This is a genomic window from Bacillus sp. Brlt_9 (assembly GCF_051948935.1).
In the GTDB taxonomy this organism is placed as follows: Bacteria; Bacillota; Bacilli; order Bacillales; family Bacillaceae_G; genus Bacillus_A.
Window position 1 is genome coordinate 461,372 of record NZ_JAYJLO010000003.1, and the last position, 224,973, is coordinate 686,344.

Below are 224,973 nucleotides of genomic sequence, written 5' to 3' on the forward strand. Positions count from 1 at the left end.
TTATGGCAGGAACTAGTTATGAAGTAGATCCTTTAACTACGTTAAAAATGGTTTCTGCTAGTTCAATTTTCGGTGAACCTCAATATTATCGCCACGGTGAATTCCAACAAAAAAATGTTCGAGATGGTAGCTACCATTTACATAGATTGTTAAAAAACAATGATGCTTTGTTAGATGATAAATATGATGGAATGAGCACAAGTGCAGTTATGGAAAAAGTGATTGATGCTGCGTTAGAGTATGATTTTGAAGCGACATTAAAATGGGCTGTAGATTTAAGAAAATCATTCTTTATGCGTTTAAATCCACAAATCATTATGGTTCGTGCAGCAATGCATCCAAAAAGAAAAGAATTCACAGCGAATAATCCTGGAGAATTTAATAGATTGAATAAATTGGTGATGAGTCGAGCTGATGAACCTTCCGCTCAAGCAACATATTGGTTATATCGTAACGGTTCAAAAAATGGTCTTCCTTCTCTGTTAAAGCGTTCTTGGAGAGATCGTTTGGAAAATGCATCTGCCTACGAAATTGCTAAGTACCGCAATACGAATATCGGGATGATAGATACAGTTCGTATATCACACGCAAATAGTGAACTCATTAATGAGTTAATGACGGAAAATAGTGTAGAGGTGAATGAAGAGGATATGACGTGGAATCGTCTTCGTTCTGAAGGTAAGTCTTGGAAAGAGATTTTTGAAGTTATTAAGCTACCTCATATGGCGCTGCTTAGAAACTTAAGAGGGATCTTTAAAGAAATTAATGATGTGGACTTCTGTAAAAAAACAATGGCAGAACTAAAAAATGGTGTTGCTAAAGGAAGACAATTCCCATTCCGATATTTTAGTGCGTATAAAATGATTCAGGATGAATTGGACACGAATAAAAATCGCTATTTAAAAAATATGGAGAATACGCCAATTAATCACGGCCGAATTATTCTAGATGCTCTGGAAGAGTGTATTGATCTATCTAGGGGGATTCTGCCTCAGTTAACCGGAAAGACAATGGCCTTATCGGATAACTCGGGAAGTGCTTGGGGTACATTTAACAGTGAATTTGGCAAAATGACTGTTGCTGAAATTAATAATCTATCTTCGGTATTAACTGCTCAAAATTCTGATGAGGGTTATGTTGGTATTTTTGGAGATGAGCTTGACGATAATCCAGTCTCAATGAGAGAAGGCGCTTTATCTCAAGTAAAAGCCTTGGGGAAAAAGGCTCAATACATTGGTTCGGGTACGGAAAATGGTGTATGGCTATTCCTTCAACGAGCAATAGAGAATAAAGAACACTGGGACAATATTTTCATTTATTCTGATCAGCAAGCCGGACACGGTGGATTATATGGAGAAGATGCCCGTGAATATGCCCAATACGTGTGTAATGGTCATTACATTGATGTGTTTAAACTTGTGAAAGAATATCGAAATAAAGTTAATCCAAAAGTAAATGTATTTACGGTTCAGACAGCTGGATATTCAAATGTACTTGTACCAGAAAACTTTTATCGAAGTGCTGTATTATATGGCTGGACGGGGAAAGAATCGTTGTACGCGAACGAATACATCAAGCTTTGGGATGAGTTTGAAAATAAAAAACAGGCATAAGCCTGTTTTTTATCATTGGTTTTAAAAATATATAAGGTAGGGAAAAGGTATGAGAGAAAAAAACAAAGCGATTGCTGAGAATACGCTAAGCGTAATCAAAACTGGAGCTTTTAAATTACAAGGAAAAGATGTACAAATTAAGGAAGAAATTAAAAAGTCTCGTTTAGATACAAAAATATATACCCCTGCTGAATTAGAGGGTTTGTACTTAAATTTAAAAGCGACTGGGCAGGAAACTACGCAGATTGAAGTGACGGAAGAAACAACCCTTAAAGCTTGTGAGAGGTTGAAGAAAGAGGGCGATGCTGTAATAGCATTAAACTTTGCATCTGCTAAAAATCCTGGTGGGGGATTCTTGAAAGGGAGTTCTGCACAGGAAGAAAGTATAGCAAGGGTTTCGTCTTTATACGATAGTTTAATTGGACAAAATGAATACTATGATTACCATCGTAAACAAAAATCAGCACTTTATTCTGATCATATGATTTATTCACCTAATGTGGTGATATTTAAAGATGAACACGGTGAATTTATCGATCCGTATGAAATATCATTTATTACTTCTGCTGCGGTAAACGCCGGAGTGGTAAAACAGAATGAACCGAAGGCAGTACAAATGAGAATAGACGTGGTTATGAAGAAAAGAATAGAAAAAATCTTAACTGTCGCTTTGTTAAATGGGTGTGACTCTATAGTTTTAGGGGCATTTGGTTGTGGAGTATTTAAAAACAATCCTTATAGTGTAGCAAGACTATTTAACGAAGTACTAGCTGGGCCAAAATTTGCAAATAAATTTAAAAAAGTCGTTTTTGCTGTATATGACTCCAGTAATAATAAGATGGTTTATAGTGCTTTTAAAAATAATATTCGCCTAAACAGACGATAAATGAAAATCTATTAAGGGAAAATATATGTGACTACAGGGAGAAAAGTATTATGAACTCGGTAAAAGAAAGATTGGAAGCATTAAAAGAAAAACAAAAGTTTGCAGAAAAGGTTTTAAAGAAGTATAGTCACTATTGGGCAATAGGGACCGCGGGCGGTATAATAATAGGAATTGTGATCTTTAAATTACAACTATATATGTTACTGCCATTATTAGCTTTTAATTATTGGCAGATATATCGTGGATTAAAAAGATACCAGCGTTTAGTTAAAAGATATGATGATATATGTGACGAGATTAGAACGATGGAACAATTCGTTTCTATTGAATTAAAACTAGAAAATGATAAGTAGCGTTCAGCTGCTTTTTTTCTAGTTTTACTACTAAGTTAGAATAAATAGAGGTATACTTTATATCAGTTTTGAGAAGGAAGGTAAAAAGAAAATGAAGGAATTTCTAGAAGAAATGGTTGTAGATTTAAAAAAGGCGAAAAAGATTGCTGATAAAAAAGAAAAGAAATTTGGCCGTATTTGGGGATTTGCTTTAGCCTCTAATATATTTTTCACGGCATATAACATAGTATTTGATATTTACTCGATCTTAGTCGTTAATATATTAGGTCTTTTACTTTGTTTTATTGGGATATCCCGTCACCGACATTATGCAATTAAGCCTTGCTATGTGCTACAAGAGTGTATTGATAAGGTGGAGAAAGATCTAGCAGAGTTGGTCGAACAAGAAAATGATCCTAAATTTGTAAATCCGCAATAAATAATACAAAAAAGCGACTTTTATATGTTGCTTTTTATTTTTTTATGGTGAAAATTAAAGAAAAATTTGTTAAAATGAATAAGTCTTTAAATGGTTAATAATGTTATATAAAGTAATTAGGAATTTGGCACTCAGTATATATATGCTAATGAATTCTAAAATGCTTATTCAATAAAGGACGTAACGACAATGTTACTATATTGGAGAGATGTATGGATGCGTGAAATGAAAAATAGAAAATTAACAGAACCAGAAATATTATTGATGTTGTTGAATGAACTAGAAGATAAGTATAGTTCAATAAAAAAATGGGAAGTAATCTTTTCACATATATGGTCGATGTGCATTGCTTTGACAATTATTTTGTTTGGTCGTGCAGTATGGTGTTGTACATTAATCTATTTACCCATTCAAATTCTAATGTTGTACGTTTCGTTTTTAGGCGTAAAGCGATATGTTTGTATAAGAAAAAAGGGAAGTACCGTTCGTAACGAGATTGAACAAGTGAAAAATGAACTTACTGAAAAAAATAGGTGCAAATAAAAAAAGCAGTTGATTCCTAATTAAGAGTCAGCTGCTTTTTAATATAAAAGTAAACCGACTTAAAAAGGGGAATAATGAATCAATGACAAAAGATGAAATGTCAATAATGAATAAATTAGTTAGCGATTTTAGTATGAGTAAAAAGTATTACAGCTCTATCGGCATAGAACTGTTATTTATAGATAGTTTATTAGGGGAAAGAGAAGAACTTCATAATATGACAGGCCCACAATTGATTTTATGGTACTTTAGCGAATATAAAGATTGGACGTTCCGATTAAAGGATGAAATGATAATTAATAAAGGCATTGAAAAATTTTGTTTCCAGTGTAACAAGTATGGAATAAAACCGGGATTTAGATTTAAGGGAAAGACTTGTGAATTAAAGGTTTCATTTATGATTACTAAAATGTATTTTGAGACCTCTGAGAAATTAGACCACGCAATTAAAGAAATAGTTGCTGATCTAGACGATGATAAGTTTAATCTGATGCATATGTTTGTATCGGATTCTTACGATTTTTATGATTTAATACGTAAAGAGTATTCTACGCGTTTAAAAATAAGGTATGAAGGTTCTTTAAAACCTTTAACAGATGAAATGGAACAAGATTTGCAACGTTTCTTTAGTGAACTGAAAGAGAGAATTAATAACGAAACACTTAATAAGGTTGAAATAAAAGTGTAAATCAATAATTCTTTTTTATGTTTTTCTTTAAATAAATATAATTGATAAATAATATAAAAAGTGATATTATATTTAACGTAAAGCAGGTTTATTTTAGTAGTTATCTCAGTAACGCGCATTCATACAACTAAAATTCCGCTTCAAGAACTTTAATAACGCCAGATTTAAGCCAGAACGACACCAGAATGACAGGCCACTATTTTAACGAATAGTGGCCTGTTTATTTATTATCAGGTAAATTAATAAATATTTCCGAAATAATAATGATATATATGAGGATGAAGAATATGAAACTAAGTGAAAAGGTATTACTGTTTATTAACATAGTAGAGGATAGGTTGGTTTTTATGAAAGTTGAAGATAAAGAGTTAGTTAGTGATCAATTAGGAAAGGGGTTTAGAAATAATACTGAACAAAAAATAACCAATGAAGAATTTATGGGCCTAATTGAGAGAGTAAGATTTGATATTAATATTGAATTGGGCAAATTACCTGAGATATTTCATAATATGAGAGTAGATATTAATGATATATATGGGTCTGTGAATTTTTACTATAGAATGGCGACGGGCGTTATGTATAATGTTTGGTGTGTAATTGACGAAATACTTTATGAAGCAGAAGAGGAAGTTTTATATGATGCGATAGAGGAATTGTTTCCAAATGAATTAGAAAGAGTTACATTGCAATTGATGTTTTGGTCAGAGGAGCAAAGAAAAGAATATATTCAATTACTTAAAAGAAAATCGATAGAAAAGTTAAGAGAATATAGAAGAACCAATTCAAAAGAAGTATTTTTAGATTTTGAAAATGAGGTTAAAAGTGTTATTACAGAGATAATTAACGATGTACTGCAAAAAAATTAATTATTTATAAAAAAGATAGATTTCATTTGTATAATATTAAAAAACTAAGGAGTGTTTATTATGGAAAACAACAAAGAATATTATACTGTGAATGTTATGGGGGATGGAGTATTAATTCATCAGTCTTTACAAGATGACAAGAAAAATGCAAAAGAAATTGCACTACAATATGCGATTGACCATCACGAGGAATACGCAGAAGATGGGTATCTGAAAGTTAGAGTGTTCGATAAAGCAAGCTCTTGTGGAGATGACTTTGTAACTGTGAACTTTGGAGAGTCGTTAGAAGAAATTAAAAATGACATAAATAATGCTTTCGAAACAAAATAAATTTATAAAAAAAGATCTAAGAGAATTCTCTAGATCTTTTTTATAAATAAGAAACCTTTTATCTTTTTATATATTTTACCACTTTAATAAAATGGACAAATAATATATAATTCCTATATAAATAATTAATTAAGAAACAACAGACAGAATAGAAGTAACAGTAAAAATTAAATCGAATGAATTACTTTTTATATAGGTGGAAAGTACTAAAGTTATTATTGATGTTTTTTCAGGATGAAAGGGTGTAAAGGTTGGCTAGTAAGTGGCTTGTAATACTATTTTTATTGATGATTGTATTTATGGGATTCATATTACCAAGATTAGATGTGAATTTCTTCTCGTAATATAAATGTTAAACTAAGAGCGCTCAATGTAGCGTTTTTTTTTATATTTTTATCCAATAAATTTTTCCTTATCCTATAATATTAAAAACCAAAAACATATATAAGGAGTGGAAAAAGTGGTTAAATTTGAATCAGAAGGAATTATTCACTTTGTTACATACAATAAACAGAAAGGTTTCAATGTTTATGAGGAAGATCCAAAAGTACCTGGAAGTTTGCTTATAATAAAGCCTTTAGTTACAGACGAGAGGTTGCAAAAATATAAAAATAAGGATGAAGAATATTTTAAAGAGCTAATAGAAGCTGATAATAGTCTTGGTTGGGACTACAACAGAGAATTTATTTTAATATAAATCAAATAGAGAGAAGGAAAAGTGATGACAAAAGAAGTTGCAGAAGTAATTGATACTCTAAAGAATATTTCAGAGTATAAATGTGCCAAAATTGTAGAAGAGCTACTATATACATTAGAAGAAGAAAAAATTGAGAAAGACCAATGTATGAATGGTTTGAAACTAATGATTAATGGTATAGAGAGAATAGTTCAAGCAAATAGGTATCATTATGAACCGAAAATTGCTGTAATCCTTGATAGTATTGAAGAACTATTACCTAGACAGAATAGTATTGCAATAGATAACAATATGCTTTCTAACCTTAGAATGCAATATAAGAGTGCTAATAATAATCAAGAGAAACGTACAATTCGCGCAACCTTACGTACTCTTGGGTTATCGCCACAAGAAGTTAAAAAAGTGGTGAGTTAAAATCAATAAATAATAAAAAGAGCTAATAATTAGCTCTTTTTTGATTGGTACTTATTGAATCTTAATAAGGTCCCAAATATCCTCAATTATTTCGATATCATCGTCCCACTCTGCTCGCATTTTGTATTTTCCCACTTCTTTAGGAAACTCTATTGAGTTAGTCCTAAAAGATTCTACATCGCAAAGTAGCATCCCTTTAATGCCAAAAGATAATTCTTCATTGGACTTATAGTGTCTAAAAGAGGTTACAGTGGACTCCATTTCATCTTTTGTAACTTCAATCTCCATTAGGATCTGTATTGTGTTATAACCCATTGTATCTAGTTCTTTTGATTAATAACGGAACGGAATTGTGCTGCCGCTTTAATAATCGTATAGTTTTTGTGGTTAACAACTGTACGGTCGTTACCAAACTCTTTATCGGTTGGGTTTGCAAGAATATCTATTACTACTGCGTTTTCAGTTACTTTATCAACGATTCCTTTAATTCCTAGGTTCGTTTTTATTGTTTGCCCAATTTCAGCTATTTTCATTTGTGGTACTTCCTTTCGGTTCTGTATAATTAATTTTTACGGATAATAATTTATTTCATAAAAAATATAAATTCATTATAAATGCTTCAATATTATGAGTGTAAAAAAATAATAGCTTTATTTTTATAGGGATTTATTTTGCTCGAGGAGAGTGTAGGAGAATGAGTACAGCATTAATGAAAAGGCTAGAGAGGGTGCAAGAAAAAATAATCTCGGAAGTTAATCTACAACAACCCTACCTTAGCATTCATAGGAGTGAGGATGAAATATCCTTGTTTAGTATATATTTGGTACAAAAGGGTGGTAAGGCAAAGACACTTCCACAACAAATATTTTTCAATAATTTGGAGTATGAGGTAAAACTAGATTCTTTACCGACTAATTGGGAAAAATTATTGAGGGGATATGTGCACATATGTAACAAGTATTTTTATAAACATACAATAATGTTTAGGGGTGACGGTACATTTTTTGTTAAGGAATGGGAGGATATCTCTACTACAGATAGTAGAGATCCTGAGATTCTTAGCCGTATAAAAAATGGAATTAAACAAGAGCATCTTTTAACTCTCGAAATGAAATTGTGTTTTATGGAAAGAGAAGAAGCAGTACTTTCGTTTATAGGTTGGATGTCACAAGTGTTATTTGATGCTACAAAAGAAATAAAGGTTCGTACGATAAAAGTTTATTTTGAAATTCACCTTTTTGCTATTTATTCTGAAGTGGTTAACAAGTACATTTCAGAGGACCATATTAAAAGGAACATCTTAAGGTTGGAAATGGATAAGCGCCCATATAAGAGGAGTCAGTAATTATGTTGAAATGATATGAGAGCCATAATGTATGGGCTCTCTTTTTTGTTAGTAGAATTTAAGCTATTCTCATTGAATGTTCAAACGTTTTCTGTATGATAACCTTTGAAAAAAAGGGGGGATAAAATGAAGAATTTAACATTAACTCATTTAAAGAAAGAATTTCAGTTAGAAATTTTAGCTGGTGATAATGAACTGAATAAAGAGATTTATTCTGAGGAAATTCATCGACCAGGTTTAGAGGTAACGGGTTTTTACAAATATTTTCCCAAAGAAAGAATTCAATTAATGGGGAAACAAGAAACGACTTATTTATTTTCATTGAAAGAAAAAGAGCAAAAAGAAAGAATTCGTTCATATCTTAAGCTACAACCTGTTTGTATTATTATTACAAGAGGATTAGAAGTAACAGATTATTTTATTGAACAAGCAAAAAATGAAGGTGTAGTTATTTTTAGAACAACGGATAAAACGACTAATTTTATGAGTTCATTATATAGTTACCTTCAAAAGAATCTTGCTCAAGAAATGTCCATTCACGGTGTATGTGTTAATGTGTATGGGGTTGGTGTACTGATAAGGGGTACAAGTGGTATCGGAAAAAGTGAGATAGCTTTATCTTTAATAGAAAGAGGGCATCGACTCGTATCGGACGATATAGTGTTGCTTAAGAAAATAGGTCCTGTTGCTTTAATTGGAACTCATAATGATGTGAATAGTGAATTCTTATCATTAAGAGGGATCGGCTTTATAAATGTCTTAAGGCTATATGGTTCTGGCGCAATTCAAAATGAAACAAAGATAAATTTAGATATCTATCTTTCTCCTTGGGATGATGAAAAGCAGTATGATGCTGTGGGAATAGATAATAAGAAATCAGAGTATCTAGAAACGGAGATACCATTGTTGGAAATACCTATTCGTCCTGGTAGAGATATTGCAAGCTTAATAGAAGTAGCAGCAAAGAACTGGAGATTGCAGCAACAAGGGTATAATACATTGGATGACTTTTATAGTCGCTTTGACCAGTAAAAAAAGATCCGAAAGGGATCTTTTTTTTATAATTCATATTATCAGTATACTGAATAAGCAATAGCTACAACTAATTGCTCTTTTGAATGATAGAACTTTACTGAATAGCTTGCGTAATAATCGGTATTACGGAAAGCCTCGGCAGCAATAGATTCAATAATAAGTTCAAGGTTTAAACCGTGTTCTTTAAGATTAGTTTCGATAGACATAGATAAATCACTGTCATAACCTAAGTCTATAGCGGTTTGACTAGTATATGCTTTGCCGTTTTCACCTTTGAAATCACCATCGAAGTCAAAAAGATTAAATAAATTTGTTATAAGTTCCGTTTTATCACCTGTTTTAGAAATAGGCTGTTGTAATAATTTTAATGTTGTTCTCGACATAATAAAAATCGCTCCTTGTGTATTAGAGACTAATGGCTCTATATAATTTTTAGTATTATAGCGTAGGTTTTATTACGTGTGTAAAAATAAGAGAAATAATTATTTTTTGGGGTATGAACAAATAAGTAGGGAAACTAAATGGAATAAATGCATAAAAACAAATTAGGGAAATAGGGAAATGAAATTATAAAAGGGAAATAGGGAACTTTTTAAATAGAATAATAAATTTTAGTTTTTTTGATCAAAACTACTTATAATGTAAAAAAATCAAGGGAGTTGTCGTGAAATGGAAAAGGTAATCATATACGGATTTAATAATGGTAAGTTTGTTAGAAGAAAAGTTGTTGAAGTAGAGAACGTAAATGAATTAAGAACAAATGATGGACTTCTTGAAGCATTTGAAAAAAGTTATAAGAGCAAAATACCACATACTTTTGTTCCGTATGGGATAGATCCAAACTATCATCCGGAGCTGATACAAATGATCAATATTGCTAAAGAAAATGTTAAGAACTACATTAATGATTTGTATTGGTATGATGTATTTTTGTATTTTACTTTTGGTAAAGAAGTGCTTTGGATGCCTTATGAAAATGGGACTTGTATATTTTCATTAAATCCCGCTGATAGTGTTGAAGTAAACGAAATGGACCAAGCGAAATTTAGTCATTATAAAGAACGTGCAAATGCTATATATCAAATGTCTAACGGTGAATTAAAAGAGATTCCCTTTAAGAAAGCGGAAGAGTTATTAGAGATAGCTAAAATCTCAACAGAAAAACATATAAAAGCAAAAGCAGTACTCTAATAAAGAGCACTGCTTTTTTTAAAAGTTTTTGGCTGCCATCTTAATGATTTTATCGACCGCACGCTCGTTATTCCCATCAGAGAAAGCTTGAATATAGTTACTCCATAGCGTGGATAAAAGTAACTCTACTGAAAAATGTTTTCCGGTTAATTCATCTAATTCAAGCAGGAACATTTCACCACGCTTCACGTTTCTTTTAGAAATTGTATAGTTAATAGTAATGTTACTTTGATATTTTTTCTTAAATATTTGTACTTGATTCGCGCCGGGGTTATTTATTTCAATAGTATCTGCTTCTAAATCATATTGAGTTAACTCTTCATACATTTTTTTAATGCTGTGTTTTTTCATATATCGCTGAATGAAATCTACATAAAGAATGTTGAGGAATTGTGATGTATCCATTGGAGTTTCATAGACGGTTTGAATATAGTCACAGATAAGTCGGGTTCTTAAATAGAGAGTGTGAGGGATAGTTACAGCTAGTTCTACTTCTGTAGACTGTCTATCGATCCAAGACTCAAACCAATGAATAATAGGACTTTTAATATTTGATAGTTGTACTTCTCTACCTAATAAATCTACTTTACTATACGATTTCATTTAAATGACCTCCTAGGTTCGCGTTCTTTTGTTATAGTCTATGGTTTGTCATTCCAATCTATGAATAAAAAATAAAACTTTTGGGAATGATAGAGCTATAAAATTAATCGGAGGTAATATGATGAAAGTAAAAGTGAGTGAAAAAGAAAAAAAGAGAGTACAAAAATTAATGAAAAAAGTGAAAGAGAAAGGACCGTTAAAACAAACAAGAATACTAAAATTTTAGTTACTTAAAGCCACTGTTATATTTAAAGATATAAGTGGCTTTTTATTTTTCTATACGAAGCAATAACAATGTAAACTGACATAAACGCTATTAGGGAGATAAAAAATGAATAGAAAATGGGTTAATTTGAAAATACCAAATGAGATAGTTCATCTAGATAACCTATGGAATATTTGGCAGCGTAAAGTGCCATATTTGAATCAGAAAGATTTAGGTTGGACTATATGGAGTTTTGCAGACAGAAATAATATTAGTCTTACAAGGGAGAACTATGCAGAGCTGGTTATTATGTTTTTAGAAGAAAATTCGTATGAGTTGAAAATAGGATTAGAAAGCTTATTGAGAAAGGACCAGCAAGAGCTAAAAAATATGGTTCGAGATGTGGACAAAATAGGGATAGGGATCCATTTACATATGGTCAATTGGGAAATAGTGTTTGACATAAAGCCTATGATATTCAACTTAGACGAAGAAAGCGCTCAAGGTGAAGTTAGTAGAATATTAGAAATGATGCCTGAAGAGCTACTTTTACAGATAGAGTTACAAGAGTTTTTCATTCCAAGTGATATGTCGAATGTACAGAGGATGATATGGTATAAAGAAGCTTGGTGTAAGTGCGTAAAAGTAAAATATAGAAGTGCCTTTCAAGAGGTGATTGAATTCATCCTTGAAGATTCTAGAAAAAAATTAAATGAACTAAAGAAAGAGTTTAATGTTAGAATTTAAGGAATGGTGTTTAGTGTTTGTTTAATTTACATACAAGTTATCTATTTATAATTTTTTTCTATTCTTGGATGCTAATACATTAGAATATGGAAAATGGTTTTAAAGGAGAATGTAGAATGTCAAGAATGGAAAAAGATTGGGTAAATCAGTTTAATAAAATATGGCGATTGTGGGTAGAGAAGGCTCCTTATTTTGTTGATCCTGATATTGGTTGGGCTATTGTAACATATATGAAAGAAGAGGATATTTCATTTATTCATAACAATCCTGTTGAGGTGTTTATTGGATTTTTACATAAAAATTATAGAATGTTGTATTTAGATTTTATTTTTAAGGAAAAAGAAGTTGATGAAGGTTTTTTTAGTCTAATTGGGTATATTAATAAATTTGAAATCGATGTTCATTTTTATTTAGAAGATTGGAAAGTTAAACTTGAACTAATTCCAATGAATGAATTTATTAATAGTGGACTGGCTTACGAAAGGGCTCTGGCTTTACTTAATGGGATGCCGGAAGAATTTCAAAGGAGAATAGAGGTTCAAGAAATGTTTATGTCTGAAAGCCTGTCTGATCAGGATAGGTTAATGTCTTATAAAAAACAATGTTGTGATTATATTACTTGTACATATAAAGACGTGATTTCTGATATGAAAAAATATGTTATATCTAACACGCACGTAAAATTAAAAGAGCTAAAGCAGGAGTTAATGATTTATAGCACAATTGGTTCAAAGTAAAATAAGTAAAAGCTAAATTTAATATAATTTGGCTTTTTTTTATTACTAATTTTCCACTTTGACATTTGTAAATTTTATAATTGAAGCATATAAAGGGGCCTTGTTAACGGGGAACGTAAAACTCGTACAAAGGAGAATTAAATGTTTAGTAATGGCCATAATAGAGTGGAAAAAGAAGTAATGAGAGGTTTAAGGAATCACTTGCCTTTCTTGTATCAAAGAGGGAAGTTAATTACAGATGTGTTCAAGTTGTTTTGCGGGGAAGACTACTTGGAATATATCGTTCAGGTATTAGAAAATGCGGACTTTACAGTTGAACCTGAGAACGGCGATTTAATCGGATGCAAAGGAAGGCGCTATCACAAATTGCAGAGTGACTTGGTTACATATGAAATGATGCTCACGTATAACTTGAAGTACGGCTTACAAGTGAGCTTAGATTATTCTGTTCGTTTGAAAATAAATGATGATGATGAAAGAATTGTCTTTTTGCTTCATAAGTATGCCCCTGAAAAAACTAATAATGAAAAACAGTTTTTAGAGTCTATGTCTTTGAAAGAGAAAGAAAGATTGTTAAATTGGTTATTAGAATTAGAAAAAGCTAAAAAAGAAGACATAGCAAAAGGGCTACGAATTGAAGAAATAAATAACTGTTTAGAACTCGGGATTTTAAACGTAGTATATGATGCAACTGCTCAAATGGTAAAAAGGGTTGGTTAAGAGTGCATTAAGAGTGGGGAAAGGATTACAATTCATTAGTTCTTCCTGGCATAGGGGCGCTTATGGGTTGTATGTTATAAGCTGGTTTATAAAACAGTTTTGAATCGTAATCGGAAAACCAATTTCTAATGGGGTAGATGTAATGAACCACCGTAAATATAAGAGAATAATGGAAACAGAAAAGGTTATTCAACGTATACAGGATGGAACAACCTATTACTGTTCAAATGAAAATTGTAAAAATAAAGTAGTGTTTAAAGACTATGAAGAAGGCAAAGTCGTATTTTGTGGAAAATGTCATACGGGTATATTTGTGAAAAACAAAAAGAAGAAAAAACGAAAATAAAACAAAAAACAAAAGACCTATCGCAATTTAGATAAGTCTTTTTGTTTTTCTGATTTAAATGCATTAACCGTATTTCTAATGGTTTCTAATGTATCTGCTGGTATATTGCTATCGCTAGAAAATTTCCGTTTTTTTTCTTGTAGAATATTCATTTTAAATTATTATAAGAAAAAATTACGGAGGTTTTATTATTATGAAAAAGGTAGTAAAGTCAGATAAGAAAATCGCACTATATTCTTTATTTATGATGATGATTTGGGCATTATTAATGGTTGTAATTGATACTAACGACACTACGTTGTTATTGATTTTTTGCTTTGCGTTTGTATTTACTTTTGGTGTTGGTATATTACCGGCATACAGACTATGGGCAAATGGCTTAAAGTTACAAACAAATCCTGAGGATCAACAAGATGAAGAGTGTACGAAGATGATTTAAGTCTATATTACAAATTATATTTTATAAAAAGCTTCGATTTAATCGTAGCTTTTTTTATTTCAAAAATAGATATAAAAAAAGAAACTACCTTTGGGTGGCCTCTTTTGCATTTATTGTGACTTTGATTATCTTAATTTAAATCTGTTTTCCCATACTGCTATTTTTTTAAGCTCTTCCTCTGTATATGGTTTAAGAAAAATATTTCTACCAAAGACGTCAGTAATTCTAGACCAACAAACAACTCCAAAAACTAATACTTGTGACAGTAGAAATAAGAATCCGATAATAATAAGTGATGAGTTCATAAAAAAACATTCCTTTCAAATTTTAAAATGAGTATACCTAATTTGGAGAGATAGGTGGAAAAAAAGTATAAAATCGAGGTGCAGAGTTACTAGCTAGGGTAGACAAGAAAAAAGACTTTTTAAGGAATATTTTGTAATCCTTTGGTACAATATTCATATTAGAATATTTGTTCGAAAGGGGAATAAGTAGATGGGTACTGCGCATAAAAGTAGATTTCTAGTGAAGCAAAGAGCGTTTTTGAAAATATATTTAATTTATATGGCTGAAAAAAAGAAGTTATATGGTTTACAATTCCAAGAAACCATAAGAGAAGAATTTATGGCTTTTGGATATCGTCCTAACCATTCTGAAATATATAAATCGCTACACGAACTCATTGATGAAGGCATACTAAAGAGAATGAAAACATTAAAACAAGGAATGAAGTTTCAAGAGGTTATTTATTATAGGATTGAAGATAAAGAGAAAGCAGATTTATATAAAAAACAATTAAAAGTAGAACTGGATAGATGTCATAATATGCTCGGAAAAGCTATAGCGGATATATATAGCTAATACAAAACATAAGTAAAGTTAAAAAAAACATTGTTTAATATATGAACAATGTTTTTTTATTTATATGTAAAGGTAGTAAGTAAAATGCGGTCTAAAATTAATCTTCACCATTAGTGAATTATTAAAATTGATTTTAGTAAATTAATAACTAATGGTAAATGGTTTTAGAAAACAGCCTTTTTATGTAAAAAACGCAAAATAAACATAGTTAAAGTGAATATAAATAATGTTTTTTCATTAAAAAACAAAAAAACAAATATTTATTTTTTCCAAACTGCATTTTAAGGATCGTATACTTGAAAATAATAAAAGGGAGGGATGTTATTTGGATTTTAAGGACAAATTTTATGAAGTGTGCAAGCAATTAGAACTGGTTAATGATTCGTTTCCGCTCCTTATAATGCAAATACCAAATCATCATTTTTTTAAGGCCCGATACAATGAAATTTTGAATACAGATTCAGAGGTAGAAAAGATTGTACAGCGATACTTAATGGATATGAAATTTATATTAGATGTAAATGGTCTACCGTTTGAAATGCAGAATGTAATTAGAACGGCTTCAGATTTTCCTTTTATTATTCAAATTGTATATGAGTATAAGAGGGGAATATACACTGATGTAGGTAAACATTATGCGACTAAAACCGAAGCACCGTATTACTTAGCGAAAGCAAAAGATCTGTTTTTCCCTGATTGGATGGTTATTCAAGAAAATTTTGGTGTAAGTAAAAATGAGTTGTTAGAAAAGTGGTTTAAAATATTCATCAAAAAAATTAATACAGAATTAAATAATGTGATTGAAAAAGAATTAAGTGAACTAGAAAAAGAGTTAACTAAAAGAATAGAAGAAATTTATAAAAAATAATATTTCCCCTATTTGAAAATATAACGATTATAATCTTAAAAATTTAGAACTTTGTCATTGTTAATAGAAACGATGACAGACAAAAAAACAAAATATTAAGGAGTGTTTTAAATGAAAGTAGCATTAGTTAAAAAAGGTGAAGTTATTCAAGGAAATGCACAATCTATTACTCAGCAGGTAAAGGAGTTATTAAGCAAAAAACTTGGTTTCGAAATTGGGCTTGAAAGTAATGCAAGCGAGATTGAAAATGAAAGGGTTTTAGATAGTGAAGAATTTAAGTTAAGATTATGTTTAGAAGAGATTCAATTGGAGAAAGATCAACACAAAAAATTAGAAGAAGTAGGATTTACTTTTGAATTTGAAAATGATACACAAAAAATCATTTCAGTTTTAGGTTTATTAGCAATTAAATGTTTTGTTGAACCAAGAACTGTTCAAATGATTCGGAATGGAGAAGTTATTTTTGAAAATCTATCCTGCGATGTAAGAGAGAAAATTGAAGAAATGATAGAAGAGAAGATTGGAATTACAGTTCAACTTCAAGAGGATGATACTGAGGATGAATTTGAAGTTTATGTCCACACTGACACTTATGAAGATTTAACGGAAGAGGAAATTGATAAAATAGAAGAGGTAGGAATAAACGAGGATCCTGTAGGTGGTACTCAAGCTATAAAAAAATATTTAGATATTGAATTCAAATATATTGATTAAGGATGGAGAAAAATGAAAAGAATTGTATTCGGAATTATTTTACCAAAAACGATCGATGAAAATTGGATTACTACATTTGCTGCTAATGAAAAGGAATTGGAATATTTCCCTGAACATAGAGCTTTAGGCCAGATAATAAATGAATCAGATGATGATAAGACGTATTCTATTGAAGAAGTTATGGAGATAGTAGCCCAGAGTGAAAAAAAGAGTTGGCATCCAAACTTCAATCATTATTTAAAAAATAAGATACGTGAAAACTCAGAGGATACACATTTTATAGTAGAACCTAGATTGTTTCCTTTGTATGATTCATTGTTAAAAAATAATATGTAAGGAATGAGGAATTGAAGATGAAGGAAAGAACAATAAATGTGAAATTCCCGGAAATTGTATCTTTAAATGTACCAGAAATGAACTGGTTAAAGGAATGTTATGAAGAATTATCTATAGAGGATAAACAAAAAGTTAAAGAAATTGGTCTTGAAAAATGTGTTACTTTTCCCGAGGAAGAATTAAAAGTACCTTTTAGTGAATCTATGAAAATTGTAAGATTTTTAATAGATCTACACGACAAATACGATATGTAAAATAAAAAAAAGAACTCATTTATGAGTTCTTTTTCTAATTCTTATTAACCTCTGAAGGATGATCTTCTTCCTCATCTACAATACTTTTTCTTAGTTTATTGAAATTAGACACAGACATTAATAATGAAAATACAAATAGGACCCAAAATGGGATAGATATACTTGCAAATAATAGGTCCATAATAAACCAAGAACTAAAAGTGATTAAGAATGAAATAAAAAAGAGTATAAGAGGGTTAGGCTCAGGTGGTAATAATTTTTGCTTTCTAGTAGCGACGTAAACCAAACCAGTAAGAGAACCAAAGACTATACTAAAAATAGAAATTGCAACACTAAACTGGAATGCATCCCAAAAGGTAGGAATAGTCATTCCTAAAAAACTAACCTGTGATATGAAGAATAGAGCTCCTGCATAAATAGCCGAGAATACTAAGAAAATTATAAGAGCTATGATCATATATATAATCAAATAATTCACCTGCTTTTATGAAAAAAGTTAGATACTATTGAGAAATAACTCATACAAATATAAGCAAAATGATGTGGTATGCAATTTTATTTAGAAAGAATTTATTTCAAAATCATTGTTTCTCTTGAGCTATAATATAAACAATGAATGGTTTATATGTAATAGAATTAATCTAGAATAGATTATATTTTATTGCTTAATGAAAGGTGAGAAAGATGAGTCTACAAGATTTATTAGAAAAAGCATTAGAGATTGCAATAGAATGTCATAAAGGTCAAGTTGATAAGGGTGGGAATCCATATATCTTGCATCCGTTGGCCGTGGCAAGTAGAGTACATAAATTAGAAGAGAAGATAGTAGCTATATTACACGATGTAGTCGAAGATACATATATGACACTTGATCGTCTACGAGAAATTGGTTTCCCGGAATACATAGTCCTAGCGGTTGATTCTGTTACTAGAAGAGATGGGGAAGCCTATGACGAGTTTTTATTTCGTTCAAGCTTAAACTGTATTGGTAGGGTTGTTAAAATAGCTGATATATTAGAAAACAGTAATTTTGATAGAATACCTAAAGAGATTCAAATTAAGCTTGGGGAAAAACAAATAACGAGATTGAAGAAAAAATATGCTAGAGCATTATCTATACTTACTAAGCCGGGATGGGTATTTAGGGATAGAAAATGGTTTGAAAATCCGAAACTTGTTTTTGATAAAAACGAGTAAATTGGAAACCTTCATTTTAAATGAGGGTTTTATTTGTAATTTGCGATTATAAGGATGTTTTTTTATATAAATTACCTTAATTAGTGTATGATGATAAAGGATAAAAATTATAGAGGTGAAACAATGAATAAAGCTATTAAAACTTTTGAAGACATAAAGAAAGATGCTCTTCAAGAAGGACCACAGGCCTATGGTGAAGTTATGGCGACAGAGATATTTGGACAGATGATGGCTATACGTGATCAGAAGGGGATTTCACAAAGAAAATGGTCAGAACTTAGTGGTGTAGCCCAAAAAACCATTTCTAGATTGGAGAACGGTTTGGATACACCAAGGTTACAAACAGCCCTAAAGCTTGCTTCTGCTTTGGGATATTCTATGAAATTAGTACCCCTTGATGAAGATAAATAAACAAAAAGACCTTCTCTTGATAATGAGATGGTCTTTTTTATTTATACTATTTTACTGAATCCTTTTTATCTTTTGCTCTACCTCTATTGAAGTAGAAGAAGATTGGAAGTGGAATGATGATAAAACCTAAACTTCTAATGACAGTATTTAATGCTTCTTGTTTCGTTCTCTCTTTATTGTCTTCAACGTTGTTATCGTATTCTGCACGAATTTGTTCTTCACTTAAAGTTTGATTCGTATCTTTAAATTGGCTCATTTTCATCTGTTTAAAAGAGTTATAAGTTTCATAGTAAGGGGTAGGACTAATAAGGTCGGATAACCCCATAAATGCCCCAATTCCACCTCCTATCGATAACATAAGAGTTGCAAATAAAACTAGATGAATATATAACTGTCTAAACACGTTTTCTCCACCTTCCTCTTTCCACTTAAGAGCAGCAAGAATAATAAAAGCGATGACTGCAATTGGTAAACCTAATAATAAGAATGGAATAATAATCAATGAACTCCCTCCTTAATTAATTATATTTATCAAGAGTAGAGTAATGCCTTTTTCTAAATAAAAAAGATAGTCATTCCGAGTGATACTTAACTTCATTAAGTATTTTGTGTTTTTACTATACATATGAAAAAATATGATTATATTTAGTATCATAATAAGGCTAATGAGTGCTTTATTCCTTTTTAAAAATAGAGGGTGATCCAATGTTGGTTAAAGATAAAGTTGCTGTTATTACTGGTGGTGCATCAGGTATAGGGAGAGAAACTTCGTTAAAATATGCTCGTGAAGGAGCTAAAGTAGTAGTTGCTGACTTTAACGAAGCTGGTGGTACAGAAACTGTGAAACTAATCAAAAAAGAGGGCGGCGAAGCAGTCTTCTATAAAGTGGATGTTACGAAGTATGATGAAGTTGAGAAGTTAGTTGAATTTACTGTAGATACATATAAAACAATTGATGTAATGTTCAATAATGCTGGTATTGGTGGTGCAGGTGTAGTTAATAATCAAGACTTAGAATTATACCATAAAGTTATAAATGTAAATCAGCACGGTGTAACTTATGGAATTATGGCAGCAAGTAAAAAAATGATTGAACTTGGTGTAAAAGGTGTAATAATTAATACTGCTTCAGTATTTGGATATATGGCCTCTGTTGGTACTTTTGCTTATCACGCTACAAAAGGTGCAGTGGTAATGATGACGAAATCAGCTGCATTAGACTTAGCACCATATGGAATAAGAGTTGTAGCAATTGCTCCAGGTTTTGTTGAAACACCGATTGTAGAAACATATAAGAAAATGGGAATAGAAGATAAACTTAAAGCTCTTCAAATGGGTAAAGAATATATCCAGCCAGAACAGATTGCCGATGTAGTGTGCTTATTAGCAACTAAAGAAGCGAGAATGGTAAACGGTAGTGTTGTAATGGTAGATGATGGTTTTGCATCCTTTAAGTCATACTTAGGTTAAGGTATTAAGAGGTTATGAATTTCATAACCTCTTTTCTGTTGAATAAATAACTAGAAAAATTTTAAATAAAAAAACATAAACCTGTTTATGTTTTTTCCACTTTCAATTTTCATTAAAGTAAAATTGGCTTATAAAACGTATAAAGGAAAAGGGGCTCCTATTATGAAAGCGGTTTTAAAGATTGAATGGATTTTTGAAAGTGAACAAGGTGTAAAAGAAATAGAATGTATGAACATTGAAGAAGCAGAGGAACTAAGAATGCAAATGATTGAAAAAGAGAAAAAAGAAAGTGAAATCAAAATAAAATCAAATGTTAAAGTTCCGCATTTTAATATGATTTCTTTAGCAAGCATTGTTAGAAGTAAAGAGGGAGTATGGGATGAAAGCCCTACATATTATAACTATGTTATAGAAGAAGTAAGTGCATAGGTAGAAGTGTAAAAATCACTAGGGAAAAATTCGCTAGTGATTTTTTATTTGAAATTTTTTAGTGTCCGAAAACGGCATAATTTCAAGGGGTTCAAGATTCTTACAAAACTGTAAGGGAGGAGGTGTAATGCTATAAGTTAATGCGATCAATGAAACAAGTAGCATTTTTATATATACAATGGGGGAATATGATAATGATTAAGAAGGTAATAGGTTTTAGTTTAGCGGCAACATTTGCAGCTGTAGCATTAACAGGGTGTGGACTTCTACCACAAAAATCAAATGGTTTGATACTATATGGTTCGGATCAACAAATTGATAGTCAGATTAAAAAATATAATAAAGATTTAAAAGATAATAATTCATTTAAGATCAAAATATTAGAAGTAAACAAACAAAAGACTCTAGTTATGAGTAAAAATACTGCTGAGGAACTAATTAAAATTGAAGCGCTGCGACAAGTTGAAGGAGAAAATACTAAACCGATAGATAAATTACCCGAGGTAACAAAAGAAAAGGCTATAATGTTCGCTAAAAATGAAATGAAAGATTTTAAGGTTGATGGAAAAAACTATACGATAAAATATGAAGGGAATATTATTATAGGGAATGGTCGTACTTATGTGGATTCGTTCTTAATTATAGATGATAGTGAGTTTGAGAGTATCTCGGGTACTGAGAAAACAATGGGGTTATTAAAATTCAATAAGGATCCTAAAAATGAAACAATAAACGTATCCAAAGAAACTGAAAAGTTCCAAATGGTGACGTTTAAAAAGTAATATGATTTAAAATAAAGACCTAAAGTGATAGGTCTTTATTTTTGATAAAATTTAATGATAAATAGGAATATAATGTTATATTATTAAAGTAATATATAACCTACTAGGAGGAAATGGAATGAAAAAAGGATTATTGGCACTATCAGTTGTATTAGGGGTATCTTTAGTAGGATGTTCTTCAAATGAAGAAGCTAAAGATAAAAAAGAAGTAAAAACAGAAGAAGTAAAAACTAATCAATCGAAGTCAGAAAACAAACAGGCTGAGGCAAGTAAAAAACCAGAAGAAAAGAAAGAAGCAAATACTACTGATAAAGCAGGAGAAGAATTTGAAGTGAAATGGAATGATAATGTTTCCATTGATAATAATACTATCTCTGTAAAAGTAGATACCAACTTAAAAGACGGTACTAAAATCTTGTACGAAGTTCGAAATTCTGGAAATGATAAAGATAGACTTGATGGGCAGTTAGAAGTACAAGGTGGTAAAGTAACTGGACAACTTGATATTAGTCAGTTTAAGCCAGGGAAAGTAACTGCAAAAGTGAGATTCTATCCATTCCAACAAACTAAAGAATTACAGCAAATTTATGGTGGTACTGGTGAGAAAATTAAAGGTGATAAAGTTGTAGAAAAGAGTGTAGGTAAGGTTGTAGCTGTGGATAAGGTTTATAACAAGCGCTAATATGAATAGTAAATAAAGACCTAATAAGTAGGTCTTTATTTTTTTGTATATAAGTGCAGATGTATTGGGAGGTTCTATATAAATAAAGATTATTAATTATCCCATTATAAGAGAATTAGATATAAAATGTGATTAATACTAAGATTGATCTTGTATGAAAGGAAATACAAAAAGGAGATGTAAGAAATATGTTTTATGTTGAATGTTCTTGCGGAGCGAAGAGTAAAATTGAATTATCCGAAGTTATAGGTGAGGGTAGAAAAGGTAAAGAGATTGTTGTAGATGGAGAAGTAGACATTGTTATTGGTGATTATGAATTGTTGAATGTTTATTGTTCAAGCTGTGAAGTGGAATTAAATGATAAAGAAAAAACTTATAAACTGTAAAGAGAAAGGGGCTACGATAGTACGTCCTTTTTAATTTGTGTAGGATTTAAACGATGTGAAATAATTCCCATATATTATTGATATTTTATATGAAATGCATAGATTGTTACTGGAAATGTCTTTTGCTGTGGTAGAAGAAGGTGATGAGTTGCGAACGATTTCCAAAAAAATAGTAGGCGTACTTACTATTTCGCTTACAGCAAGTTTTTTAATGACAAACGCTCTAATGTATTACAGTGTATACGATAAAACGCTTGAAGCAGCAGGTATTGAAGCATATGGTTGTGCAAATATTACGACTGGTCTATTAAATCCAGAAGATGTACAAAAAGTTTTAAAAGGGGATAAAGAAACTGTTGAAAAAGTGGGAGATCAAATTGAGTGGACAGTAAAACATAAAGATATATTTGATGCTCAATACATATTAGATTTAAAAGGAAACATCGTTGCTTCAGATAGTAACTTATTAAAGAGTGGCTCTAAAATTGGTGATAAGCATCCGATTGACCCTGAATTAATTCATCATTTAAAAGATATGAAGCATCCTGTTTTTTCTGAAGTCTATGAATTTAATGGAAAAGAAAAGGTGACAGGATTTGCACCTATATTTAAAGATCAGGATCCAAATAAAGAAGTGATAGCAATAAGTGCTATTGATTTTGACGCTTCTATTGTAACTCAAAGAACATTAGAAACGATTGGTTCATCTGTTTTACTTAGTGCGATTCCATTGTTATTAGTATTAGTTGTTACGGCACTATTTGTAAATAGAATCATAAGACCGATTAGAATTGTTTCTGATAAAGTAAATGAGGTAAGTAAAGGGGATTTATCTAAAGAAAAGCTTTTATTTAAAAACAAAGATGAAATAGGGATGTTAGCTGAAGACTTCAACTCATTGACTGGTAGATTTAAAGATATAATAGGTGATGTTTCATTGAATACCGCTCATTTAGCTGCTACTTCTGAAGAGTTGTATGCTAGTGCTCAGAATATATCTAGTATTTCAGATAAAAATACAAACAGACTAGTCGAAGTTAACGATATGTCTGAAACACAATCGAATCATATGACCGAAATAGCTACAATTATTCATAACCTATCAAATCATATACAAATTATTTCAGAGCAATTGAACACATTTAGTTCAATTTCTAAAAATACTGTAGAAGAGGCGATTGCAGGAGAAGGAGTAATTGAAGAAACAAACTATCAAATGCAAAACATTGTAACGAAAATAGAAACTTTAACACAGACTATGATGTCATTACAGCTAAAGTCTAAGAAGATTGATAAAATAATAGAAGTCATTAGTGCAGGTTCGGAACAAACGAACATTATTTCTATGAATGCTGCGATAGAAGCAAATAAGGCAGGAGAGAGTGGTAAGGGCTTCGCGGTAGTAGCTGGTGAGGTTCGTCGATTAGCAGAAGAATCGTCAAGCTCTACAGGAATGATAAGGGAATTGCTAAATGAAATTCAAAAAGAAATAAATGAAGCGTTAAATGAAAGTAAAGAGGGGAATAAGGAAGCTAATGAGGGGATGTCTAAAGTAAAAGAAGCTGGGGAATCGTTTAATCAAATCTCCACTCGTATTAAAATGGTAAGCCAAGAAATTACTACTGCTTCTGAATCGGTAGAATCTGTATCGAGTGAAATAGAAGAGATTATAGAGAAAATGGATCATATAGTGAAGCTTCTTGATGATACAACTAAAAATATTTATGAAACATCTACAGCTATAAATGATCAAAATAGTTCATTTAAAGAAATAGTTGATGTAACGAATAGTATTTCAAAAACATCAGAACAATTAAAAGAGATAATAGGGTATTTCAAAATATAATAGAAAAAGACTAATCGATTTAATGATTAGTCTTTTTTACTTTAACAAGCCAAGCAAAATTGCCATCCTCTTATAACTTCTTGAGTATATTCAATTAAGACTTCGATTGACTTTAAATTGAAGTTTGTAAAGTCGAAAGTATATCCTCTAAATTGAACAAAAGGGTTTTCTGGTGTTGCGTTTTGTAATTCCTGAAGAAATATTTTCATATCACCTGATAAGCCATCGTATCGAAAATGAATTGAATCTATTATTTGAACGTCCTTTTTATTAATAGGTTCTCCTACTGTACCTGGGGGCTGGATATGAAATATTTTAAGAGTGCGTGTAAAACTATCTGCCCCAATTGACATAGTCCCATAACCAAATTTCAAAACTTTGTTTTCAATCATTATTTTGCCTCACTTTTGTTTTTCTATATTATAAGTTGCAAACGTCCTAATTAGGAAAAAATAAATGGAATAATGAATATCGCACCAGTATTGAATTTAATATGAAAGTTCATTAGTACGAAACATTATCTATATAATAAAACTCACTTATTTATGTGAGTTATTTTTCAACTCCAAGTTGTTTTGCAATAATGTTTTGTAACGTGTGATTGTTTGCGGCAAAACTAGATGCACGGGTAACATTATTTTAAGTTGATTTTGGTAGTTTTAATTCTTTGTTTGTACTTGTACTTCTCTTGAGGAATTTCTCTGCATCTTTAACGGCTCTCTCTAAGTTAATTCTACTACTAGGCAATGTAATCATCCTCTCAAAATATGAAATATGTATTAAGTACCTGTTTGTTAGTTTTAGCTACTTTATATAAAATATATATATGGTTAACAAATAATAAAAGATATTTTAGAAAGAAGTACATTGTATATGAATGTATATGCTGAAGCTGTAAAATGTGGTTTTGGTGTAGTGACAATTGAAAAGTTATTGTTTCTTGAACACGTAATGGAGCATATGGTTGAATTAGAATCCTTGTTGAAGTCAAATATCGACAGTGAATGATATATAAGGAAGAGAATTGTGCTAGGTTGTAATACTTATGGTATAAACGAATAAAAACGCGAAGGTATCTGTAGCCTTTGCGTTTTTATTTGCTGAAACATAATATATTTGTGTTTAGTTTGAATTATTGGATTGAACTAATTATCCGTTATTGTTTTTTAAAGTGTTCCACTTATTCACAGATTTCATTAGTGAATTAGATAACTCCTGAAGCTCTCCGTTACTTAAATAGAAAGGTTTTAATGAGAAGAAAGGTTTCCTAAATTTGAACCAATTATCTACACCTGTGTAGTGGTATAAAAAACTATGTTCTAATACATATTTTTGTTCTTTATAAATGAAATAAAAGTAAAAAGTTTTGATTTTCCCGCTGCGATCTCTTTTGAAATCATATAATTCCATTTCAGATAATACCTTTTGAACTCGTGGTAATGTAGTTGTATGAACTTCTTCTTTGAATATGTGAACTAAAGTCATTTTTTTGTACCTCGAATAATAATTATTTTTTTCAATTTTGTATTCTTTCTTTGCGAAAATAAAATACAAACCATTTCAAGGTTTTTATTTTTATGACTTTTATAAAAAACTTTTTATATTTTTACCTTTTTTTATTCGGAAAGATATATAATGAAATAAGTAAAAGAGGAAATTTAATATATGCTTTAGGAGAGAAGAAATATGGAAACATTAGTAGTTTACACAAAATCTGGATGCGCTTCTTCAAGGAAGGCAGTAAAGTTTTTAGATGAAAATAACATACCATATAAAAGAGTTAGATTAGGGAAAGAATGTACAATGAGTACAACGCACTTAAATGAATTGATTAGGAAATCACCTACTGGTTTTGAAGGGTTAGTTAATCGTAATAAGCTAAAGGATCTGTTAGATTTAAGTGTAAAAGAATGTAAGCAATTCTTAACAGATAATCCTACTTATTTTAAAACACCAATATTAATCGGAAGACATAATTTTTATGTTGGATATAATGACAATTTTATGAGTGTATTCTTCACGAGAGAGCTTAGAAAGCAACAATTAAAAGAATTAATGGCATTAGCTGGTTAATAATATACATATTTAGGCTCTTTGGAAAAGAAGGGTCTTTTAAATAGACTATTGAATGGGATATCACTATAATATTGTGGTGATAATCCTGAAATGGTGGATATAATATTTGGTACCGTATATACAAAATAGGAGTGATGCTTGTGTGCAATAGATCTAAATCATAAGTAGGTAGTAAACGGGTAGCACCGTAATTCTAACCTGCCTACGGGTGAGAAAGGTTGAATAATAATCATTTAGAATTTATTAAGTGGCAAGAACAGCAACAACAACTGGGATATAAAAAGGTTTATGGGGAAAAGGGTACTAAAAAACCGGATGATCCTCAAAAGGAAAAGAAATATGAGCGTGAATTAAAAAGAAAACATTATATCCATTGGTATAAACACGAAAATGCTTGTAGCAAGAAAGTAGTTAAAAAGAGGTTTAGACAAAAATGGAAAAGAGAGCGTGAACAAGGTGAATGGCATACTCCAATTAATAGGGAGTATAGAACATATGGTTATGAAACTTGGTGAAAGAAGAGGTATCCCCTCTTCTTTTTTTGTGCCTAATAAAACTTCAAGTAAAGGATTTATTGAAAATCCTCCAAAAAACTAGAATCCAATTACAATCAGAAAAAAATAAAGGGGGATTTTGATATGTTAATTGTTTACGCATCAAAAACGGGTAAAGTGAGAAGCTTTGTAAATAAATTAGGAATGAGAGCGGTGGAAATAAAAGATGAGGTGATCTTAACAGAACCGTTTGTATTGATTACATATACAATTGGTTTTGGCCAAGTGCCTGATGAGGTTCAAAATTTTCTCGAAGATAACCATATATATTTACGTGGAGTTATATCAAGCGGTAATAGAAATTGGGGAAACAATTTTGGTAAAGCGGCAGATATCATTTCACAAAAGTATAGACTAGCGGACGGAAGTAATATTCCGCTTCTTCATAAATTTGAAATGGCTGGAACAAATAAAGATATTGAAATAGTTCGTAATAGAATTCTTTATGAAATTGCAGCTTAGCTATAAGTAAAAAAAATAGGGTATTTCGGTTAAGGAAATACTCCTTTTTAACGGAAAGTTTTTTACATACAATTACGAATTAAATATATAATATCTACACATTAAGAAAAGGGGATTTCGTAATGAAAAGGAAGAAACTTATCCTATTGGCTGGTGTTTGTTTTTTGATAGGGGTACTTGGAGTGAATTTGGATTTTGTACAAAAATACACTTTTGCTGGAAATAAATATAAAGTAATTAATACTAATGAAAAAGTAGGGACTGGAATAACAGTAATGCCGAACAAATAAAAAAGACTTATTCGAAATGATAAGTCTTTTTATATTTGTTATTCAAATGTAAGAGGATCTCCATTGAAAGGTGCATTGGCAACTTTAATAGATTCTGTTGGACAACCTTCAGCTGCATCCTCTAAATCTTCTTGAAGCTCTGATGGTGCTTCGATAGTTCCAGTATTATCATCTAAAATGTTTTCTGCCATACCTTCATCATCGTAATCAAAAATATCGGGTGCAGCTGCCCCGCAAGCCCCACAAGCTATACAAGTATCTTTATCTACAATAGTAAATGATGCCATCTTTGTAACCTCCTAAAATATATTTGGTTAACAAAGAATTTCCAAAAGAAATGTTTTTTCCTTCCTGCCTCAAATCTAATGTGAGTTCAGAAATGTTTATTGTTTGTTTTTTTCAGAGACTATGTTTTTTTCTGTTTTATTATTTTTTTTCAGTTCTTTAATAAAGAATGATGTTAATGCAATACACATTAATATGTACAAAATATTGAATACCTGCTTAAGAGGGGTAATAGGTAAGAATAATAGACCTAAACTTATAAAATAAGCAGTAAACATTATTTTTGCTGAGGTAGGTAGGTTACGAATTGTTTTTTCTTTGATTCTAATCATAAAAGACTCCTTAATGTTCCTTAATTACTTTATTAATGTAAAACGAGGTCCTATTTTGCCGTTTTGTAGGATTGTTGGCCCAAAGAACTTATCTACAGGTCTAGCCCATATGTTTTCCTCGCCCTCGTCTTTAACGTTTTGGTATATAACAAGGGGGATTTTTGAATCTGTGAATATTAGTCCGGCTCCACCTGATTGTTGCAGTCCGAAATAGTCATAAAGTACAACAGGCTCTAATGTTTCTTCGTGTTTAGCTACTCCAACTTCATTAAGTGCGGTTCCGTGTACAGAGAATTTAATCTCTTTATCTTGTAAAGGGATAGAAATGCCAAAGTAAATGTATTCATCGCCTTTATGGTGTTTGTACATATCGAAATATTTCATTATCGTTTAAGCTCCTCTAAATATTTGTTATTTTAATTTTAGGTTATTTGAAATTTAAAGTGGAAAAAATAATTGTTTTTATATTTATCGTTCAAATATTATATAATAGTAAAAAAGTATATAAGGAGATTGATAGATCTTTTTTTAGTTTTTAAATACATATGATGTTGAATAAAAAAGGAGATTAAAAATGAACTCGATGGATTATTTAAGAATATCCCCGCTTATTAATGACTGTCCGAATTGTGGGAATCGATTTGTAGGCAATGGTGAAGGTACATTGGAAGTTGATGATAATATAATCAAACGTACTTGTAAGTGTGGGTTTAATTTCAGATACGATGTTAATACCGGAGTAAGTAAAAAGAAAATTAAGCAAGTGATTAATGAGGCTATAAAGAGTTGTAACAAAAGCGGTAATAACTGAATTGTATTGAACGGAAGAAAATGAATTATGAAGTTTTGGGAGCTTGCTTATCAATTTCAAGAGGAAGTCTATTACGACTTTGAAAAAGAAGAAGATACGGTGAATCTATCAGAAACGTGCTTCTTACCTACGAAACCTTTAGCAGAAGCATTTATCAAGAAAGAATTGAGTGTAGATGCCTATGTACCTGTAGAAATTGAATTAGAGACACTTCATAAGAATGGGATCTATTCTTATTCTAGGGGTGGAGTAGATCGTTGGGATGAGGAATTAGAATTTTGTTTAAAACAGAGGTGCTGGAATGGGAAAATACGAAAAACCTAGATGTGATTGTGGTCAAACATTAAATTTTAGAGGCTACATATATGCTGCTACAGGGATTACAGCAAAGGGTCATCCTAGTATGAGTGGTCCTCTGCTTATTAAAGGAAGAGAAATAGGTGAGGATTTATTCTGTTTAGGTTGTCAAAAAAGTTATGGTGTAGGCAAAGATGAAAAAGGAAGAATAATAAGAGTTAATTAAGTTAAAACGATATTCAAATGATTTCAAATTAGAAATTTATACGGAAATGAGGAAATGAAATGAATTGGACTAAGGATGTTTCAAGATGGCATACACTAATGGAATTAAAAGAAGATCATAAAGTATTAGGGTTTAAAGGATGGATATTCTTTATATCTGATTTTACAAGGGGCTTAAAGACAGAAGAATTACAATTTGTTATTAACACACCTACGTTTACAGGTATAGGTGTCGGAACAGGAATTGATAGCTATGTTTTAGATGAAGAGGAACTTATGCAACATTTTAATCCTATTAAAAAAACGTTTAAAGAATATGCCAAGGAGTTAGAAGATAACTATTTTAAACAGAAATAAAAGATTTGTAGTAGAAGTGCTATTTAAAAAGATAGTTATTTAATTGAAATTTTCAGGGGAATGGAGTAATTGACATTGGAAATATACTCATTTGTAGTAAAGAGTAGTGGCGCAAATAATATCGGTTGTGATTCCGCTATTCAATTAAATGTTGTAGAAGCTTATAAACATTCAAAGAAGCTTCTATCTGCTTTTATCGATGCGGACGCTGTTGAAATGTTTAGGTATGAGCAAGGCAAATTTGTTTGGGTTGATAACGTTTATAAGGAGGATTTGGATTGAGAAGTACAGAGTTCAAACTGAAAATTGGATGAGTAAGGAATTTGTAGATTTAATAGATGCAACGGTCGAGTACGAGGAAGCAAAAGATCGGATAATGGGTGAGGGAGTGACAGAAGACTCATATGTTGAGTTAGTTAAAAGTGAAGATGATTTTGAAGATTACGAAGTAGTTAAAAGGGCTAATGTTGTAGTTGATTTGGATAAGATGGCCGTATCAACGCCAAGACAAGAAGGATTTGATTGGGATTACTGGGCTAAATGGCAGGATTAAAAAATAAACTTCTTTTCTTAGCTAAGTAATGTATATAAAGGAGCGAAAGTGTGAATGAGGCTGTTATGTATTGAAGATGTTTATATGAATAGTGATCCTGAGTTTGGTGGGGATATTGCAGGAAAAAAAGTTTTCTCAAAAGGTAAAGAATACAAAGGACGACATCATCAACAGACGATGGAAGATCCTTATAAAAGGGTCAAAGTATTACGGGCAAAAAATGATTTAAATGAACAGCATATAATTAAAAGATGTGAAAACAAAATACTTAATTCGTTTTTTGAAAAGCATTTTAAAGAATTAAAAAACTAAACTGAAGCGTTAATTTAAACATTTAGTATTTTATTAGAAGTGTGAGGAAAAAAGTAATGAGATATCTTAGACGCAGACAGGTAGCAAGATTAGGGAAATATCTAAATTTCGATCAAAAGAATTTTACTACGTCCTATATGCGTGATGTTTACATAAGAACTTTTAAATGAAAATATTGCAGTAGGTAATAGTTCTAATTGAATGTGGACGTTTATGAAAAGAATACATAGACAGGGGCTCATAATTTGTATGAGCCTTTTTAGTTATTTTGTGTTAAGGAAGCTGAATAATTAACTGGTATCACTGTAATATATGGTAGGTCTACTGGGTTGATTAATTGAGGATAACGTTTGTGTATATATAAGAGGTAAAAAAATAATTGTTTTTTAGATTCTGCTTCAAAATAGGTTATAATCAGAAAAATTATTTAGGAGAGATGAAAATGAGTGCGATTAAAGTTTCTGATGTAGAAAAAGGAGAGGTTCTATTACAAGAACTAAAAAATGAAGGTTTAGATTATCATTTGGTGTACTTAATAGATTCACATACTAGGGATAATATTATTGGTGATGATAGTGTTGCTGGCTTTGTATTCATTAAGGATGAAGAGGAATACAAGGTTTATAACGCTTATCAAACAGTAGGGCAAGATAGAAATGAGTTTTCAGGACTCGCAATAGATCTAAATTGCGAAGAGAATATAAAATTGATTTTGGAAATTATAAAAGATGAAAACGAATTTGAATGTATTTTCGGTGTAGAGAACTGTAATGACAGAAGTGATGTTGAGAAACTAATAAATAATGTTCAGAACAAATGAAATAGAAGGAGAATAAAAATGGAAATCTTTTTGTTACTTTTAGTATTTTTAACCGCTGCCTGGTTTCTAGCAGGACGAAAGAAGTGGCCGTTCATTATTCTTGTGATGTTTTTAGTTTGTCTTGGAATAAAATTAAGTTAGAATTTTATAGTAGACTTATTTACATCGAAAGAGTAGCTGGAGGTTAAAATGGAGTATAAATTTTTCGTTGTTTTAGGAATTGAAAAGGTAGAAGCAACAATCGATATTCCGGAAGAAGAACTAATGAATATTCCTGAAGAAAACAGAGAGGAATATATTAGAAAAAACTATCTGCTAGATTGGATATTTGATCAAATTGAAAGTGGATTTTATTTAAGAGAATGATAAATAATAAAAAGGCCCATATAAAATATGAGCCTTTTTGAATGCACTAATTCCTCTTAACAAGTCTTAATACGTCCATAAGTGTAGTTTTATGACTATATCTCATTACGCCGTTCTTGTATACGCGACTAGCGAAGATACCTGTAATAAGGATAGTAGTGATTAGAATTCCTATAGAAAGAATGATTTGCATTTGGGTAGCCTCTCCTAAAACTATTCTTGAGAAAGCTACGATAGGAGAGAAGAACGGGAAGTAATTACCGAACATTACTACTGCACTGTTCGGTTCAATCATTGAGCGGATGCCGATTATGAATGCTCCCATTAATACAAGTGTAACAGGGAAAATAACATTTGCAAGATCCTCGATTCGATTAATAACAGAAGAAAGGGCAGCAAATAATAATGCGTATAAGATGTAACCTAGAATGAAGAAGATAATGAAGTACATAAAAGTATTAATATTAAGTACGCTAAGATCTAAAGGCATTCCGAAAAGTTGCATTTGTTCAGATGCCCATCCCAGCTGCTTAGCTATTAAATAACATAAGCCTACGATCCCAATTTGAATTAGCCCATTAACAAGTGATGAGAAAATCTTGGCATACATCATTGTAATTGGCTTAACCTTAGTAATCATTATTTCCATAACTCTAGATGTTTTTTCTGCTGAGATACTCATAGATACTGCTTGGCCAAACATTATAAAGAACATATACATTAAAAAGATAAAGAAGTAGACTAAACCGATTGAATCTTTCTTCTCAAGAGGAGAGTCTTTTACTACTACTTTTGTAAGAAGGGATTTCGCGATTTCAGGTTGTATATGCTTATCCTGTACTGTCTTATTTAAATAGGCTTGTTGTAGCTTATTCTCTAAATGAGAGATTGTTTGAAAGTCCGAGAAGCTTTTATAGAAATATTGAATTGTAGGTGCGCTATTTATATCTTCAATAATAAATAATCCATCAACGCCACCATCTTTAATTTCTTGTTTAGTTTCCGAAATAACTTTCGCGTCTTCAAGTTTGTAAGTAGCAAATGAATTGTCTTTATTAAGTGTCTTTTCATCTATCTGATAGGATGAATTATTTACAACGACAACCTTATCTTTTTTATCGTCTGAATTTAAGAAGTGTGTAAATGCAAAGAATCCTAGAATGATCCCTACTAATATGAGAGTGGAAATAATAAAGTTTTTTGATAGAATACTCTCTTTGAAATGAAAGCCAAATACCGTTTTAAAATGGTTCATTTTACTTCACCCTTTCTACGAAGATTTGATGTAAGGTTGGCTCTAGCAATGAGAAGTTATGGAATTCTACATTTTTATTAGTAAGTTTATTTATGATTTGTAATCCTTCTTTTTCACTAGAAACCTGTATTGTGTAAACGAGTTCTTTTTGTTCAAAAGAGATATTTAGTGCTTTCAATTCTTTGTTAATGGCTTTTTTGGTTTGAATTTTAAGGTTTTTATATCCGTAATCGTCCTTAATTTGTTGTAGTCGTCCAGAAACCATTACCTCGCCATTCTTCATCATTACGACGTTTTGACAGAAAGATTCAATCTGTCCCATTTGATGGCTAGACAGTATAATTGTTTTCTCTTTATTGATGAGCTCCTCGATTACATCGGATAGTAATGTAGCGTTTATTGGATCAAGACCACTGAAAGGCTCATCTAAAATAATTAATTGTGGATCGTGCAGCAGTGTCCCAATTATTTGCACCTTTTGCTGGTTTCCTTTTGAGAGTTCACCGACTAATTTATTGATATAGTCCGTAATTTGAAAGCGTTCTAACCAGTAATCGATTGCAGTATTTATTTCGTGTCTGCTCATTCCTTCTAATTTCCCAAAGTACTTCAGTTGTTCTCCTACTTTAACTTTTGGATATAGTCCTCTCTCTTCAGGTAAATAGCCAATTGAAAGTTCTTTACGGTTTAGAGGTTGATCGTTCCAAAGGATTGTTCCTTCGTCTAGTGGAATAAGATCCATAATAGTTTTTATCGTAGTCGTTTTACCAGCACCGTTTCTGCCTAATAGACCGAGTACTTCACCGGTAGGAAGATGGAAAGATAAATTATTTACTGCGGTATGCTGACCGTATTTTTTTATTAAGTTATTTATGGTTAATGACATAGCTGCCTCCTATTAGTTGGTAATCATTTCTATAAAGTAGATTACCTTTTTATTGAGATTTCCTTTAATGTTATTAGAAATATTTGAAATCACTCCAAATTGTAATGGTTTGTGGTAAAATCCTTAAAATAAATAACTAATTCGATTAGTTGAGGGAGAACATAATAAAGATGGAACGTATTGAATTAACTAATGAAGATTTTTCTAAGATAATTGGCTTAATGGAGGAAATTGATGAAACATCAGTAGAACTAACGGTGAACGAATTACTTATGACTGTCAGTTTAAATGGAGAAACACCAGAAACAGAACTATACATAAAGTCGCAGTATAATGGCGAGTTAGTAATATCACGTATCTTTTTAAAAAATAGAGGGAAAGGATTAGGAACAAAAATTTTTAGACAGTTGAAATCTCTAGCTCTATCCAAAGGATTTAAAAAAATTATCGTTATACAAACATATACTAAAGAAATAAATAGATTGTGTATGAAAGAGGGATATGTGCCTGTAGAGCATATGGGTTTTTATCACGATGGAGAATTTTTAGGTAACTATGAATTAGTGTTATGAAAAATATAAAATATAAAACGTAAAAAGACCTATCTTAAATTTTGTAGGTCTTTTTTTATAGATTTCTAGGCCTTATAAACAGCTGCTTAATTTGAATACATATTAATTAGTTAAGAGTTGTACTGCTTTTTCGTAATGGCTGTTACTAACGGTAAGCATTTTACTAGAAGTATTAAATTTGATCTCTTCTTTTACTAGATTGCTCATTTCTGTAGCCATATCTGTCTCTTTGATTACAGAGTTAGAATTCTTATGTTGAATAGAGCCTTGACTTAAATCCTTTAAACGAGCATCTAAACGGTTCATATATGCACCGTATTCTGAACGCATTTTACTAATATTATTTATTACTGTATCAACTGCATTAATAGCTGACTGATTATCGATTGTAACATCAATCCAATCAATACCTACGGCTGCTGTAGTTAAATCATACATACGAATATCTAGAGTCCCTTTAGCTGTTTCATCAATATGTAGAGAAACGTTATCGTCGATTTTAGAGAATAAATTAATGCCATTAAAGGTAGAGTTGTTTGCTAGATTGTCTATTTGATCTAATAATGATTTCACTTCAGCTTGCATACCTTTTTTATCGTTATTACTGTATGTACTATTTCCCGCTTGAACAGATAGCTCGCGTATTCTTTGATACATATCCTGCATAACTCCAATAGTGCCTTCAGCGACTCCTAAGAATGAAATACCATCTTGTACATTTCTAATCGCTTGATCTTTTCCTCGTGCAGCTGCAACTAGTCGCTCTGATATGCTTAATCCTGCTGCATCATCTGCACCAGTGTTTATTCTGTTCCCTGTAGAAATAGAACGATAAGAGTTATTCATATATTTTTCTGACCTTTGAATTTGGTTACGAATATTAGTACTTATAGATGGATCGAATCTCAAGACTATACACCCCCTGAAAATGGATTTGATACTAATAGAACTTTTAAAAAAGCTCAAACTTTTTTGGTCATTTTATTTCTTCTAGGAAAATATTTGGAATTTTTGTTTATAATTAAGAAAGTAAAATAGTTGTAGTAAGGAGATTAGGTAAATGGAAGAACAAAAGAATAATATAGACGTCGAGAAATTAACTAAATTAACGGCTGAGCAGATATTGACTTTGAGTAACCACGAATTGATTGATACAATTTGGTTAGGGTGGTCCACTGTAGAACACGTAGAGTCTGCTCTTGAAGCATTTCGTGAAAAAGGGTGGAAGCACGGTACATTAGTAGAAACTGCTAACCGCTGTAATATAGCGAATTTGCTAACGGTTATACATAAGAATGGTAAGGTTAATATCCAAAATGTAAAGAGTGAAGAAGAATACTATTGGCGTGTTAGTTTTGTAAAACGAAATGGGAATATTGGTGTGGAAAGTGAAGATAAAGAAATCTGTGATGCATTATGGGATGTAATTTTAAAAAGTAATCTTTTAATTTAAGTCTAAATTAAATAAAAATAATTAATAAAAAGATGGTGTTTTATACACGATCTTTTTTGTTTTTTTCAACTTAATTAGGTGGAATTGTATAATAAGAAAAACACTGAGAGCAGGGACTATATGAATTTTGTTTTTTCTACTAAAGAGATCATCGATAAGATAGTTGAGCAATTTCCCTATCTTGAATATAAGGAATACGACAATATAATACCTACTTCTTTGAAAATTACTATTGAGGAAGATAGAGTAGATATCTCCAAAGGGGAAATAAGGGAAAAGTGTATAAAAGAAATATACGAAATTATTGAATCAGTATTTTTTGAAGTTCATTATGAAAAAGTATCGGGAACACAGCGTGATAGAATCGAACCGTACTTCACGCTTATGGATATGACGGGTGAAGGATTAAGACTCCAGTTGGTGTTAAAATACGGTATCCTTTCTACAAGTAATATGGATTTATTAGTAAGAAACACGTTTGTAAAAGGGGAAAACGCGAAATTATTAAAGAGTTTAGCCTATTTTAAGTATTCGTATTTAGATTTAATTGAATTGGAACTACTATATGCCGGCAAAGAACGAAGAAATGTTAGAAGAATAGATATTAGAAAATTTCTTAGAAGCAGGATAGATGAGTTTGGTGACTTAACAACGGAAGGCCAAGTAGCCTTTAGAAATGAAGTAAATCAAAAGTGTATAGAGATAATTAGTGAAGAGGTAGATAAGTCGATTAGTGAAAAAATAATCGCTAGTTAAATAAAATGTAAATCTTGAAAGGATAGAGGAGAGTGTTAGAAATGGCAAAAGATAATCACGCAATCGATCATTTAATTAATGAGTGTAGAAAAGAATTTCGCGATTATAAACAATACAATGATAGCTTTCTAAAATTGCTGCGTACACAAGCATCGATTACAGATGTTATTGAGTTAATTAATGCTAAGATGGAAGCAGAACAGCAGGGTAAAAGGTTTAAATGGTAAGAAACAAATGAATATGAAATGAAAAAGGCTCGTTTTTATTAATAAAGGGCCTTTTTGAATATTTATTATATGAAAATATAAAGCTTTTTATATTATTTGTGGTAAATCATTAAAACATTTGTTTATAATTACTATAGAAAATTAATAATTTTGTTATAAACCGGAGGAAAGCAACAGAATGTTAGACTATAGAAAATTAAATTCAATTACAAAATACCCATCAATATTGACTTACCATAAAATCATAGGTAAAGGAAGATTACTTGAAGAGCGAGTGGAAACTTCTATATTTGATGCTGAGAGTACCATTAATGTGTATGAAAAAATAAATGGGGAGAACTCAAGAGTAGTTCTTTTAGGTGATGGTTTAAATGTTGATTATTTCATCGGTTCCCGAGAAGAGTTATTGTTGGCAAAGGGAGATAGAATTGGTAATGCAATTGGTAATATTGCCAACCACTTTACACCTGTTGCTGATGAGTTATGTCTTAAGTTAAAGGGGTTTACAGGACTAATTGCGTTGTATTTTGAATCATATGGTGGTAATACACCTCACACGAAAGAATACTCTTCCGACAAAACTCAAAACGGGAGACTGTTTGATGTTTTTGCATTATCCCAAGAAGAGTTGGATTCTTTATTAGAGATGCCGCTATCTAAAATTGCTGGCTGGCGTGATCGTGGAAATCAGCCTTTCTATGATTGTGAAAAACGAATGGAGTTTGCAAATAATAATGAATTACAGGTTGTACCATTATTAACTTCAATTAAGGGTAGAGAGTTACCAGTAGATGTTAAAGGAATGGCGGAATGGTTAGAGCAATTTAGAGAAACAAGAGTTGGTATTAATACTACTGGTCAATCAGAAGGTGTTATTTGTAGAACAAAGAATAGAGAAGTGATAGCTAAAATTAGAATTGAAGAATATGATAGAACATTAAAGAGCACAAAATAAACTAGACCAATTTTTATTGGTCTTTTTTATATTTGTTTGAGGTATGTCTAAAATAATAAACCATTGAAAAAAGGCACTGAGCTCATAAATGAACATTGCCTTTTATAATGAAATGTTGTTAGATGAGTTTTTATACTTACGTCGTTCTCTGTAAAACAAAAAACAAAATGTAAAGAAGAGCATAGAAGAGAGAAGAAAGAAATACCCCATATAACGATTTATTATAATGTCGTAGATAGAGAGAATAAGTAGTAATATTCCTAAGATCAATGTCCAATAAAAATGAATCAGTATATGTTTATCGTTCCGCAAAATAGTCACCACCTATTCTTACTCTTTCTACACATATGTAATAGGTTTGCAAGTATGAGTAGGAAATTTTTGTGTGATTAAATGGATGATACATTTATAATTGTATATAACTAAATGTTATGAGGTGGGGAAATGAGTTTTGTTTCTGTAATAGCAACAAAGGAATATTTATCGGTTATGACTGATGGCCAGGCTCAACAGTATGATGGAGAAATTGTGCAAAAGGATTACATAAAATACAGAATGATTTCAGATAAGTTAATTGTGGCAGCGACTGGTGATGTTGAGATCATTGATAAATTTTACGAAGAATCATTTGCGATGTATGAATTTGGTTTAAACATTAAGCAGATGGCGCTGAAATTGCAGGAATTGATGATTGAGTTTGTTGAATATAATGAAGAAGATCCTTTATTGGGCTATTGTATTAATATGCTAGTTGGCGGTGTCGCTGAAGATGGGGAGTTAGAATACTATATATTAAGTAATAGTTATCAAAGTATGGAGGAGCTAGTAATGTACGACTTTAGAGATGAAGATGCTGGAGACTTTGCTGCATCCTATCTTGTTAGTCCGTACGCGCCTAGTTCGAAGGAGTTGAGTGATACACTTTACTCGGCAGTAAAAAAGAATGGAGATACCTTTCTCGTAAATTATGGGGAAAATATTATTTCCGCACAAAAAGAATTACATAAATATGTAGCTAGTGTTGATAGCACTGTAAACGATATAACATTTTCAAAAGTAATTAATAAAAGGGCTTACCTATAGGGGGAGTCCTTTTTTATTTGTTACTGTTTAACGCATAACTTTATTGGTGTGAATTACCATTAGATAGAATCTGATTTCATTGTTAATCTGTATAAATGATATGTTTTCTACAAAAACATTAAAATATGGATAAAATATAAAAAACGACAAGGTGGTACATAAATGGAAAGTTTCAAAAAAGAACAAGAATTGAGAAAGAAAGCATCATTAGAAACCTTTGGTTGGTATACAGATGTTGCTGAACCTATTGATGTTGAACAAGGAATACTTAATATGCATACAGTTGGTGTAGAGCAGACGTATAAGCATAAAGATTTTCAAATTGTGGTGTATATGCCACCGCATTTAGCACATATCTTTTTCAGTATGTTGGTTGATCGTGTGAAAAACGGAGAAACAATAGAGGTAAACAAGAGATATGATGATATCTTAGAAAATTATGATGTTTATTTTGTAGAGAGAACTGAAAATGGTAGAAATGTATTACGTATGATCCTACCGGACAAAAAAGGGAATTTCCCAGAAGATGAAGGATATGATTCAGCATTTTGCAATCAGTTGCACGAAGAATTGTTGCACTAAAAGTTAATAAAGTATTTTTAAAGGAGAAAGTAAATATGAATTATGATCTAATGGATAATAAAGAAATAGAAAAAGCTTTGAAAATAAAACCGGTGGACAAAAATCGACTCCAATATTTTCACTCATATGAACACGACGATTTAGATAACTGGGAAGAGGTTGAAAAGTTATTAAAAGAACTGAAAGAAATGGGAATAAGTTCTTATCATTGTACCGTTACTGTTCTAGGGTATGAAATAATTATGGATCATTATATTCGTGTGTACTATCGTACGCATATTTCAAACTCCTAGTAGTATTTGTCAAAAGACAGTACTCAATTCACAAATATATACATAGAGCCGCAATCAATTTGATTGGTGGCTTTTTAAAAAAATTAAAAGAAAGAGGGTTAGATTGATGAGCTTTAGATACTAATATTATTGGCTTTTTCTGTTATAATAATATTGGGTTACACAAATGAATAATTATGGGTGCAATGAGGAGAGGGGCCAATGGATATTAACAATACATTTCATTTAGCGGCAGCTAGATTATCTGTTGTAGTAAATGAAAAAGGGGAACGAATAGGCAAAGAGATCGTTCCTGAAAAAGTAATGAAATGGTATAAAGAAACGAACGCGATAACTGATAACTGGTTTCAAAAATTGGTTAATAGAGAAGATGGATTCGGTATTTTTGCTGTGCTTGAGTTTAATCATCCTGGTGTCTTAGACCTTAGAGATAAGGAATGCAATGATTGGGGTACTGTGAATGCAGAAGAAATAATAAAAAACATAGCACAAATTGCACAAAGAATGAAAGAAATAACAAAAGTAAATGATGTTTACGTAGGACGGTCAACGGGTACAAAAGGCCGACACGAAATAGGATTATTCTTCCCCTATGGAATGACACGAGAGCAGCAAGAACAAGTCTTCTTTGATATAAATAAGAATACAGATTACATTTTTCAAATTACAAATGAATAGAAAATGATTGAAAAGGCTTATCGATATTTATAAGTCTTTTTTTATGTATCGATGGTTTAGTTGAAGATGATAAAAATAAATCTTTGATAATTCTGGAAGGTTTTGAGAATATAACCAGCGAATTATAGAGATAATGAAATAAATGGAATTGCAGGTAGTAAAAAGCACCTTTTGATTTTAACAAAATGATATATAATAAAATCTTCATAAAAACATAAATAGGAGTGGTCAATTTGACAATAGATATAGAGGAAAAAAATAGACAAGATCTTAACTCTAATTTTTATACCCCTGAAATTACTGAAATGATGCAGAAAAGAGCTGAAGCTTTAAAAGTTTTATCGCATCCAGATCGCTTGAAAATAGTTAATTTCCTTGCTGTAAGAGGGAAACAGAATGTAACTAGCATACAAACTGTTTTAAATTTGCCTCAATCCACGGTAAGTCAGCATTTAGGAAAATTAAAAAGAAGTAATTTATTAAAAGCGGATAGAAAAGGTTTAGAAATGTATTATTCGATTGAACGCGAGTATATTGAACAGATGATTACAGGTATTTTGTAACAAAAAGCTTTTCTGCGTAATGCAGGAGAGCTTTTTTATTTTCTTTATAAAATAAAAAAGAATCCAATAATCCTCTTTTATAAAAAAGTAAATAAAAAAATATAAAGATTTTATAGAAAAAGATAAAAAAGATGTTATAATATAAAAAAAACAGATGTATATCGTGTTTAAGGAGATATGAACAATGACAAAAACAATTTCATTTGAAACATATGAAGAAAAAGCTGAAATGTTAAAACTAATGGGGCATCCGGTACGCTTAAAAATGTTAAAAGGACTTATTAATGGACCTAAAAATGTATCTACAATTCAAGGTGAGTTAGATTTACCGCAATCTACAATTAGCCAGCATTTAGGGAAATTAAAAAGTGCAAGAATTGTATCCTCGGATAGAAAAGGTTTAGAAATCTTTTATCAAGTAAGTAGTACGGACGTAAAATCATTAGTTGATGTACTTCTATAAAAACATATGCTTTTCTGCAATCGCAGAAAGGCTTTTTCTTTGCCTGTTTTTAAGAAGTATGTTTAAAGGGGAAGTTATTTTTAATGAACAGAAAGAAATCAGATTTATTACATAGTGTTGATGGTATTCATAAGTTGGATGTAAAAGCGCTTAATGACTTCCTAACGGACACGTTAACTACAAACGGGGTAAAAGTATATATTACAAATGGGGTTTATAAACAAGAAATAAAAGATGACTATCAGGATTTTGATGTATTTAATATCTTTCGGATTAGATATATTGAAGAGACGGGTAATTTCCACATATTCTTTAATCGAAGAACCGACATAGCAGACGTGTTACAAACAAATAGAGAATATGCTGCATTAATGGACAGAATTGTGAAGGTTATTGACAGTCTAAATAACGTATTAGAGCTTGTCTGGAAAGAAGATGAAATAAGAACTTATAATGAATGTAAGTGGTATGGTCGTTTCTATCAATTTTTAAGTACTCACTTTGGAGAAGTATTACTATCTTTAGAATTTAACACGTTCTATATCAAAGAGTGTGGTATGGAAATCAAAGTAGTGCCTATTAAGAATAACTCAGGATTAGCACATATTTATTTGGATGACAATGAAATGTACATATCTTTGGATCAATTTGATGAACAGACAATTAATATACTTGAAAAAGACCTATGTGAAAAACAAGTCATTGAACGATTAAATGCAAAAACGTTATCCCACACTTTTGCAACAAATGAAAACGAAAGATCAGAAGTGCGAAAACTATTAGCCGATAGGGTAAAAGATATTTTTTATTATGACTCTAGTGAAGAGTTATTAGAATGTGTTGAAAAGAGTGTAAAAGGTCCTATTTTTGATATTGCTTATACAACTGTAAGAAGGGTAGAAGTAATTAAGAAAGATTATTTCAATTTCCAATTAAAATACTGTAAGTGTGACTATGGATACTTTGTGTTTGATTGGGTAGGAAAGAAAGTATCCCTGTATCATTCAAAAGAAGAGCTGCTGCAACATTGTATAGGGTTTATTAATATGGAGACCTCGGTGAATACTTGGTAAAAAAAACCGCAAAGAATAAATAAGCTTTGCGGTTTTTTATATGCGAAGAAAAATATATATCTTGAATATGGTTCGAAACTTGTTAAAGAAATTTATATTTTTTTCCCTGAATATACTTGAAGTCAGTAGAATATATAAAACATTTAAAGGAGCTAATAACAATGAATAAATGGGCGAAAGAAGATATTATTAAGAAACTTAAGACAAGTTATAAAGTGAATGAGAAAAAAATGAACATATTCGTGGCAGAACTAGCAGAAGTGACTGGATTACATAAATGGATTAAAAATAAAACAGTAATAGTGAAAGAAACAAGTTCGTACCAAGATATAGAATTCTTCGAAACATTCTCTCTAAGATTAATGAAAATCGATGGGGAAGTTCTATTCTTCTTAGAAACGATGGGAAATATGTATAATATGTTAAATAGCAGCAAAGAGTTCCCTGAATATATCAAGGCAGTAGAGAGGTTTATTGAAGGATTTAGTAGTGTTGTCCCTTTAAAATGGAACGATACTGAAGTGGCGAATTTCAAAAGTGTGAAATGGATTGCAAACTTCCATCAAAGACTATTGAGTGAGTACGATGTTATGTTTAATCTAGGAAGAATGACATTCTTTATTAAGGATTGCAATAAAGAAATTAGATTGAAATGGGTTATGGCCAGCGAGCTACAAAATGTGTTTGAAAGTAATGAAGGATTCGTAATTGAATATGAAAATCTTGGAACAGATTCCGTTAAGGATCTGGAGCAGTTGTTAGAGCAAAGCAATATGTTTGAAAAGCTGAAAGTTAAAGCATTAACTGAAGCATTTGGTTCTAATATTGATTATGAGTTAATAAATGAAGAGTTATTCAATGATAGGTTAGGTTATGGAATGTTTAGTGCTAAACCTAGAGTGATGAAGTATATTGAGAAGAGTGTACCAGGTACATTGTTTGAAACTTTATATACTTTAGTTTGTAGAGCTATTTCTGTCCAACAACCATATTATTCATTCAATATAGACTACTACAAGTGTGATGCGGGATACTTTTTCATCGATTTAACTGATAAAAAGGTTATTTTTATGGAAACAGAAGACCAAATGATTGCACATTGTTTAGAATCTATCCAAAAACAGCCGAAGAAGATCTTAGTTCGACAGGTAATAAGAAGTAATAAACATTAAAAGATTTATCCTTGCGATAAGTCTTTTCTTTTTGTTCATCAGCACTATATGCCCCATTTTATTTTCTAATATGCTAAATGGTTTTGGCTCCAGGCTGCTTGTATTACATCTTTTTCACCAATGTCGATTAGAAATAGGTAAAATAAGAAAAATGTTCGATAAGGAGAAATTTGAAATGAAGAGATGGGTTAAGGATGATATGTTTAAAGAATACAAGAGGGGCTATAAGGTAGTACCTAAGAAACTAAACATAATTATGAGTGAAATAGCAAGTGTTACTGGGTTACATAAATGGGTTCAAAATAAAACGGTAGAAGTTGTAGATTCACCTTCGTATCAAGATGTAGATGTTTACGATACATTTTCTATCAGAATGGTCAAAGAAACCGGGGAAACTAGGATTTATTTCAAAACTCTTGGAGAAATGTATAACACATTAAGAAGTAGTGAAGAGTTCCCTGAGTATTTTGCAACTATCAAAAAGTTCATTGCAAAATTTGAAGAGACTGTCGCTTTACGATGGAATGAAAGTGAAATCGCGAAGTGTGAAAGCTATAGTTGGATAGCTGGTTTTCATCAGCGATTACTAAATGAGTTTGATGTGCTATTCAACCTCGAAACACAAACTTTTTATGTAAAAGAAACTGATACTGAAATAAAAATTGAAAGGGTTCTTAATCAAGATTTGCAACAGATTATTGAAGAAGATAATCGTTTTGTTATCAAACAGTACTATATGAAGGAAACTAAGGTGGAACATTTAGAATTGCTGCTAAGAGAAAATGAAGTGTTTGAAAAGTTAAGAAGTAGATTACTCTCTAGTGCTTTTGAAAAGGGGATTAATTATGAAGGAATTAATTATGATTTATTTATTAAAAAAGTAACAAAGGATAAGTCTAAAGCCTTTGTGAATCGAATGATGAAGAATATAGAGAAAAAGATACCAAACGAACTATTTGATATCTTATTTACTTTAGCTAAGAAGGGGATTACTGTAAAACAACCTTTTTACTCTTTTAGGGTCGAATACTATAAATGTGATGCAGGATATCTTTGCATATCGATTGAGGATAAAAAAGTAATATATATGAAATCTGAAGATGAATTAGTAACCTATTGTTTGAATTCTATATATTCACAACATAAACAAATTGTTAACTACGATATAGAGTATTAAGACTTATTAATAATAAGTCTTTTTTATTTATCTAATATATGTGGGAAGCAGCTAATTTTGATATTAAAGCCAAAAAATTTTCATTTGGGTTACAATATCAAAAAATTCAAGGAGTCGATTTATATGTGTACGTGGAATAAAAATGATTTTTATATTACTAATAATGGAGTACAAGAGCTAGATCAGAAAAAACTACTTCAATTTTTGATGGAGACAGTGCGAGAGTCTGGCCTAGGTCGGTGGGTTAGTAACAACGATATAAAAGTAGAAGTGGAAAATGGAGTATTTAGGTATAGTTTTAAAGGATTGTTTAAAATAAGATACTTCACAAAAGAAAACGAGTTTGATTTTCTTTACTTTACTGAATTGAATTTTTTTGATGTTATTGGTTCGTCAAAAGAATACCCGTCATTAGTCGCAAGCTTAGAAAACGTTTTACACAAATTAAACACCATTTTAGAGTTACAGAGATATGAGAACTGTGAAAATGAGCTAGAGAAGTTTGTGTGGATTTCAAGTTTGTATATTAGACTGGCAAAGGAATTTGATCAACTGATTTTTGATGTTCGTAAAAACACTTTCTATGTAGGTGAAGATGGTCTAATTATAGTAATAAAAGATGCATCTGAAGAAGGGAGAAATACGGTTAAGTTCAAAGGTATTCAAATGGAAATACGGTTAAAGAAATTAAATGAAAAATTTAAGGACAAGGTAGATGGTTTAATTTCTCACAATGATTTTAAAGATAAATTAAATGCAAGAATACTATCTAGTACATTCCGTACTGCGGATGAATTTAAAAACGACTTGAGTATGTTGTTTAATGCGAAAACAAGGCATCAATATATTAAAGATGTGGATAATATACTAGAGTACTTGGAAAGGGATTTGTCAGATAGTCTGTTTAGTATCATTTATACGATGGCTGAAAAGACGTTGGTTATTAATAATAGCTATATAAGATTTGATGTAAAATACTATAAATATGATTCAGGCTGTTTTTTGATTGATAGAGATAACAATAGAATCATATATAAAAAGGATGTAGATGGAATACTGAGCCATTGTTTAAAGGTGGTAGAGAGTACTGAATTTAAAGTAACTACTATATAAAAAAATAAAAAGTTCATTGAGAGCAATGAACTTTTTATATTCATTGGAAATGGGTATAATTAAATATATACATATGTATCATCTGTTAGCTATTAGAAATGTAATATCGTGGGTTAAAAAGAGGAAGAGAGGGGTTTACCATACTAAAAAGAGAACCTGTATCTAAAAGTATAGAAGAACAATTAAATTATTTGGCTTTTTCACTAGAAAGTAGAGGGAAGTTGGCGCTGTATGATTTGCATAAATATTCTGAGGATTTTTCCGCTCATTTTCTAAATCAAGTTTACGGATATAACTTGGAAAATTTAAACTTAAAAAAATTTAATGAACCAGGTATGGATTTAGGAGATCAAGATAATAAAATTGCATTTCAGGTTACAACTAATAAAAAATCAAAAAAGATTAATGATACGCTAAAAAAACTAACGGACGAACAAAAAGAAATGTTCAAAAGTTTTATGATTTTCATTATAGGTTATAAACAAAGGAAATATACGATTAATGAAGACTTAGCTGAACAAGTTGGTTTTACTAAGGAAAATATATTAGATATTGCGGACGTAATGCGTCGCATTAATACACTGACTATAGAACAGATGATGGAAATTAATGATTTTCTAAAATCTGAACTTTGTAAAGTATCTTGGTTGTTTGAATGTGGTAAGGGGTTAAGTTTGTTATCAGAAAATCCTACTTTGATATTCCCTAATTGTAAGGCATTGGTGGAGCATTACGAGATTAAATGGGATCCATTAAATATTACTGAAGAACAGGAAAGAGAGATGGAAGAGGGGATAAGAGATCTATTAAATGCTATTATTTCACTCCCGCCACTCACAAGAGAATTTTTTTTGAATTTAGTAATTAAAGCGAAATACAATCGTGATTTTGATGCTATTTGTATTAGTTACGAAAAAATGAAACGATTTGTTCCGATATCTGAACAGGAATACATTGAGGAATTAAATATATTAAAAACTGATAATCTAATAGATTTTGAAGAAGATTATTTAGAAAATTTATTTATAGTTCTTTCAGGATTATGTAGTAAGAACAATGCACTAAATCATATTCTAGAGTTTGTTGATGAAAAAAAAGTAAAATTAGAAGACGTTATACTTAAATTTGATTTATCGGCATTCGCTTTAGAATAGTATATATAAAGGTGGTAAAAGAGTAACTAAGCCACTTTTAAATAGTGGTCGGGTGTTCCGACTATAAAGTAACTTCAATATAAAAAGCTCATTGTTTATAATGAGCTTTTTATATTGAGTAGAAATAGGTATAATTATATATGCATATATAGGTTATCGAAAGTTTGTTTTAGTAATTTTCGAGAAAAAAACAGGAGAAATGAGGGGGTTACTATTATATTACATACAGAGCAATTATCAAAAAGTATAGGACAACAATTAATCTATTTAGCGTACACTCTTGAAATAAGGGGGAAGTTATCGCTATTTGATTTACACAAGTATTGTGAGGATTTTTCTAAGCATCTTCTAAACTTAATGTATGGTTATAACTTGGAAAATTTAAATGAACAAAATTTTAATGAACCTGGAATGGATTTAGGTGACAAAGTTCAAAAAGTTGCTATTCAAGTTACGACAAATAAATCATCAGCAAAAATTAATGAAACGTTAGATAAAATGACTGATGAACAAAAGGAAACGTATGAAAAGTTTATTGTGCTGATTTTAGGGACAAAACAAAAGACCTATACTATTAAGGATGAACTAGCTAGACCGGTAAACTTCACCAAAGACAATATTTTAGACATAACTGACTTATTATTACGCATTAATTCACTAACGGCTAATCAAATGAAAGAAGTTGATGAATTCCTCCAGAGTGAAGTAATAAAAGTCTATCGTGAAATTGACATTGAAGATGGTTCCGGTTTGCTAAAAGAAACTCCAACTTTAAATTTCTCAAATTGTAAGGCGTTGGTGGAGTTTATCAAGGAAGAGTTTAATGCGGACATCAGTGAAAAGGATGCAAGTGAAATAGAAGAGGGGATAAGAACCCTAATGAATGCGCTTATTTCTCTAGCCCCTTCCACTAGAGAGTTTTTTTATGCATTAGTTATTAAGTCGGAACATAGTACGAAGTATGATGCAATGTGTGTTAACTACAATAAAATGAAACGTTCTGTTAATTTGACTGAACAGGTATATAATGAGGAACTTAGGTTATTATATGATGATGATTTAATTAAATGTGACGACGATTTTGATGGCAATATTTCGATAATACTATCGGGATTATGTAAAAATTATTATGCATTAGGTAATATTCTTGATTTTGTTAATGCGAAAAGCATAAATCTAGAAGATGTGCTGGTTAAATGTGATTTATCTGCATTTGCAATAGAATAGAAAACGAGTTCCTAAAAAATTGAAAATAAAAAGGAGTGATTAATAGTTTTAGAATATTACTCCTTTATTGGAGGGAGAAAATGTTAACACAAGGGGATTTAATAGGGAAAATAGTAGATAATTTAGCGCCATTAAGGTATGCGCTGGATATAAGGGGCAAACAAGGACTCTTTGATCTAAATACATATTGTGAAAACTTTGTAAGAGACTTAATGAATATTATCTATGGATATAGCTTGGTGAATTTAAATGGGGAGCATTTAAATGAACCGGGATTGGATTTAGGGGATGAATATAATCGTATAGGGGTACAAGTTACAACAGTAAAGACTACAGATAAGATAAATCATACGTTAGAAAAAATAACAGTGGTTCAGAAAAATAAATATGATAAATTTCTTATTGTAATACTAGGCCAGAAACAAAAATCCTACCGCTCTATAAATGGACAACTAGCGGATAAATTAAGGTTTACCGAAAAAGATATACTTGATTTAGATGATTTAGTAAGGGATATTGTACCGCTGCCAGTTGATAAAATTAAAGAAGTATACGACTATCTTGAAAAGTCTTTAATAAAAGTATACGGTGAGCTCGGTTTTGATTCTACACCTACAGGTAAGAATGTATCAATATTACCGAGTGTAGAAAGAGTTTCAGATACTGCCTTTATTAATTGTAATAAAATTGCTTTGGTGTATAAGGAGAAAGAAGGCAAGGAAATGGATCCGAATGATATGAGAGATATTAATGAGGCCAGTAGGGAGCTTTTTGAAGTTCTGAAAAGACTACCGCGTATTACAAGAGAGTTCTATTATACGGTTGCGGGTTGGTCTAAATACAATCATACTATGAGTACTTATTATGTAAGGAATGAAACTATTAAAAGAGTGATTAAAATTCCTGAGGAAACATATTATGAGGAGATTAGTTTATTAGAGGAGGCAGGTATCCTTAGTTATGAAGTGTTAGAAGATTATCATAGTGAACTAGCTCTTGATGGATATTCTACAGAAGCAGGCTGTTTGCATTATATAATAGAAGCTGCTAAGCATTTGAAATTACCTTTGGAAGAAATACTAGTGGATTTAAAGTTCGTGTTACTCGCAACTGATGTAAAATTATAGATAGAGCCTGTAATTTAACGGGCTCTTTTTGTTTTTTTGTTTTATATCTTGTTCTACGATGTATAATCCTAAAAAACGAGGGAGTAGTGTAGTTATGGAACAAAAATATATTGTTCAATTAAACAAGAAAATTCTGGAGTTTGATTTAACGCTTATGAATAAAGATGTTGTTACTAAAGATATAAATAGTGTAAACGACCTTTTAATAACTAAAGAAAAGATGGAGCTTTGGAGAAGTGAGATGCAGCCAGGGGCCGTTGTTATATGTGCAAAAGGGGATAGGTATCTAATAGTTCATCAAAAGACAAACGAACAACGAGAAGGGGATGAAAACTATTTCATTGTTAACTTACATAATGGTGAATCTACTTTAGATCGTAACTCACATAAAAATATGGAATCTCTATTAGAATATCTTATTCTTGACTTTAATAATCCGATTGTTAAAGTGAGTCCGAAAAATGTAGCAGCAATAGCCTTTGCGGCAGTGATCTAAAAAATATAAAAAACAAAAAGACTTATATTAAACTATAAGTCTTTTTTCTTATGAGATTTTTCAGCTATTTTCTAAAAAAATCAGATAAATGAGTAGAATCTTTTCAGAGGAGGTGAAACTCTTTTACATCTTTAAGAATTAATGCGTACATCAAAGAAAAATCAAAAGGAGCTGTTGCTAGTGTTTACAAAGTGCATTAAATTTATTAAAGAACACGGTGTTAACCTGTTAATTGCAGGTCTGTTTTTAGTTGTAACGTACTATGGTTATAATTGTTACCAAGAACTTACTACACAAAAGTTACAATTTAAAAATGAATTTGCAAAATTATTCTTTACACCATTTTCTCTTGCAGCATTAAAGGCCTTGGCATTATTAATGTTTTTTATTTTTGTTTCAATGTTGATTCCAAGTGCGTTCAAAAGTTTAAAGAAATTTAAATTTTTCCAGTTTGAAGTCGAATTAGAAGCGAAAGAAAAAGCGATTTATGACAAAGCTAAAGACGCAGTAGATAGTGTATTCTTTTTATCTGAAGTGCTTAACGAAGATGTTAAAAATGAAGTCTTAACATCTATTAGCAAAGACGATGGATATGAGAAGGTTCTTGAAATGCTATTTGAAGAATTACATATCTATTTAAAAGAACATACGAAACTCAATATTCCTATTCAAATTCTAAAAGGCGATGAAGTTGTTGGTCTAGAAGAAGGTCCATTGAAAGATATGGCAGAAACTTCTTTAGAGACCGGTAAAGCTTCAATAGAGAATGCTGGTATAGTGTTCAAACCGAATTATATGGTTTACTCTTTAGAATTCGAGGGAGAAGTTTATGCTGTTGTAATGAAAAGCCGAAACCGTAAATTTTCAGCATATGAAGGAAATATGGTTAAAGGTATTACAGAGGCAGGAAAAACTTATTTTGAGATGAATCGATTATGTATCCTTGTTAATGAACTATCTTAATACATAAGTATAGAATCATAACATAGAAGATAATTGTGAAGTAAAAGGACGAGGATTGAGAGCGGGAGTGTGTCTAAAATGAGGCTAGCAGGTAATGGATTAGGTAAAGGTCAGGATATGCAGTGGAAGGATAAATATATTCAAAAGGCAAAGCAAATTGCTAGTAGTGCCTATCAAAAAAATGAACACAAATCAGGTATCATTAGTGCTAAAAAACAAGCAATGTCTAATAATGAACTGTTTTTGGAAGATATAAAAGATATCTTAACGTCTAATTAAATTTTAAAAACCTCTAAATTATATTTAGAGGTTTTTTCTTTTTTCTTTTTGCTTATTAAAATATCTTTGCATCTCCGGACTGTTAGGGAAAATTTCATCAGCTTTATATGATAAAAAGTCTACTGGTTTAATTCGTGGTCTTGGTTTGAGTTCCGTTTCACCACGCATTACCTTTAGTACGTCTTGAACTGATTTAGGTAGTTGATTAAATTCTATTTTAGACATATCACAATCACCTCGCATTTTAGTAAAAATGAATAAAAAGATTCTAAATTAATAAGCATCTTTTTTCTTTTTTTGCTTAATAAAGTAGTCTTGCATTTCTGGATTGTTAGGAAAAATTTATTGGGCTGGATAGGACCAAATAACTTTTCTTTTATATGGTTTTCTTGATGGTATGGGTGTTTCGCCACGCATTATTTTATTTTATGTTGTATGAAGTCTGGTAATTCGTTGAAGTGTATTCTGCTCATAACTAAATCACATCTCTATAAAAAATCGTTTCGAGAAAATAATGGGAGACTTAATTTCAATATAAATTATGTCCCTATATTCTCATTATATGTAATTAACAAAAAATATCCATATATTTATTCCATCGGATACCGATTATTCAGGAAATTTATACGTGTAATTTCTTCACAAATTATTAAAAAAGGATATAAAGAAGAAATGGAGGTGAAGGAATTGAAATTATATCGTTCCAAAACAAATAAAATGTTAGCTGGTGTGTTAGGTGGATTTGCTAATGCGTTTAATGTTGATGCTACTATTTTACGCTTGGTATATGCTGCACTAACAATATTTTTAGGTATTTTCCCGTTATTCATTTTATATATCCTTGCGGCTATTATAATTCCAATAGAACCTGATGAAGTGGATCAATTGGAAGAGGAAGAAAAAGAGAAAGTGAAATAAGACTTGTTTTATACAAGTCTTATTTCTTTTTATACAAGTTTTTTACGATGTGAATTTGATAAGAGTTAAGCTATCAAATATAAGTGAAATAACTCTTAAAAAGGAGATACATATGCAAGTAAGTATGCAAAGTTTGTTTAAAGATAAAGATGAATTGTTCACGGGAATTAAAAAATTGGTCCGGAGCTCAGGATTAACTAAATGGGTAGAAGGTAAATCCTGTTTTGTAATATTTGAGGATGATGGCTGTGTGAAGTACAGTTTATATGGAATGGGACAACTTTCAATTTATATGAATCGGGATATGAACGAGTTCGATATTTTTGAGTTCGAAAATATCTTTTGTATAATCGGATCCATTGAGGAACTCTCTGAATACGTTGCAGCATTAACAAGATTCATAAAGTTATTTACCACAGATTATAATGTTAGGATAAAGAAAGAGTCAGAAGAAAGGATTGAAGAGTATAAATGGTTTTCAGATTTTTATCTCATTCTGAGAGGGAAGTTTGGGAAAGTTTTATTTTCGTATATAGATTTAACTTTTTATATTGTGGAATGCTCTACGTCAATAATTATTAAGAAACCAATGTACTATGGTGCTGAATTAGTAAGAGAATTTGATCAGTTCACAATTATTATGGATATCAAAGGGTTTAGAGAAAAAGACGTAAGGGATCTAATTAAAGAAATTAACCAAAAAGAAATTTTTGAAAAATTAAATACCAAGTCTCTTCAAAGAGCTTTTAGTGCTGATAAAGGGGAAGAAGAATGGTTGTTAAGTAGATTAATTTTCAATACCTTTAAAAATGATAGGGGGATGACAAATAAGAAAGTGATAGATATGTTCAAGGAACATTTTGAAGAACCGGCATTTGATATATTGTATACATCTGTACCACTTAATTTTGTGGTAAAAAATGATTTGTTTAACTTTAAGGTAAGATGCTATAGATCAGACTATGGTTGCTATATGGTGGATGTAGAAGCCGCAAAAATCACTTTGAAGGGAACTTTAAGTGATATAAAACAGAAAATAGTTAATTCAGTATCACAATCAGAATTTAAAGTAGTAAAAGCGTAATACTTAATATATTTTTAATGAAATATAAAAAACTGTTGCAAAACATAAATGAGTTGTGTAAAATACAGAAAGTAAAGAATAACATTCAAACAGAACGTATGTTTCAACCTTTTCATTTGCGCATTGTAGTCTAATGTAAAATCTTATTCCCCAGAACAGATAAGATTTTAAGTTAGAATCACTACAATGCGTTTTCCCGTTTATAAGGGGGGAATAGGGGATAAGGCTTAATAAGTTACAGAATTCTATCTCCGAGGAAGATAGTATAAGTGAAAAAGATATTTATAGTAATTTGGTTTATTTGTAAAGTTAAAAACCATAAATAAAAAACGGGTAAAAATATAAAAAGTTTTATTTATATATTGCAATTTTTGTTTCATTTTGATATATTACTTGTATGAGCTGATTAGCTCGCTAGTTAGCTGTTCCAAGATAGCTGGTCGGTTTTGAGAGCACGTCATAGTATTGCTATGCTCTAAGATGTTTGTTAATTACTCAACGTTAAAGACTCCCAACTTTAATATCGTATGTTTTGTGTTTTCTTGATATGCAAACGTCATAAAAAAAGAAGCCCCTTATTAGGAGCTTCTTTTTTTATTTATTGTACAATTAAAATAAAGCCTTTTATGTTTTAATGTTGAAAAAACCTCATAGTTTTGATATATTATATTCGAAGCTTAATAGTGTTTGTATCGGAGGTTTAAATAAATAATGATTCAAAGAGTTCTGGCGCAAAAAGAATTTAGAATCAATTTGTTTAAATTTCTGTATAAATATTACTTCGCGGTTCGTGTAGAGATCAGACTAGTATCATCCGGCATAACTTTTTTCCCGAAACATCCTATATATATAACGGTATAAAAAACTAACGTAGCTACGTTAGTTTTTTATTTGATTTTAGGAAACAAAATATAAAAGGCTATATGTTTTTTTATTGATAATTAAGTGCTCGTCTGATATATTAAATATACGAGTTCTTTACCATCATTATACGACGACAACTTGGCATCTCTCCTATGTAAGAAGAACGATGTTATCTGCGATGAATAGCATATTGGTTAAGTTGTTAGGTGTAGTACAATTCCATTATTTTTATTGACGAGTTTTGGCATAGGGACGTTGAGTTCCTCTTTTACTAAAGTGTTTAACGTGCTAGAAAAAGGTTGTGATCACAGTTGTGATTGCAACCTTTTTTTGTGTTTGTAAATAGTTGAAAATATAAATAGTAATATATTTTTATATTGAAACAAATGTTCTGGTCTGATATAATCGTAGATGAGCTTAAACGAATAATCTTATGTGGAATCAATAACCCTCCCTGGGGTTAAGAGTACATAGAATACACATATTTTATTGATTCTACATAAAAGAGTTTTCTAATTAATGCTTAAGTGCTGTTGTCCAACATAGTTCAATCTCAAGTGTTGTTGAGCTTGAATATTTCTTCTTTTAATATCTTATTTACATACAAAAAACGTGAGTATCTGTGAAGATCATCGGAGTATTAAGGTATTTTTGAAAAAGCTATCGTCGTCAATGCGGTAGCTTTTTGTATATATTGATTTAAGTAATGGCGATTATATTATCGGTTTAAAATCAAAAAAATATAAAAGGTTTTATTTTTATATTGAAATTATTTTTGTGTTTTGATATACTTTCGGTAAAGCTTCGAAAAAAGAGTTAAAGATGATTCTCTATATTTTCCCTACCGAATAAGATGTTCCGTTTTAATTTGATTTTGAGGCTATCTACTTACAGTAATTCGATCCTTCAAATTATGTATACAGGTAGGATAATCCATCGACATCTAGTTTAACAGCAATTGATCTATGCGTCGAAATTCCCATAAACAAAAGACCTGTCGTTTCCGCGGCAGGTCTTTTGTTTATAAAAAACATATAAAATATAAAACGTAATATGTTTTCGGTTGATTATGTTTTTTAAAAGTGCTATATTGGTTGTAGAGTTTTGGTAAGACTTAACTAAGGCGGTTACCCTTAATCTGTATAAGATGACACCATACTCCGTCTTAGTTAAGTTAGTAACTTTAAACTATTACAAGTGATCTGACACAATACTTCTTTATCAATCTGAGTATCATTTCAAAAAGGTCTTTCGTTTGCAGCGGAAGGCCTTTTTGATTGTCCATAAAAAGGGAGAGTCATTATGAAAACGGAAAAGAATGAATTGGTAATGCATAGAGAGATAAGATTACGTTTAACTACATTGATATCCGGTTTAATAAAAGTAAACGAGCTAGATAAATGGATTAGAAGAGTTGATATCCAATTGGTGGATCATAAAAGTGGTACTAGTGATTTTTCGTTCAACGATCTAATTACTATACGTTATCATCACATACACGGAACAATTAAACTTCGAGTTAATCCTCTGAAATACTTTTACAGGTTTGTAACGGATACTAAAGAGTTCCCTATGTTTATGGAGAGATTTAAAGTCTTTATAGATGATCTTAAAACGGACCTTCGCGCGGATTTATCAACTGAAATGGAACTTCGTTTATCTAAACAAGTTTTAATTACTAGTGTCTATAAACGTCTTTTCGCGGAATATAGTAAAGTATTATTCTCTTTCTTAAGGGGGAGAGTACTTGTAGAGGATTGTTTAACAGAAGTTTATATTCAGAGTGATGTCGTAACCAAGTCTTTGTCTTTTGCTTTGTTTGATGGTGATAATCTACTTCGCAAGATACGAATTAAGAACCATAATAAGCCGGATAAGGAAATACAGGATATAGTTGATTTTCTACAAGGATGCTTGATATCGTCACCATTTAGGGCTGGCCAAAGTCTTGATGAGAAAAGTAGGGCTATGGATCTTATTACACAAAGAATGAATCCTGGGTATACAGCTGCACCGAAATTTATTTATTCGATGTTTAAAAATGCAGAAATCGATATGATCGTTGACGTACTATATACATCTGTGTATCAAACAAATAACTTTCGGTTTGGTGAGGCTTCTATATCATTAGGTTACTATAAATGCGAACAAGGATACTATATTTTAGATTTTGATACTGAGTCGGTTGTAATGCGGCCATACTTGAAAGCATTAATAGAATATGTTTTAAGTCTTTGGGATGCAGAAGATTTTGAAATTTAGTGTTCAGAATGATAAGTACCAATATAAAAAAAGAAAAAGACTTATCTTTTTGATAGCAAGTCTTTCTCTTTTTTATATGTAAGATCGAGGTTAATGATAAACCTACAGATATCTTCTATATGTTTTTGATCGTTATACATACCAAATTGGACTAATCCATTTGTATAATACTTGACCATTTTGGCTTTACTCTCTTTTCGGAACAGAACCTTGAAACCAAAGAAACTATCTAATGTTAATTCTATAATTTTATCGTGTTTTAATTCTTTATGTATAAACTTTTCTATAAAACTTGTAGTTGCATCATTTTGTTCAATTGGGTGCTTAATAATCTCATATGTAAACTCTGGAAAACATTCTTTGATCCGCAGCATTGCCTGTAGAGCAATTGAAGGGGATACAGTGAATAGAATGACATAATCGTCCAGAAGAAAGAAGTCTACCGCATAGTCCGCTATTCTACGGCCATCAGCAGGTAGTAAGTGAGTATTATTAACAACTGAAACAAAACCTTTGTTTTTATTTGTGTTATCGAAATGTAGAACCAGTAAGTGATTATAATCTTTACATTCAAAATATATATCTTGCTTAGTCATTTGGTGGGCAACTGTGGAAAGATTTGATTTTACAATAATAGCATTAGAGTACAAATGGTAGTTCATTGGCGTCACCTCTTTTTTATATATTTTACATTATAATATTTTTGTAGATAAAATATATAAAAATTTTTTAATGATATTATTTTATACAAGGTAGTAAGGAGATAGAAAACCTTGTATAATGACTATCTATTGAATTATTTACTAGTTTAGAAACACTTTTTAGTATATAGATCAAACATATAAAAGTATGTTAGTATGTAAAAAACATAAAAAGGAATGGTAAGAATGATTTTATGGCAAATGGTATCTTTAGAAATGATATATATGGCAGACCAAAAGAAATTAGAGATCACAGAAAATCAAATTCGTGAGCAATTAAGGGAACAATTACATATAACTGACGAAAAAATAGATTACGCTTATTCATTATATGACTTCGCAAAGCAGACGTTTGCAAAGGAACAGTTCGATAAAATGGGAGAGCTATTTGAATTGAACGAAAAAGGTAAAGAGTATATGAGACAAGAAGATTATGATAATGGAATGGGAATATTGGGTGAAGTTCTATGGGAAATGGGAGAACTATTTGGAACTAATATACCTGATCCGGAATCGTTAAACTAATCTAATAAGGTAACAGTGATAAAAAGCTTATAGTTAATAAGCTTTTTTGTTTTATCTAGAAGATTTTCCGGTGCAGTAAGTTATGGATAGAAAGAATAAAAGGATAGAATGCTACGTATGAAAAATACATAAAAATATAAAAAGTATCATATTTTTATGTTGCAATTTTTGAATGAAAATGATATATTATTACCACTGAGGCATTCGAGTTGATTTATAGATTGTCTATTTCCCAAAAGTTATCTACCTTTGTTGTAAAATCGTTCATAATTGCGACGGATAAGATCTTAATCTGAAAGTGTTCAGCAAAAACCACCTTGTTTGATAGTCAAGGTGGTTTTTGCGTTTAAAAATAATGAAAGATGTAAATAGGTGAGTATTTTGAAGAATAATATTAGTGCAATGATAAGTTTGTTAGATGAAAATAAAGATGTATTAGATGGAGTTAACATTAACAAGATAAAAAACTATGTGAATTTAATTAGTATTGTGGATGAGCTTAATGAAATTAAAGAACGTTTATTTGAAGAGCTAACTGCGGATGAGAAATACACTATTGATACGATGATGGAAAATGTAATGCGTACCGACAGTGTTGTAATGCCAAAGTATTTAAAGGTTCGTGATGTTGCGGAAATACTGGATCGACCGACACAAGAAGTTAGAAAAGAATGTGTTGAAGGAAAACTGAAATGCTTAGAAAGGCAAGAAGGGTCACATATGTGGTTAATTGAGACTAGTCAATTTATCGGACATCCGAACTTAAATAAAGTTCTTGAAAAAAAGGAAGAAAACAGAAAGAATTCCCTTAAATTTGTGAAATCAATGATTCAATTAATAAATGGATAACAGGTATGTTTTTCCTTTATTTTAAATTAGAATAAAAAAATAAATAAAGTTTCATATAAACTATTGAAAAACATAAAAAAGGTTGTTATATTTATCTCAAGGATTTTATAAAAAGTTATTTAAGTATTGCAATGGACATTATACAAGTAATCTTAAAAGGTTGCTTGAAATGGAAGGCTACTTAAGACTTTTTCCATTTTAATCTTGATTCTCTTGTCATCAGTGTTTTGCATTATAACGCTAAGAATAAGAAGGCCTCGTCTATTCAAGATGTCGCCTTTTTGTTTTGTTCTATTTTTAATTGTCCTTGGGAGGGTACTCAGATGGTATACGTATTTATTGTTTCAGTTATTGTGTTTATGGTTGCATTTTGTGGATCAATTGTAGAGGCTGTACTATTAGATTATAAGAAGAAAACGAAAGCTAGTATGTTCTTTAAGGTATTTTGTTCTCTAGCAGTAGTTAGTTTCTGTAGCTCGGCTCTTTCTTTATTTTCAGTTGCAGTGCAATATTAATAGAGAAATCTATTAATGAAATTTAATAGTATCTAAAAGCTTATCTTAATTGGTGGGCTTTTTTATTTTAAAAAAATAATAAAAGGGTAGACTTTTAAAAAATATAATATATAATAAAGATATCAATTAACAGTTGTGTAATTGTTAATTAAAAAGAAGGAAAATAAAAAAAGAAAATCAACTTATAAAATGTAGGAGGGAAATAAGTGTCAAATAACGAAGCGTTACAACAATATGATGTGAAAAAATATCGAACTCCTGATGGGTATACATCAGATATAGCTGTATTTACTATCCATACAGATCGAACAGAACAACATAAGCCTCCTGTTATGTCTCTTATGTTGATGTTAATAAAACGTGCAGAATTAAATCAAGAAGGTAAGAAGAATATAGAAGCAGGTAAATGGGCTTTACCGGGTGGATTCGTTGATGAAAAAGAATCTGCGCTTGAAGCTGCTGTAAGAGAATTAGAAGAAGAAACTAGTGTGAATGGTGTTCATATTAAACAATACGGGGTTTATGATAAACCTGGAAGAGATCCTCGTGGTTGGATCATATCGAATGCTCATTATGCAATTGTTCCTGATAGTTATTTACATAAACGTAAAGCGAATGATGATGCAGCTGAAGTAGAATTGTTTTCTATAGATGAAGTTTTTAATCTAGATTTAGCGTTTGATCACGAACAAATTATTCGTGATGCGATTAATCAAATAACAATAGACCTATTGCAAACAACGATTGCTAAGTTGTTTTTACCGGAAAAATTCACATACTCCGAATTACAAGCTCTACTATTGACGGTAACAGATCACCCAGCGATTAAACAAAAAGAACAATTCGCTAGAAAAATAAAAACATTGCCGTTTATTGCTGAGGTTCCTGGTGAAAAAACTTCAAGAACGTCAAAACAACCGGCTCAACTATATCAATACGTGGAATACGGTGTATTCAATTCAATATATATAGCTAGATATTAATTTTTTTAGCGATAACAATTAACAGTTATGTAACTGTTAATTAACATTATTAAATTATAGGGGGAATTACAATGAAGAAAGCATTGATTAATATTGATTATACTAATGATTTTGTAGCGAAAGAGGGGGCTTTGACTTGCGGAGAACCAGCCCAAAAGATTGAAGGAGAAGTTGTAAGGATTACAAAAGAGTTTATTGAGAATGGTGACTTTGTGGTTTTTGCTATTGATTTACATAAAGAAAACGATCCTTTCCATCCAGAAACAACTTTATATCCCCCACATAATATAGAGGGGACAGAAGGACGTAAATTGTATGGGGAATTAGATAAGGTATATCAAGAAAATAAAAACAAAGAAAATGTATATTGGATGGACAAGACAAGATACAGCGCTTTTGTAGGAACAGACTTAGAATTAAAATTGAGAGAACGTGGAATTGAAGAGGTGCATCTTGTGGGCTGTGCCACGGACATTTGCGTCCTCCACGCCTCAGTATCCGCTTATTCACTGGGCTATAAGATTGTAGTTCACGAAAAAGCGGTTGCTAGTTTTAATCCCGATGGTCACAAATGGGCTTTGGGGCATTTTAAAAATTGTCTTGGAGCAGAAGTTAGATAACAGATCGTATAAAAATAATCATTTTGAAATAACATTTATTTGAAAACAACTGGAGGTACTAACAATGAATAAAAACTACGTAGATGATAGCTTAACTTTACATACAGATTTATACCAAATCAATATGGCTGAGACATACTGGGAAGACAATATGCATAATCGAAAAGCTGTGTTTGAATTATTCTTCAGAAAGTTACCGTTCGGAAATGGATATGCAGTATTCGCTGGATTAGAAAGACTGGTAGAGTACTTAAAGAATTTTAGATTTACAGAAACAGATATTGAGTATTTACGTAATGAACTAGGTTATAAAGAAGACTTTCTTGAGTATTTAAAAGGGATTCGTTTTACGGGTACAGTTAGATCTATGGTAGAAGGAGAATTAGTATTCGGAAATGAACCGATTATCCGTATAGAAGCACCTTTAGGCGAAGGGCAATTGATTGAAACTGCTTTGCTCAACATTGTGAATTACCAAACATTGATTGCAACCAAGGCTTCTCGTATTAAACAGGTATTAGGCGATGAAACTGCAATGGAGTTTGGTACACGTCGCGCGCAAGAAATGGATGCTGCTATTTGGGGAACAAGAGCTGCATATATTGGTGGATTTGAAGCTACATCAAATGTAAGAGCAGGTAAGATGTTTGGTATACCAGTAGCTGGAACGCACGCACACGCGTTAGTACAAGCTTATCGTGATGAGTATACTGCATTTCATAAATATGCTCGTCGTCATAAAGATTGTGTATTTTTAGTAGATACATACGATACTTTAAAATCAGGTATTCCAACAGCAATTCAAGTAGCGAAGGAACTAGGAGATCAGATTAACTTTAAGGGAATACGTTTAGATAGTGGTGACTTAGCATATCTTTCTAAAGCAGCGAGAATGATGTTAGACGAAGCAGGATTTACTGAAACTAAAATCATAGCATCAAATGATTTAGATGAAAAAACAATTGTAAATTTAAAATCTCAAGGAGCTAAGATCGATACTTGGGGAATAGGTACAAAATTAATTACTGCTTATGATCAACCTGCGTTAGGTGCGGTGTATAAATTAGTTTCTATTGAAGATGAGAACGGTAAGATGGTAGATACAATTAAAATAAGTGCAAATCCTGAAAAAGTAACTACACCAGGACTAAAGAAAGTGTATAGAATCTTTAATACTCTAAATTGGAAATCAGAAGGTGATTATATTGCTATGGATTCTGAAAATCCTCAAGATGATGACCGATTAAAAATGTTCCATCCTGTGCATACATATATCAGTAAATTTGTAACAAACTTTGAAGCAAGAGATTTACATTGCGAAATCTTTAGAGATGGGGAATTGGTATATGAATTACCTACGTTGCAAGAAATTCAATCTTATACAAAGTTTAGTCTTAGCCGTATCTGGGATGAATATAAACGTACAATGAATCCAGAAGAGTACCCAGTAGATCTAAGTCAGGCTTGTTGGGATAACAAAATGAATCATATTGAAGAAGTGAAAGAAAAAGTACTTGAAAATAGACTTGTTCGACTGTAAACAAACTTTTAATATTTGGAGGCAACTTATTATGAAGAAAATAGGTTTTTATGGTAGCAGCTTTGATCCAATTACAAATGTTCATCTATGGACAGCGAATACAATATCAGACCGTTTTGGGTTGGATAAGGTGATTTTTGGGCCGTGCTCGAATAAAAGAACGGATAAAATAATGCAAACAGAAGATGTACATAGATGGAATATGCTACAACTGGCGATTGCAGGTGAAGAGAAATTTATTGCCGATGATTACGAAATGAAGCGTAATGCGTGGGAGATATCAACTCGTGACACAATGAGACATTACAGAAATAAATATAAAGATGCTGAAGTATTCTTTATTATGGGTGCAGACCTTTTAGTAGATATCGCTGAAGGGAAATGGGATCATACAGAAGAATTAATCGCTGAAAACAGATTCATAATAATGGCACGTAATAATATAAATGTTGCTAACGTGATTGCGACTTCTCCGATATTACGTAACTACGAAAGTTTAGATAAACCGAAGTTCATTAATATAGATAAAGGTTTTCAAATGGAAATTAGCTCAACTTATATTCGTCAAGAATTTGAAAGAGGCGGAGATCCTAAATATCTAATGCCGGCTGAATGTTATGATTATATTAAAGAACACCAATTGTATATGGGGGGTAAATAAGAATGTGCCTTCAAAAGCAAATTATTAATGCATTAAATGTAAAAACAAAAATTGTTCCTGAAGAAGAGATTAGACATAGAATTGATTTCTTAAAAATGTACCTTAAAAAGACAAAGGCAAAAGGATATGTATTAGGTATTAGTGGTGGGCAAGATTCAACATTGGCAGGACGTTTAGCTCAAATCGCGGTAGAGGAGTTAAGAAGAGAAGGGTTATATGCTGAATTTGTAGCTGTACGACTTCCATATGGAGTGCAAAAGGATGAAGATGATGCTCAATTGGCTTTACAATATATTAATCCGGATCGTACGAACACATTTAATATTGATTCAACGGTTGATGCTTTTTCTAAACAATTTGAAGCAGTAATGGGTGAGCGATTAACAGATTTTAATAAAGGAAATGTAAAGGCAAGAGTACGAATGATAACTCAATATGCTATTGGCGGACAGGAAGGTATGTTGGTTGTTGGAACAGATCACGCTGCTGAAGCTGTAACAGGATTCTATACAAAGTATGGTGATGGTGGTGCAGATTTATTGCCTTTATCAGGATTAACAAAGCGACAAGGGAAAGAGTTGCTTAAAGCTTTAGGAGCAGATGAAAGGTTATATCTTAAAACTCCTACAGCTGATTTGTTAGATGAAAAAGCTGGGCAAGCTGATGAAACGGAATTAGGTATAACATATGATGAATTAGACGACTATTTAGAAGGAAAAAAAGTATCTAAGGAAGTAGCTAGGAAAATAGAAAATAGATATTTGCAAAGTGGACATAAAAGAAATCTACCTGCTAGTATGTTTGATGAATGGTGGAGATAGAAATATTATTTGTTGCTATTCTCAAACCAATGACATATAATAAGTGAGCGAAAATATACTAGTCCTGAAAGTACAAGGTAGTTCCCGATGATTTTGTACTATAAAAATTTGTAGATACTTAAAAAGACTTGTCGATTAAAAGACAGGTCTTTTTTTGTTTCTATTGAAAATAATTTTTATAACGAAAGAATAGGGGGAGAAATATGCTAGATGATAAATATCTGGAGAAATCGATTGAACATAGAAGAGCAGAGATAGAAGTATTTCCGTTCTATCAAATGAAGATTATGTCTCTAGAACAGGACTTAACTAAGTTAGAAAACGATCAATTTGATATAGAAGAAATGAGAGAGAGGGCAAAAGGGATAATAAATGATCCTGATTTTGTTATAGCTGTAGCTGATAGTGAATATTTACGTGAAAAACTCTTAAACTGTTATCGTAAAGAACTTTCTGAGTGGGAATCTTGGCTTAAAAGGTTACAAGAATACGATTGATTGATGTGTGATGAGAAAAAACCTGTGAAAAGATATTTTTTCACAGGATTTGTTAGTGTTTAAAGGTTTACATAAGGCTCTGTCCCATTCTTGATTCGGATGTAATTTTTTCTGTGTTTAAATACAATGAAACAAAGAATAACGAATGTAAAAGAAGTAAAATATAAATCGTCTGTGATCACTGAAATGACAAATAAAAGATAGGCAAGAGTAGAGGAAGTTAAAGATACATATTTAGTACCTTTTAGTATGAGATAAAACAGTGGAATGAAGTAGAGGAATATAAAAGGAGAATACCATAAAATAACCCCGGCAGTAGTAGCTACGGCTTTTCCTCCTTTAAACTTTGCGAACACAGGGTAACAATGTCCAATTATGGCGAAGATACCTGGTATTATGGGATGTAGGTCTATTCCTAAAAGAAATGGTAAGGCGGCAGCTAAAGTACCTTTACCTAAATCACCTATTAATACTAGAATCCCAGCCTTTTTCCCTAGAATTCTAAAGGTGTTTGTTGTCCCTAAGTTACCACTTCCGTGATTTCTTATATCAGTTTCATAAAACTTTATTCCAACTATAAGTGCGAAGGGGATTGATCCTAGTATATATGCTATGAATAAAATAAGAATGCTCAATATTGTTCACCTCATTAATTGTTTATATGTGTTTTTTAAATGTTTTAGACAAAGAACGGGCATTTACTTTAATTTGTATACATAATAGTGAATTAGAATAATTCTTAGTCTTAAATAGGAGTACAGATTATCCGAACGGGCTTCAGGTTTGGGATGAAAGTGAGGTTGGGTAGGGAGTAGTCCTTTGACCATAAGATATGTACTGCCTTATGTATCTAAAGTGTATCCTTCTCAAATAATTCAATTGGATTAAAAAACAATAAAAAAACAAGAAAATATAAAAAGATTTATATTTATGTATTGAAAAATATATTAATGTTATAGTATAATAACTTTAGAGTTTTCAACTGAAATAAAACTGTTTGGACAGCGCGGTTTATAAATATTTTAGTAGGAAAACTGAGACAATAGCTGTCTAGTTTAGATTCATCAAAATTAGATTATTCCGTATATAACCTAAAAAATAATCTAGTTACTATCTATAGTTCTGTTCTTACGTTCTTTTTATGCATAAGTCTTAAGTGAGTTAGACTATTTGAAGTATCCGTAACTTCGAGCAATGAAACCGTCAATAAAAGGCGGTTTTTTTGTTTTGTTAAAACTGAAATTGAAATATGTATTGAAAAAAATAAAAGAGTGATTTAAAATAAAAAAGCAATTACTTTCTACCTGAGAAAGTAGATAGGAAATGTGTGGCGCGTTTTCTATTTTAATTATGGATCATATATTGGCATATATGAGGGTAAGTGCATATTCGATTCTTTATCGCGTACTTAATAGTTATGGTGGCTAGAAACAGAGCATTCTTATTTTTAAAATAAGGGTGCTCTGTTTTATTTATTCCACTCGAATATAAATAAATGTAAAGAAAACATAAATGGTTTTATATATTATTATTGTTTTTTACTTTCAGCTCATTTATAATGAAAGTACAATTCTTACAGCGATATATTAGTTAGGTAACCTAGTTTATTGCTGTTTACTGGTGGGTTTTCTCATTAGTATCAAAACACATATTGTTACCTTCTTTCGTTCATAAAGACATCTCCGTCCTGTGAATTTTCAACTGACAAAAATCATACAGAAATAAAACCTAGACATTATTGTCTAGGTTTTATTTTTTTAGAGCATATTGAGCGAAAAAAGGGGGATGAGTATGGATAGAATCAATTTGAAGAGGGTAATATTAGACCGGATTTCGGATGAACTTCCTTTTCTTAGCTTAATAAATGAGTTTGATTTTCCTCCTATTACCGAAGAAACTATAGAAGAAGTACGAAAAATAATTATCAAAGATGACTTTAGAGAAAGTTGTTACGAAGCTATCTGGGATGAAATAGAAGAAATCCTCTTCAAACTTAATGATGAAGAAGTGCCTAAAATTTATAAAAAAAGAATAGATGGGTATTTGAAGCTCTTAAAACGAGTTATTAATGATAATTTTCACCTTGTTTATTCGACCTATTTGGGGATTAAGGTAAAAATTAATCGAGTGGTACTGGTCAGTCAATTATTTGATGCTGGTAATAGCGCGGAAGTATTAAAACTATTGACCATATTTGAATATCCTAACATAGAGGGGCTAGAAATAAGATGCTGTTTTGTTTCAGAAAGTGAACGAGCAAAGATTGAAAACGAAGTGATCAACTTTATACATATGAAAATAAACGAAGAGTTTGCCGGCATTGAAAAGTTGAATTATGAAATTAAGCAAGATTGGAATGGAGTAGTTCAAAAAATAATTACTGAAGAAATCGATAAATTGATTGAGAGAATGACAATCTAATGAATTTAATTATTATTAAACGCTAAAAAACTAGGATCCAAATGATTCCTAGTTTTTCTATAATTAATTTATTTTTCGGTTTGACTTTTTTTAGCTATGTAAAGTGCTAGCATTCCATAACCTATAGTTTTAACAATTGACGCATAGTAATTTCCGGTATCGTTAGTTAATAGATATACTATTGTTTCGATTGATGATGAACCAGTTCCGGCGAAGGCAAAAGCAAGATTAAATTTGTTGTTGAACACAGGTGTTCCTCCTTTAAGACTAACAATTTTATATAGTATATTCTAATTTTCTTCAAAAAAATAGAATAATAAAAAATTAAAGAATGCCCCATCATCATTGTAATTTGAGGGAAATCGTTTCATTGGTATTTGGAAAATATAAATGGGGAGAGTAAAAAAGACTTATCAAAATTGTATAAGTCTATTTTGTTTTTTAATAGGGAGTTTACGCTCGCCCATAGTAATTTTCTTGGAACTTATTTGTAGTCACTAGGTTAAAGACAATTAGGGAAATATCACAAAACCAATCTAGTTTTTTGTTTTCAAAGTCTAGTGTTTCTTCGAATGCTTTCCCAAACTCTATCTTCCATAAAGCATCAAACGTCTCTTTATTTAAAGTGAACCACATTGTGTAAGGCTCGGTGAATTCACCGCCTATATATTGAATGTAGACTGTTTGTTCAACTAGTTTGATACCATTAAAGTTGTTCATAAAATCGAACTGCGCATTAGTATAATGCCAAATGCCTTGTTCTAAATCAAATAGCTTTGTACTTCCAGAAATAATCTCCATTTTAAATGCTCCTTTGTTTTTTTATAGTATACATTTGAAGTTAATTTAATTAGAAAAAAAGGTTAAATAATAAAAGGTTCTTTTTTTATTACTGGTTATAAGTGCGATATACTATATTTAATAAAATTTGTGTTAAGGAGAGATTATATGTTTCTGGATTCTAAAAATATTCCTGAAGACTTTCCGTTAGGTCGTTTAGATCATTTAATAATTGCTGTTGATTCTCTTTTGGATAGAGGAGCAGTACCATCTTATTTGTCCGATGAAATATTATGGTGTCTTGAAGGCTTATTTGAAGGTCACACTTTAATTGAACACGTTATTGCAAATGCAGACGATGCTGTAAAAGAGCTATTTGTGAATGCGTATATTGAGGTTATTAATAAAGAGAAATTAGAAAAAGAGGGTAATGTGAGTCAAAAAAATGAAGTAGAAATAGAGTTGGTAAAGTACGAGAATAATAAGAAGTGGCGCACAAACCATATTAATAATATGAAAAGGTTTATTGATGGAGGAGAACTAGCAGAAACAGAGGTAGAGAAAATGATTCTCCTGTCGGTTTCGTTGGAACAAGCAGCTAGTATAAAGGGTGTTAGCCTCTATAGTTATCAATACTTCCTAAGTGCAATGATTGGAAGGATGGAATTAGTTTCTAAGTTAAAGAAAGTAATGACAAATGGGAAAATAAAGGCCGTTACTGATCTAACAAGGGAACAATTAGAATTAGTGGATAAATATTTTAAAGATGGACAAATCGTAAATAGTTAATTTTAAACTTACTCTTTAAGGGGTAAGTTTTTTTGTAATGCATAGCAATGCAAAACAATGCATTGTAATGTACGTAAAGTCATTTTTTTAAAGTGTAGATTTTGAGGGTATAATGAGAAAAAAGAATGAGGAGAAATATATGATAGGACTAATGGAAGACCTTGATAAGAGGTTTAAACGACATTTAGAAAAACACAAACATATTAAGATAGTTAAGGGTGCTAATGTACGTAAAAGGTGGAAAGAATGCAGTGAAAAAAACTGTATAGGTGTGATTTATGGAGAAAGATATTTAACGGATTTCCTCTATGAAATTGATTTCAGTCAATGTAATGAAATCGATTATAAGAGAATTGAAGAATATATAAGTAGATATGAACAATTATTCAAAAGAAAGCCTGTGGTTTTTCATACTTCGCACGGCTTTATTGATAGTAAAATACAGTATATAGAAACGAAGCAATCTACAGAGACAATCTTTAATTTATTAGATAATGAGTTGTGTGACAGGTTAGGAGTACAGTTACCATTTATAAGTTTAGAAGGGCTTAGTGAGGAAGAATGGCTAAAAAGATATCTAGTAAATTCCAAGTCGAATTTGATCTATGGTACTGAAGTGGATGAAGCTTTTGATCTGTTGCTTAAACAAATTGTAAATTCTTTCAATGCTGCGGCAAGAGAATTACAGAATTCGTTTGATAGTAATGGAATTCCACCAGTGTATCAAATGAGTGATAGAGTATGGTAAGTACAGAAAAAGGACCAATTAAGGTCCTTTTATTATTTTTTTAGTACCCTATAATCTTTCAAAATGTTATATAGAGTACTTGTATCGTTTATAGTACCTTGTTCTAACCAAAGTTCATTAATGTGTTCAATTTTCCAACTGCTATCGGGATCAAATGAAACTTTCAAGCCATTTGGATGTTGTAGGGTTATCATTGGGGGAGTGAAGGGGTGTAATATAAATCCGTGTGTTTGTAAGTTACTAGCTACAAATAAATGCATAAAGTTACCTCCTAGATTGTTTCGCTAATTATATACTTGGAAAAACCATAAGAGTATAGGGGAAGAGTAAGAGTGTTTTATGTTTTTTTCAGAATAGATAGTAAGAAATATATAATTAGTATACAAGTGAATTAGGAGGTATCATTGTGTTTTTTGCAGTGTATACAGTTGTATTTTATTCAGTAGAATTTGACGAAATTGATTTTTATGAAGCTAATGATTTTAAAGAGGCGAATGAATTTATTAAAAATGTTATAAAACGCGGTGATAGGGTAATAAAAATATATGATAAAAATGCCCCTATGACTCATAATGATTTTGAAAAGGTTCCTGAAGATACTCAAGGTGTTTGGTTTGTATCGCAGTGGGTCTTAGCTGGAGTAGGAGAAACAAAAGGATATTATTTTAATAGTGTTGCGGAATTGAAAGTGAATTTACCTAGGTTAATTGCTGAAGCAGAAAGTGAAGATAGGATAGATGTTGGAGAAGATTATGTAATAATATTCCCTCCGGATGCAAGAGGTTGGGATTTAGATACATTCGAAATAATAATGATGTTTACTCCAAAATAAAAAATGAATATTATCACCATAAGTTAGATTTCAAGGTATAATTTTCAAAATAAACAAGGAAGAGTGATAATATGAATACAGTATTTAAACAAGCGCATAAGGTAAAATTTAATATAGCAGAGGGAGCGCATATTGGCTGCAATATAGTTTTGGAGGATAAGCCGTTAGTAACTCATAAAGAACTTCAAGAACTAGCGTTACAAAAATTAAATTCAATTTACTTTGCATTCGATGTAATTCTGAAAGAGTCAAACTATGATTTTGAACAATGCCTATCGATAACTATTGATGATAAGGATGATCCAAATTATTTAGTAGCAGATTGGCTGTTTGAAGATGGACGAACGACTGATGAGGATATAAATTGGAATGACTTTACTGATGGTCTGAGTGGGGCAGAAGTAAAAGAGAGTAAAGCTGAATATTTTGAAGTAATAGATATGCTGCGAAAAATTGAACTAATTGCAGAAATGTAGAAAATAAACAATTAAAAGATCTTAAACTACTTAAGGTCTTTTTTTTATATAAAAAAAACAAGGTTCTACTTATCCTAAAAAACCCGTAATTATAATGTTGAGAAGCATAGAAAGGAAGAGTGATGCTATGAGTTTAGTATTTATGCAATTATATGAAGTGAGATTTAATATTGGAAAAGGGGTATATATTGGCTGTAATATCTTTTTAGAGAATAATAAGTTAATAGATGTAAAAGAACTTAAGGAGCTAGCAATTGCTAAATTAAATAAGACATACTTTGCATTCGATGTAATACTTAAAGAGGCAAAATTTGAACAGGTAAAGACGAAAACTATTGATAATAAGGATAACCCTAATTATGGAGTGGCTCAGTGGTTGTTTAATAACGGACGTGAATCTGTACATATAACCTGGAGTGATTTTGCTGACGGTATTATAGGAGCGGATGTAGATGAAAGTGAAGTTGAGTATGCTGAAACAAAAGATATGCTAAAAACATTAGAATTAATTAAAGTGTTATAAAAGAATATACGATAAAGAGACCTTAACTTACTTAAGGTCTCTTTTTATATATAACAAGAAGCCCTTACATATTCCAAAGGATTCCGATTGCACCCTTATCTAAATGCGCTGATATACACGTATGAATAGGTGTAATATCGCACTTAGGAAAATGTTTTTTTAGGTCTTCTACCTGATTAGAATTAAAGTAACCAATAGTAGATGACTTGCATTCCTCATACTCTTTAGAAAACTGATCAATTAATGTCTTGTATGCTTTAGTAAAAGTTCGTTTCTTTTCTAAGATTTTAAGGTGTCCATTGTCCATAATGAATATAGGATGTATTTTTAGTAGTTCCCCAATAAAGTATTGTGCTGCGGAAATTCGTCCACTTAACTTGAATCGCTCTAAAGATCCGGGAATAAAAATAGCTTTAGAACCCTTCGCCATATCATTAAGAGTGCTTCCTAGTTCCTCTATTTCGAGACCTTGGTGAGTCATCTCTATAGCCTGAGATAGTAAATAACTAAGGTGAGAACTAGCGCCCCTAGAATCAATTGCAGCAAATTTTAAACCTAATTGAGTTGCTAGCATTGTAGATGTTTGTAGAGTACCACTTATAGTAGAAGAGATGTGAATAAATACGAACTCATCGTATTTTTCTTTTAATTCCAGTAATAATTTTTCTGTATTTCCGATGTTAGGCTGACTAGTGGTTACTTTCTGCTTATTATCGAAAGCCGAAAGTAGAATCTGGGTATCGAAGTTATCATCATCTAAGTATGTTTTCTCTCCGATTTGCAGGATAATTGGAAGTACAAAGCAGTCCTTTGGCAATGCAACTGGACCGATTGACGAATCAACTATAAAACATCTTTTCAAAAAAAGACCTCATTTCTATATTAAAAGTGTGCTTAAATAAAGCAGATTATTTGCCCTTGTTGTTTTTACTCTATATATCCTTATTCAGATCGTGAACAATTTGCTCTAAATTATTTGGAAGCTGCTTAATTCCAAAACCAAGTAACAATACAGAAGTAGGTCCGCGTGATAAAACTTTAATAGCAATCTCATTTTCAGTAATATAGAAAGCTAAGTTAAAGGATTCAAATTTTGTGTTAAGAGTATTTAAAATGTAATTTACAGTTTCCTGTAGATGTATGGCTAAAATGTCTAATCTATTAAGGTCCTTTAGGATTAAATTAAATTCAAAGAACTCGTTTCTAGGCTGTGTAGAGATGTTCCAGGTAAAAGTATCATCAGCATATATTGTTAGGCCTTCAAGGTCGGATTTGTTTAGGTTACTACGGTAATCTTTATCTTCGATTCCAATCACTTGCATATGCGAATGATTTATACTGGCCCCCGAAAATGCACCGTGATTTTTGAAGAATAGTACTGATGTAAATTTGGGATCTTTAGCTAGATTATGATAATGATCTAATGCAAAAGTGAGAAGTTTTGTAAGATAGGGGATTGAATAAGTTCCAATATGTTCCCCGCAATTTTTATGCTCGATTAATACTGTAGGGTATGTATTTTCTAATACAGGGAATTTATTCTTTATGATCATAAAGTCTTCTGTTTCTGATATGATTCCATTTTCAAGACGTAGTGAGTCCCTGTTGCAAAATGGGCATTGAGACTCCTTATTAAATACAGTGTTAGGTTTACTTTTGCCTGTGCCGGCTCGATAAGTTATGTATGTCATTTAAAAAACCTCCTAATTCTATTTTTTTAGAAAATGGAACTATTCCTTAAATTTGGCAAGGAAAAGTGATGTGCGGAGGAAGTATAGAGTAGGGAATATCTTTGAGGAACGAAAAAAAAGACACTGGGAAAGTGTCTTAATTAGAATTTAATTATATTTTTTTAAAATGTCGTTTTGCTTTTTGACATTTTTATATAAGTTATCAATATGAGAACTTAATAATGAATCCAATAATTTTGAATCTTTTTCATCTGTAAAAGTACTAACCACATTTAAAGCATTTTCTAAATCAGTGATAGTATTTAATGCATTTTTCTTTAACTCTAAAGTATCTTTATACTTTACATCATAATTTATAATTTTATTTTTTAGTTCACTAAGCTCTCTTGCATATTTATAGCTGTTTTCTAAACCTTTTTCTTCAATTAACCAATCAGTATATTCAGGTGTTCCACTTTTTTCTGTAACAGTTGTAATATATTTACTTGTTTCTTTTAATAGTTCTTTGTCCAATTCTTTTTTAAAAGCATTGAATTCCTGAGTTTCATTTTGTACGTTGTAACCTGCTGTCGAAAAACCGGCGAATAAGATTGAGATAACTCCTAAAATAGCAATAAGTAATTTCTTTTTCATAATATGTTTTCTCCTTTGTTGAGTGCTGTATTATTTAGCCCTCATATGTATTTTTTATATAATACTGATTTTTTAATGAAATTGGGAAAAAAATCAAAAAAGAAAAAGCTCATCAAATGATGGGCTTTTATAAAACTTTATTACTATTGATTGGAACTTTAATTAAGAAATAAAATCAGTTGCTACTAACGATTGACGTACCGGTAATTCTTCACTTGTAATAGGGTTAAAATAGGTGATTATCATATCGAAACCTTCTTGTTTCACGCCTTTAATTTGATAATCCAGCATACTTTCGAACTTAGAAAATACCTGTTTAGGTTTCACTTTATACTTGTGATTGTAAAGATCTTCGAGTAAGTCACCGCTGTATACTCCAATTGCGTCAACTAAAATAGCAATATCATCTTCACTCCAACCTGTTATTGTATAATCTCCAGCAAAATATTCTAGTTTATAGCTTTCGTTTTGATAGTTGAAGATTAAATGCCATTCATCGTCATAGCAATCGTCATCTCGTTCAATCCATTGAATTTGGTTTAAATCCTTCGTAGTAACTTCATTTATTTGTGCTGCGGCCTGTTTCCATTTGTTTTGAATGTCTAAGTTAAATTCCATTGAGTACACTCTCATTTCATTAGTTTTTTACATATTACAGGATAATTAATGGAATGGAGTGAAAAAAGAAAAAAGCTCATCAAATGATGGCTTTTTATAATTTATTGATAGTAGTTTCAACAAGGTTTTGAGAAACTGTAATTCTTTCCTGTGTTGCAGGATTGATATAGGTGATAGTACAGTTGCTCAGTCCTACAATTTCAACGTTTTCGACAGTCCAATTTACAATGTTTTGAAGATCGTTTAACTTTTTATCTGGTTCTACAAAGAAAGTGAAATCATATAAATCCCATCTTAATCTTTCAACATCGTATTCTTCCATAGCAAGATACAATAGTTCGATATCTTCCTTTGACCAATCTTCAACTTTGTATTCTGTAGTATCTCTTTCAGCGTATTCAAAACCAAAAGTTTCACCATTATACTCGAAATAGATTGTCCACTCAAATTCAGGATCTAGTGGCGCACCTTTAACCCATTCAACTTTAGTAAGGTCGATATTACCTTCAACGTTTATTTTCTTAACTGCTTCTAACCATCTTTGGTTAATCTGTTCTTTTGTAATTTTCATTCTTAAGTACCTTCTTCCCGTGTTTTTCTTATGATACCAGCTTTAAAAAATATTAATGAAAAAAACTAAAATTCTAGAATCGAAGAGTAATTTCGAATAGGTAATTGTTACTAAACAAATATAAGAGGTATTATGTATATAAGGTTATACGAAATAAGGGGGATATAGATGAATCGGCTATTATGGTTATGTAGTATTATGGTTCTGTTACTAGTGTCGATTGTAGGTTGTTCAGATAAGAAAATACCAGAAGGATTTTCAGAACAATCTTATCAAGATTTTACGGAGATATATAATAACTATCTAAAAGCTAAACCGACTCTTAATAGGGAGGGTGGATCAAAAGGTTTTGGAGATCTTTGGGAATATGAAAAAAAGAAAGATGAAGGGGAATTAACTGAAGTAGAGCAAGAAGTTTTAGACAAGTTGGGCAAATTGTTTCTAATTTATAGTTCTTTGGTATCAAAAAAAGAAAATACGATTACTGATGAAAAAGTTGCGGCCCTAAATGATTGGGTAGCAGAGGATGAGTATAAAATTCCTGCATTAGAAGAGTCAATTGAAACTTTACTTCAGTTACCAAAGACAGAGAAAACAGATAGAAAAAAGCCTGGTGGGCAAAATAAGAAGCAAAACTCGGAATCTACAAATGATGTAAGTGCTGAGAATTGTCCCGCGCCTTATACAAAAGAGGATTGTGCAAAATTTGAAGAGTATTATAAGAATGGTGAGGGACGTTTCGAACCTGGGAAGTAATTATATTGAGTTTAAGAGATAAAAAACGCCTTAGAATTCGGTCTAAGGTGTTTTTATTTATTGATTATAAAGTTCTCAGAAAAAAATCAGATTAAAAAAGACCTACCAATTATGGTAAGTCTTAATAGTATCTATAGGTATGCTAGCAAGCTTCTTTTTGTTTCTTATAAGGTTCTAATAAAAGTGATTTAAACAAGGAAGCCATTTTTTTATTATCAAAGCCTATGGTTTTACCGTTTTCTTTAATTTTGCAAATTTTAACGATAGAAAATAACAATTTGGAATTTTTTCCGCTTTTATATTGCCATTTTTCATTGATAATAGATTCGAAATCATCTTTTGTTTTAATTACCTTTGATGAAATTAAATGAGCAAGCTTATCTAAAGTTAATTCCGTAGAATCAGTATTACTTGTAATCTTAGGGGTTGATACTATTTCTTTTTTCTTGTCTAAGGAGATAATGTCCTTTGGACGATCAATTTTCTCTTCTGATGTATTGTCATTTGGAATGAATTCATCTAAGCAAATTTGTTCTTGAGAAGTTGCATCTTTATCTGATTCTTCTTGTTTATTGATGTGTGCTGTAGGTTCTAATTGTTCAGTAACAACTTCTTTAGTTTTATGTTGTTTCGATTCTGATTTATTCGAGTCCGTAATAACTTGGACTGCTGTAATATTCTTATTGTTACATACAGGTTGGAACATTTTTTGTAACTCATTTTCTATAATTTGTTCGTGTTCAATCGTTTTAGGATCCAGCGTTTGAACTCCGAATACTGATGTAATTTCTTCCTCTATTTCTCTTTCGAAATCATTAGTAAAAATTATATCTTTAGTAGTAGTTGTATGATTACTAGCAAGTGAATCTTGATATGTCATTTCAGATTTCTGTGACTTGCGTAAAGCTCTTTTTTCGATTTTATACCGTGTGACAACATCTTGCTTGAACTCAACCAATGTTTTGTTATAACGTTTTAAGGCCATTTCAAAAGTTTCATCTGTACCGTATAGACATTGGTAATCATTCATTACCTCATACAGTCCTGTAGATAATCCAGCTAATCCTTTAATAGCTGGACCACAAGCATCCATAAGTAAATTTTCATATGTGTGTTCGGTTGGTGTAGAAGTATAAATTGAATTTGAATTTACAAGTTCAGGTGATTTAATATTCGTTTCATTCATACTAGCCTTCAAATTCTTTTCTTTTCTAATAGCTCTCATTTTGTCTTTAAAAGTTTTAATTACATCGCTTATAAAATCAGTATAAGATTTATCGTAATGTGTTAAAACCTCATCAAATGATTCTTCGGTATCAAATGAAAGTTGGAAACCTTCCATTAAATCGTTTACCCCCATTTTTAAAGAACCTGTTCCTCCAATCGCGTAGTAGCAAGCATCAGTAAGTAAATTTTCGTATGTATATCCGTTAGTAATAAATTTCATAGTCTTTGTCATAATAAGCACTCCTTATGTTCATTTCAGTGTATTTTTAATATTGTAAAGGAACGAAATTTTTTTTGAGAAAAAAGAGAAATTTATTTGGGTAATAAAAACGTTTTTTCCACTCTTAAAGAGCGAAATGATACAGTAGTTTGTAGATAAAGGTTATAAGGAGTAGTGAATGAAGTAATGGTATTTGATTTAGTAAAGTACAGAATTGAAGGGACCGAAATAGGGAAGGGTACCGCAGTTGGTTTAGTAAAACAAGGCGATAGGTACACTACCTTCGAGATTTGTATTCAAAAAAATGAAACTACCGGATATAGTATTGAATATTTAAAAGATCCGAAATCTGATTTTTTATTGAGATTTCTAGAAAAATGTTTTAGTAACGAATCATTAGAAAATTATTTGATTCCTGATTATCGAGGCAATTGGGTTATCGTAGTTAGTCTATAACTGCATTTTTATAAAAAATAAATACTTACTTACATTAGACACCTGTTCATACAGGTGTTTTTAACTATTTTCATTATTTTTTCTATAGGTTAAATTTTAAACTACTATATTAAAAATGAAGTTCGAATAGGAGAGTAGGAAATGATCATTACAAATGAAAAAATGACTGATTTATTCCCAGTAGTTGTAGGGAAATGGAAAAGACTTTTCTTATCGAAAGAAATTGATATTAGTAAAATGATAAAAGACTATGATATGACAACTGAATATGAGAATTATCAAGATGTAGTTTTATATGTTGATGAAGAATTTACTGTAAAAGGAATTGTAATTGAGTATTGGAAGAACCAAGGGTTTTTATATACTCCGATGGAAGCTAGTTTATCGTTTCTTGATAAGGAAACTAAAACTGTTGCGCAAATTTTTGATGAAGGTAAAAAGTGGGGGTATGAAGGGCTTGAATTACTTCCGACAACAAAAAACTATACGATCAGAGTCCAAGAAGAGACAGCTGAAAATTTAGAAATAGCTTCTTTATTCTTGATGCACGATTTACGTAAGTAAAATCAATAATTTGTCTATTAGAGTTAAGAAAACAAAATAATACTAATCTCAGATATAGGAAACGATATACATTTAAGGAGTGGAAATAATGTTAAATATTCAAGAAGCGGTAGTAGAAAAATTAATTGAAAAAGGGTTCAGTACAGATGAAGAAACGATTAAACGTGTTTTAAAAAGCTTTTCAGAAGAGCTTATTGAAAACGATTTTTATGGAATTCTCGAACAAGTAATTGACCTAAGTGATATAGAAAAAAGTGTATATAATATAGAAAATATCGAGATAGGAAGGGTATATGAATTATTACCTTATAACGGAATGAAGCCGAGTTTACATCATCAAAAAGTACAGGTACTAGAAAAAATAGATCAAACATTGAAAGTTCAAGTTGCAACTGGAAGAATGAGAGGTAAAGAAATTTTAATTGAGCCAAATCGTTTTAAAACGATTAATCGATTGCAATAGGAGATAATCTAATACGGTTGCTATAAAGTACAAAAGAACAAGATATATCTTGTTCTTTTTCTTTTATTTTAAATTCGTGTTGAGGGCGGATAAAACATCCTCTAACTCTTCTATATAACCTAATATTTTACGAATGTCGTACTGCCAGTTTTCTATATTAATGGCAAATTTCTTGTATTCCTCGTGGTCAATTGATAGAGCATTAAACACTATGGCAGTATCACGAATTGCAGCAGCATCAATTGAAATTGAATTTTCAAGTTCAAGTATAGCGTCCTGAACCTGTATTGATATTGCAGCTGCATTTTGTTTTAGCTTTATAATTGTGTATTTTATGAGATTTATTTTTTCAGATTCATAACCAACTAATCCACCGTTGGTGTGGCGTTTCATCATCTCATTTAAGGTTTCGTCTGTACCATAACCTTGTTCTAACCCTGTGAACGTGTCAAAAGCCGCATCATTGATGGAATCTTTAAAGTCCCAAGTACATTTGCGTGTTTCGGGTGTTTTTTTCATTTGGGCACCTTCTTATTAATAGAGTTGTTTTCAGTGTATCAAATGGGGTGTTAAGTTATGAAAAAAGAGGATATCAATATCTTTACTAATCATAAATAAATTGTCCCGGAATAAATTAGAAAAGGAAAAGGGGGACAAGGGATGACTATAATAAGAATGGTGTCTATTTTTATAGTGATGGTGGGATTTATGTTCTGTTTTGGATTGATAGATAGGATATTTCATCTAGGTCTAACTTCCGAAAGAAGTATTGAAGTTTTTTTAACGCCTTTTATCTTTATAAGTGCACTAATTATTGTGATTCCAAGTTTAAGAAAAGATTTTGTAGATCGATTCTTAATTGATAAGGAAAACATACATAAAGCTATATGTTTTCCGATTTTAGCAGGGATAGGGCTGGTGTTTATTGCTAATGTGGTTAGGTTTATACCATATTGGCTTGGAGGAGATCAAATAATAGAAGTGGGGACTAAACAAGTTACAACAATAGAAGAAATGACCGATGCGGGGCTATTAATTGGTGTAAGTATATTAGGGCCATTTACTGAAGAGTTTTTATTTAGATACTTGTTATACGGTGGAATTTTTGTTTTGTTCTTTAAGGGCGTAAGTGAGTCTCAAGTATCACAAAAAATAGTAGACCATTTGTATATAAATAAAACAGCGAAATACATTTGGTCCTGGATACTTATTACGAACATTGTATTCGCATTAATGCACGGACCAAATTTGATGAACTTTTGGATGTACTTAATACCTGGGATGGTGGATGCTTGGTTTTTTATTACGTATGGATTTCTAGCATCGTGGCTATCGCATTCTATGTTTAATTTGTTTTCCGGTATTACAATGCAAATATTAATTGGCCTAACTATATAACCATTATTGGGGCGAAAAGGGTAAACGAATATATAATAGTATATAAAAATATCTCTCCTTATATATATTTTCATATACTTTTAAAAATATGATAAAATATATATAGATATATAGACATTGGAGGAATAAGCGTTGGAGAGAGAATTAGTTATTTTCCCAAAAGAAGAAGTGTATTCAATTGGATTAGATTCATATAATGCGCAAGCTGGAGCTATTTGCATTCTATTGTTTGATGGATTTACAGTTGAGGAAATAAGAAATATTAAAAATGACGATATAGAAGTTGAGAAGTTTTCTAGTAATAAAGAGTTATCTCAGTTATTAGCTGCTGCTGGTAAAGAAGAAGAATGGGTTAATTTAGAAGATGATAAAGTGATACATCTACCTTTATCTAAAGAGGGATTTGTTTTTAGAGAAGGGGATGGAGATCAAATATCCGTTGAAACCGTTAATAAAAGGGTGGAAGATGAATTAAAATCAAATGGTTACTTTGATGTTGGTGTGCAAGATATTATTGAGAGTGGAAATTATCATAGAAATAATGAGCAGTAAATTAGGAAGTTAAAAAACTTATCCAATAGAGGATAAGTTTTTTTGTTAGAAGTTATATACTTTAGAATTGATTATTGATGAATCTGCATTAAATAAAAGATCGTCATTTAACTCGTTACTGACTTTTTTTAGTCTTGTATTTTGTATTATATGTATAACCTTATCAATATTAATGTTAGTAATTTGTTGTGTTCTGAAAACATTCTTTCTGTGTAGTTCGTAGCATCTAGTGGCAAATTTATGTACTTCATTTTTATCTAATTCTTTGTTCAGAAGTTCAGTGGGAATTGCTACGATTAATGAAAAGAAATCTACTAACTTTAAGTCATTTTTCTCAATATAATAGAAAGAAATATAGTTCTCTTTGTACAGAATAAATAACGTATCGGCAGGATTTATACTATTAGATGCTATACATTCATTAATATAGCGGAAATCAGATAGGTTCTCTGTTTGCATTTTGAAACACATCCTTTTTGATTTTATTATATACTAATTGATTTGTTTATATTGGTTAAATAATTGTGAACACGGTACTAATATTAATATGTTGTAATTAATATTATTTTGCAGAGTATAATGTAAATATAATATTGAAATATCCTGATTAAATTGTGTTTATATTTATTGTTCAAAATAAAATAAATATAGGAAGGGAACAGTTTATATGTCGAATACACCGATGGAAAAAATTAAAGCAAACCATAGTATAAAAGCGTTTCTTAAGGATGAGCAAAGAACTGAAGTTGAGAAAATGCTAAATCTATCTGATGAAGATCTCGAAAGAATGGTGGGTAAAGAAGCTGAGTGTGAATTTTTATTTCGAAGTTATTGTTTGGGGGAGATAAAGGAAATAATAGCGTTTGAGGAAGGAGTGTCAAGATTAACAAAGACTTCTACTTCAGATTTTTTATTTATTATGAAAAACGGAAGAAGGCTGGCAGTAGAAGTTAAAACTACTAAAGAAGATAAATGGAGTATATCTAAAGGAAGGTTAAAGAGACAAAGAAATTTTGCAGAAATTATGCACGCAGAGTTATACTTTGCTATTAGATCTAAAGGGAAGTGGATGTTTTTTTCGGCAGATTATATTGAAAAAATGAAGTTTAAAATAGTATTAGATAAGGATTATTTGCAATCGGAATTTAAAATTTTAGGTGAAATAACTTTTTTAATTGAAGATTCTATTAAGTTTTTAAGTACGTATTCTAGTAATCCTAACAGATCATTAGAAATTGATCATCCTTATTATGGTTATTTAGAAAGATATAGTATTGAAGTAAACAAAGAAAAAATATTTAAAATTACACCGAATTCAAAAGAAAAGATAATAGTTAGTATTATTTTAGAAGCTATACAAGATCTTGCCTCAAAGCATAATCAAGAAGTAAAAAATTTAGATAAAGATAGGACATTAGTAATTGAAAAACTAAATAAAAATAGTGAAATTAAGTTATCCGATCTTCTAATAGCACCTATTTTACATTTAATAAATGATTTGGATATTTTATATGATTATTCAGGATATATTACAGATATAGTAGATGCTACAAATGATGTTTCTATGGATCCTGAATTAGTTCTTGCAGCTATTGGGGGACTTATTGAACGAGGAGTAAAAATCAAAGTAGTGAGATAGTAATATACAAAAGGAATTCTATTATCTTAAAAAGTTTAAGAGGAAAAGTAATCAAGTTCTCTCTGTAAAAGAGTATTCTAATAAATTAAAAAAGGCTTATCAAAGGATAAGTCTTTTTTAATGTGCGTGTTTTTCTTTATGGAAACATAGTTCGCAATAATCTTCATCGCTACAAGCGCACATTACGTCTTTGCAACACTCTTTGATTTCCTCTTTGTACTTATAAGCAAGTGCAGCAGCTGTTAATCCTACGGCAGCACCGATGATGTATTTATTCAATAGAATCACCTCCGTTTTAAATAGTCTAATGAAAAAATAAAAATTTTGGGAAGAAAGTCAAAATAAGATGCTATTTTTCTAATAAATATAAAAATACGTCTATAAAAAGTAGCTGTTTCATTTGATATGCTCCGTTGAAAAGGGGAGTACACTGGTATAGTGAGAAGTGTGTATAGATAGTGAGGTAATATTTTTGGAGAATAAAAAAAGATAACCATATCGAGAACTATCCCGGTATGGTTATTCAATTTAATGGGAGTAATTTCGAATAATATAGTACTAAGATATTTACTTTGATGTAACTCTTAGACTTTGGAGAATACAGGACAATACACTGTTAAAATGAATTGCTAACACGTACTCTCTAAAGAGCAAAGGTATCACCAAGATAAATCTTAAAAATTGTAGGTTCGTCTTACTTCAATAGAATATTGACACCTCCTTTAGAAGTAAATACAAAATATTCCTACAATTTAATTTTATTACTTTTATGGGATATAGGCAATATCTAATAGATATTTGCTGGTAACAAAAAAAGATTTGTCTATGACAAATCAATTTAGTGTTTTAATTTTATTTAGCTAATTAATTTAATCTGATACAGTTCATACAGTTTGTTTTCTACCTGCTGTAATCCTTCATAACAATGGTCAGAGTTGGACTCGTGATAATTAGTTAGGTTCGCAATGCATTCTGCAATAACCTGTTTGTGTGTATCAGGATGCTTCTCTTTTACGTGTTCAATGTCTTCGTACTCGAAAGTAGTAACTGCATCTAAAATGGCTTCATTGCTATACTTATTTAGTGGTACTGTAACGGATTTAATAACATAGTAGTTTTTCTTTATATCATTAAAATTTATCACTGTTACAACTTGAAAAGTATGTTCATCTAGTTGTTTTACCCATTGAAAATTATCTGTTTTTATCCAGGTATTCGTTTGAATTGCCATTATATAATACGCTCCTTTGATAGTACTTTTGCATATTGTACAATGAATATTATAACTTATAAAAAAATGTTTGTTTATTTTATCAATTACTCTTATAAAAAAAGACAACGAATAATATTTACGTTGTCGATTATGATCTTTAGTTATTTTTATACTTACCTAAAAATAATTTATCGAAAAATAAATGCCAACTTTGAAAGTGAGAAGCAGCAATTTCAAACTTTGGGTCTTCGATAATAGAAAAAGAATTGAAAAACTCGTCATTTGCTGTGCACCCACCGCATTTTTCTCCAATATAGATAACAAGTGCTTTTGGGTTGACTTCATTTAAACATTTGATAACTCTATAAGCGGTATCATCCATATAAGGCCAAGACATTATTAGTATGTCTATTTCTGTTCCGTACTTCTTAACAGCATCTATAGCGTCAAGTTTTTCAACTTCAGTAACAGTATCTGTCCAGGTTTGAATATATTCAGGGCCGTTCCAAGAGAAATCATCAGTTGCGATTACATCAATACCTTTTGTACGTAATCCGTGTGATAACCATCCTCTACCTGCCATTACCTCTAAACACTTTCGTTCTCCTATCCATTCGGATAATGGGTTGATCCATTTCCAGGATACTAAGGCGAACATACCTATTTTGACATATGATTCCCTTAAGAGACGTTCCTTCAACATATTCATTGTACTTTCGTTGCTAAATGTATCAATTAGAGAAGAGCCGAATTCAGGTATGATCTTTGGCATTTCTTCTGGAATTTTAAGTTCTAATTTAATATCTCTAGCTGCAACAGATATATCTCTTAAATTTTTTGCTCCGTTAAAGTAATCGTTCATTTCGTTTTTCCTCCGGTTTTTTTAAAGTATACATTATAATTTACTGGTATAGCTTATATTCTTAATTATTTAATAATAAAATGCTAAGGAGTAGTGCAAATATGATTATGCCACGGAGTCAACTTATTAAGACGCTATCAGAGAAATACTACATATTTTTGCAAAGCGTACCGTTTGAAGATGAATTATTTATGAAAGGAATAGGAGAGGGTAAAAGAAAGTTCTTAGCTAATCTTCATATATACTTAACTACCAAGGATTTACCTAAGGGAAAAAAAGAGAAGCGTTATGCTACTGATTATGTGACTCCTGCTGCATTAGATATTCTGAAGAGGGGTTCAACAAAAGGACTGGTATATGAGCATTTAGTTCCGAAATCAAAATACATTCAAGATGTATGTGAGGAGAAAGCTAAAAGAGGGGAATTAACTGTTGATTTTGTATATGAAGTGCTAAATTTATACTTATGGACCGCAACTGTGACAGAAGATGAGGATAGTAAGTTGTCTACTAGAACAATGCCGGATGACTGGGATGAAACTAATATTAAGTTCAGATATGATAAATCCGATCTAGAGTTAATTGTGCACAATAAAGACTACTTATATGATTAATAGTGAGTTCGGGTGTGTAGTAACAGTTAATTTAATTTACTAAACAAGAAATTAAATTGTAAAAAAAGCGGTGAAAATAATCACAGCTTTTTTGTGTTTTAATTCTTTTTTGTAAAATAATTCGTTTGAATTACTAGGTAACACACACGTTTTATTAACTGTTTATCATAAGTTTCTCATATTCTAAAATTTGATTAAATGTTAACCATTCAGGTTTCGCATCATCGGCGAATGCGTTATGTATTTCTTTCATTTTTTCGATTTGTTCTTTTTCATTCCCTGCCCACAAGCGTTTTACACTTCTGTTTCCGTATCCTAAATAATATTCACAATCCATTTGTAATCTACTTAATAATTGATAGTTAAATTTATCTTGAGGATTTGTTTGTTTTGGCATATTTTTAAATTGTATTTCCAAATCATTCTTGATAGGGAAACCTGGCTCACCATAAAAATCATTACCACAGCTATATAATTCTGGGTTATCACTTCCAAGTGTTACGTCTTTAAATAATTGTTCTGTGTCAACACATTTAAAAACTGGTCTAGACCAATCATCAGTACCGATATATTCCATTGTTCTAATATTATTATTTTCCATTGTTATACCTCCAAATGTATCTTCTTTTTATTGTTCATTTATTTGTGTTACTATTTTATATTTATTTTGAGATTTTTGGATAAAAAATAAAAAAAGATGTTCACCGCGATTTATGAGTAAAACCCGAGTTGTGTTTTGGGGAGAGGTAGCGGATTAAACTTGGCGGGGGATATCATTACACTTTATGTAGAGGGAGAGCATAGTTTGGGCCACCCGGACGGCGTTTAAATCTGCCTAATAAGATATGAACTCTTGATAGTCTAGTGGTGGACTATTGTATGGCGTGGAGAGGGGGGTGGAAGCATTACTTCGCGTCTATCGAGAATTTGGTTAATAAGTGAAGAGTGTGATCTGTCATCGGATAGATAGAAGTTATGTTTTATAATAGGGGATAATGAACCAGTACGTTTAGTGTGTAATCTCTTACGAGATTAATCCTAAAAGGTTTTTTAATCGATAAATAATTGGATAATGAAAAAAGAACTGACATAGGAGGCAGTTCTTTTTAAATGTATGTTGTGGATTATAACTTCTGCAATTTAGCAGGATTATTAATTTTATATTGTCCCGCGTTCTTCATTTTCTTTTTAATAATTTTCGCTTGGAATTCTATAACGTCGCCTATTTGTAGCTCAGCGTTCTTTAATGTATTACTGTAAGAACACCAAGCTGTATCTAACTCAACTGACGGATCAGTGTGAATTGATATGTTCTCAAATATAACAAATTCATCTTCTCTGCCGCTCGTACTAAAGGTGTTAGGTACAGAGAGAAATTCTTTAATAGTAGCTGTAATTTTTACTTTATCTAAAGGTAAGTCTATTTTATCTTCCGCTGTTTTTTCTTGTTCTACTACTTTAGTTTCAATAACATCTTTTTCAGTAGTGATCTTTGGTTCAGCTTTTTTCTTAGCAGGTGCTTTTGTTTTCTTAACTGGCTTTTTTAATAGTTTGATCTTCAGATTCTTCTGCGTCAACGCTACCAAAACTGGCCTTTTGCATATCGATTAGATAAGCAGGAAGTATGCAGCTTAAGTTTCCATCTTCAAACTCAATAACAAGAGTATTGGAAGAACCATCTTCTAAATACTCTTCATAACCTTTGATTGTTACGTGATATGTTTGTCCATCGCGCTTATATAAAAACTGTGTGATAGGTGTCTTTTTGAATAAACCCCATTCTTGTCCTTTTTGTTCGTAGTGTTCTTCACTTTCAAAGGTTCTAAAATCACCTTTTGGTGGATAATAACGGTCTAACAAATTTCCTTCAGATGCAGTAAATAAATTGTATTCCATAATAAAAATCTCCTTTTACGTGTTCTTAATTTTTTATTTAATATTGTTCTTTTCGTAGTATTTCTCAGGGTATAGAATGACGTAATTCGCGCTAGCGTATATATTTCCAATCATTTCGATAGGAACTTGAGCTTCAAAAAAATACTCTTTCGTCTTGTTAAGAGTGGCTTTTACTTCTTCTATACATACTGAACGATTAATTGTATTTTGGAGTTTTGCAACCCCCTCACCACTTAAGTATAACTTTACAGTTACAGTGCTCATCGTATTATCCTTTCCTTGCTAGTTCTATTCTAAAAATTATTATACCTTTTATATATTTATTTTGTGAAAAATGGATACTTTAATATGTTTACATAACGAATAATTAGAACGAAATGTTTTTTTCATTCGATTATTTATAAGTGATACACTAAGATTCTTAATTAGAAAAATATGTTTATAGAGATGAATTGAAACGGAAGCAAGGGGAGTATTTATGAAATTAAATGAAATGCAATTAAAGGAAATAGAAGAGAGAAGTAACCTGGCTACTCCAGGACCTTGGAAGGTTTACTCTACTGTGGATGGAGAGAATGTAGAAAAAGAAAAGGAAAGAAGAATAGGCACATCTAATGATCACCCTCAATTAAAAGGACCTCGGCCGATAGTTTCATCTGCCGTATATAAAGATGAGCCTCATCATAGGGTTTATATCGGTAAAGAGGATGCAAACTTTATAGCAGCTGCAAGAGAGGATATCCCAAACTTGCTAGCTCACATAAAGAATATGGAAGAGCAGTTAAAAGGATATAAAGAGAGAGAATTTGAAGCGATTTGTGAGGATCCGTTTGCATTAAAATATGACGAGTTTGAAGACTTGGGTGTCGAGGTTATTAAAGATGAGTTAATACGGACTCAGGGTTGGTGGGAGTACTACGAAGTAGAATTCACCTATGAAGGTCAACTGTATGCCTTTGAATACCGTGAACATACCGCGCCTGTATGTGCAGATAAGGATATTACAAAAGCAATTTATAAAAAATAGGATGGATTATAGTTAAGGCTAGATCACTTCGATCTAGCTTTTTTTACTTTACATATCTTTAACCAAGAATTTTGTGTTCTTAGTCCAATTGAAGGGAAAATCGGTATATATAGAGTGGAGGTGAAAAGGTTTTTATAAAGGGAATTTCTTTTGGTTTATGGAACGAAATAAATTAATTATTAGGAGAGTGAAAAAATTGAAAAGAAATGATAAGTTTGTTCAAGTAGTTGCGTGGTTATTGTTTTTTTGTGCATTAGTAGGAATACCAGTCATAGCAATTGGTTTTATTTTGACTTTTGATAAGTATTATCCTGATAACGTATTTTGGTTATCTGTAGTAGTTTCATTAATAATCTTCGGGAAGGTATTGAAGTTTATAATCGATAAAACATCAAAGAAATCTATGCGACTAAATAAATATTATACGTGTCGTATTTCGGAAAAAAAGTTGAAAGATGGTACTAGAAAACCGTTAGTGATTTTATACAACAAGCCTTTATTCTACTTCTTTAAGTGTGAACCTAAAAAGTATTTTGAGTTTAGAGATGATGCTATGAATAAAGTGCGTGAATTATATCCTGATGCTCTTATTAGTACAACTACATTTACGCTACAAAAACAAATTGAGAAAGAGAAAATCTATCTTGAAGCAAATGAGGCACCCACTACTTTTTTCTCTTTGTTAGAAGCATATTCTCTAACTTTGCGTAATTTTGACAGTTTCGAAAAGAAGAAATTCGAAGGTTTTGAATAGCGGAAATGGAAGAGAAGGTTTAAAAAGGTTGAGGAAAACGTAAATAAAAACTATATCTTTTAGCAACTAATTAGTTAGTTGAGATAGCATAAGTAAATTTAAAAACAGCTACTTAAATATAAGCAGCTGTTTTTTTTCTGAAAGAAACATATAATCACAGGGCTATAACTGTGTACTACAAAGTTAGGGGTGATTGTAATGATATATAAAGCAACACTAGAAGAGAAGAGAGAGTTAAAATACTACTTTAATATATTGGCGAATGATAAGGAAAGTATATCAAGAAGGTTATGGGCAAAAAGGATGTTTAATGACTTGTATGATGAGATAGTAAAGCGGCATAGAAGTAATTAGGAGTTGTAAAGAGATTTTACAAGTTGCAAAGGTGTATCAATACTGAACAAATATTTAATATTTTCCCCTAAGGTACCAATTCGGATCTATAATTTGAAAAACGTAATCCAAGGAGGATAATAATGATGTTCGTAAAAAATATGGAAGTTTGTGAAGAGTTTGCAGGATTAAGTCATTTGGATTGTCAGCATTGTTTTGGTACAAAAGTTGAATTAACAGGGAAATATATGATTGAAGGTAATGGATTTTATGTAGAGGTACAATGTAAAGATGAATATTGTGAGAGAATATCAGAGTGCGGCGATGGTGAATTCTTAACCGAAGTCGCAACGTTCGATGGTGAAAAATTTCATCCAATTCAAGTTGTTGTAAGATTCACTGATCAGGAAATTATTGATATCTTAAAAGAAAATGATATCAATGTTCCAAGTGAAGCTACTATACAAAGGGTTAAGGTAATGCTTGAAAAACAAGTCTCAAATGTCTTTGAAAATCAAATGATTGCTGAAGCAGAGATTATCTGTAAAAATATGATTGAAAACGGTGAGGTTCTTGAAGCAGAAGAAGTTTGAATAAAAAAGTAAAAAGAGAACGAAAAAGTTCTCTTTTTTTTATGAAAATAATATTTATTAGTTTTTCGATCTATAAAATTAGTTAGTTATACTAAAAAATGAAGCATATATTATCGAGAGCGGGTGATAGGAGTGAGAACCTTTTTAATACAAACAACAGAAAATATGATTACTAGCGAATTCTGTTTTCATTTAATAAAGGCGATTGAGTTTAACAATTGGTTTTATAATGAAAAGGTATATGATTATGTGTTATCTGAAAGAGCGTTAATGGGAAAGTATGTCCCAGTGGGTTCATTGGAGTTTGTATTTGAATACTTGGAACTTGAATATGGAATAAAGCAAGAAAGTATTGTACCGATAAATATACCGAATATACTAATGGATCAGAAGTATTTAAAGAGGGACGTGCAGATAAAGAATAAAGAGGACATAGTACTAAAAGGCCCTAAATTTATTAAATCTGCTGCTGCATATAAAAGTTTTACAGAGATTGTAGAAAACGTTAATGACATACCGGCCGGCACATACTTGGTATCTGACTTAATACAAATTATTAGCGAGTGGCGGGCTTTTGTTTGTAACGGTGAATTAGTTGGGATACAACATTATGCTGGTGACTTTAGAATTTTCCCTGATGTCTCTTTTGTTGAAGGGATGGTTTCCTTATATACTAATGGTCCACGTTCATATACGCTGGATATAGGTGTTAATGAAGAGGGGAATTTCTTAATTGAAAGTCATCCTTTTGTTTCCTGCGGCTTATATGGATTTGCAGACTATAAAAGATTACCACTTATGTTTATACAGGGGTTTAATTATATGAAGAAATGTGCTGAAACAGTGAATATAAAGTAATGAGAAAGAACTAACCGACATATGTAGGTTAGTTCTTCTTTATGTTCTTAGTCGGTATTGTACTCTAAAATATCGCCTGGCTGACAATCCAATGCCTTACATATAGCTTCTAGTGTAGAGAAGCGAACTGCTTTAGCTTTCCCGTTTTTCAGGATGGAAAGATTGGCCATAGTAATGCCAACCCTATCCGAAAGCTCCGTTACGCTCATTTTACGTTTTGCTAACATCACATCTATATTAATAATTATTGCCATATTCTCCACCTCAGACCGTCAAATCATTTTCTGATTTAATGTTAATCGCATCTTGCAAAAGTCTTTGGAGTACAGAAGAAAATATTGCTATTACCAGCGAAGCAAAAGGGATGATCAATCCTACAAATATAAGACCTGGGGCATCATCTTTATCTGCCACGAGATAATAGAGTGGTAACCCTAAGAAATGCAAACCACAGATGGATATGGCACAGTATTTGACTCTCTTTAATGTTCGGACAGACATTTCAGAGAATGTAATATTCTTATCTATATAACTTAACAGTTTAACCGCTTGAAAAAGGGCAAAGTAAAAAGGTAATGCCCCTCCATATAGAAGAGTGAAAATGACATATTTTATAGAATGTCCTCCTAAGAAATTTGCTACCTCATCGGCCAATGCAGGGACTAAAAATATGCACAAAGCCATAACAAGAATTCCGATGAGAATAACGGCTATCTTCAAAAATAATGTAGTTGCTACTTTCATAAAACACCTCTCGTAAATTTAAAAATCTTAATTGTTTTTTGGTTGTGAATCCAAGAAATTCTTTACAGGTTTTTGAAGTACGTCAATAATGGCTGCAATGATACTTGTTGCCAATATGCACATTAGACCTAGAGATATTGGTCCTGCTGCATCGTCGCCTGTGAATTGAACACGTATCCTTAGATACACTATTGCTAAAAGAATCAAGAAAATAACTGTAAACGTACATTTTTTAATTACCTTTAAAGAGTGAAGAGATAACTCAGAAAAAGCATTATTATTTTCGATAAAAGATAAAAGTTTAAGAATTTGATACAACCCTACAGAAAACGTAATACATATTCCATATGCACATACCAAGAGTGGATATAAGGAATAATCACCCGGGCGTTCTATTGCATCGCTTATAGCTGCTTCGGGTAAAAAATATATACACACGGCAAGCACTGCAAGTCCGATCAGAAAAGTGATGACCTTTAAGAAAGTGGTAGAACCGCGTTTAATATTCATTTAAAACACCTCACTTATTTAATGACAATTAGAATTTAACACATTATATATTGTTTTTCAATAAATTATTATTGTTTATTGTTACATTATTATTGATATTGAAATATCCTTTTAACTTTAAACAAAAATAAAAAGCAATTCTCATTACAAAGAAATGCTCTTACTTTAAAATGTGTATGACAACTTGTTCAACCGGATATCCAAATCAAAGTTGTTTTTTCTTTCGGCATATTTCACGTTGAGAATTTTTGAAATAAAAAAGACCTGCTAGAATAAACCAGGTCTTTAAAAATATAATTCTATTGTTTTATACGCTGACTTTATTAGCTCAACAACAAATAGTGCTCGATAGTAAAAGTTTTTATCTTCTTACTCATCATCATCTTCTTTTTCTTCTTCCCACCACTCGTCATAATCGTCTTGAACGTCGGTGATATCATTCTGTAATAAAACGCGTTGTAATAAATCTACAATATCGAATGAATCGGATACATCCTCCATAACCTGATATTCATCGCGCAAAGCGAATAATACGCTTGCATAATCTTTTGTAATTTCTAAACGGAAATAAGATCCTCTTTGTTGGTAGAATTCAAAATATAAATCTTCTTGCGTCCTGAATTCGTATGCTTTATATCCTTCTTCTTTGTTTTCGTACTTTATAGTGAAATGAACACCGATTTTATCATTATCTAAAATCATATCATTCGTCACAATAATGTCATTTTCATCGTAATTCGTATAAATTTGTTCTTGTGTCATTTTTAGATTCTCTCCATTTGCTATGTATTTGTTTTGTTTATTATGTTTATCCTTCGTAAATCTATCTGTGGTTCTTGGGAGATTATAATGCAAAATAGAATGGTTTTGAGAAAAAAACAAATTTATGGGTTAGAACAGGAAGGGTGAAGTGAAATGTGTAGCTGTACCTCAGTAAAATAGGGCCAAAGTTATAAAAGTAGTCATTTGTTTAGGAGTTATTTAATTTAGAGAGTTTTTTAGAATTAAAAAGACCTGATTAAAGTAATCAAGGTCTTTATAAGTGTAATTCAATTATTTTATTATGCGCTGTTTTTTATATTCAGCACCAGGTGGTATTATCTAGAAAAGTTCTGATTATCGCCTTGCATATAAACACAAATTCTTTCGTTATCAAATCTTTCTAAACTTCTAATTTAAATTCTAATTCACCGTGGAAAAATTTTAAGTTGTTCACTACTTTTGCGAAATATCGACTTCTGAGTTCATCCTTTTTGAACGTAATATCTTTAAGAGCGATATGGTTACCCTTCTGTAAAATGCTTACACGAGCGAATCCGTTTTCTTTCAGATAAGTTCTTAATTGTTTTTCTGTTAATTTCATTTTCATCACCTTATCCTTCTAATTTTCCTTCTTTTTTTCGCCACGCATCATACTCTTCTTGTTCGTCATAAATATCATTCTGTAGTAAAACGCGTTGTAATAGGTCTACGATATCAAATGCATAGGATACATTCTCCATAACTGTATAATCTTCGGTATGAGAGAATGATACAGTTACATAATCTTTTGTGATTTCTAATCGGAAATGATCTCCTGATTGTTCATCTAATTCGAAATATAAACCTTCATTTGTTTGGAATTCGTACGCCTTAAAGCCTTTTTCTTTGTTTTCATATTTCATAGTGAAATGAACGCCAATAATTTCATTATCTAGGATCATATCATCCGTCACAATTATTTCGTCATCTTCGTTATAAGTGTAATTAGGTTGTTGTGTCATTTAAATTCTCTCCATTTACTATGTATTTGTTTCATTCGTTATGTTTTTTTCTTTGAAAAAGTACCTGTGATTCTTGAGAGATTATAATGCAAATTCGTATGATTTTGAGAAAAAAATAAATTAATAGATGAGAGCAGTGAGGTAGAAGTAAAGTATGTTGGATTAATTCAATAAGAGGGCTATTTTAAAATAGAAAAAGACCTGATAAATAGAAAACAGGTCTTTAAATTTATAATTCAATTGTTTACTTACGCGCTGACTTTTTTAAGATCAGCAACAAATGGTACTCGCTTGTAAAAGTTTTTAATATCTTCTTGCGTGTAGACACTAATTCTATCGATATCAAATCCTTCTAAAACTTCAGTTACGTTATCACTTTGTAAGTAGTGGGTTAGTCCACAACCAAAAGCGTATTCAATTTTATTGTTTTTGAAGCGATAGGGAATGATCGTTGTTGCGGTATGATTGTATTTTTGTACTGCATCAAACACTTCCGTCGTTACATTTTTTAATTCTCCATTTTCTACAATAAACCATTTAGATTTAATCATCTTGTAATTTACATCTAACACTGCGAAAATCGTTTTCTCTGTATTCATTTCTTATTCCTCCGGGAGTATGATTTGTATTTGATTTTTAACATTATAAAACCTATTTTTTGTTTCAGTTGAAAACAATAAAATTAATGAGACCAATCTAGTTTAGGATAGGTAACAACTGCTTTTTAATTGTCTTTGCAAGGAACCTAGAAACCTTATAATCTACAGCATTCTTTAGCATTTCGAAAATACTTGTAAGACTGCCTGTAAATGTAAAGTCGTCCGGCAGAGAGAATAAGCGCGCTGTTTCTCTTACTGATAGGTAACGGTTTAGATGTGGGTGAATAAATACATCATCTTGGACGTGCGTAATAGTTGGTGATGTCTTTTCCTCATCTAAACGTTGACAGTAGTTACTAAACTTCTTGTTTGGTGCTCGTAATTCCATTGGTACATCGTTAATATTGCCACCTTGAGGGACATATTTCATTCGCTCCAATGTCTTGGGAGTCGGATTGAAATACATATCTTGTTGTTCGGCATTTTCAACGTTTTTAAATGCATCTCTAACTGTTCGAACTTCGTTTAAATGTGGTAAATCTAAATTTGGATCACCATTTTTGATACCTAAGATAAAGGAACGCTTACGCTTTTGAGCAGATCCAAGAGTAGATGAATCGATAACTTGAGAAACGATATTGAAATCTTTCAATCTATCTTTAAATCGTTGCAGCATAGCGCCTTTCTTTACAGTAATGAAGTTCTCAACATTCTCGATTAAGAAAGCTTTTGCTTTGCTCCACTGAATAATGTTGATCGTTTGTTCTACAAGAGGGTGTACCGGAGAATCGCTATTTCTAAAGTTATCTTTTGTATTTAAAGCGCTAAATTTCACACAAGGAACTCCAGCAGCAACAAAATCAACTTGAGGGATGTCTTCTTCAGTAAACTCAAGAACATCTTTCATAATGATGTGGTCACCGATATTGTTTTTATACGTTTGAATATGATAGTCCTTTAGAGCCTTTTTCTCATAACGATCATTGGCGAATACAATATCATACTCTTCGTCTAAAAAGCCTTTATCGAGGGATCCGCAGCCACTGAACAGAGATAGCATCTGTATCGCTTTTTCTTTCAGTGTGTTAACGATTCCACCTTTTTTAGATTCGTTTACTTCCGTAGTGCTTGCTTGGAAGAAGTCGAAAATACTTAGTTGTTGGAAACCAACAGCGTTAGCAAAGTCTTTCACGTTAACAGCATAATGTTTTTGTACTAAACTTTGTTTTTTAGATAGGGCATCTTCAAAGCTAATTACATTTACAATTGGTTGCGTTTTAGCTTCCTCTAATACAGTAAAGATAATTTTGCCTTTATGAATTTCCAATTCTATTTTCTTATGTTTAGCAAAGAATTCTCTTACATCGTTTCCTTTAATATCAATGACAGGAACTGTTTTACCTGTACGTTGCGTTGTTTTTGCTACACGTTTTTTTGTTTTTTGTTCTACTGGAATAACTGTGATTTGGTTTTTTTCTTTATCAATTTCATATTTAATTGATTGTCCAATACCAAAACCATAATCAGTTAAATATTTTGCCTCCAGATATAATCTTTCTTTTAATTTATATAAACGTTTTTTAATTGTTTCCTTCATCGTATATTTCCTCCTATAATGTACCTGAGATTCTGAAGAGATTATAATGGGAAATAGTATGTTTTTGAGAAAAAAATAATTTTATATATGAGCAGAGTGAGGGAGAAGTAAAATGTGTGGATGTATTTCAGTGATATCAGGACCAATGTTCTCTGAAAAATCAGGTGAACTAATTAAAAGATGCTTAAAGTTAGAGAAGTACGGACGTAAGAAAGTAAAGGTATATAAGCCTTCTAAAGATAATCGTTTTTCTACTGATAAAGTTGTAAGTAGAATGGGATATGAGTTCCCTGCAACAAACCTACCAGAAACATTAACTGATGAAATCGTTGCTAGTATTCTAGTGGAAATGATGGAATATGACGTAGTTGGGTTTGATGAGGTGCAGTTCTACAATAAGAATATAATGAGACTGGTTTCAGAATTAGCTGATCGTGGCAAGGAAGTTATTGTCGCGGGATTAAATATGGATTATAGGGCAAAAGAGTTTGGATATATAGGTGGCCTAATGGCGATGGCTGATGAGGTGGAGAAACTTTTTGCATTTTGCTCTGTATGTGGAAGTCCAAAAGGGACACATACACAAAGAATGGTTAATGGTAAACCTGCGAGAAGTGGTCCGATTGTCGTAATAGGGGATACGGAATCGTATGAGTCTAGATGCAGAACGTGTTATGTTTCCCCTAAAAATGCCTAGATTTTAGAGATAGGTGGTGATTTTAGAGGTATGAGAGGTTATGCGTTTGGTTGCTTGATGTTGATATTATCGGTTTGTGCCACATCAGGCTTATTATTTAAAGCAATGCAGGATGTTGCGGATTCTGTAAAACAGTACAGAATGGTAAAGGATGGAATCGTCTTAGAGTATGATTTTGAGAAGCAAGATAATGGGAAATTAAAAGTAAAAGTGCAACTTTCTAATAGTACGGATAAAGAACTAACTACAGTAGTTTCCAATACTTGTACAAACCTAATAGAAGTAACAGCAAAAGACACAAAAGGGAATGTATTAGATGGCGAAGGGAATAAATTCAATCCGGGTGTTGGATGTAAGGATATAGAAACTGAGAAGAAACTAAAGAGAAAAGATACGGTCCAATATGAAGCAGTAATTTGGCCAACGTTTACTATGGAAGAGTATAAAGATAATAAACCGGTCATTAAGAATAAAGAAGCTTCTGGTGAAGTTGAAGTCTTAATTAAGACACCGTTCATCGAAAAAGTAGAAAAAGTAAAGATTAAAAAAGGGCAATTGCAAGTGGCGGCAGCATAAAGAAAATAAACTTACATTAAGTAATGTTGTATTACTTCTAGAGACGTAGAAAAAAGTCGAGTGAATTTTACTCGACTTTTAAATTTTATATTAATCTTGTTTTTTCTGTCTCTGAAGGTTGATAATTGAATTCTTTCATAAGATCAGAATATGTTTCTTCTAATGCGCTGAAAAATTCAGGGATATTAGAAACAGCTTGTTGTAATTCCATTTTTGCCTCTTCATTAGAAAAAGTGAAGAATATATTTTGTATTACAGTAAAGGGAGAATTAACAAGAATTCCTTTCTTATTATAATGTTCTAGTGTGAGGGCTATTGCTGCGTCCTCAAATAGAGAAACTTCTGGTTTGATTTCTTCCATTTCAGGTTTTGTTGATTCTTCTGGTGCGGAACTGAAACAATAGGTTTCTAATTTGAAGAACTTCTTTTCTTTCCTATTTATATAAAAATCAATTTCAGCGCTGACTCCGCCTTGACCTCCATAAATCCATTCTAAGTTCTCATCTAATTTAAATGACATATATATCGCTCCTTTGTAATTTTTAATATTGTACATTAAATAGAGCAATAAGGACTAAATAATAAAATTTTGAGTTTAATTAAAAGGGCTGGACTTTAGAACGGGATAATAAAGTGCTGGAGGAGTGGGCTGATGTTAATTTCAAATATATTAGAAGGTTGTTGGAGAAATAAAACCATTGAAAAGTTTAATTGTAAACACAAAATTTCATAATGCAGAAAAGAGGGGAGAGATATGAGTAAAATTGTTAAGATCTTAGGGCTATTTGTATTTTGTATAGTTGCTGTGCTCCTTGTGTTGAAAGTCGGTAAATGGGAGTAAATGAGCCGGAAATAAAAAAGGATCCAGCGTTTGTATATAATGAAAAGGGTGCGGGGCTTTTGAAAAACGAACTTAACATAATTTATAAAGAGGATGTATCATTCCAAAAGCAAGAAGAGCTAGCAAAAAAGTATGGTTTGGAGAAGGTTCCAGATAGTGGAGAAGTTATCATTAACTACAAGGTATTAGGTGATAAGATATTAAGCTTTGATGAGCTTTTGGAATTAATTTTCAAAATATCGGAGAAAGAAAAAGAAATTGTAGAGTCTGTAACAGCTAATGAACAAGTCTTCTTTGACAATTAAACTTCCTTGAAGCGATAATTGGGATAACCTCATTTAGTAAAAAGATAACAAAAATGTTGGTGGAATGGATGAAGTAACGTTAGACAGCTGAATAAAACAAATTGTACTGTAATACACAAAAAGCTCATATCGATTAAATTGATATGAGCTTTTTTACATTTAATATAATAGTTGATTATCGTACCCTTTGATTACGCAGTAACTTGAGTTAATAAACCCCATTTGCTAAACGTTTCTTCTATAATCGGAGTGATAATACCTCTGATATCGTTGGGATTAATACCTTCAATTGTCTGGTCGTCAATTATTAAAGCAGCTTCCCCTTTCTCAAAATCAGGAGATATTTTGAAAATTAAACTGTTTTCATTATATGTGATGCTGAGTTCATTTTCGTTTTCTGATACTATTACTTTTCCGTTGGAAGTTTGTGATTCGTAACCTCCTATAATCATTAATTCATCTGCCATTTCATAATCAAAATCGATTCCTCGTTCTTTTGTTAATATCTTGTATAGTACATTAGAAACAGAACGTTGAAGTTTTTCCATAATTATTTGTCTGGCAAGGTATTGGTATCTCAACTCATTTTGTCTCACAGTATCAAATTGAGATTCGATAAGAGCACGAATTTGCTCGATTTGAACACTTGATTTCCTAGTAGTTGGATAACGTTTTAGAATTTTTAAAATCATATCCTCATTTAGATATTTTAAAGAATTTGTTACTGTTTTCAAACTTTCGAAAGCATAACCCGTTGTTTTCGTGTTTGTTAAGTAACTGTAATTTCTATAGAAAGCTTCTATGAAGTCCTTTTCTAAATCGTCTAGTGAATCTGAGAGGGTTCTGTAAATGTCAAGTAAGCCTTTAGAGTATTGTTCGTACTGATAAAAGGCTTTATCTGATTGAGCCCTAGAAATTAGACTTTCTAAAAGTATTCTTTTATAGTTCTTAGTGTTTAATAATTTTTTAATATCGTCATCTTTTTGGATCAGATCTACAATCGTCAAGAGATGATTATCTTCTGTAACTAATAAATCTGTAATTTTATTATCGTATGTTTCGATTTCCTCAGACTTAAGCTTAGATATTAAAGAAAAGAATGCTTTGCTTGCTATGTTTCTAGGTGAGCTATTTGTGATAAAGGCTTGATAAGTCTGATCTAATACCTCAAATTGTATTTTATCCTCCAGGGCTCTAATTATAATATGATTAAATTCTATATCTGGTAATCCCGCTGGCTGTAATAATTCCTTAGTTAATTCCTTCCATTCTACTTTTGTGGATTTCATAGCATTCCACTTTGAATCTTTCGATTTGATGAGAGAATCGAAGAAGTCTAATATCTCCATTTCATCAATAATTTGCATTGAATACATATCTTGATAGAACCTTTTATCTAGTGGATTAACTTCGCCCCTTGTAACCCAATAGATTTTCTTTTTAGCTTCTTTGTTCTGTTTAATTTCTTCTATAACTTCACTCAATAACCCACGTATATTAGGATCATATAGACTGTATCCTATGAACACAATGTTGTTTTCCATAAAAGATGAATACAACTTATGGAAAATGTACTTGTTGCTACTAGAAAATTCTTGGTAGTCCTTTTCTGTAATGATAATGCCTTTGTTGTTGTCTCTTATACAGCCGTGAATTTTATATAATTTGATAGTGTCCTTATTTGCTGGGCGTGTTTGACTATTCAAACTAGAAATATTTCTATGGATAGGAAGCAGATTATCAATACAGTATTCTATATTTGTGTCGTAATTTGTAGTTATAATCTCGCTTATATATTCACTAATGTTTGAGAAAATTCTTCTATAATTATTGAACTTCTCTATATTTATTGACCTTTTAAGTTCATAAGTGCTAATTTTTTTAGTAATTTCATTTCTAATATTTGTTTGCTTTTCTTCCTTTAATAGTAAATCGACATATCCGGCAAGACGTAAAAAATCTACACCGATTAGGTTCTTCACAATTGTTTCATTTATAATTTTGTAATTTGGATCATCTTTCTCTGATAACAAGTAGACCAGACTTGAATCTTTGATTTTTGTCATTAAATCATACTCTTCAATAATTTCATTTAGTAATCCAGCCCAACTAGGGTATCCGAGGTCTATTGAAAAGCCGGCGCCAATAAAGAAAGTTGTGTTATGGTTTAATAAATCTGTGGCAATGTTTCTAATTAGCCTTGTTTGTGTGTAGTCTAGTGTTTTCATATACATTTCTCCATCCTGTAATGAGTGTTCGTATGGTTCGTATAGTGATTTATCCATATTTGTGAACTTGACATTACTAATTTTTGTTAACTACTATTATTATTATAAACAAAAATTTGATTGATTTACCGTAATATGAACTTATAATAAGAAAAATTAAAGAGTTTAAATAGATATGTATATAAGGAGAAGATACGATAATGGAAAATAGTATGGGAAAGTATAATCAAAGAGATATAAATACACTATTGCAAGGAGTAGAAGGAGAAACGAAAAACGCGTTACTAATGCACTCGCTAAATGCGGTATATATTCATCGAACAGTTGATGGAGATAAAGAAACTAAACTAGGATTAGCTAATGATATTAAGCAAATGATAGATAGTATTTCTTTTGATCAGTTGCTTTTAGTATATTCGTTACTAAATCAGTTTGGCGCACCTTTAGTTGCTACGTCATTACAAGAAGGTGGTAAAGCGTCTATAGATAAAAGTAGTGTAGATGATAGAATCCAAGATATTGAGAACTTAGATATAAGTGAAGAAGAAAAGAATAAGGCTTATAAAAGAGGCTATGATTCTGGTAGTAAAAAAGGATATAAGAACGGTTATGAAGCTGGTTGTATTGATAAAGAAAAAGAGTTTTTACAAAAAGTGAAAGATACTCTGCTAAAAGAGATAAAAAAAGAATTACAAATAGAAATGTATGAGAAAGCAAAAAATGAGGTTAATATAGAATTAACAGATGCTGCATATCAAAAGGGTTATGACGAAGGATTTGCTAAAGCGAAAGAACTTCGGATTAAAGAATTAAAAAAAATGAGAGAGTGGCCGAATTAAGGTTGCGCACTTTTTAAAAATTTTGCGAATGCAGATTTAATATAAATAAGGTATTAGTAATTAATTTTAATATGATAGAAAAAAATAGCACTAAGGGGATTGATAATTATATGGGTAAGGAAATGCCGCGAGATTTAATTAGTGAAGCGAAAGTTGTACAGGAGCATCGAGGTGACGATGCAATGTTAGCATATTTTATGAATTCTTTTAGTGAAATGCATTTTAATGCTTTACTTCGAGATCCTGAATGGGGGAAGGCTCGATTAAAAAATGATGTAAAAAACATTATAAAACATTTAACTGGACCAGATATATTTTCTGTATATACAATTTTGTTTAATATGAGCGGGAAATTAAAAGAGGAATCCTTAAAATCAGCCTTACTCGAGATGGTGGAAGGGCTTGAATTTTCTAATTTAATTGGGATGTATTCATATCTATTAACTTTAAGTGGCGCTTATGAAAATACGCTATTATTAAATAACTCATTAGCTCGTGAATTTGAGAGCGAAAACACAACAAATATAAATGATAAAGAATCAATCTTATTTAATGAAAAGAATGTAATAGTAGCGTTTGAACAAGGAAAAGCTTTAGGGGAATTAGCGGGTATAGAAAAAGGGGAAAAGGCTGGTTATAATAAAGGGTTTAAAGAGGGGAAAGAAATTGGCGAATCCACTTGTAATAAAAAAGTGATGAAAGAAGAATACAGTAAGGGGTTTGAAAAGGGTAATGAGAAGGGATTAACAACTGGATATTTAAGAGGTGAAAAAGAAGGATATAAGCAAGGGATGAAAGAAGGTCGCAAAGTTGGGTTACAAAAAGGGAGAGAAGAAGGGTATACAAAGGGATACAATAAGGGGTTAAAAGATAAAGAAAAAGAATTAGTGGAGAAGCCAGTGAGTCCAGATTTAGAAAGTGCATATGCTGATGGTTTCAAAAACGGAATTGTAGTAGGAGAGCAAAAGTCTTTTACCGAAGCCTATAATAAGGGTTATCAAAAAGCATTAAGTGATAGTGGCAAACCAAATACTACAACTAAACAAACGTTTGATTTAACTGAAGAGCGGATTAAAGAAATAAGAGAACAAGCACATAAAGAAGGATTCGAAGAAGGGAAAACTCTACGAATCAAAGAACTAAGAGCTATGAGAGAATGGTAAAAATAATTATTAAATTGCATAATAAGTAGGTAATATATAAGGTAGGATTATAAAAAAATTTAAGGAGCTAATATATATGAATTTACCTAAAATTAATGAACGTGATTCTATAGTACAGAAAGCACATTTTACATTTGGTTTTAAAGCAATAGGAATCTTACATAAGAATAATGTAGACTATGATGAGGCATTTAATACTATAAGTGAGTGTATTATTAATCTTTCAAAAGAACAAAAGGGGAAAGTACCAAATGAAATCGAAATTGAGCTAATGGAAGTTACGAATGAGTTAGAACTGACATATGGTGAACAAGTTTACATACTAACAAGCATACTTCAAAGGTTGTCTTCCGATTTAATGAAATTTGAGAGAGAATCAAATGAAAATAAATAATAAATATAAAGCAAAAAGACTTATCATAGATGAGTCTTTTTTACTTTTTCTATTTTATGTTTCAGGTGAATATAGTAGAGGTCGGGATTAACCTTGTTATATTTCTTCGCTATCAATGTACTCCTTTATAGTGCTATTTGGAACATCACCTGAAGTGTAGATCATATATCTGTTACTCCAAAAGAAAGGTTTCCAGTAAAAAGGTTTTAGTTCTTCTGAAAATTCTTTTCTAATATAACGTGAGGATACCGATTTAAAATTATTAATCACAGTAGTTAAATTTAAAGTCGGTGGAGCATTGAACATAATGTGAATGTGGTCAACTCCTCCGTTTATATCAATGATAGTGCAGTTCTGTTTTGTAAACAGATTATGAGCTATTTCGTTGAGCCTGTTCTTTATATCATCGTTAATAACGGGATGTCTATATTTTGTCGCGACAACTAAATTGTATGTAAGCTTAAAAATAGCTCGTCTATTCTTACTAAAGTCTTGCATATGCTCCCTCGTTTCCGTTTATAACCATTTTTATATTATAAATAATAGTATCATATTCAAATACATTGCAGAAGAGAGAGTCTTGAAATAAATAATCGGAGTTTTTTACGCTTAAATGTAAATATTTTCATATTACCAATTGAATTTTCTGAAAAAACATTTATAATTTCAGCGAATTGGGGGTGAAAATATGTTTAAGAATTTCGTAAGAGAAGAAGATGGGAGCGGGATTTTAGAGTATGTATTATTACTAAGCTTAGTTGGTGTAATGGCGGTTACAATTTTTCCTAAATATAAACCATTTCTAGTTGATACATTTAATAATATGACGAAAAATGTGGAAACTGCTCTTAATGGAAAAGGCGGTGGTGGAACCGGTGAAGGAGAATGGAAGGATCCAGATAAACCAAAAGAAGAAAATGTCATAGAAAAACAATATGAACCTCGTCTATTTGGGGTTGGTGATGCTTTTATCTATCGTTCCAGCAAAGGGGCTATATACAGTTGGGGCAGAGATATGTATGGGGAATTGGGAAATGGAGTGTTCTCAAAAAATATTCCTTTAGGTAAAATATATGCAGATATGAAGGTCAAGGATGTTCAATTGGGTATAGGTTCTAACACATTCTTTTTATTAGAGGATGGAACATTACAAGGAATAGGAATGAATGACAGAGGACAATTAGGTAACGGTAAAGAATGGGAAAGGGTTTCTCCTATCATAACGCCAGTAATTTATAAAGATGGTACAGCTGTTAAAGATGTGGTTGATATTTCTGTCGGCAGTGTTAATACAATTGCTTTATTAAAAGATGGAACTGCGCTTAGTTGGGGTGATAATCGTACAGGAAGTGCTGGGTATACAACAAGGGAATACCCAACAGATTTAATGAACATATATAGTCACAATGCTAATTTTATTTCTGACGTTACAGGCACAAAGAAGTTAACGGGTGTTAAAAAAGTGTTCGCTGCGGATTTGTTGAGTTTTGCATTCCTTGACAATGATACTATAGTAGGGTGGGGAACAGATAGAAATTATGGATTGGGATTAGGGACTAAAAGTGAATATAATGATCATCCTCAACTATTTCCTTATTTAAAACCAAGTCAGGTGTTGCAATTTGCTCCAGGTTACAGAAGTAGTTTTGCGGTATTAAAAACAAACGAAGTAGTAGAATGGGGAAGAATTGGTGGTTGGGGTAAAGTGGAATTTAAAACTGATTTATATGCCTATGATGAAGAAGTTTTGAAGCCTAGACCTACTAAACAATTAGCGGGTAAAAAAGTTAAGAAAGTTTTACCGAATAATTTTCATAATCTTGCATTGTTAGAGGATGGAACAGTATATGCTTGGGGAAGTAATAAAAATGGTCAGTTAGGAAATAACAAAGTCGATACAGCGGCCGGTTACTCAGAAGGTTTCGTTGTTGGGCCTGATAAGAAAGGAAAGTTAACTGATATTGCTGATATATGGACTACAACTTATGGGAATTTTGCTATGAATAAGAAAGGTGAGTTCTATGCGTGGGGAAAAAACACTTTCTCAGTAATTATGGCGCAGCCTAGTAATGAAGAAGTGATACCTTATCCAGTTTTACTCAAAATGCCTGAATAGGTTAGGATATTTCCTTCAAAATATTAAAAAAGCACGCCAACAGATTTGGTGTGCTTTTATGTATTTATATGCCTGTTCAATTGATATTTGCAGTAACCTTTTCCTCTGGCATTGCAATAATCATTGTATGTTTTTCTTGATCAACGATTGCTCGTAACAATACATCTTCAAGTTTTTGTTTTGAAATGCGCGTAGTGGAATAGAGTCCTTTGTTATAAAGCGCTTCTTCTAATTGACTATTTGCGTTTCTAACTATAGTCCAAAGCTTACCATCTTTTCTAGCGTTATCATCACACTTTTCGTTCAAAATCATAAAATCCCAAACTGATTGTGTCACAATAGTTTTATACATATATCCATAAGACTGAGCGGCGTTAGATACATCTATGAATTTAACTTCCTTGCTTTTTATTTTGAAGATCATACTTGTTGCTTTTCTAAATAGGTTTTTCATTTTTATAAATCTCCTTTTTGTATTGTACTGATTATGTATAATATTCAACAGTTTGAATAAGGCAATTAAAAGTCAAAAAATCCCGAAGCTATTATTATAAAATAGAAAAGATGTGATGTGAAAAAAAGTGCATTAGAAATAATATCCATTTATATTTGAGAATATTCATCTGAATGATAATTAATTGTATTTTTATTCTAAACAAATTAATAGATTTAGTGGCAATAAAATTATATGATGTATTGGTGATTATTTAAATAATAGTTTAGAAAATTTCAGATTAGATATAAAAAAATTATGCAACAAAGAAAAATATAGAGGTGATTTTGGATGAAAAAACGTAGATCTAAAACAGTGCAAATTTATTTTCCGGATGGTGATCCAAAAGGGATAAAAGTAGCTGAGGTAATAAACCGAACTGTGCAAGCAACTTTAGTACCTAGAGGAATTATAGATGAATTAAGAGAAGTTGAAGGTTCTGACAATGTCGCTTTATACTTTTTATTCGGTAGTAGAGAAGAAGATTCGGGTATGGAAGCTTACATTGGAGAAGCAGAAAAAGGATATACAAGATTAAAGCAGCACGATAAAAAGAAAGACTTTTGGGAGTTCGCGGTATTAATAACCATAACTAACTCTTCAAATCAATTTAATAAAGCTGATGTTAAGTACTTAGAAAATCTAGCTTATACAGAGGCTGTGGATGCAGGTCGTTATTTTATTAATCAAACGGTTCCTACAAAATCCTATGTAGCCAAATGGAGAGAGGATCAGCTAGAAGACATCTTTGAAACTATAAGTCTGTTATTGGGTTCACTAAGTTATCCGATTTTTGATAGCTATAGAGGAGAAGAAGAAAACGTATTAGAAGTTAGTGAAGATGAAGAGATGCTATATTGTAAACGAAGAGATGCAGACGCATTTGGTAAATATACTAAAGAAGGATTTATTGTATATAAAGGTTCTAAACTGGCTTCTAAATCTACCGCTGGATTTGAACAGAAAATTGACTCGCATAATAAAAAGATTGAGAATTTAGTCAAACAAGGGGTATTAGCAGAAGAAAATGGAAGATATGTTTTTATTAAGGATTATCCATTTGGTTCTCCATCTGCTGCTTCGGGGTTCATCTCGCAGTGTGCAAGTAATGGTTGGATGGATTGGAAAAATAAAAACAATGTAACTCTAGATGTCTTAAAACGACAAGAAAATTAACATAAATAAAAAAGAGCAAAGTGTTCAATACTCTGCTCTTTTTTTAATTCAGGATTAATCAACAAAGTGCCAATCCTTTTTCTTTACAGAATAATTCTTATATCGACGGATAGTTTCTGTCCACTTGATTTCACCACTCTGTTCCAATTGTTGCAAATCTTCATCTGTGTAATCTGACTCGATCTCCTCAATATTACCTTCAGATATAATATTTCGTTCATACATAAGTATAGTTAGTTCACCATCAAACACATCAGAATCATAACAGGGTAGACGCGCAGCGTATTCGTATATAGCCTTCTTTATATTATGTTTTTCGGAAGCTATTTTTAACGCCTTGTAGAATCCTGATGTACTTTCTAAATGGTTATACGTATTCCAATATGTTGGAGATGTCTCTTTTTCATTTACTTCAAATACTTTGTCTAATTCTTCTTTAAACGTCTGTAGAAATGCATCTGTTAGTAGCCACTTCTTTTTATTTGGTATTTTGTAAGAAAAAAAACCCATAAAGAGTCCCCCTAGACTATGATGGAATTCAGTTAATTATTGTTTCTGTATTATACACTTTTCAGTTGAGATAAAACTACCTTGAGGTATGAGTGATATTGTGAGAGTCACAAAAATTTAATATCTGAATAAAGGTTATAGGAACACCCGGACAGAATTTATTAAACTTATAAACCTTATTGGGGGTGTTTTAATGGAGCAGACACTTTATATATTCTTTAATGAAGAAATAGACGTTAAGGAATGTAGAATAGATATAGAAGCATCGAATGCTGAAGTACTAGAGATCGAATTAGAGAATCGAGAATATCTAGTTACAGTGAACTTAAAAGATACGGTTGAGGGGTTTATAAACAAATTTGTAAAGACGAAAAGTTATTTATACACAAGCTTTTCGGGATCTCTTGAATTTTTAGAGCAAGTTAATAATAAAAGTGTGATTTGGAACAGAGCTAATATCGATAAAATACTCTGTAATTTGGGTTATTCAAAAAAATATATGGAGTTAGAATTTGATAATGCTGCTTTGTGCAGATTGCTAGATGAAGATATGGTAGAAATCGAAACTGTTTTATTACCCGTTTATGCGGACGTAGAAATAACTAATATATTGGATCAATCCGAAAGTCTCGGAAATCATAAAAGTAAACAGCTTCGCGCTGCAATGTCTTGGTTGAAACGAAAAAATGGTGTTATTCCCGAATATATTATGTCAAAGAATGGGGTATATTCGAAAGAGGATAATGTACGTATTAAGATAGGTGAAGCGAATCCCAGGGTTATTATTTCTAGTCTAGAAAAAGGTGAGTTCTACGGTGTTATACCAATTGCCGGAACCCCATATTCTACATTATATATATTTAAGCCCAAAGAAAGTTTTATAGAACGTAATAGAAATATACAATCTATTAAAAGACTTATTCTCGGGGAAAATGAAAAAAAGAGAAAAAAAGAATTTAAAAAGTTTCTAAGTAATAGATTTAGGGTGATAACAAACCTTCATAATTATACAGAGGGCGATATCGTTGAATGGAATGATGATGAAGGCGTTCGTCAAAAGGGGATGTATAGTTACGAGGCAAATACATATGAAGATGCTGAAATGATATATCTAATGGAAAAGCACCTAACAAATGAAAGTATAAGAAATGAAAATGAAAATAGAAAGCTTATAACGAATTGGAAAGGTGTGTTAGGAGATAATGGCCCATTTACTATTGTTCACGTTACAAAGGTCTTGAAAAGGGAAGTTAGATATGAATACTTTGGGATTCCTACTAAAAAAATAATTAACTCAGTGTTATTGGATGAGGGTACTATTCTGGATGAAATTAAGAATTTTGCTATTGAAGCGGACTCAACAGGAAGTACCATAGGAATTGAATATAACCATAGAGATTATAGCAATGCGATGTACGATTCGGATAATGATAAAATCGTATTTTATGTAAACAGGATACATCATACAGCAGCTAAGAATTATATGGAAGAAGACATAACTTTGGCGGAGACAATAAACCTAATTGCATCTACGATGTACGGTAACGCTAGCAAAAGAGCAGAGAGTTTATTTAAAGAAATAATTGATCTTGCTTATGAGAAAAACGAAGCGACGTCTAAAATGAACAGCTATTTATATGATATACCAAGTGAAGAACTAGTGAGTGCTATTGAATATCTTATAAACGTTACCAAAGAATACTATAAGAAGTTAGTTTACTATAAGTATATTGTTTGGGTAGAAGGTAGGAAGTCTGTAGAGAGCTATTTACTTTATAAATATGACAGAGACGGATATAAATCGTATTTGGAAGTTTATGAGATGCAAGAGAAGGAATTAATAAAATTGAATATGAATCTAAATATTGCTCGTTCAGGCCTGATATTGGAGCAGGGACTTTCAATAGAACGATATTGAAATAAAAAAGCACTCCTATTAATGGGTGCTTTTAGTTTTATGTATTGATATTGAAGATATTATTAATCTTCGTCAGGAAGTGAAACAGTGAAGACGGGTTCACCATTGTCTCCTCCTAGAATTGTAGCTTTTAAATTAACAGTTGATTCTTCACCATTGCAAATTCTTACAATTGGATATAACATTTCAGAGTTTCCAGGAAGTCGTTTAGCTGCGTATACCAACATACTACAAATATCATACGTTTTCCAATCCATTGCTTTAGGATCTTTTTCGCTTTCATTATCAACCATAAAGTCAAAGACACGTTTTGTGATAGCGATTGGAATAGTAATACCCGCTTCTTTAGCTGTATTGCTGATATCAATTAGTGATCCATCAGCAATTGCTTCTGCTCTTGTATATGTATGTATAGCTGGTCCAAATATAGAATTCATAATAAAATCTCTCCTTAGATATATGTTTTATAGAGTATAGTGGGAATTTTGATACTTTAGTGGAAAAAAGGAAAAAAGTTATTTTACAAATTTTCAAGAAAAGAATGACCTTTGTATTAAAAAGTAGAGTAGTAATATATAAATAGATACATAAAAATGGTGGTGGTATACGATGTCTATGGAAGATAACCAAATTGCGGTATTATTAGAAACTCTTAGAGATAAAGTAAGTAATGCTTCTCAGGATGATGTAATTGTTCTAGATAAGAGTATAGTTACCGAAATTATAAAGTACATTAAAGAGAATGAAGAAATAGAAATAAAGGAAGACTCTGATTTAGCTGCGAGATACTGTAGGCGGGTGGAATTACCTGAAGACCAGTGGATAACAAAGGATCCGAAGCAACCACTTCAAGATTGGTATAAAGAAAGAAAACAAGAAAGATTAAATAAAAAATAACCCAAGAGCGGGTTATTTTTTTAAACCGAAAAAACTTGATAATGATCTTTTGGGTGATGAATTCTTGAGTTCTTCAGTAATCTCTTTGCGAATTCTGTCTCTATTAGATTTAAACTGTATATTTTCGTTTTTACCAGTGCCATACAATTGTTCTTTTGTTTGATTAACAAAAAATGAAACGTCAAGAGATTGGAAAGGTTTATAATCATCTGAAGTAGGTAAGCCTTCAAGTGGATTATCGCCAAATAATCGTTTTTTAACTTCATTAATCTGATACTCGGTATCAATAGAATTAAAGACTTTATAATCATCCGAAGTAGGTATACCAGTAATAGGGATGCCTCCTAAAACAAAAGTATCTTTTTTGTTGTTATTAGAAATAGGGAAATCTATTATATTGTTCTGCATAGAGTCTTTATTGAAATCTTGTGATTTGTGGCTTCTAGAATTGTTCATTTGGAAAACCTCCTTTACATAATGTTGCTTAAACTACATTACTTATATATTATAAAATAAAAAGATTTACTTAGGATAAGTTTTTTTCTTAAGTGTGACGAGATTTTCGTGCGGTAAGGTTTTGTAAAGGTGCATATATGGGCAAAACGACTGTTTTAATAGTTGATTTTATTCCTAACTAACCACTATATAGTTGTAAGACAGTTTCCTCGAAGCTGAACCAAGCATACCAGTTCTTAAGATCACCCTGTGGGTTAAGATTTTGTCCGGTCATATCTTCAAAATGCTCTTTGAGTTCCATAATTTCATCGTAATATGTATCAAACCATTTTTGTGTATCGGTATAGTATATTAATTCCGTTACAATTCCGCTTTGGCAGCCATATTGTAAAACCTCTTCAGCAAATTCTATGCCGCCATTGTTTTCTATTATTTCTTTGACTGCTAGTTGTAAATTATTCATAACACATCCCTCCTCATAAAAGAGCCAGAAACTTTATATAAGTATAGACTCAATAATTTTTTATTTGAAAAGTATTCAAAATATAAAAGGAGGTTTTCGAATGAGTTATATGGATGCAATTAAGGTATATGGAGAAGATATTCAGGATTTTGATATGAGCCCGTTCGAATTGGTTGAAACGTTACAGTGGAGAAGTCACATTGTAAAGGTATATGATCGATTATCAATTGAGGAAAAAGAACAATTAGCATTGTATGATTTGATTTTGCTATCAAATGCTAAAAAAACATATGAACATCTTAGAGGGGGATATAATTTCCCTGCTAATAAGCCTATTGAAGAGTGGTGGTGGCATCTAGATAAAGTTACAACGGGTGGTATTGTATTTAATGCTGCTGCAACAAATAGCAAGTAACTTAATACAGTATTAAGTTGCGATTATAATAAGCCAATGTTCTAAGACTTATCGATTCGATGAGTCTTTTTTTGCCCTTTATAGAAGTAGAAACTTGTTTTGTTTGCATTCCAAAATGAATATTCTTTGTGATAAACAAAAGAATTGTAATAAGAGAGATTAATATATGTAAGTCCGCTAGCATTAGATGAAAATTTGGAATAAAGGGGGAGTAATATGGAACAGTATAAGCTTTGCTATATAGCCTATGACTGTTGGGCGTATTTCACAACATTACCATTAGAAGAGCAGAAAGGTGAAAAGTGGTATAAATCTCCTTATCAGTGTAACGCGGGTTCACCTGAAAAATATGATGTTAAGAAACACGAAAAGCCTTACAAAATTCTTAAAGTAGCGTTTGAATCTAATCATTATCCACCTTGTGAATTAAGTAAGTCATATTCTGTTGAGGATATAAATAATAAGAACATACCTTGGTTAAGTAGACCACCTGAGTGTAGAGAATGTGTGGATGATTTCCCACATATATATGCTGGGGAAAGCCTTGAAGGTTTTATTAAGAAAATAAAGAGTTCTGGTGGAGAGGTTTACTTGAAAGTAGAATAGGGTTAATACATCTATTATTAAAATATAAAAAGAAAATGTAAACTCGATCCACATTTTCTTTTTATATTTATGAATTTGGTCGCTTAGTTCTTGTTCGGATTGTAATCACTTACTACTTTCGATATTTTACTGAAACAATACTTTTCAAACTCACCAAAAGGAATCCAAATATCTCTAGCTATAATTTCCTCATATACTTGTCGAATAACTTCATCGCGAGCCTCTCTTGGGAGTTTTATATTCATATTTAATTCCTTCATCTTCGAATGGTAACTGTTCCTAAATACAACCAAAATCCATTCTTTTTGCTTCTGTTTAAGGTGAGAAAATCCCTTGTCAGTTTGAATTGTTCTTCCATTAACATTAATGTGATTTTTCATTTTTAACCCCCAAACTAATATTTATTTAAGATGAAACAATTGTATTTATTATTTTGATTAAATTTTACTACTAATTTAAGTAAATATAAAAAAACCTATTCAAAATGAATAGGTTAATATACTTTATATAGAATCATAAATGAGTTGATACGAAGGTCTGCCGCCTATGAAACTAGGGGACATTTGGTTCCAATATTTTGTTTTTGGAGCGAAAAAATACTGGTAAAAATTATATATGCTGTGTGTATCTGGAGATCCGTCAGGTTTATCGAATTTTACATCACGTCCAAAATCAAAAAGAAGCCAGTTTGCGATTTTATCACCTTTTACATTATAATTGACAGTTTTTGAATCGTAAATCGGCGTGGTTTTTAGTAAACCTGGCGCATTGTAGGTATAAGTGAATCCTATATCTTTATCAAAAGTTTTTGCAACACTTTGAGCTAGATGACCACCTAAAGAGTGACCTACAACAATAAACTTTTCTTTTGGAAATAATCGATTGACTTTACCAATAAGCTTTTCTGCATATATCTGTGTAACTGTTCCTTTATTTACAGAAATAGATAAATCAACCCCTATATCGGCACCGGATTCTGTTCCTCGGAATGCGATAACCACTTCACCTGTTACAGTGTTGTAAAATGCATATCCTTGTAAATCATATTTAAGATATACATCATAGGCTAATTGTGAATCAAAATCGTCTCTAGTCAAAAAGGTTAGAAGTTTAAACGAATCCATTAAATAAGTATTCATAAAATCATTAACATTTATTGGATTTCCTAATGAATCTTTCTGATACATATAGAGTTTTTTCTGTATTGACTCAAATCTTGAAACGAATTTAGGAAACTTACTTTTGTTTGAAAAATCAAAAGAAGAGAAAGGGGTTCCTCCACCAATATTTTCTAAATCTTCATAAGCTAAACTAGCTAAATTCAAAAATTGTACTTGACGTAGTTCGTCCGAAAATACATTAATTACATTTGTAGAGGCGTTTAAGTGAACTTTAGCATCAAATAATTCGAAAAATCGAATTGGAACTCTAACAACGCCATTTACGTCCCTGGAGGGTGCTTGCATATTCACAGCCTTACTACCAAAATAAACAGTTGAACTACCAACTTTGTGTGTAACTTTTTCCAACTTGTAAGGGTGTGTTAAAGTAATTGTTCCGTTTGAATAGGTTAAATTTAAACCAAGTTTTTCAGCGATTGGTCTAACCGGTACAAAAGTGGTTGCATCTTCTTTAAAAGGTTCTCTACCTTCAAAATTAATGATTTGACCATCTACTTTTACCATAGTGGTGGTAGCTGCTTGTGAATGATTAACTAGTCCAGTTAATAATCCAAATACTAAAACAGTTGAAAAGAAAAGAATTTTTTTAAGCATTTTGTTGCTCCTTAATAGTTTATTCTTGCAAATGTTCTTTACAAGTTATAGAAATTATAGTGGGATAATTTTTATAATGTGAAAAAAAATAAAAATAATCGATTGTCTAAGTGAATAGAAAAACCGTACACTTTTACAAATAGGTATAAACCATATTACAAATGTTACAATATGAAGTAGCTACAACATTTTTTCTTTATGGTGAACCAATTGCAACTAACATAAAACGTAAGTTTATCAGCAAGTGATGTAACTAAATGGCCCAACTAAATAGTTTGGTAACTGTCCGTGCAGGGCACGAATGGAATAATTCAATTAGTGGTCGTACTTGAGGAAAGAGTGTCCTAATTACAAATAAAAGAATGTATAAAAACACATTCAAAATTAGTGAATGTGTTTTTTAGTTTACTATTTTTATTTAAAACTTTTTGAAACAATTTCTTCAATCTCTTTATTTGAAAGAGAGGAGTTGTCTAATAAAAACTTTATTGTTTCTTCAGATTTATTCCCTTTAATTGCTTTTTCTAAAAGCTCTCTATCTCTATTCTTTCTAATGATTAAATTTGTAATTGATTTTTGCTCTAATTCGGCGATGACACCCTCAGTCTGGTTTGTAGGATCAATTTCATTGTTCAGGGCTTTTCTTACGAGTTCCTCGGTTTCTTCATCAGTTCTATTGATATTCTTATCACTATTATAATCCTTGTAAAATAAACTGAAATCATATATATCGTGTATGATTTCGCGGTTGGATTTTGTGTCTTTTTTTAACTCGATAGCACGAATGGACCTTTTGTAAAGTCCTTCTAGTAAGTCGGTAAGTAGCTCTACAAACCTTGCTAACTCTGTATTGCTTTTCATAATGTTGTAGATGTTACAGCAAATAACAGTGTTACTACTAGTATAATTCTTTTTACTGTCTAGACGCTCCACGCTAAATTTGAATAAATCATAAACTTCTTTTTCTATGGGATAAGGGTCTTCTGGATTCTTTTTATACATTTGTATGCCGCTATATTTACACTTTTCTTTTTGCTTAAAAAACTTATCTCTTATAAATTTTGCAAAGGCAATTTCATTTGGGAAATGGGCAGTATGCCTTCTATCATCGCTCATAATTTTCCCAGCCCGCACCCAAAAGGGGAGGCAATCCCGACAACTTGTTGGCTTGTTTGTTTTATAAGGGGTTTCATTTCCGCAAATTTTACAGATTACTACCTTTTTCTTAGCCATATTTGTTCCTCCTAATATCTCATTGCTTTTACAGTATAAAATAATATCAAAATTTTAGGTATAAACAAGAAAGAAAAATTATGGATTATTCAAAAAGTTATTTGTACTAAAAAAGAAAATAAAATTATACTTTAGTAGAATGAAAAGAATATTGTTTCTACTGAAGATATATCTTTTTTTCTTTACTAGAAAAACAATTAGCTGGAAAAATAAATTATATTCTCTAGTATGTATTTTTGTAGTTCCAAAAAGTAAGGGTAAAAACAGATAAAATACAGTGGGTAGAGTATGCTAGAAATAGTTATTTTCGGCAGTTTCTCTAAAGTGGCCTAATCCCTAGAGACACAAGGGATTGAGGGTGTTTTTTTAAGAAATAAAAAAATAGCGTTTTTTTACCCCTTTTTTCGAGGGGAAACAGGCATATTTGCACCCTGAAGTTGGTTGAAAAGAAATAATAGATATTAAAATAAGCACAAAAAGGGGTCTAGAACGCGTTTTTGTATACTGAAGCGATTAACCTATTTGCTTGGCTTTTGAAAATGGTATGTAAGAGGTGTATTTTAGTATCGAATTCTTGGGATTATCTTTAGTAGAGATAAAAAGATATTTCTTTACTAGAAAAACATAAGTTGTTCGTTCTACTAAATAAATAATATTTTTTCATTAGTAAAATATAATATTGGATCTTTCTAGTGAAGAATAAAAAGTTGTTCTTTAGTAATAAAATAATAGAAAAAAATGCATATCTATATATTAGTTGTTGTTGATATAAATGTGAATTAATTTGAAATTCATTTAATTGTAGATTAATTAAAGAATTAATATTTATATGTATAATGAATCAAACTGAAGGGGGGAAATCAATGAATTTATTCCGTTTGTCATTTAAAGAGGAAAAGGGGAGTCTTTTTGAATATATAATCTTGCTCGCATTTGTTGGTGTGGCAGCAGTATTAATTGTTCCCCATTTAAAAGAATTTCTTGTTGAAACATATAACAAAAGTATTAATAATATTGAAGTTGGGATATCGGGTGGCAGTGGCTCTAATAATCAAGGAGGAGGGGGCGGAGGAGAAGTACCCCTTAAGTATAAATTTGTATTCGATGGAACGAATTATATTCAGTTAAATGATAACTTAATGTACTTCGGTAACGATTCAAATGACTTTTCATTAGAAGGCTGGTTCCGTTTGGAGACAGACAAAACTGCTGCTGTATTTGGCAAGAATGGAAGTCGTCCGCAAGAAAATTATCTGTTAATGGGCTTCTGGGGCAAAGGTTATCATCTAGCTACATCATTTGATAATAGATATGATACGCCATTTGTAAGGAAGAAGTATGAAAAAGTACATTTAGCTTGGGTTGTTAAAAAAAATGTACTAAAAATATACGAGAATGGAATAGATGTATGGACTACTAATATAACGGGGCGAGTCCCATATACTGATGAAGCTGCTCCAACATTAGGTATGGAAACAGATAATGGCTTATCATTAAAATCCGATTTCTTTGTAGGTACAATGGATCAAGTGAGACTATATAATAGGGCGCTAAGTGAATCGGAGGTACAAGGAAATATGAAAGGTAGCGTTGTAAAAACGGGAATAGCCGCTGAATATCTATTTAATGATGGATCAGGTGACACAATAAAAGATTCAAGCGGGAACGGTAATCACGCAAAAATAATAGGAAACCAAAATTGGAAAACCATATAGATTCTAAGGTTTATCGATATATAAATGACTAATAAAGAGAGACCGTTTTGGTACTCTCTTTATTAGTATGATGTAAGTATTTCCTATATTTTAGGCATAGCTGAAAATAAGTTCTATAATGATTATATAAATGAAGATAAATTGTTCGAGGTAAAAAAGGGTTAAAAGGAGAAAAATGATGAAACCGGTTGAAAAGGGACAAACCTTATTTGTAAGTAAAACTACTCGTTTAGGGAGTGAACCAAATTTAAGTGAATACATTGTAAGGAGGGTAACTACAACAGGGTTTTATGCTAATAAAAAGGGCAGTACGCTTTCCCATAGATTTAATAAAAAAACAATGGAACATAAGAATAGAATGGGAGAGCATTATAAAGCGTACCTGAATGAGAGTGAGTATTACGAAACGATAGATGTGAAAGCAGAGACTGAAAGATTAAAGTCTGAGATTAAAAATGGTATTGAGGATCTTGATGTTGAATTACTGCGCGAAATTAAGAATTTATTAACTAATAATCCTAAAAAATAAAGTGGAAAACGTAATGAATTTCAGTCATTGCGTTTTTTTTGTTTTTTTTAACTAAATCTTTTTTTAGATGGTAGTATATCAAAAACATAAAACACGGGGGAATACAGGATGATTACAGAACTTACTAAGGAATTTTTACAGCAAGAGGAAAAAGATAATGCGGAGAAAATGTTAATTGAGGACCAAATTGAACAAAAAAGAAGAAGCATTCAGAGATTACAGGAACAGCTAGATAGATTGGAAGCTAAGAAAATGGATGACAATGAAAATGGTTGGATTCATTCTATCTTAGTACCATTCAGTAAAGTAATTGCTGAGAAGCTTGGTTGGACATATGAAATTTGTGGGCCTTTCGGAGAAGACTCAAGAGTAACAATATACTTTTACGAGAATCCAGAGGTAGCACTTGTAGCTCAAACAACAAAATCAATTACAATAGTTCCGAAATACATTAAGAGCGGACAATTACATTATGATACTGGAAAAAGAAGAAGCGGTGTTGTAATTAAAAATCCGTTCACTGCTGGATTAAATGGTAATATGAATGAAATTCTTCCTATTCCAGATTCATTAGAAAAAGTTATTGAAATTCTTGATAAAAACCTTTGGGTCAAATAAATATAAAAAAGGCAACCATCTATGGTTAGCCTTTTTAAAATAAGTAGTTTCTTTTTGTGTGTTCGTTTTGAAATACACTTACTACATTGCTATGTTTTTGAATCTCCACTTGATATTGGTTAAAAACAATTTTAAAAAAGTGAGTAAACAGTGAATTGATTTTTTCGATCGCCGATTGAGATGTTATGTTTTGAGCGTTATCTATAAAATAAAGTTGTTCTATTTCGTCGAACCTCCCGTAATCAATGGTATGGAACATAGCATCATTTATAATGCATTGAGAATAATAAATTTGATACTTGTTTTTTTTATATTTAATTATTAAGCCTTCATCCCGCAGGTAGACAGCGTTACTAGAGGCGCCGATAGCAGTTCTTGTACTAGGATTGTATTGTATAAAATCGATTATTTTAAAGTGTTTTAAAAAATGGATTTGTTTAATTTCATCAGTAAAATGATTTTTAAGTATGAGTATTGGTTCTTTACTTAAACTTTTCAAATGCTGATAAAACCTATGATCTTTTATAATACTTTTCCAAATTGATTGTGCCCAAGTAGTTCCTTTGTTTTTGAACCAGTGTTCAAAAGGAGTTTCTTTGATAGTAGTTAAAGAATCGTTTTTGTATCCTTTGGCCTGTCGTTTTGGGTTTATATATATGTAATGGTGTTTGTCCTTAGTATGACACCAATTGTTATTCAGTAATAAAGATTTATGTTTCGTCCAGTAGCTTTTGCTTTTCTTTTCAGAGTAATACGGATCAAAGGTCTCTGTATTGCCACACGAGTATATGATTACATCCATTCTATTTTGAAGTATTGAAAGAACGTTATTTTCTTTTTCGAAACTAAAATATTTTTCATCAATATGTATTTTGTTTAAAAAATATAAGTAACCATTTTTTCCTTTTAAAATACCGGGAAAAGCATCTAAGAATGTCCATAATTGATAGCATAATTGCGAAACGTCTTCGAACTCAATTTCAGAATCCTTGTTTGTTAAGATGTCGTTTACGAAATAAGGTATGGATATTCTATAACCGGTAACGGTTCCAATGGTTATTCCATTATCTTTAATGTTGAACCAATAATCATCAATAAAGGATGATTGTCTACATAAGTCGTGCGCTTTGTTCGTTTGTTTCCTTTTAATTAACTTCATCACTAACTCCTTTCTTTAAAATTTGATTATCTGATATACTCCTATCTATTTTAACAAATATAAGAAAATAATGTTATCCTCGCTTCTTAAAGTAGATATGGCGATGTCTCAGCTTCGTTATTATGTGTATATATAAAATATAATATTATTTTAAATGGGAACTTAAGGGTTTTTCACCTAAATCGTAAAAAAACGCATTTCCTAAAAGGTTAAATGCGTTTAAAATTTTTAATTATATGTATTGAATGATACCGTTAGGAAAGATTCAATCGATAAGGAATGATTAGAAATCCATTGTCGCTCTCTGTTTATTCATTGAAGTAATTTTGATTTGGTGAGCTTTTGGATCCAATTTAAATAGCCGTTCTAATTTTGTACTATTCATATAATAAAAAGGTGTATCCATAAGATCATTGATTTCTTCTCTGTGTTCTATTAATAAGCCTTCTTTCTTTTTTATTTCATACAAATTACTATCTAATTGTTTTAAACGCTCAAAATCCTCATCAGTCATTAAGTGGTATGGTTTGTATACTAAATCATCTAATTCTGCTACATAATTTTCTTTCACGTTCTGGTTCCTCCTTAGCAGTTGGTTACTGCTTTGATTTTTAATGATTATACAGATGTATAGGATGTTTGGTAAAACTTTATAAAATTTCAAATCAAAATATACATATTGTTTCTTTATAAAGCAGCTAAAAACATACGTCGAAAAGTTGTAAGTTTAGTTTCATTAATTATTATGACCTTATAATTATTTTTGTAATTAGAGGTGGATTAAATGAGTAAAAAGAAAATTGTAATCTTAGGAGCAGGATATGCAGGTATATTAGCTGCACAAACTCTTGAGAAAAAATTAGATTTTGACAAAGCAGAGGTAACGTTAATAAATAAAAATGATTACCATTATTTAAAGACTGAATTACATCAGCCCGCAGCAGGGACATTTCCAATAGAAAAAACTAGAGTATTCATAAATGAGATTCTAGATAAAAATAAGACAGGGTTTATTCAGGATGAGATCATACAAATAAAAGCAGATAAACAAAAAATAGAATTAAAGAACAGTGAAATCGAGTATGACTACCTTGTTGTTTCTCTGGGCTCAGAAGCTGAAACTTTCAATATACCTGGTTTAAAAGAATATGCATTTGGTAAGTGGACTTTAAATGGAATTCAAAAGTTACACGGTCATATTGAAGAGAAAGTAAAAGGATATACTGAAACACAAAATCTTGCTGATTTAACATTTGTAGTTGGTGGTGCAGGATTTACCGGTATAGAATTTGTTAGTGAATTGGTGGATGCTTTACCTAAACTTTGTGAACAGTACGGAGTTGACTCTAACTTAGTAAAAATTGTTAATGCTGAAGCATCTCCAAGTATACTAGCTGGTTTCGATCCAGCGTTAATCGAATATGCGCAAAAATACTTAGAAGATAAAGGTGTAGCATTCCATATTGGGGTACCGATTAAAGAATGTAAAGAGGGAAGTGTTGTACTGGCGGATGATACAACCATACAAGCGGGAACTGTAGTATGGGCAGCTGGTGTAAGAGGGAATTGTGTGATTGATAAGTCGGGTATTGAAAGTGTTCGTGGCAGAGTACAAGTGGATGAAAATCTCAGAGCACCAGGTTATGAAAATATTTTCGTTGTAGGTGATTGCGCGGTTGTTATCAATAAGGAACAAAATCGTCCTTATCCACCTACTGCGCAAATAGCAATGCAAATGGGTGAATGTATTGGTAAAAATATAGCTTCTATGATTAATGGAAGAGGTGAGTCAGTATCATTTACTCCAGATATAAAAGGAACTGTAGCATCTCTTGGAAGAAAGAATGCGGTAGGTGTAGCGTTCGGCCATAAATTGAATGGTAAACCTGCTGTGATTATGAAAAAAGTAATTGATTTAAGATATTTATATATTATTGGCGGAGTGAAAATGGCGCTGAAAAAGGGTCGTTTCTGATGTATTAATAAAAGAAAAAACCAAGGCAAATCTTTTATGAATTTGCTTTGGTTTTTTCTTTTATACGTTATAATTCCCTCGAATTAGGGGGTGTTAAAATGCAATTGTTAAAAAGGTTTACTAATGAAAGAAGTGGTAGCATTTTTGAATATGTTATATTACTTTCATTGGTTGGCGTTGCGGCCGTACTCATATTCCCTCATTTAAGAGAATTTACTGTGGATACATTTAATACAAGTGTGGGAAATATAACGAATGGAATTAGTGGCGGAGGATTCTCTAATGATAAGCCAGGAAATAATAATGGATCGGGTACAGTAGAGAACAAATATAAATTTAAATTTGATGGAACAAATTACATACAATTAAATGATAAACTAATGGATTTTGGTGCTGGAAGTAGTGATTTTTCATTAGAAGGATGGTTCGAAATAAATGGAACCAAGAACCAAGATATTTTCGCTAAAAACGGTAGTAAGCCGAAGGAAAATCAATTAATATTGGGTGTTTTCAGAAACAGCTATCATATTTCGACGGGGTTTGCGGTAGAGTTTGAACATTACAATTCTAGTTTACCAGTAGTGCTTAATAAGAAAGTGCATCTTGCTTGGATCGTTGAAAAAGGCATATTTAGATTATATGAAAACGGGGTAAAAGTATGGGAAGAAGCTGTTGGACCTAGGGATACTTATACGAATGAAGCTGCTCCGACGTTAGGTATGGAAACAGACAATGGATTGTTAGTCCCGTCGGATTATTTTGTGGGCACTATGCACCAAGTACGACTATACAATAAATCTCTTACATCTACTGAAGTTCAAAATAATATGAATGGGAAGACTGTAAGAAATAACTTACAAGCAGAGTACTTATTTAATGATGGCCCGGGTAGAACAATAAAAGATTATAGTGGGAATAGCAATGATGCTTTTATTGTTGGAAATGAAAAGTGGGAACTAGAAAAATAAAAAAGAACATATTCTATCAATACATTATTATGGTTGGGAAGATTGTTTCAAAAGAACTAAAAATAACCGAAGTAATCCTTTAGTCGGATTACTTCGGTTATTGTTTATGTTAATCTCCATATACATCAGGGGTATATCTGTTTTTTCTTTATAAATTAAACGTTTTCCTTCGATGGTTGCTTGAGAAAAATATTTTCAGTTTATCAAATTTAGATAGCTTTTGATTTATTACTTCGGCCTGTTTGGTAAAATCTTTGATTTTTTCAAGTAAAGCCAAATATGCTGAATGAAAGTCTTCGTTATTATATTCTAGGTGTGTTCTTAAGATATAATCACAGGTATCTCCAATTTCTACATCTAAAAAGAATTCCTCAGGCCAAGCAGTTACTCTAATTGTATATATGCCCTTTGAAACCTTAAAAAACCAGCCTATATATGGATCGAACTCAAATCCTTCATTACTTAAAAAGTTTTCTTGTTCTTTTGTGAATGTGTCGCCAACATAAGTTGTTGTTTCGATTTCTTTAATGTTTAATGCTTTTTTTAATTCGCTCATTTTAACACCCCAATTTTTGAAAAGTTATGTAATGACTTTTGTTCTAATAAGATGGAGGATGTTTTGTTCAAATTTATTTTGTTTATTTCTAATTACGGCTAAATAGTTTTTTTAGTAATGTGAGTGATTTTAACTGTGTTTTTTCAGATTCTAGCTGTTTTATGAACGATTGAATATCATTAATCATTTTCATATATTCAGTTTTGAAGTCTCTGTCAATATGTGGATAACTATTACTATGTATACATTCGCCTGTATCGCCAAGTTCAACGCACCAATCGAAATCAATAGAAGTGGCGGTAACCCAAATGGTGTATTTACCTTTTTGGGTTTTATAATACCATCCTACGTTTTCATCTTCTTCGAATCCCTCATCTGTGAGGAATCCTTCTTCTTCAAAAGAAAATGGTTTCACGATTTCTGCATTTTTTTCGTCGATTTCCAACGCTTTCTTAATTAAACTCATATTATCACCTACTTATTTTAAGATTAAGTGCTGCTAACGGTTTCCAATCCCATAATTGATTTGATACAGTTCCGAATCGATCATCATCATCTGAGAAATTGTAAGCTACTAATACGGGGTACTCTTCTTTGTTAGGTTTCAAGTTAATATCCCCTTCAAACAGCAGTAATTCTTGCTCCCAATCCTCTATATCATCGTATTTTTCATTCATTAATTCAAAGGCTCCAAAGAACTGAATCCATTCATCAACTGTGTCGAATATGTTTTTCTTCTCAATTGAGTAAGCGGTTGTTTTTGTTTTTTTTACAAATGTCTCAATACATAGTAAGAGATACTCTTCATAATTATTTGCGATTTTATATTCTAAAATGTTTTCCATTGAATTTCATCCTTTCGAAGGTCATTTACTGAGTATAAAATACGGCATCGAGAAAGTGGAAAAAACAATATGTTTAATAATAAAAATGATTTATTTTCCTTCTACTTAATGGGGGTCTATATAATTGATATGGAAACCAATAGAAAGAAGTGAGAGAAATAGACAAGGATAAATTAGAGGTTATTAAAGAGAAATATAAGGAATTTGCAGCTTTCTTAGATGGAATTACTATTGAAGAAATAGAAAAAGAATATTCTAGAAGTGTTCTAAAAGAGTTTACTAATGAATTGTCGAATATAAAAGTAAGAAGTATTTCTTATGAAATATCAAAATTGATTCAGAAGAAGAAAGAGGAAGAGTATCCTGATTTATTAGGAATTCATCATTATCCAGTGTTAAAAGAAATTGATTTTTTACCTGAAGAAAAGAAGTTGGAGCTTGATGGCTTTTTAGCTAGGTTTAGGATAGGAAATTATTTAACTGGTTTAAGCAGGATTATGTTTAGTGAAGATCTAAAAAGATTTGAAGAATTTTTGATGGAAAAGAAAGTTGTTGAAGAAAAATTTTATGTTTGTTGTCCATTATGTAATAATGGATGGATTTCTAAGTTATTATCAAATGAAGAAAAAGTAAAGGTAGAAGCGTTAGTAAATGATAAAAAAAATAGGGATAAATTTGAAATGCTGGAAGAGTATCTTCAATACTATTGTTCTGGATGTGAAAATGAGCCGGATATCGAAAGAATGAATGTGGTGAGTTTCGGTAGAAAACTAAAGGTTATTCAAGAGCGCGATAAAAGCTTAGATAACGTGTAGAAAAATTAAAGAGACATTAAGGTCTCTTTTTTTGTTTTTTTTATGAACAAGCATACTTTTATGCAGTATAAACATAAAAAAACAAATGGAATAGGAGAATGAAAAATGAGCCAAACAATAAAGGTTAATGGAAGAATATCTGTAGCTATAGAGGTGGATAAACAACACTTTGAAAATGATGACCAAGGTGCGGTTGAAAAAGCAATTCTTGATGGGAATTTATTTGTAAATGATAGTGAAAATTATTTACCTGAGAATTGGAATTCTTTTAAAAATCCACAAGGAGAAGGAGATCTTGTTTTTGGCACTCCGTTAACATTTTTATTACCTCCAGGAATTATTAAAGAACGAATTGTTTCGGTAACTGCTGAATTAAAAGCAGCAGAAAGTAAAATAAATGGAAGTGATGATAGTTTGAAAAAAGAGATTAATATCCTTAGGGGAAGACTTCAAGAACTTGAATGGGTGAAAGGTTTCTTAGAAGGTAAAGAGATTAAGTAAAAATTACTAAAGCGATAGGACTTGTTTCTATCGTTTTTTCTTTTTTCTCAAAAACCGTTCACAAAAGGTATAAAGATAAAAATTGAAATGTGAAAAGGAAGAGGGAAAAAATAATGAACAAGAAACAGAGTTTTGTATATAGTTTAGATCATATCGATTTTAAGGTGGTTACTTCAAAGAAAGATGTTGTACAATTACTTCAATCGCACGATAAAGAATCATTTGTTTATTCATTTAAAACAGCTGCATTTAATTACGCATTAGCGAAAACGTATGGAGTAGGCGATATCGAGAAATTAAGATTGTTTTTCGAAGCAGGATTATTTCACGACACAGGAAAATTAGGTATGAGTTCTGACTTAATAAATTATCCTGGTGCTTATACTATGGAAATGTTAAACGAAATGAAAAAACATCCTCAGGGTGGAGCAGATATTCTTACTGAAATTAATGCTGAACGTGAATTAGTTGATACGGCGAAATATCATCATTGTAACTATGATGGAACAGGGTATGTAGGTGGTTTATATGGAGCAGAAATTCCATTAGTAGCACGTATTACTAGAATTTCTGATAGTGTAGATGCGTATCTAACAAAACGTTGTTATAAAGAAGGTGGTCCAGCAAATGAAGCACTTTCTGATTTAATGCAGTTTTCAGGTACAAGCTACGATCCGGAACTACTTCAATGCTTCTCTGTTATTCATAGTAGCATTATGGATGAGTGTCACAAATTCGGCGAAGACAGACCTTCTCAAGATATGTATATGCATTTCTTAATAGAATTATTTTTAAGTGATTTTAATATACAAAAAGTTGATGATGTCCTAAAATTGTTCTAGAAAAGTACTTTAATTCAAGTAAAATGATAATTAAAAACAAAAAGTGATGAACTTTAACAGTCGTCGCTTTTTTATTTTTTTTACCAGTATTCATTTTCGTGTGCTATAAATTTAAAAAATGGAATGTGTAAAGAAAGTGGGAAAACGAAAATGAAAGAACTAGTTAATGTTAGATTGAATGTAATGCTTAATGTAGACAAGGTAGTCCTAGAAGGGGATAAACAGAAAGCTATTCAAAATGCGTTCGATAGTGGTGAAGCATACCTATGTAATGCAAATCATTATATAGCAGAGTGCGGAAATGAAGTAGCAGTCTTACGAAGCTCAAAAGAAGATTTTGATTTTAATATGACACAAATGAGGTTGCTGCCTATTACAGTTGTTGAAAATAGAATAGCTGACCTTAAGAAGCAATATGATGAAAAATACTTACTAATTCATTCTCCTGATGTCCAACGAGATAATCCTGATCAGTTAGTTAATCAAGGTATTGAGTTAGGGAAAATTATAGCGAAATTGGAAGAAAACATTAAGTTAAAAAACTATATAAACCAGTGTAATTTTAATTAAACAGTAAAAGTGATGAACATTATTGATCATCGCTTTTTTTCTTATTTTCTCCTTATATCTGGTCTGTGTGTTATAAATATAAAAATCATAATCGAACAAGGAAGAGGTAATTAATAATGACTAAATATGTTGAATTAACAGCTAGAGTGGATGTAATAATTAAGGTAGAAAAAGAAGCTATTGTAAACGAAAATAAAGCAGCAGTAATTCAAAGTGCATTTGATAATGGAAAAGCATATGTAAGTAATGGTGATAATTATGTACCAAGTGATGCAATGAATGATATTCCAGAGTTAAAAGGTACTGATGATATCGAATTCGGTGTATCACCTATTCATATTCTGCCTCTATTCAAATTAAATGAACGAATTGAAGTGTTGCAGAAGGAACACGATGAAAAATATCCGAAAATTTGTAATCCGAATTCGGGGCTAGATCCAGATGAGTTTGATAAGCTGGATAGAGAAGTAGAAGCGATTGATGCGAAATTGGAAGAGTTAAAAAACATTCAGAACTTCTTAATGAAGGGTGAGTTTAAGTAAAATACCAAAAGCGACGAACACTAAATAATGTTCATCGCTTTTTTACTTATTATTGGGATTAAATTTTGTTTTAAAATTAGAATCGATTCCTTTTTTCTGTTTTTTTGAAACATCATAAGCGGTCTGAATAATATTCTCTCCGAATTTTTCTTTAAGTTTTTCAACAGCATTATTTAAAGGTTCTTTTTGCTCGACTTCAATTGCATCGGATTCGAAGCGGAATAAATCTAACTGTTTTACAGATTCTTTCTTGTCTATTACTTTAATTGCCGAGATACCTAGTAATCGAACACTGCTGCCGTTCCAGTGTTTTTTTAGTAACTGGACTGAGTAGTGTAAGATGTCTTTTGCGTCTTCTATAGTAGATGGAAGGGTAAGGCTTCGTGTGATTGTTTTGAAGTTACTATAACGTATTGTAATTTGTAAGGTTTGGCAAACCATCCGTTTGTTTTGAAGTCTTCTACTTACAGCATTAGCTAAACTGTCTAATACTTCTATTAAAGTATGTTCTTCGTCTGAATCTCTTTTTAAAGTGGTTGAGTGGCCAATGGATTTAAATTCAGAAGCAGCTTCAGGATCCACCACTCTATTATCGATACCGTTTGCCCAGCTTCTTAAGACAAGACCGTTTTTACCTAGATTGGACTGAATAAGTGCTTCATCAGAATTGGCTAAATCGCCTATTGTATCGATTCCTAACTCGTTTAATTTTTCTGCGGTCTTTGGACCACATCCCCATAAGTCTTTTACAGGCTTTGGCCAGAGCAATCCTTCTACATCTCTTAGTCTAATAACGGTTATCCCTAAAGGCTTTTTCATATCACTTGCCATTTTACTAAGTACTTTACAGGTAGAGATGCCAAGTGAAACAGGTATGCGAAACATTTCTAAAATGTCTTTCTGTATCTTCCTTGCTATTACTAATGGAGCACCTTGTTCCCAGCAATTTGTGATATCCATATAAGCTTCATCAATACTTGCTGGTTCTACTAATGGTGTAACATTAGCTAGATAGTTGAATATATTCGCTGATGTCTGTCTATATAAATCAAAACTAGGCGCTTTTGCTATTAAATCAGGGCATTTTTGCTGAGCTTTCCATATAGGCATTGTGGTGTAAATGCCATATTCTCTAGCAACATAATTTGCTGCGATGATCATACCGTTTCTTTTCAAATTACCTGCAACAACCACCGGTTTCCCTTCTAATTTGGGATCGTTTGCAATTTCACAACTGGCAAAATAGGAATTACAGTCTACGTGTAAAATAACACGACCATTTTTAGGGTAAAATTCTTTCATATATTTTCACATCCTTTTACGAAAGGTGCTTCTGAATAATATAATAGCGTAATTCACTAAGAATAAAAAATGATTTGAGAATAAAAAAGTGTAACCTCAAAAAGGTTACACTTGAATGTTATTGGAAATGAGAATCGAAAAGGGGGAGTAACTAGGTAGAATTGAGGGTTCGTTTATGCCGTATATACTTTTTGATTTTACCAAGTTATTTTTTGAACATAAAGATAGTGGTCAAAAGGAATAATATTATAATCAAAATTAATAGATATTTATATTTCTAGACTAAATCCTCCACTAGTATAAATTATTAATAAAATGTTCAAATTCAAGCAAATCCAGTACAATCTAAAAAAATGTGAAAGGAGGATGAACTATGAAAAAAATTTTAAGAATTAGATTTCTTTTATTAATTTTTTGTTTGTTTGCTACTGCAATTATTTTATACGCAGATAAAAAGGAAGAAAAATACTACAGTATTATGCTAAATGAAAAGGGTCAAAAGAGTAAGATCGAAAAAGTGAAAAAGTTGATAGAGAAGGAATATCAAATATACAATCTATTTCAAGGTAGAGAATATTTAACAATTGTAACTGATCAAAATATCGATTTAGTAAAGAGTAAGATTGGTAAGTATGGAAATATTGAAGAAATAAAAGAAGACAAAACAGTTAGCACAGTAGATATTTCTGGAGATTAGAAATGCTAAAAACCATAACGATTTATCGAAGGGTCGGGATTAAAAAAACAAATAAAAAGAACCTTATATATTTATAAGGTTCTTTTGCATTTTAATGAGTTTATTTCTTTTCAGATTCTTTCTTTTTTAAGGCTTCTTCAATTTCTAATGCGAAGTCTTCTTCAGTAATACCATATGTGATCCAAGTATTTCCGCTATCTGCTGAATGAAAAATAACACCATTAACTCTATAAATTCCTAAAATATAAGGATTCTCAGGCTCATATCCTAAAACTTGGCGCGGTGTTCCTAAGAATTCTGCATCTGGAAATAAGTCGTAAATAGTGTATTCAAGATGCGTGAAACTACCTGTTTTTTTGTAATCCTCTTTTAGTTCCTCAATAGTAGGGTATTTTGATTTTGTAGTTTCAGTAGTCTTAATTTGTTCATTAGTGTTTTCCATTTGTGTTATTCCTTTCGTTTTAGACTGTTTCTTTTTCAATGCTTCTTCAATTTCCTTAGTCGTTTTTTCATCAGTGCGGGCATAAGAAGTCCAAGTGTTGCCGGCATCAATGGATGTAATAAATTCACCATTTAGTCTGTATACACCCATTAAATAATAGTTTTCAGGTTCGTATCCTAAAACTTCAACGATATTACCTAAATACTCTGCTTCTGGAAAAACATCTGTTAACCCGTAGTCGTCGGAAGTGAAAGATCCTTCGCTTTTAAAAGCTTCTTTGAAAGCTTCAATAATTGGTTCAATTGTGTTTTCATTAGCATTGATTTGGTTAGTAGTGTTTGTCATATGTATCATCCTTTTCGTCGTTTTTAATATTGTATATAAAAAGAGAAAAATAGGTAAAAAATCTAAAAATATATAAAAGGGGAAAAATTATAAGGAAGATGTGTATCCACTAAATTTACCGATTCTATAGGGGATTTAAGTGAAAAAAGAACGGATAATATTACATTAGAATATTATCTCTATTGATTTTTTTATACGATTTATATTAATATAAAAAACATAGAAAATATAAATAAGGAGTGAGATAAATGACCATACTTCAAATGAAGAATTCATATATTGAATAGGTATCTCTTTCTACATTATTCAAAAGAAACAGATTAATTTTTATTTTGTAAAAGGAACTTAATTTGTTTGAATGTATTAGATGAATGTAGAAGAGAAAGGAGGCGACAATGATTACTCTTTTTGGTTATCCACTCGTAACAATTTATCTTTACACACTAATTGTTATCGGTGCAATTACCGTACTTTACGTCCTCTTTTCGGATATTCTGGATGCTGTTTTTGGTGGAATACACTTTATTAACCCGGCACTTATATTAGCTTTTATTACATTTTTCTCAGCTAGTGGTTACATATTAGAAAAAAACACATCTTTGAGTAGCGCAATAATTGCTGGTATGTCTACAGCTATCGCATTTATATTGGACTCTTTATTTAATGTATTTGTTTTAATTCCAATGTCTAAAGCCGAAGAATCAAATATGTATACAGATGAATCCTTAAAAGGGAAGATTGGTAAAGTACTAACACCAATTCCAGTTGATGGATTTGGTGAAGTTGTGATCGAAGGCAGTTTAGGTGTTATTTCAAGAGCGGCCAAAAGTGAAGATAACAAGGAAATCCTTGCTAACGCTAAAGTGATTGTGAAAGAAGCGAAACCGGGATTATTTGTTGTTGCTGTCGCAGAAGAAAAACATTTAGATATGAAATTGGAGGAAAAATAATGTCAATGTCCATATTAATTCCAATAGGTGTTGCAGCATTCGTATTAATAGCAATTATTGGTGTATTTATAACAAAATACCGTACTGTAGGACCAGATGAAGCGTTAATTGTAACTGGTAGTTATTTAGGCTCTAAAAGTGTACATACTGATCAGAATGGAAACAAAATCAAAATCATTCGTGGTGGCGGTTCATTTATTCTACCAGTATTACAACAAGCTGAACCTTTAAGTTTACTTTCTAGTAAATTAGAAATTTCAACTCCAGAAGTATACACTGAACAAGGTGTTCCAGTAATGGCTGATGGTGTTGCGATTATCAAAATCGGTGGTTCAATTGAAGAAGTTGCTACAGCTGCTGAGCAGTTCTTGGGTAAAAGTAAACAAGATCGTGAGAATGAAGCGAAAGAGGTACTTGAAGGTCACCTAAGAAGTATTTTAGGTACGATGACGGTTGAAGAAATTTATAAAAACCGTGATAAGTTCTCTCAGCAAGTTCAAGGTGTTGCATCTCAAGACTTAGCAAAAATGGGTCTTGTAGTCGTGTCATTCACGATTAAAGATGTTAAAGATAAAAATGGTTATTTAGATTCTTTAGGTAAACCTCGTATTGCTCAAGTAAGACGTGATGCGGATATCGCAATGGCTGAAGCAGATAAAGAAACACGTATTAAGCGTGCTGAAGCTGAAAAAGAGTCTAAAAAAGCAGAACTAGAACGACAAACTGAGGTTGCAGAAGCTGAAAAAGAAAAAGAACTAAAAGTAGCTGAATTCCGCCGTCAGCAAGATATCGCGAAAGCGACCGCTGACCAAGCTTATGAACTACAGTCTGCGAAATCTAAACAAGAAGTAAAAGAACAAGAAATGCAAGTTCAAATTATTGAACGTCAAAAGCAAATCGAGTTAGAAGAAAAAGAAATCGCCCGCCGTGAGAAACAATACGATGCGGAAGTTAAGAAAAAAGCAGATGCGGACCGTTATGCAGTAGAACAAGCTGCGGAAGCATCTAAGGTAAAAGTAATGAAACAAGCAGATGCGGATCAGTACCAAATTGAAGCGAAAGCGAAAGCAGAAGCTGAACAAGTACGTGTAGAAGGTCTTGCTAAAGCTGAGATTGTTTCAGCTCAAGGTAATGCAGAAGCAGAAGTTATTAAATCAAAAGGTATTGCAGAAGCTGAGAAAAACAAAGCACAAGGTACAGCAGAAGCAGAAGTTATTAGATTACAAGGTCTTGCAGAAGCGGAAGCGAAGCAAAAAATTGCGGAAGCGTTCGAAACGTATGGCGAAGCAGCTATTATGGATATGATTATTAAAATGATGCCTGAATATGCAAAACAAGTTGCTAGTCCACTGGCTAACATTGATAAGATCACTGTTGTTGATACAGGCGGTAGTGGTAAGAATGGTGGAGCAGGTAAAGTTGCTGGATATGCTACTGATCTGATGGCAACAATGCAAGAAACATTAAAAGAATCTTCTGGTATTGATTTAAAAGGTCTTTTAGAAGGTTTTGCTACAAGAGGTAACGGTTTACCAAATGTAAAACAAGATGAAAAGAAATAATTAGAAAACAATTATATTTATAAAAACAAAAACTTGTCTAATAATTAGATGAGTTTTTGTTTTTTTAGTGATTATAAAAAGAGGTGGCATAGTGAAAGAGATTGTTTGTTTTCTTTCAGAATATGGACTGGGATTCAAAAAATACAATACTATTAAGGATATTGAAAAAGCGTTCTATCACCGTTTGTGGGTTGTTAGAAGTGAAGAAAATGAAGAAGATATAACTATGTTAATTAATGAGTTTATCTTTGATTTAGGTGGAATATGGATTGATAACCCTAGTTTATTAGGAATTGAAGTAGTAGGGACCATAGATACAGATGATTTAAAGAAATTTTTTTCTAAAATTAGATTTGATTATCGAATAGTAGAAGAAGAGTTTTCGCCTTCATACATTCATTCTGGGGATTATGGTCTCATACCAGTAAATGAGCTGAAAGAGGAATATGGGAACCTCATTTATTACTTGTACCCGTTTTGGGAAATACAAGAATTATTTCTTAGTGAAGATTCGAAACAAAAAACATTTGCTGAAATAGTTTTTCGGGACTTAATGAAAAGAATAGTAGAATTGGAGATTAATATTCATTTTCGTAGTCTAATCAAAGGGATTGTTAGGGAGAAAAAAAGAAAGAAACTTTAGTTATTTTCCTTTAAAAGTTTATTGTAATGTTATTATGTTAACAAATATAGGATAAGAAAATGAATAAAAGGAGAGAATATTATGATGGAACAATTTGTTCAAGTATATGAAGAGGCGGGTTTTGTCACTAATAAGGAAATGACTAAGAAGGAAGTAATGGATGTAATCAAGTCTGCCCGACAAGACATTGTTAGGTATAAAGAAAAAGATGATACTATTTTAATGGAAAATATAATTTATGATCTTGGAGGACTTCAACTAAAATTCCCTGAGAAGTTAGGTTTATTAGAAGGAATAAAAGATGTAAAGACGCGAAAAAAAGCAAAGTTCTTATTTAAATGTATTATTGCAGAATTTGACTATCAATTAAGTGAATTTGTTCTAATTCTAAAACTAAGAGGTGAATTTAGGTCCTGGAGTATGAAACGATTAAATGAGGAATTTAAAAGTGTAATAGATTGTTATCTGTTGGATGAAAAAGAAGTAGGATCAGAGTATAAGTTGTTTTACGAAGAACACAAAATAAGTTGGACCATTAATAATGCGGTAAGAAAGAAATTGCAAGAAATTAATTTTTATGAACGAATTAGAGAGATTTCAAAGGAATTAATGCCTTGCGATAAAAAGAACACAAGTAAGTAATAAAAAAGCTGGCTATCTATTTTAGAAGTCGGCTTTTGTTTTTTTTCGTGATGGTTCTAAATGGTGGTAAACTGTCTTTGATATGAATGAGAGTAGGGATGAAATTGAAAGAGGAACTAATTAGAACATACACACCTATTTTACCGATAGGGAAAGGGCCTTGCTGTGACGAAGTTAGGGATGCATTGTTTGATATCTTAACTGATTATAATGAACGCTACAATCCTTCATATGTGTATTCTGATGAAGAAACTAAAGAGATAATAGAGCTTCTAATAAAAGATTTATCTATTACTACTTGGAGTAATGGAGATTTTGAGGTGTTTTCAGGATATAAAATAGTGGTACAAACAATACCTAAAGCAGAATTTGATAAATTACCTGAGTTTTATGGGTACTAAAATGAAAAATGTTACTAAGTGTTTAAAAAGAGCAGGGATGGTAACCAGAGCGCTTATGAAAGATAGTTATCTATTAGATCAATTTAAATATGAATGGGATAGGAAAGTTAATTCAGTTAATGAAAAACAAATGGAGATTATATTATTAAAGAAATATTTCTTTGAGCTTGAAAGTCTGTATTTAGAGGATTGGCAGATACTATTTCCTTGTCACACTCTTGATATGAATGAAAAAGAAGTGATTGATAGAGTATTTGACACAGCAAACATTTACTATGATTGGGAAAATGACGAAATGTCTTGCGAGGTTATTCTTTCTGAGGAATATTTGGCTATGGAGACAATGAATGAGATCGTTCGTTGTTTGTTCTCCTTATTTCCTGGATTAGAACTAACTTTAATGTTTCAAATTGATATGAAATTAAAAGATTTTATAATTGAATTAATCGAAACTAAAATAGAGAAAAAACTAAAAGAAATGAACCTCGTAAAAGAATTAAAGAAAACGCTTTTTGAAGAAGTGAAACAAAATATAAAAGAAGGTTAAAAAATGGAGAAAGTTAATCAGTTTTTAAAAGGAATGGGTATGGTACCTTTATCGAAGAAAAACGATGAAGATATAAAGAAGAGAATAATTAAAGATGTAGAATTGCTAATAGGGCCAAGGGATGAAGCGAAATTAAAATCGGATTTAGTTGAATATTATTTTTATGAAATTGGTAGCCTTAGATTAGAAGGTTGGGAGAAACAATTTTCTTTTTTGGGTTTGACAATAAGACAAAAAGAGATGTTGGGTGAAATATTTAATACCGGGTTGTACTACTATGATATGGTAGATGATACAATTTTTTGTGAGATTGATTTTCCAACGGTTGACTCAGCAGTAAGAACTATTCGAAAAAATATTGAAAGCTTTTATATCTTATTTCCCGGATTTGAATTAACCTATACCTTTCAAAGTGAAGACAGAAACGATATATCGTTAGTTCAAAAGTTAGAGGCAGAAATGAATAATATTCTACAAAAAAGAAGCTTTTTAGAAGATTTAAAGCAAGTGTTATATGAAGAAATTAATCTAAACTACCAGCAGGAAGCCTAAATAATAGACTTCCTTTTTTGTTTTTTCATATAACGTCTCTTTACACGTTATTATTAAGCTACAAAAACATAGAGGTGAAGTATGAAGGAAATAGCAGTGGCGTTTATAGAGAAGGGCATTAAATTAGTAACAAATGTTAGTGTGGAAGATCTAGATGAAATTAAGAATGCAGCAGATCTAAAGGTAAGGAAAAATATAATAAGTGTCGAACAAATTGAAATGGAGTTCGTAAAAGATTTTTTTGAGTTATCTTCAGGGGTATATTTCTTTGACCTTTCGAAGTACGTAAGTGTAAAAGATCTTGAACTTCTCTTAGATTTCCAATCTGTAATTAGTTCTGTTAATTTAGAATTTAAAGACGGTCAAATAGTTGGAAATGCTCTTGGTGCTCTTAATTATTATGTAAAATATTATACCGATGTTTTACGGTATATTGACACGACTTGGGAAGTGCGTTCTACATTTATGTCGGTAGATGAGGTAGAAATTATGTCTAGGTCAGTAGTAGGAAAATGGGCTACAGAGATTGCCGAAAAAGCAGAGTTAAGAAGTTTTATTGTTGGTTTTATGAAGTGAAACAATTCAAACAGGGATCCTTATTATTAGGGTCTTTTTTTATATGTAGGATATATTTTAGAAGTGATTTTAAATAATATTTTATTTTCATATATGCTTAGTAAAACTTTTTTCCAGTCCCTTATAAGTAAAATGTATGATTAGATTAAAAGATAAAAGGGAGAGAAAGAATGGACAAAGTGAATGAGAAATTATTAGAATTAGGAATGCATCTAAACTATGAAATTAATGATTCTGATTTTCGTAAATTTAAACGTGAATTTCTTATAGTACAATCTAAAGAAAACTTAAATGAAAGTGAAAGCAAAAAGGTGTTATTAAAAATGTTGTCGGATAAGTGTTTTGGTTTTTACATAAGTGATATTACAAAACATTACAAATTTCTTGGCGCAGAACTGAGAAAAGAAGTTCAAATGGTTATTGAGGATTTATCAGTGCAGTTTAATGGTACAGAATTTGAAACTGAAATTGACAATGTTGCATATGATCCAGAATATGTTTTAGTTCATTGTCAGAATGCTATAAGAAGAATAGAACCATCTTGGGAAGTTAGGGCTATTTTTATGACGCGGTTGCAGCAGCAAGTTGAAGTAATGAATGTGTTGAAAAAAGAAGTGCATCGAATAGTAGAGAAAGCAAATGTATTGGAACACTTATCTAGTGCATTATTAGCAGAAATGTAGAATGGGTAAGGAAGAAAGGTTGAGATTATGGGACAGGTTGAACTGTTGTATGAGAAAACGGGTATATATGCATTGGTGCCTCCGTATAAGGCGGATTTTGAGTATGTTGTAGAGATGCTGTTAAAAGAGGAACGTGTAATTGACTTTCGCAATAAGGAAACGAAAAAAATAATATTATCTGCATTTTGTAAGAAAGTAGAAGTTTTTTTTCTGAAAGGCTGGGAAAAGTTTTTTCCGGTAAGCGAAAATGAATCTGAAGAAACGAAAGCTTTAATTCAGGACCTTTTACACGCCGTGGATATTAAATATTCTTCTGATACAGGAGAACTCTTCTGTAAAACAAATGAAAGTTATATTGTATCAAGGAGTATCCATAATACGTATTTGGAACGAGATGATGTTTTAGAATTAATCATTCCTTCTTGGGGCGCGGTAAAGTACTTTATTGCAGAGCCCCTGAGAAAAGAATACATAACAAGCAATTTATCAAAAGAAGTATACAGGATTGTAAGTGAACAAGACTATATGCCAAGATTGTTGGAAGTGCTTATAAAAGTAATTGAGCCAATGTATGAAGAAAGAAAAGTGCGTATGCAGTACGGTCTATAAAGTAGCATATCTTTGGTTAGAGGGGAGAGGGAATGAAAAGATTTGCAAATGATATATTATTTATTTATAAGGGAGAAAAAATGGATAAATTCATTGATTTATTCGAAATAAGTGATTTTTATCCGAGAAGGGGACTAACAGTATTAGGCCTTAAAAGAATTGCTATGGAAATGGAAAGACAATTAAGAAACAATCATACTGTTATCAGTAATAATAATCCGGTGGAACTAGTGAGACTTTATAAACAGTTTAAAGTTCAAATGGAAGGTTTTTATCTGAGACATCCAGAAAAGTATTTAAACAGTATGAACCTATTGACGACCAGAGAAATAAATCTGATTGAAGGTATTTTTGATAGCTTTCCTGTCACTTACGTTGGTTCTCACGATAAAATGGTTGTTGGATGGAAACGAAAATTGAGTAGCAAAGATATTATTGATTTGTTTTTGAATCTAAATGAAGAGTTTGTTGAAATTAATTTTCCAACATATAGTTTCAGAAGTAATTTTCTTACTGATCAACAAAAGGTGACGGATATGCAGCAAAACTTTTTATCGTTAATTCAAAATGTATTAATTAAAACTAATTTTGAGAAGAAATACCAATGTATTGTGAGAGAAGTATTTGGAGATTTTGAAGAATCAATACCAGTAGATGATTCAGGTAAGAAATGTTTATATTGAACGGTAACAAGATGAATTTGGAATAATATTTTCGGGGTGTATGGTGGAGAAGATAAATGAAGTACTAAATAACTATGGGATTTGTTCAAAAAAGCCTTTAGGTAAAGAAATAGAAACAAAGGTGAGAAGAGCACTATTGCTTTATAGGGTTACTCCACCAGACAAACGAGTGGTACAAACAGTGGATCAGCGTAATTCTCAAATAGAAAACTGGCTAGTTAGTGAGGTAATTAATAGAGCCAAAGGGTTATATATTGAAGAAAAGTGTAGGTATTTCCCTGTGTATCAATTCGTGAATGATACAAACAAGGCGGCACTTAGAATGATAATAGACTCATTTGAGTTAAGGTATGATCAGGAGAATGAAAAGCTGTTCTTTCAATCTGTAATTAGCTATAAGCTTATCGATAAGCTTTCTGAAGCTAGAGAGATATGTATACCTATAATTGGGGGAATTATTCCATCATTAATATTGCGAGCGTCTTTTACAGAGGAAGATAGAATAGGGTTGCTATTTCAAGAGGAAGTTTCTAAGTATTTAGTTGGAATTCTACATAAAACTGCATTTCTTTATGAATTCAAAAGAAGTGTTATAGGTACTTTTGCTGTTAAAGACAAACAAACAAATAAATAATAAAGCAAAATCTACTGTAGATAATCCCTTAGGATGATCTTAATGTGACGTGAGTAGGGTGTGTGTGAAATGGATTATTTTTATGCAAAAACTCCTGATAGTAAACTATGGCTTTTAGGTGAAGATAATGTATCGGTTCGGAAAAGTATATACATATTGTTAGAGGTGTACGGTAAAGAGTTACTTGAGTTCCATCGTGAAGGGCAGTTACCGGAATCAGAGATAGAGAATGAATTGTTTGCGCCTGTAGTGCTCTGGAATTTGTTTAGGTACAAATATATAGGAGCATTCTCCAATTTCAGTGAAGTTCCAATGGTAAGTGAGGATGTTATGATAGAATATTTCGGTTGTAGCGGAGGGATAAGGACCAGGTATTACTTATAAAAAGCACAGCAATGTAATGCTGTGCTTTTTGCTTACCACCATTGTCCATAACTTCCATCGGAAAATCCGATGTCATAGGCATCTCTAAAATGCTTTGCTGCCTTAGTTGCCTTTTTGAAGTTGTCTTGGCTTGAAACCATACGCTCCATTATCTTATTTGAGTTATGCGGGGGCTTATAACAATAAAATATCCGGTGTAGATCAGAATGAACTGTTCTTACTTCGAAGTAAGAATCTCCCTTGGTATAGAATTTCATTTTATGAATCCTCCTCGTTGCTTATAATACAAATTTCTAACCAGTGCACTTCTCTTATTCCTGTTGTTCGTGTGCCTTTTTTAGTTTGTATGTCATCAAGCTTTGAATAGTATTTTCCTAGTTCATTAAAAAAATAGGTAAGTAATATTTCTTTTTCTTTTTGTTCTTTCATAAATAAGTGAGAAAACAAACAACACTTTTTGTTTTTCTTGTTAGGGTTCCATATACCAAAAAAATCTTCTAAATGTAGTGAGTTAGAAAACCCTGATTCGGGTGTTTTAGCTCCTTTATAGATATAAAAGTAAGATGTGTTGTTAATAACTAACTGTTTCTCAATGAATCTTACGATTTCTAAAACAATTTGTTTTTTAAATTTTTCTTTGTTTCGTATCCTGTGTTTTTTCTGAATAAATTCAAATGTTTTTCTTATCAATGAATGTAAAGAAAGGGGAGGTGGCTCGCCAGTTAAATGGTTCGGAAACAAATCATTTTGATATCTTACTTTGTTTTTCTTTGCTAATTGGCTTTTTACATCCAAACTTAACATCACTCCATACACTCGGTTTTGAAAAATATTGTAGCATTTCTAATCGAGTGATATGAAAAAAATAAAAGAAACAAATAACTTAAAATAGAAAAAACAGCAGAATGCACTGCTGTTTTTTCTATTCGTTGGTATATTACTTTAGTAATCAGTATAAACAGGTTTTCCATTCTCAAAATCCTCTTTTGCTCTAAGGAAAGCTCCGTATTCTTCGCAGAAGGGTATACACTCCTGTAGTCTAAGTTTTGTAGCCTCTTTTAGTATGCCGGCAGCTCGACGTATTTCACCCTTTTTTAATTCTTCTACAACACTGTCTGGGATTTGTATTACATATGGGTAAAAGTAGTTTTCATATGATTGCTTGAAATCCTCTTCAGTGGCTAGTCTGTAAAATTTCATTTCTATCATCCTATTCTTTAAAGCTATGTAATTTAGTATTTTTTTAGATTATAACGTAGAGTAATTTTGGAAGGGGAAACAATGTAGGCTGGTATAGTTATTTTCGATTGAAACCAATACCTGTGTTTAAGTTTTGATGTATGCTTGAAACGGGGCGAACTTTATTTTGTGCAGCCCAATTTCTTATAGATTGAATAACAGGCTTATTAATAACACTTAAAGGAGTTATTTTATTCTTTTCTTTTAAAATAAGTTCTAAGTTAATCTTATCTGTTCCAGTGTGTAAGAAGGATAATACACTCTCTTTTACAATTGCCTCTATTTCTGCTCCTGAATACCCGTCGGTCTCTTTAGCCATCGCTAGTAGTTCTTTATCACTAAACGTTAGGTTTCTGTTTTTCCAGTGTACACGGAAAATTTCAATGCGCTCTTCATAACTAGGTAGATCAACAAACCATATCTCGTCAAAACGGCCTTTACGTAAAAATTCCGGAGGGATTTGATCGATGTTATTTGCAGTGGCAGTGAGGAATATAGGTAATTCATTTTCTTGCATCCAGGTTAGAAAGTGTCCAAATAAGCGTTTAGTCACTTCGTGGGTATTTGAACCGTCTACTGAAAGAGACTTTTCTATTTCATCAATCCATAATACACAAGGTGCCATCTGCTCTGCTATTGCTAAAGCTCTTCGTAGATTTCCCTCTGATTCACCTAACCATCGACCGAATAGGCTCCCCATATCTAACCGAATTAGTGGGATCCCGAATTCATTAGCAATAACTTTCACAGCTAGTGACTTTCCACATCCTTGAACTCCTGTTAATAAAGCGCCTTTGGGGTATGAAAGGTTATACTTTTTCTTTACCTCTTCATTAAGTAGCAGTTTCCTTTTAGAGATCCAATTAAATAATTCATTAAACCCGCCGATATCTGATTTATTAATATCAGAATCTATGAAGTCTAGTGTTCCTTTTTTCTTGATGATTTGAACTTTTTCATTTTGAATATCTTTAACTGAAATATCCTTTTGTTGGTTCAAAAGGTAACTTTTTCGTATTGCTAGCATAGATTGAGATTCTGTTAACCCGACTAAAGATTGAGCTATATCGTCAATTTGTTCTTTATTTATTTTCAATTGTTTTGAATCAACAAAACTAGTACAAATATTGATTAATTCTTCACGGCTTGGATTATTAAAATTTATTATGTGGACTAAACTTTCTATTTCATTAGGGACGAATAGGGTTGGGGAGACGAAGATAATAGATTTTTTATATGTAGCATCGTCACTTGTGTATGGGGAGTAATTGATTTCCTCGGAAAACGGAAATAAAGATTCGTACACGAAGTCTTTAAGGGAACGAATAAGTGTTTCTTTTACCTTCAAATCACCAAATTCTAGTCTTTTGTTTGCATCCAAAAATAATTGAATACTATTTTCCTTTCTATCGATGATATGAGTTATGGATTGTTGGATTGTGATTGTAGATTGTACTTCTTTTCCATTTTGTTTTTTTACATTAACCCAGCTTTTTCCGGAACTTAGATTTTTGGCCTTTTTATTGAAATCCCAAGAAAGAAATTTATATGGCTCACCTGATTCGGCAATGAAATGTTCAATGGTTTCAATTACCGGTCTTTCATCATCAGAAACAATGTATATTAAGGGGTGATTGCCTTTTAAGGCATTCATTAAGTCCTGTTTACTTTTCGAAATTTGCATTATGTAACCTCCTTAGTATATAGAGGTAATTTACTTTGTTTTCGAGAATTTCCTTATACAGTGTGCTAAGAGTGGATGAGGTATAGAAGGATGTTTCTTTGTAATACTTCAAGTGTACAGAAAAAAACAACCATCAAAATAATGGCTGTTTTTAGAAATGATGCAAAACGTAAGTAAATATCATTCATCTTCCTTCAAGATTAAGTAGATGGAGTTGTTAATATACGCTTTTAATTCTGCAATTTTTTGAAGTATAAAAGAGTCATTAGGAGAAAAATTAATTCTTTTTTGACTGTATACACCTTCAAAGTTAATGACGCTTGTAGAATAGAGTTCAATTGTAATTTTGATCGTATGCGAATTATGGAACATTTCAATAGTCGTATTGAGAATGAATTCTAAATCCTGTTCTGATTTCACCTCTGAAACATAGTCCCAAAGTTTCATTGCTTTATTGCGAACATCGATTGGAACCTTAGAAATACTTATAGGTAGCTCTAATCTATATGAATCTGAATGAAGTTTTTTCCAAGGATTCATAATGGCACAATGGCCCAAAACTGGTTTCATATATTTTAATATGGTTTCGTTGCCCGTAATGAACAACTTTTCCATTACAAATGTGTGCATATTATTTCTCCTTAAGATGTACTAATCTATTACCTTGTGAATCCATTGTCATTTCTTGATGGGTCTGTATATATGCAGTTACTGGTGTACACAATAAAAAAAATCCTATAACTGCGGCAGCAATTGCTGTCGGATAATCTTTATTTCTATAATGTTCTATAGCTAATGTGAAACATAAATACAAAGATGCTATTAGTAATGAGATTAAAAAGATTGTTATGAATATTAATGTTAAATCAACTGTCATTGTTTTGAATACCTCTAATCGTTTCAGAAAGTAAATCTATAATAACACCTGTGGAAGTTGGAGTGAAAAAAACTAGCGGATGCGTGAATAAATTGTTGTTTTTTTATTTTTTTCTAAATTCTCCTGGTAATATATGAAAAACATTTAAACGAACATACAGTAGGGGAGAAAAAGAAATGAGAACAATACATATGTTATTTAATGAAGCTGGATTAGTACCATTTAAAGAAGTTAATAGAAAAATAATTAAAGCATTTAAAAAAACATATTTTGCAGGACTAATAGATATAAGATCTTATTTAGATGGGTATTACGGAAGAAAACATCTCACTTCAAGGTATTTTGATTTATGTGAGGGTTTTTATTTTCAGGGGTGGAATAAATTTATTAATGTAGATGGACTAAACTTAGAAGAGAAATATAAAATCGCAAGACTAATGAGTACGGTAACTATTCAGTATTTCAGTTTGTACAACGACTTTAAACTATTTCAGAATTTTAATCAGACAATAAGTTATGATGAGATAGAAGAATATGAAGATGTTTTATCAATTGTAATTCCAGAATGGGCAACGTATTCATCGTGTATGAGTAAATATGAAAAAGCTTGGAAAGTACAGGGGAAGATTGAAGAAAGAATTACCTTAATGCTAAAAAAATCAATTAGTGTATCGGAGATACATAATTCTATTGTAGAGGATATAGTAAATATTTAAAGCGACTGTTATGGTTGCTTTTTTTACTGTTAAAAAGACCGTGAAATTATTCAAGGTCTTTAAATTTTATAAAGATTTTATTGGGACTGAGATAGAAAAATTTAACGATCTATTAAATTACTTAGGTCTACTGCAAACATCACAGGTTCCGTTATTACAAACCCCGTAATGAGTTATCATAGGCTTTCCTTTATCCCACTCAACGATAGCACCCTCGTTATTTCTTCCACAACGCTTGCAATCATTATCTTTATGTATTTTTTCAAACTGTTGTTGCTCTTTAATTAACTTTGAAGTAACCTCTTTTCCGTATCTGAATAAACTCTCTTTTTCCCATTTGTATTGCTTTCTCATATCTAAAGCTCCCCATTCCTTTATTATGATGAAGAATAAATTTGATTAAACCGCATTTGAAATCTTCTGCAAATTCAGCCTGAATCTTACATATTTTAGTACATAATTATTTTTTTATTAGAAAAAACAAAATTTATATAGATATACAGCTTGAATAGTATAGAAAAACGATGAAAAATAAGAAAAAGATGCTGGGACAGTGGCGATGTAGTTTGTATATCGAGTGAGATTGTCGCAAATAAATTAACTATTTAATGTACAGGAGGATTGCCCGGAAACACTATGTATAGTAAGGTTCATCCCGATGTTTATACTATTCTGGGGAGGCCCTGTTAGTGGTTTTATATTACATAATAAAAATAAATATTGAAAATGCGATACGATTTCTTTATTATTTAAACATAGATAAAAAAATATATGAAAAAACATAAAAAACATTAAAAGAGTGCTAGAAACCCTTCGCGTGAACTTTAATCCGCTACTCTCAAAAGTACATTTTGATTTATATGAATTAAACTTCAATGGTAAATATGCGGAATAAGAAAAAGCACTAAAAGGAGAAGAATATGAATCAAGTAGAATTACTAGAGATGAATTCAAAACAACTAAAAGATAAGTTTAAAGAAATAGGATATTTTGCTTCAGAAGAAGTTGCTCTAGCGGTAAAAAACGCTCTAATTTTACATAAACCAATTTTAATAGAGGGACCACCAGGGGTCGGTAAAACTGAACTTGCTAAAGCACTTTCTACTATTCTTGATAAAGAAATGATTCGTTTGCAATGCACACCTGAAATTACTGAAAGAAAAGCTATTTATGAATTTGATTACGTTAAACAGTTGTTATTTATTCAAGCATTTAAAGAAGATTTGAATTCTGAATTAAGTGGAATGAGCTTGAAAGATAAAATTAGTGAATTGAATCAAAATAATCCGTTCTACTCTGAAGACTTTCTAATTAAAAGGCCACTTTTAAAAGCTTTTCAAAGTGAGACGGGATCGAAGGTACTTTTAATTGATGAAATTGATAAATCTGATGAGGAATTTGAATACAGTCTATTAGAACCTTTATCGGATTATACATTGTCTATACCTGAACTCGGTACAGTAGTGGCTAAAGAAAAACCGATAACAATTATTACATCGAATAGAAGAAGAAAAATTAGTGATACGCTTCTAAGAAGATGTTTATACCTATATGTTGGATATCCTACGTTAGAAGAAGAAGTTGAAATTATTGTTTCTAAAGTAAACATTGATCATAATTTAGCGATTAGAATTGTTGAAATGATTCAAAAAATCAGGGATGAAAAAAATCTTACACAATATCCATCTATCGCTGAAACAATTGAATGGGCTGAAATGATAAATATACAAATGACAGGGGAAACTGAGTTGCAAAAAATTATGGCGCAAAACATATTTATTGTTGCTAAAAATCCGTCTGATCGTGAAAAGATGTTGAAAGTACTAAAGGATAATAATTAAAGGGAGGTGAAGGGCGTAGTTTTTTCTGCGCCCTTTATTTAATGATTCAACTGGGCAAAAGTGAATTTAAGTTTTCTGATGAGAGGTACCCAAATATAATATTTCTCAAGCATAGCAAGGCAGCTAAAACAAAAATTAATGAATCTAGTACTAAAAGGTTATTAGACGTGTTAGATAAAGAGATTGCTGATTTTAAAGATAGAGATCCTAAGGGGGCTGCTAGACTACAGAAATACATTTGGGATAATGAAAAAACATTATTGTATCCTGTGCAAGTAAAAAAGAACGGTGTAAAAATAATATTAGATAAATATATTCTTGGTTTGCCTACTACGAGAGAGGATTCGGGAAAAGGAGTAAAAATATCACTTAAAACCATACCTTCTTTTGATAGATACGTAAAATTAATGGATATTCTTGATGGGAAAAATACAGATGTATATTCCTATGTAGATGAAATCAATAACGAATTAGAAAATGAAGTTCAAGAGAATATATTGAAAATTGATTTAGATAAATATGAACCTTACTATGGAAATGTTGATTACTTAGCACTTGATTATCAAATGAGTCAAAGGTTTCGTTCTCTATTCTCAGAGCTGAAAAGGCAAGTGGGTTTTAGAAAAACAAAGTGCGACCATACATTTACAATTACAGTAGATGTTTCGTTTTGTAATTATAAATGTCCGAAATGCCGTATGTTAATATCTCAAGACTTAGGTGGTAAATTTAATTCTCATATCAGGACTGAAAAGCATTTGTTAAAAATATGCCAGAGTTTAGATGAGATGGTTGAATTAATGGATTCTTTATTTACAGAGTGGAAGCAAGTAGCCGTAATGTATAAAAAGTATTTAGAAGATAGAGATAGATTAGATCTAAAAAACAGCGTAAAGGATTTAGATGAAGCTCTTATAATGCTTTCGTCATATTTGAAAGAGGATAGGATAGAAAATAAATATTCTTTCCTAAGTCTAAAGGATATAGATATTGAAATTCAAAAGACAGAAAAATGGTATTTAGCCTTTCCTTTTTCTTCGCTGGAAAAACATTTTGATTCAAACCAAGGATATTTAGAATTTATTTTGCGTTGGTATGAAAATATGGAAGAATTATCTCGTGAATTGATTCTGGAAATAAAGAGTATAAAAAGTAAAATTGAAGGCTTTGAAGAAAGTAGTTCTATCGCTTACTCAATAGGAGTGGGTGATATTCCAATGTTTGGGCGTGAAGTGAAAATTATATTAAAAGCAGTCGATAAGTTTGATGGGAAATATGGTAAGGCTAGAATTTCCGAACTTTTGTATGGCTCTAAGAGCAAAGAGGTTGAGAAACATAAATTAAACGATCACGAAGATTATGGAAAACTAAAACACTTGGGTAAAAAGTTTATTTCTATAGGGATTGATCAACTCATTGATGAAAAGTTAATGCAAGTTGAGATATCAAGAACCTCTAAAAAGTTGTCCTTAACTACAAAAGGGGAAAGACTGTTAAAAATATTGGAAAAAGATATTAATGATGAAACGATTAACTCGTTATCTTTCGGTGTTTTTGTAAAACTATGTCTTCAGGGGAAAATCCGTGAAAAGGAAAGAACGGAATATATTCACTTCAGGATTATGCAAGAGGATATTGTGTTTTATAAAACATTGGTTCAACATCTTAGAAGCGAAGAGGAATGTATTGAAATTTTCGAGACAGATTTATTAAGTTGTACAACAGAAAGATATCTACCAATTCTCGATTTTTATGAAAAATGGGAAGAAGCAAATAGATTTAAGGAAATGATAACTAGAATAAAAGGAGAGAAACTGAAAGATGTCAATTAAATGGATTACGGGATTTGCACAATATTTACGAGAACAGAAAATCGATGTACCTGTTGCAGTTGTGGAAGAAGCAATTAGAATACAACCATATCTAGAGTTGAAGGATAAAGATACTTTCCGTCATACGCTCAAACAGATTTTTATTAAAGATGTGTATCTTTACGATAAATACGAGATGTGTTTTGAAGAGTATATTAAAGTAAGGTATCAACAAATAATTTCTGAAATTGAAGGAAAAAAAATAGAGGAATCGGCAAACGAAAGCTATGCGAAGATCCAACAACATTTATCTAGACAGATGGGGAGTCAAATAGATAATCATATAAAAAATGATTGGGTGATGAGTAAACTTTCATCCAATGATGATGAATTATCAAAACTGTATGAAATGGCACTTAATAATACTCTTAATGATAATTTTGAGGATGTTAAAGAGATTTTGCATCATACAAACAACAAAGAAATCTTAGCGGTAGGAGAAAATTTAGTTTGGAAAGCTATGCAAAGTAACGCTCCACATTATGTGTTTGATTCTATAAATAGAACAGTACATACGTTATTAGATTTACAAAGTACCGTATTCAAAGTGAAAAGAAGAAGTGAACAGTTTCTATCTGGACACAAAAAAGATGTGCATAAAGGCTTACGTAAAATGATCAGAACTGAAGCAGATAGACTACTAGAAAGACCAATTGAAGAACTATCCAAAAGGCAAATTGATAAAATGCGTAATCAAATAGAAAACACGGCAGCGCAGTTATTGAATCGATATACAAAAATATTGAGACAAACAAAAAAAGAAGATGAGATCGACTTAAATAAGACAATAGAAAATAGTTTGAAGACATTAGGGGTACCGTTTGAGATAGGATACCGATCTAAAAAGAAAAATAAAACAAAGATTGATATCCTACTCGATGTATCAGGTTCGGTAGCGAAAACTGCTGAGTTTTTAACATTATTCGCTTATTTAATCCATAAACGCTTCCCAAACCAAGTTAGAATTTTTTCGTTCGTTGGACTCCTTGATGATGTAACACATTTCTTTGAAACGTCTGATATGGAATGTGCAGTTGAGAATACTTTAATGAAAGCGAATATAGACTATAGAGGTTATTCAAACTATGGCCTAGCATTTCAAAATTATTACGATGAGCATATGAAGAATGTAAATAAAGATACGGTAGTGTTTATATTAGGTGACGCCAGAAATAATAAAAACTCTCTAAACATAGAAGTGCTTGAAGAATTAAATGAGATAACGGATTATGTTTTTTGGTTGAATTCCGAAGTTGAGAGCTCGTGGGGGAAGGGAGACTCTAAGATAAAGAAATACGCAAAACATTGTTCTTTTGTAAAAGAAGTAACCTCTATAGAAAAATTATTAAATGCACTTAATGATGCAGCTGTATTCATTGAAGCGAGTAAACAAAAAAATTAAAAGAAATTTGTAAAAACGACTATATTTCTAGTCGTTTTTTATTTTGGTTAGTATCGAAAAATGGTATAATCAGATAAAATAGATTTAGAACGTATGTTTTGTTATATAACGACATTTGAGAGGTTAAACATATAATGGTTAAGTCTAAACGAAAAAAAAGAACTGGTAGAGCTCCCCGTCGTACCGAGTTAGAGAAAATGGAACACGATTTAAATGAACGGATGAATACAGGGAATGCTAAATCGTCCTCAAATAAAACAAGCAAAAGTGTTACAACACCAAAAAAGAAAAACAAAATTACTTCCGGTAATAAAAAAGGTGTAAATAAAAACAAAAAAATAAATGCTCAAAAAGGAGAGAGTAGGTTTTTCTTCCTTATTCGTAGAGGGCTAATATTTTTAGCAGGTTTCTTTCTCATTTATTTATGCTTTGAGCGGGTTGAGGATAATTACAGGGTTGCGTTTGATTATCTATTCCGCACCGATGCTGGAATCATAATAACAACAATCTTACTGCTTGTATACAGTTCAATCTGGTTATACATAGGCCTTAAAATAGGTGAAAGGAGGAACTAGGCTTGTTTAACACTCTTGTCATTAAGGGATCTGATTTGAAAAAGTGTTTTATTGAGGGGAAGGAAACAAGAAGATTAACTACTAACGGAAACATTGGTGAAATATCTTATTATGATTTGGAAAATGAAAAGTACTACGCACTAGTTGATTTAGAAAAATACTTTATCGAAATAGAAGAAGTAAGTTTTGTAGATAATTTACCTAATAACCTGAATTAATAACAGTTTAATGTAAAGCTAGGAATACGGTATCCTAGCTTTTATTATATAATTTGAATGGAGGAATATATTTCCGGTTCAAATTTTATTATTAATAAGGTAAAATACTTTAGTTAAAAGTTTATTAGGGTAGCAAGAAGGGAAGAGTTACTGCTTTGGAAAAATTCCGAATGAAATTAAAAACTTCGTCTATAGATTTTGAAATAGATGTAGAGGGCATAGAAGAAGAAGATAAACAATTTATTCAAGATATTATTATGATGATAGATAGGAAAGCAAGAACTCATTCTGAAGATCTAGCTGTTGATGAATTGAAAAAGAAGTATGCAGCTGCTAAAGAAGGCTATAACGCATTAAATCCGAAAATAGAAGGGTTTCATAATGGTGTTGATGAATTTATTGCAATAGCCGTAGATAATGAGTATGAGTCCCAAATAAACATAGATACTGATAAGGATCCAGTTAATGAGATTGAAAAACAATATATAGAGGTTGCTGCTGAAATAGCAGGAACTGTAGAAAATATAGAAGGTCAAAATAGTAATAATATAGATTCGGAAGAACTCTCAAAAGTAAGTGAAGAAGCAAGTAAACTACCAATAGAACCAACTCTAGATGAATCCCCCAAAAGTAATGCTGGAATTACTTTATTGAATGGTTCTAAATTAACTGATGATCCAAGCATTAGACTCAATACAAATGGTAAAAAAATATATCAAATGTATTATAAGTGTCCGAATTGCAAGAATACAGGCAAAAGGTATATACCAAAAGAATCCATATTTACGAATTGTCATAGTTGCCACTATAAAATGAGAATAAAATCTGCCTCAGATCAAGGATTTCCAAATAAAGATGCATTTCAAAATGTATTTATTGCAGGAATATTTAAACGATTATAAGGAAATAAGAAGACTTTTTAGAACTAGAATGATTTCTAAAGAGTCTTTTTTATGTTTTTCGTAAAAAATAAATAAAAAGGTAAATAAATATTTAAATAAGAAAATAAAAAGTGTATAATGTTTTTGTAGTGTTAAACAAAACCATTAAAATAAGTAATCATAAAAGGAATTAGTAATAAGGTTAAGTGAGAGGGAATAGATTATGGAAAAATTAAAGATTAAATTTTCGACAGAAGTTGTCAAATTTGAGATAGAGGCTGAAAAAATAGAAAATGGTGACAAAGATTTTCTAGCAAAGATTGTTGGTATGTTTAATGAGAAAACTTCTATGACGTGTTCACATACTGAACAATACATAACGAAAGAATTACAAAATGAGAATCAATTAACTACTGGTGTGACTTCTGAATCTAAAGTTGAAAATGAAGATAAAAATAATCCTGAAACAGTAGAAGAAACAACGGAGGAAGCAGCAGAAGAAACAGTAGAAGAAAAAGTAGTAGAAACAACAGAAGAAAAAGATGAACATAACTGTGCTATAGATGGACAGGCTGAACATAAGTGTGAACATAATTATCCGCACTCAATAGATTTATTAGGAGTAAAAGTTCGTAAAGATGATACTTACGGATACCAGACATACTATATTTGTCCTATGTGTAAGAATAAAGGCAAAAGATTCGCTGGCCAATTCGATAAATTTGTTTTTTGCCACCAGTGTAATTTTAGAATGAATAAAATGAATGCAACTAGCGTTGGTTTCCCAGAAATAGATTCATATGGAAATTACTTTGTTGCAGGAGACTTTATTCCTGTAGGATTAGATTTTAAGAGTTAAATTTTATAAGAGGTTTTTAAAGTCCTGATTTTTTTGTGAAAACTAAATTAATATATATTTTAAAAAACACGCTAATTTTATTAGCGTGTTTTTTATTTATTTTCCTCGATTTTCAATACGTTGTTTCTCTTCCTCTGTTCTATCTACAATAACAATTTTCTTATCTAAAAGGTCCAAAAGCATAAGTAAACTTTCAATTGTATAGTTTTGACCAGAAGTGATTTGTTGCAAAGTGTTATAATGCGGCGTTTTAAATTCATCCCCGTATAATTCTTTGATTTTTTCTGCCATAGTTCTCAAACTAAGATTATTTGCGTCAGAAGCTTTTTTAATGATCTCACTAATTTCTAATTTTGGTTCAGAAATTGTGAAATAAGCTCTTGGTGTATCCATAATGTCAAAAATGCTATATTCCGGAATATTTTTATCTGCTGCCATATTCATTACCGCCTGTCATAATATATTGTGATGTCATAGTTTATTGTGACAGAAACCTTTTGAAAAAGCAAACATTTTATATGTTTAGACTAACAAAAGGGAATACACTGTATATTTGAGTGCCGTTAACATCGCGAATAAATGGTTCGTGTATATGACCGTGCATAAAATATTTAGGCTGCTTTGTTTCGATATACTTGTTAAAGGACTTGAAACCTCTATGAGGATCCCAATCCGGAATAGTTTTGTCATAGACTGGGTTACTATGGGCTATAAATACATCTACTTTTTCTAGGTTGTTCATAAATAGCTGAGTTTGTTCCTCTGTATATTGATTCGGCTTCCGATTATACCTAGGGCATCCGCCAAATCCAGCGAAAGTAATTCCCTCAAACTCAAAAATCTCTTCGTGTATAATTCTAATACTTGTATCTTGCCATTCATTAATGAAATCGTGGTTTCCATACACACCTATCTTGGGGCAGGCATATTTTTCGTCTATTTCCATTGCATCCCTATAATATATATCTCCAAGTAATATAACTAAATCGGGGTTTCCATCAGGTATTTCTTTAACCCCTTGAAAATCACTAAAAACATATATAAGCATTTAAACACCTCCTAATATTTCAAGGATTATAGCTATGATTGTCTGAAATACAAATATAGTAATAGATAATGTATTTAGAAAATTGGAGGTAAGTATGAAAATATTTAAAAGCCTTTTATTTATGTTACGTTTAGTTTGCTTAGGAATGTTAATATGGTTAGGGATTACTAGGGGATCAATTATATATTGGTTGTTCTCAGTTGCATTATTATTCTTTACCGTTTTAGATGTGAGGCGAGGTATTAATAAATCTAAGTTAAAAGCTCAAAAATAAATACATAGTCTCATAACAAATTAAGATGTATTGAAAAGGTGGTTAATGGTGCAAATACTCTACGCGAAAAAAATAAAAAGAGATATAATTAGGGTACATAGGAAGGTGTTATGTTATGAGGATTTTAGTATGTAACGATATGCATTTAGATATTAACTCTAATTATTTAGGAAGAAATTTATTGCCTGAATTCATAGAGGCTCTAAAGAAAAAGAAGCCGGATTTAATTATAATTCCTGGAGATATTACAGACTTTGCAGATCAAACAATAAAGATATTAGAAGTTATTGAAAAGAATGTAGGTGTTAAAGTCCTATTTGTCCCTGGGAACCACGATGTTTGGGTGGATAATACCGAAAGCTCTTGGGATAGTTACAAACTGTTTGCAGACCATTCTACGACTTTAATTGGCAAACCATATCATATAAACGAAGAGTATGTTGTAGTGGGGGATATGGGTTGGTACGATTACTCCTTTGCACCAGATTCAATTCCTTTCAATACGATGCGTTCTAGGAAGAAGACTTTATGGCAAGACGGGAAGTTTGTTAGATGGGGGATGGATGACCCTGAATTTATGCAAAAGCAAATGAACACAATTCAAAAAAGTTTGGAAGAAAATCGCGATAAAAAAGTGATATTTGTAAATCATTTTGTTCCTTATAAAGATTTTATCACTTATAAAAGTAGTGATGCGGAGTGGAATTTATGTAATGGCTTTATGGGTTCAGGTAATCTTGGGTGGTTATTAGATCAGTTTGATAATATAGAGTATGTATTATTCGGCCACACTCATAAACGTTATGGAATTATTGAAGACTATCGTGGTAAAACGGTCATCTGCAACCCAATAGGCTATGTTGGTGAGTGGGATAGTACTGATTTTATGGAAGAACTCGAAAATACCATCGTACTGATTGAATTGTAATAGGACTATTCTAATTGAAAGATAAGTAATAACAGATTATTTGAAGGTGAACATTATTTGTTCATCTTTTTTTTATAGATAAAAAAAACGATGATAAAATATAAAAAACATATTAGGGAGAGTACGAATATGAATGAGATGAAGAAGGTATTAGAATTGACTGGTTTTTCGACGAAAAAGGAATTAAACGAAAGTTTATTTGAACAAATTGTCTTAATTGGACGTACGGATAAAGCTAAAGAAGTGAATACCGATATGATGCTTTCAGTTTTCATAGCACTTGCAGGAGGCTTATATTTAAAAGGCTGGGAAAGATATATTAATTCAGAAGTTTTAAAAGAGCTAGCTGTAGAAACAGACCTTGATCAAGTATTTAAAAGTACAAGTATGCATTATTTACTTCTATCTGATAAAGGTTTTTTATATAAAACGGATGGCCCGGTCGATGGACTTAATGAAAGTAAATTGTTTGGCTTTATTGAAGATGTGGTAGTGAAAACAGACTTGCAAGCAAAATTAAAAATAGAATTAGAAAAAATGATAAAAAGCAAAACGAAAGTAGAAGTGTGTGCGAACTGAGTAATAAGGAATGCACTAACGTTGATAAACAAAAATATATAAAATATAAACTAAAAAGCAGCAAGTTCGGCTGCTTTTTTGACTACTAAGATTAAGAAGGATAGTAATAGGTGTCATAATCTTTCGCGGTAGTTTCACCACATACAGGGCAAACATCTTTCTTGTCTTTTCTGAATACATCGGATTTACACTTATAACAAATGCCTAAAGGCTTATCTTTAAAATATGAACTAGGTATTTCTTGGTCTTCAAACAAATTATCAACTCCTTATCATAAGAATAACAAATCTCTAATCATAGGTGGGATTATGTTTATATTTTTCCAATAAAATAATCTAATGAAAGGTGAATATATAAAAGAGAGAATAAAGGGGTGGGAATATGAATAAAGAACGGAAAATATATACAATGCCAGAGCTATATTTAGAAAAAATTAAAATGTTTTTATCGGATCTGAACTTAGAAACGAATTACAATCTTGATGTTGAAAGAATCTTTAACTTTTATGAACTTGAAAGGAAGTATGATTCATCGATCCCTGAAGAACGAAAACTCTTACTTGGGCATTTTTCTAAAGAAGTTGGAGGTTTTCATTTTAAAGATATAACATTAATGGGTCTATTCAATAAAATTCCCGTTGAATATACTAACATAGCATCTGAATTTATAAAAATTGTATCTATTAAATATGATATTCACGCATCTTTTACATACGATATAAGTCACCACGATAATTACTATCCCCCTAATATGCTAATTTTAATGTACAAATCGTGTTCGGAGATAATAAGGTTTATCGTTCCAGACTGGGAGATTAGGGAACCGTTTATCGAAAATGAACGATTAGCAGAAGAGATATCGCTAGGCATAATTAAGTTGGTTGCAAGAGAAATTGAGAAAAGTGATTTATTGAATAAGTTATTAAATGAATTTCCAGAATTACTTGAAGAGGCATATGATCGATGGGATGATTAATATATAACCCCAAAAAGCTACTTTTGATTAGTAGCTTTTATTTTTTATCGATAATTTAAAGAATGCTAGAATAAAATAAATAGAGTTCTGAGGGGGTAGGGAACAGTGAAAGTAATTGACCGCTTTTTAAATGAATTGGGTTTCTCTTATGGATTTCTTTTAGATAGCGAGGAAAAGGCTTATTTAACGAAGGTTATCAAGTCTATTGATTTAAATGTATTTAATGATAGGTTAGATATATTAGAAACGTTCTCGAGTCAATCTGGCGGTTTTAGAATAGTTAATTGGGAGAATTTAATAGAACTTGATATTCCGCTAACGGTGCAGCTTAGAAGGGAAATTAGTGATTTATTTTTTTGTTTTCGTCTAGAGATACAGAGTAGTTCAAGGAAATTAGAAATTTCTACTGACTCTGATTTTTTAGGGACTTCGGATATGGGTGTAGTTTTATCTGAAAGGGAAGAAGCTTTTAGGGTCTTATTTCCCGCTTGGGATTTAATAAATCCTTTTATTGATGAATTGGTTTGGGAAGATAAAATGATACAAATGATGATGCAATTAATTAAGGATGTAATCCTCAAGTGTGGTTTTATGGGAAAGATTTATGAATCATTACCGGAATTACTAACGAAAGATTTTATAAAAAAATAAAAGATTATATATTCCTCTTATTTGAATAAAGAATTTGTAAAAAAATACTAGGCGTTTTTTATATTACATTTTATATTTTTTGTTGATTTTTATTTAATTAAATAGTATTCTAAATTAGGTTTTACATAACAAAAAATATAAAAGAGTTACTTTTTTACTCAAGGAGGTTCAGGGGAATGAAAAAAATATTATCAATTCTCCCAATTATGTTATTTGCTATTACAATGCTATTCCAAACAAATGCTGAAGCAGCTGTATCGACTATAAATTATGTGGTGAAAACAGGTGATACATTAAACAGTATTGCTAGCCAGTATCAACTTGGTTCGGATGAAATTATTGCTGTTAACCCAGGTTTAAACTCTAGTAACGTAACAGCAGGGAAAACTATCAAAATTCCAGATTTAACAGAAATTAAAAGATTACAAGAAGAAGTAGTAAGATTGACAAACATTGAACGTTCGAAAGTGGGACTATCTCCTGTAGTATCGGACTGGAAAGTATCAAGAGTTGCTCGCTATAAAGCTAATGATATGAGAGATAATAATTATTTTTCACATTATAGCCCTACATATGGTGACCCGTTTATTATGTTAACTGATTTCGGAATTGGTTTTAATAAAGCCGGAGAAAACATCGGTGGTAAAAAAGTCACTCCACAGGATGTTGTGAACGGATGGATGGCAAGTGAAACTCACCGAGAAACAATGCTAAATCCAGTATACAATAAACTTGGAGTAGGTTATTCTAGCGGTGGAGTTCTAGGTGATTATTGGGTTCAAATGTTTATTCAAGGTTAATGGAAAACACTTTAGTATATATGCTAAAGTGTTTTTTTATATTTATTCATATTGATTGTTGACAAATGAACTTATAAATATATAGTTTTGTAAATTGAGAAGGGAGGGTCAAATATGAATAAACTAACAGGTTTATTTATAGGTTTAGGGTTGTTGCTAGTGCCATATGGCATTGATACAGTAAATGCGAGCCCAATAAAATCTAGTACAAATTCATCTATTTCTATTAGTCCTGGTGATTTTGGATTTAGTCAGACTATATCTAATGATTTGTTTTTCCAACCTTATCAAATTAGCACTTCGAAACCGAATCAAAACAACACAAGTACTCATAAATTTGAAGTCTCAGATTTTAGTGGTAGGCTAACTGGTTGGACTGTTTCAGCGACGTTTTCGGATTTTGTTTTAGATGAAAATAATGATGGTGTTGCAGAAGATCGTTTAAGTAAGCACGGTTCAAGTATTGACTTTAAATGTTCTTTACCGACTTTTAAATCATTGCCTCACGCTTGTCAAACTGATCTAAATAAGGTAATAGGAACTAGTGGTACATCACCAAGTATTATAGCTGCTGCAACGGCTACAAGCGCTTCAGTAGGGAAGTTTGAATACACTTTACCTGTAGGGTTCTTTTCACTGAAATTTAATAATGATGTTAAACCGGGAATATATAAAGGGACGTTAACTCTAGATTTCGGTTCCGTATATACACCGTAAGAAAAAAACGAGTAATCAATACTCGTTTTTTTAATAGGAAAGATAAATAAAGTGTATAAAAACAAACAATATAGGAGGTGGTATATTGATGAAGAAATTTTTACTGTCGATGTTAATTATGTTTGGTTTTTCGCAAATTAACGTTCTTGCAGAAGAAGGTAATTTCTCTGTTCGACCATTATTACCGATAGACCAGTTAGATAGTAAGGTTCCATATTACTATTTTCCTATTAAGGGTGGGGAAGTAAGGGTATTAGAGTTTGTAATAAAAAACCATAAAAATGAAAATACAATTATCGAAGTGAATTCAGCGAATGCGCTGTCAAATCCATACGGAAATATGCATTATACGGATAAAGATACAACAACATTTAGTTCTTTCTTAAGTAATGAATATAAACTAGCAGATATAACCGAAATTAATAAACGTATAAAGTTAGGTCCCAATGAAGAAAAAGTTGTCTCGTTCAAAGTAAAGGCTCCTAAAAATGTGAATAGGGGGCAGCTGCTGGGGGCAATACAATTTCAATTGGATGTAACTTCTATGAACAAGAGAACAGCTGCGTCAGAGGATAATGCTGCTTTTTCTGTTCAAGTGAAGCATAGGTATACGATTGGTATTCTTGCTAATTTCCCCGAAAAAGTACCTTCAAAAGTGGAAATCAAATCTTCAAAAGTGGATGCAAATAATCAAACTCCACAAATAATGACCGAGATATGGAATGTAAATCCTGTTATTACTAAGGATTTAAGCCTTAAATATAAGGTGTATAGCAAATCGAAAAAGAAAGAAATATTTAATGGTGAGAAATTACTGTATAGTTTAGCGCCAGTAACTTCTTTAAAATTACCTGTGGAATGGAAATATAAAGATTTCAAAGAAGGTGATTATGTAATTGAATTATCACTAATAAATAATAAAAATGATCAACTTATAACTTCAAAAGAAAATAAATTTACCGTTAAGAAAAAGGATATTAATGAATATGCTGATCATACAAATCAAGATGATAGTTTTATTCCGAAAGCTGTTAAAGATTCAAAATGGTTTAATATTGGTATGGGTATAGGATTATCTATCTTGTTTATAGTAGGATATGTAATCGGAAGGTTCGTAAGTAAAAAACAAAAGACACAATAATGTATCTTTTGTTTTTTTACCTTAAAAATTATGGAGCAATTTCTAAATCCCAAATAATACTTGCGTTAAATACAGTTTCTTTTTGGGATTGATTTAATTTAATGCTTTTTGGTAGACGTAATTGAATATCATCTTTTAAAAGTTCTAGTTTAAAATAAGAGCTGTTTTTCAAACTTGAAGAACGGAACAGTTCTTGAGGAATACTATGTATACCTATGTTTATTAGCTGCTGTTGGGTTTGATGGAATTCATTTAGCCGCGATAAATTTTTAAATAAAAATTCATCTGGAGTAAATTTAATTCCGTTGTTTGATATGAAATCCGTCATCGATACCTTTAAAGAGTAGGTAGTAGGAATATCTACATTTTCTTTGTATTCGATATATTCCTTGTCCATAGCAGATGGAGACACTGATTGGTTTGAGTTAAGTGATATAGTAGGAAATTGTATTAAACTCGGAGTTACAAAGTTATAAATTCCAGAGGACTTTTGTGTTGAAAAAACTTCGATATATTTATTGATATCTAGTACCTCTAGTGTGTAGGTATAAGATTGGTTGTTTGAGATTGTAGAATCTACAAATTTGTTATCTGAACCTGTATAAATTATTTGTCCGTTTCTTTTTAATCTGTACTGTTTATTAATGTTAGAATGCTCCCAAGAAATATTTATGGCATTATAAGTAGTCTTTATTTGAACTTTTGGGTTGTATATCTCTAGTTTCACATCGATAGAATTAGATTTTCCGTTTCTACTATCGAAAATAGATGTAATACCGCTATAAATAGTATTCTCTTGTAGATTACTAAAGTCTATAAACCAAGGACGAGTACTATCGGAGGCTATATCAGAATATGAATTTTTAGATTCAAATTTTAAGGAATTTGTTTGTAGAACAAGTTTAACCGGATCTTCTTGTTCGTTGTGACTAAACGAAGAAGGTAAAGCGAAGTTATCCTTTGAAATAGCAGGGATTATTATTTCCTTATTTATGTTATTTAACTTAGGTTGATAATTTATGTGAGTAACGTTAATAGATTTTATTGTTTCATAATTATTTTCATCGCGGGCATAAATTGTATAGTTGCCATTTTTATTTATATCTATAAAGTCTCCCGTAAAAGAAGTGCCGTCTTTTTTTACCTCATCCTTTGATTTAATACCGTCGATCCATTTTCTTTCTACAATATTACTAAGGTCATATATCTTAATGCCTAATTTAAGCCTGTCTTGTTGCCATTTATCAGGCTCTGAAAATGTAATTTCAGGTGGATCAAGGTCCATATAATATATACCTGTGTTTTTATACGTAGAATTCCCGATATTATCAAATGCCTCTAAATGAAGATATAGTTTTCCACTTTTATTTATTATGACTTCTCCGGCTTTTTCGGGCTGGATTGAAGACCATTGTGTAGGTTTTGTTATAGAATCTGTAATGGCATATCTAAAGCCTCTGTAACCAGAACCCCCTGTATCGTCAGCAGACACTCTTACTTTAACTGGTTGTTTAGTCCATTGGGGGGAAGAAGTTACGTCTACATTTATTGTTGGAGGGATAGTATCTTGTATTGTGAAATTTAGTATTGCCTCTCCGCTAACTCCCGTGTTGGATAAAGCCTTAACTTTAAGAATATATGAACCAGGTCTAAAAGTGTCGTTGAAAGGTATATTGAATGAAAAAGGTTCGGAAGTATTTTTGGAAACATAGCTCTTAAATAAAGTGTTTTTTGACATAGTTTGAGATTCAAGCTCGTAATAGACATCAGTTGGGACATTAGGGGTTTCTGAGTATATTTCACCTTGAACTGAAAGCGTGTCATTTACACCGAATATTTGGTTTGTAGGTGTTTTGAACTTTACGTTAAGAGGGAAAACTACTGGAACAGGGATTTCATTAATTTGAGATTGATTTAATCCAAGTTGACCTTCTCCGTCTGATCCAGTCGTATATAATTCACCTTTATTAGTAAGTACCATTGCGTGTTTTAAACCACCGGTTACTTTTTTAACATCAGTAATTCCTGGAACTTTCCTAGGTTCGTTTCTTTGGTTTAAATCGTTTAATCCAAGTTGTCCGTATCGATTATCTCCCCAACTTAGTACCTCCCCATTTTGCAAGACTGCATAAGAAGAATAAAGTCCTGCGCTAATAAAAGTAACTTTGGATAGAGAGGGGATTTTTGTTGGAATTGAAGGAGTCTTTGTATTACCTATACCAAGTTGTCCCAAAGAGTTATCTCCTGCTGCCCAAACATTACCTTCGAAATCTAAAAAGAGATTGTGGTTCATTCCGGTTGCTATACTTTTTATAGGAGGTAATGTATTTACAAGTGTTGGGATTAAATAGACGCTATTAGGCAATCCGTATCTTAGATAGCTATTATCACCCCAAGCAAAGACTTTACCAGATTCGGTAAGTACAAGATTTTCATAACTACCAGAGTATACATTAATGTACTTTTCATTTTTAGGTAAAACGGCTTCTTGGAATGCTAATAGACCTGCGGGTTCAAGTGCGCCTGATACCGTTTCATTTACTTCATATCCTAATCCTAGCAATCCATTGATGTCGTATCCCCAAGTAAAAACGTTATTGTTTTTTGATATAGCTATGCCGGTATTTCTACCTTGTGAAGCAGTAATAATGTTGAAATCTTCATTTGTTATTTTTGAATTCGTGTTTTCTAATTTCATTGGTGTATAAGGTGCTCCGGTTCTTCCAATTCCATTTTTCCAAGGATTTCCGTATGTCCAATATCCTCCATTCTCTAAGAGTATTCCTCCGTGTATAGAGAATGTGGAAAAACCGTTAATTTCTTTTATAGGACCAATTCCAGAAAAATCTTTAACCATAACTGGAATATTGAAATCGGTATCTCGACCAAGTCTTTCGCCGGCGTTGGTTCCACCCCAAGAATACAATTTATTATCATTGGTTACTGCGAAAGATGAATAATAAACGGAAGAGATATCTTTAACATTTTTTATAGAGGGATTAAGGATGAATGATGTTTTTGTGTTTTTATCTTTTGTAGAGAGCTGGCCGTAGTTATTACGCCCAACTGTGGCAAAGGTTCCGTTTATATACTGTAATAACGTTACATTCATTCCAGTACCTATTCGCTTAACGTCTTTGAATCCTGTGTATATTGCAACATTGTTTCCCCAATTAACTCCTTGATAGGGAATTGATGTTCCTAGGCTTCCATAGTTGTTGGGGCCTAGCCCGTATACTCTTCCATTTTCATCAAGAAGAATTAAATTTTCGAAACCACTTTTTATATCAACAATTTTAGCGTTCGAGTTCTCTAATTTTAACTCAACCGGTTCTTTTGTGCGGTTTGGATAATAAAATACTTTACCATCATCGGTTAAGAAAGTAGGGTATTTTGACGCTTCTATTTTTTTTATTTTGTAAGAAGAGGAACCATTAATTTTTGTGGCGAAATTTGGATAACCTTCTCCCCAAACATAAATGTCTTTGTCTATAGTTAAAGCCATTGAATATCGTTTGTTTAAATCATTAGATATACTGACAACGTTTGATAATGGTTTCTCCGTTCCTTTTATGAGTTTTTTATATGTAGGGACCGAACAATTTTCAAATTGTGCACTGGTTAATGTGATTCTAGTGAAATCGTGCATAGGTACTACATATTCGTTGTTACATATGCCTTTTGAACCGTAATCGTTTTGTCCATCGCCAAATTGCCCAAAATAATTACTATAGGAAGAACGGACATAACCGTCATTTGTTAGAATATGAGTTGTTTGATGTGCATTAACATCAGTAAATCCTCCCATTTCAACATCTAAGACAGGCAGATTATTATAAATTAATGTTGGTTTAGTAGCACCTGAACCCCAATAATAGACTCTTCTAGATTCAGTCAAAGCTATAACATTGACTGATGCCGCATCAATTTTAATTACTTTCTCGTTATTAAAGTAGGATGGGTCTATGCGAGTGGGGGAGGATCTATCTATTTTATCTTCTAAACCAAGTTGTCCTAGATCGTTTCGCCCAAAGGTCCAGACACTACCGTCCTCTTTTAAAATGGCTGTAAAACCAAGTCCCCCAATAAGCTGCACAGAATCAAAGGAAGAAATATTTGAAGTACTGTTAATTTCAAAAATTTCGGTTGCTTTTACCTGAGCCGGTTTATAAGGTGTGTTTGTATCATTGGATACTAATGGGGGGAGTAAGAGGAGAGATAATCCAATTATTAGGAATTTGTTTAATTGCTTTTTTGGGAAAATAGAAATGATGACCAAACCTCCCGCCAAAAAAAAGGAATGCAATATTGATTTGTTCTGTATAAAGTTGGTGACTCCTAATAATTTAAAGAAACAAAAAAACGTACCATATAATGATACGTTTTTAGGGTGTAAGTTGTAGGTCCCATATAATAGTGGAGGAAAAGTTATTATTTCCGTTTTGTTCTAAAAGAATATTCCTCGGAAGTTTTAAAGAAATATTGTTTTTTAGAACCTCTAATTTAAAGTACGATGCAGAATCATTTGCCTTAGAACTAATTATCTCTGTAGGAGTGGCTCTAAGTAAAATGTCTCCTAGTTTTTCAACAACTTTGTCTTGTCGATTTAATTTTGATACGTTTTTTAATAAGAAGGATTCAGGAGTAAAGGAGGAGTTCTTTGTTTTGAAATTGGTAATTGAAACGTTGAGAGAGTATGGAGAAGGTAAATCAGAAAAATCCTCATATTTGATAAACTCTTTATCTATCTGTGTAGGTGAGAGTTCTTCGTTTTTACCAAGAATTGTAGAAGGGAATGAAATAGAAGAAGGGGTATCTAGTTGATAAAAACCAGTTTCTTTATCAGAAGATGCTACTTTTATATATTTATCTTTTGCTTTAACTTCTAGTTCATACTTATTGGTTGAACGGTCTAATTCTATGTTGTTTTCAACAAAATAATTATTTGTGCCGCTATAAATTATTTTTCCGTTTTTTAATAGTCGGTATTCTTGGAATAGTATCGAGTGTTCCCAAGATAAATGGATAGAGGATAGTTTATTTTTTAAAATAAATTTCGGATTAAATATCTCTAAGTTTATTTTATTGCTGTTTGAGATTCCGTTTTTCGAGTCTTTAAGAAGAATTTCTCCCGAATGAATAGTGTTCTCTGTTAATTTTGGTGTTGTGAACTTCCAAACTACATTACTCTTCTCATTTTTATCAGAATTTGTATTTGTGGAGGAAAGTGTTTCATTATTTAGTTTGATTTCCGCAAGAGTTGGATCACCTATATCCGTATGAGTAAGAGTAGTATGGACTTCAAAAGTGTCTTTTGAGTTTATTGGTATCAAAATGTCGGAAGTGGAATTATGAAGTAGTGGTTGATGATTTAGATTAGAAACAGTAAATGTTTTTAAGGACTCTTGGTTATTTTCATCTTTAGCATAAATAGTGTAGCTTCCATTATTATTTATGTTTATATGATTGTTTTCAAAGTTGTTACCTGTTTTGATAATTTCATCTTTAGTTACATTACCGAATTTCCATTTCTTTAATGTGATATTTGAAATATCTTGGACGGTAACAAGTAGTGATAGGTAATCTTGCTGCCATTTGGGCGGCTCTTGAATTTCTATGTTCGGTGGGTATAAATCTAAATAGTAAGGTCCGGTCATTAAGTATGTTTTATTTCCAATGTTATCAAATGCTTCAAGGTGTAAATATGCTAATCCGTTAGTGTCTATTTTTAGAGATTCTTGTTTTTTCTCTATTATAGCAGACCAATTGTTAGGGATTGAAGTTGTATTAGTGATAGCATAACGGAAACCTCTATACCCAGATCCTCCAGTATCATCAGATGAAACTTTGATGTTTACGGGGTCAAGTTTCCATTGGGGAGTAGAATTTATATCCACATTAATAGTAGGATTAATTTTGTCTGTCACGCTAAAATTAAAGAAGTTTTCCCCTTTAACACCAGTTTCATTTTTCGCAATGATTCTGAGAGTATAAGCACCTAATTCATAAGTTCCGTCCAGTTTTATATTCATTTGAAACGGTTCAGGGATTAATTTTGAGTTAAACTCTTTAATTAAGCCAGTTTGTTTTCCTTTTTTTGATTCTATTTCGTAAGTTAAAGAAATAGGGACTCCAGGAGTTTCTGTAAATACTTCTCCGGTAATAGCTAGGTTATCATTTGTAGTGAAATCTTGATTATTTGAATTAAAAATAGAAACAATAGGTGGGAAAACTACAATTATTGGATTTGGATTGTATTGAGGTTGTCCTAATCCCAATTGACCTTCACCATCAGATCCAGTTACGAATAGATTGCCAGACTCATTTATAAACATAGCGTGCATCTGTCCACCGTTCACCTGTTTGACGGTTGTTGCGTTTGGTACTTTACGTGGCTCATTTCTTTGAATTAAGTCATCTAATCCTAATTGACCATATCTATTATCTCCCCAGCTATAAAGTTCGCCATTTGTTGTGATGGCGTATGAAGAGTTCATTCCAGCTCCTATGGTTTTTATTTTAGGTAAATTGTTTATTTTGGTTGGAATAGGAGGGGTACTGGTATTACCGATGCCAAGTTGACCATATGAATTATATCCGGCCGCCCAAACATTGCCCTCGTAGTCTAAATATAGATTGAAATCTAATCCCATTGCTATTTCTTTAATTGGAGGAAGATTGTTTACTAATTTAGGTATAGAAGTGTTACTAGTCATACCATATCGTATTGGGGTTCCGCCCCAAGCGTATATTTTACCTTCTGTAGTTAGAATGAGATTTTCGTATACTCCTGAGTAAACCTTTTTAAACGTTTCGTTTTTAGGAAGAATAGGTTCTTCAAAAGCGTATCTCCATCCCGGTTCCCTAGTACCGTTGTTTATTTCATATAATATTTCACCAATACCTAACATTCCTAAACCAGCGTCATATCCCCAGGTGTAAATCTTGTTATCTTGTGATAGGGCGATTCCGTGGAAATATCCTTGAGAAGCAGAGGTAAAATGAAAATTCCTATCTAAAAGAGTACTATTCAAGTTTTTTACAGGCTGACTCACTGAATTATAAGGAGCGTCAGATCCTAAACCTCTTTTCCAATTCTCGCCAAAATTCCAAAATTCTCCGTTATCAAGTAAAACGCCTCCGTGGATGTAGTCGCGTGTTGAACCATTTAGTTCTTTAATAGTCGCGCGACCGGAGAAGTCTTTTACGATTTTAGGAATATTTCTATCACCTGGTCTGTTTAAAGTCTCTTTAATCTCTCTACCACCCCAAGAATGAAGTTTATTATCACTTGTTGAAGCAAAGGATGAAAAATTAATACTTTGTATGTTAGTTACATTTGTGAGATTTTCATTTTTTGTAAATATATGTTTTGAATTTATATCGGTAGTGGCCAGTTCTCCATAGCTATTTCTTCCGAAAGTTGCAAATCGGAGGTCGTTAAATTGGATTATAGAATGTTCCGCTCCTGCACCAATTCTTTTCACATTTTCTATTCCAGTAAATGTAGCTAGAGGTGTTTCAAATGGTGTTCCTGCTTTTGGTATCTTGGGTCCTAAGTTTCCATATGTATTAGTACCGATCCCATATAATTTTGAATTTGAAGTTAATACAAGTAAAAAATCAGCTCCGCTTTTTATATCAATTATTTTTTCATTCGAACCCTCTAATTTAATTTCAACAGGTTCTTGATTAATATTTGGATAACAATATAGTTTGCCTTCATCATTTAAAAAAGTGGGGTATTTTGACATTGCGATTTTAGAAATTTGATATTTATCTGCACCAGGAAGTTTCTTTGGAATATCAGAATAGTTTTCTCCCCATACATATAATTCGTTAGATTTTTTTAAGCCTAAAACACCTCTACGATTAGGTGCAACTGAAATATCAATGATATTTATTAAAGGTTTAATTGAGCCTTCGATAGGCTTTTTATATAAGTTGTTAGATTCACAGCTTTCAATTTTAACATCCTCGTATGCGAAATATGAGAAATCGGAAAAACTCGTAGTAGTGACGTTCTTACAATTTCCAAGAGCACTAAACCAACTGCTTGTACCAATGCCAAATGCGGAAAATACATTGGATCCTGAACTTCTTACCATTCCTTCATTCGTTACAATTTGCATAGAAGGGTAGGGGGCATTGTCTGATTTTCCGGATGCCTCTATATCGATTATCAGCGGGTCGTTATAGATTAGTGATGGTTTTAGAGTACGGTATCCCCAATGATAAATTTTACCTTTTTCAGTTCTGGCGATAACTCCTATAGAATACGCCTCGATTTGTTTGATTTTTTCATTATTGAATAATGAAGAATTTAACCTCGTAGGAGAAGATCGATCAATAGTATCGTTTAATCCTAACTGTCCATAATCATTTCTTCCCCAGGTCCATACGCTACCGTCTTCTTTTAATATTGCTGTAAATCCTAAACCTCCTGTCATTTGAACAGCGTCAAGAGGTAGTTCTTGTGCATTTATTAATTCGCTTTTGATTAATGTATTTGGTAAATCATTATTATTTATGTTAGATAAAGGGGAAAGGGGAGGGTTAATTAAACATAGTGAAGCTACGTTTAATGTAATTAATTTAAACACTCTTTTAATATTAATTGTATATCACGCCCCTTTCGTTCCAAAATATTTTATGGTTTATATCATATATAATTAAATTACTTAAGAAAGTATGTAAAAAAAGCTTATCCTCGTTGGATAAGCTTTTTTGTGTTGCTGTTTGGTAACTCATAGCTGAGTACTTTGAAGTACCGTTTGATGTACTACCACAGAATTTTTTGATTTTCATCTTCTTGTAAACTTCTACCCATTCACCTTTTTCATTTTGCTCAAAGGTTAGAATCTCTTCGTACTCATAATAGTATCCATTCTTTTTACAAGAACATTCTTTTTGAGTCTCATCACAGGTTGCCCCCTCGTTACCGTTACCTTGGTCGTTGCTGTTACCTTGGTTGTTGTCTTTATCTTTATCTTTATCTTTGTCTTTGTCATTACCTTGGTTATTGCCGTTACCTTGGTTGTTATCTTTATCTTTGTCCTTGTCTTTGTCCTTGTCATTACCTTGGTTGTTGTCTTTATCTTTTTCTTTGTCTTTATCGTTACCTTGGTTGTTACCGTTACCTTGGTTGTTGTCTTTATCTTTATCTTTGTCTTTGTCTTTGTCTTTATCTTTGTCTTGGTTGTTGCCGTTACCTTGGTTGTTGTCTTTATCTTTGTCTTTGTCTTTATCCTTGTCCTTGTCCTTTTCCTTGTCTTTACAATTCTCGTTCTTATCTTTGTTCTTATCTCGAGCATTGTAATTACTTGTCTTCGGACACTCTTTATTAGTTCCTATGCCGTTTCCATCTCCAGTTTCCAGACCTTCAATATATCCATCGTCCTTAATACCGTTTCCAGAGCCACCACCAGACCCATCGATAGAATTCTTGTCGGAGCCACTACCAGAATCGCTTCCAGACCCATCTATAGAATTGTTGCCGGAATCATTGTTAGAACCGTTCTCAGAGCCAGAATTGCTACCTGTGCCTTTATCGTTATCAATATCGCTCAAATTAGATTTATCCTGATTAGAATCGTTTGGTTTAATGTGAGCAGGCTTAATATTTGTATCAATATTTTGATCAGCAATTTGTTTTTCAGATAAATCACTGGAAACGTTAATTGCAATCTGAGAAGTGGTATCCTCAAGATTCTTATTAACATCCTTTAGATTGTTGCTAGAGATTTCATCTGTTGGGCGAACTAATTCGTTTAAAATCTTTATAGGGTTAACATCTTTAATTCTAAACATTTTCTCTTTAGTTCTATCTTCACTCTCTGTAGAGGTATTGTCATCAGTACCACTGTGTTTGTTTTCAGTGTCTGTTGCTGTATCGCCGTTGTTATCTTTTTTGTTTGTTTCACCATCTTTAGGTAAAGCTGCGAGTTTACGATTGGCGTTTCCATTTTGGTTATTTGTAAAAGCTGCATCTAAGAAACTAAAACCTTTTGTAATAAGGTCGGGGATTGCACCGTCAGTAATTATTAATAAACTGGTAGTAATGACAAAAGATTGAATAACAATCTTAGGAAAAGTAAATAATTTACGTTTCTTTTTCTTATTCACATACATAATTTCCTTTTGCGCGAACCAAACCTCTTCACCTACAGAATATAGTTGGGGATTCTTCTTAAGTCTTAAAAATTCTCCCTTTGAAGTTAAAACTATAACAGAGCTTTTTTGTAACTCGACAATTATTCCGTCTTTCATTTATTCAACCCCTCTATTAGATATTTCTGCAATTCTTTGTAAGGTCCGATCAATAGAAGGGATATTGCAACTAGATAGGATGCGTATTTACTAATAAAGGATTGCTTATAATCGAATTGGGTTATGAGTTCATTACAAGGAAGTTTTTTTGTTTTTAACAAAATTTCTTTTAATGAACCTGTATCGGAAATCGATTTAGCAATAGAAATAGCATAATTCCTATCATCCTCATCCTTCGGCTCGTTCTCTGTAAGATGTGAAAAAGAAACATCAAATTTCTTTAATTCTTTTGAAAATGCGACTATCTCTAAATTTCTATTTTGTTTATTACTAGAAATCTCCTGTTCTAACAAAATGCGAGTTTTCTTTCTCCTGAAAATAGAAACTAAATATCTTGAGACAAGACTTTTTTTCTTATTTAATTTTGTTGGAGACTCCAAATTCTGTTTTTCCTGTGGATCCGTCGCAGTGTTATATGTATTAGTCATATACTCTGCCTCCTTAATTAAAACACATCCTCTATTTTCAATTAATTGTAGTGAAAAATCAACATATTTTTTATATAAAATATAAGGAAAAATTAAGTGCGAAAATATAAAAAAGAGGTAATTATTTCCTTGTGAATGATTATGCATAAAAAAGTTAGCTACTAACAAATGAATAGAGGTCGGAAAGTGAAAAAACAAGGTAATTTCTCGATGCATCGTGAAATGAAAAACTGGTTTTATAAGCTTTCACACCTATTGTAAACAAAAAAATTGTGAATTTACCATTTTGAAAATTAAATTGAGTATTTTTTTATTTTAAAAATTTTTGTATAAAAAATAAATATACTGATCATACACACTATTTGAAAAACTATATCAATAAGAATCGTTTAAAATATAGGTTGCGTATGAATTTTTTCTTTTATTATAAAAAGGTAGTTTTATAGTAATATAAAAGAAAGTATGGATGGAGGACTTTGATTATATGGGAGTAGAAATTGATTTGAGAGAAGATTTATTAGATATGGGTTTTAAGTATGTGAATATAGATGATAGTGATCCAGCTGATGTTTATGTAAAGGTCTGGTTTAGCTGGAAGGATTCACAACATAAAATACATAATGATGGAAGGAAAGAATTTTGCGAAATAGGTAATAGTCGTGAAGTCTATGATGAAATAATTAAATGGATTAAATCGCCACAAAAAAGCTTTGAAATAATATTATGTTAAGGAAAGTGCCATATTAATAGGAAAGAAGGGCTAAAAAATGAAAGACTCTTTAGAACAAGTTTTACACGCACTTGAATATTATAGTGATGCAACTATTAATGAAATTGAAAAAAAAGCTACAATAAAGGCAGTTAACCAAATTAAAGAATTGCATACAAAAGTTATTAAATTGACAGACAATGAAGTTGATTCTGCTAAGGAAAGTGTAGTTAATGAAATAATTGCCTTATTAACAAACGAAGAAGAAGTGTTAGTTTATGTAGCGTCTAAAAACGAATGGGAAAACTTATTCAGAACTTTAGAAGAAAACTATAACATACATATGATTAATCATACTGAATATTTACAGTTGCAAAATGAGAATGAGGAAACTATTGAATATAGTGCTTTAAAAACATCTTGGGATGCAATTTGGGATGAAGTTGGCGAAAGAGAAAACATTGTATTAAAGTAAGTAAATGTAAGAAGAGTTCCTAATAATAGGACTCTTTTTTTGTTTTTATTTATTTTTTTACGTTTTTTAAAAAAAGGGGTTGAAAATATATAAAAGGAAGGTGCATAATATAAACAGATAAAACAACGAGGACCTTTAGCTCAGCTGGTTAGAGCAGACGGCTCATAACCGTCCGGTCGTAGGTTCGAGTCCTACAAGGTCCATTCATTTTTAAAATGAAAGAAAATAAAAAAAGAAAAAGGGTTGCTATTTTTTAAAATTAATATATATATCAATAATTACGAGGGACCTTTAGCTCAGCTGGTTAGAGCAGACGGCTCATAACCGTCCGGCCGCAGGTTCGAATCCTGCAAGGTCCACCAATATGCGCAATAGTATAAGGAAGAACATTCGTTAGATAGTGTACATACGCTAATGAAAGGGCTGGGTCAGTACCAGTAATGCGCGTGAAAAGTGGGGGGATACTCAAGTCTGGCTGAAGAGATCGGTCTTGAAAACCGACAGGGGTGTCAAAGCTCGCGGGGGTTCGAATCCCTCTCCCTCCGCCATCTTAATAGTTATTCCTGAGTTCTAGGCAGGAGATTAGATGAAACTGTGCCAATGCTTTTTTATTTTCATCTCTTACCTAGAGGTTAGGAATTAACATAAATTAAATATGTTGTTTTGGTACAGAAAACAGTAAAACCATAACCTGGAATGTTTTACTGTTTGGGAACAACTGAGACGAGGATAAGATGTTGTAGAGACATTGAAGCCCTGTGGAGTGGAACAGGATCTCGCATTCACTAAGCTCAGCGATTTAATTGGTGGGGATTAAATCACATATTTAAATCTATTTTTTGGAGCAGTACCCAAGTGGCTCAAGGGGCTCCCCTGCTAAGGGAGTAGATCGGGAAACTGGCGCGAGGGTTCGAATCCCTCCTGCTCCGCCATTATTATTCCGCAATAGCTCAGCGGTAGAACAATCGGCTGTTAACCGATAGGTCGTAGGTTCAAATCCTACTTGCGGAGCCAAAATATAAACTTTTTAGTAAACCTTCAAACCTACTAAAATTTTTCCTTCTTAGCTCAGTGGTAGAGCGCCTGACTGTTAATCAGGATGTCGCTGGTTCGAACCCAGCAGGGGGAGTATTGTACAAAATCCCTAATCTATATGATAGGGATTTTGTACGACTTATTAACTTGCGGCAATAGCTCAGCTGGATAGAGCATCGACCTTCTAAGTCGAGAGTCGGGGGTTCGAATCCCTCTTGCTGCGTTTTATTATAGGCCAGTCCGTTATAACCACTTGGAAATACGCATCCGGGATCCTGGGTGGATATGGGTTCGAATCCTGTCTGGCTAACCTATTGGCAACATATATACGGTAAGGTTAAATGGGTTTTAAATGAGGGAGGAGCCATTCTCTTACAATAAGACGTCCCCGTGATTAGCCTGTAATGGGCGAGGGGGAGTAGCTACCGTCGAAGGGTGTTTAAGCGGATTTGTCATCCGTAATGGCTTAAGGGAAATGTTGGACAAACATAAAGGCGCATTTACAATTATAGACAATTTTAGTTTTTGCGGTTGTAATTTCAAACCAATATCTTTAGCTGTTACCGTAGTTGCTTAATAGAAATAAAAAATATTAATACTCGGTCCTGTGGTGTAGTGGTTAACATACCCGCCTGTCACGCGGTAGATCGCGGGTTCAAATCCCGTCAGGACCGCCATTAAATTATAATGTTATGTATGTTTAGTAATTCAGTAGAAGAGCTAAATTTTACAAATAAAATATAATAAAATAGCAACCTATTTATCCAATTCGTTAGTTATTTTATAAAATGCCCTACCGTTCACGCCTTTATATGTGTGCTGTGTAAGGTAGTGTGAAGAAAGCTAAAGACGGGTATAGGCGAAAACTGTAACCCTAAGGCACATAGAGTTACATACCTCGTAGTCTTTTGGAGGACGAAGTTAGACTCAGTTTCGAGCGCCGGTTATAGTCTTCCACCACATTTGCGGCAATAGCTCAGCTGGATAGAGCATCGACCTTCTAAGTCGAGAGTCGGGGGTTCGAGTCCCTCTTGCTGCGTATAAAAAAGTAACCAAAAATTTGGTTACTTTTTTGTTTTATATCTACTAAAACTAGAAAAATAATTAAAGAAAAAAAGCGGTGGATTATTCCACTGCTTTTTATTTGTTAGATTGCATATTCTTTTTTTGAAGAATGTAACCTAAACCAATTGAAACAATAGTTACTAATATTGGAATGATTAAATCGAAGTCCTTAAGTAGTTCTGTTAAGTGAGGATCAGAAACAATCATTTTACCCGCAGTCCAAGCTAGTATTGCAGATCCGATGTAAATAATAATTGGGAAGCGTTCCATACCTTTAAGAATGATTTGACTTCCGAAAATAATAATAGGAATACTTACAGCAACTCCGGCAATAATTGCAAACATAGAACCTTCAGCTACACCAGCTAAAGCTACAACGTTATCAAAACTCATTACTGCATCAGCTATTATTATTGTTTTAACAGCAGACCAAATAGTTGCGCCGCCTTCTTTATGAGGACCTTCTTCGCCAACTAACAGCTTAATAGCTATGTAGATAAGGAATCCGCCACCGATAGCTGTTAAATAAGGTATTTTTAGTAGCCAAATAATAACTCCAGCTAATAGGATACGTAGGATAATTGCACCCGCTGTGCCCCATAAAATTGCTTGTTTTTGCTGTTCTTTTGGTACATTTCGTGCAGCCATTGCGATAACAACTGCGTTGTCACCACTTAGAACGATGTCTATCATTATTAACTTTAATAGTACGACGAGTGATAAGCCGAATATTTCCAAAAATTTTCACCTCTAAGTTGAAATTGTGAGCACATTATATTCTATAAAAATATATATTTAAATAACTTTTGAGTGTTTTTTAAAATAAAAAGAGAATATATCTCTTTTTATTTTGCTTCGTTGTTTCTTATTACGAATAAAAGAATAGGGGAGTAAATAGGAATTAGAATTGAAAGAATAGTATGGAGTACTGGTTTTTCTGTATATTTTTTGAATAACCAATATGAAAGCATTATAGCGAAGATTGCATAAGCAATTGCAGTTAGAATATTAATGAATGGAATGATTTGAGTTACAGCGTAAGCAAGGGTAATTAATAGAACTTTTTTGCCACCTTTGCCGTTTAATTTTTCGCTAATTAGTTCACCCCAAATCCATAAGTTTGCAATAGGGATCCAAGCAAGCCAAGGATTTTTAATACCTGCATTTTTTGCTAAAGTCATTAACCCAAGTGAGGTAAGTATATAAGCAAGAGACGATAAGATTAAGATTAAAGTAATAATTCCACTAGAAATACCACTCGTAATTATGACATCTGTACTAGTTACAGTTTCCAAGTAAATCACCTCCTAAATGTGAATATACTTAGATTTTAAGGATTATTGAAAAAATGCCTTTAAAAATGAAAAAATAATCTACTTTACCATTAATGCCTTAAGGGTTTTCTGAAAAGCATTACTAAATTAAATTAAATTGCGAAAGAAACCATCTTAGAGGTCATAAGCATATATAAAAAAAACAGGAAAAACCCCTGTTTTTTCGGTTATATAATATCGTGTTACTTAACTTTTTCAAATAAGGATCTAGTATCCATAAGATCTTTAAATTGTTTATCAGCTTTTTTAATTAAAGAATCAGCCTTAATAATCTTTTCAAACCATTGCTTCTTAGAGTGGTCATCGAAATAATCTACACCTGTTAAAGTACAACAAGTATCGAGAATGTTTTGGAAATTGTCTAAATTGGTAGGGTAAACGTCAGAACCGTATGGGTGATTTTGATCAATTCTTAAATAGCTAGTTGGACTGCAATTTTCTCCAAATACGATAAATACGGTACCTTTTGTTTGTTCTGTTAATTGAAGATACGCAGCAAGTTGCCATTTATTCAGTGCCTCTGTATCCTTTTTAAATTCAACAAAAATAAATCTATCGTAATAACAAACAAAACCATCGATGTCACCTAAATTAAATCCTAGAGGAAGTTTTTTACCAATTCTTTTTAGGCACCAAGCTCCTGCAATAAATGCTAGTGGATTTCTAATGCCTTCTAAATGAAATTTTCTGTATTGGATTCCGGTATACTTCTCTACAAATTCTTCAAATACTCGTTTGCATTTTTGCGGGATAATCGCTACTATTTTTTCCTTTTGGTTGGTCATACTTATCCATTCCTTTCATATAATGTAATGAATTACACTGAAAGGAACAAATATAAATAGAAAGTGTAGATGGGTAAATGAGTGTTAGTTTGGTCGAAAATAAGCTAGACTTTGGGATTGAATGTGCAGATTCAATCCTTCTTTTTATATTATTGACACATTTTTTAATACTATACATAGCAAGACATTTAATTCTAAATTGCCTTTTCAAAAGAAAAACAACAGTAGAGTGTACTGTTGTTTTTAAAAGTGGTTATTTAACTCTCATAACTTTTACAATTCGAGGCTGCCAGTAGTTGTTTAGTGAAGAATAAGCAACACCTTTACCTGTTTCAGCGTTGATCATTTGATTGTTTCCGGAGTAGATTCCTACGTGGTTTATAACTCCATCTCCATCAGTATCAAAGAAGATTAAATCTCCTTTTTGCATTTCTGATTGAGAAACAGGTGTACCTACATTAGCTTGTGCTCTTGAAGTACGAGGTAAAGAAATTCCTGCTGCGCTATATGCTTTCATAGTGAATGAAGAACAATCAAAGGCATCTGTACGAGATGGACTTGCTCCGAATTCGTAATCAGCTCCTAAATATTTTGAACCAGCAGCAAGTACAGTATCACCGATTGGACTATTAGTAGTAGGGGAAGATACTTCTTGTTTAGTAACTTCTTTTTTGATTGGTTCAGGTGTTACCTCTTTTTTTACATTTACTTTCTCTTGTTCGCGTGTTTCTTCAGATACTTCGGGTTGCTGAGGGACAGTTTGTTTCTGTGAAATTGTTTTTACAGGTGTATCAGTTTGTACTTGAATTTGCTTACTTTGGTTATTTTTGTTTTCAGCATTTTTTACTTGAACAGTATTTTGTTCTAGGGTTGTTTGTCGTATTTTTTGTTGAGGTGCAGGTCGTTCTAGTTTATCGTTCAATACATAAGTGTTCTTGTTTGTTACGTTTATAGTATTTCCTTTGACTCTGACTTTTTGGCCAATCACGATCTTATGAGAGATATTCATATTTGGGTTTAAATTTATTAGGTGGTTTAAAGTAATGTTATGTAACTCTGCGATTTTTCCGAGTGTGTCACCTTTATTTACTGTATAGAAATCAGTTGTTGAAGCAGTACTTTTGTGTTTGAGTTGTGTCTTTTTTGATGATTCAATTATGTTTTTTGCAAGATTAATTGTTTGGCCAACTTGAATTTGATTTTCGTTTTTAATCATTGAATTTTGTTGAAGTAGGGTTTGAATGGATGTGTTGTGCATTTTTGCGATTTTACCAAGAGTGTCACCTTTTTTTACAATGTATGTTTGGTTTGAATTGCTGCGAACCGTTAACTTTTGTCCTGGATGAATAAGATTTGATTTAAGATTGTTTAATTCCTTAAGTGCTTGTACCTTTGTATTATATTGTCGTGAAATCTTCCATAATGAATCTCCAGACATTACCGAATATGTCTCAGCTGCTGCGCTGTTACTTATAGCTAGTGTACTTAAGATAGTTCCTGTTATAATCAATGCTCTCTTCATTTCACGATACCTCTTTTATGTTTTTAATATTTTATTGATTATATTAGAAGAAATAAAAGAGGGGTATATGAATTTGAATAAGAGTCCGTTACAAGGTTTACAAAACTGTAACAAGAACGGTCATATTAGTAATAAAGGAACCAAAAAATCCTAAAATTGATGCCGTGATTGTCATCACTCGAATATGCTAATAATATTTCATTTGTGAGGATCTTCAGATAAAGGATGAAAATTCTCGCGTATCTTATAATCCGAGGTGATAGTATTATGAATTTCAAATACAAAGAAATAGGAAAATTTGATGCAACTAAAGCTGCGAAAGCACTTCTTGAATTGGTAGAAGAAACTAAGCTTGAAGATGAACAAGTTCGAAGTAATGAAGAGGGAAATGATAATAGTAATTAGATAAGATTTTCAGCAGTGCTGCTAAGTAAAAGGGGTTCTTGGTCCAAAATGAAAAAAACAGGAGAAATCCTGTTTTTTTCATTCATTAATATTGGTAAACACTCGTTTAACTTCGTTGAAGTTCTTTTCAAGTGTGTCATATTTTTCTTGTAAGAGTTTGTGCTTTTCTATGAGGTCTCTATAACTTTTATCATTTTCTTGATTAGAATGTAAAAAATTAATTACATCTTGGTATGTTATGTTGATGGTCGTTAATTCACTGTTTGTAGAATTCTTTTTATTCTTTTGTAGGGGAGAGGGAGTATTCTCGGTATCTGCACTTATAATATTACTACTTTTATGTTTTGAGTTGGTATTTCTTTTTTGTCCTCTTTTTATTATTTCAATTTCCTTGCTAGCAGTTTTGCGTACTGTGTTATTCCATCTGAATCCGACTGATCCGGATGTTCTATTTGTGTGCTCTGCTATGATTTTAAATGCTTCTAATTGTGTAGAGCCATTACGCATAGCTTCCAATACGGTTTCTTTTAACAACTCATCTTCTTCTACTGACCAATTGCGATTTTTTCCTTTTGTAGATTGTGACATATAATACCTCCTCTAATATTCCATATTAAAATATATATTCGACGTGTTATCACAATATGACCCTCTTAAAGATGTTGCAATAACAAGTGATATTTCAGAAACGCTTTAAATGTAGTTGTGAAGAATAAAAATAGTGGGTATGTGGTTATAACAGATTGAAAGTACTTTTGATTATGATTCATTGGTCGGCTTTTTTTACATTGTTAAGGTGAATATGAGACATAAGAAAAACCCTAGCTTTTTAGTTAGGGTTTTATTATTTTTATCATTGTATTAATATTTGCCACCATTCTCTTTAAGAATATATTCGTTGTTATAGCGGCCATCGCGCACCATCAAACTGTAAGCATCACAGTTACAATCATCCAATTGAATAAGATCGTCATAAGCTATATTTTGAGTGTAATACTTTTGTAGATCCACTATTACTTTATACATCTTCTTTGTTCCTATGAAGTGGCAAATAAATGTTTGTCTTCCTCTATTTACTTTTCCAATGTCTAATACGTATAACTCCTGATCTTCTAACATCTCTAAAATTTCTTTATCAGCTTTCTTAATTAAATTTTTCATATTAATATAGCACTCCTTAAAATTTATATCGTTGTGTTTTGTATGGTTATAAAGTTGTTTATTAAGAAAGGGAGAAAAAAGTAATTCTCTTTACTGAAATAAAAAAGCCACTTCAATAGAAGTGACTATTAATCGAAACTACTGCTGCTACTTGAACTGCCGCTGTCATAACTGCTGGAGCTACTACTATAACTGCTACTTGAACTGCCACTGTCATAACTGCTGGAGCTACTACTATAGCTGCTACTTGAGCTTCCGCTGTCATAACTACTGGAGCTACTACTATAACTGCTATTTGAACTACTGCTGTCATAACTGCTTCCACTAGAACTACAGTCTGATGTAGATGAGTTTCCACCTAGGTGCGAATGAGGGTTGTCGCTTTCGAATCGATGGTGTGTTGGTTCATCTCTGTGACAACTTTCGTGATGATTTGTACTAGGCTCAGTACGAATATTGTCTTCAATTTCAGAGAACAAATATGGATTTATTCCTACATCGTAAGGATTGTTTTCTTGAAGGTTGTTTCTGTTAGAGATACCGTTGGATTTTTGTGAAGTGTTGTAAGGTTTAGCTGTCTTTGGGATTCTGACTGTTCTTTTACTGTAATTGACGCGTGAATCGGTTGTGGGCATTGTATTATTCGGACGTGTATATTCATCTTTTATAAGATTTACATTTTCCTTTGTTGAAGGCTGATTTTTAACTTTAGTATCACCATTAGAAAGAAACTTAGAAAATCCATAGATTATAGATAACATTACAAGTATTCCTGCTGCAATAAATAATAAGACACTTGCCATTTGTATTCCCCCTGAAAACTATTTTGGTGATTATATTTCAAAAAAAATACAAAAACCAGTTTAGTTTCAATGTTTATTTTGGATTTTCAACCAGTTGGAGTAACTGCTCTCTAGTCTACTGAATGCTTTTTCTAAATCAGAATTTGAACAATAACTGTAACAAAGCCTGAAAGTTGTGGCTTTTTTCAAATCAAGTGAAAAGACTTGTCCAGGTATAAATAGAACACCTTGTTCATATGCAGTTTTTAGAAATTCTAGTGCATCGCCTTTTTGTAGATCAACCCAATAAAACATTCCACCAGCAGGCTCATATGAAGTCCAGCCGTACTTATTATTCATTTTGGCTAAAAAGGATTTCGTAATTTCTTTACGTTCTTCGTAAAACTGTTGTGTTTTTAGCAAATGGGTTGACCATTCATTACTGTTTATCAATTTATTAATAACCAATTGGTGTAGAGGTGAAGTACAAGAATCGGCAATTTGTTTTAATTGAGTAAATTTGTCAATGAAATATGGGTGAGCTAGTATGAATCCAGTTCTAAGGGTAGGTGCAATTGTTTTAGAAAAACTGTATAGGTACACTACTTTTTCTTTTTTGGGATCAAGTTCAAATAAAGAGGGAAGGGGCTTGTGGAATGATAAATCGCGGTAAGGATCATCCTCAATAATCATAAAGTCATATTTATATGCTAGTTCTATAAGTTTTTGTCTTTTTTTGAGAGAAAGAGTTATTCCTGTAGGGTTTTGAGAGTTTGGGATTACATATAACATTTTGATTTTATGTTGTTTTAAGGCTTCTTCAAGATAATCTGTATCTAAGCCATCAAAAGATAGTGGAACTTGAACTACATCAGATTGATATTGTTTTGAAATCGTATGAATGAGTGAGTATGAGTATTCTTCCATTGCTATAACATCTTTATTGTTTATAAAAAGCCTTGTACTAAGCTCAATACCTTGTGTGTTGCCACTCGTAATTAGGATATGTTCAGGTGAGGTGTTTTCATTGTTTGCTATTGTTTCAACGAGCTGAGGCATACCTTTTGCATCACAATAGTGGTAAAAGGGGAGTTCGTTAGTATTTAGGATAGAGGTAAAAACTTCTTCTAACTGTTTCTTAGGTATTAATGTTTCGTTTGGAAGACCGATACTTAAAGATACTGGATCTGAAACAAGACATTTCAAGTCTTTTGTGAACGTATCAATCGCTGTGTCTGCGGTATTTATACTTATGTGTGATAGTGATTGTTTCATTTTTAAGCCTCTCTTTCAGTTTTACTATATGTTTCTGAAGAAAATAAACTTTTCCTATAAGAGGGTACAGGGGTTTAGAGTAGATGAAAAAAATAAACAAAAGAAAAAAAGTAAAGCAGAATATTTTGCTTTACTTTTAGGAATTTACTGTTTCTTTTCGTTCTAAAATAATATTTTTTATTTTTCTAGAACCGATATACAAGGATGTAACTGCTCCAATTGGAAAACCTATTTCTGCTGCATCTTGTAAATTTAAATCGAATACCGTTTGGATGATGATAACATATATCCAAGTTGTAACTATTAAGTATGGGATACCTTCCATAAAAATCTGTTTAGAATTATGTACTTTGTTTTTCATATATGTTTAGCATTTAAGTATACAACTTTAAATGCTTACACCTCCTTGAGTTTTTTTCTTTATATCTAAAAAACGGAAAGTTTATAAAAAAAATAAATAATCCCAAATTCAATGGGATTATTTATTTTTGATCGTCTGTGTAATTATTTGAAAATCTTTATAACTATTTAAGTAAAAGTCCGCCTCTATGTTTTCGTTCTGGAAAGAGCAAGTTGGAATACCTAATTTACGAGCTGGCTTAAGGTCTAAGGAACGATCACCTACTACTAAATCTATGTTGTATTTTTTATGTAGGTATTCATATGAATCACTCTCAGGTTTTCTAGGAAAATCATCATCTTCTAAACATAAAACTTCGCTAAATAAATGACCCATATTCCAGTGTGCTAATAAATCAGAAACGGATTTCTTATCTTTGTGTGTAACGATAACGTTAACTTCGTTGTTTTCTAGTACATCTCGTACATATTCGAAAGGTTCTTTTTCATTAGGGTGTATGCCACGTTCAATTGTTTTACAATTTTCTCTTATAGAATCATCTAAACCGAAAAATTCAAAAGCAGCTGCTGAATTCTCTTTTAAAAGTGATAACAATTGTAACTCATCTAACTCTTTACCGGCAGCTTGCTGAAGACTTTTCATTATTGTTGGATATGTGTTAAAAATTGTGCCGTCTAAATCCCAGAGGATATTCAAACATATCACCTTCTTTCAAAAAAACATAACACTTCAGATATTCTACTTAAGAAATTTGGTATTAGGGAAAAAAGAAAAAAAGGCTTTTTCCGTGCAAATTATTCTAGCTTTTATATAAGCAAAGAATAGGTGGTGGGAAACGATGAGGAGTTTAGATAGGTATGATTTACTTTTAAATAGATTAAATAGAATTGAATGGTTACAAAGTTTCGTTTTTAATGCTCCGTTTACATTGGAATTAGATCTACATTCTAAGCCACATAATATAGAAATTATTAAGGGGAAGTTAATGCTTTGTTTTAAAGAAAGTGCTATTGAAGAAATTGTTTCTAGTATTACTTCAAATAGTTCTGTGCAGAAAAAAGTGAGATTAATGTTAATAAAATCTTATATAGATATGAATTCAGTTGTCTACTTGAACCAAGAGGGACTAGAGGATTTGTTAACAGATTATGAATACATTCTACGAAATGAAGAAAAAGATACATTGCAACTAATCTTCTCGTTCGCTACTAAAGAAGAACTATATAAGAATCTAGTGAGTGGGTTTATAGTAGAACGGATAACAGAGACTATAAATGTACTGTATTCAAATGAAATTGAGAATACTTACTTTATTAGAGATGAACTATTGAATACTATATTTTAATTTTTTCTATATTCTTCAATTTATGAATTAAACTTATAAAAACAGATGAAGGATGATAAATATGGTAAGAAATATAAGTCACGATACCTTATGGGAGAGTATTGAACAGTATATGTGGGAGAGTTTAGAGAAACAATGGCCGTATTTTTGGTCTGAGGATATTACCGATTTAGCTATTTTTATAAGACAAGAAAAAATACCAGGGTTAAACCCTCAAAAGATGATTAAAAATGACCTGAAAGATGTGTTGAACTCTTATCTTGATTCCAATGTAATTAGTGTGAGTCTACTTACAGATAAATATCCAGAATTAAAAAGAGAGATTGATGCATATTCTGAAATCGGAATAAGTATTACATTGGATTGGTATATAGGAAGAGGTAGAGCTGAATTTGACTTTTATGATGACGCTAAGGTGAAGAACGGAAATATTCGTGATACTTTAGTGAAACTAGGTTATAGTTCTGATCAATTAGATGTTATGTCAGCTTTTACAGCTATAGAAACTCCTGAAAAATTCGAACGAAATCTATTAGAAAAACAAAAGAATAATTTTAATGATAAATGGAGTGGAATGCTAAGAAATGAAATAAAAGCAGCTGATAATTCTCTAAGGGAATTAGTTAATAATCGAGTTTTTGAGGATGTCCCATTTCTAATTGGAAAATAATAAATTTCAAAAGACTTTCAAGTACTTGAGGGTCTTTTATTTTTTGAATGTTTTTTTCATCAGTGATATAAAAAATGCAATAATGAATTTATTAAATCAAAGTCAAAAATAATCTTAACTTTGAAGAAAGTGTATAAACGATTAGTATTGTGACAGTATTAATAAAGGTGGCTAAATAAATGAAATATATATATCCGTGGTTAAATTTGCATAGGTCTGTATTAAGTGCTTGGAATGAAAAGAATGGGCAAATGTTTGAATTAAACCTGGATAATAAAGAAATAAAGAAGATTATTAAGGATGCATTGAAAAGTCGTCTTTTACATCAGGAACATCCAAATAATATTGACAGCAGAATTGTAATGAAAATGTTTGAAGAGATATATTTAAATGAATTTAAGTTTTCAATTATACCATTGTTAAATAAAAACAGATACTTCGAAAAAGAGAAGATAAAATATAATAAAACTGGATTTGTGGTAGAGGTCTATTTAGACAGGAAAGAGATTAGATGTGCATTGAAGTATGCAAAGCACTATTCAAAAGAATTGTTTTTGGAAGGTTGTATGAAGCAATTTGATTATAGACTATTCGATGGGGATGAAATCTCGATATATTTTACATCAGATTCACTTGCTGATAAGCATTTAGCTAACTTGGTCTTCCATATTCAATCTCATTTTTTGAAAAATTGTGACCTTTGGAAACAACAGCTTGAAATGAGGAAAGAATATGCGCTTACTAATTTAAGGGCTTCGATTTTAGAAGCTATACAGCAACAAAAGGTAAAAAGTACGTTTGATAACGTTGTAAATAGAAATTTAATGAAATTTGCTTCAATCGAAAAATAAGTGGCTATAATATGAAAAACGAAAAGGATGATTTTTATGTTGAACTACTTATTAGAGGAATTAAATGCAAGTCGTATTTGTGAAGGATTACAGTTTAATTTTGTATTAGAAAAGAAAGCTTTTAAAATGAGTAAATTATTAGAAATGAATAAAAAAGAAACACTAATTTCTTCAACAATTAATCGTATGGGGATGCCGGATTTACTATGTACTCTTGATCAGAGAATAGTTAGTAATATTGTAGATAATGATGCCTTTAATTTGGATAATGAAAGAAAAGTATTACTTTCAAATCTTCTATCTAAGTTTAGGTTTAATTTTACTTACAAAAGCGAAAATAGTGCAAAATCGGTAGTTGGAGAAATGGTGTCAGTTTATTTTCCCGGTGCTTTAACAAAATCTGAAACAGCTTTATTAAAAGATACACTTATGATGTTAAGACCAGAAACATACACCAAAGAATACATAATAAATATTTTTGGTGATTATGAAGAATTATTAATTGCTGAAGCAGTTAATAGAATTGGTATGGATATAATTCTTCGTCGATTCGCAAGCCTTGAAGTCTTAATAACTTGCATTGAGGAATCAATTAGTAATAGTATTAGCCAATTAGATAGGAATTATTTATATCAAAAAAAAGCCAACCGCATAGGTTAGGCTTTTTTATAATTTATGCTGTAAGATAAGAAACTCGTTGTTCGTATAAAGCTTTATATACTTTGCTTAACAGGGCTTCTAATAAACCGTTGAGATAAATATCATAATCAAATTGAATAATATAAGCATTCTTCTTTTCTGATACGTAAGTAATATTTATGTATTGAGACAGTGGTTTTATATATCGATATAAACGACGTCCACAGGTAAAATCTTGTATGTTTGTTTTCACAATTATTGTAGTAGGGTAAGAAAGTCCGATAAACTCAAAATCTAATTTATCCTCCCAGTGCAATAAAGCTTCTCTAGTCCCGTCAATTGCCATCATAACTAACAACTCCTTAGAATTTTTAATATCATAAACGAATTTATTAAAAATAAATAAGAAAAGTTGATATTCTTTTGAAAAACTTAAATCCAATAAAAAATTTCTGATTCTGTCATATATTGCTACTGATTTTAAACATTTGTAATGGTACAATAGGGACGGTGTAATTTTTAGGGAAGGTGTTTAAAATGTTAGATGAAATTAGCTATATCATAAGTGAAATGCGCGATAAAGTAGTCCCTAACTATGTAATTGAAAATGGTGATATTAGTAGGGAGAAGTTAAATATTAAAATGTTAAATAAATTTAAAGTAGCTCAAAATTTATCTGAAATTGACGAATCTTGGAGAGAATATCCTACTTTAAAAGATTATATATCTACATTTATTTTATCTTCATCAATAAAGATTAAGTTAAAAGAAGAAGAAGTATTAAGAATGTTGGAAGATAAGTGGTTAATGTCTAAAGAAATTTCACTAGCCTATAGCTGCAACGAGATGGCAATGAGATTTTATCGATATGGAACCTTTATTAAAAGCCAGCTAGACTTTTCATATAAAATTGAAATTGATGATATTGGAATTTACAAAAAATTATTCTTTTGTTTACCTACCCATATTAATAAATGGGACTTGTATGAAGAAGTTTTTGGAGATTCGGAACATAAATTTAGAACGGTTATTTTGGATATTGTAAATGATTATTTTGAGTATAAAACGGATGAGTTAAAGATTATTGTTCAAGACGCAATCAATAAATTAACAGATTTATTTTATGAAAAAATAAATAATACAAATAATGAATTGGAAAGCTGTGTTTTATGATATTACAAAAGCCAACGTATGTATTTATGTCGGCTTTTTTTGTCGAATTATGTCGAAGTTTAAAAGTGCTTTTTCTTTAAGGGATATAATAAATATTTTTAAATTTAGAACTGTAATGTACAAGTAGTGTAGTGCGGTTCTAATATTAGACCAATAAAATAAGTAATAGGAGGTTGAAGGTGAGTGTCTTATTTTTAAGTCCCGTAAATAATACTTTGTTCCTTGGTGATGAACTGGGTATAGTTTTTAATCAAAAATTGAAAAAAGTAATTGGTAGGTTTGAAAAAAGCGGTTTAAACAGTTATGAGTTTTATTATGAAAATGAAAACTGTGAAAAGATAATTTTTAATGAAAAATCAATGAATGCAGCGTTTGTTAGATTGCTACAACGTTTTTGTTTATTATCTAGCTATACATATAAGGACTTAACCATTGATCAAGGGTATAGGTTTAAATATAAAAGTTGGAAAGAGCTTGCTGAATTTATAATGGTAAATAACAAAGTATTTATCGAATGTGAATTAGAATTCTTAATTACTGAAGCCCTTTCCAGAAATTACGAAACGCTTAGACCTATATTTGAACGATTTATTCTAAAGGTTTGTTCTAATACTAAGTATAAGCCTTTAGCGGAAGGCTTATGTAGGATAGAGGATAAAGACGCATTCAATCGTTCTTTCAAAAACTTAATAGGAACTATGTGGAATTAATCACTAACGTCAAAAAAACACCGGTTTGTACTAGGTACATAGCGGTGTTTTTTATACTTTTCCGATTTGTGAAAATGGATTTTTTGGTATGTAAAATGTTGTATTGATGGAGGGGGAAAGTATCAGACAAATAACCATAACTATGTATGGCAATTGAAATGTATTATGGGGGTAGAAAGATGAAAGATTATAAAAATATTGAAAGACTTTTGAAACAGATGAATGAACAGTTAAAATCTTTATTATGTGATTACGGATTAATTGTTGTTGAAGATGCTTTAGAAAATTCCGTTAAAAAAAGTAGTATACATAGGATATTTAATAACATAGAGACTGTGGAAGCAGCAATATCTTTAATCGGGCCATATTTAGATCAATGCTATTGTATTAAATATGACGTTAGTTCAATGCAGGATCTAATTAAAAACTACGGTCAAAAAGAAAGGGAGTTACTAGAACGTATTCTTAAATATCCATTTTGGATAATGAATCCTATTTTTTCTAAAGAGGGCCTTTGTTTTAGAAATATATATTTTGTAAAAATAAGTAGAGTAGATTTGAAGGAGTTTAACTTTAGACAAGTTGAAATTGAAGAAGTGCATACTTCAATTACTAAGACCGAGGTTGAAGAAATTATAAGTATCTTCAAGGAAGAAGAAAAAAAGAAAGTTCTGACCTATATTGATGAGTTGGGTAGTTATATATTTCTGAATCAAATACAACAAATAAATGATTTTAAGATACAAGCTGATTGTATAGTTAAAGAATGTATGCAAAAAATAATTAATGAAAGAGTAAGAGTGTAAGTGCTGGAATCGATTTTTATTTGGTTAGTATATTTACTGGTGCACTTATCGATTGAAGGAGAATATACAATTAAGCACACCTTGGAGTACTTTTTTAGGAAAAGCCCCATTCCGGTTGAAACAAGTGGTACAATGCTAAAAATATTTCAAGGTGGGATTGCAATGAAAGTGTCGGAGTATGAAAAAAGGTATGGAGAAATTAATTGGGATTATGTTCAACATTTGTTTGATGAAGAATTTTCAAATATTGTGCCGTATGTAAGGTTTGAAAACTGTCAGGATTTATATAGTTTTTACCATAGTAAAAATAGATTTCAGATGGAGATAAGTAAAATAGTTGATGATTACTTAGATTTACATTTAGAAAATCTTAGACTTAGCTTTAAGTCTATAGATCTAAAAGAAACAGAGGTTATTATATCGAAAAATCTTGCAAATCATTTATCTAAATTTATTACTTGTTCTTCGTTAGACGTTTACACAATTATAGATGTTAAGAATGGTAAGGTGAAAAACGTAGAATCTGTAAAAGACTTCGGGGTACTATTGGAAAACATAAAAGGAATATCCTATTTAAAGGATATGGGTATAGATATTTCCGGATTAGAGGTAAGCTTAGCATTTGGCGCAGACCTTAATTATAATCAATTATCAATTCGTACTGCCTTAAGTGAATGGAGTAAAGTGAACATAGTTTGGAATGTAAAATATATTTCTTCAAAAATAGAAGTAGTAAGAAATTCTTTGCAAAGAACCATTGCTAAAGAATCACTGGGGTATGAATCGTGAACTACCCACCACTTACCGGTTAGTACCGCTTGAAGTGGGGGCTTCCTGATTCCTCAAGCATTGCCTATCTCTTACGAGATATGGTCTTACGTGCTTTCCACAGGCGTAGATTATACTGTTCGGACAAGACCTTGCCCTACAGTTACACAAAATTATATATTCTTAAGAAGCTGGTTGATGTGCGATTTGCACTAAACCGGCTTTTTCTATATTTATTGCTGCGTTATGGTCACGATCTAAAACCGTACCGCAATGTTTACATACGTGAGTACGAACAGATAATGATTTCTTAACTGTTTTCTCGCACTTCGAACAGTTTTGTGATGTGAAGTGAGGTTTTACTAGTACCAAACGACCGCCATTTCGCTCTGCTTTATAGGAGAGGAAATTACGGAACATTCCCCAACCCGCATCGTAAATTGATTTTGCTAGGTGACGGTTGCGAACCATATTCTTAATTTTTAAGTCTTCTATACAAATCACACCATAGGTGTTTGTTAATCTAAAGCTTATTTTGTGCAAGAAGTCTTTTCGTTGATTCGCGATCTTCGTATGGATTTGTTGAACCTTTGCAACTTGCTTGTACCAGTTCTTCGAACCCTTTTTCATTTTAGATTGCTTACGCTGAGCGCGCTTTAATTTACGTTCTTCTTTACGCAAGAAGGTAGGGTTTATGATTTCATCGCCGTTCGATAATACTGCAAATTTATTTATGCCTACATCAATACCAGTTGTTTTATTCGCATCACAAATAGGACCTTGGTTTACGTGTTTTTCAACACAAAAAGTCGCAAACCAACGGTTTCCTTGATGCTTAATCACTACTTGTTTGACGCGACCATCTAATTTACGGTGCCATTTAATATCAATGACTCCTAGTTTTGAGATAAGAAGTTTTCCACCTTTAGTTAATGAGCACATACGACGCCCGGTACCAAACGAACCATCACTCTTTTTGTATTTGAACATACCGAACTGTGTGTACGTTATAGATTTATAATCCTTGAAACTCTTTATTTTCGGATAACCGGCGTCCTTTTTGAAGAATTTATTATATGCCTTTTTCAAACGAGTAAACACTTCTTGTAGAGGTTGCGAAGGAACCTCTTTTAGAAATGAATATACTTTTTTATCTTTTGTTAATTGACTTGAAAGTTCATTTGTAGACCAATCTTTCTTATATTTCTTATAATGTCTTTGTTTGTCTATTAAAGCGGAGTTGTATTGTTGACGACAAATGTTAATCCATCGTTCCAAAGTATGTTGTTGTTTTTCTGTAGGATAGATCTCAAACTTGTAGTTGAATAACATTATGACGACACCTCCGAATGTTTGTTCTGATGACTCTATTATAAACAAATATAACGATGATTTACCAGTTAGGAGTACTAGTGTTAATTCGGACCATTCATCTCCCACCTACGCTGCACTTAGAGGAAGGAGTATTCTGGTCTTAAATGATAAAAACGTAAAACCGAGAGCAAACTCTTGGTTTTTTCTTTTTTTCTTCAAAGGAATGGAAAAAGAAATATATATATAACATAGTAAAAGAGGAGGGATGTTTTATGAACAACACAGTTCAAGTTGAGACTAAATCTTTGCTTCAAAAAGTATTAGTTACATTTATTATTTCATTATTGATAGCAACTGTTGGGCTATATGTAGGACAGTTTGTACCACCTGTATATATGATACCTCTTGCTATCGTTGAAATAGGAATGATAATTGCTGCGTTCTGGATGCGAAAGAAAAAAACGGTAGGTTACTTATTTGTATATCTGTTTGCATTTGTATCGGGTATTACTATGTTTCCGGTGGTTAGCCATTATGTATCGCAATCTGGAGCTCAAGTAGTATTATTAGCGTTTGGTACTACATTCGGAATCTTTACAGTACTAGGCTTTGTAGGTACAAAAATGAAAAAAGATCTTTCATTCTTAGGCGGTTTCTTATTTGTAGCACTGCTAGCACTATTGTTTGTAGGTATATTTAGTTTATTTAGCCCATTAACAACAATGGGTATGCTAGCATTCTCAGTGATAGGTGCAATCGTCTTTTCTTTATACATCTTATATGATTTCAATCAAATGAAACATCAAGGTATTACCGAAGAAATGATTCCTTTGCTGGCATTATCTTTATATCTTGATTTCATCAACTTATTCCTAGACTTACTTCGTATTTTTGGGATATTAGGTGATGATTAATTAAAAAAGCCCTTGTATAGGGCTTTTTTTAGGAGGAAAACAATTTGAAATGGATTAGCTCTTTAAGAGGTATTGCAATACTAGCAGTCCTTATGATTCACGTTTCTGCACCACTATTATATAGGCAACCAGATTTAAAGTGGTGGATAGCAAATGGATTTGATAGTATATCAAGGTTTGCGGTACCGTTATTTCTTATGGTTTCTGGTGGGTTATTACTTCATAAACAGGAATCTACAAAAATATATTTTAAAAAGCGATTAAGTAAAATCTTAATCCCTTTCATAGTATGGAGTTTCATTTATTATTTGTATAAATCATCTGGTTCTTTTCAAATAACCGAGTTTATACAAGAACTTTTTAGTGCAAAGGTATACTATCATTTATGGTATTTCTACATCATTATTCCTCTTTATTTACTCATTCCTATTATACGGAAGGTTATAGCCTCGATCCCTTCACGATTTATCTTCTTTTATGCAATTGCATCTTCAATCATTGTAACCTCTCAAAATATTTTTTCTTTAGGTGGGTGGGAAATAGCTTTATTTTCAAACCCGTTCTCTACAAGTCTATCGTACCTAATGCTGGGATATACATTAACCCATAGAGAGTTTAGAGGAAAGTATATCTCTGGATTAGCCTTAGTTTCATTTATAGTTATATTTATAGGAACATATTATACAAGTGTGATAGCAAACAACGGAAAAGTAAATGAGGCACTTTATGATCCATTTGGCTTACCGGTATTAATGTATACTCTTTGTGTTTTCTATATGGTGAAGAAATATCAATCTAGCGCGTGGCAGGATACAAGGTCGCTACATTTTATTAGTAAATATAGTTTTGGAATCTACTTAATCCATCCATTAATTCTAAATGAGTTAAAAAACATTAAGATTATGAATGAGTACATATTTAATGTGCAATACTTGAATGTAATGGTGATGATTCCATTTGTGTTTGTATGTCTTTTATTACTTAGTCTAATTCTCATAATAGTAATATCAAAAATCCCGATAATAAATAAAACAATTTAAGGCTGATTAATTTCAGTCTTAAATTGTTTTTATTTGAGAAATATTATTTTTCAGCATTTCTTTGCTGAAGGATCGTATTATGTACTTCGGAAAAGTGTTTCTCGTGTCCAGCATTATTAGGATAATAAAACCTTTGTTCTTTCAGTTCATCAGGTAAGTATTGTTGATTTACCCAACTACCCATATTTTGAACCGGGTAGTCGTGTGGATATAAATAACCTTCTCCTTTTCCTAAAACTTCTTTAGCACCGTAATAATGATTATCTTGTAAGTGAAGTGGTGGTTCGTAAGAATGACCACTTTTCAGTATAGCTAAGGCTTTATCTAGGGCTTTATATGCAGAGTTTGATTTAGGGGATAGGCACAGCTCTATAACAATTTTGGATAGTGGGATTCTTGCCTCGGGCAGTCCCACCTGTTCAGATATTTTTATTGCTGTTAAAGTATGTGTGGATGCATTAGTATTTGCAAGACCGATATCTTCGTCACTTATAACGTATAGACGTCTATGTATGCTGTTCAAGTCGCCTGTTTCAAGTAATTTTGCTAAGTAGTAAAGCGCTGCATCGGTATCGCTTCCCCTTATTGATTTCTGCAAAGCACTTAATAGATTATATTTTGAACTTGTTCCGTTATAAGACAAATGTTTTTTATTAATATGTTTTTCAATAGTTTGTACGTCTAATGATACTTTGTTATCAATGGCGTGAGTAATGATAATTGTTTCTAAAATGTTTAGAGCAGATCTTAAATCTCCTCCTGTAGTTTCAGCTAAAAATAATAGGGTATCTGTTGAATATTCAATATTGTAATTTCCAAGACCATTTTCGGTATCTTCTAATGCCCTAATCAAACCTTCGTGTATTTCATCGGCCTTAAGTGGAAGTAGTTCAAAAATACTACATCTACTAAGTATGGCAGAAGGGAGGGAATGGAATACACTTTCAGTAGTAGCGCCGATTACAATAATGTCTCCGGATTCCATTAAGGGTAAAAGATACTCTAATTGTGTTCTTGAAAAGCGATGAATTTCATCTATATAAAGTAATATCGAGGAATCAGAGTTTGCGGCTAATTTTCCTACTGCCTCTAGATCCTTTTTTGAAGAAGAAACTGCGTTTAGACTCCTGAATAGCAGATTGCAATTATTCGCAATTGCTAAGGCAATTGTAGATTTACCTATGCCGGGAGGACCGTATAATATCATTGATGAAATTATTTCACAATCTACCATTCTCCTAATTGGTCTATTTGCACCTAATAAATGCTGCTGGCCAATTATTTCGTTAATATTCTTGGGTCTCATTCTATATGCAAGTGGTCTCATTTTTTTAGTCATAGATTACCTCCGAGATTCAAAATGTTTAATAAAAAAGCTGAAATACATTCAGCTTTTTTTATGTCCAATAAATTTTCTATAATGTTGTTTGTCCGGTTCGGATTGATGTTCCTTTATTAAAGCTTGTAATTCGTTCAATAGTTCTTTCATTTGTTCTGGGTTAGTTACAAAGTCAACAGAATCTCCATCTATTTCTAATACGCTAGTACCTGGTAAAAACGTTTTAATGGATGAAAATGATTCTGCGTAATCGCTTGAAAGTTGCTTTAGGTATTCTGGATCAATTCCTTTTTCGATAATTCTTCCGCGTTTTTTAATTCTTGAAAGCAGTGTATCGATTGAGGCGTTAGAATAAATGACTATATCCGGTTTAGGCAGTCCTTCTAATAACGTCTTAAATAAATGTTCATACTTCATAAAATCTTTTTCATTAAGTGTTCTTTTAGCAAACAACAAGTTCTTAAATATATGGTAATCAGAAATGACTACTTTATCCTGCTCCAAGACCTGTTCTACTTTTTCTAATTGTTTGTACCTGTTACATAAGAAAAAAATTTCCGTTTGGAACGCCCAGTGTTCAGGATCGTTATAGAATTTTTCTAAAAATGGATTCTCTTCAACAATCTCTTTAAGTAAAAATGCATTCAAAGATGCAGCTAATTCAGTAGAAATTGTTGTTTTACCAATGCCGATTGGCCCCTCTACAGCAATAAATAATGGTTTCATTTAATCCCCCCTGTAGGTTTGTAAAATTATATGTTGGAATTTTTTCAAAAGAAACTGGTTGCGGTATTAAAAATACATAAGAAAATAAGTAATTCCCTTAATAGTATGTAGTGTACTGATTTTATTAACGATTTGGGGAAAAAGGAAATTTAAAAATACTTTTGTTTGCTTGATTGTATCTGCTAGTGTATTAAACCAATTTATAATTGGAGTAGTTGTTTCCATTAGAATTGCTCTATAAGTGCTTGGTGGAAGAATTTAGAATGATTCCTATTATCCTTAAAATAACGTGGTACAATTTAACAGAAACATAAAAACATTGTTATATAAAGGAGAGAAAACATTATGTTATCGTTTGAAAATGTTATGCAAAATCGTTTTTTAATTCTGGATTGTCTGTTGGATCAAAACTTCTGCGAGAAGATTCTGTCTGATAATAAGAAAGTACAGAAGATCAATGACTATTTATGGGAGTCAAAAAACCGCCTAGAATTGTTACAGTTGGTCAAGTCGGGAAAATATAAGGAATACGTGGAAAATAGTAGAGGGGAAATGAAAGGGGGTAAGGGCATAAAAGAATTTGTCGGTAGTACACTTTCAGAAGCATTTTCTTTTGCAGTAGGTGTACCAGTAGGTTTATTAAGTGCACCGGCCAAATCCTTAATTAATAAATATAAGAATAAGAATCTTGAAGAGTTTTATATTCTGCTGTTTGATGAAATAGGGAAAAAGAATATAGAATACATAATTGTAGGTCACATTAATAAAGATTATAAAGGTCACGAATAATAAAGTCGAAAAAGAGTGCGGTAATTTCCACACTCTTTTTTTATTAGAAAGATTTATTTAAAGCGTTTATTTTTTGTTTGGCAGTGATACATATTTTTAAGCGATTTATAAATTGTATCTAAAGGAAGTAATGGAAATAAAATTAAAATTAATATATCTGAAAATTATTGGCATTTTACTAAACATAATTAGAGTTCTAATTACAATAGGAGGTGTTTTATTAAAGGGGGCTATGTATGGTTAAATTTTATGATATTGCTGTAATTGGAGGGGGGCTATCAGGTCTTTCTGTAGCTGCTCTATTAAGTGAAAAAAATAAAAAAGTTTGTGTTATAGAAAAGAGTGTTTTAGGTGGCAGGGCACTAGCTGTGGAGAAGAAGGGGTATATATTTAATTATGGGGCACACGCTGTTTATGGGCTTGATCGTTCAATGTGGAGCAAACTTCAGGAAGATTTACAATTAAATATTGAATGGAGACACTATGATCCATTAAGAACATTTTATTATAAAGATGATAAGTTACTATTAATGCCGAGTAATATAGAAAGCTTCTTCAATACAGAACTTTTAAGTTTTGCAGAAAAAATACAGTTCCTTAAGTTACTGTCCAAGATTATGTTTATGCAGGATGTTAAGGATGAAAAACTGTATGAATGGGTTGATAAACAAAATGCTTCTAAGGTAGTTATAGATTCGTTTTTACAATTAGTTAGCAGTAATTTCTTCATAAAGGATCCTGGAGATATACCAATGAAGACGATTGTGCCCTTTTATAAAAAAATCTTTACTTCAATGAAGGGTGTTAGCTATATTCAAGGTGGCTGGAATAAATTAATCGACCAACTTAAAAATACAATAATAAAAAATAATGGTGAAATTATTACGAAAGATAGTGTGAAGTGTGTCTATATGGAACTTGATAAAGTTACATCTGTCAGTACTAAGAAAGGTCAACAAATAAGAGCAAAGCAATTTGTCTTTGCTATCCCGCCTAATGAATTGAAAAGGTTGCTGGGTGATAAATTAAAGTTGCCTGACGATATTATTAACAATCAAAAAAATAATGTTTTATTTTATGATATCGGGTTAAGTGAAAAAATCGACACAAATTACTCTTATATTAAAGATTGGGAAAGTAAGATATTTATTACTGATACCTCGCACTATGATTGTGCTGTTGCTCCCCCAAATGGTCAACTGATATCAGCTGTAGCCTATTTAAGTGAATTTAGTACAATAGATGAGAAAAAGGTTTTAGAAGATAAAATATGCGGTATGTTTGATAAATTTTATCCTGGTTGGAGAGATATATTAATAACAGAACGAAAATCCAAGAGCGCGGTAATACAAGAAATATCACCTAAAAGTGGAGTGTCTATTGATATTAGTAATAAAAGTTTATCAAATGTGTTTTTTGTAGGTGAATGGACAAAGACAGAAGGTTCGCTATCGGAGAAATCTGTACAAAGTGCTTATGCTTGTTTAGAAGAGATAACTAATGAGAAATAATTAATCTCTGAAAGTGAAAAACATAAATGCTCTATAAATAGAGTTTTTATGTTTTTTTTATTTATTATTCATAAACTCAACTACAATATAAAAAATAAAAGTAACGGAGGAATTTATAATATGAAAGATTTAATGAAACACTATAATTTAGAGGTAAAGGCTGGAGTTACTGAGAAAAACGAAAATTGGATCGGGTTACAAGATGAAAGTGGTTATCTTACAAAGGTTCACTATAAGGAGAAAGATGCTTATCTATATATTACTGAAGTGACAAGTGATTATGGTGTAGAAGAAAATCCAAGATTATGGTTAGCATTTTGCTTAGAAAAGCTATTTGAAGAAATGGATCGATTAGATAAAGTGTTAATTCGTGTAAATTCATTAGAAGGGAATGCATCCGCGGTTTTAGCGCCATTCATTAATTATATTAAAACAAAGAAAGGGCGTTATTTCTTACTAAGCAAAGAAAAAATTAAAGACTTCTTTAAGATTGTTAGTGTAGTAGAATCGCATTCAAAAGGCCAAACTTTGATTTTTCCAGTAAATATAAGTTTAAACTTTGATACAGAATCAGGTTTTAAGAAGATTTGTTGGGGTAATAGAGAAAAATTTGGACAAGGATGGGTGTTAAAGTTAAAACAAACGGAACGACTTTCGTTTGATATTGCACTTTACTTTAATACTGCCGCAGAATTAAATGATTTATTAAATAATATTAACGAGATAGAGCACCTATAATTAACGGTGAAATATAAAACTCTCTTTAAATTAAAAAAAGCTTACATATTGTAAGCTTTTTTATTTTTTCGCACCAAATACAGACAGAAGTTCATACTGGTTACAAAGTTTTTCAATTGCTACACACAATTCGTATTGAGAGGATTCTGGTTTAGGGTTTGAAGGAATGAACCAATAACCACCATCAAATAGGTGTAATTGTATACTTGTGAGAGTTATTGAATTTGTAATATAAATACAATTTTCTTCTTTACTAAATCTGATACTTACTTTTTGATTTGTATAATTGGAAAGATAATCTCTTAAATAATCGATCATAATGGATAACAATTCATTAAAGGAATATCTAAATTGAAATTCTCCCTTAAACGGGAATTTATAAACTTCTAATATCCTAAGGAAATCCAACATTGTTGGTAATGGAGGGGATTCTATTGAAAAGTAAGAAGAACGTATAATACCTTGAGATTTATAGGGGAATACAATCCACTTTTCTATAAAGTGGGTAGGGGTGTTTTCAAATGTTAAATGGATATCAAAATCATTCTCAATCAGATTTAACTTAACTGGAAATTTATTATTATCGTGTACGATAAAGGTTTGTAATTTCTCACCATCTATTTGAAAACGGTTTGAAAAAGTATCATTAAAACTGAAATAACTAGTCTTTTGTATGGATAATTCCAAGACTTTCACCTTCTTTCAATATATTTTATTTAAGTGTGATTAATAAAAACAAGAAAAGAATAAAGGAACGTTTTTTCAAACCTATAAAGTGTTGTATAGAGAATCTTTATTGGGAGGAATTAAATTGTATAAAAAAAGGTATTTGTTGTTTGTTGCTGCCGTTCCTTTAGTTGTAATGAGTGGATGTTCAATTGGAGACAGAATAGAAAATAAGAGTGTTGCTATTGAAAAAGTTGATATGTCTAAGTATGAAAGACAAACTGAAGAAGGAGTATTTAAAGGTGTTTTGAGTCAATCTGTTGCAGATATTGAAGTTAATGGAGAACTAAAGATGTTTAAAATTAAAGCTTCATCTGCAAAACAAATTAATGATTTAAAGCCTAATGACACGATACGATTCGTATACTCGAAAAATCAAAAAACAGGTGACAATGAAATGTATACAATCGTTGCTTTAAATGGTAAAGATGTTCATATTCCGAAAGAGATAGAGAATAAAGAATCCAAAAGTATAGATAAAAAGAATGCTGTAAACAAACAAAAAGAAAATGTTAAGAAAGAAAAAATGGAAGTAGAATATCCTGATAGAACAAAGATTAAAGATGTGATAGACAAAGAGTTTTATGGTCATATGTTTAAAGTGATAGATGATTATGAGTGGGATGGTACAAAGTTAACTAACAAGGATACGGAAATAACAATTACACCTGTTAAGGATACAATTGAGGATGATATTCAAAAAGAACGTTGGCGTGCAGCAGGTATATTAAAAAAAGATGGCTCGTTTAAAGAACGTAAAAATATAGAGAAAAAAGATAAGTTTGTATTCTACGTTAGTTCAGATGACAAATATAAAGAAATTAAAGTGATAAAAAATAAATTTGGTTATTTCCGTATTGAAACGACAACGAATCTAGAAGATAAAGATAATGTAATTGCTGAAGTTAAAGCTATGGTTGAGACGATTGATTAATAGATATTAAGTAGTGATTTTGTATCAGTCAGTAATTATATAAACAAAGTGAGTAGCAAAGTAATGCTGCTCACTTTGTTAAAATAGGATGGTAGGTCTGTTTTTTATATAAGGTGTGAAATTATGAAGATAAAAAGTATTATATTAATAGGATTTTCTGCGATCATTTGTTTTTTGATAATATATTTTCTAGGTGATTCGTGGCTCGACCATATGGCACCAGGTAAAGAAAATGGCAGGGAACCAACTGTTAATGTGATCGGAACTATAAATTTTTTATTGTAGACCGTTTTAAAAAAATATGTATATAATATATTTCAGGTGATGAGTTACTCAAAGTTATATTAAGGATTATTAAATAGATGCAGTACTAGATTAGAATTTAAATATTAATGTATATAGCTTATGATTAGAATTATAGAATAGAAAAATGATTAGTTTTAAAGTTTTATTTGTTAATAAAGTTAAATAACATAAAAGAAGTTTACCTGTTTAAATATCTAGTAATAAATTCTATATAGTAAATAGACTTAAAAATGAACTCACACAAACAGAAAAGCTGGACTGTAATACGGAGAGGTAGTGAAGAGAAGAATGAAAAAAACTAAGAAAACCAGAAAAGCTAAAAAGTTAATATCAGAAATGACAATTAGAGAAATTGTAGAAGACGCTGTTGAATTTGTTACAACATCGGAAACTGGAGCAGTGAAATTACGCCCTGATAATAAAAAAGAGCAAAAAGAAGTGGAAGAAATCCTTGAAGAGTTAGATTTAGATATGGGGATTAGAGAAAGAATTGAAGTTATTATATAGCAAAAAAGGCCCGTTATTGTGGCCTTTTTAATTTATGATACTTCGGCTAATTCCATTGGAAAACGTGCTCCAAATGTATGAATTATTGTTCTTTGCTGGGTATCGATATTTAAAATGACTATACTAAAGTTGTGTTTACGGATAAGCTCGTAGAATTCTTCATTAAACCACTTAGAGTGAATTATGTTATTGTAATCGTAATTTGAAACTTCCAGTATTGGAAGAGAGATATTTTGTTTCTTAATTCTTTTGCTATGACTTTTTGGAGAGATGTCCTCCTTTGAGAAAATGATATTATTATTCATAGTATTTTACCTCCTTATCTCTTAAGCACTAATATTGTAGGATATAAAATAAATAAATGTTAAAAAAATAAAAAAAGACAATCGTATAGATTGTCTTTTTCTTGTATTACTTTTCATTTGCATATCTGCTGTCTACAAGGTCGCTAAGGTGAATAAGCCAATCGTTTGCACTTGAAGGTTCTACCGGGCTTCCCCAATCTTTTCTTCCGTGATGACTTAGAATACCTCCCATAACACTGAACCAAAACGTGCTATTCATACTGTACTTGCCAGATAATAAATATTTATAGGTAAACATTACCCCTAAAGTAATGTGTCCAAGCTTAGCTCCACCCCTAGAATCCATTGAAACGGAAATGTTTTCATCTTCCATTGGTATATCGAGGGTAGGGAACCATAACTTATATTTATTTGGATCATCACCAAATCTAGTGTACTCTAAAATTTTTCCAATGTCGTGTACAAGTATTGTAAAAATAACAATATTTAAGTCAGCTGAATCCTCACAACGTAAATAGCTATCCATTACTTTAAATAAATGTGTTTCTTTTTCATAAAAAGCAGAGAATGTGTTCAATCCTTCACTTCTTTGATTTTGTTTTTCAGCCCATAGAACACTACTTGTTAATTTATGAATGTGTTTCAAAGTGTTTTCTTGTTCTTGTTTAGTTTGAATACATAGGTTATATGCAACACGCATTACTTCTACAGTATGTTGTAGTAATCCACCTATTTGAAAGTGATGGTGTCCCATTGCCGCAGGTTGAATAATAAATAACTCCCACACTTCTTTTAAAATATCTAATGCTAATTTTTGAATTTCTGAATCGATTTTTGATATGTAGAAAAGTAACTCGTTTCGTAATTCTGTTCGAGACTCAGTGATTTTCGGTAGAATTTCATTAGGGTCAATCTCAATTGGTTCTAATTGTTCGATTATGATATTAAATTTTCCAGATTTTTTTGGCCATTCGTTCCATTTTCCTGAAATATTGAATGTTTTTTGTTTTTTTATTTGTTCAATGACAACGTTAAAGTCTAAATCTTTATTGGACCAAATTTTCGCTTGAACAGTGCCCATTAAATGGTTTGTTACGTTTAACTTTAAATAATTGTTTATAACTTCTGCATTATCAAGTCCAACACAGAGGTCGGAAATTTGATCATTATCATTTACTTGTTTGATGTCAAATTTTAAAGCAGGTATGCTCCAATCAGTAATTGGAAAGTTAGTTGTATTTAAATCATTAATGTTAATTTCGGGTCTTTTGAATGGTCCATTTTCAAATAGATATCTCTTGTAAATACTCATTGTTTGGTTCATCCTTTTTATGTATTTTCACTAATTTTATCATATTGAAAGATAATTTTTATTTTTTCCTTAAAAATAAATAAAAAACAGTAATATATAAAAAAAGATACGTGAAGGAGTTTTATACAATGAGTAAAACAAAGGGGTTGGGTACAAAAATTCAATTCAAAAAATATGAACAATTAGCTTTAGATTTCGCACTAGGTTACGATGAGATGTTTTCTAGAAAAATTCGATTTGTAAACTTTGAGCAATTAGCATTGGATTTCTCTAGAGATTACAGTCAAAAGTTACCTACAAAAGTTCAATTTATAAACTTTGAGCAATTAGCATTAGATTTCTCTCAAAAATATGATGATATTAAGTTACAGCCATTTGAAGATGTTGTTGTTCAGTATGATAAGATGATATGGAAAATAGTTAATCGCTATTATAAAAACCATTCTGCAACTTATGAGAAAGAAGAGCTCTATCAATTTGGGCTATTTGGATTATGGAAGGCATACGAAAACTACGATTGTACGAAAGGGTTCAAGTTTATTACATATGCACATACAAACATATCTGGTTGGATTTCAGCAGAAATAAACAGAGAAAAAGAAACGAAATATGGTGTTAGTCGATGTCATATTAAGAAAAAAGAAATCGTTACAAAATGCTTAAAGAAAGCAGACGAAAAAGGGTTAAGTCTTGAAGAAGCTTTTCTAGAATCAGGTTTAACAAGAAAAGAGTGGGATGAAGCAGTAGAGTGGAACTTAGATACAGTATCGATTTTCACTGATGTTGGAAAAAGTTCTGGTGAACATCAAGAATTGATTGAGTATATACCTGGTGAGTTAGGTACTGAGGAGAAAATATTGGATGAAGAAGCTGTAGCAGAATTCTTTTCTTTTGTTGATAATGCGATAGAAGAAGAAATGCTACGTTTAAGATTAATAGAAGGCTTCAATAAGTTGGAGACCTCCAAGATATTGAATATGCCTACGACAACATATTATCGTAAAGAGAAAGAGTTATTTTCAAAAATCAAATATATATTAGAAAAACCTCAAGCAATTTGAGGTTTTTTTATTATTTATATTTACTTTTTGTAACGTTTTTTTGTTTTGTGATTTTCAACAGCTAAAGATACTAATCTAGAGATTAAATCTTTGTAAGCAATTCCGATCTCTGCAAATAAAGAAGGGTACATACTATGTTTTGTGAAGCCTGGAAGTGTATTTATTTCGTTTACAAACAACACGTCCTTACTTTCAACATAGAAGAAGTCAATGCGAGATAGCCCTTTAACGTTTATTACTTTAGCTACTCTATCTGCAAGATGGTGCACCTGCTCTTCGATATGAGAAGGTAATGCTGTAGGTATTAGCAGTTCATTTTGTTTTGTGTCTAAATACTTTGCATCAAAATCGTAAAAATCAGCTGTTGTCCTAATTTCACCGATAACTGAAAGTGTATAAGGGTTATTGCCTAATACTCCGATCTCAATTTCACGACCTTGGATAAACTCTTCCACAACTACTTTAGTGTCGTGCTCAAAAGCAGCAGCTAAACCGTTTACAAGTTCATTTCTGTTGTTGGCTTTACTTATGCCGACACTAGAACCTAAATTTGCTGGTTTAATAAAGCAAGGGTACTGAAGTTCTTGCTCAACTTTCGTTAAGAAGGCATCTGTATTGCTTACAAAGTCTGTTTTAGAAAAATATAGATATTTTCCTTGTGGGATATTGTTTGCCACAAATAAATCTTTCATAATCGCTTTATCCATCCCAATTGCTGAAGAGAGCAAGTCGCATCCTACATATGGAATGTTTAGCATTTCTAAAATAGCTTGAAAATGACCGTCTTCTCCGAAAGGACCGTGAGTGATAGGGAATACAACGTCAACCATTGAAGAGATTGAAAATGGATTTAAATGTTCATTTCTTGTAGATGTTAATTCGTCTTCAGTTGTTGGTGCTTGATTAAACCAATTTTGTTCAAACCATTCATTTTCATTATTGATGTAGATCGGTTTTGCTTCAAATTTGTCATAATCTAAATTTGAAAGAATACTAAATGCGCTTTTGATGGATACAGTGTGTTCACCGGATGCTCCTCCGTATAAAACTGCTAATTTTGTTTTCAATTTAATCACTCCTACATTACAATTCGAATTTTACTGCTGTTAAGCCGTTTCTGTATGCGTCACGTAAAATAAAATCTAATTCTTTTGGAAAAATATATTGAATAAATCCACATTCACATTTTGCTAAAGGTACATCATCGACAATGATCTCTTTAGAAAACATCTTGTGGGAGACTTTTTGTTTAATTGTTTCGGTTTCTTTATTACATCTTTCACAGATTTTCAATGTTACCACTCCTTAAATATTCATTTTCATTTAAAAATGTTTTTAATCTGTTTTTCAATAGGAGAACATAAGTATTTAAAAAATCATTTATATTTTTTATATGTAACCATTTATATTTCTTCCTAGATGAATTTCGTACCCAATAAAAAAACAATGAATCTAATAAATCTTCTTCTGTTTTATAAATTTTTATATTTCCTTTATGGTCCCTTAAAAAACATTTTACCTGATTTCTCATCGACATTGATAAACTAATTTTTAAATTGGAAGGAATATGTATAGTTTTTTTCATTTAAAAGCTCCTATATATGTTTTGAAAACAAAAAGGAGTGATAAATCCACTCCTTTTAATCCGCTACTCTCGTGACGTGTGTATACACTTCCCACTTAATAATGGGCAAACTCCCGTCGTCCAAAGGTTATATCATACGTATATTGTTTCTAAAAATATTTGTTTAGCCCTGTTTTCAATATTTAAAGCTGCATTGAAATCTCTGTCTGTTTCGGTTCCACAGTTCATACAACTATAGGTTCGTATATGTACAGGCATCCATTTTTTATTTCCGCAGTTGGAACATAATTGACTGGAAGGGAAGAAACGTTCAACACCTATTAGATGCTTACCTTTTTCATCGCATTTATATTGCAGTAGAGTGATGAACTCGCCCCAACTTGCATCCGAGAGACTGTTTCTTAAATGTTTTTTCTTCTGTAAATCTCGAATGTTTATACTTTCGATTCCAATTACATCGTATTTTTCAGTAAGATAATTCGTAAATTTGTGAAGAAAATCTGACCGCTGCCTGTATAGCTTGGTATATAGTTTGTTTATTTTTGTTTTTTGGTATTTCCAACGATTAGAGCCTTTTTGTTTTTTTGAAAGTTTTTTCTGTTCCAATGATATTTTTTCTTTAATCTTATCGTAAAAACGGGGGTTTGATACTACTTGTCCGTTTGAAAGGAACGCGAATTGCTTTAAACCAACATCTATCCCAATGGAACTTAAGTCTGATTGTTTTTTGTTTTTTTGTTTTTTGGCAACTAAAAAGTTCACAAACCACTTATTGTTTTTATTAAAAATTTCAACGTTATAGATTTTTGAAGGGAGTTCTCGCTGATGAGAAATCTTTATGTTCTGGCAAAAGGGGAGAGACAATGTATTTAGCCGCTTGTCGTATGAAAAAGTTTTGAATTTGATTGGGAAAATACTTTCAAACTTATCAGGATTTTTTTGAATGTTGCTAATGAGTTGAGGGAATATAATATCGGTAAATAACCTACTAAATTGATACTTTTCAAATAGCGGGGTAGTAGTGGTTCTTAATAAATTTATTGAGGGTTTTTTATTATCCTTGAATAGAGGATAGAGTGTTTTATATGAAACTTGCATATATTTATATAACATATCAAAAAATTTTTGTTGACTGGTGCTTAATTTCAATTGATATTTGTAACTTCGGAATAACATTGTAATCTCCTATTCTAATTAATAAAAAGCCTACAGACTCAACTGTAGACTTTTTATGATTTTTAGTTAAAGTATTTTTGAATACCTTCAGAAATAGCTTTAGCAAACTTTTCTTGGTGAGCTGGTGAATTTAATTTACTAGCATCGTTTTGATTAGTTACAAATCCTGTTTCTACAAGTGTTGCAGGTACAGTACTGTTTCTTATTACTGCAAAGTCAGCGAAATCTACACGTCTTTTGTGTAAACCGGTTTCTTTAACTAATTCATCTAGAATTAAGGTAGCAAGCTTTTTGTCCCCGCGGTTAGCGTTGTACCAGAATGTTTCTGTACCATTCGCTGAAGAGGTGCCTGAGTTAGCGTGAATACTAATGAATGCATTCGCGCCAAGTTTTGTTGCTAGTGCTGGACGACATTTTAGATCTTGGTTATAACCTGCATATGTACAAGGTACATCTGACGTTCTAGTCATAACAACTCTTGCACCCATATTTTCTAGTTTTGTTTTAACCTTTAATGAGATAGCAAGGTTTACTTGTTGCTCGTTTGCAATACCAACTGATCCGCCGTAAGGTCCACCGTGCCCAGGATCAATAACTAAAAGCTTACCTTTTAGACTTCCTGAAGGGTTTGGGTTACTTGTATTATTGTTGTTACTAATATTATTAGAATTACTATTGTCGCTAGGCTTAACACTTGTTAGGTAGCCTACATTTGCATAGCCTTTAACATTTCCAAACTCTACATATCCCCAATTACCAACTACATTTGAAACTTGAACTGAAGAACCGTATGGCATATTAGTGATGACACTATGTTGAACGCCTCTACCACTACGGATATTTAATCCATCTGGAGAATTTACGTATTTAGTAGTTTTATTTACAGAAGGAGTTTCTGTTGGTGGAGATGTTGGAGTAGAAGTTCCTTTAGAAAGATATTTAGAATTTACATAACCGTTATGTCCGTTAGCTGTCACATAGGCCCAGTCACCTTGATATGAATGAACATTAACAGCTGTGCCTTGTTTTAAGTAATCAATATCTTTAGCGCTAGCGTTTGGAGCATTGCGCATAGTTAACCAATATGCAGTTACAGTTCTTGATTCAGATGTGCTGTTATTATTTGAAGGTGATGTTGTATTTGTAGATGATTTAGTTAAATAAGAGGCGTTAACATAGCCAGTTTTTCCATTCGCCTGAACTTTTGCCCAGTTACCAGAATAAGAAATGATATTAACATTAGTACCTTGTTTTAAATAATCAATAGCCGCAGTATCTGCACTAGGGCCGTTTCTTAATGTTAACCAATAAGCAGTAACTGTACGGTGATCTCCACCTGTAGAGACTGTTTTAAGGAATTTATCGTTAACATAACCCGTTTTACCATTAGATAGTTGAACGTGATCCCAACCATTGCCGTCATTTAATATATCTACTACTTGGCCTTGTTGTAACCAATCAACAATTTTCGAATTAGCGTTAGCTGCTTGTCTAACATTTAATGAATATGAAGTAACTTCTTTTTTTGTAAGTGCTTCAACTTTATCTGCTGTTTGAATTAATGCTAATGAGGGGATGGCTACTGACATTACCATAATCCCTTTAGTGATTTTTTTCAAACTGTTCGCCTCCCTAATCCTATTAAATAAGGACTTTCTATGTCTCTTCATTAATTGAGGCGAAAACATTCCCTTTTTAAATTTTAAAAAAGTAGTTTTTTATAAAAAATAATAATATAATTCACTAAAAATTGAAGGGGTACATTTTAGGTATGAATAAACTAGACGTTTGGAATAAAATCAAAGAAAGAAAATTAAGTTCTTCTATAATAGAAGACATTGTAAAAGTAATAGAACAAAATTTTGAAAGAATAGAGTTTGTTAAGGACCACGTTGGTGTAAGGGACTTTTTATTCTTAGCGGAAGAGGGAACTAAATACGCAGCGGACTTCTTCGTTTCTATTAACGTTGAGTGTGAAAAGGATAATTCATATCTAACTAATTTAAAATTATGGTTCAAAAATAATAATGCTAATACAGATTCGGCATATAAAGAAATGATAAAGTTTTTTGAAACCACTGATAGAGTCTTATATATAGGTATTGGTTTTAAAGAGTCTGAGATTTATTTAAAAGAGGAATTAGCAGAGGAAATTTTATCGCAAAAGTACGAGGTAGAAGAAGAAATCTTGAAGAAATTAAGGAAATTCCCAAAATGGTTTGAGGAATTTGCGAAATGGCCGGAAGAATTGAACTTTTTAACTGCAAAAGCGGAAAGATATATAAAGAAAGTGTTACGACCTATGGAAAAAGAGACCCTAAGGGGAAAAATTGATGAAATTCTAAGTAAAGAAAAATTAAGTAACAATGATAAAGCAATTTTAAAATCAATTGTTACACATCTTGCTAGCTAAAAATAAAAGACGTTGAAGCGTCTTTTATTTTTTAATTTTGACTACTCATTGCTGCATCTAACAATTTAGCTGGTGTTATATTGAGTGAATAGTAGTCTATTTCTTTTAGGTTGTAAAAATCTTCATAAGAAATCTTAGTAATTACAGTGTAATTTTGTAGACCTAACTTTAATTTGAGTTGTTCTACAAAAGAATTGTACACTTCGCCAACAAAACCGAGATAGGTACCAGATGGGCATAACTGTCTTATTGATAGTTCTTTATTTTTTGTGTTAATGTGTATCATAAACTCTTCAGTATACCTATTTGTATTTAGATGTAATTTAACAGTATTATTCATTATTAGATAATCTAAATTGGTAAAGACAAGTTGGAATTTGAATTTATCTTTTGTTGCAATAAACGGAAGTAAGCTTGAAGTATTTTTAATTTTTTTGGTCTTGGATACTGTTTTATTTTTATAAACAGCATCTTCAATAATTTGAATGGTGTTGCTGGTTATAGTATTTCCGTACCGGTACTGTGAAATTGTTAAATAACTAATCCATTCTTCGAATGTAGAGTTATATTCTTTTCCTTTTCTAAAGATATCATCAGAAAACCAGTTAGTGGGTCGCTTAAAAGTGAAACTGTGTATAGGTACATTTTTCAAGAAGTATTCAATTTTATTATATGTGAGAGACATTGGGATCCAACGTAATAAAGGGATTTTACTGTAAATCTTTCTTAAACTGTATTTATAATCTGTAAAATGTTTTATTGGAAATTCAATTAATTTTTCTGTTTTTTGTGTTTTGGATTTATTTTTTCGCTTATAACGTTTTCGGATCCTGACTATGTTAAATGAATGTTTATTGCTCATTATTTCATCTAGTATCTCAGGAGTATACTTTTTATGCTTTTTTATTTTTGTTAAAAATGTTTTGTATGGAAGTTTTGAAGCGGTAACAGCATCTAATAATAACATTAACGAAAAAGAATCAATGCTAAAGTTATAACGCTGTTTAAAATCGTAAAGTCTAATAAGGGTACTAACAGGTGCTTGCGTATTAATCACTCTTAGAACTTTGTTATGTATGTCCTTTAAGCCAAGTTCATTTACAAAAATATGTTTTTTAGAATAATAAGCTAACCTAAAACTAATATCAAAGTTTAAGATTCGAAATCCATCGCATACTATTAACTCTATTGGTGTACCTTTATAAGTAAATCTAAAGATTTTGCTTATATATTTAGTGGAGTAATGAAACTCGCTAGCTTCTTCCCAAATACAATCAGGAAAATATACCTTTAGTTTTTCACCTAAAATATGATAGAGAGCATCAGCATTGTTGTATTTAGACATAAATCTTGTATATTTAGTCTTTCGCTTTTTCTTTTTATCTAATAGGATCCATAGTATATCAGCGAGCCAATCTTCATTTATAAATAGGTCTATATCCTTTGGCTTAAATGGTTCATTGTGTATTTTTGAATAAATGAAATCTGAAATGTAACCACCTGCACCAAAAAGGTTTGATTCAATTTCATCAAATAATTTTTCTGTTTTATTTTCATACTTTGTTAACTCATTGATATCATATTCTTTGTTTTTGGTATCGGCTTTTGGAGTAGGGGCTACAGATTCGTTGATTAATTCAACTAGCACTTTCCTTACTAAGTCATAGGCTTCTTCTAATAAGGTTGGAGCTTTGTATTCTGTTTTAATCCATTTGTTAAGTGGAACTTCGTTAGTATTGATTAGGATGTTTTCAAATGTCATTATGATCCCTCCCTAATAAATTTATTAGGAACTGCTAAAAAATGACCTTTTATAACAATTTAAAAAGACGTGGAAACACGTCTTTTATCTTTAATTATCTTTAATTGTCTTTAATTGCAGCGTTTAGTAATTTTGCTGGTGTAATGTTTTCTAATTCTTGTGCACTTTCGTTGTATCCATAAAGTACAGTGTCGTCAAAATCAGTTACGACTGAATAATTAACCAACCCTAAATTAGATTTCAATTGTTCGACAAATGATTCGTAAATCTCACCCACGAAACCAAAATACGTTCCCACAGGAGATAGTTTTCCGATTGTGATGGCTTCATTATTAGTATCAATGTGTATGTAGATATAATTAGTACCATTTGGGTCTTCTAACTGTAATTGAAAAATGTTAGAGATTAGAAGTGAGTCGAAATCAAGCCAATCTAATTTTAGTTTAAACTCACTGCTTTTTGCGATTACAGGAAGTTTATCGACTGCTGATTTATATTCTTCTGTAATAGTATTTTTATTGTGTAGGACAGCATCCTCAATAATTTGAAGTGACTCATTGGTTTCGTATTTGTCACTGAATATTGAAGACAGAGTTAAACGATTTATCCAATCCTCGTAGGTGGACCCATAATCAAGTCCTTTTTGGAATATCTCGTTTGAAAACCAGTTTGTTGGTCGTATAAATTTCATCTCATCAAATTGCATATATTTCAAAAAGTATTCTACTTTCTTATAAGATAAAGAAAGCGGAATAGAAGTGATATAACTTAGATGACTATAATAATACTTGAAATCTTCTCTATAATCCGGGAAGTGATTAATTGGGAATTCAATTAATATATCTGTTTCCGTAATGATATCTTTATTATCATCACCCCGTTGTACAGGTTTTTTTTGCTCAACAAAGGTATGTTTATTGCACAAAATCTCTTTTTCAATTTCAGATGAATATTTCTTGTGACTTCTTATTCTTTCTAAAAAAATGTCGTATGGAATCTTCGAATTAGTTACATATTCTAATAAGAGCATTAGTGATAATGAATCGATTTCTAAACCAAACCTATTACTGAAATCATATATTCGTACTAGTGTGCTAATAGGTGTATATGTGTTTATAATTCGTAAAGTTTTATTTTTTATATCTTCCAATCCCATTTCGTTAATAAAAATTAATCCTTTAGCATAATAAGCTAAACGAAAGCTAACATCAAAAGTTAATACTCTATTTTCGTTTGCTAATATGAGCTCAATGGAAGTTCCTTTATAGGTAAAACGGAATATTTTATTAACAAAAGTAAAATTGTAACCATCTTCACTTCTGTCTTCCCATTTACAATCAGGGAAATGTTGTTTAAGTTTTTTTCCAAAGATATTATTATATTCTTCTTCAATATTAAAAATGACGTCATCTGGTATTTCAGTTTGAATTTGTTTAACAGTATTTAATAAAATTTTAGATAACCAATCATTGTTTAAGAAGATATCAATGTCTTTAGGTTTAAATGATGTATTGTGGATCTCGGAGAAGATGAAATCGGAGATATATCCTCCAGCAGCAAATAAATTTGATTCTATTTGTTTTTTTGTAACTTCACGTTCTTCAATAGGTTCAATAACTTGTTCTATTAATTCTTCTATTGATTTAACTATTAATCCATAGATTTCTGTTAGTAAATCTGGAGCCTTATATTCAGTTTTAATCCATTTATTTACTGGTGTTTCATTTAGGTTTTCAATCACGTTCTTAAAATTCATTGTAAAACTCCTTATAATTTTTTCTTATAATAGCCGAATTGAACTTCTTTTGGGAAAAAAATAAAAAGCTGTAGATCCTAGAACAAATCTAGAATATCTTCAGCTTTTTGTATCTTAAAATCACCTAAAAAGAGTTTTACTAAGAAAAACATATACATACTTTGAGAAGGCCTATCTTCACCTAATTTGTGACATTCCTCTATTATTTGATTATGAACCATCGAGAAGCAATTAATTAATTCCGGATCATAACTTGTGCCTGAATATTGTTTTAAGTCATCAAGTGCTTCTTTTGCAGGACCACCTTCTTTATAACAACGTTTTGAAAGATATGCATCTATGCTATCTGAAATTCTTGTTATTCTTGCAGATAGTGGAATTTCTTCTCCAAATAACCCACCAGGATATCCTGATCCATCATAGTTGCAATGGTGGAAGTTAGTTGTATCAATCAATTCCCGCTCTGCATTTATTTTAGAAAGAATCTCGGCCCCTCCTTGAGCGTGTTTCTTCATTTCATTATACATACTTAAAGTATAAGAACCTGGGTAATTAATAAATTCGTAACTCATACCTACTTTACCTGAATCGTGAAATAGCCCTGATTCAAAATATAGCCTCAGTTTTTGTTTATCTTTTATACCATAGGTTTTTGCAATAGCATAATTCAATGCTGCTGTATTGAATGAATATGTAAATGAATCTCTATCGTGGGATTGAAGTAATTGCACTACATCTTTTTTTGAAGTAACACTCTTAAAATTAATGTGTTCTAAGCTATATAAAAACATTTGGTTGTTCTCCAAAGAGCTCACCACCCATTTTAGAAATTTAATAAATTATACATTGGTTTAGTTGTTTTTGAAGAATTTTAATAAATATTTAGAAATGAAAATAGGGGAAGCTTACTTTAAATAATTGGAGAGGTGTTTAATATTGTTAATTAGGGATGTATTTGAGCTATATAAACAAAATATGAGGAACATTAACTTAGCTGAGAGTACAATACACCAGTATTCAAAAGAGTTAACGAGATTCATAAATTTCTTAGAAGAAAATAAAATACAAGAAATATCGGACGTTAAGGGTTTTCATATAGATATGTTCAATGCGCTTTTAATGAGAAGTGGGAATGTAGCTAGTACAAGGTCTAGAAAAAAATCTACATTAAACAATTTGTTTGATTATGCATTAAAAATGGAGATTATTGAGCGTAATCCAGTAAACATAATTGGGAAAATAAAAATTACTGATGGAGATACGAAGCCTAAGGAAATATTAAGTGAAAAAGATAGCGAAAAGCTGAGAAAACAAATAGAAAAAAAGAGTTTATATAAAACAAAAAATATTTGTATCATTAATGTTTTTTCGTATTGCGCGATTCGGGTAAGTGAGTTAAGCCGAATGAAGTGGGAAGATATTGATTTTAAAAATAAGATAATAACTGTTAAAAAAGGTAAAGGGAGAAAAGATAGACGTGTCCCATTATTCAAAGAGATAGAAGATGACTTAAAAAAACTAAAAAAAGAACAAAGTCCTAAATCTGATTATGTATTCACAGCTAAAAATACAGGGAGACCTATGCAACCACGTTCTATACACGATTTAATTAAGAGACATTCAAGTGCTGCGAAAATTAAAAAGAATGTGGGCTGTCATACATTTAGACATACGGCAGCTACGAAGTATTTAACAGAAGGAGTGAATTTAAGGTACATTCAGAAGCTACTTGGGCACTCTAATATCTCGACAACGATGCGTTATTTAAATCCGGATGAACAAGAAGTTAATAAAGCTTTGCAGGATGCAGTTACTAAAATTAATAAAAGAGGGAAAAACAAATAGTTTTACAATCAAGTTAGGAAGATAATCCACTAGAGGTGAAATCATTGGAAAACCAACTAAATGTAAAACTAAATTATTTAGAAGAGTTAGCACAAGAACTAAGAGATACAATTGATGAGATCAAAGTTGAAGCAAAAGCAGCGGCCTTAGCACAGGTTCAAGAGAAATTAATGAAAGGTGAAAGTGATGCTGCAAAACAAATAATTGATTCAATTGATGATTTAAAAAGTTTACGTTTAAATGTGAATACAAATGAGATACATAGTTTTGTATTAGAAATGCTCAATATGAGTCCTTCGCAAAAAAGAATATCAAAATTAGAATATGGTGTTCAGTTTAAACAACAAAAGAATGTTGAAGTAGAAGATGTCAAAAGTGTTATGAGTAAAAAAGGTTACCGATTTGTTGAACAAATTGAAAAAAACCTTAAATTTGAAAAAGACGGAGAGTTCTATTTTGTAATTGAAGTAAATAACACAACTCTAAATGAAGAATTTGAAACTTCGTTAAGTGATTCCTCAAAGTATTGTAATTTAGTATTGATTACAGAATCTGAGTATATAAAAGAAAAAGTGAAACAACGAGTCGAGAAGTGGATGGAGAATAAGGAAGATAAAGAGGTATTAAAAAAATATCTTACGATTCAACTAGGTTCATATGAACACTTAAATCAAAAAGGAACTGTCTTAGAACGAATGCGATTAGCATAATTAAAAGTTATAGGTTTCAAGATAATCTTCTTCTATCTTGATTAGAATTATAAATATACATAACGCAATTATGGTCAACCATTTAATGAAATGAATGGTTGATTTTGCTGTGTTCTGAAATTCTAATCTTATCGAAAAATGTTTTAATAGTTTTTTTCAAGAAGCAATTTTTTTAATCTCTGTAGGGGAGGGGAATTAGTTGTTACGAAAGGGTGTAAAAATCTTTAAACATATCAATCAAAGATCTGCTTTGGATATAACTCATAATCTAGAGTACTTTAAAGAGAAGGAAGAGAAAGAGGAAAAAGAGTTCAAAGGGAATATTATTGTTTCGATTACTTCAGATAATAAGTACTTAAAGGCGTATATAGCAAAATCAAAGGCAAAGTTATTATTTAAAAGTGTTCTAGATGGTAACTTTAGTAAATTTTATTCAGATGGCTTTAAAGATTATGGCGGGAGTTTTCGTGACGGGCAAGTAATTTCGCGCACTTTAAAAATTGAGGGTATTTCTAATGGTGATAAAGTGCAATTCCGCTTTACAATTCAAGAGGGACCAGGAATGAAGACTCAAACGGGTGCTATTAAACCTTCTGGTAAGCCTACAACAGTTGTACAATCATACCTAGATATAACGGGAATGAGGGAGTGTGCTATGGAAGTTCTTTCATATATAACTTCTGCTGAAATTGCAGCTCAAATCAACGGCCGTCCGCTACATACATTAACTAATATTTCTTATGAACCTGATGTGGTGAAGGGACATAATAGAGACTCTTCGTTTACAAATGTAATAAGCAGCATTGAAAAGTTGTCCAACGATGAATTAAAGCAGCTTATTGGTAGAGTTAATGATGAATATAGCAAACGAGTGCAAGCCTATAAGCAAAATAAAAATGCTGAGTAATTACTTGGCATTTTTTATATCAAAATAGGATTTTTAAATATAATAAGGAAATTATTATTCATAAGGAGTGTGAATCTTTTAAATGGATGAATCATTTAGGATTATAGCTGTTATTTTACTAATATTTGCAACTGCATTTTTTGTAATTGCCGAGTTTGCCTTTGTTAAAGTGCGTTCAAGTAGGATAGATCAACTTGTAGCAGAAGGGGATAAACGAGCAATTAGAGTCCAAAAAATATTGAATAATTTAGATGGTTATCTTTCTGCCTGTCAATTGGGGATAACAATTACTGCGCTTGGATTAGGTTGGTTAGGTGAACCGACTATACAACGGTTGTTGAATCCTTTGTTGACAGACTTAAATATCAATCAAAGTATTTCGAGTACAATTAGTTTTATTCTTTCATTCTCTATAATTACATTTTTACACGTTGTATTAGGAGAACTTGCACCTAAAACAGTAGCAATTCAAAAGGCAGAAGAAATAAGTTTAAAAGTTTCTTCTAGTATGGTTGTATTCTATAAAATTATGTATCCATTTATCTGGGTATTAAATGGAAGTGCAAATTTAATTATAAGAGCTTTCGGTATGAAGGTCACTAGTGAACATAATGAAGAACATTCAGAAGAAGAAATAAAATTAATTGTTTCATCGAGTAATGATATCAATAAAGACGAGAAAAATATGGTTGAAAAAATATTCGATTTTGATGAAACACTGGTTCGTGAAATAATGGTTCATAGAAAAGAAATGAAGTGTATTTACGAAACCGAGGAATATGAGACTATTGTTGAATTTGTAAAATCGAGTAGATTCTCGAGATTCCCTGTTTGTGGTGAAGATAAAGATGATATTAAAGGATATGTAAATATCAGAGATATATATTCTAACAATGAAAAAGAAAAGAATTTAAATTCCATTATTAGAGAAATACCAAGAGTATATGAATCAATGCCTATTAAAAAAGTATTACAAAGGCTTCAACTAGAAAAAACACAAATAGCTGTTGTTATTGATGAATACGGTGGTATTAGTGGCCTTGTTACAATGGAAGACATTGTAGAAGAAATAGTAGGTGATATTCAAGATGAGTTTGATAATGAGATTCCTCCTATTAGAAAGGGTAAGAACAGATGGATTATTGAAGGTGATGTTCATATTGAAGATGTTGAAAAAGCTATTGGAACCATCTTTGATGAAAAAAAAGACACAATAACCATTGGTGGATATATAATGTCAAAGCTTGAAACAATTGAAATAGAAAAGGGCAATAAGATTGAAATGCAAGGTAGAACAATAGAAATATTGAATTGTGAAGAAAATAGGATTTTATTATTAGCAGTAACGAAATAAAGCTAGGGCTAAGCCCTAGCTTTATTTTTTTATTAATATTTCTAATATGGATAAGACGCGCTCTATGAATTTATCTAAAAAGCGTAGACAAACTTTTAAATGATCAGTGATTTCTTTATCCCTATTATCTATTTTAGCGTATAGGAATGTATGATCTAGTACGGGTTTAAATTGCAAGGGCATAACTTGAAAGATACTTTTTTCGTGTACAACTTCGTTTCTAAATAAATAAATGAAACTCCAAGTAGGGTTGTTGTAAGGGGTAGTGTATCGCGCGAAGATTTCTTTTAATGGTTTAGATAATTTTTTACATCGATAGACTGAAGAAACGGAAACTTGCGTGCTCTCAATTTCATAATTTAGACAGTAGTTTAAAATATGCATCAACATATCAACGGAAGATCTTGTGGAAACAAGGAAACTTTCTAATTCAAAGTATATTGGCATTAATGTTAAAAATTCATTTTTTCCGCTTGCCTTTTCAATAAATAGATTTATATTGTTCAGGTGATAAAGATTCTTTTCTAATTTAAAGACAAGGTTTTGAAATAAATCAAGAACCTTCTGTTTTTCAGTATCACCTACAAAAGTTTTTAGAAGTTCGTTCTGGTAATATGCAATGTTGGTTTTATACATTGTGGACCTCCTATTTGCAGAATTTACTTAAGTAGTAATAGAATCAACCGATTATATATAGATAGATAGATTTGAAGGATTATAATCAATTCTTCATCGCTGAGTCAATAAAACAGTTCTTTTTTTTCGGGGGGTGCGAAAAATGGGGGAACTAGCCATTAATAATATAGATAATATAAAGCATTTAATAGTTAAGGGTAAGAAAAACGGTTTACTAAAAATTTCTGATATAAGAAAACAATTGGGTAACGCTAATTGGGATTCAAATCAAGCAGAACGTATCTATACAATCTTAAAAGATGAAACAGGTATAGAAATCATAGATGATGAATTGGAAACTGAGGAACTTAGGGAACAAGGAAAGAAAATAACAATAAAAGATTTAATTATAAAAGAACAAGAAGAGGAAGTAGAAGTTGATGTTGATGATACAGTAAGGATGTATCTGAAAAAAATAGGTAAATACAGAATCTTAAATGCTGAAGAAGAAAAAATTTTAGCAAAACAAATTCTTGCAGGAAGTCAAGATTCTAGAAGACAGCTTGCACAGTGTAATTTACGTCTCGTAGTTTCTATAGCAAAAAAGTATATTAATCGAGGATTAGATTTTATGGATTTAATTGCTGAAGGTAATACAGGGTTAATGAAAGCGATAGACAAATTTGATTATAAAAAAGGCTTTAAGTTTAGCACTTATGCTACTTGGTGGATTAGACAATCTATTACAAGAGCTATACCAGATCAATCTAGGTTAATTAGAATCCCTGTACATATGTACGATACAATAAATCGATTAAGAAAATATAATAAGGAACTAACTCAAGAATTTGGTCGCGAACCTACTATTAAAGAAATAGCTGAAAAAATGGAATTAACGGAAGAGAAAGTTGCAGAGATTTATAAAATAGCACTAGACCCAATTTCTATGGAAACATCCATAGGTGATGACGATGATAGCACATTAAATGAATTTATCTCTGATAACCGTCCAGATCCTGATGCGTATACAAAAGAGTCTATGTTAAAAGAGACAATAGACGACGTATTAGAATCACTAACTCCGCAAGAAGCTTTAGTTGTGCGATTAAGAATGGGGTTAGATGATGGGGAAACAAAAACGTTAGATCAAATAGGTAAGATATTTAACTTAACAAGAGAAAGAATTAGACAAATAGAAGAGAGGGCTCTTAGGAAATTAAGACATCCTAGTAGGTCTCAAAAATTAAGAGATTTCCTAAAATAGGAATCTCTTTTTATTTTTTATAATAAAAAAGTATTTTTGTAGATAAATATAATAATGGTAAAGCAAGGATAAACCCTTATGTATCAAGGGTTTATATCAATATTGCAATATAAAGCATTATTTTGCAATGCAAAATAATGCAAAATGGGGTTTACAAACAACGTAATAATATGATAAGTTATTCACGAAATGATTTATTAAATGAAATTACATAAGATTTAAGGAGGAAGAGGAAATGGAAATCTCTTTTAAAGCGGCAGTAGATTCAGGAAACAGCGAACAAGCAATGATGATTAATGGTGAAAAAATTCTTCAACCTAGTACTATAGCAAAGGAAACAAGTAATCCTTTCTATGAAGATAAGACTCTAGATCACGCGGTAAAAACTATCTTCAAACAACTAGTAATTAGCATTAATTCAACATCAGTAGAACCAGGAATGTACTTTGTTGGTGAAAATGCAATTCAACAAGGTGATTCATACAAAAATATGATGTTAGGATTTGAAGATAAGCATCAAAGTGATGTACCAGTTATTATGACACTTGGAATGCTTGCAGCGAAAGCAGTTCAAGCAGCATATGAAAAAGACACAAATTTAGAAGAACCAATTAAATTAAAGGTTGATATGATTACAGGTCTACCTTGTACTGAATATGATCAAGAAATTGGTTTAGCATTTGCAGATAGATATACTAAGGATAAGCACGATGTGCGAGTTTACTTAGGTAAAAATAAAACTGTTAAAGTAGAAATCGAATTCGATTTTGTTAAAGTAGTACCAGAAGCATCGCCTGTAGTATTCTCATTATGGCAGGATGAAAATGGCGAGGTTCGTGAGGGTATAATCTTCGAAGAGTTTATTAATGCATACAAAACTGACGATGAAGATAATGAATGGAACGATATGGATGGTAATATTTTCGTAGAGGAAGATAATGAGAAGAAATTACTTCATATTGATATTGGTGACGGAACTACAGAGTATCCTATTACAGTGGGTCTTGAACCTGACCAAAAATTCAAAAAGGGTTCTAATAATGGTATTGGACACGCAGTTGAAAACAGTGTAGACGAACTTGCAGCTGAAATCAATGTTCCTTCTATGCAAAGACATACTGTGTCTAAGATCCTTAAAGATTCTACTCATAAATACCATCATACTGCTTTAAGAGTGGTTGATAATGCATTATCAAAACAAGCTGATGAAATTCTTCGTCAAGCTGGTAAACAAATGAATAGCGTACAAAACGAACTTGACGTTGTAGTTGTATACGGTGGTGGAAGTGTTCTACTTAAAAAGCACTTATACCCACGTCTTAAAAAAGTATGTGATACTAAGCAAATCAAACTGTTATACATCCCGGAACAGTTTGCAGCAACTTTATATGTTGAGGGGTTAAATAATATTTTAAACAGTGAACTCTTCGAACAGTTTAAAAAGCAAGCCTTAGCAGCTAAATAAGGACATCTAAACGATGGCAAAGGATAAAATACCGGGTGACAATGTCATATGGCGTCTAAAGAAGAATGAGCGAAAAGGAATATTGGATTGGGTGAATGCTCAAACAAACGTAACTGATGCTATTCGATTTCTAGTAGAAGCGGATATTGAAATAAATGGCATTAGAAATCTCGCTGAAGAAACTCCTTCTAAAAGAAGTGACGAGTTTTTTGAAAACTATATTGACCGGGAAATTTCTAGATTAATAAACTTAAGAAATTTATTAGCTGGGAAATCTAATAAAGAAACTTTAATGATCTCAAAACATCAGGAAATAAGTAATAATAATTTCATAAAGGATGAAGTGGCTGCTACTCAACAACTTCCTAGAGTTGAAGAAAAAGTTGTTGAAGCCTCTCCATCAGAGACTGTTGTTTCCGATGAAAAACCTAATCATATAGAAATACAGTCTGAGGCAATAGAAGTGAAAGAAGAGTATGTTGCTTCAGAAAAAAACGTTGAAGTTGAAGAAAAACTTGTTCAAGAAGAAAAAACTGTACAAGAAGAAAAACAAGATGAGCCTGTAACTGTTGTGGAAGCAGAGAAAGTTGAAACAACAGCTTCAAAAGATAGTTCTAAGCAAATAGAAGTTGCAAAAAATAGTGTTGATTCTTCTAAAAAAGATGGAACTAAAAAGAAGAAAGTAAAAGCTAAAGTAAATTTAGCGGCTATAAGCAAGTCTTGGTAATGAAAAAACTCATTAGGAAATTTCCTAATGAGTTTTTTTTATTTATCTATCTATTTCTTTAAGTTTTTCCTCTAATTCTTTAAGGTCGTTGATTCCAAAGAGTTTTAAAAATGCATCTGTAGTAATATATCCGTCCGATGTTTCTGAAATAAGTTTCAGTGCTAAGGCTGATTCTATACCATTATCAGGGTTTTGAACACCGCGATATTGCGCAATGGTAGATTTCTTAACTGGTTGTAGAGTTGCAACAAGTGTGATAGTTTCTAATGTTGGTTTGGATAAAAACTCGTATTCTTTTGCAACTAATGGTTCTACATATTGATGATATTTAATTGTAGAAACCATCTCGAAACCCCCAGCAACCCTTCTAATTTGTATGCCTCGATTTTCATAATCTCGTTCTAATTCTGATAGCCATCGGTCTACGGTGCTTTCCTGTTCATTTAGTAGCTTTGATATCTTCTCTGATGTAATTGGTTCTTTGGTAATAAAGAGGATGGCTTCAACGGCATTTTTGTCCAAAAAATCTCACCTCTTAGTTTAAATCTTTTGTTAGAAAAATAATTTCGTTATCGACTTCTATTCGTAAAGATTGTAGTTTTATTAACTCTAATAGAGCCGAAAATGTAACAACCATTTCTTCTTGGTCGTTTATTTCCTCGAACAATGTTTGTACGTTTATTTTATCTAAAGGGTATTCCTTTAAAAATTTCATTTGCGCTTCAATGGTATGCTTTGATTCCGTAAGCTTTTTAGATAAGTCATCTAATCTGGAGTTTCTTTCTTTAAGTTGTTTCTTGTGCATAATAGTTTGATAGCTTTTTATGATATCTATAATGCTACCTTTTTTCTTTTTCTTAGTTACATCTCTTTTTGTTCTTTTGAAATATTTCTTTTCGATAAATTGAAGTTCTTTAATTTTCTCTAGATTTTCCTTATACTTCTCATAATCTTCTATTTCCTTAACTAATTGGAGTCTTGGATCATCTTTAGTAGAGGGGAGGAGCATTTGTGATTTTATATGTAGTAGGAGAGAGGCCATTGAGGTGAATTGCGCAGTAACTTCCATATTTTCATTCTTCATATGTTCTATGTTTCGAATGAAATCTTTTGTGATAATGCTCATTGGTAGATCATAAATATTTAATTCTCTTTTCTTTATTAGCTCTATTAGTAAATCCATAGGGCCTTCAAAATCATTGAACTTTATAATGATGCTGTCCATTAAAGTGCTTTCCTTTCGGAATCTTGTTCTAGTTGATATGGGAATACAGTTGTAACTCCGAGTTCTTCTTGTGTCACGCCATATAATGAATCGGCTGCCATCATTGTTCCTTTTCGATGAGTAACAACAATAAATTGTGTGTTAATACTGAATGTTTTTAAACAATCGGCAAACCTTGAAATATTAGCATCGTCCAGTGGTGCATCAATTTCATCTAAGTAAACGAACGGGCTAGGTTTAGCTTTAAGAATCGCAAATATCAAAGCACATACGGTTAAATTCTTTTCACCGCCAGATAAAGACTCGATTCTTCTTGGCTTTTTTCCGGGAGGTTGGGCCACGATAGTTATATGTGAGGTTAGAGGTTTGTTTGGTTCTTCTAAGGATAGTTTAGCTTTTCCTCCTCCAAATAGTTCAACAAATGTTCTCTCGAAGTGATTTGCTATATCCTTAAAGGTTGATGTGAATCTTTCAGTCATTTCTTTTGTTACATCCTTCAATAGTGAATCTAAGTCTTTTTTCGCTTCTTCAACATCATCTAATTGTTCTTTCTCTTTTTTATATCTGATATGTAGTTCTTCAAAGTCGTTAATAGAGTCTAAATTAACTGGACCTATAGATTTTATTTCTTTATATAAAGCATTTATTTCTTTTTCTGTTTTAATCTCATCCAATGGTGTAGTTTCATAATTGAAAAGATCGGTTTCGCTTAAGTGATATCTCTCTATAGATTTTTTTAATACTTGTTCACGTTCGTTAGTAAAATTAGTTTCAGTTAATTCCAGCTTATGAACTTCTTCTTTCAGTGTAGCAATAAATGATCGAAGTTTTGATAATTCACTTTCAGTTTTGTCCATTGTTAATTCAGCAAGTTCTTTTTCAGATTGAGTCGTATTTAAATTACTTTCCAAAAGGGAGTATTTGTTTTCAATGGTATTTTGATTCTCTTGTAGTGAATGTATAGAATCTAATAATTGTTGTTGTTTTTTTAAGTTTGTTTCCTTTTTTTCTTGCAAGAAATCTAAACGTTTTTTATATGAATCTTTTCCGTTTTCTTGCTCAGAAATAAATTCTAATAAATTTCGTTTTTCTTCTTCAGATTTTTCGTTTTCTATGAGGATGGTTGTTTCTTCATCTTTCAGTTCATTAAAGGTATTTTCTTGAGCTTTAATAGAATCCAATAGTTTGGATAGTTCCTCGTTTTTTTGGTTATACAATTGTTCTTTCTCTTTTTGTTTAGTAAATAAAGAAGATGAGATCTTTTTCGATTCATTAAATCTGTAAAGTAGGTCTTCAGAAGTAAGATTGAGATTTTTTTCATTTTCATTGATATGATGTAGCTCTCTTTTAAGGTGTTCAAGCTCAAACGAAAGTGTATTAGTTATTTCTTTATTTTTTTCAATTTCTTTATGATTAAGTTCTTTTCTATCGTTTAAATTGAAGAGCTGTTCGTTAATTTGCTTTTCAGTTACTTGATATGAATTGATGGCTAGTTGAGATTTGTTGATCTGTTCCTTAAGTATGGTAAGATCTTTTTTCTTGCTGATTAGTCCTTTTTTATTTTTTGTACCACCACTAATAACACCAGGTTGTAGAATGTCTCCATCTAAAGTAACGATTTTTGTTCTTAATTTTGTTCTCTTATAAAATTCTACAGCAGCATCCATATTTTTAGCTACTAAATACCTTCCGGCTAAATGCTGAAATAATTGAGTTAGTTTTTCATCAAAAGAAATAACTGATAGGGCAGGGGAGATATTCTTATATTCATCGATAATTACTAATTCTTCTTTTGAGAAGTACTTAGGACTAAGATCATTTAGAGGAATAAAAGTTGCTCTACCGAACCTATTTTCTTTTAAAAAGTTAACAGCATTTTTGGCGCTATCAATGCTATTAACTACTATATTTTGAGTAACAGCACTTAATAAGCTATCGAACGCTGATTCAAATCCATCTTTTACTTCAAATAAATTACTGACTACATCAATTATTCCATTCAATTTACTTTTGTTTTTTAATACCTGCTTAACGCCCTCGTAATACCCATCAAAGTTTTCTAGAGATGATTCTAAGCTTTCTAAGGTGGCTGAGTTTCTATACATTTCTTTTTCCAATGCAGAAAGTTGAGATTGTATCATTTTTAATTTTCCGTTTAACTGTTCTATATCATTCAAAGTAGATTGGTATTCTATAGAAATATCATCGAATAGAGCAGTAGTGGTTTTCAGTTCTCTTTCTTTATTTGTTATGTTTCTATTAGCAATTTCTAAGCTAGTACTTATTTCTTTTTTCTTCACTTTATTTAGGTCTTGTTCTTTTAAAATTTCTTCTTCTTCACGATTGTGCTGTTCAAATCTTAACTTCATTTCTTGTGATTGATTATATAAAGATGTAATTAACTGTCTTAATTCTTCAGCCGTATTTTTGGAATTTGTAATTTCAATTTGAGAGTGGAATATCTCCCTTACAATCTGATCTTTTCTATTTTTATACGAAAGAATTAAGGATTCTAGCTCTTTATATCTATCTTTTTTGTTGTTAAATTCATCAGTAGATACTGAAAACTTTTGTTCAATATCATTGATTTCTATATTGATATCAGTTAACTCTTCGGTTAATTGAGAAATCCGTTCTTCATTCATTTTCATTTCATTAGTGTATCGGTCAAGTTCAATTTTTAATTCGCTTTTTGATTCCTGAATGGTGAAGATATTCTCATTTAACATTCTTAAGGACTCCTTAGAGCTCTTAAACTTTTCATTTGTAGTAACTTCTAATTGAATAGATGATTCTAATGTTTCTCTTTTCTCATTTAGGTTCTCCGAATTGGTAGATTGTGCTTTATGAATGTGTTGTAATTTATTACTTAAAAAATTTATCTCTTTTTCGTCTAAAACTTCTTTAATAGAAACGTATTTTTTAGCCCGTTCACTTTGTTTTTGCAGAGGGTCTACTTGCCGTTTTAATTCTTTTAGGATGTCTTTTAATCTAGTGTAGTTTTTCTCAATTTCTGCTAAGTTTTTTTCACTTGTTTCCTTTTGAATTTTCATTTTTTCAATACCTGAAGCTTCTTCGAAAATAGCGCGGCGTTCATCGTTCTTTTCAGAGAGAAGCTTTTTTGTTTGTTCTTGGCCGATCATAGAATAACTGTTACTACCAAGTCCGGTATCTAAAAATAATTCCTGTATATCCTTTAGTAGGGCTGGTTGCTCGTTTATATAAAAGAAAGACTTACCATTAATTTGGGCTTTTCTTGTAATTAAAACGATATCTTCGTCAATACTTTTAATTACTCTTTTAGTGTTATCTAACTCTATACTTACTTCAGCAAAAGTAGAGGCTTTACGTGTATCACAGCCAGAAAAAATAACATCCTTCATAGAACCGCCTCGTAAGGACTTTGCACTTGTTTCTCCCATTACCCAACGAATTGCATCTGAAATATTTGATTTTCCGGATCCATTTGGTCCGATGATAGCAGTTGCTCCTTCTGAAAATACTATTTCAGCATAATCAGCAAAAGCTTTAAAACCTGTAATTATGACACGCTTTAAGATAAGCTATCGTCCTTTTTATTTGTGAACTTTTTATATGCTTCGTATGGGTAGTTTTTAATGTCGATTGGGCGATTTATTATTTTTTTAATGGATTGTTCTTCTTCTTGAATGTTTTCTTTATCTTTCCATTCATCTTTTTTTGCGATTTCTGCAATATCCAAAACCATTTCATAAGGGTTAATATCGTCAATATCGTGTTTGTTTTTCAAATTAAGGAACCCCTTTCTAAAATTAAGAGCAAATCTTCTTGATAAAGTCTTTTATAGATGTATTAGGTTTTTCGTGTACAGCATAGTCAACTTTTAAATTGCTCTCTAGATATTTATTAGTATAGTGAGCCTTCAAATTATCGGCCATTGATTGTCTATCTGTAGGTAGGTTTTTATACCCGCAAATTTTACATTTATCGAACCAAACATTTGCTAATACAATTTCCTTATAACCAGGTATTCTAGTATTTATTATATAGTCATCTTTAATTTGTTTAGTGTTACCACCGCATACTTTACATACATTCATATAAAAGGGGGAGAAAATCCCCCAACACCTCCTGAAACATTATTGTGTAGTTACTGTTTTGTTGTTTTTACTTTTGCTTTCACTGATTTTACTTTTGCTATAATGTTCTTTTGATTTTCCGTACAAAATAGAATGGAATAGGCAGAATAATACAGCGAAATGATTTGGGAATAATTCGTTATGAATATAAATGTTATATTCACTATCTATAGCGATTGAAAAGGAATTTTCTTTTATATAACCAAAGAATTTACCTTCGGAAACCTTTGTAATATTTACAGGGTGTTTTTTTGAGGCGTTAAATGTTATGTCTTCTGAAATAATCATATTCTCTTGATAACCCAAATACGGGAGTATTCTATAGATAATGTCCTCGAACTCAAGAGAAGTGATATTTTCCTTTTCTTTTTTTACAATATCGATATTAGTTAAATCGGATGTTGTTGTAATTCCGAAATTACAATGGTAAGAGTTTAGTTTGATGCAGGTTTGTTCGATCTCATCTTGATACTCTGGATTGATATTAGATTTTTTTGGTATGCTATTTTCGAATGAATTTATTGTATAGGCATCAATGCTGTTCTTATCAAAAATTTCTATGAAGAGTTCCTCTAAGATAGGAGAGAGGGGACTGTGCATTGCATTCCAAACTAGACTTTGTAATGGTTTGCTTGTTGTACTTAGATTTAAATTATTTTCGATATAATTCTTTAAATTCAAAGTTGGGTCAAAACTATCCATTGATTGTTTCTTGTGTTTCGCCGTTGATGATAAATCAGTTAAATCTTCAGGAGCAATAAAGATTCCATCCATATTGGATGCCTTTAATCCTACGTGTGGGAACTTGTAATCTTCTACTACAAAAGAAAGCGATCCGCATCCATATCTTTCTTTTGTAATTGCTTGTAACATTGACGTTGCTAATGGTCTGGTTGATATAAAAACAGGTAATCCGCTCTCACTAAAATAATTTGCTGCCTCTTCAGCAAGATATTGTGAACTTATGTTGTTATCATATCCAATGAATAATTTCTGACCTGGTGTAATCCGCTTAATATAGTATTGAAACAAAGATGAAAAGATAGAGGTTCTAGCTTCTTTTATCCATACTTCATCAACTTTTCCGATCCAGCCTTTGTATTGAAGTGAATACATAAGTTTTCCTCCTAATCATTTTCAAATTTTTCAACAAGTGTAGCTGCTTTTATTGGCGATAATATTAAATACCCGTTATCTAATAGAATTGCACTTCTTGTTTTTCTACCTCTAGTGGCATCTACTAATTTCTTTTCGTCTTGTTTTTCTGAAATTAGTCTTTTAAAAGGGTTTGAATGTGGAAAAAAGAACCCTACAATTCTCGACCGAGGTATAAAATTATCGCGGCCAATAGATATTGTTTTATTGTCCACTATACATTCCTCCAATGATGAAAAATCTCTTATATATATTATTAAAAATGAAATACTTCCCTTTATAAGAAGAAAAGAACCTAACTAATTGTTCTAAATTAGTTAGGTTCTTAATTTTGTTTTGAAAATGATTTTTGGAAGTTAGGTAATTTGAAACGTTGTAGGAGAACATCTCGTAGAAAACTTGTTTTTTGAACACAGCTCATATTTTTGCATATGCCGCAGTTCGCAGTAGTAGGAGCGGTAGGGGATAAACAAGTATTATTGTAAGCAGTATTATTAATGCAAGTGTCTTCGAATGATTTTATAACTTTTTGTAATTCGATTTTCCCATTCAAAACGTTATTTAAAAATTCATATCCAGATTCCGTGATCTTGTTTTCTTGATCAATATATTGATAGAACTTAAGATTATCTAAAATTCTTTGTTGATCACCATCAACAATTTTGAATTCATAGGAAACAAATGTCCTGTCGATTTTTAGATCGGTAGTAATGCGAATTAAATGGTAAATCTGTACAAGTGAATCTAAAAACTTATCGTTTATAACACCAAATTTATTAATTAAGTATAGATATATTGTTTGATTTATAATGCTTTGTTCTTTTCTATTCATAGTATTCGCTGAAAGTTCAGCTTCACTCCTTATTTGTAAATGTAATTAATAATTATCTATACCGTTATTATAAACAGATTTTATAGTTGTTTCCCACAATACTTACAACAATTAGCAAAAAATATTATTGATCGTGGTGTTGTCCTTTTAATTTTTTTAATTTCTTTACCAATATAGGTAAATTTACTACATCGTCATTTTCTAAAGCTTTATTAATCTCTGCTTCTAATTGTTCAATTTCATTATTTAAGTGGATGTTCTCTAACTGTTTAAGAAGTGATAATGAATTTTCAAAAATAGCAACTTCTTCTCCGAACTTTACATTATACCAGTCTGGATAGCTGTACATTTTCATAATTATTTCGTATGGTTCTTTGTCTTTTTCTTCATCCATTATGTGATAAACTTGCCACATATCATCGTTTGTTAAGATATTTTCTTTAAATGCTGTATCGATATACAAGGTTCTATTATTTTCATCAAAAAACGCTTGTAATTGTTTAATGATCTCGTTGAGGTCTGTAATGGCATTCTCATAAATTGATGCTATATTTTCGTGCTTATTTGATAGCGTGCTTTTAGTGTTCTTACAATCCAAACTTAAAAAAAACGGATAATCAAAAAATCCAATTTCAAGTTCTTCGAAATATAATATATCTTTCAGACCTACGAAATTTTTTACAAATTCAATACGATTCATATTCTTCTCTAGTATAGGTAAGATTTTGTTTTTTACGTCACTTGGGATATTTCTATTTTTTAGTTCTGTAATAATAGTTAGATTTGAATTCATATATTGTCCTCCTATTTTATCCGAGTATTTTCTTTACATAGTTTTGTGTTTCTTGAAAAGGAGGGATTCCCTTGTATTTGTCTACATTTCCAGGACCTGCATTATACGCTGCTAAAGTAAGTGGCAAGTCGTTGTTGTAACGTTTTAATAGATAACTAAGATATTTTGTTCCACCTTCAATGTTCTGTTTCGGATCAA

285 protein-coding genes and 9 tRNA genes (2 of these 294 only partly in view) are annotated in these 224,973 nt (G+C 31.4%); 184 read left to right on the forward strand and 110 right to left on the reverse strand.

All coding sequences use genetic code 11. From position 1 onward, the window contains the following. From VF726_RS14710 to VF726_RS14755, 10 genes are all read left to right on the forward strand, one after another. Positions 1–1,613: the 3' portion of a TROVE domain-containing protein gene (locus VF726_RS14710; RefSeq protein ID WP_440169381.1), read on the forward strand. 64 nt of this gene lie to the left of the window's left edge; only the last 1,613 of its 1,677 coding nucleotides appear in the window; its start codon lies off the left edge, out of view; the stop codon is at positions 1,611–1,613. A gap of 49 nt (positions 1,614–1,662) precedes the next feature. Further along, on the forward strand, positions 1,663–2,499 hold the full coding sequence (locus VF726_RS14715; RefSeq protein WP_440169383.1) for a TIGR02452 family protein: 837 nt from the start codon (positions 1,663–1,665) through the stop codon (positions 2,497–2,499). A gap of 50 nt (positions 2,500–2,549) precedes the next feature. After that, entirely contained in the window at positions 2,550–2,852 is a 303-nt protein-coding gene (locus VF726_RS14720) for a hypothetical protein (RefSeq protein ID WP_440169385.1), read from the forward strand. Positions 2,853–2,943: 91 nt separating this feature from the next. After that, positions 2,944–3,270, forward strand: a complete 327-nt coding sequence (locus VF726_RS14725) for a hypothetical protein (RefSeq protein ID WP_440169387.1) — start codon at positions 2,944–2,946, stop codon at positions 3,268–3,270. 189 nt (positions 3,271–3,459) lie between these two features. Further along, on the forward strand, positions 3,460–3,813 hold the full coding sequence (locus tag VF726_RS14730) for a hypothetical protein (RefSeq protein WP_140421611.1): 354 nt from the start codon (positions 3,460–3,462) through the stop codon (positions 3,811–3,813). An 82-nt stretch (positions 3,814–3,895) separates the two neighbouring features. Next, complete coding sequence (locus VF726_RS14735) at positions 3,896–4,501, forward strand: hypothetical protein (protein WP_440169388.1); 606 nt, start codon at positions 3,896–3,898, stop codon at positions 4,499–4,501. 287 nt (positions 4,502–4,788) lie between these two features. Next, entirely contained in the window at positions 4,789–5,367 is a 579-nt protein-coding gene (locus VF726_RS14740; RefSeq protein ID WP_440169390.1) for a hypothetical protein, read from the forward strand. 60 nt (positions 5,368–5,427) lie between these two features. Continuing rightward, entirely contained in the window at positions 5,428–5,697 is a 270-nt protein-coding gene (locus VF726_RS14745) for a hypothetical protein (protein WP_440169392.1), read from the forward strand. 460 nt (positions 5,698–6,157) lie between these two features. Continuing rightward, positions 6,158–6,394 carry a hypothetical protein gene (locus VF726_RS14750; protein ID WP_440169394.1) on the forward strand — a complete coding sequence of 79 codons (237 nt, stop codon included), beginning with the start codon at positions 6,158–6,160 and terminating at the stop codon, positions 6,392–6,394. A 24-nt stretch (positions 6,395–6,418) separates the two neighbouring features. Further along, the gene (locus tag VF726_RS14755) at positions 6,419–6,808 is read left to right on the forward strand and encodes a hypothetical protein (protein ID WP_440169396.1); all 390 of its coding nucleotides are present in this window, start codon (positions 6,419–6,421) and stop codon (positions 6,806–6,808) included. Between the two features lie 320 nt (positions 6,809–7,128). On the opposite strand, the gene VF726_RS14760 is transcribed toward VF726_RS14755, so the two are convergent. Next, positions 7,129–7,341, reverse strand: a complete 213-nt coding sequence (locus VF726_RS14760; RefSeq protein WP_440169398.1) for a DUF2187 family protein — start codon at positions 7,339–7,341, stop codon at positions 7,129–7,131. 161 nt (positions 7,342–7,502) lie between these two features. Between VF726_RS14760 and VF726_RS14765 the strand changes: the two genes are divergently transcribed. Then, positions 7,503–8,153 carry a hypothetical protein gene (locus tag VF726_RS14765; RefSeq protein WP_440169401.1) on the forward strand — a complete coding sequence of 217 codons (651 nt, stop codon included), beginning with the start codon at positions 7,503–7,505 and terminating at the stop codon, positions 8,151–8,153. Positions 8,154–8,279: 126 nt separating this feature from the next. After that, a complete protein-coding gene (gene hprK, locus VF726_RS14770; protein WP_440169404.1) occupies positions 8,280–9,185 on the forward strand; it encodes an HPr(Ser) kinase/phosphatase in 906 nt (301 codons plus the stop codon). Positions 9,186–9,226: 41 nt separating this feature from the next. Here hprK and VF726_RS14775 read toward each other — a convergent pair whose 3' ends face one another. Next, positions 9,227–9,571, reverse strand: coding sequence for a hypothetical protein (locus tag VF726_RS14775; RefSeq protein WP_440169406.1), 345 nt, complete (start codon positions 9,569–9,571; stop codon positions 9,227–9,229). 286 nt (positions 9,572–9,857) lie between these two features. Here VF726_RS14775 and VF726_RS14780 point away from each other — a divergent pair, with 286 nt between their 5' ends. Next, positions 9,858–10,379: a hypothetical protein gene (locus tag VF726_RS14780; RefSeq protein ID WP_440169409.1), complete on the forward strand. Its 522-nt coding sequence runs from the start codon at positions 9,858–9,860 to the stop codon at positions 10,377–10,379. A gap of 18 nt (positions 10,380–10,397) precedes the next feature. Here the strand turns inward: VF726_RS14780 and VF726_RS14785 are convergent, their stop codons facing one another. Further along, complete coding sequence (locus VF726_RS14785) at positions 10,398–10,982, reverse strand: hypothetical protein (protein ID WP_440169411.1); 585 nt, start codon at positions 10,980–10,982, stop codon at positions 10,398–10,400. A 331-nt stretch (positions 10,983–11,313) separates the two neighbouring features. On the opposite strand from VF726_RS14785, the gene VF726_RS14790 reads away from it, so the two are divergent. From VF726_RS14790 to VF726_RS14810, 5 genes are all read left to right on the forward strand, one after another. Continuing rightward, on the forward strand, positions 11,314–11,934 hold the full coding sequence (locus tag VF726_RS14790) for a hypothetical protein (RefSeq protein ID WP_440169414.1): 621 nt from the start codon (positions 11,314–11,316) through the stop codon (positions 11,932–11,934). 116 nt (positions 11,935–12,050) lie between these two features. Next, positions 12,051–12,671, forward strand: coding sequence for a hypothetical protein (locus VF726_RS14795; RefSeq protein WP_440169415.1), 621 nt, complete (start codon positions 12,051–12,053; stop codon positions 12,669–12,671). A 141-nt stretch (positions 12,672–12,812) separates the two neighbouring features. After that, on the forward strand, positions 12,813–13,391 hold the full coding sequence (locus VF726_RS14800) for a hypothetical protein (RefSeq protein ID WP_440169417.1): 579 nt from the start codon (positions 12,813–12,815) through the stop codon (positions 13,389–13,391). A gap of 142 nt (positions 13,392–13,533) precedes the next feature. After that, positions 13,534–13,737: a hypothetical protein gene (locus VF726_RS14805; RefSeq protein ID WP_440169420.1), complete on the forward strand. Its 204-nt coding sequence runs from the start codon at positions 13,534–13,536 to the stop codon at positions 13,735–13,737. Positions 13,738–13,930: 193 nt separating this feature from the next. Then, positions 13,931–14,176, forward strand: a complete 246-nt coding sequence (locus VF726_RS14810; RefSeq protein WP_440169422.1) for a hypothetical protein — start codon at positions 13,931–13,933, stop codon at positions 14,174–14,176. Positions 14,177–14,301: 125 nt separating this feature from the next. Here VF726_RS14810 and VF726_RS14815 read toward each other — a convergent pair whose 3' ends face one another. Then, positions 14,302–14,481 (reverse strand): hypothetical protein, encoded by a 180-nt coding sequence (locus VF726_RS14815; RefSeq protein WP_440169424.1) that lies wholly within the window; start codon positions 14,479–14,481, stop codon positions 14,302–14,304. A gap of 190 nt (positions 14,482–14,671) precedes the next feature. Here VF726_RS14815 and VF726_RS14820 point away from each other — a divergent pair, with 190 nt between their 5' ends. From VF726_RS14820 to VF726_RS14840, 5 genes are all read left to right on the forward strand, one after another. Continuing rightward, entirely contained in the window at positions 14,672–15,037 is a 366-nt protein-coding gene (locus VF726_RS14820; protein ID WP_440169427.1) for a Replication termination protein, read from the forward strand. A gap of 325 nt (positions 15,038–15,362) precedes the next feature. After that, entirely contained in the window at positions 15,363–15,905 is a 543-nt protein-coding gene (locus VF726_RS14825; RefSeq protein WP_440169430.1) for a hypothetical protein, read from the forward strand. Positions 15,906–16,016: 111 nt separating this feature from the next. Beyond that, entirely contained in the window at positions 16,017–16,619 is a 603-nt protein-coding gene (locus VF726_RS14830) for a hypothetical protein (RefSeq protein ID WP_440169432.1), read from the forward strand. Positions 16,620–16,631: 12 nt separating this feature from the next. Beyond that, positions 16,632–16,955, forward strand: a complete 324-nt coding sequence (locus VF726_RS14835; RefSeq protein WP_440169434.1) for a hypothetical protein — start codon at positions 16,632–16,634, stop codon at positions 16,953–16,955. Positions 16,956–16,972: 17 nt separating this feature from the next. Next, positions 16,973–17,209, forward strand: a complete 237-nt coding sequence (locus tag VF726_RS14840) for a hypothetical protein (protein WP_440169436.1) — start codon at positions 16,973–16,975, stop codon at positions 17,207–17,209. A 34-nt stretch (positions 17,210–17,243) separates the two neighbouring features. Here VF726_RS14840 and VF726_RS14845 read toward each other — a convergent pair whose 3' ends face one another. Beyond that, a complete protein-coding gene (locus tag VF726_RS14845) occupies positions 17,244–17,678 on the reverse strand; it encodes a hypothetical protein (RefSeq protein WP_440169439.1) in 435 nt (144 codons plus the stop codon). Positions 17,679–17,893: 215 nt separating this feature from the next. On the opposite strand from VF726_RS14845, the gene VF726_RS14850 reads away from it, so the two are divergent. Together VF726_RS14850 and VF726_RS14855 are read left to right on the forward strand one after the other, a co-directional pair. Further along, on the forward strand, positions 17,894–18,406 hold the full coding sequence (locus tag VF726_RS14850; protein WP_440169441.1) for an HD domain-containing protein: 513 nt from the start codon (positions 17,894–17,896) through the stop codon (positions 18,404–18,406). 123 nt (positions 18,407–18,529) lie between these two features. Then, positions 18,530–18,817, forward strand: coding sequence for a helix-turn-helix domain-containing protein (locus tag VF726_RS14855; RefSeq protein ID WP_440169443.1), 288 nt, complete (start codon positions 18,530–18,532; stop codon positions 18,815–18,817). A gap of 46 nt (positions 18,818–18,863) precedes the next feature. Here the strand turns inward: VF726_RS14855 and VF726_RS14860 are convergent, their stop codons facing one another. Further along, positions 18,864–19,319 carry a hypothetical protein gene (locus tag VF726_RS14860; RefSeq protein WP_440169445.1) on the reverse strand — a complete coding sequence of 152 codons (456 nt, stop codon included), beginning with the start codon at positions 19,317–19,319 and terminating at the stop codon, positions 18,864–18,866. A 203-nt stretch (positions 19,320–19,522) separates the two neighbouring features. On the opposite strand from VF726_RS14860, the gene VF726_RS14865 reads away from it, so the two are divergent. The 6 genes from VF726_RS14865 to VF726_RS14890 all read left to right on the forward strand — a co-directional run bounded on the left by VF726_RS14865 (position 19,523) and on the right by VF726_RS14890 (position 24,412). Continuing rightward, positions 19,523–20,287: an SDR family NAD(P)-dependent oxidoreductase gene (locus VF726_RS14865; protein ID WP_440169448.1), complete on the forward strand. Its 765-nt coding sequence runs from the start codon at positions 19,523–19,525 to the stop codon at positions 20,285–20,287. Positions 20,288–20,449: 162 nt separating this feature from the next. Next, a complete protein-coding gene (locus VF726_RS14870) occupies positions 20,450–20,716 on the forward strand; it encodes a hypothetical protein (protein ID WP_440169451.1) in 267 nt (88 codons plus the stop codon). Positions 20,717–20,910: 194 nt separating this feature from the next. Next, a complete protein-coding gene (locus VF726_RS14875) occupies positions 20,911–21,498 on the forward strand; it encodes a lipoprotein BA_5634 family protein (protein ID WP_440169453.1) in 588 nt (195 codons plus the stop codon). A gap of 118 nt (positions 21,499–21,616) precedes the next feature. Continuing rightward, positions 21,617–22,180 carry a hypothetical protein gene (locus tag VF726_RS14880; protein ID WP_440169456.1) on the forward strand — a complete coding sequence of 188 codons (564 nt, stop codon included), beginning with the start codon at positions 21,617–21,619 and terminating at the stop codon, positions 22,178–22,180. Between the two features lie 188 nt (positions 22,181–22,368). Then, positions 22,369–22,566: a hypothetical protein gene (locus VF726_RS14885; protein WP_440169458.1), complete on the forward strand. Its 198-nt coding sequence runs from the start codon at positions 22,369–22,371 to the stop codon at positions 22,564–22,566. A gap of 115 nt (positions 22,567–22,681) precedes the next feature. Then, positions 22,682–24,412 carry a methyl-accepting chemotaxis protein gene (locus VF726_RS14890; RefSeq protein ID WP_440169460.1) on the forward strand — a complete coding sequence of 577 codons (1,731 nt, stop codon included), beginning with the start codon at positions 22,682–22,684 and terminating at the stop codon, positions 24,410–24,412. Positions 24,413–24,453: 41 nt separating this feature from the next. Here the strand turns inward: VF726_RS14890 and VF726_RS14895 are convergent, their stop codons facing one another. After that, entirely contained in the window at positions 24,454–24,804 is a 351-nt protein-coding gene (locus VF726_RS14895) for a hypothetical protein (RefSeq protein WP_440169462.1), read from the reverse strand. Positions 24,805–25,285: 481 nt separating this feature from the next. On the opposite strand from VF726_RS14895, the gene VF726_RS14900 reads away from it, so the two are divergent. Further along, entirely contained in the window at positions 25,286–25,420 is a 135-nt protein-coding gene (locus VF726_RS14900; protein ID WP_440169464.1) for a hypothetical protein, read from the forward strand. 141 nt (positions 25,421–25,561) lie between these two features. On the opposite strand, the gene VF726_RS14905 is transcribed toward VF726_RS14900, so the two are convergent. Beyond that, entirely contained in the window at positions 25,562–25,897 is a 336-nt protein-coding gene (locus VF726_RS14905) for a hypothetical protein (RefSeq protein WP_088363164.1), read from the reverse strand. 201 nt (positions 25,898–26,098) lie between these two features. Here VF726_RS14905 and VF726_RS14910 point away from each other — a divergent pair, with 201 nt between their 5' ends. The 4 genes from VF726_RS14910 (at position 26,099) to VF726_RS14925 (ending at position 27,794) form a co-directional block, all read left to right on the forward strand. Further along, positions 26,099–26,485: an ArsC/Spx/MgsR family protein gene (locus VF726_RS14910; protein WP_440169467.1), complete on the forward strand. Its 387-nt coding sequence runs from the start codon at positions 26,099–26,101 to the stop codon at positions 26,483–26,485. Between the two features lie 221 nt (positions 26,486–26,706). Further along, on the forward strand, positions 26,707–27,003 hold the full coding sequence (locus tag VF726_RS14915; RefSeq protein ID WP_440169470.1) for a hypothetical protein: 297 nt from the start codon (positions 26,707–26,709) through the stop codon (positions 27,001–27,003). 123 nt (positions 27,004–27,126) lie between these two features. Further along, positions 27,127–27,504: a class Ib ribonucleoside-diphosphate reductase assembly flavoprotein NrdI gene (gene nrdI, locus VF726_RS14920; protein WP_440169472.1), complete on the forward strand. Its 378-nt coding sequence runs from the start codon at positions 27,127–27,129 to the stop codon at positions 27,502–27,504. A gap of 122 nt (positions 27,505–27,626) precedes the next feature. After that, a complete protein-coding gene (locus VF726_RS14925) occupies positions 27,627–27,794 on the forward strand; it encodes a hypothetical protein (protein ID WP_440169475.1) in 168 nt (55 codons plus the stop codon). A gap of 38 nt (positions 27,795–27,832) precedes the next feature. Here the strand turns inward: VF726_RS14925 and VF726_RS14930 are convergent, their stop codons facing one another. The 3 genes from VF726_RS14930 to VF726_RS14940 form a co-directional block, all read right to left on the reverse strand. Further along, positions 27,833–28,081 (reverse strand): ferredoxin, encoded by a 249-nt coding sequence (locus tag VF726_RS14930; protein WP_440169478.1) that lies wholly within the window; start codon positions 28,079–28,081, stop codon positions 27,833–27,835. Positions 28,082–28,177: 96 nt separating this feature from the next. After that, on the reverse strand, positions 28,178–28,411 hold the full coding sequence (locus VF726_RS14935) for a hypothetical protein (protein ID WP_440169481.1): 234 nt from the start codon (positions 28,409–28,411) through the stop codon (positions 28,178–28,180). A 24-nt stretch (positions 28,412–28,435) separates the two neighbouring features. Further along, positions 28,436–28,795: a DUF1653 domain-containing protein gene (locus VF726_RS14940; protein WP_440169483.1), complete on the reverse strand. Its 360-nt coding sequence runs from the start codon at positions 28,793–28,795 to the stop codon at positions 28,436–28,438. Positions 28,796–28,994: 199 nt separating this feature from the next. Here VF726_RS14940 and VF726_RS14945 point away from each other — a divergent pair, with 199 nt between their 5' ends. The 9 genes from VF726_RS14945 to VF726_RS14985 all read left to right on the forward strand — a co-directional run bounded on the left by VF726_RS14945 (position 28,995) and on the right by VF726_RS14985 (position 32,152). Further along, positions 28,995–29,222, forward strand: coding sequence for a DUF3797 domain-containing protein (locus VF726_RS14945; RefSeq protein WP_440170192.1), 228 nt, complete (start codon positions 28,995–28,997; stop codon positions 29,220–29,222). A gap of 27 nt (positions 29,223–29,249) precedes the next feature. Next, positions 29,250–29,546, forward strand: coding sequence for a hypothetical protein (locus VF726_RS14950; protein WP_440169486.1), 297 nt, complete (start codon positions 29,250–29,252; stop codon positions 29,544–29,546). Then, positions 29,524–29,745 (forward strand): hypothetical protein, encoded by a 222-nt coding sequence (locus VF726_RS14955; protein WP_088363344.1) that lies wholly within the window; start codon positions 29,524–29,526, stop codon positions 29,743–29,745. The genes VF726_RS14950 and VF726_RS14955 overlap by 23 nt, the downstream gene beginning before the upstream one ends. A gap of 59 nt (positions 29,746–29,804) precedes the next feature. Next, complete coding sequence (locus tag VF726_RS14960; protein WP_440169489.1) at positions 29,805–30,101, forward strand: hypothetical protein; 297 nt, start codon at positions 29,805–29,807, stop codon at positions 30,099–30,101. A gap of 69 nt (positions 30,102–30,170) precedes the next feature. Next, positions 30,171–30,383, forward strand: coding sequence for a hypothetical protein (locus VF726_RS14965; protein WP_440169492.1), 213 nt, complete (start codon positions 30,171–30,173; stop codon positions 30,381–30,383). Beyond that, entirely contained in the window at positions 30,343–30,654 is a 312-nt protein-coding gene (locus VF726_RS14970) for a hypothetical protein (RefSeq protein ID WP_440169494.1), read from the forward strand. Before VF726_RS14965 ends, VF726_RS14970 begins: the two co-directional genes overlap by 41 nt. Before the next feature lie 84 nt (positions 30,655–30,738). Beyond that, positions 30,739–30,966 carry a hypothetical protein gene (locus tag VF726_RS14975; RefSeq protein ID WP_440169497.1) on the forward strand — a complete coding sequence of 76 codons (228 nt, stop codon included), beginning with the start codon at positions 30,739–30,741 and terminating at the stop codon, positions 30,964–30,966. Positions 30,967–31,408: 442 nt separating this feature from the next. Beyond that, the gene (locus VF726_RS14980; protein WP_440169499.1) at positions 31,409–31,786 is read left to right on the forward strand and encodes a hypothetical protein; all 378 of its coding nucleotides are present in this window, start codon (positions 31,409–31,411) and stop codon (positions 31,784–31,786) included. Between the two features lie 189 nt (positions 31,787–31,975). After that, the gene (locus VF726_RS14985) at positions 31,976–32,152 is read left to right on the forward strand and encodes a DUF7167 family protein (protein ID WP_440169501.1); all 177 of its coding nucleotides are present in this window, start codon (positions 31,976–31,978) and stop codon (positions 32,150–32,152) included. A gap of 46 nt (positions 32,153–32,198) precedes the next feature. On the opposite strand, the gene VF726_RS14990 is transcribed toward VF726_RS14985, so the two are convergent. Beyond that, complete coding sequence (locus VF726_RS14990) at positions 32,199–33,407, reverse strand: ABC transporter permease (RefSeq protein ID WP_440169503.1); 1,209 nt, start codon at positions 33,405–33,407, stop codon at positions 32,199–32,201. Position 33,408: 1 nt separating this feature from the next. Next, the gene (locus VF726_RS14995) at positions 33,409–34,293 is read right to left on the reverse strand and encodes an ABC transporter ATP-binding protein (RefSeq protein ID WP_440169505.1); all 885 of its coding nucleotides are present in this window, start codon (positions 34,291–34,293) and stop codon (positions 33,409–33,411) included. Between the two features lie 170 nt (positions 34,294–34,463). Here VF726_RS14995 and VF726_RS15000 point away from each other — a divergent pair, with 170 nt between their 5' ends. Further along, complete coding sequence (locus VF726_RS15000; protein ID WP_440169507.1) at positions 34,464–34,865, forward strand: hypothetical protein; 402 nt, start codon at positions 34,464–34,466, stop codon at positions 34,863–34,865. Positions 34,866–34,967: 102 nt separating this feature from the next. Here the strand turns inward: VF726_RS15000 and VF726_RS15005 are convergent, their stop codons facing one another. Further along, positions 34,968–35,774: a flagellin gene (locus VF726_RS15005; RefSeq protein WP_440169509.1), complete on the reverse strand. Its 807-nt coding sequence runs from the start codon at positions 35,772–35,774 to the stop codon at positions 34,968–34,970. Between the two features lie 151 nt (positions 35,775–35,925). Between VF726_RS15005 and VF726_RS15010 the strand changes: the two genes are divergently transcribed. From VF726_RS15010 to VF726_RS15105, 20 genes are all read left to right on the forward strand, one after another. Beyond that, on the forward strand, positions 35,926–36,318 hold the full coding sequence (locus VF726_RS15010) for a hypothetical protein (RefSeq protein WP_440169511.1): 393 nt from the start codon (positions 35,926–35,928) through the stop codon (positions 36,316–36,318). 120 nt (positions 36,319–36,438) lie between these two features. Continuing rightward, complete coding sequence (locus tag VF726_RS15015) at positions 36,439–37,074, forward strand: hypothetical protein (protein WP_440169514.1); 636 nt, start codon at positions 36,439–36,441, stop codon at positions 37,072–37,074. A 41-nt stretch (positions 37,075–37,115) separates the two neighbouring features. Then, on the forward strand, positions 37,116–37,301 hold the full coding sequence (locus VF726_RS15020) for a hypothetical protein (protein WP_440169517.1): 186 nt from the start codon (positions 37,116–37,118) through the stop codon (positions 37,299–37,301). 178 nt (positions 37,302–37,479) lie between these two features. Beyond that, entirely contained in the window at positions 37,480–38,256 is a 777-nt protein-coding gene (locus VF726_RS15025) for an RNA ligase family protein (protein ID WP_440169519.1), read from the forward strand. 444 nt (positions 38,257–38,700) lie between these two features. Then, positions 38,701–39,339, forward strand: a complete 639-nt coding sequence (locus VF726_RS15030) for a hypothetical protein (RefSeq protein ID WP_440169522.1) — start codon at positions 38,701–38,703, stop codon at positions 39,337–39,339. 162 nt (positions 39,340–39,501) lie between these two features. Beyond that, complete coding sequence (locus VF726_RS15035; protein ID WP_440169524.1) at positions 39,502–39,921, forward strand: DUF4262 domain-containing protein; 420 nt, start codon at positions 39,502–39,504, stop codon at positions 39,919–39,921. A 35-nt stretch (positions 39,922–39,956) separates the two neighbouring features. Further along, positions 39,957–40,214, forward strand: coding sequence for a hypothetical protein (locus VF726_RS15040; protein ID WP_440169527.1), 258 nt, complete (start codon positions 39,957–39,959; stop codon positions 40,212–40,214). Positions 40,215–40,415: 201 nt separating this feature from the next. Beyond that, positions 40,416–40,892: a hypothetical protein gene (locus VF726_RS15045; RefSeq protein WP_440169528.1), complete on the forward strand. Its 477-nt coding sequence runs from the start codon at positions 40,416–40,418 to the stop codon at positions 40,890–40,892. A gap of 305 nt (positions 40,893–41,197) precedes the next feature. Continuing rightward, complete coding sequence (locus VF726_RS15050; RefSeq protein ID WP_440170195.1) at positions 41,198–41,455, forward strand: ArsR/SmtB family transcription factor; 258 nt, start codon at positions 41,198–41,200, stop codon at positions 41,453–41,455. 184 nt (positions 41,456–41,639) lie between these two features. Then, the gene (locus VF726_RS15055; RefSeq protein WP_440169530.1) at positions 41,640–41,918 is read left to right on the forward strand and encodes an ArsR/SmtB family transcription factor; all 279 of its coding nucleotides are present in this window, start codon (positions 41,640–41,642) and stop codon (positions 41,916–41,918) included. 83 nt (positions 41,919–42,001) lie between these two features. After that, on the forward strand, positions 42,002–42,991 hold the full coding sequence (locus tag VF726_RS15060; protein WP_440169533.1) for a hypothetical protein: 990 nt from the start codon (positions 42,002–42,004) through the stop codon (positions 42,989–42,991). A 161-nt stretch (positions 42,992–43,152) separates the two neighbouring features. Beyond that, positions 43,153–44,163: a hypothetical protein gene (locus tag VF726_RS15065; protein WP_440169536.1), complete on the forward strand. Its 1,011-nt coding sequence runs from the start codon at positions 43,153–43,155 to the stop codon at positions 44,161–44,163. A 175-nt stretch (positions 44,164–44,338) separates the two neighbouring features. Further along, entirely contained in the window at positions 44,339–45,340 is a 1,002-nt protein-coding gene (locus tag VF726_RS15070; protein WP_440169539.1) for a hypothetical protein, read from the forward strand. A gap of 123 nt (positions 45,341–45,463) precedes the next feature. Then, on the forward strand, positions 45,464–46,453 hold the full coding sequence (locus tag VF726_RS15075) for a hypothetical protein (RefSeq protein WP_440169542.1): 990 nt from the start codon (positions 45,464–45,466) through the stop codon (positions 46,451–46,453). Between the two features lie 170 nt (positions 46,454–46,623). Continuing rightward, the gene (locus tag VF726_RS15080; RefSeq protein ID WP_440170197.1) at positions 46,624–47,607 is read left to right on the forward strand and encodes an SMEK domain-containing protein; all 984 of its coding nucleotides are present in this window, start codon (positions 46,624–46,626) and stop codon (positions 47,605–47,607) included. A gap of 114 nt (positions 47,608–47,721) precedes the next feature. Next, the gene (locus VF726_RS15085; protein WP_440169543.1) at positions 47,722–48,834 is read left to right on the forward strand and encodes an SMEK domain-containing protein; all 1,113 of its coding nucleotides are present in this window, start codon (positions 47,722–47,724) and stop codon (positions 48,832–48,834) included. A gap of 80 nt (positions 48,835–48,914) precedes the next feature. Beyond that, complete coding sequence (locus VF726_RS15090; RefSeq protein ID WP_440169545.1) at positions 48,915–49,961, forward strand: SMEK domain-containing protein; 1,047 nt, start codon at positions 48,915–48,917, stop codon at positions 49,959–49,961. 94 nt (positions 49,962–50,055) lie between these two features. Further along, a complete protein-coding gene (locus tag VF726_RS15095; protein WP_440169548.1) occupies positions 50,056–50,457 on the forward strand; it encodes a hypothetical protein in 402 nt (133 codons plus the stop codon). Positions 50,458–50,637: 180 nt separating this feature from the next. Further along, the gene (locus tag VF726_RS15100; RefSeq protein WP_440169551.1) at positions 50,638–51,420 is read left to right on the forward strand and encodes a hypothetical protein; all 783 of its coding nucleotides are present in this window, start codon (positions 50,638–50,640) and stop codon (positions 51,418–51,420) included. Between the two features lie 78 nt (positions 51,421–51,498). Continuing rightward, positions 51,499–51,699, forward strand: a complete 201-nt coding sequence (locus VF726_RS15105) for a hypothetical protein (protein ID WP_440169553.1) — start codon at positions 51,499–51,501, stop codon at positions 51,697–51,699. Positions 51,700–51,723: 24 nt separating this feature from the next. Here VF726_RS15105 and VF726_RS15110 read toward each other — a convergent pair whose 3' ends face one another. Next, positions 51,724–51,924 carry a hypothetical protein gene (locus VF726_RS15110; RefSeq protein ID WP_440169555.1) on the reverse strand — a complete coding sequence of 67 codons (201 nt, stop codon included), beginning with the start codon at positions 51,922–51,924 and terminating at the stop codon, positions 51,724–51,726. 462 nt (positions 51,925–52,386) lie between these two features. Here VF726_RS15110 and VF726_RS15115 point away from each other — a divergent pair, with 462 nt between their 5' ends. From VF726_RS15115 to VF726_RS15125, 3 genes are all read left to right on the forward strand, one after another. Further along, positions 52,387–52,617, forward strand: a complete 231-nt coding sequence (locus VF726_RS15115; protein WP_440169558.1) for a PspC domain-containing protein — start codon at positions 52,387–52,389, stop codon at positions 52,615–52,617. A gap of 112 nt (positions 52,618–52,729) precedes the next feature. Next, complete coding sequence (locus VF726_RS15120; protein WP_440169560.1) at positions 52,730–53,701, forward strand: hypothetical protein; 972 nt, start codon at positions 52,730–52,732, stop codon at positions 53,699–53,701. Positions 53,702–55,894: 2,193 nt separating this feature from the next. Then, positions 55,895–56,827 carry a hypothetical protein gene (locus tag VF726_RS15125; protein WP_440169562.1) on the forward strand — a complete coding sequence of 311 codons (933 nt, stop codon included), beginning with the start codon at positions 55,895–55,897 and terminating at the stop codon, positions 56,825–56,827. 41 nt (positions 56,828–56,868) lie between these two features. Here the strand turns inward: VF726_RS15125 and VF726_RS15130 are convergent, their stop codons facing one another. Next, positions 56,869–57,489 carry a hypothetical protein gene (locus VF726_RS15130; protein WP_440169565.1) on the reverse strand — a complete coding sequence of 207 codons (621 nt, stop codon included), beginning with the start codon at positions 57,487–57,489 and terminating at the stop codon, positions 56,869–56,871. A gap of 225 nt (positions 57,490–57,714) precedes the next feature. On the opposite strand from VF726_RS15130, the gene VF726_RS15135 reads away from it, so the two are divergent. From VF726_RS15135 to VF726_RS15175, 9 genes are all read left to right on the forward strand, one after another. Continuing rightward, positions 57,715–58,053, forward strand: coding sequence for a hypothetical protein (locus VF726_RS15135; protein ID WP_440169567.1), 339 nt, complete (start codon positions 57,715–57,717; stop codon positions 58,051–58,053). 381 nt (positions 58,054–58,434) lie between these two features. Beyond that, a complete protein-coding gene (locus tag VF726_RS15140) occupies positions 58,435–58,902 on the forward strand; it encodes a hypothetical protein (RefSeq protein ID WP_440169570.1) in 468 nt (155 codons plus the stop codon). 323 nt (positions 58,903–59,225) lie between these two features. Further along, positions 59,226–59,417: a hypothetical protein gene (locus tag VF726_RS15145; protein WP_088363436.1), complete on the forward strand. Its 192-nt coding sequence runs from the start codon at positions 59,226–59,228 to the stop codon at positions 59,415–59,417. A 206-nt stretch (positions 59,418–59,623) separates the two neighbouring features. Further along, on the forward strand, positions 59,624–60,400 hold the full coding sequence (locus VF726_RS15150) for an NUDIX domain-containing protein (protein ID WP_440169572.1): 777 nt from the start codon (positions 59,624–59,626) through the stop codon (positions 60,398–60,400). 71 nt (positions 60,401–60,471) lie between these two features. Next, entirely contained in the window at positions 60,472–61,020 is a 549-nt protein-coding gene (locus tag VF726_RS15155; protein ID WP_440169574.1) for a cysteine hydrolase family protein, read from the forward strand. A 64-nt stretch (positions 61,021–61,084) separates the two neighbouring features. Continuing rightward, positions 61,085–62,560 (forward strand): nicotinate phosphoribosyltransferase, encoded by a 1,476-nt coding sequence (locus tag VF726_RS15160; RefSeq protein WP_440169577.1) that lies wholly within the window; start codon positions 61,085–61,087, stop codon positions 62,558–62,560. 31 nt (positions 62,561–62,591) lie between these two features. Continuing rightward, positions 62,592–63,221, forward strand: coding sequence for a nicotinate (nicotinamide) nucleotide adenylyltransferase (gene nadD, locus VF726_RS15165; protein ID WP_440169579.1), 630 nt, complete (start codon positions 62,592–62,594; stop codon positions 63,219–63,221). A 2-nt stretch (positions 63,222–63,223) separates the two neighbouring features. Continuing rightward, on the forward strand, positions 63,224–64,042 hold the full coding sequence (gene nadE / locus VF726_RS15170; RefSeq protein WP_440169582.1) for an ammonia-dependent NAD(+) synthetase: 819 nt from the start codon (positions 63,224–63,226) through the stop codon (positions 64,040–64,042). Between the two features lie 203 nt (positions 64,043–64,245). After that, on the forward strand, positions 64,246–64,539 hold the full coding sequence (locus VF726_RS15175; protein ID WP_440169585.1) for a hypothetical protein: 294 nt from the start codon (positions 64,246–64,248) through the stop codon (positions 64,537–64,539). A gap of 59 nt (positions 64,540–64,598) precedes the next feature. Here the strand turns inward: VF726_RS15175 and plsY are convergent, their stop codons facing one another. Continuing rightward, the gene (gene plsY / locus VF726_RS15180) at positions 64,599–65,174 is read right to left on the reverse strand and encodes a glycerol-3-phosphate 1-O-acyltransferase PlsY (protein ID WP_440169587.1); all 576 of its coding nucleotides are present in this window, start codon (positions 65,172–65,174) and stop codon (positions 64,599–64,601) included. Between the two features lie 1,156 nt (positions 65,175–66,330). On the opposite strand from plsY, the gene VF726_RS15185 reads away from it, so the two are divergent. Then, complete coding sequence (locus VF726_RS15185) at positions 66,331–66,960, forward strand: hypothetical protein (RefSeq protein ID WP_440169590.1); 630 nt, start codon at positions 66,331–66,333, stop codon at positions 66,958–66,960. Between the two features lie 68 nt (positions 66,961–67,028). On the opposite strand, the gene VF726_RS15190 is transcribed toward VF726_RS15185, so the two are convergent. Beyond that, complete coding sequence (locus VF726_RS15190) at positions 67,029–67,208, reverse strand: hypothetical protein (RefSeq protein WP_440169592.1); 180 nt, start codon at positions 67,206–67,208, stop codon at positions 67,029–67,031. Positions 67,209–67,413: 205 nt separating this feature from the next. Further along, entirely contained in the window at positions 67,414–67,761 is a 348-nt protein-coding gene (locus tag VF726_RS15195) for a hypothetical protein (RefSeq protein ID WP_440169593.1), read from the reverse strand. Positions 67,762–67,908: 147 nt separating this feature from the next. Between VF726_RS15195 and VF726_RS15200 the strand changes: the two genes are divergently transcribed. Both VF726_RS15200 and VF726_RS15205 read left to right on the forward strand, forming a co-directional pair. Then, positions 67,909–68,529 carry a hypothetical protein gene (locus VF726_RS15200; RefSeq protein ID WP_440169596.1) on the forward strand — a complete coding sequence of 207 codons (621 nt, stop codon included), beginning with the start codon at positions 67,909–67,911 and terminating at the stop codon, positions 68,527–68,529. A 139-nt stretch (positions 68,530–68,668) separates the two neighbouring features. Continuing rightward, positions 68,669–69,277: a hypothetical protein gene (locus VF726_RS15205; RefSeq protein ID WP_440169598.1), complete on the forward strand. Its 609-nt coding sequence runs from the start codon at positions 68,669–68,671 to the stop codon at positions 69,275–69,277. 32 nt (positions 69,278–69,309) lie between these two features. Here VF726_RS15205 and VF726_RS15210 read toward each other — a convergent pair whose 3' ends face one another. Beyond that, a complete protein-coding gene (locus tag VF726_RS15210) occupies positions 69,310–69,537 on the reverse strand; it encodes a hypothetical protein (RefSeq protein ID WP_440169600.1) in 228 nt (75 codons plus the stop codon). Positions 69,538–69,683: 146 nt separating this feature from the next. Here VF726_RS15210 and VF726_RS15215 point away from each other — a divergent pair, with 146 nt between their 5' ends. The 3 genes from VF726_RS15215 to VF726_RS15225 all read left to right on the forward strand — a co-directional run bounded on the left by VF726_RS15215 (position 69,684) and on the right by VF726_RS15225 (position 71,108). Further along, complete coding sequence (locus VF726_RS15215) at positions 69,684–70,109, forward strand: hypothetical protein (protein WP_440169603.1); 426 nt, start codon at positions 69,684–69,686, stop codon at positions 70,107–70,109. A 71-nt stretch (positions 70,110–70,180) separates the two neighbouring features. After that, complete coding sequence (locus VF726_RS15220; RefSeq protein WP_440169606.1) at positions 70,181–70,585, forward strand: hypothetical protein; 405 nt, start codon at positions 70,181–70,183, stop codon at positions 70,583–70,585. Between the two features lie 127 nt (positions 70,586–70,712). Continuing rightward, positions 70,713–71,108 (forward strand): hypothetical protein, encoded by a 396-nt coding sequence (locus VF726_RS15225; protein WP_440169609.1) that lies wholly within the window; start codon positions 70,713–70,715, stop codon positions 71,106–71,108. A gap of 64 nt (positions 71,109–71,172) precedes the next feature. On the opposite strand, the gene VF726_RS15230 is transcribed toward VF726_RS15225, so the two are convergent. The 5 genes from VF726_RS15230 to VF726_RS15250 form a co-directional block, all read right to left on the reverse strand. Then, entirely contained in the window at positions 71,173–71,970 is a 798-nt protein-coding gene (locus VF726_RS15230; RefSeq protein ID WP_440169611.1) for a DegV family protein, read from the reverse strand. A 70-nt stretch (positions 71,971–72,040) separates the two neighbouring features. Then, positions 72,041–72,799, reverse strand: a complete 759-nt coding sequence (locus tag VF726_RS15235; RefSeq protein WP_440169612.1) for a DUF4931 domain-containing protein — start codon at positions 72,797–72,799, stop codon at positions 72,041–72,043. Positions 72,800–72,946: 147 nt separating this feature from the next. Next, complete coding sequence (locus VF726_RS15240) at positions 72,947–73,432, reverse strand: hypothetical protein (protein ID WP_440169615.1); 486 nt, start codon at positions 73,430–73,432, stop codon at positions 72,947–72,949. 162 nt (positions 73,433–73,594) lie between these two features. Continuing rightward, positions 73,595–74,050 carry a hypothetical protein gene (locus tag VF726_RS15245; protein WP_440169618.1) on the reverse strand — a complete coding sequence of 152 codons (456 nt, stop codon included), beginning with the start codon at positions 74,048–74,050 and terminating at the stop codon, positions 73,595–73,597. Positions 74,051–74,144: 94 nt separating this feature from the next. Beyond that, the gene (locus tag VF726_RS15250) at positions 74,145–74,621 is read right to left on the reverse strand and encodes a hypothetical protein (RefSeq protein ID WP_440169621.1); all 477 of its coding nucleotides are present in this window, start codon (positions 74,619–74,621) and stop codon (positions 74,145–74,147) included. Positions 74,622–74,789: 168 nt separating this feature from the next. Here VF726_RS15250 and VF726_RS15255 point away from each other — a divergent pair, with 168 nt between their 5' ends. Next, on the forward strand, positions 74,790–75,377 hold the full coding sequence (locus VF726_RS15255) for a hypothetical protein (RefSeq protein WP_440169623.1): 588 nt from the start codon (positions 74,790–74,792) through the stop codon (positions 75,375–75,377). A 142-nt stretch (positions 75,378–75,519) separates the two neighbouring features. Here VF726_RS15255 and VF726_RS15260 read toward each other — a convergent pair whose 3' ends face one another. Beyond that, positions 75,520–76,836: a hypothetical protein gene (locus tag VF726_RS15260; RefSeq protein WP_440169624.1), complete on the reverse strand. Its 1,317-nt coding sequence runs from the start codon at positions 76,834–76,836 to the stop codon at positions 75,520–75,522. A gap of 162 nt (positions 76,837–76,998) precedes the next feature. Here VF726_RS15260 and VF726_RS15265 point away from each other — a divergent pair, with 162 nt between their 5' ends. From VF726_RS15265 to VF726_RS15275, 3 genes are all read left to right on the forward strand, one after another. Next, complete coding sequence (locus tag VF726_RS15265) at positions 76,999–77,280, forward strand: hypothetical protein (RefSeq protein ID WP_440169627.1); 282 nt, start codon at positions 76,999–77,001, stop codon at positions 77,278–77,280. 141 nt (positions 77,281–77,421) lie between these two features. Beyond that, on the forward strand, positions 77,422–77,844 hold the full coding sequence (locus tag VF726_RS15270) for a hypothetical protein (protein WP_440169629.1): 423 nt from the start codon (positions 77,422–77,424) through the stop codon (positions 77,842–77,844). Between the two features lie 88 nt (positions 77,845–77,932). Continuing rightward, positions 77,933–78,307 carry a hypothetical protein gene (locus tag VF726_RS15275; protein WP_440169631.1) on the forward strand — a complete coding sequence of 125 codons (375 nt, stop codon included), beginning with the start codon at positions 77,933–77,935 and terminating at the stop codon, positions 78,305–78,307. Positions 78,308–78,370: 63 nt separating this feature from the next. On the opposite strand, the gene VF726_RS15280 is transcribed toward VF726_RS15275, so the two are convergent. Then, positions 78,371–78,826: a hypothetical protein gene (locus VF726_RS15280; RefSeq protein WP_440169634.1), complete on the reverse strand. Its 456-nt coding sequence runs from the start codon at positions 78,824–78,826 to the stop codon at positions 78,371–78,373. Positions 78,827–78,967: 141 nt separating this feature from the next. Here VF726_RS15280 and VF726_RS15285 point away from each other — a divergent pair, with 141 nt between their 5' ends. Both VF726_RS15285 and VF726_RS15290 read left to right on the forward strand, forming a co-directional pair. After that, positions 78,968–79,705: a CPBP family glutamic-type intramembrane protease gene (locus VF726_RS15285; protein WP_440169637.1), complete on the forward strand. Its 738-nt coding sequence runs from the start codon at positions 78,968–78,970 to the stop codon at positions 79,703–79,705. A gap of 132 nt (positions 79,706–79,837) precedes the next feature. Further along, the gene (locus VF726_RS15290; protein WP_440169639.1) at positions 79,838–80,257 is read left to right on the forward strand and encodes a hypothetical protein; all 420 of its coding nucleotides are present in this window, start codon (positions 79,838–79,840) and stop codon (positions 80,255–80,257) included. Between the two features lie 45 nt (positions 80,258–80,302). Here the strand turns inward: VF726_RS15290 and VF726_RS15295 are convergent, their stop codons facing one another. Then, positions 80,303–80,716 (reverse strand): hypothetical protein, encoded by a 414-nt coding sequence (locus tag VF726_RS15295; protein WP_440169642.1) that lies wholly within the window; start codon positions 80,714–80,716, stop codon positions 80,303–80,305. Between the two features lie 208 nt (positions 80,717–80,924). Between VF726_RS15295 and VF726_RS15300 the strand changes: the two genes are divergently transcribed. Continuing rightward, positions 80,925–81,896, forward strand: coding sequence for a hypothetical protein (locus tag VF726_RS15300; RefSeq protein ID WP_440169644.1), 972 nt, complete (start codon positions 80,925–80,927; stop codon positions 81,894–81,896). 117 nt (positions 81,897–82,013) lie between these two features. On the opposite strand, the gene VF726_RS15305 is transcribed toward VF726_RS15300, so the two are convergent. The 3 genes from VF726_RS15305 to VF726_RS15315 form a co-directional block, all read right to left on the reverse strand. Further along, positions 82,014–82,175, reverse strand: a complete 162-nt coding sequence (locus VF726_RS15305; RefSeq protein ID WP_440169646.1) for a hypothetical protein — start codon at positions 82,173–82,175, stop codon at positions 82,014–82,016. Between the two features lie 577 nt (positions 82,176–82,752). Further along, the gene (locus VF726_RS15310; protein ID WP_440169648.1) at positions 82,753–83,127 is read right to left on the reverse strand and encodes a hypothetical protein; all 375 of its coding nucleotides are present in this window, start codon (positions 83,125–83,127) and stop codon (positions 82,753–82,755) included. A gap of 139 nt (positions 83,128–83,266) precedes the next feature. Continuing rightward, positions 83,267–83,971 carry a hypothetical protein gene (locus tag VF726_RS15315; protein WP_440169650.1) on the reverse strand — a complete coding sequence of 235 codons (705 nt, stop codon included), beginning with the start codon at positions 83,969–83,971 and terminating at the stop codon, positions 83,267–83,269. Positions 83,972–84,072: 101 nt separating this feature from the next. On the opposite strand from VF726_RS15315, the gene VF726_RS15320 reads away from it, so the two are divergent. After that, the gene (locus tag VF726_RS15320; protein ID WP_440169652.1) at positions 84,073–84,585 is read left to right on the forward strand and encodes a hypothetical protein; all 513 of its coding nucleotides are present in this window, start codon (positions 84,073–84,075) and stop codon (positions 84,583–84,585) included. A gap of 154 nt (positions 84,586–84,739) precedes the next feature. On the opposite strand, the gene VF726_RS15325 is transcribed toward VF726_RS15320, so the two are convergent. The 4 genes from VF726_RS15325 to VF726_RS15340 all read right to left on the reverse strand — a co-directional run bounded on the left by VF726_RS15325 (position 84,740) and on the right by VF726_RS15340 (position 86,745). Continuing rightward, on the reverse strand, positions 84,740–85,186 hold the full coding sequence (locus tag VF726_RS15325) for an LPD11 domain-containing protein (protein WP_440169654.1): 447 nt from the start codon (positions 85,184–85,186) through the stop codon (positions 84,740–84,742). 523 nt (positions 85,187–85,709) lie between these two features. Next, positions 85,710–86,171, reverse strand: a complete 462-nt coding sequence (locus tag VF726_RS15330) for a hypothetical protein (protein WP_440169656.1) — start codon at positions 86,169–86,171, stop codon at positions 85,710–85,712. Beyond that, a complete protein-coding gene (locus tag VF726_RS15335; RefSeq protein WP_440169659.1) occupies positions 86,116–86,481 on the reverse strand; it encodes a hypothetical protein in 366 nt (121 codons plus the stop codon). The genes VF726_RS15330 and VF726_RS15335 overlap by 56 nt, the downstream gene beginning before the upstream one ends. Positions 86,482–86,514: 33 nt before the next feature. Then, the gene (locus VF726_RS15340) at positions 86,515–86,745 is read right to left on the reverse strand and encodes a hypothetical protein (protein ID WP_440169661.1); all 231 of its coding nucleotides are present in this window, start codon (positions 86,743–86,745) and stop codon (positions 86,515–86,517) included. Between the two features lie 214 nt (positions 86,746–86,959). Between VF726_RS15340 and VF726_RS15345 the strand changes: the two genes are divergently transcribed. From VF726_RS15345 to VF726_RS15360, 4 genes are all read left to right on the forward strand, one after another. Beyond that, positions 86,960–87,508 (forward strand): hypothetical protein, encoded by a 549-nt coding sequence (locus VF726_RS15345; RefSeq protein ID WP_440169663.1) that lies wholly within the window; start codon positions 86,960–86,962, stop codon positions 87,506–87,508. Between the two features lie 196 nt (positions 87,509–87,704). Continuing rightward, entirely contained in the window at positions 87,705–88,262 is a 558-nt protein-coding gene (locus tag VF726_RS15350; protein WP_440169665.1) for a hypothetical protein, read from the forward strand. Positions 88,263–88,738: 476 nt separating this feature from the next. Then, positions 88,739–89,188 carry a hypothetical protein gene (locus VF726_RS15355; protein WP_440169667.1) on the forward strand — a complete coding sequence of 150 codons (450 nt, stop codon included), beginning with the start codon at positions 88,739–88,741 and terminating at the stop codon, positions 89,186–89,188. 132 nt (positions 89,189–89,320) lie between these two features. Continuing rightward, positions 89,321–90,046, forward strand: coding sequence for an ATP-grasp domain-containing protein (locus VF726_RS15360; RefSeq protein WP_440169669.1), 726 nt, complete (start codon positions 89,321–89,323; stop codon positions 90,044–90,046). A gap of 47 nt (positions 90,047–90,093) precedes the next feature. Here VF726_RS15360 and VF726_RS15365 read toward each other — a convergent pair whose 3' ends face one another. From VF726_RS15365 to VF726_RS15400, 8 genes are all read right to left on the reverse strand, one after another. Further along, entirely contained in the window at positions 90,094–90,300 is a 207-nt protein-coding gene (locus VF726_RS15365; RefSeq protein ID WP_440169672.1) for a helix-turn-helix domain-containing protein, read from the reverse strand. Between the two features lie 10 nt (positions 90,301–90,310). Next, positions 90,311–90,790: a DUF2975 domain-containing protein gene (locus tag VF726_RS15370; protein ID WP_440169674.1), complete on the reverse strand. Its 480-nt coding sequence runs from the start codon at positions 90,788–90,790 to the stop codon at positions 90,311–90,313. A gap of 27 nt (positions 90,791–90,817) precedes the next feature. Continuing rightward, on the reverse strand, positions 90,818–91,300 hold the full coding sequence (locus VF726_RS15375) for a DUF2975 domain-containing protein (protein ID WP_440169677.1): 483 nt from the start codon (positions 91,298–91,300) through the stop codon (positions 90,818–90,820). 369 nt (positions 91,301–91,669) lie between these two features. After that, entirely contained in the window at positions 91,670–92,062 is a 393-nt protein-coding gene (locus VF726_RS15380) for a hypothetical protein (protein ID WP_440169679.1), read from the reverse strand. A gap of 400 nt (positions 92,063–92,462) precedes the next feature. Continuing rightward, a complete protein-coding gene (locus VF726_RS15385; protein WP_440169682.1) occupies positions 92,463–92,669 on the reverse strand; it encodes a hypothetical protein in 207 nt (68 codons plus the stop codon). A 4-nt stretch (positions 92,670–92,673) separates the two neighbouring features. Next, entirely contained in the window at positions 92,674–93,063 is a 390-nt protein-coding gene (locus tag VF726_RS15390) for a hypothetical protein (protein WP_440169685.1), read from the reverse strand. A 248-nt stretch (positions 93,064–93,311) separates the two neighbouring features. Next, positions 93,312–93,662 (reverse strand): hypothetical protein, encoded by a 351-nt coding sequence (locus VF726_RS15395; RefSeq protein WP_440169688.1) that lies wholly within the window; start codon positions 93,660–93,662, stop codon positions 93,312–93,314. Positions 93,663–93,759: 97 nt separating this feature from the next. Further along, positions 93,760–95,259 (reverse strand): DNA cytosine methyltransferase, encoded by a 1,500-nt coding sequence (locus VF726_RS15400; RefSeq protein WP_440169690.1) that lies wholly within the window; start codon positions 95,257–95,259, stop codon positions 93,760–93,762. Positions 95,260–95,371: 112 nt separating this feature from the next. Here VF726_RS15400 and VF726_RS15405 point away from each other — a divergent pair, with 112 nt between their 5' ends. Continuing rightward, entirely contained in the window at positions 95,372–95,956 is a 585-nt protein-coding gene (locus VF726_RS15405; RefSeq protein WP_440169693.1) for a thymidine kinase, read from the forward strand. Positions 95,957–95,986: 30 nt separating this feature from the next. Further along, positions 95,987–96,532 (forward strand): hypothetical protein, encoded by a 546-nt coding sequence (locus VF726_RS15410; RefSeq protein ID WP_440169695.1) that lies wholly within the window; start codon positions 95,987–95,989, stop codon positions 96,530–96,532. Positions 96,533–96,617: 85 nt separating this feature from the next. On the opposite strand, the gene VF726_RS15415 is transcribed toward VF726_RS15410, so the two are convergent. Continuing rightward, positions 96,618–97,052, reverse strand: a complete 435-nt coding sequence (locus VF726_RS15415; protein ID WP_440169697.1) for a hypothetical protein — start codon at positions 97,050–97,052, stop codon at positions 96,618–96,620. 380 nt (positions 97,053–97,432) lie between these two features. Between VF726_RS15415 and VF726_RS15420 the strand changes: the two genes are divergently transcribed. After that, positions 97,433–97,678, forward strand: a complete 246-nt coding sequence (locus VF726_RS15420; protein ID WP_440169699.1) for a hypothetical protein — start codon at positions 97,433–97,435, stop codon at positions 97,676–97,678. Positions 97,679–97,869: 191 nt separating this feature from the next. On the opposite strand, the gene VF726_RS15425 is transcribed toward VF726_RS15420, so the two are convergent. Beyond that, positions 97,870–99,906 (reverse strand): SIR2 family protein, encoded by a 2,037-nt coding sequence (locus VF726_RS15425; protein WP_440169700.1) that lies wholly within the window; start codon positions 99,904–99,906, stop codon positions 97,870–97,872. A 200-nt stretch (positions 99,907–100,106) separates the two neighbouring features. Between VF726_RS15425 and VF726_RS15430 the strand changes: the two genes are divergently transcribed. From VF726_RS15430 to VF726_RS15440, 3 genes are all read left to right on the forward strand, one after another. Then, positions 100,107–100,745 (forward strand): hypothetical protein, encoded by a 639-nt coding sequence (locus VF726_RS15430; protein ID WP_440169702.1) that lies wholly within the window; start codon positions 100,107–100,109, stop codon positions 100,743–100,745. A 110-nt stretch (positions 100,746–100,855) separates the two neighbouring features. Continuing rightward, positions 100,856–101,908, forward strand: a complete 1,053-nt coding sequence (locus VF726_RS15435) for a Yae1 family protein (RefSeq protein WP_440169704.1) — start codon at positions 100,856–100,858, stop codon at positions 101,906–101,908. A gap of 76 nt (positions 101,909–101,984) precedes the next feature. Beyond that, positions 101,985–102,302 (forward strand): hypothetical protein, encoded by a 318-nt coding sequence (locus VF726_RS15440; RefSeq protein ID WP_440169706.1) that lies wholly within the window; start codon positions 101,985–101,987, stop codon positions 102,300–102,302. A 96-nt stretch (positions 102,303–102,398) separates the two neighbouring features. On the opposite strand, the gene tnpA is transcribed toward VF726_RS15440, so the two are convergent. Beyond that, positions 102,399–102,800, reverse strand: coding sequence for an IS200/IS605 family transposase (gene tnpA / locus VF726_RS15445; RefSeq protein ID WP_440169708.1), 402 nt, complete (start codon positions 102,798–102,800; stop codon positions 102,399–102,401). Between the two features lie 190 nt (positions 102,801–102,990). On the opposite strand from tnpA, the gene VF726_RS15450 reads away from it, so the two are divergent. Then, positions 102,991–104,418, forward strand: coding sequence for a hypothetical protein (locus VF726_RS15450; RefSeq protein WP_440169711.1), 1,428 nt, complete (start codon positions 102,991–102,993; stop codon positions 104,416–104,418). Positions 104,419–104,494: 76 nt separating this feature from the next. On the opposite strand, the gene VF726_RS15455 is transcribed toward VF726_RS15450, so the two are convergent. Further along, entirely contained in the window at positions 104,495–104,872 is a 378-nt protein-coding gene (locus tag VF726_RS15455; RefSeq protein ID WP_440169713.1) for a hypothetical protein, read from the reverse strand. A gap of 330 nt (positions 104,873–105,202) precedes the next feature. On the opposite strand from VF726_RS15455, the gene VF726_RS15460 reads away from it, so the two are divergent. After that, on the forward strand, positions 105,203–106,087 hold the full coding sequence (locus VF726_RS15460) for a GIY-YIG nuclease family protein (protein ID WP_440169716.1): 885 nt from the start codon (positions 105,203–105,205) through the stop codon (positions 106,085–106,087). A gap of 54 nt (positions 106,088–106,141) precedes the next feature. On the opposite strand, the gene VF726_RS15465 is transcribed toward VF726_RS15460, so the two are convergent. Further along, the gene (locus VF726_RS15465; protein ID WP_440169718.1) at positions 106,142–106,597 is read right to left on the reverse strand and encodes a hypothetical protein; all 456 of its coding nucleotides are present in this window, start codon (positions 106,595–106,597) and stop codon (positions 106,142–106,144) included. Between the two features lie 193 nt (positions 106,598–106,790). Here VF726_RS15465 and VF726_RS15470 point away from each other — a divergent pair, with 193 nt between their 5' ends. Next, on the forward strand, positions 106,791–108,515 hold the full coding sequence (locus tag VF726_RS15470; RefSeq protein ID WP_440169720.1) for a hypothetical protein: 1,725 nt from the start codon (positions 106,791–106,793) through the stop codon (positions 108,513–108,515). Between the two features lie 62 nt (positions 108,516–108,577). On the opposite strand, the gene VF726_RS15475 is transcribed toward VF726_RS15470, so the two are convergent. Further along, positions 108,578–108,952, reverse strand: a complete 375-nt coding sequence (locus tag VF726_RS15475) for a DUF6573 family protein (protein ID WP_440169722.1) — start codon at positions 108,950–108,952, stop codon at positions 108,578–108,580. Between the two features lie 172 nt (positions 108,953–109,124). On the opposite strand from VF726_RS15475, the gene VF726_RS15480 reads away from it, so the two are divergent. Beyond that, on the forward strand, positions 109,125–109,412 hold the full coding sequence (locus tag VF726_RS15480) for a hypothetical protein (RefSeq protein ID WP_440169724.1): 288 nt from the start codon (positions 109,125–109,127) through the stop codon (positions 109,410–109,412). A 12-nt stretch (positions 109,413–109,424) separates the two neighbouring features. Here VF726_RS15480 and VF726_RS15485 read toward each other — a convergent pair whose 3' ends face one another. Then, positions 109,425–109,868 carry a hypothetical protein gene (locus VF726_RS15485; protein WP_440169726.1) on the reverse strand — a complete coding sequence of 148 codons (444 nt, stop codon included), beginning with the start codon at positions 109,866–109,868 and terminating at the stop codon, positions 109,425–109,427. Between the two features lie 178 nt (positions 109,869–110,046). Then, positions 110,047–110,331, reverse strand: a complete 285-nt coding sequence (locus tag VF726_RS15490; RefSeq protein WP_440169728.1) for a DUF7222 domain-containing protein — start codon at positions 110,329–110,331, stop codon at positions 110,047–110,049. A 100-nt stretch (positions 110,332–110,431) separates the two neighbouring features. On the opposite strand from VF726_RS15490, the gene VF726_RS15495 reads away from it, so the two are divergent. Both VF726_RS15495 and VF726_RS15500 read left to right on the forward strand, forming a co-directional pair. Next, positions 110,432–110,746 (forward strand): hypothetical protein, encoded by a 315-nt coding sequence (locus VF726_RS15495; RefSeq protein ID WP_440169731.1) that lies wholly within the window; start codon positions 110,432–110,434, stop codon positions 110,744–110,746. Positions 110,747–110,962: 216 nt separating this feature from the next. After that, entirely contained in the window at positions 110,963–111,352 is a 390-nt protein-coding gene (locus VF726_RS15500) for a hypothetical protein (protein ID WP_440169733.1), read from the forward strand. A gap of 83 nt (positions 111,353–111,435) precedes the next feature. Here the strand turns inward: VF726_RS15500 and VF726_RS15505 are convergent, their stop codons facing one another. The 3 genes from VF726_RS15505 to VF726_RS15515 all read right to left on the reverse strand — a co-directional run bounded on the left by VF726_RS15505 (position 111,436) and on the right by VF726_RS15515 (position 114,360). Continuing rightward, positions 111,436–111,732 carry a hypothetical protein gene (locus VF726_RS15505; protein ID WP_440169735.1) on the reverse strand — a complete coding sequence of 99 codons (297 nt, stop codon included), beginning with the start codon at positions 111,730–111,732 and terminating at the stop codon, positions 111,436–111,438. A gap of 123 nt (positions 111,733–111,855) precedes the next feature. Next, positions 111,856–113,127: a stalk domain-containing protein gene (locus VF726_RS15510; RefSeq protein ID WP_440169737.1), complete on the reverse strand. Its 1,272-nt coding sequence runs from the start codon at positions 113,125–113,127 to the stop codon at positions 111,856–111,858. Positions 113,128–113,541: 414 nt separating this feature from the next. Further along, positions 113,542–114,360 (reverse strand): hypothetical protein, encoded by an 819-nt coding sequence (locus VF726_RS15515; RefSeq protein ID WP_440169740.1) that lies wholly within the window; start codon positions 114,358–114,360, stop codon positions 113,542–113,544. Positions 114,361–115,223: 863 nt separating this feature from the next. Between VF726_RS15515 and VF726_RS15520 the strand changes: the two genes are divergently transcribed. From VF726_RS15520 to VF726_RS15530, 3 genes are all read left to right on the forward strand, one after another. Then, positions 115,224–116,075, forward strand: coding sequence for a LamG domain-containing protein (locus tag VF726_RS15520; protein WP_440169742.1), 852 nt, complete (start codon positions 115,224–115,226; stop codon positions 116,073–116,075). 178 nt (positions 116,076–116,253) lie between these two features. Beyond that, positions 116,254–116,604 (forward strand): beta barrel domain-containing protein, encoded by a 351-nt coding sequence (locus VF726_RS15525; protein WP_440169744.1) that lies wholly within the window; start codon positions 116,254–116,256, stop codon positions 116,602–116,604. 108 nt (positions 116,605–116,712) lie between these two features. Continuing rightward, positions 116,713–117,222, forward strand: coding sequence for a hypothetical protein (locus VF726_RS15530; RefSeq protein WP_440169747.1), 510 nt, complete (start codon positions 116,713–116,715; stop codon positions 117,220–117,222). A 34-nt stretch (positions 117,223–117,256) separates the two neighbouring features. Here the strand turns inward: VF726_RS15530 and VF726_RS15535 are convergent, their stop codons facing one another. Both VF726_RS15535 and VF726_RS15540 read right to left on the reverse strand, forming a co-directional pair. After that, positions 117,257–118,381, reverse strand: coding sequence for a hypothetical protein (locus VF726_RS15535; RefSeq protein WP_440169750.1), 1,125 nt, complete (start codon positions 118,379–118,381; stop codon positions 117,257–117,259). Between the two features lie 283 nt (positions 118,382–118,664). Beyond that, the gene (locus tag VF726_RS15540; protein ID WP_440169752.1) at positions 118,665–118,952 is read right to left on the reverse strand and encodes a hypothetical protein; all 288 of its coding nucleotides are present in this window, start codon (positions 118,950–118,952) and stop codon (positions 118,665–118,667) included. 213 nt (positions 118,953–119,165) lie between these two features. Between VF726_RS15540 and VF726_RS15545 the strand changes: the two genes are divergently transcribed. Both VF726_RS15545 and VF726_RS15550 read left to right on the forward strand, forming a co-directional pair. Then, a complete protein-coding gene (locus tag VF726_RS15545) occupies positions 119,166–120,356 on the forward strand; it encodes an NAD(P)/FAD-dependent oxidoreductase (RefSeq protein ID WP_440169755.1) in 1,191 nt (396 codons plus the stop codon). A 98-nt stretch (positions 120,357–120,454) separates the two neighbouring features. After that, on the forward strand, positions 120,455–121,324 hold the full coding sequence (locus tag VF726_RS15550; protein ID WP_440169757.1) for a LamG-like jellyroll fold domain-containing protein: 870 nt from the start codon (positions 120,455–120,457) through the stop codon (positions 121,322–121,324). Positions 121,325–121,472: 148 nt separating this feature from the next. Here the strand turns inward: VF726_RS15550 and VF726_RS15555 are convergent, their stop codons facing one another. The 3 genes from VF726_RS15555 to VF726_RS15565 form a co-directional block, all read right to left on the reverse strand. After that, complete coding sequence (locus tag VF726_RS15555) at positions 121,473–121,880, reverse strand: hypothetical protein (protein ID WP_440169759.1); 408 nt, start codon at positions 121,878–121,880, stop codon at positions 121,473–121,475. An 88-nt stretch (positions 121,881–121,968) separates the two neighbouring features. After that, entirely contained in the window at positions 121,969–122,346 is a 378-nt protein-coding gene (locus VF726_RS15560; RefSeq protein ID WP_440169761.1) for a hypothetical protein, read from the reverse strand. 4 nt (positions 122,347–122,350) lie between these two features. Continuing rightward, positions 122,351–122,725: a hypothetical protein gene (locus VF726_RS15565; RefSeq protein ID WP_440169764.1), complete on the reverse strand. Its 375-nt coding sequence runs from the start codon at positions 122,723–122,725 to the stop codon at positions 122,351–122,353. 149 nt (positions 122,726–122,874) lie between these two features. Between VF726_RS15565 and VF726_RS15570 the strand changes: the two genes are divergently transcribed. The 5 genes from VF726_RS15570 (at position 122,875) to VF726_RS15590 (ending at position 125,995) form a co-directional block, all read left to right on the forward strand. Then, on the forward strand, positions 122,875–123,540 hold the full coding sequence (locus VF726_RS15570) for a hypothetical protein (RefSeq protein ID WP_440169767.1): 666 nt from the start codon (positions 122,875–122,877) through the stop codon (positions 123,538–123,540). A 105-nt stretch (positions 123,541–123,645) separates the two neighbouring features. Further along, entirely contained in the window at positions 123,646–124,041 is a 396-nt protein-coding gene (locus VF726_RS15575; protein WP_440169770.1) for a hypothetical protein, read from the forward strand. A 113-nt stretch (positions 124,042–124,154) separates the two neighbouring features. After that, a complete protein-coding gene (locus tag VF726_RS15580; protein WP_440169773.1) occupies positions 124,155–124,883 on the forward strand; it encodes an HD-GYP domain-containing protein in 729 nt (242 codons plus the stop codon). A gap of 150 nt (positions 124,884–125,033) precedes the next feature. Further along, on the forward strand, positions 125,034–125,453 hold the full coding sequence (locus tag VF726_RS15585) for a hypothetical protein (RefSeq protein WP_440169776.1): 420 nt from the start codon (positions 125,034–125,036) through the stop codon (positions 125,451–125,453). 116 nt (positions 125,454–125,569) lie between these two features. Then, positions 125,570–125,995, forward strand: coding sequence for a hypothetical protein (locus VF726_RS15590; RefSeq protein WP_440169778.1), 426 nt, complete (start codon positions 125,570–125,572; stop codon positions 125,993–125,995). A 42-nt stretch (positions 125,996–126,037) separates the two neighbouring features. On the opposite strand, the gene VF726_RS15595 is transcribed toward VF726_RS15590, so the two are convergent. Then, positions 126,038–127,297 carry a DNA polymerase IV gene (locus tag VF726_RS15595; protein WP_440169781.1) on the reverse strand — a complete coding sequence of 420 codons (1,260 nt, stop codon included), beginning with the start codon at positions 127,295–127,297 and terminating at the stop codon, positions 126,038–126,040. Between the two features lie 373 nt (positions 127,298–127,670). Here VF726_RS15595 and VF726_RS15600 point away from each other — a divergent pair, with 373 nt between their 5' ends. Next, a complete protein-coding gene (locus tag VF726_RS15600) occupies positions 127,671–127,994 on the forward strand; it encodes a hypothetical protein (protein ID WP_440169783.1) in 324 nt (107 codons plus the stop codon). Positions 127,995–128,094: 100 nt separating this feature from the next. On the opposite strand, the gene VF726_RS15605 is transcribed toward VF726_RS15600, so the two are convergent. Next, on the reverse strand, positions 128,095–128,781 hold the full coding sequence (locus tag VF726_RS15605) for a hypothetical protein (RefSeq protein ID WP_440169785.1): 687 nt from the start codon (positions 128,779–128,781) through the stop codon (positions 128,095–128,097). 395 nt (positions 128,782–129,176) lie between these two features. Here VF726_RS15605 and VF726_RS15610 point away from each other — a divergent pair, with 395 nt between their 5' ends. The 13 genes from VF726_RS15610 (at position 129,177) to VF726_RS15670 (ending at position 137,647) form a co-directional block, all read left to right on the forward strand. Then, positions 129,177–129,731, forward strand: coding sequence for a hypothetical protein (locus VF726_RS15610; protein ID WP_440169787.1), 555 nt, complete (start codon positions 129,177–129,179; stop codon positions 129,729–129,731). Then, positions 129,731–131,293, forward strand: a complete 1,563-nt coding sequence (locus tag VF726_RS15615; protein ID WP_440169789.1) for an SPFH domain-containing protein — start codon at positions 129,731–129,733, stop codon at positions 131,291–131,293. Before VF726_RS15610 ends, VF726_RS15615 begins: the two co-directional genes overlap by 1 nt. 91 nt (positions 131,294–131,384) lie before the next feature. Beyond that, on the forward strand, positions 131,385–131,936 hold the full coding sequence (locus VF726_RS15620) for a hypothetical protein (protein ID WP_440169791.1): 552 nt from the start codon (positions 131,385–131,387) through the stop codon (positions 131,934–131,936). An 81-nt stretch (positions 131,937–132,017) separates the two neighbouring features. Continuing rightward, positions 132,018–132,578, forward strand: a complete 561-nt coding sequence (locus VF726_RS15625) for a hypothetical protein (RefSeq protein WP_440169793.1) — start codon at positions 132,018–132,020, stop codon at positions 132,576–132,578. 98 nt (positions 132,579–132,676) lie between these two features. Then, the gene (locus VF726_RS15630; protein ID WP_440169795.1) at positions 132,677–132,979 is read left to right on the forward strand and encodes a hypothetical protein; all 303 of its coding nucleotides are present in this window, start codon (positions 132,677–132,679) and stop codon (positions 132,977–132,979) included. A gap of 1 nt (position 132,980) precedes the next feature. After that, entirely contained in the window at positions 132,981–133,526 is a 546-nt protein-coding gene (locus VF726_RS15635) for a hypothetical protein (protein ID WP_440169798.1), read from the forward strand. A gap of 3 nt (positions 133,527–133,529) precedes the next feature. After that, positions 133,530–134,078: a hypothetical protein gene (locus tag VF726_RS15640; RefSeq protein ID WP_440169800.1), complete on the forward strand. Its 549-nt coding sequence runs from the start codon at positions 133,530–133,532 to the stop codon at positions 134,076–134,078. A gap of 81 nt (positions 134,079–134,159) precedes the next feature. Further along, on the forward strand, positions 134,160–134,654 hold the full coding sequence (locus VF726_RS15645) for a hypothetical protein (protein WP_440169802.1): 495 nt from the start codon (positions 134,160–134,162) through the stop codon (positions 134,652–134,654). Positions 134,655–134,824: 170 nt separating this feature from the next. Then, positions 134,825–135,337, forward strand: coding sequence for a hypothetical protein (locus VF726_RS15650; RefSeq protein WP_440169804.1), 513 nt, complete (start codon positions 134,825–134,827; stop codon positions 135,335–135,337). 27 nt (positions 135,338–135,364) lie between these two features. Continuing rightward, positions 135,365–135,946 (forward strand): hypothetical protein, encoded by a 582-nt coding sequence (locus VF726_RS15655; RefSeq protein ID WP_440169806.1) that lies wholly within the window; start codon positions 135,365–135,367, stop codon positions 135,944–135,946. A 32-nt stretch (positions 135,947–135,978) separates the two neighbouring features. Then, positions 135,979–136,629, forward strand: coding sequence for a hypothetical protein (locus VF726_RS15660; protein WP_440169808.1), 651 nt, complete (start codon positions 135,979–135,981; stop codon positions 136,627–136,629). A 43-nt stretch (positions 136,630–136,672) separates the two neighbouring features. Continuing rightward, a complete protein-coding gene (locus VF726_RS15665) occupies positions 136,673–137,263 on the forward strand; it encodes a hypothetical protein (RefSeq protein ID WP_440169810.1) in 591 nt (196 codons plus the stop codon). A gap of 69 nt (positions 137,264–137,332) precedes the next feature. Then, positions 137,333–137,647: a hypothetical protein gene (locus VF726_RS15670; RefSeq protein ID WP_440169812.1), complete on the forward strand. Its 315-nt coding sequence runs from the start codon at positions 137,333–137,335 to the stop codon at positions 137,645–137,647. A 32-nt stretch (positions 137,648–137,679) separates the two neighbouring features. On the opposite strand, the gene VF726_RS15675 is transcribed toward VF726_RS15670, so the two are convergent. From VF726_RS15675 to VF726_RS15700, 6 genes are all read right to left on the reverse strand, one after another. Next, positions 137,680–137,904, reverse strand: coding sequence for a hypothetical protein (locus VF726_RS15675; RefSeq protein ID WP_440169813.1), 225 nt, complete (start codon positions 137,902–137,904; stop codon positions 137,680–137,682). 1 nt (position 137,905) lies between these two features. After that, positions 137,906–138,442, reverse strand: coding sequence for a hypothetical protein (locus tag VF726_RS15680; RefSeq protein ID WP_440169816.1), 537 nt, complete (start codon positions 138,440–138,442; stop codon positions 137,906–137,908). 147 nt (positions 138,443–138,589) lie between these two features. Continuing rightward, complete coding sequence (locus tag VF726_RS15685; protein WP_440169818.1) at positions 138,590–138,847, reverse strand: hypothetical protein; 258 nt, start codon at positions 138,845–138,847, stop codon at positions 138,590–138,592. Positions 138,848–138,944: 97 nt separating this feature from the next. Next, entirely contained in the window at positions 138,945–140,570 is a 1,626-nt protein-coding gene (locus VF726_RS15690) for an AAA family ATPase (protein ID WP_440169820.1), read from the reverse strand. 180 nt (positions 140,571–140,750) lie between these two features. Further along, on the reverse strand, positions 140,751–141,200 hold the full coding sequence (locus VF726_RS15695; protein ID WP_440169822.1) for a hypothetical protein: 450 nt from the start codon (positions 141,198–141,200) through the stop codon (positions 140,751–140,753). 1 nt (position 141,201) lies between these two features. Further along, on the reverse strand, positions 141,202–141,447 hold the full coding sequence (locus VF726_RS15700) for a hypothetical protein (RefSeq protein ID WP_440169824.1): 246 nt from the start codon (positions 141,445–141,447) through the stop codon (positions 141,202–141,204). Between the two features lie 176 nt (positions 141,448–141,623). On the opposite strand from VF726_RS15700, the gene VF726_RS15705 reads away from it, so the two are divergent. After that, positions 141,624–142,163 (forward strand): hypothetical protein, encoded by a 540-nt coding sequence (locus VF726_RS15705; protein ID WP_440169826.1) that lies wholly within the window; start codon positions 141,624–141,626, stop codon positions 142,161–142,163. A 117-nt stretch (positions 142,164–142,280) separates the two neighbouring features. On the opposite strand, the gene VF726_RS15710 is transcribed toward VF726_RS15705, so the two are convergent. Beyond that, the gene (locus tag VF726_RS15710; protein WP_440169828.1) at positions 142,281–142,517 is read right to left on the reverse strand and encodes a hypothetical protein; all 237 of its coding nucleotides are present in this window, start codon (positions 142,515–142,517) and stop codon (positions 142,281–142,283) included. Between the two features lie 566 nt (positions 142,518–143,083). On the opposite strand from VF726_RS15710, the gene VF726_RS15715 reads away from it, so the two are divergent. The 7 genes from VF726_RS15715 (at position 143,084) to VF726_RS15745 (ending at position 149,810) form a co-directional block, all read left to right on the forward strand. Next, entirely contained in the window at positions 143,084–144,004 is a 921-nt protein-coding gene (locus tag VF726_RS15715) for an AAA family ATPase (RefSeq protein ID WP_440169831.1), read from the forward strand. A gap of 167 nt (positions 144,005–144,171) precedes the next feature. After that, on the forward strand, positions 144,172–145,836 hold the full coding sequence (locus VF726_RS15720; protein ID WP_440169833.1) for an RQC domain-containing protein: 1,665 nt from the start codon (positions 144,172–144,174) through the stop codon (positions 145,834–145,836). Then, entirely contained in the window at positions 145,826–147,277 is a 1,452-nt protein-coding gene (locus VF726_RS15725) for a VWA domain-containing protein (RefSeq protein WP_440169836.1), read from the forward strand. Before VF726_RS15720 ends, VF726_RS15725 begins: the two co-directional genes overlap by 11 nt. Before the next feature lie 134 nt (positions 147,278–147,411). Continuing rightward, positions 147,412–147,852 (forward strand): hypothetical protein, encoded by a 441-nt coding sequence (locus VF726_RS15730; protein ID WP_440169839.1) that lies wholly within the window; start codon positions 147,412–147,414, stop codon positions 147,850–147,852. A gap of 2 nt (positions 147,853–147,854) precedes the next feature. Then, positions 147,855–148,070 carry a hypothetical protein gene (locus tag VF726_RS15735; RefSeq protein ID WP_440169841.1) on the forward strand — a complete coding sequence of 72 codons (216 nt, stop codon included), beginning with the start codon at positions 147,855–147,857 and terminating at the stop codon, positions 148,068–148,070. A gap of 170 nt (positions 148,071–148,240) precedes the next feature. Continuing rightward, positions 148,241–148,972 carry a hypothetical protein gene (locus VF726_RS15740; protein ID WP_440169843.1) on the forward strand — a complete coding sequence of 244 codons (732 nt, stop codon included), beginning with the start codon at positions 148,241–148,243 and terminating at the stop codon, positions 148,970–148,972. Positions 148,973–149,174: 202 nt separating this feature from the next. Continuing rightward, on the forward strand, positions 149,175–149,810 hold the full coding sequence (locus VF726_RS15745) for a hypothetical protein (RefSeq protein WP_440169846.1): 636 nt from the start codon (positions 149,175–149,177) through the stop codon (positions 149,808–149,810). Between the two features lie 96 nt (positions 149,811–149,906). Here the strand turns inward: VF726_RS15745 and VF726_RS15750 are convergent, their stop codons facing one another. Further along, positions 149,907–150,248, reverse strand: coding sequence for a hypothetical protein (locus VF726_RS15750; RefSeq protein WP_440169849.1), 342 nt, complete (start codon positions 150,246–150,248; stop codon positions 149,907–149,909). 76 nt (positions 150,249–150,324) lie between these two features. Continuing rightward, positions 150,325–150,858: a metallophosphoesterase family protein gene (locus tag VF726_RS15755; protein ID WP_440169851.1), complete on the reverse strand. Its 534-nt coding sequence runs from the start codon at positions 150,856–150,858 to the stop codon at positions 150,325–150,327. 94 nt (positions 150,859–150,952) lie between these two features. On the opposite strand from VF726_RS15755, the gene VF726_RS15760 reads away from it, so the two are divergent. The 3 genes from VF726_RS15760 (at position 150,953) to VF726_RS15770 (ending at position 152,639) form a co-directional block, all read left to right on the forward strand. Beyond that, positions 150,953–151,132 carry a hypothetical protein gene (locus VF726_RS15760; RefSeq protein ID WP_440169854.1) on the forward strand — a complete coding sequence of 60 codons (180 nt, stop codon included), beginning with the start codon at positions 150,953–150,955 and terminating at the stop codon, positions 151,130–151,132. Between the two features lie 115 nt (positions 151,133–151,247). Continuing rightward, complete coding sequence (locus VF726_RS15765; RefSeq protein WP_440169857.1) at positions 151,248–152,060, forward strand: metallophosphoesterase; 813 nt, start codon at positions 151,248–151,250, stop codon at positions 152,058–152,060. A 129-nt stretch (positions 152,061–152,189) separates the two neighbouring features. Further along, a complete protein-coding gene (locus VF726_RS15770) occupies positions 152,190–152,639 on the forward strand; it encodes a hypothetical protein (RefSeq protein ID WP_440169860.1) in 450 nt (149 codons plus the stop codon). Positions 152,640–152,730: 91 nt separating this feature from the next. On the opposite strand, the gene VF726_RS15775 is transcribed toward VF726_RS15770, so the two are convergent. After that, positions 152,731–152,895 (reverse strand): hypothetical protein, encoded by a 165-nt coding sequence (locus tag VF726_RS15775; protein ID WP_440169863.1) that lies wholly within the window; start codon positions 152,893–152,895, stop codon positions 152,731–152,733. 125 nt (positions 152,896–153,020) lie between these two features. Between VF726_RS15775 and VF726_RS15780 the strand changes: the two genes are divergently transcribed. The 5 genes from VF726_RS15780 (at position 153,021) to VF726_RS15800 (ending at position 156,923) form a co-directional block, all read left to right on the forward strand. Further along, positions 153,021–153,614: a hypothetical protein gene (locus tag VF726_RS15780; RefSeq protein WP_440169866.1), complete on the forward strand. Its 594-nt coding sequence runs from the start codon at positions 153,021–153,023 to the stop codon at positions 153,612–153,614. A gap of 105 nt (positions 153,615–153,719) precedes the next feature. Beyond that, positions 153,720–154,265, forward strand: a complete 546-nt coding sequence (locus tag VF726_RS15785; protein ID WP_440169868.1) for a hypothetical protein — start codon at positions 153,720–153,722, stop codon at positions 154,263–154,265. Between the two features lie 176 nt (positions 154,266–154,441). Next, positions 154,442–155,065: a CAP domain-containing protein gene (locus VF726_RS15790; RefSeq protein ID WP_440169871.1), complete on the forward strand. Its 624-nt coding sequence runs from the start codon at positions 154,442–154,444 to the stop codon at positions 155,063–155,065. 114 nt (positions 155,066–155,179) lie between these two features. Further along, a complete protein-coding gene (locus VF726_RS15795; protein WP_440169874.1) occupies positions 155,180–155,782 on the forward strand; it encodes a hypothetical protein in 603 nt (200 codons plus the stop codon). An 88-nt stretch (positions 155,783–155,870) separates the two neighbouring features. Beyond that, on the forward strand, positions 155,871–156,923 hold the full coding sequence (locus VF726_RS15800; protein ID WP_440170200.1) for a WxL protein peptidoglycan domain-containing protein: 1,053 nt from the start codon (positions 155,871–155,873) through the stop codon (positions 156,921–156,923). A 28-nt stretch (positions 156,924–156,951) separates the two neighbouring features. On the opposite strand, the gene VF726_RS15805 is transcribed toward VF726_RS15800, so the two are convergent. From VF726_RS15805 to VF726_RS15820, 4 genes are all read right to left on the reverse strand, one after another. Next, a complete protein-coding gene (locus VF726_RS15805; protein WP_440169876.1) occupies positions 156,952–161,202 on the reverse strand; it encodes an RCC1 domain-containing protein in 4,251 nt (1,416 codons plus the stop codon). Positions 161,203–161,308: 106 nt separating this feature from the next. Further along, entirely contained in the window at positions 161,309–165,526 is a 4,218-nt protein-coding gene (locus VF726_RS15810) for an RCC1 domain-containing protein (RefSeq protein WP_440169879.1), read from the reverse strand. Positions 165,527–165,536: 10 nt separating this feature from the next. Further along, the gene (locus VF726_RS15815; protein WP_440169881.1) at positions 165,537–167,192 is read right to left on the reverse strand and encodes an anti-sigma factor domain-containing protein; all 1,656 of its coding nucleotides are present in this window, start codon (positions 167,190–167,192) and stop codon (positions 165,537–165,539) included. Continuing rightward, positions 167,189–167,680, reverse strand: coding sequence for a hypothetical protein (locus tag VF726_RS15820; protein WP_440169884.1), 492 nt, complete (start codon positions 167,678–167,680; stop codon positions 167,189–167,191). Before VF726_RS15820 ends, VF726_RS15815 begins: the two co-directional genes overlap by 4 nt. Before the next feature lie 484 nt (positions 167,681–168,164). Here VF726_RS15820 and VF726_RS15825 point away from each other — a divergent pair, with 484 nt between their 5' ends. From VF726_RS15825 to VF726_RS15875, 11 genes are all read left to right on the forward strand, one after another. After that, positions 168,165–168,410 (forward strand): hypothetical protein, encoded by a 246-nt coding sequence (locus VF726_RS15825; RefSeq protein WP_440169886.1) that lies wholly within the window; start codon positions 168,165–168,167, stop codon positions 168,408–168,410. A gap of 37 nt (positions 168,411–168,447) precedes the next feature. After that, a complete protein-coding gene (locus tag VF726_RS15830; protein WP_440169888.1) occupies positions 168,448–168,864 on the forward strand; it encodes a hypothetical protein in 417 nt (138 codons plus the stop codon). Between the two features lie 129 nt (positions 168,865–168,993). Further along, a tRNA-Ile gene (locus VF726_RS15835) sits at positions 168,994–169,067 on the forward strand. Between the two features lie 82 nt (positions 169,068–169,149). Then, positions 169,150–169,226 (forward strand) — tRNA-Ile (locus tag VF726_RS15840). A gap of 93 nt (positions 169,227–169,319) precedes the next feature. Next, a tRNA-Ser gene (locus tag VF726_RS15845) sits at positions 169,320–169,412 on the forward strand. Positions 169,413–169,705: 293 nt separating this feature from the next. After that, positions 169,706–169,796, forward strand: a tRNA-Ser gene (locus VF726_RS15850). 7 nt (positions 169,797–169,803) lie between these two features. Then, positions 169,804–169,878, forward strand: a tRNA-Asn gene (locus tag VF726_RS15855). 43 nt (positions 169,879–169,921) lie between these two features. After that, positions 169,922–169,993 (forward strand) — tRNA-Asn (locus tag VF726_RS15860). Between the two features lie 55 nt (positions 169,994–170,048). Continuing rightward, positions 170,049–170,122, forward strand: a tRNA-Arg gene (locus VF726_RS15865). A 378-nt stretch (positions 170,123–170,500) separates the two neighbouring features. Continuing rightward, positions 170,501–170,576 (forward strand) — tRNA-Asp (locus tag VF726_RS15870). Between the two features lie 288 nt (positions 170,577–170,864). Then, positions 170,865–170,938, forward strand: a tRNA-Arg gene (locus VF726_RS15875). A 101-nt stretch (positions 170,939–171,039) separates the two neighbouring features. Here the strand turns inward: VF726_RS15875 and VF726_RS15880 are convergent. The 4 genes from VF726_RS15880 to VF726_RS15895 form a co-directional block, all read right to left on the reverse strand. Beyond that, the gene (locus VF726_RS15880) at positions 171,040–171,702 is read right to left on the reverse strand and encodes a TerC family protein (RefSeq protein WP_440169891.1); all 663 of its coding nucleotides are present in this window, start codon (positions 171,700–171,702) and stop codon (positions 171,040–171,042) included. Positions 171,703–171,809: 107 nt separating this feature from the next. Further along, a complete protein-coding gene (locus VF726_RS15885; protein ID WP_440169893.1) occupies positions 171,810–172,259 on the reverse strand; it encodes a hypothetical protein in 450 nt (149 codons plus the stop codon). Between the two features lie 221 nt (positions 172,260–172,480). Next, complete coding sequence (locus VF726_RS15890; RefSeq protein WP_440169895.1) at positions 172,481–173,083, reverse strand: hypothetical protein; 603 nt, start codon at positions 173,081–173,083, stop codon at positions 172,481–172,483. A 253-nt stretch (positions 173,084–173,336) separates the two neighbouring features. Next, complete coding sequence (locus VF726_RS15895; RefSeq protein WP_440169897.1) at positions 173,337–174,605, reverse strand: LysM peptidoglycan-binding domain-containing protein; 1,269 nt, start codon at positions 174,603–174,605, stop codon at positions 173,337–173,339. A 267-nt stretch (positions 174,606–174,872) separates the two neighbouring features. Between VF726_RS15895 and VF726_RS15900 the strand changes: the two genes are divergently transcribed. After that, complete coding sequence (locus VF726_RS15900; RefSeq protein WP_440169899.1) at positions 174,873–175,010, forward strand: hypothetical protein; 138 nt, start codon at positions 174,873–174,875, stop codon at positions 175,008–175,010. Between the two features lie 78 nt (positions 175,011–175,088). Here the strand turns inward: VF726_RS15900 and VF726_RS15905 are convergent, their stop codons facing one another. From VF726_RS15905 to VF726_RS15930, 6 genes are all read right to left on the reverse strand, one after another. Beyond that, the gene (locus VF726_RS15905; RefSeq protein ID WP_440169901.1) at positions 175,089–175,598 is read right to left on the reverse strand and encodes a hypothetical protein; all 510 of its coding nucleotides are present in this window, start codon (positions 175,596–175,598) and stop codon (positions 175,089–175,091) included. Positions 175,599–175,871: 273 nt separating this feature from the next. Beyond that, positions 175,872–176,171 (reverse strand): hypothetical protein, encoded by a 300-nt coding sequence (locus tag VF726_RS15910; protein WP_440169903.1) that lies wholly within the window; start codon positions 176,169–176,171, stop codon positions 175,872–175,874. Between the two features lie 112 nt (positions 176,172–176,283). Then, entirely contained in the window at positions 176,284–176,484 is a 201-nt protein-coding gene (locus VF726_RS15915) for a hypothetical protein (protein WP_440169905.1), read from the reverse strand. 556 nt (positions 176,485–177,040) lie between these two features. After that, on the reverse strand, positions 177,041–178,228 hold the full coding sequence (locus VF726_RS15920; protein ID WP_440169907.1) for a PLP-dependent aminotransferase family protein: 1,188 nt from the start codon (positions 178,226–178,228) through the stop codon (positions 177,041–177,043). Positions 178,229–178,364: 136 nt separating this feature from the next. Continuing rightward, positions 178,365–178,589, reverse strand: a complete 225-nt coding sequence (locus VF726_RS15925) for a hypothetical protein (protein WP_440169910.1) — start codon at positions 178,587–178,589, stop codon at positions 178,365–178,367. Between the two features lie 117 nt (positions 178,590–178,706). Beyond that, positions 178,707–179,285: an HAD hydrolase-like protein gene (locus tag VF726_RS15930; RefSeq protein WP_440169912.1), complete on the reverse strand. Its 579-nt coding sequence runs from the start codon at positions 179,283–179,285 to the stop codon at positions 178,707–178,709. A gap of 142 nt (positions 179,286–179,427) precedes the next feature. Between VF726_RS15930 and VF726_RS15935 the strand changes: the two genes are divergently transcribed. The 4 genes from VF726_RS15935 to VF726_RS15950 all read left to right on the forward strand — a co-directional run bounded on the left by VF726_RS15935 (position 179,428) and on the right by VF726_RS15950 (position 182,115). Beyond that, positions 179,428–179,934, forward strand: coding sequence for a hypothetical protein (locus VF726_RS15935; protein ID WP_440169915.1), 507 nt, complete (start codon positions 179,428–179,430; stop codon positions 179,932–179,934). A gap of 61 nt (positions 179,935–179,995) precedes the next feature. Next, positions 179,996–180,604, forward strand: a complete 609-nt coding sequence (locus VF726_RS15940; RefSeq protein ID WP_440169916.1) for a hypothetical protein — start codon at positions 179,996–179,998, stop codon at positions 180,602–180,604. A 179-nt stretch (positions 180,605–180,783) separates the two neighbouring features. Beyond that, positions 180,784–181,455, forward strand: coding sequence for a hypothetical protein (locus VF726_RS15945; protein ID WP_440169918.1), 672 nt, complete (start codon positions 180,784–180,786; stop codon positions 181,453–181,455). A 36-nt stretch (positions 181,456–181,491) separates the two neighbouring features. After that, entirely contained in the window at positions 181,492–182,115 is a 624-nt protein-coding gene (locus VF726_RS15950; RefSeq protein ID WP_440169920.1) for a hypothetical protein, read from the forward strand. Between the two features lie 13 nt (positions 182,116–182,128). On the opposite strand, the gene VF726_RS15955 is transcribed toward VF726_RS15950, so the two are convergent. Further along, the gene (locus VF726_RS15955; protein WP_440169923.1) at positions 182,129–182,443 is read right to left on the reverse strand and encodes a hypothetical protein; all 315 of its coding nucleotides are present in this window, start codon (positions 182,441–182,443) and stop codon (positions 182,129–182,131) included. A gap of 188 nt (positions 182,444–182,631) precedes the next feature. On the opposite strand from VF726_RS15955, the gene VF726_RS15960 reads away from it, so the two are divergent. From VF726_RS15960 to VF726_RS15975, 4 genes are all read left to right on the forward strand, one after another. Further along, positions 182,632–183,267 carry a hypothetical protein gene (locus VF726_RS15960; RefSeq protein WP_440169926.1) on the forward strand — a complete coding sequence of 212 codons (636 nt, stop codon included), beginning with the start codon at positions 182,632–182,634 and terminating at the stop codon, positions 183,265–183,267. Between the two features lie 179 nt (positions 183,268–183,446). Further along, entirely contained in the window at positions 183,447–183,977 is a 531-nt protein-coding gene (locus VF726_RS15965) for a hypothetical protein (protein WP_440169928.1), read from the forward strand. Positions 183,978–184,156: 179 nt separating this feature from the next. After that, a complete protein-coding gene (locus VF726_RS15970; protein WP_440169931.1) occupies positions 184,157–184,783 on the forward strand; it encodes a hypothetical protein in 627 nt (208 codons plus the stop codon). After that, complete coding sequence (locus VF726_RS15975) at positions 184,784–185,572, forward strand: hypothetical protein (protein WP_440169933.1); 789 nt, start codon at positions 184,784–184,786, stop codon at positions 185,570–185,572. It begins immediately after the preceding gene. A 162-nt stretch (positions 185,573–185,734) separates the two neighbouring features. On the opposite strand, the gene VF726_RS15980 is transcribed toward VF726_RS15975, so the two are convergent. Next, complete coding sequence (locus tag VF726_RS15980; RefSeq protein ID WP_440169935.1) at positions 185,735–186,883, reverse strand: RNA-guided endonuclease InsQ/TnpB family protein; 1,149 nt, start codon at positions 186,881–186,883, stop codon at positions 185,735–185,737. Between the two features lie 254 nt (positions 186,884–187,137). On the opposite strand from VF726_RS15980, the gene VF726_RS15985 reads away from it, so the two are divergent. Together VF726_RS15985 and VF726_RS15990 are read left to right on the forward strand one after the other, a co-directional pair. Continuing rightward, the gene (locus VF726_RS15985; RefSeq protein ID WP_440169937.1) at positions 187,138–187,779 is read left to right on the forward strand and encodes a Bax inhibitor-1/YccA family protein; all 642 of its coding nucleotides are present in this window, start codon (positions 187,138–187,140) and stop codon (positions 187,777–187,779) included. 44 nt (positions 187,780–187,823) lie between these two features. Next, the gene (locus tag VF726_RS15990) at positions 187,824–188,819 is read left to right on the forward strand and encodes an acyltransferase (RefSeq protein ID WP_440169939.1); all 996 of its coding nucleotides are present in this window, start codon (positions 187,824–187,826) and stop codon (positions 188,817–188,819) included. A 43-nt stretch (positions 188,820–188,862) separates the two neighbouring features. Here VF726_RS15990 and VF726_RS15995 read toward each other — a convergent pair whose 3' ends face one another. Then, complete coding sequence (locus tag VF726_RS15995) at positions 188,863–190,158, reverse strand: replication-associated recombination protein A (RefSeq protein WP_440169942.1); 1,296 nt, start codon at positions 190,156–190,158, stop codon at positions 188,863–188,865. A 48-nt stretch (positions 190,159–190,206) separates the two neighbouring features. Then, a complete protein-coding gene (locus VF726_RS16000) occupies positions 190,207–190,884 on the reverse strand; it encodes a deoxynucleoside kinase (RefSeq protein ID WP_440169944.1) in 678 nt (225 codons plus the stop codon). A 345-nt stretch (positions 190,885–191,229) separates the two neighbouring features. Between VF726_RS16000 and VF726_RS16005 the strand changes: the two genes are divergently transcribed. From VF726_RS16005 to VF726_RS16015, 3 genes are all read left to right on the forward strand, one after another. Then, on the forward strand, positions 191,230–191,673 hold the full coding sequence (locus tag VF726_RS16005) for a hypothetical protein (RefSeq protein WP_440169946.1): 444 nt from the start codon (positions 191,230–191,232) through the stop codon (positions 191,671–191,673). A gap of 236 nt (positions 191,674–191,909) precedes the next feature. Continuing rightward, entirely contained in the window at positions 191,910–193,184 is a 1,275-nt protein-coding gene (locus VF726_RS16010) for a phytoene desaturase family protein (protein WP_440169948.1), read from the forward strand. A 120-nt stretch (positions 193,185–193,304) separates the two neighbouring features. After that, the gene (locus VF726_RS16015; protein WP_440169950.1) at positions 193,305–193,922 is read left to right on the forward strand and encodes a hypothetical protein; all 618 of its coding nucleotides are present in this window, start codon (positions 193,305–193,307) and stop codon (positions 193,920–193,922) included. 60 nt (positions 193,923–193,982) lie between these two features. On the opposite strand, the gene VF726_RS16020 is transcribed toward VF726_RS16015, so the two are convergent. Then, the gene (locus VF726_RS16020; RefSeq protein ID WP_440169952.1) at positions 193,983–194,609 is read right to left on the reverse strand and encodes a hypothetical protein; all 627 of its coding nucleotides are present in this window, start codon (positions 194,607–194,609) and stop codon (positions 193,983–193,985) included. 124 nt (positions 194,610–194,733) lie between these two features. Between VF726_RS16020 and VF726_RS16025 the strand changes: the two genes are divergently transcribed. Both VF726_RS16025 and VF726_RS16030 read left to right on the forward strand, forming a co-directional pair. Further along, positions 194,734–195,582, forward strand: a complete 849-nt coding sequence (locus VF726_RS16025) for a hypothetical protein (protein WP_440169955.1) — start codon at positions 194,734–194,736, stop codon at positions 195,580–195,582. Between the two features lie 594 nt (positions 195,583–196,176). Next, on the forward strand, positions 196,177–196,395 hold the full coding sequence (locus tag VF726_RS16030) for a hypothetical protein (RefSeq protein ID WP_440169957.1): 219 nt from the start codon (positions 196,177–196,179) through the stop codon (positions 196,393–196,395). Positions 196,396–196,427: 32 nt separating this feature from the next. On the opposite strand, the gene VF726_RS16035 is transcribed toward VF726_RS16030, so the two are convergent. Next, positions 196,428–196,700 carry a hypothetical protein gene (locus VF726_RS16035; RefSeq protein WP_440169959.1) on the reverse strand — a complete coding sequence of 91 codons (273 nt, stop codon included), beginning with the start codon at positions 196,698–196,700 and terminating at the stop codon, positions 196,428–196,430. Positions 196,701–196,806: 106 nt separating this feature from the next. Further along, a complete protein-coding gene (locus VF726_RS16040) occupies positions 196,807–198,012 on the reverse strand; it encodes a TraI domain-containing protein (RefSeq protein WP_440169961.1) in 1,206 nt (401 codons plus the stop codon). 128 nt (positions 198,013–198,140) lie between these two features. On the opposite strand from VF726_RS16040, the gene VF726_RS16045 reads away from it, so the two are divergent. Continuing rightward, on the forward strand, positions 198,141–199,073 hold the full coding sequence (locus VF726_RS16045) for a sigma-70 family RNA polymerase sigma factor (protein ID WP_440169963.1): 933 nt from the start codon (positions 198,141–198,143) through the stop codon (positions 199,071–199,073). Positions 199,074–199,093: 20 nt separating this feature from the next. Here VF726_RS16045 and VF726_RS16050 read toward each other — a convergent pair whose 3' ends face one another. The 5 genes from VF726_RS16050 to VF726_RS16070 form a co-directional block, all read right to left on the reverse strand. After that, a complete protein-coding gene (locus VF726_RS16050) occupies positions 199,094–200,140 on the reverse strand; it encodes a D-alanine--D-alanine ligase family protein (RefSeq protein ID WP_440169965.1) in 1,047 nt (348 codons plus the stop codon). 16 nt (positions 200,141–200,156) lie between these two features. Next, positions 200,157–200,366, reverse strand: a complete 210-nt coding sequence (locus VF726_RS16055; protein WP_088363585.1) for a hypothetical protein — start codon at positions 200,364–200,366, stop codon at positions 200,157–200,159. Further along, a complete protein-coding gene (locus VF726_RS16060; protein WP_440169968.1) occupies positions 200,353–200,658 on the reverse strand; it encodes a hypothetical protein in 306 nt (101 codons plus the stop codon). Before VF726_RS16060 ends, VF726_RS16055 begins: the two co-directional genes overlap by 14 nt. Before the next feature lie 132 nt (positions 200,659–200,790). Then, the gene (locus VF726_RS16065) at positions 200,791–201,834 is read right to left on the reverse strand and encodes an RNA-guided endonuclease InsQ/TnpB family protein (RefSeq protein WP_440169971.1); all 1,044 of its coding nucleotides are present in this window, start codon (positions 201,832–201,834) and stop codon (positions 200,791–200,793) included. 62 nt (positions 201,835–201,896) lie between these two features. Then, positions 201,897–203,453: an N-acetylmuramoyl-L-alanine amidase gene (locus VF726_RS16070; protein WP_440169974.1), complete on the reverse strand. Its 1,557-nt coding sequence runs from the start codon at positions 203,451–203,453 to the stop codon at positions 201,897–201,899. 152 nt (positions 203,454–203,605) lie between these two features. On the opposite strand from VF726_RS16070, the gene VF726_RS16075 reads away from it, so the two are divergent. Then, a complete protein-coding gene (locus VF726_RS16075; RefSeq protein ID WP_440169977.1) occupies positions 203,606–204,247 on the forward strand; it encodes a hypothetical protein in 642 nt (213 codons plus the stop codon). 31 nt (positions 204,248–204,278) lie between these two features. Here the strand turns inward: VF726_RS16075 and VF726_RS16080 are convergent, their stop codons facing one another. The 3 genes from VF726_RS16080 to VF726_RS16090 all read right to left on the reverse strand — a co-directional run bounded on the left by VF726_RS16080 (position 204,279) and on the right by VF726_RS16090 (position 208,571). After that, positions 204,279–206,009, reverse strand: coding sequence for a hypothetical protein (locus VF726_RS16080; RefSeq protein WP_440169979.1), 1,731 nt, complete (start codon positions 206,007–206,009; stop codon positions 204,279–204,281). Between the two features lie 100 nt (positions 206,010–206,109). Further along, positions 206,110–207,765 (reverse strand): hypothetical protein, encoded by a 1,656-nt coding sequence (locus VF726_RS16085; protein ID WP_440169981.1) that lies wholly within the window; start codon positions 207,763–207,765, stop codon positions 206,110–206,112. Positions 207,766–207,842: 77 nt separating this feature from the next. Further along, positions 207,843–208,571 (reverse strand): HD-GYP domain-containing protein, encoded by a 729-nt coding sequence (locus VF726_RS16090; RefSeq protein ID WP_440169983.1) that lies wholly within the window; start codon positions 208,569–208,571, stop codon positions 207,843–207,845. A 130-nt stretch (positions 208,572–208,701) separates the two neighbouring features. Here VF726_RS16090 and VF726_RS16095 point away from each other — a divergent pair, with 130 nt between their 5' ends. The 4 genes from VF726_RS16095 (at position 208,702) to VF726_RS16110 (ending at position 212,581) form a co-directional block, all read left to right on the forward strand. Then, positions 208,702–209,610: a tyrosine-type recombinase/integrase gene (locus VF726_RS16095; protein ID WP_440169984.1), complete on the forward strand. Its 909-nt coding sequence runs from the start codon at positions 208,702–208,704 to the stop codon at positions 209,608–209,610. 44 nt (positions 209,611–209,654) lie between these two features. Continuing rightward, positions 209,655–210,320, forward strand: a complete 666-nt coding sequence (locus VF726_RS16100; RefSeq protein WP_440169987.1) for a hypothetical protein — start codon at positions 209,655–209,657, stop codon at positions 210,318–210,320. 199 nt (positions 210,321–210,519) lie between these two features. After that, positions 210,520–211,227, forward strand: a complete 708-nt coding sequence (locus VF726_RS16105; RefSeq protein WP_440169990.1) for a hypothetical protein — start codon at positions 210,520–210,522, stop codon at positions 211,225–211,227. Between the two features lie 82 nt (positions 211,228–211,309). Beyond that, positions 211,310–212,581 (forward strand): hemolysin family protein, encoded by a 1,272-nt coding sequence (locus VF726_RS16110; RefSeq protein ID WP_440169992.1) that lies wholly within the window; start codon positions 211,310–211,312, stop codon positions 212,579–212,581. Positions 212,582–212,602: 21 nt separating this feature from the next. Here the strand turns inward: VF726_RS16110 and VF726_RS16115 are convergent, their stop codons facing one another. Next, entirely contained in the window at positions 212,603–213,217 is a 615-nt protein-coding gene (locus VF726_RS16115) for a hypothetical protein (protein ID WP_440169995.1), read from the reverse strand. A 142-nt stretch (positions 213,218–213,359) separates the two neighbouring features. Here VF726_RS16115 and rpoD point away from each other — a divergent pair, with 142 nt between their 5' ends. The 3 genes from rpoD (at position 213,360) to VF726_RS16130 (ending at position 216,652) form a co-directional block, all read left to right on the forward strand. Then, positions 213,360–214,460, forward strand: a complete 1,101-nt coding sequence (gene rpoD / locus VF726_RS16120; protein ID WP_440169997.1) for an RNA polymerase sigma factor RpoD — start codon at positions 213,360–213,362, stop codon at positions 214,458–214,460. A gap of 235 nt (positions 214,461–214,695) precedes the next feature. Further along, positions 214,696–215,925 (forward strand): hypothetical protein, encoded by a 1,230-nt coding sequence (locus VF726_RS16125; RefSeq protein WP_440170000.1) that lies wholly within the window; start codon positions 214,696–214,698, stop codon positions 215,923–215,925. A 13-nt stretch (positions 215,926–215,938) separates the two neighbouring features. Further along, positions 215,939–216,652 carry a hypothetical protein gene (locus VF726_RS16130; RefSeq protein WP_440170002.1) on the forward strand — a complete coding sequence of 238 codons (714 nt, stop codon included), beginning with the start codon at positions 215,939–215,941 and terminating at the stop codon, positions 216,650–216,652. Positions 216,653–216,694: 42 nt separating this feature from the next. On the opposite strand, the gene scpB is transcribed toward VF726_RS16130, so the two are convergent. The 9 genes from scpB to VF726_RS16175 all read right to left on the reverse strand — a co-directional run. Beyond that, a complete protein-coding gene (gene scpB, locus VF726_RS16135) occupies positions 216,695–217,174 on the reverse strand; it encodes an SMC-Scp complex subunit ScpB (protein WP_440170004.1) in 480 nt (159 codons plus the stop codon). A gap of 13 nt (positions 217,175–217,187) precedes the next feature. Next, the gene (locus VF726_RS16140) at positions 217,188–217,877 is read right to left on the reverse strand and encodes a segregation and condensation protein A (RefSeq protein WP_440170007.1); all 690 of its coding nucleotides are present in this window, start codon (positions 217,875–217,877) and stop codon (positions 217,188–217,190) included. Continuing rightward, complete coding sequence (gene smc, locus VF726_RS16145; protein WP_440170202.1) at positions 217,877–221,437, reverse strand: chromosome segregation protein SMC; 3,561 nt, start codon at positions 221,435–221,437, stop codon at positions 217,877–217,879. The genes VF726_RS16140 and smc overlap by 1 nt, the downstream gene beginning before the upstream one ends. Beyond that, on the reverse strand, positions 221,431–221,646 hold the full coding sequence (locus VF726_RS16150; protein ID WP_088364028.1) for a hypothetical protein: 216 nt from the start codon (positions 221,644–221,646) through the stop codon (positions 221,431–221,433). The genes smc and VF726_RS16150 overlap by 7 nt, the downstream gene beginning before the upstream one ends. A gap of 349 nt (positions 221,647–221,995) precedes the next feature. Then, entirely contained in the window at positions 221,996–223,111 is a 1,116-nt protein-coding gene (locus tag VF726_RS16155; RefSeq protein ID WP_440170009.1) for a hypothetical protein, read from the reverse strand. A gap of 11 nt (positions 223,112–223,122) precedes the next feature. Then, on the reverse strand, positions 223,123–223,365 hold the full coding sequence (locus VF726_RS16160; RefSeq protein ID WP_440170011.1) for an extracellular matrix/biofilm biosynthesis regulator RemA family protein: 243 nt from the start codon (positions 223,363–223,365) through the stop codon (positions 223,123–223,125). Between the two features lie 110 nt (positions 223,366–223,475). Beyond that, the gene (locus VF726_RS16165) at positions 223,476–223,982 is read right to left on the reverse strand and encodes a hypothetical protein (protein ID WP_440170014.1); all 507 of its coding nucleotides are present in this window, start codon (positions 223,980–223,982) and stop codon (positions 223,476–223,478) included. A 124-nt stretch (positions 223,983–224,106) separates the two neighbouring features. Then, positions 224,107–224,775, reverse strand: coding sequence for a hypothetical protein (locus tag VF726_RS16170; RefSeq protein ID WP_440170017.1), 669 nt, complete (start codon positions 224,773–224,775; stop codon positions 224,107–224,109). Between the two features lie 16 nt (positions 224,776–224,791). After that, positions 224,792–224,973 carry the 3' portion of a lytic transglycosylase domain-containing protein gene (locus VF726_RS16175; protein ID WP_440170019.1) on the reverse strand. Its footprint extends 646 nt past the window's final position, so 182 of the gene's 828 nt are visible here — the last part of the coding sequence; its start codon lies off the right edge, out of view; the stop codon is at positions 224,792–224,794.

Bases quoted from the DNA above. Each gene is read 5' to 3' on its own strand.
- VF726_RS16085 (WP_440169981.1), bottom strand. From the start codon at position 207,765: ATGAATTTTAAGAACGTGATTGAAAACCTAAATGAAACACCAGTAAAT.
- VF726_RS14715 (WP_440169383.1), top strand. From the start codon at position 1,663: ATGAGAGAAAAAAACAAAGCGATTGCTGAGAATACGCTAAGCGTAATC.
- VF726_RS15050 (WP_440170195.1), top strand. From the start codon at position 41,198: ATGATGCAGAAAAGAGCTGAAGCTTTAAAAGTTTTATCGCATCCAGAT.
- VF726_RS16005 (WP_440169946.1), top strand. From the start codon at position 191,230: ATGTTATCGTTTGAAAATGTTATGCAAAATCGTTTTTTAATTCTGGAT.
- rpoD (WP_440169997.1), top strand. From the start codon at position 213,360: ATGGGGGAACTAGCCATTAATAATATAGATAATATAAAGCATTTAATA.
- VF726_RS14945 (WP_440170192.1), top strand. From the start codon at position 28,995: ATGGATTATTTAAGAATATCCCCGCTTATTAATGACTGTCCGAATTGT.
- VF726_RS14885 (WP_440169458.1), top strand. From the start codon at position 22,369: ATGTTTTATGTTGAATGTTCTTGCGGAGCGAAGAGTAAAATTGAATTA.
- VF726_RS15815 (WP_440169881.1), bottom strand. From the start codon at position 167,192: ATGAAAGACGGAATAATTGTCGAGTTACAAAAAAGCTCTGTTATAGTT.
- VF726_RS14815 (WP_440169424.1), bottom strand. From the start codon at position 14,481: ATGAACTCATCACTTATTATTATCGGATTCTTATTTCTACTGTCACAA.
- VF726_RS15275 (WP_440169631.1), top strand. From the start codon at position 77,933: ATGTTAAATATTCAAGAAGCGGTAGTAGAAAAATTAATTGAAAAAGGG.
- VF726_RS14730 (WP_140421611.1), top strand. From the start codon at position 3,460: ATGTTACTATATTGGAGAGATGTATGGATGCGTGAAATGAAAAATAGA.
- VF726_RS15715 (WP_440169831.1), top strand. From the start codon at position 143,084: ATGAATCAAGTAGAATTACTAGAGATGAATTCAAAACAACTAAAAGAT.
- VF726_RS15895 (WP_440169897.1), bottom strand. From the start codon at position 174,605: ATGAAGAGAGCATTGATTATAACAGGAACTATCTTAAGTACACTAGCT.
- VF726_RS15425 (WP_440169700.1), bottom strand. From the start codon at position 99,906: ATGAAAACACTAGACTACACACAAACAAGGCTAATTAGAAACATTGCC.
- VF726_RS15270 (WP_440169629.1), top strand. From the start codon at position 77,422: ATGATCATTACAAATGAAAAAATGACTGATTTATTCCCAGTAGTTGTA.
- VF726_RS16080 (WP_440169979.1), bottom strand. From the start codon at position 206,009: ATGACATTTGAAAACATCCTAATCAATACTAACGAAGTTCCACTTAAC.
- VF726_RS15000 (WP_440169507.1), top strand. From the start codon at position 34,464: ATGGAACGTATTGAATTAACTAATGAAGATTTTTCTAAGATAATTGGC.
- VF726_RS14790 (WP_440169414.1), top strand. From the start codon at position 11,314: ATGAATAGAAAATGGGTTAATTTGAAAATACCAAATGAGATAGTTCAT.
- VF726_RS15755 (WP_440169851.1), bottom strand. From the start codon at position 150,858: ATGCTTATATATGTTTTTAGTGATTTTCAAGGGGTTAAAGAAATACCT.
- VF726_RS15310 (WP_440169648.1), bottom strand. From the start codon at position 83,127: ATGGCAATTCAAACGAATACCTGGATAAAAACAGATAATTTTCAATGG.
- VF726_RS15160 (WP_440169577.1), top strand. From the start codon at position 61,085: ATGAATAAAAACTACGTAGATGATAGCTTAACTTTACATACAGATTTA.
- VF726_RS16045 (WP_440169963.1), top strand. From the start codon at position 198,141: ATGAGTAAAACAAAGGGGTTGGGTACAAAAATTCAATTCAAAAAATAT.
- VF726_RS15690 (WP_440169820.1), bottom strand. From the start codon at position 140,570: ATGCAAATTTCGAAAAGTAAACAGGACTTAATGAATGCCTTAAAAGGC.
- VF726_RS15335 (WP_440169659.1), bottom strand. From the start codon at position 86,481: ATGGAATACAATTTATTTACTGCATCTGAAGGAAATTTGTTAGACCGT.
- VF726_RS15025 (WP_440169519.1), top strand. From the start codon at position 37,480: ATGTTAGACTATAGAAAATTAAATTCAATTACAAAATACCCATCAATA.
- VF726_RS15745 (WP_440169846.1), top strand. From the start codon at position 149,175: ATGGAAAAATTAAAGATTAAATTTTCGACAGAAGTTGTCAAATTTGAG.
- VF726_RS15145 (WP_088363436.1), top strand. From the start codon at position 59,226: ATGGTATACGTATTTATTGTTTCAGTTATTGTGTTTATGGTTGCATTT.
- VF726_RS15250 (WP_440169621.1), bottom strand. From the start codon at position 74,621: ATGAAAATTACAAAAGAACAGATTAACCAAAGATGGTTAGAAGCAGTT.
- VF726_RS15700 (WP_440169824.1), bottom strand. From the start codon at position 141,447: ATGACAGTTGATTTAACATTAATATTCATAACAATCTTTTTAATCTCA.
- VF726_RS15450 (WP_440169711.1), top strand. From the start codon at position 102,991: ATGTTTAAGAATTTCGTAAGAGAAGAAGATGGGAGCGGGATTTTAGAG.
- VF726_RS15175 (WP_440169585.1), top strand. From the start codon at position 64,246: ATGCTAGATGATAAATATCTGGAGAAATCGATTGAACATAGAAGAGCA.
- VF726_RS15390 (WP_440169685.1), bottom strand. From the start codon at position 93,063: ATGACACAACAACCTAATTACACTTATAACGAAGATGACGAAATAATT.
- VF726_RS15300 (WP_440169644.1), top strand. From the start codon at position 80,925: ATGTCGAATACACCGATGGAAAAAATTAAAGCAAACCATAGTATAAAA.
- VF726_RS14955 (WP_088363344.1), top strand. From the start codon at position 29,524: ATGGGAAAATACGAAAAACCTAGATGTGATTGTGGTCAAACATTAAAT.
- VF726_RS15515 (WP_440169740.1), bottom strand. From the start codon at position 114,360: ATGGCTAAGAAAAAGGTAGTAATCTGTAAAATTTGCGGAAATGAAACC.
- VF726_RS15725 (WP_440169836.1), top strand. From the start codon at position 145,826: ATGTCAATTAAATGGATTACGGGATTTGCACAATATTTACGAGAACAG.
- VF726_RS14975 (WP_440169497.1), top strand. From the start codon at position 30,739: ATGAATAGTGATCCTGAGTTTGGTGGGGATATTGCAGGAAAAAAAGTT.
- VF726_RS15770 (WP_440169860.1), top strand. From the start codon at position 152,190: ATGAATGAGATGAAGAAGGTATTAGAATTGACTGGTTTTTCGACGAAA.
- VF726_RS16125 (WP_440170000.1), top strand. From the start codon at position 214,696: ATGGAAATCTCTTTTAAAGCGGCAGTAGATTCAGGAAACAGCGAACAA.
- VF726_RS15135 (WP_440169567.1), top strand. From the start codon at position 57,715: ATGATTTTATGGCAAATGGTATCTTTAGAAATGATATATATGGCAGAC.
- VF726_RS16060 (WP_440169968.1), bottom strand. From the start codon at position 200,658: ATGAAAAAAACTATACATATTCCTTCCAATTTAAAAATTAGTTTATCA.
- VF726_RS15260 (WP_440169624.1), bottom strand. From the start codon at position 76,836: ATGACAAAGACTATGAAATTTATTACTAACGGATATACATACGAAAAT.
- VF726_RS15105 (WP_440169553.1), top strand. From the start codon at position 51,499: ATGAGGCTAGCAGGTAATGGATTAGGTAAAGGTCAGGATATGCAGTGG.
- VF726_RS16165 (WP_440170014.1), bottom strand. From the start codon at position 223,982: ATGAATAGAAAAGAACAAAGCATTATAAATCAAACAATATATCTATAC.
- VF726_RS15225 (WP_440169609.1), top strand. From the start codon at position 70,713: ATGAGTTTAGTATTTATGCAATTATATGAAGTGAGATTTAATATTGGA.
- VF726_RS14835 (WP_440169434.1), top strand. From the start codon at position 16,632: ATGAAAAGAATTGTATTCGGAATTATTTTACCAAAAACGATCGATGAA.
- VF726_RS15235 (WP_440169612.1), bottom strand. From the start codon at position 72,799: ATGACATACATAACTTATCGAGCCGGCACAGGCAAAAGTAAACCTAAC.
- VF726_RS15470 (WP_440169720.1), top strand. From the start codon at position 106,791: ATGGAGCAGACACTTTATATATTCTTTAATGAAGAAATAGACGTTAAG.
- VF726_RS15060 (WP_440169533.1), top strand. From the start codon at position 42,002: ATGAACAGAAAGAAATCAGATTTATTACATAGTGTTGATGGTATTCAT.
- nadE (WP_440169582.1), top strand. From the start codon at position 63,224: ATGTGCCTTCAAAAGCAAATTATTAATGCATTAAATGTAAAAACAAAA.
- VF726_RS15970 (WP_440169931.1), top strand. From the start codon at position 184,157: ATGAAAGATTATAAAAATATTGAAAGACTTTTGAAACAGATGAATGAA.
- VF726_RS16130 (WP_440170002.1), top strand. From the start codon at position 215,939: ATGGCAAAGGATAAAATACCGGGTGACAATGTCATATGGCGTCTAAAG.
- VF726_RS16040 (WP_440169961.1), bottom strand. From the start codon at position 198,012: ATGAGTATTTACAAGAGATATCTATTTGAAAATGGACCATTCAAAAGA.
- VF726_RS15095 (WP_440169548.1), top strand. From the start codon at position 50,056: ATGGAACAAAAATATATTGTTCAATTAAACAAGAAAATTCTGGAGTTT.
- VF726_RS15285 (WP_440169637.1), top strand. From the start codon at position 78,968: ATGACTATAATAAGAATGGTGTCTATTTTTATAGTGATGGTGGGATTT.
- VF726_RS15695 (WP_440169822.1), bottom strand. From the start codon at position 141,200: ATGCACACATTTGTAATGGAAAAGTTGTTCATTACGGGCAACGAAACC.
- VF726_RS14875 (WP_440169453.1), top strand. From the start codon at position 20,911: ATGATTAAGAAGGTAATAGGTTTTAGTTTAGCGGCAACATTTGCAGCT.
- VF726_RS16035 (WP_440169959.1), bottom strand. From the start codon at position 196,700: ATGAATAATAATATCATTTTCTCAAAGGAGGACATCTCTCCAAAAAGT.
- VF726_RS14890 (WP_440169460.1), top strand. From the start codon at position 22,682: ATGTCTTTTGCTGTGGTAGAAGAAGGTGATGAGTTGCGAACGATTTCC.
- VF726_RS15710 (WP_440169828.1), bottom strand. From the start codon at position 142,517: ATGAGAAAGCAATACAAATGGGAAAAAGAGAGTTTATTCAGATACGGA.
- VF726_RS15705 (WP_440169826.1), top strand. From the start codon at position 141,624: ATGAGAACAATACATATGTTATTTAATGAAGCTGGATTAGTACCATTT.
- VF726_RS15435 (WP_440169704.1), top strand. From the start codon at position 100,856: ATGGGTAAGGAAATGCCGCGAGATTTAATTAGTGAAGCGAAAGTTGTA.
- VF726_RS15995 (WP_440169942.1), bottom strand. From the start codon at position 190,158: ATGACTAAAAAAATGAGACCACTTGCATATAGAATGAGACCCAAGAAT.
- VF726_RS15920 (WP_440169907.1), bottom strand. From the start codon at position 178,228: ATGAAACAATCACTATCACACATAAGTATAAATACCGCAGACACAGCG.
- VF726_RS15555 (WP_440169759.1), bottom strand. From the start codon at position 121,880: ATGAGCGAATTAAAAAAAGCATTAAACATTAAAGAAATCGAAACAACA.
- tnpA (WP_440169708.1), bottom strand. From the start codon at position 102,800: ATGCAAGACTTTAGTAAGAATAGACGAGCTATTTTTAAGCTTACATAC.
- VF726_RS16140 (WP_440170007.1), bottom strand. From the start codon at position 217,877: ATGGACAGCATCATTATAAAGTTCAATGATTTTGAAGGCCCTATGGAT.
- VF726_RS15385 (WP_440169682.1), bottom strand. From the start codon at position 92,669: ATGAAAATGAAATTAACAGAAAAACAATTAAGAACTTATCTGAAAGAA.
- VF726_RS15820 (WP_440169884.1), bottom strand. From the start codon at position 167,680: ATGACTAATACATATAACACTGCGACGGATCCACAGGAAAAACAGAAT.
- VF726_RS15200 (WP_440169596.1), top strand. From the start codon at position 67,909: ATGTTTCTGGATTCTAAAAATATTCCTGAAGACTTTCCGTTAGGTCGT.
- VF726_RS15630 (WP_440169795.1), top strand. From the start codon at position 132,677: ATGAAATTGAAAGAGGAACTAATTAGAACATACACACCTATTTTACCG.
- VF726_RS16015 (WP_440169950.1), top strand. From the start codon at position 193,305: ATGAAAGATTTAATGAAACACTATAATTTAGAGGTAAAGGCTGGAGTT.
- VF726_RS15520 (WP_440169742.1), top strand. From the start codon at position 115,224: ATGAATTTATTCCGTTTGTCATTTAAAGAGGAAAAGGGGAGTCTTTTT.
- VF726_RS14880 (WP_440169456.1), top strand. From the start codon at position 21,617: ATGAAAAAAGGATTATTGGCACTATCAGTTGTATTAGGGGTATCTTTA.
- VF726_RS15625 (WP_440169793.1), top strand. From the start codon at position 132,018: ATGATGGAACAATTTGTTCAAGTATATGAAGAGGCGGGTTTTGTCACT.
- VF726_RS15780 (WP_440169866.1), top strand. From the start codon at position 153,021: ATGAATAAAGAACGGAAAATATATACAATGCCAGAGCTATATTTAGAA.
- VF726_RS15345 (WP_440169663.1), top strand. From the start codon at position 86,960: ATGAAATTAAATGAAATGCAATTAAAGGAAATAGAAGAGAGAAGTAAC.
- VF726_RS15500 (WP_440169733.1), top strand. From the start codon at position 110,963: ATGGAACAGTATAAGCTTTGCTATATAGCCTATGACTGTTGGGCGTAT.
- VF726_RS14855 (WP_440169443.1), top strand. From the start codon at position 18,530: ATGAATAAAGCTATTAAAACTTTTGAAGACATAAAGAAAGATGCTCTT.
- VF726_RS15485 (WP_440169726.1), bottom strand. From the start codon at position 109,868: ATGAACAATTCTAGAAGCCACAAATCACAAGATTTCAATAAAGACTCT.
- VF726_RS15120 (WP_440169560.1), top strand. From the start codon at position 52,730: ATGCAAGTAAGTATGCAAAGTTTGTTTAAAGATAAAGATGAATTGTTC.
- VF726_RS15455 (WP_440169713.1), bottom strand. From the start codon at position 104,872: ATGAAAAACCTATTTAGAAAAGCAACAAGTATGATCTTCAAAATAAAA.
- VF726_RS14800 (WP_440169417.1), top strand. From the start codon at position 12,813: ATGTTTAGTAATGGCCATAATAGAGTGGAAAAAGAAGTAATGAGAGGT.
- VF726_RS15045 (WP_440169528.1), top strand. From the start codon at position 40,416: ATGGATATTAACAATACATTTCATTTAGCGGCAGCTAGATTATCTGTT.
- VF726_RS14900 (WP_440169464.1), top strand. From the start codon at position 25,286: ATGAATGTATATGCTGAAGCTGTAAAATGTGGTTTTGGTGTAGTGACA.
- VF726_RS15490 (WP_440169728.1), bottom strand. From the start codon at position 110,331: ATGAATAATTTACAACTAGCAGTCAAAGAAATAATAGAAAACAATGGC.
- VF726_RS15130 (WP_440169565.1), bottom strand. From the start codon at position 57,489: ATGAACTACCATTTGTACTCTAATGCTATTATTGTAAAATCAAATCTT.
- VF726_RS15210 (WP_440169600.1), bottom strand. From the start codon at position 69,537: ATGCATTTATTTGTAGCTAGTAACTTACAAACACACGGATTTATATTA.
- VF726_RS14940 (WP_440169483.1), bottom strand. From the start codon at position 28,795: ATGAAATATTTCGATATGTACAAACACCATAAAGGCGATGAATACATT.
- VF726_RS14725 (WP_440169387.1), top strand. From the start codon at position 2,944: ATGAAGGAATTTCTAGAAGAAATGGTTGTAGATTTAAAAAAGGCGAAA.
- VF726_RS15030 (WP_440169522.1), top strand. From the start codon at position 38,701: ATGAGTTTTGTTTCTGTAATAGCAACAAAGGAATATTTATCGGTTATG.
- VF726_RS15375 (WP_440169677.1), bottom strand. From the start codon at position 91,300: ATGAATATTAAACGCGGTTCTACCACTTTCTTAAAGGTCATCACTTTT.
- VF726_RS15320 (WP_440169652.1), top strand. From the start codon at position 84,073: ATGATTATGCCACGGAGTCAACTTATTAAGACGCTATCAGAGAAATAC.
- VF726_RS15595 (WP_440169781.1), bottom strand. From the start codon at position 127,297: ATGAAAGAATTTTACCCTAAAAATGGTCGTGTTATTTTACACGTAGAC.
- VF726_RS15635 (WP_440169798.1), top strand. From the start codon at position 132,981: ATGAAAAATGTTACTAAGTGTTTAAAAAGAGCAGGGATGGTAACCAGA.
- VF726_RS15125 (WP_440169562.1), top strand. From the start codon at position 55,895: ATGCATAGAGAGATAAGATTACGTTTAACTACATTGATATCCGGTTTA.
- VF726_RS14805 (WP_440169420.1), top strand. From the start codon at position 13,534: ATGAACCACCGTAAATATAAGAGAATAATGGAAACAGAAAAGGTTATT.
- VF726_RS15020 (WP_440169517.1), top strand. From the start codon at position 37,116: ATGGCAAAAGATAATCACGCAATCGATCATTTAATTAATGAGTGTAGA.
- VF726_RS14735 (WP_440169388.1), top strand. From the start codon at position 3,896: ATGACAAAAGATGAAATGTCAATAATGAATAAATTAGTTAGCGATTTT.
- VF726_RS16065 (WP_440169971.1), bottom strand. From the start codon at position 201,834: ATGTTATTCCGAAGTTACAAATATCAATTGAAATTAAGCACCAGTCAA.
- VF726_RS15340 (WP_440169661.1), bottom strand. From the start codon at position 86,745: ATGAGCACTGTAACTGTAAAGTTATACTTAAGTGGTGAGGGGGTTGCA.
- VF726_RS16030 (WP_440169957.1), top strand. From the start codon at position 196,177: ATGAAAAAAACTAAGAAAACCAGAAAAGCTAAAAAGTTAATATCAGAA.
- VF726_RS15255 (WP_440169623.1), top strand. From the start codon at position 74,790: ATGAATCGGCTATTATGGTTATGTAGTATTATGGTTCTGTTACTAGTG.
- VF726_RS15395 (WP_440169688.1), bottom strand. From the start codon at position 93,662: ATGAATACAGAGAAAACGATTTTCGCAGTGTTAGATGTAAATTACAAG.
- VF726_RS14985 (WP_440169501.1), top strand. From the start codon at position 31,976: ATGGAGTATAAATTTTTCGTTGTTTTAGGAATTGAAAAGGTAGAAGCA.
- VF726_RS15905 (WP_440169901.1), bottom strand. From the start codon at position 175,598: ATGTCACAATCTACAAAAGGAAAAAATCGCAATTGGTCAGTAGAAGAA.
- VF726_RS15950 (WP_440169920.1), top strand. From the start codon at position 181,492: ATGTTGAACTACTTATTAGAGGAATTAAATGCAAGTCGTATTTGTGAA.
- VF726_RS15565 (WP_440169764.1), bottom strand. From the start codon at position 122,725: ATGGAAAACATTTTAGAATATAAAATCGCAAATAATTATGAAGAGTAT.
- VF726_RS14930 (WP_440169478.1), bottom strand. From the start codon at position 28,081: ATGGCATCATTTACTATTGTAGATAAAGATACTTGTATAGCTTGTGGG.
- VF726_RS14950 (WP_440169486.1), top strand. From the start codon at position 29,250: ATGAAGTTTTGGGAGCTTGCTTATCAATTTCAAGAGGAAGTCTATTAC.
- nrdI (WP_440169472.1), top strand. From the start codon at position 27,127: ATGTTAATTGTTTACGCATCAAAAACGGGTAAAGTGAGAAGCTTTGTA.
- VF726_RS15400 (WP_440169690.1), bottom strand. From the start codon at position 95,259: ATGAAGGAAACAATTAAAAAACGTTTATATAAATTAAAAGAAAGATTA.
- VF726_RS16115 (WP_440169995.1), bottom strand. From the start codon at position 213,217: ATGTATAAAACCAACATTGCATATTACCAGAACGAACTTCTAAAAACT.
- VF726_RS14755 (WP_440169396.1), top strand. From the start codon at position 6,419: ATGACAAAAGAAGTTGCAGAAGTAATTGATACTCTAAAGAATATTTCA.
- VF726_RS15015 (WP_440169514.1), top strand. From the start codon at position 36,439: ATGAATTTTGTTTTTTCTACTAAAGAGATCATCGATAAGATAGTTGAG.
- VF726_RS14820 (WP_440169427.1), top strand. From the start codon at position 14,672: ATGGGTACTGCGCATAAAAGTAGATTTCTAGTGAAGCAAAGAGCGTTT.
- VF726_RS16000 (WP_440169944.1), bottom strand. From the start codon at position 190,884: ATGAAACCATTATTTATTGCTGTAGAGGGGCCAATCGGCATTGGTAAA.
- VF726_RS15760 (WP_440169854.1), top strand. From the start codon at position 150,953: ATGAAAATATTTAAAAGCCTTTTATTTATGTTACGTTTAGTTTGCTTA.
- VF726_RS16170 (WP_440170017.1), bottom strand. From the start codon at position 224,775: ATGAATTCAAATCTAACTATTATTACAGAACTAAAAAATAGAAATATC.
- VF726_RS15650 (WP_440169804.1), top strand. From the start codon at position 134,825: ATGGACAAAGTGAATGAGAAATTATTAGAATTAGGAATGCATCTAAAC.
- VF726_RS15205 (WP_440169598.1), top strand. From the start codon at position 68,669: ATGATAGGACTAATGGAAGACCTTGATAAGAGGTTTAAACGACATTTA.
- VF726_RS15600 (WP_440169783.1), top strand. From the start codon at position 127,671: ATGAAAAAAATTTTAAGAATTAGATTTCTTTTATTAATTTTTTGTTTG.
- VF726_RS15055 (WP_440169530.1), top strand. From the start codon at position 41,640: ATGACAAAAACAATTTCATTTGAAACATATGAAGAAAAAGCTGAAATG.
- VF726_RS14980 (WP_440169499.1), top strand. From the start codon at position 31,409: ATGAGTGCGATTAAAGTTTCTGATGTAGAAAAAGGAGAGGTTCTATTA.
- VF726_RS15900 (WP_440169899.1), top strand. From the start codon at position 174,873: ATGAATTTCAAATACAAAGAAATAGGAAAATTTGATGCAACTAAAGCT.
- VF726_RS15800 (WP_440170200.1), top strand. From the start codon at position 155,871: ATGAAGAAATTTTTACTGTCGATGTTAATTATGTTTGGTTTTTCGCAA.
- VF726_RS15825 (WP_440169886.1), top strand. From the start codon at position 168,165: ATGGGAGTAGAAATTGATTTGAGAGAAGATTTATTAGATATGGGTTTT.
- VF726_RS14895 (WP_440169462.1), bottom strand. From the start codon at position 24,804: ATGATTGAAAACAAAGTTTTGAAATTTGGTTATGGGACTATGTCAATT.
- VF726_RS15575 (WP_440169770.1), top strand. From the start codon at position 123,646: ATGAGCCAAACAATAAAGGTTAATGGAAGAATATCTGTAGCTATAGAG.
- VF726_RS16075 (WP_440169977.1), top strand. From the start codon at position 203,606: ATGAATAAACTAGACGTTTGGAATAAAATCAAAGAAAGAAAATTAAGT.
- VF726_RS15585 (WP_440169776.1), top strand. From the start codon at position 125,034: ATGAAAGAACTAGTTAATGTTAGATTGAATGTAATGCTTAATGTAGAC.
- VF726_RS15415 (WP_440169697.1), bottom strand. From the start codon at position 97,052: ATGTCATTTAAATTAGATGAGAACTTAGAATGGATTTATGGAGGTCAA.
- VF726_RS15195 (WP_440169593.1), bottom strand. From the start codon at position 67,761: ATGGAGATTATTTCTGGAAGTACAAAGCTATTTGATTTAGAACAAGGC.
- VF726_RS15525 (WP_440169744.1), top strand. From the start codon at position 116,254: ATGAAACCGGTTGAAAAGGGACAAACCTTATTTGTAAGTAAAACTACT.
- VF726_RS14850 (WP_440169441.1), top strand. From the start codon at position 17,894: ATGAGTCTACAAGATTTATTAGAAAAAGCATTAGAGATTGCAATAGAA.
- VF726_RS14720 (WP_440169385.1), top strand. From the start codon at position 2,550: ATGAACTCGGTAAAAGAAAGATTGGAAGCATTAAAAGAAAAACAAAAG.
- VF726_RS15615 (WP_440169789.1), top strand. From the start codon at position 129,731: ATGTCAATGTCCATATTAATTCCAATAGGTGTTGCAGCATTCGTATTA.
- VF726_RS14960 (WP_440169489.1), top strand. From the start codon at position 29,805: ATGAATTGGACTAAGGATGTTTCAAGATGGCATACACTAATGGAATTA.
- hprK (WP_440169404.1), top strand. From the start codon at position 8,280: ATGAAGAATTTAACATTAACTCATTTAAAGAAAGAATTTCAGTTAGAA.
- VF726_RS15580 (WP_440169773.1), top strand. From the start codon at position 124,155: ATGAACAAGAAACAGAGTTTTGTATATAGTTTAGATCATATCGATTTT.
- VF726_RS15295 (WP_440169642.1), bottom strand. From the start codon at position 80,716: ATGCAAACAGAGAACCTATCTGATTTCCGCTATATTAATGAATGTATA.
- VF726_RS14765 (WP_440169401.1), top strand. From the start codon at position 7,503: ATGAGTACAGCATTAATGAAAAGGCTAGAGAGGGTGCAAGAAAAAATA.
- VF726_RS15670 (WP_440169812.1), top strand. From the start codon at position 137,333: ATGGATTATTTTTATGCAAAAACTCCTGATAGTAAACTATGGCTTTTA.
- VF726_RS15475 (WP_440169722.1), bottom strand. From the start codon at position 108,952: ATGAATTCTATATTTGGACCAGCTATACATACATATACAAGAGCAGAA.
- VF726_RS15685 (WP_440169818.1), bottom strand. From the start codon at position 138,847: ATGAAATTTTACAGACTAGCCACTGAAGAGGATTTCAAGCAATCATAT.
- VF726_RS15035 (WP_440169524.1), top strand. From the start codon at position 39,502: ATGGAAAGTTTCAAAAAAGAACAAGAATTGAGAAAGAAAGCATCATTA.
- VF726_RS15380 (WP_440169679.1), bottom strand. From the start codon at position 92,062: ATGACACAAGAACAAATTTATACGAATTACGATGAAAATGACATTATT.
- VF726_RS16010 (WP_440169948.1), top strand. From the start codon at position 191,910: ATGGTTAAATTTTATGATATTGCTGTAATTGGAGGGGGGCTATCAGGT.
- VF726_RS15325 (WP_440169654.1), bottom strand. From the start codon at position 85,186: ATGGAAAATAATAATATTAGAACAATGGAATATATCGGTACTGATGAT.
- VF726_RS15245 (WP_440169618.1), bottom strand. From the start codon at position 74,050: ATGGAATTTAACTTAGACATTCAAAACAAATGGAAACAGGCCGCAGCA.
- VF726_RS14775 (WP_440169406.1), bottom strand. From the start codon at position 9,571: ATGTCGAGAACAACATTAAAATTATTACAACAGCCTATTTCTAAAACA.
- VF726_RS14935 (WP_440169481.1), bottom strand. From the start codon at position 28,411: ATGATTAGAATCAAAGAAAAAACAATTCGTAACCTACCTACCTCAGCA.
- VF726_RS15505 (WP_440169735.1), bottom strand. From the start codon at position 111,732: ATGAAAAATCACATTAATGTTAATGGAAGAACAATTCAAACTGACAAG.
- VF726_RS15945 (WP_440169918.1), top strand. From the start codon at position 180,784: ATGAAATATATATATCCGTGGTTAAATTTGCATAGGTCTGTATTAAGT.
- VF726_RS15790 (WP_440169871.1), top strand. From the start codon at position 154,442: ATGAAAAAAATATTATCAATTCTCCCAATTATGTTATTTGCTATTACA.
- VF726_RS15910 (WP_440169903.1), bottom strand. From the start codon at position 176,171: ATGAAAAATTTAATTAAGAAAGCTGATAAAGAAATTTTAGAGATGTTA.
- nadD (WP_440169579.1), top strand. From the start codon at position 62,592: ATGAAGAAAATAGGTTTTTATGGTAGCAGCTTTGATCCAATTACAAAT.
- VF726_RS15985 (WP_440169937.1), top strand. From the start codon at position 187,138: ATGAACAACACAGTTCAAGTTGAGACTAAATCTTTGCTTCAAAAAGTA.
- VF726_RS15480 (WP_440169724.1), top strand. From the start codon at position 109,125: ATGTCTATGGAAGATAACCAAATTGCGGTATTATTAGAAACTCTTAGA.
- VF726_RS15655 (WP_440169806.1), top strand. From the start codon at position 135,365: ATGGGACAGGTTGAACTGTTGTATGAGAAAACGGGTATATATGCATTG.
- VF726_RS14865 (WP_440169448.1), top strand. From the start codon at position 19,523: ATGTTGGTTAAAGATAAAGTTGCTGTTATTACTGGTGGTGCATCAGGT.
- VF726_RS15315 (WP_440169650.1), bottom strand. From the start codon at position 83,971: ATGAACGATTACTTTAACGGAGCAAAAAATTTAAGAGATATATCTGTT.
- VF726_RS15355 (WP_440169667.1), top strand. From the start codon at position 88,739: ATGATGTTCGTAAAAAATATGGAAGTTTGTGAAGAGTTTGCAGGATTA.
- VF726_RS15070 (WP_440169539.1), top strand. From the start codon at position 44,339: ATGAAGAGATGGGTTAAGGATGATATGTTTAAAGAATACAAGAGGGGC.
- VF726_RS14840 (WP_440169436.1), top strand. From the start codon at position 16,973: ATGAAGGAAAGAACAATAAATGTGAAATTCCCGGAAATTGTATCTTTA.
- VF726_RS15460 (WP_440169716.1), top strand. From the start codon at position 105,203: ATGAAAAAACGTAGATCTAAAACAGTGCAAATTTATTTTCCGGATGGT.
- VF726_RS15110 (WP_440169555.1), bottom strand. From the start codon at position 51,924: ATGTCTAAAATAGAATTTAATCAACTACCTAAATCAGTTCAAGACGTA.
- VF726_RS15960 (WP_440169926.1), top strand. From the start codon at position 182,632: ATGTTAGATGAAATTAGCTATATCATAAGTGAAATGCGCGATAAAGTA.
- VF726_RS15240 (WP_440169615.1), bottom strand. From the start codon at position 73,432: ATGAAAAAGAAATTACTTATTGCTATTTTAGGAGTTATCTCAATCTTA.
- VF726_RS15730 (WP_440169839.1), top strand. From the start codon at position 147,412: ATGGTTAAGTCTAAACGAAAAAAAAGAACTGGTAGAGCTCCCCGTCGT.
- VF726_RS14745 (WP_440169392.1), top strand. From the start codon at position 5,428: ATGGAAAACAACAAAGAATATTATACTGTGAATGTTATGGGGGATGGA.
- VF726_RS14785 (WP_440169411.1), bottom strand. From the start codon at position 10,982: ATGAAATCGTATAGTAAAGTAGATTTATTAGGTAGAGAAGTACAACTA.
- VF726_RS15495 (WP_440169731.1), top strand. From the start codon at position 110,432: ATGAGTTATATGGATGCAATTAAGGTATATGGAGAAGATATTCAGGAT.
- VF726_RS15560 (WP_440169761.1), bottom strand. From the start codon at position 122,346: ATGAGTTTAATTAAGAAAGCGTTGGAAATCGACGAAAAAAATGCAGAA.
- VF726_RS15980 (WP_440169935.1), bottom strand. From the start codon at position 186,883: ATGTTATTCAACTACAAGTTTGAGATCTATCCTACAGAAAAACAACAA.
- VF726_RS15535 (WP_440169750.1), bottom strand. From the start codon at position 118,381: ATGAAGTTAATTAAAAGGAAACAAACGAACAAAGCGCACGACTTATGT.
- VF726_RS14910 (WP_440169467.1), top strand. From the start codon at position 26,099: ATGGAAACATTAGTAGTTTACACAAAATCTGGATGCGCTTCTTCAAGG.
- VF726_RS15765 (WP_440169857.1), top strand. From the start codon at position 151,248: ATGAGGATTTTAGTATGTAACGATATGCATTTAGATATTAACTCTAAT.
- VF726_RS16155 (WP_440170009.1), bottom strand. From the start codon at position 223,111: ATGTATTCACTTCAATACAAAGGCTGGATCGGAAAAGTTGATGAAGTA.
- VF726_RS14995 (WP_440169505.1), bottom strand. From the start codon at position 34,293: ATGTCATTAACCATAAATAACTTAATAAAAAAATACGGTCAGCATACC.
- VF726_RS15440 (WP_440169706.1), top strand. From the start codon at position 101,985: ATGAATTTACCTAAAATTAATGAACGTGATTCTATAGTACAGAAAGCA.
- VF726_RS15510 (WP_440169737.1), bottom strand. From the start codon at position 113,127: ATGCTTAAAAAAATTCTTTTCTTTTCAACTGTTTTAGTATTTGGATTA.
- VF726_RS14990 (WP_440169503.1), bottom strand. From the start codon at position 33,407: ATGAACCATTTTAAAACGGTATTTGGCTTTCATTTCAAAGAGAGTATT.
- VF726_RS14780 (WP_440169409.1), top strand. From the start codon at position 9,858: ATGGAAAAGGTAATCATATACGGATTTAATAATGGTAAGTTTGTTAGA.
- VF726_RS15530 (WP_440169747.1), top strand. From the start codon at position 116,713: ATGATTACAGAACTTACTAAGGAATTTTTACAGCAAGAGGAAAAAGAT.
- VF726_RS14760 (WP_440169398.1), bottom strand. From the start codon at position 7,341: ATGAAAATAGCTGAAATTGGGCAAACAATAAAAACGAACCTAGGAATT.
- VF726_RS14925 (WP_440169475.1), top strand. From the start codon at position 27,627: ATGAAAAGGAAGAAACTTATCCTATTGGCTGGTGTTTGTTTTTTGATA.
- VF726_RS15040 (WP_440169527.1), top strand. From the start codon at position 39,957: ATGAATTATGATCTAATGGATAATAAAGAAATAGAAAAAGCTTTGAAA.
- VF726_RS15545 (WP_440169755.1), top strand. From the start codon at position 119,166: ATGAGTAAAAAGAAAATTGTAATCTTAGGAGCAGGATATGCAGGTATA.
- VF726_RS15405 (WP_440169693.1), top strand. From the start codon at position 95,372: ATGTGTGGATGTATTTCAGTGATATCAGGACCAATGTTCTCTGAAAAA.
- VF726_RS15075 (WP_440169542.1), top strand. From the start codon at position 45,464: ATGTGTACGTGGAATAAAAATGATTTTTATATTACTAATAATGGAGTA.
- VF726_RS15065 (WP_440169536.1), top strand. From the start codon at position 43,153: ATGAATAAATGGGCGAAAGAAGATATTATTAAGAAACTTAAGACAAGT.
- VF726_RS15550 (WP_440169757.1), top strand. From the start codon at position 120,455: ATGCAATTGTTAAAAAGGTTTACTAATGAAAGAAGTGGTAGCATTTTT.
- VF726_RS15750 (WP_440169849.1), bottom strand. From the start codon at position 150,248: ATGGCAGCAGATAAAAATATTCCGGAATATAGCATTTTTGACATTATG.
- VF726_RS15430 (WP_440169702.1), top strand. From the start codon at position 100,107: ATGGAAAATAGTATGGGAAAGTATAATCAAAGAGATATAAATACACTA.
- VF726_RS14795 (WP_440169415.1), top strand. From the start codon at position 12,051: ATGTCAAGAATGGAAAAAGATTGGGTAAATCAGTTTAATAAAATATGG.
- VF726_RS15090 (WP_440169545.1), top strand. From the start codon at position 48,915: ATGTTAACACAAGGGGATTTAATAGGGAAAATAGTAGATAATTTAGCG.
- VF726_RS14740 (WP_440169390.1), top strand. From the start codon at position 4,789: ATGAAACTAAGTGAAAAGGTATTACTGTTTATTAACATAGTAGAGGAT.
- VF726_RS15370 (WP_440169674.1), bottom strand. From the start codon at position 90,790: ATGAAAGTAGCAACTACATTATTTTTGAAGATAGCCGTTATTCTCATC.
- VF726_RS15220 (WP_440169606.1), top strand. From the start codon at position 70,181: ATGAATACAGTATTTAAACAAGCGCATAAGGTAAAATTTAATATAGCA.
- VF726_RS15940 (WP_440169916.1), top strand. From the start codon at position 179,996: ATGGTAAGAAATATAAGTCACGATACCTTATGGGAGAGTATTGAACAG.
- VF726_RS15915 (WP_440169905.1), bottom strand. From the start codon at position 176,484: ATGACAGCAGTAGTTCAAATAGCAGTTATAGTAGTAGCTCCAGTAGTT.
- VF726_RS15365 (WP_440169672.1), bottom strand. From the start codon at position 90,300: ATGGCAATAATTATTAATATAGATGTGATGTTAGCAAAACGTAAAATG.
- VF726_RS14905 (WP_088363164.1), bottom strand. From the start codon at position 25,897: ATGACTTTAGTTCACATATTCAAAGAAGAAGTTCATACAACTACATTA.
- VF726_RS15590 (WP_440169778.1), top strand. From the start codon at position 125,570: ATGACTAAATATGTTGAATTAACAGCTAGAGTGGATGTAATAATTAAG.
- VF726_RS15410 (WP_440169695.1), top strand. From the start codon at position 95,987: ATGAGAGGTTATGCGTTTGGTTGCTTGATGTTGATATTATCGGTTTGT.
- VF726_RS15795 (WP_440169874.1), top strand. From the start codon at position 155,180: ATGAATAAACTAACAGGTTTATTTATAGGTTTAGGGTTGTTGCTAGTG.
- VF726_RS15610 (WP_440169787.1), top strand. From the start codon at position 129,177: ATGATTACTCTTTTTGGTTATCCACTCGTAACAATTTATCTTTACACA.
- VF726_RS15640 (WP_440169800.1), top strand. From the start codon at position 133,530: ATGGAGAAAGTTAATCAGTTTTTAAAAGGAATGGGTATGGTACCTTTA.
- VF726_RS15740 (WP_440169843.1), top strand. From the start codon at position 148,241: ATGAAATTAAAAACTTCGTCTATAGATTTTGAAATAGATGTAGAGGGC.
- VF726_RS14830 (WP_440169432.1), top strand. From the start codon at position 16,017: ATGAAAGTAGCATTAGTTAAAAAAGGTGAAGTTATTCAAGGAAATGCA.
- VF726_RS15605 (WP_440169785.1), bottom strand. From the start codon at position 128,781: ATGACAAACACTACTAACCAAATCAATGCTAATGAAAACACAATTGAA.
- VF726_RS15925 (WP_440169910.1), bottom strand. From the start codon at position 178,589: ATGAAAAACAAAGTACATAATTCTAAACAGATTTTTATGGAAGGTATC.
- VF726_RS15935 (WP_440169915.1), top strand. From the start codon at position 179,428: ATGAGGAGTTTAGATAGGTATGATTTACTTTTAAATAGATTAAATAGA.
- VF726_RS15955 (WP_440169923.1), bottom strand. From the start codon at position 182,443: ATGATGGCAATTGACGGGACTAGAGAAGCTTTATTGCACTGGGAGGAT.
- VF726_RS15280 (WP_440169634.1), bottom strand. From the start codon at position 78,826: ATGAAAAAAACACCCGAAACACGCAAATGTACTTGGGACTTTAAAGAT.
- VF726_RS15155 (WP_440169574.1), top strand. From the start codon at position 60,472: ATGAAGAAAGCATTGATTAATATTGATTATACTAATGATTTTGTAGCG.
- VF726_RS15185 (WP_440169590.1), top strand. From the start codon at position 66,331: ATGGATAGAATCAATTTGAAGAGGGTAATATTAGACCGGATTTCGGAT.
- VF726_RS15645 (WP_440169802.1), top strand. From the start codon at position 134,160: ATGAAGGAAATAGCAGTGGCGTTTATAGAGAAGGGCATTAAATTAGTA.
- VF726_RS15660 (WP_440169808.1), top strand. From the start codon at position 135,979: ATGAAAAGATTTGCAAATGATATATTATTTATTTATAAGGGAGAAAAA.
- VF726_RS15830 (WP_440169888.1), top strand. From the start codon at position 168,448: ATGAAAGACTCTTTAGAACAAGTTTTACACGCACTTGAATATTATAGT.
- VF726_RS16110 (WP_440169992.1), top strand. From the start codon at position 211,310: ATGGATGAATCATTTAGGATTATAGCTGTTATTTTACTAATATTTGCA.
- VF726_RS14810 (WP_440169422.1), top strand. From the start codon at position 13,931: ATGAAAAAGGTAGTAAAGTCAGATAAGAAAATCGCACTATATTCTTTA.
- VF726_RS15890 (WP_440169895.1), bottom strand. From the start codon at position 173,083: ATGACCAACCAAAAGGAAAAAATAGTAGCGATTATCCCGCAAAAATGC.
- VF726_RS15465 (WP_440169718.1), bottom strand. From the start codon at position 106,597: ATGGGTTTTTTTTCTTACAAAATACCAAATAAAAAGAAGTGGCTACTA.
- VF726_RS14870 (WP_440169451.1), top strand. From the start codon at position 20,450: ATGAAAGCGGTTTTAAAGATTGAATGGATTTTTGAAAGTGAACAAGGT.
- VF726_RS15010 (WP_440169511.1), top strand. From the start codon at position 35,926: ATGGAAGAACAAAAGAATAATATAGACGTCGAGAAATTAACTAAATTA.
- VF726_RS15675 (WP_440169813.1), bottom strand. From the start codon at position 137,904: ATGAAATTCTATACCAAGGGAGATTCTTACTTCGAAGTAAGAACAGTT.